General features: G+C 55.5%; 227 protein-coding genes, 5 tRNA genes, 1 other RNA gene and 2 pseudogenes (2 of these 235 only partly in view). 138 read left to right on the top strand and 97 right to left on the bottom strand.

Going from position 1 to position 224,712, the window contains the following annotated elements; genetic code table 11:
- Positions 1-190, top strand: partial view of a glucarate dehydratase gene (gene gudD / locus WM95_RS19815; RefSeq protein WP_023309019.1) — the end only. Its footprint begins 1,148 nt before the window's first position; 190 of the gene's 1,338 nt are visible here — the last part of the coding sequence; the start codon falls outside the window, past its left edge; the stop codon is at positions 188-190.
- Between the two features lie 77 nt (positions 191-267).
- Positions 268-1,407, top strand: a complete 1,140-nt coding sequence (locus WM95_RS19810; RefSeq protein ID WP_063408512.1) for a glycerate kinase — start codon at positions 268-270, stop codon at positions 1,405-1,407.
- Positions 1,408-1,490: 83 nt separating this feature from the next.
- Here the strand turns inward: WM95_RS19810 and barA are convergent, their stop codons facing one another.
- Positions 1,491-4,250, bottom strand: a complete 2,760-nt coding sequence (gene barA, locus WM95_RS19805) for a two-component sensor histidine kinase BarA (protein ID WP_063408511.1) — start codon at positions 4,248-4,250, stop codon at positions 1,491-1,493.
- A 57-nt stretch (positions 4,251-4,307) separates the two neighbouring features.
- Here barA and rlmD point away from each other — a divergent pair, with 57 nt between their 5' ends.
- From rlmD to eno, 5 genes are all read left to right on the top strand, one after another.
- Complete coding sequence (gene rlmD / locus WM95_RS19800) at positions 4,308-5,606, top strand: 23S rRNA (uracil(1939)-C(5))-methyltransferase RlmD (protein WP_063408510.1); 1,299 nt, start codon at positions 4,308-4,310, stop codon at positions 5,604-5,606.
- Positions 5,607-5,657: 51 nt separating this feature from the next.
- Positions 5,658-7,889, top strand: a complete 2,232-nt coding sequence (gene relA, locus WM95_RS19795; protein WP_023309015.1) for a GTP diphosphokinase — start codon at positions 5,658-5,660, stop codon at positions 7,887-7,889.
- Between the two features lie 67 nt (positions 7,890-7,956).
- Positions 7,957-8,748, top strand: coding sequence for a nucleoside triphosphate pyrophosphohydrolase (gene mazG / locus WM95_RS19790; protein WP_023333241.1), 792 nt, complete (start codon positions 7,957-7,959; stop codon positions 8,746-8,748).
- Positions 8,749-8,971: 223 nt separating this feature from the next.
- Positions 8,972-10,609, top strand: coding sequence for a glutamine hydrolyzing CTP synthase (gene pyrG / locus WM95_RS19785; protein ID WP_023309013.1), 1,638 nt, complete (start codon positions 8,972-8,974; stop codon positions 10,607-10,609).
- 82 nt (positions 10,610-10,691) lie between these two features.
- On the top strand, positions 10,692-11,990 hold the full coding sequence (gene eno, locus WM95_RS19780; protein ID WP_045355766.1) for a phosphopyruvate hydratase: 1,299 nt from the start codon (positions 10,692-10,694) through the stop codon (positions 11,988-11,990).
- Positions 11,991-12,044: 54 nt separating this feature from the next.
- On the opposite strand, the gene WM95_RS19775 is transcribed toward eno, so the two are convergent.
- Positions 12,045-13,154, bottom strand: a complete 1,110-nt coding sequence (locus WM95_RS19775) for an SDR family oxidoreductase (protein ID WP_047173517.1) — start codon at positions 13,152-13,154, stop codon at positions 12,045-12,047.
- 358 nt (positions 13,155-13,512) lie between these two features.
- The gene (locus WM95_RS19770) at positions 13,513-14,337 is read right to left on the bottom strand and encodes a MurR/RpiR family transcriptional regulator (protein WP_045404171.1); all 825 of its coding nucleotides are present in this window, start codon (positions 14,335-14,337) and stop codon (positions 13,513-13,515) included.
- Between the two features lie 165 nt (positions 14,338-14,502).
- Here WM95_RS19770 and WM95_RS19765 point away from each other — a divergent pair, with 165 nt between their 5' ends.
- The 3 genes from WM95_RS19765 to queE are packed head-to-tail and all read left to right on the top strand — an operon-like array spanning position 14,503 to position 17,495.
- Positions 14,503-16,062, top strand: a complete 1,560-nt coding sequence (locus WM95_RS19765) for a PTS transporter subunit EIIC (RefSeq protein ID WP_063408509.1) — start codon at positions 14,503-14,505, stop codon at positions 16,060-16,062.
- A complete protein-coding gene (locus WM95_RS19760) occupies positions 16,062-16,769 on the top strand; it encodes an N-acetylmannosamine-6-phosphate 2-epimerase (RefSeq protein ID WP_023309007.1) in 708 nt (235 codons plus the stop codon). The genes WM95_RS19765 and WM95_RS19760 overlap by 1 nt, the downstream gene beginning before the upstream one ends.
- A 54-nt stretch (positions 16,770-16,823) precedes the next feature.
- A complete protein-coding gene (gene queE / locus WM95_RS19755; protein ID WP_088544967.1) occupies positions 16,824-17,495 on the top strand; it encodes a 7-carboxy-7-deazaguanine synthase QueE in 672 nt (223 codons plus the stop codon).
- Between the two features lie 17 nt (positions 17,496-17,512).
- Here the strand turns inward: queE and WM95_RS19750 are convergent, their stop codons facing one another.
- Together WM95_RS19750 and WM95_RS19745 are read right to left on the bottom strand one after the other, a co-directional pair.
- Positions 17,513-18,910: an MFS transporter gene (locus tag WM95_RS19750; RefSeq protein ID WP_023309005.1), complete on the bottom strand. Its 1,398-nt coding sequence runs from the start codon at positions 18,908-18,910 to the stop codon at positions 17,513-17,515.
- Positions 18,911-18,937: 27 nt separating this feature from the next.
- Positions 18,938-20,107, bottom strand: coding sequence for a M20 aminoacylase family protein (locus tag WM95_RS19745; protein ID WP_063408508.1), 1,170 nt, complete (start codon positions 20,105-20,107; stop codon positions 18,938-18,940).
- Between the two features lie 171 nt (positions 20,108-20,278).
- Between WM95_RS19745 and WM95_RS19740 the strand changes: the two genes are divergently transcribed.
- Positions 20,279-22,624 (top strand): helix-turn-helix transcriptional regulator, encoded by a 2,346-nt coding sequence (locus WM95_RS19740; RefSeq protein WP_063408507.1) that lies wholly within the window; start codon positions 20,279-20,281, stop codon positions 22,622-22,624.
- Here the strand turns inward: WM95_RS19740 and queD are convergent.
- Entirely contained in the window at positions 22,609-22,971 is a 363-nt protein-coding gene (queD, locus tag WM95_RS19735; protein WP_023309002.1) for a 6-carboxytetrahydropterin synthase QueD, read from the bottom strand. The two genes, WM95_RS19740 and queD, sit on opposite strands and share 16 nt — an antisense overlap.
- 306 nt (positions 22,972-23,277) lie before the next feature.
- On the opposite strand from queD, the gene cysJ reads away from it, so the two are divergent.
- Genes cysJ through cysH form a run of 3 tightly spaced genes read left to right on the top strand, consistent with a single transcriptional unit; the run spans position 23,278 to position 27,545 of the window.
- Entirely contained in the window at positions 23,278-25,083 is a 1,806-nt protein-coding gene (cysJ, locus tag WM95_RS19730; protein ID WP_063408506.1) for an NADPH-dependent assimilatory sulfite reductase flavoprotein subunit, read from the top strand.
- Positions 25,083-26,795: an assimilatory sulfite reductase (NADPH) hemoprotein subunit gene (gene cysI, locus WM95_RS19725; RefSeq protein WP_023309000.1), complete on the top strand. Its 1,713-nt coding sequence runs from the start codon at positions 25,083-25,085 to the stop codon at positions 26,793-26,795. The genes cysJ and cysI overlap by 1 nt, the downstream gene beginning before the upstream one ends.
- A 15-nt stretch (positions 26,796-26,810) precedes the next feature.
- Positions 26,811-27,545, top strand: coding sequence for a phosphoadenosine phosphosulfate reductase (cysH, locus tag WM95_RS19720; RefSeq protein ID WP_023308999.1), 735 nt, complete (start codon positions 26,811-26,813; stop codon positions 27,543-27,545).
- Between the two features lie 71 nt (positions 27,546-27,616).
- Here the strand turns inward: cysH and WM95_RS19715 are convergent, their stop codons facing one another.
- Positions 27,617-28,660 (bottom strand): aminopeptidase, encoded by a 1,044-nt coding sequence (locus WM95_RS19715; protein WP_063408505.1) that lies wholly within the window; start codon positions 28,658-28,660, stop codon positions 27,617-27,619.
- Between the two features lie 237 nt (positions 28,661-28,897).
- Between WM95_RS19715 and cysG the strand changes: the two genes are divergently transcribed.
- From cysG to rpoS, 13 genes are all read left to right on the top strand, one after another.
- Positions 28,898-30,256 carry a siroheme synthase CysG gene (gene cysG / locus WM95_RS19710; protein ID WP_059446891.1) on the top strand — a complete coding sequence of 453 codons (1,359 nt, stop codon included), beginning with the start codon at positions 28,898-28,900 and terminating at the stop codon, positions 30,254-30,256.
- 9 nt (positions 30,257-30,265) lie between these two features.
- On the top strand, positions 30,266-31,174 hold the full coding sequence (gene cysD, locus WM95_RS19705; RefSeq protein WP_006811770.1) for a sulfate adenylyltransferase subunit CysD: 909 nt from the start codon (positions 30,266-30,268) through the stop codon (positions 31,172-31,174).
- A gap of 9 nt (positions 31,175-31,183) precedes the next feature.
- A complete protein-coding gene (gene cysN, locus WM95_RS19700; RefSeq protein ID WP_063408504.1) occupies positions 31,184-32,608 on the top strand; it encodes a sulfate adenylyltransferase subunit CysN in 1,425 nt (474 codons plus the stop codon).
- Positions 32,608-33,213: an adenylyl-sulfate kinase gene (gene cysC, locus WM95_RS19695; RefSeq protein ID WP_010434543.1), complete on the top strand. Its 606-nt coding sequence runs from the start codon at positions 32,608-32,610 to the stop codon at positions 33,211-33,213. The genes cysN and cysC overlap by 1 nt, the downstream gene beginning before the upstream one ends.
- Positions 33,214-33,271: 58 nt before the next feature.
- Positions 33,272-33,598, top strand: coding sequence for a DUF3561 family protein (locus tag WM95_RS19690; RefSeq protein ID WP_008499610.1), 327 nt, complete (start codon positions 33,272-33,274; stop codon positions 33,596-33,598).
- A 166-nt stretch (positions 33,599-33,764) separates the two neighbouring features.
- Positions 33,765-34,076: a cell division protein FtsB gene (ftsB, locus tag WM95_RS19680; protein ID WP_008499609.1), complete on the top strand. Its 312-nt coding sequence runs from the start codon at positions 33,765-33,767 to the stop codon at positions 34,074-34,076.
- 19 nt (positions 34,077-34,095) lie between these two features.
- Positions 34,096-34,806, top strand: a complete 711-nt coding sequence (gene ispD / locus WM95_RS19675; protein ID WP_023308993.1) for a 2-C-methyl-D-erythritol 4-phosphate cytidylyltransferase — start codon at positions 34,096-34,098, stop codon at positions 34,804-34,806.
- Positions 34,806-35,285: a 2-C-methyl-D-erythritol 2,4-cyclodiphosphate synthase gene (gene ispF / locus WM95_RS19670; RefSeq protein ID WP_008499607.1), complete on the top strand. Its 480-nt coding sequence runs from the start codon at positions 34,806-34,808 to the stop codon at positions 35,283-35,285. The genes ispD and ispF overlap by 1 nt, the downstream gene beginning before the upstream one ends.
- Entirely contained in the window at positions 35,282-36,331 is a 1,050-nt protein-coding gene (gene truD / locus WM95_RS19665) for a tRNA pseudouridine(13) synthase TruD (RefSeq protein WP_063408503.1), read from the top strand. The genes ispF and truD overlap by 4 nt, the downstream gene beginning before the upstream one ends.
- Complete coding sequence (surE, locus tag WM95_RS19660) at positions 36,312-37,073, top strand: 5'/3'-nucleotidase SurE (RefSeq protein ID WP_063408502.1); 762 nt, start codon at positions 36,312-36,314, stop codon at positions 37,071-37,073. Before truD ends, surE begins: the two co-directional genes overlap by 20 nt.
- A complete protein-coding gene (locus WM95_RS19655) occupies positions 37,067-37,693 on the top strand; it encodes a protein-L-isoaspartate(D-aspartate) O-methyltransferase (RefSeq protein ID WP_023333224.1) in 627 nt (208 codons plus the stop codon). The genes surE and WM95_RS19655 overlap by 7 nt, the downstream gene beginning before the upstream one ends.
- Before the next feature lie 116 nt (positions 37,694-37,809).
- On the top strand, positions 37,810-38,934 hold the full coding sequence (gene nlpD, locus WM95_RS19650) for a murein hydrolase activator NlpD (RefSeq protein WP_029741538.1): 1,125 nt from the start codon (positions 37,810-37,812) through the stop codon (positions 38,932-38,934).
- A 59-nt stretch (positions 38,935-38,993) separates the two neighbouring features.
- Positions 38,994-39,986, top strand: coding sequence for an RNA polymerase sigma factor RpoS (gene rpoS, locus WM95_RS19645; protein WP_008499600.1), 993 nt, complete (start codon positions 38,994-38,996; stop codon positions 39,984-39,986).
- Between the two features lie 52 nt (positions 39,987-40,038).
- Here the strand turns inward: rpoS and WM95_RS19640 are convergent, their stop codons facing one another.
- Positions 40,039-40,416 (bottom strand): DUF4440 domain-containing protein, encoded by a 378-nt coding sequence (locus WM95_RS19640; protein ID WP_047743920.1) that lies wholly within the window; start codon positions 40,414-40,416, stop codon positions 40,039-40,041.
- Positions 40,413-41,615 (bottom strand): MFS transporter, encoded by a 1,203-nt coding sequence (locus WM95_RS19635; protein WP_063408501.1) that lies wholly within the window; start codon positions 41,613-41,615, stop codon positions 40,413-40,415. The genes WM95_RS19640 and WM95_RS19635 overlap by 4 nt, the downstream gene beginning before the upstream one ends.
- A gap of 108 nt (positions 41,616-41,723) precedes the next feature.
- Between WM95_RS19635 and WM95_RS19630 the strand changes: the two genes are divergently transcribed.
- On the top strand, positions 41,724-42,611 hold the full coding sequence (locus WM95_RS19630) for a LysR family transcriptional regulator (protein WP_059446884.1): 888 nt from the start codon (positions 41,724-41,726) through the stop codon (positions 42,609-42,611).
- Here WM95_RS19630 and WM95_RS19625 read toward each other — a convergent pair.
- Positions 42,608-43,015, bottom strand: a complete 408-nt coding sequence (locus WM95_RS19625; protein WP_023308984.1) for a MarR family winged helix-turn-helix transcriptional regulator — start codon at positions 43,013-43,015, stop codon at positions 42,608-42,610. The two genes, WM95_RS19630 and WM95_RS19625, sit on opposite strands and share 4 nt — an antisense overlap.
- 172 nt (positions 43,016-43,187) lie before the next feature.
- Here WM95_RS19625 and WM95_RS19620 point away from each other — a divergent pair, with 172 nt between their 5' ends.
- The 3 genes from WM95_RS19620 to WM95_RS19610 are packed head-to-tail and all read left to right on the top strand — an operon-like array spanning position 43,188 to position 45,439.
- Entirely contained in the window at positions 43,188-43,790 is a 603-nt protein-coding gene (locus WM95_RS19620; protein ID WP_023308983.1) for a non-oxidative hydroxyarylic acid decarboxylases subunit B, read from the top strand.
- Positions 43,780-45,207, top strand: a complete 1,428-nt coding sequence (locus WM95_RS19615; protein WP_023308982.1) for a non-oxidative hydroxyarylic acid decarboxylases subunit C — start codon at positions 43,780-43,782, stop codon at positions 45,205-45,207. The genes WM95_RS19620 and WM95_RS19615 overlap by 11 nt, the downstream gene beginning before the upstream one ends.
- A 10-nt stretch (positions 45,208-45,217) precedes the next feature.
- Positions 45,218-45,439: a non-oxidative hydroxyarylic acid decarboxylases subunit D gene (locus WM95_RS19610; protein WP_003862116.1), complete on the top strand. Its 222-nt coding sequence runs from the start codon at positions 45,218-45,220 to the stop codon at positions 45,437-45,439.
- Between the two features lie 92 nt (positions 45,440-45,531).
- Here WM95_RS19610 and mutS read toward each other — a convergent pair whose 3' ends face one another.
- Together mutS and WM95_RS19600 are read right to left on the bottom strand one after the other, a co-directional pair.
- On the bottom strand, positions 45,532-48,093 hold the full coding sequence (gene mutS / locus WM95_RS19605; RefSeq protein WP_088544966.1) for a DNA mismatch repair protein MutS: 2,562 nt from the start codon (positions 48,091-48,093) through the stop codon (positions 45,532-45,534).
- 113 nt (positions 48,094-48,206) lie between these two features.
- A complete protein-coding gene (locus tag WM95_RS19600; RefSeq protein ID WP_023308980.1) occupies positions 48,207-48,437 on the bottom strand; it encodes a SymE family type I addiction module toxin in 231 nt (76 codons plus the stop codon).
- A gap of 175 nt (positions 48,438-48,612) precedes the next feature.
- Here WM95_RS19600 and WM95_RS19595 point away from each other — a divergent pair, with 175 nt between their 5' ends.
- Positions 48,613-48,957: a nitrous oxide-stimulated promoter family protein gene (locus WM95_RS19595; protein WP_032668261.1), complete on the top strand. Its 345-nt coding sequence runs from the start codon at positions 48,613-48,615 to the stop codon at positions 48,955-48,957.
- 5 nt (positions 48,958-48,962) lie between these two features.
- Here WM95_RS19595 and WM95_RS19590 read toward each other — a convergent pair whose 3' ends face one another.
- From WM95_RS19590 to hypA, 10 genes are all read right to left on the bottom strand, one after another.
- Positions 48,963-50,183, bottom strand: a complete 1,221-nt coding sequence (locus WM95_RS19590; protein WP_088544965.1) for an MDR family MFS transporter — start codon at positions 50,181-50,183, stop codon at positions 48,963-48,965.
- Between the two features lie 16 nt (positions 50,184-50,199).
- Positions 50,200-50,961: an ABC transporter ATP-binding protein gene (locus WM95_RS19585; RefSeq protein ID WP_063408801.1), complete on the bottom strand. Its 762-nt coding sequence runs from the start codon at positions 50,959-50,961 to the stop codon at positions 50,200-50,202.
- Positions 50,961-51,998, bottom strand: a complete 1,038-nt coding sequence (locus WM95_RS19580; RefSeq protein ID WP_047743926.1) for a FecCD family ABC transporter permease — start codon at positions 51,996-51,998, stop codon at positions 50,961-50,963. The genes WM95_RS19585 and WM95_RS19580 overlap by 1 nt, the downstream gene beginning before the upstream one ends.
- A complete protein-coding gene (locus WM95_RS19575) occupies positions 51,998-52,996 on the bottom strand; it encodes an ABC transporter substrate-binding protein (RefSeq protein ID WP_063408800.1) in 999 nt (332 codons plus the stop codon). The genes WM95_RS19580 and WM95_RS19575 overlap by 1 nt, the downstream gene beginning before the upstream one ends.
- Before the next feature lie 153 nt (positions 52,997-53,149).
- Positions 53,150-55,222, bottom strand: a complete 2,073-nt coding sequence (gene flhA / locus WM95_RS19570; protein ID WP_088544964.1) for a formate hydrogenlyase transcriptional activator FlhA — start codon at positions 55,220-55,222, stop codon at positions 53,150-53,152.
- A 64-nt stretch (positions 55,223-55,286) separates the two neighbouring features.
- The gene (hypE, locus tag WM95_RS19565) at positions 55,287-56,297 is read right to left on the bottom strand and encodes a hydrogenase expression/formation protein HypE (RefSeq protein WP_063408799.1); all 1,011 of its coding nucleotides are present in this window, start codon (positions 56,295-56,297) and stop codon (positions 55,287-55,289) included.
- A complete protein-coding gene (hypD, locus tag WM95_RS19560; protein WP_063408798.1) occupies positions 56,294-57,415 on the bottom strand; it encodes a hydrogenase formation protein HypD in 1,122 nt (373 codons plus the stop codon). Before hypD ends, hypE begins: the two co-directional genes overlap by 4 nt.
- 2 nt (positions 57,416-57,417) lie before the next feature.
- The gene (locus tag WM95_RS19555; protein ID WP_023308975.1) at positions 57,418-57,690 is read right to left on the bottom strand and encodes a HypC/HybG/HupF family hydrogenase formation chaperone; all 273 of its coding nucleotides are present in this window, start codon (positions 57,688-57,690) and stop codon (positions 57,418-57,420) included.
- Complete coding sequence (hypB, locus tag WM95_RS19550) at positions 57,681-58,544, bottom strand: hydrogenase nickel incorporation protein HypB (RefSeq protein WP_063408797.1); 864 nt, start codon at positions 58,542-58,544, stop codon at positions 57,681-57,683. Before hypB ends, WM95_RS19555 begins: the two co-directional genes overlap by 10 nt.
- 3 nt (positions 58,545-58,547) lie before the next feature.
- A complete protein-coding gene (gene hypA, locus WM95_RS19545; protein WP_088544963.1) occupies positions 58,548-58,898 on the bottom strand; it encodes a hydrogenase maturation nickel metallochaperone HypA in 351 nt (116 codons plus the stop codon).
- 211 nt (positions 58,899-59,109) lie between these two features.
- Between hypA and hycA the strand changes: the two genes are divergently transcribed.
- The 9 genes from hycA to hycI all read left to right on the top strand — a co-directional run bounded on the left by hycA (position 59,110) and on the right by hycI (position 66,888).
- Positions 59,110-59,574, top strand: coding sequence for a formate hydrogenlyase regulator HycA (gene hycA, locus WM95_RS19540; protein ID WP_045404197.1), 465 nt, complete (start codon positions 59,110-59,112; stop codon positions 59,572-59,574).
- A 70-nt stretch (positions 59,575-59,644) separates the two neighbouring features.
- On the top strand, positions 59,645-60,253 hold the full coding sequence (locus WM95_RS19535; RefSeq protein ID WP_023308971.1) for a 4Fe-4S dicluster domain-containing protein: 609 nt from the start codon (positions 59,645-59,647) through the stop codon (positions 60,251-60,253).
- On the top strand, positions 60,250-62,064 hold the full coding sequence (hycC, locus tag WM95_RS19530) for a formate hydrogenlyase subunit 3 (protein WP_063408795.1): 1,815 nt from the start codon (positions 60,250-60,252) through the stop codon (positions 62,062-62,064). The genes WM95_RS19535 and hycC overlap by 4 nt, the downstream gene beginning before the upstream one ends.
- Position 62,065: 1 nt before the next feature.
- Entirely contained in the window at positions 62,066-62,989 is a 924-nt protein-coding gene (locus WM95_RS19525) for a respiratory chain complex I subunit 1 family protein (protein WP_023308969.1), read from the top strand.
- A gap of 15 nt (positions 62,990-63,004) precedes the next feature.
- Positions 63,005-64,714, top strand: coding sequence for a formate hydrogenlyase subunit HycE (gene hycE, locus WM95_RS19520; RefSeq protein WP_023308968.1), 1,710 nt, complete (start codon positions 63,005-63,007; stop codon positions 64,712-64,714).
- A 9-nt stretch (positions 64,715-64,723) separates the two neighbouring features.
- Complete coding sequence (locus WM95_RS19515) at positions 64,724-65,266, top strand: formate hydrogenlyase complex iron-sulfur subunit (protein ID WP_023308967.1); 543 nt, start codon at positions 64,724-64,726, stop codon at positions 65,264-65,266.
- Positions 65,266-66,033, top strand: coding sequence for an NADH-quinone oxidoreductase subunit B family protein (locus WM95_RS19510; protein WP_033146382.1), 768 nt, complete (start codon positions 65,266-65,268; stop codon positions 66,031-66,033). Before WM95_RS19515 ends, WM95_RS19510 begins: the two co-directional genes overlap by 1 nt.
- On the top strand, positions 66,030-66,440 hold the full coding sequence (locus tag WM95_RS19505; RefSeq protein WP_023294422.1) for a formate hydrogenlyase maturation HycH family protein: 411 nt from the start codon (positions 66,030-66,032) through the stop codon (positions 66,438-66,440). Before WM95_RS19510 ends, WM95_RS19505 begins: the two co-directional genes overlap by 4 nt.
- Positions 66,433-66,888: a hydrogenase maturation peptidase HycI gene (hycI, locus tag WM95_RS19500; RefSeq protein WP_063408794.1), complete on the top strand. Its 456-nt coding sequence runs from the start codon at positions 66,433-66,435 to the stop codon at positions 66,886-66,888. The genes WM95_RS19505 and hycI overlap by 8 nt, the downstream gene beginning before the upstream one ends.
- Before the next feature lie 53 nt (positions 66,889-66,941).
- On the opposite strand, the gene WM95_RS19495 is transcribed toward hycI, so the two are convergent.
- Complete coding sequence (locus WM95_RS19495; protein ID WP_063408793.1) at positions 66,942-68,366, bottom strand: 6-phospho-beta-glucosidase; 1,425 nt, start codon at positions 68,364-68,366, stop codon at positions 66,942-66,944.
- Between the two features lie 18 nt (positions 68,367-68,384).
- Positions 68,385-69,836 (bottom strand): PTS cellobiose/arbutin/salicin transporter subunit IIBC, encoded by a 1,452-nt coding sequence (gene ascF / locus WM95_RS19490; RefSeq protein WP_088544962.1) that lies wholly within the window; start codon positions 69,834-69,836, stop codon positions 68,385-68,387.
- A gap of 214 nt (positions 69,837-70,050) precedes the next feature.
- On the opposite strand from ascF, the gene WM95_RS19485 reads away from it, so the two are divergent.
- From WM95_RS19485 to WM95_RS19470, 4 genes are all read left to right on the top strand, one after another.
- Complete coding sequence (locus WM95_RS19485) at positions 70,051-71,064, top strand: LacI family DNA-binding transcriptional regulator (RefSeq protein ID WP_023308961.1); 1,014 nt, start codon at positions 70,051-70,053, stop codon at positions 71,062-71,064.
- A 134-nt stretch (positions 71,065-71,198) separates the two neighbouring features.
- Positions 71,199-71,744 (top strand): electron transport protein HydN, encoded by a 546-nt coding sequence (hydN, locus tag WM95_RS19480; protein ID WP_023308960.1) that lies wholly within the window; start codon positions 71,199-71,201, stop codon positions 71,742-71,744.
- 5 nt (positions 71,745-71,749) lie between these two features.
- On the top strand, positions 71,750-73,966 hold the full coding sequence (hypF, locus tag WM95_RS19475; RefSeq protein ID WP_063408791.1) for a carbamoyltransferase HypF: 2,217 nt from the start codon (positions 71,750-71,752) through the stop codon (positions 73,964-73,966).
- Position 73,967: 1 nt separating this feature from the next.
- Entirely contained in the window at positions 73,968-74,990 is a 1,023-nt protein-coding gene (locus tag WM95_RS19470) for a HoxN/HupN/NixA family nickel/cobalt transporter (RefSeq protein ID WP_059446869.1), read from the top strand.
- A 450-nt stretch (positions 74,991-75,440) separates the two neighbouring features.
- Here the strand turns inward: WM95_RS19470 and norW are convergent, their stop codons facing one another.
- Both norW and norV read right to left on the bottom strand, forming a co-directional pair.
- Positions 75,441-76,574, bottom strand: coding sequence for an NADH:flavorubredoxin reductase NorW (gene norW / locus WM95_RS19465; RefSeq protein ID WP_059446868.1), 1,134 nt, complete (start codon positions 76,572-76,574; stop codon positions 75,441-75,443).
- Entirely contained in the window at positions 76,571-78,013 is a 1,443-nt protein-coding gene (gene norV, locus WM95_RS19460) for an anaerobic nitric oxide reductase flavorubredoxin (protein WP_063408790.1), read from the bottom strand. Before norV ends, norW begins: the two co-directional genes overlap by 4 nt.
- A 186-nt stretch (positions 78,014-78,199) precedes the next feature.
- Between norV and norR the strand changes: the two genes are divergently transcribed.
- The gene (gene norR, locus WM95_RS19455) at positions 78,200-79,714 is read left to right on the top strand and encodes a nitric oxide reductase transcriptional regulator NorR (RefSeq protein WP_063408789.1); all 1,515 of its coding nucleotides are present in this window, start codon (positions 78,200-78,202) and stop codon (positions 79,712-79,714) included.
- Here norR and gutQ read toward each other — a convergent pair.
- From gutQ to srlA, 7 genes are all read right to left on the bottom strand, one after another.
- The gene (gene gutQ / locus WM95_RS19450) at positions 79,711-80,676 is read right to left on the bottom strand and encodes an arabinose-5-phosphate isomerase GutQ (RefSeq protein WP_063408788.1); all 966 of its coding nucleotides are present in this window, start codon (positions 80,674-80,676) and stop codon (positions 79,711-79,713) included. The genes norR and gutQ overlap by 4 nt on opposite strands.
- Positions 80,669-81,442: a glucitol operon DNA-binding transcriptional repressor SrlR gene (gene srlR / locus WM95_RS19445; protein WP_008499558.1), complete on the bottom strand. Its 774-nt coding sequence runs from the start codon at positions 81,440-81,442 to the stop codon at positions 80,669-80,671. Before srlR ends, gutQ begins: the two co-directional genes overlap by 8 nt.
- Positions 81,443-81,505: 63 nt before the next feature.
- The gene (gutM, locus tag WM95_RS19440; protein ID WP_023308952.1) at positions 81,506-81,865 is read right to left on the bottom strand and encodes a transcriptional regulator GutM; all 360 of its coding nucleotides are present in this window, start codon (positions 81,863-81,865) and stop codon (positions 81,506-81,508) included.
- Between the two features lie 67 nt (positions 81,866-81,932).
- Positions 81,933-82,712, bottom strand: coding sequence for a sorbitol-6-phosphate dehydrogenase (gene srlD / locus WM95_RS19435; RefSeq protein ID WP_023294411.1), 780 nt, complete (start codon positions 82,710-82,712; stop codon positions 81,933-81,935).
- A 14-nt stretch (positions 82,713-82,726) separates the two neighbouring features.
- Positions 82,727-83,089, bottom strand: coding sequence for a PTS glucitol/sorbitol transporter subunit IIA (srlB, locus tag WM95_RS19430; RefSeq protein WP_023308951.1), 363 nt, complete (start codon positions 83,087-83,089; stop codon positions 82,727-82,729).
- Positions 83,090-83,101: 12 nt separating this feature from the next.
- A complete protein-coding gene (gene srlE / locus WM95_RS19425) occupies positions 83,102-84,061 on the bottom strand; it encodes a PTS glucitol/sorbitol transporter subunit IIB (protein ID WP_023308950.1) in 960 nt (319 codons plus the stop codon).
- On the bottom strand, positions 84,058-84,621 hold the full coding sequence (gene srlA / locus WM95_RS19420) for a PTS glucitol/sorbitol transporter subunit IIC (RefSeq protein WP_023333189.1): 564 nt from the start codon (positions 84,619-84,621) through the stop codon (positions 84,058-84,060). The genes srlE and srlA overlap by 4 nt, the downstream gene beginning before the upstream one ends.
- Positions 84,622-84,873: 252 nt before the next feature.
- Between srlA and mltB the strand changes: the two genes are divergently transcribed.
- From mltB to WM95_RS19325, 19 genes are all read left to right on the top strand, one after another.
- Positions 84,874-85,974 carry a lytic murein transglycosylase B gene (gene mltB, locus WM95_RS19415; protein ID WP_169810216.1) on the top strand — a complete coding sequence of 367 codons (1,101 nt, stop codon included), beginning with the start codon at positions 84,874-84,876 and terminating at the stop codon, positions 85,972-85,974.
- A gap of 268 nt (positions 85,975-86,242) precedes the next feature.
- A complete protein-coding gene (locus WM95_RS19410) occupies positions 86,243-86,896 on the top strand; it encodes a metal ABC transporter ATP-binding protein (protein WP_063408787.1) in 654 nt (217 codons plus the stop codon).
- Positions 86,893-87,753, top strand: coding sequence for a metal ABC transporter permease (locus WM95_RS19405; RefSeq protein ID WP_023308946.1), 861 nt, complete (start codon positions 86,893-86,895; stop codon positions 87,751-87,753). Before WM95_RS19410 ends, WM95_RS19405 begins: the two co-directional genes overlap by 4 nt.
- Positions 87,754-87,767: 14 nt before the next feature.
- Positions 87,768-88,646 carry a metal ABC transporter substrate-binding protein gene (locus WM95_RS19400; RefSeq protein ID WP_045355804.1) on the top strand — a complete coding sequence of 293 codons (879 nt, stop codon included), beginning with the start codon at positions 87,768-87,770 and terminating at the stop codon, positions 88,644-88,646.
- Positions 88,647-88,775: 129 nt separating this feature from the next.
- The gene (gene pncC / locus WM95_RS19395; protein ID WP_023308944.1) at positions 88,776-89,273 is read left to right on the top strand and encodes a nicotinamide-nucleotide amidase; all 498 of its coding nucleotides are present in this window, start codon (positions 88,776-88,778) and stop codon (positions 89,271-89,273) included.
- A gap of 89 nt (positions 89,274-89,362) precedes the next feature.
- Positions 89,363-90,421: a recombinase RecA gene (recA, locus tag WM95_RS19390; RefSeq protein ID WP_023308943.1), complete on the top strand. Its 1,059-nt coding sequence runs from the start codon at positions 89,363-89,365 to the stop codon at positions 90,419-90,421.
- A gap of 67 nt (positions 90,422-90,488) precedes the next feature.
- Positions 90,489-90,989 carry a recombination regulator RecX gene (recX, locus tag WM95_RS19385; RefSeq protein WP_063408786.1) on the top strand — a complete coding sequence of 167 codons (501 nt, stop codon included), beginning with the start codon at positions 90,489-90,491 and terminating at the stop codon, positions 90,987-90,989.
- Positions 90,990-91,120: 131 nt separating this feature from the next.
- On the top strand, positions 91,121-93,748 hold the full coding sequence (gene alaS, locus WM95_RS19380) for an alanine--tRNA ligase (RefSeq protein ID WP_063408785.1): 2,628 nt from the start codon (positions 91,121-91,123) through the stop codon (positions 93,746-93,748).
- 241 nt (positions 93,749-93,989) lie between these two features.
- Positions 93,990-94,175 (top strand): carbon storage regulator CsrA, encoded by a 186-nt coding sequence (gene csrA / locus WM95_RS19375; protein WP_000906486.1) that lies wholly within the window; start codon positions 93,990-93,992, stop codon positions 94,173-94,175.
- Positions 94,176-94,517: 342 nt separating this feature from the next.
- Positions 94,518-94,610: transfer RNA gene (locus WM95_RS19370), tRNA-Ser, on the top strand.
- 4 nt (positions 94,611-94,614) lie between these two features.
- Positions 94,615-94,691 (top strand) — tRNA-Arg (locus WM95_RS19365).
- Positions 94,692-94,755: 64 nt separating this feature from the next.
- Positions 94,756-94,832: transfer RNA gene (locus WM95_RS19360), tRNA-Arg, on the top strand.
- Between the two features lie 160 nt (positions 94,833-94,992).
- A tRNA-Arg gene (locus WM95_RS19355) sits at positions 94,993-95,069 on the top strand.
- A 160-nt stretch (positions 95,070-95,229) separates the two neighbouring features.
- Positions 95,230-95,306, top strand: a tRNA-Arg gene (locus tag WM95_RS19350).
- Positions 95,307-95,423: 117 nt separating this feature from the next.
- A complete protein-coding gene (yqaB, locus tag WM95_RS19345; protein WP_063408784.1) occupies positions 95,424-95,990 on the top strand; it encodes a fructose-1-phosphate/6-phosphogluconate phosphatase in 567 nt (188 codons plus the stop codon).
- Positions 95,987-96,415 carry a YqaA family protein gene (locus WM95_RS19340; RefSeq protein ID WP_023308939.1) on the top strand — a complete coding sequence of 143 codons (429 nt, stop codon included), beginning with the start codon at positions 95,987-95,989 and terminating at the stop codon, positions 96,413-96,415. The genes yqaB and WM95_RS19340 overlap by 4 nt, the downstream gene beginning before the upstream one ends.
- A gap of 83 nt (positions 96,416-96,498) precedes the next feature.
- Complete coding sequence (gene gshA / locus WM95_RS19335; protein ID WP_023308938.1) at positions 96,499-98,043, top strand: glutamate--cysteine ligase; 1,545 nt, start codon at positions 96,499-96,501, stop codon at positions 98,041-98,043.
- Between the two features lie 153 nt (positions 98,044-98,196).
- A complete protein-coding gene (gene luxS / locus WM95_RS19330) occupies positions 98,197-98,712 on the top strand; it encodes an S-ribosylhomocysteine lyase (protein WP_008499539.1) in 516 nt (171 codons plus the stop codon).
- A 54-nt stretch (positions 98,713-98,766) separates the two neighbouring features.
- Positions 98,767-99,531, top strand: a complete 765-nt coding sequence (locus tag WM95_RS19325; protein WP_063408783.1) for an AraC family transcriptional regulator — start codon at positions 98,767-98,769, stop codon at positions 99,529-99,531.
- On the opposite strand, the gene leuA is transcribed toward WM95_RS19325, so the two are convergent.
- The 13 genes from leuA to WM95_RS19260 form a co-directional block, all read right to left on the bottom strand.
- Positions 99,518-101,173 (bottom strand): 2-isopropylmalate synthase, encoded by a 1,656-nt coding sequence (gene leuA, locus WM95_RS19320; RefSeq protein ID WP_063408782.1) that lies wholly within the window; start codon positions 101,171-101,173, stop codon positions 99,518-99,520. The two genes, WM95_RS19325 and leuA, sit on opposite strands and share 14 nt — an antisense overlap.
- Positions 101,174-101,355: 182 nt before the next feature.
- On the bottom strand, positions 101,356-102,903 hold the full coding sequence (gene emrB, locus WM95_RS19315) for a multidrug efflux MFS transporter permease subunit EmrB (protein ID WP_045357562.1): 1,548 nt from the start codon (positions 102,901-102,903) through the stop codon (positions 101,356-101,358).
- Positions 102,904-102,919: 16 nt separating this feature from the next.
- Positions 102,920-104,092, bottom strand: coding sequence for a multidrug efflux MFS transporter periplasmic adaptor subunit EmrA (gene emrA / locus WM95_RS19310; RefSeq protein WP_023308934.1), 1,173 nt, complete (start codon positions 104,090-104,092; stop codon positions 102,920-102,922).
- Positions 104,093-104,218: 126 nt separating this feature from the next.
- Entirely contained in the window at positions 104,219-104,749 is a 531-nt protein-coding gene (gene mprA / locus WM95_RS19305) for a transcriptional repressor MprA (RefSeq protein ID WP_023308933.1), read from the bottom strand.
- A 313-nt stretch (positions 104,750-105,062) separates the two neighbouring features.
- A complete protein-coding gene (locus WM95_RS19300) occupies positions 105,063-106,247 on the bottom strand; it encodes an MFS transporter (protein ID WP_063408781.1) in 1,185 nt (394 codons plus the stop codon).
- A 191-nt stretch (positions 106,248-106,438) separates the two neighbouring features.
- Positions 106,439-107,434, bottom strand: coding sequence for a glycine betaine/L-proline ABC transporter substrate-binding protein ProX (gene proX / locus WM95_RS19295; protein ID WP_023308931.1), 996 nt, complete (start codon positions 107,432-107,434; stop codon positions 106,439-106,441).
- 9 nt (positions 107,435-107,443) lie between these two features.
- Positions 107,444-108,514, bottom strand: a complete 1,071-nt coding sequence (gene proW / locus WM95_RS19290; protein ID WP_088544961.1) for a glycine betaine/L-proline ABC transporter permease ProW — start codon at positions 108,512-108,514, stop codon at positions 107,444-107,446.
- Positions 108,498-109,709 carry a glycine betaine/L-proline ABC transporter ATP-binding protein ProV gene (gene proV / locus WM95_RS19285; RefSeq protein WP_032660399.1) on the bottom strand — a complete coding sequence of 404 codons (1,212 nt, stop codon included), beginning with the start codon at positions 109,707-109,709 and terminating at the stop codon, positions 108,498-108,500. The genes proW and proV overlap by 17 nt, the downstream gene beginning before the upstream one ends.
- Before the next feature lie 331 nt (positions 109,710-110,040).
- Positions 110,041-111,000: a class 1b ribonucleoside-diphosphate reductase subunit beta gene (gene nrdF / locus WM95_RS19280; RefSeq protein WP_023333169.1), complete on the bottom strand. Its 960-nt coding sequence runs from the start codon at positions 110,998-111,000 to the stop codon at positions 110,041-110,043.
- 9 nt (positions 111,001-111,009) lie between these two features.
- Positions 111,010-113,154, bottom strand: coding sequence for a class 1b ribonucleoside-diphosphate reductase subunit alpha (gene nrdE, locus WM95_RS19275; protein WP_063409817.1), 2,145 nt, complete (start codon positions 113,152-113,154; stop codon positions 111,010-111,012).
- Complete coding sequence (gene nrdI / locus WM95_RS19270) at positions 113,127-113,537, bottom strand: class Ib ribonucleoside-diphosphate reductase assembly flavoprotein NrdI (RefSeq protein WP_023308926.1); 411 nt, start codon at positions 113,535-113,537, stop codon at positions 113,127-113,129. Before nrdI ends, nrdE begins: the two co-directional genes overlap by 28 nt.
- On the bottom strand, positions 113,534-113,773 hold the full coding sequence (nrdH, locus tag WM95_RS19265; protein WP_023308925.1) for a glutaredoxin-like protein NrdH: 240 nt from the start codon (positions 113,771-113,773) through the stop codon (positions 113,534-113,536). The genes nrdI and nrdH overlap by 4 nt, the downstream gene beginning before the upstream one ends.
- A 243-nt stretch (positions 113,774-114,016) precedes the next feature.
- Entirely contained in the window at positions 114,017-114,343 is a 327-nt protein-coding gene (locus WM95_RS19260; protein WP_023308924.1) for a DUF883 domain-containing protein, read from the bottom strand.
- A 160-nt stretch (positions 114,344-114,503) separates the two neighbouring features.
- On the opposite strand from WM95_RS19260, the gene WM95_RS19255 reads away from it, so the two are divergent.
- Entirely contained in the window at positions 114,504-114,848 is a 345-nt protein-coding gene (locus WM95_RS19255; protein WP_023308923.1) for a DUF2002 family protein, read from the top strand.
- Between the two features lie 32 nt (positions 114,849-114,880).
- Here the strand turns inward: WM95_RS19255 and alaE are convergent, their stop codons facing one another.
- On the bottom strand, positions 114,881-115,330 hold the full coding sequence (gene alaE, locus WM95_RS19250) for an L-alanine exporter AlaE (RefSeq protein WP_008502567.1): 450 nt from the start codon (positions 115,328-115,330) through the stop codon (positions 114,881-114,883).
- A 496-nt stretch (positions 115,331-115,826) separates the two neighbouring features.
- Here alaE and stpA point away from each other — a divergent pair, with 496 nt between their 5' ends.
- Positions 115,827-116,231, top strand: coding sequence for a DNA-binding protein StpA (gene stpA / locus WM95_RS19245; protein ID WP_023308921.1), 405 nt, complete (start codon positions 115,827-115,829; stop codon positions 116,229-116,231).
- Between the two features lie 38 nt (positions 116,232-116,269).
- Here stpA and WM95_RS19240 read toward each other — a convergent pair whose 3' ends face one another.
- The 3 genes from WM95_RS19240 to WM95_RS19230 all read right to left on the bottom strand — a co-directional run bounded on the left by WM95_RS19240 (position 116,270) and on the right by WM95_RS19230 (position 117,359).
- Entirely contained in the window at positions 116,270-116,449 is a 180-nt protein-coding gene (locus WM95_RS19240; RefSeq protein ID WP_023308920.1) for a hypothetical protein, read from the bottom strand.
- Between the two features lie 79 nt (positions 116,450-116,528).
- The gene (locus tag WM95_RS19235) at positions 116,529-117,050 is read right to left on the bottom strand and encodes a rhodanese family protein (RefSeq protein WP_047173853.1); all 522 of its coding nucleotides are present in this window, start codon (positions 117,048-117,050) and stop codon (positions 116,529-116,531) included.
- Positions 117,051-117,059: 9 nt separating this feature from the next.
- Positions 117,060-117,359: an ArsR/SmtB family transcription factor gene (locus WM95_RS19230; protein WP_063409815.1), complete on the bottom strand. Its 300-nt coding sequence runs from the start codon at positions 117,357-117,359 to the stop codon at positions 117,060-117,062.
- 179 nt (positions 117,360-117,538) lie between these two features.
- On the opposite strand from WM95_RS19230, the gene WM95_RS19225 reads away from it, so the two are divergent.
- The gene (locus tag WM95_RS19225) at positions 117,539-117,697 is read left to right on the top strand and encodes a YqaE/Pmp3 family membrane protein (protein ID WP_023308917.1); all 159 of its coding nucleotides are present in this window, start codon (positions 117,539-117,541) and stop codon (positions 117,695-117,697) included.
- On the opposite strand, the gene WM95_RS19220 is transcribed toward WM95_RS19225, so the two are convergent.
- Positions 117,694-118,623 (bottom strand): LysR substrate-binding domain-containing protein, encoded by a 930-nt coding sequence (locus WM95_RS19220; RefSeq protein WP_023308916.1) that lies wholly within the window; start codon positions 118,621-118,623, stop codon positions 117,694-117,696. The genes WM95_RS19225 and WM95_RS19220 overlap by 4 nt on opposite strands.
- Positions 118,624-118,943: 320 nt before the next feature.
- Between WM95_RS19220 and WM95_RS19215 the strand changes: the two genes are divergently transcribed.
- From WM95_RS19215 to WM95_RS19185, 7 genes are all read left to right on the top strand, one after another.
- Positions 118,944-119,549, top strand: coding sequence for an ankyrin repeat domain-containing protein (locus WM95_RS19215; RefSeq protein WP_039263421.1), 606 nt, complete (start codon positions 118,944-118,946; stop codon positions 119,547-119,549).
- Between the two features lie 106 nt (positions 119,550-119,655).
- A complete protein-coding gene (gene fdrA / locus WM95_RS19210) occupies positions 119,656-121,197 on the top strand; it encodes an acyl-CoA synthetase FdrA (protein WP_063409813.1) in 1,542 nt (513 codons plus the stop codon).
- Positions 121,197-122,612 (top strand): DUF1116 domain-containing protein, encoded by a 1,416-nt coding sequence (locus tag WM95_RS19205; protein WP_176600603.1) that lies wholly within the window; start codon positions 121,197-121,199, stop codon positions 122,610-122,612. The genes fdrA and WM95_RS19205 overlap by 1 nt, the downstream gene beginning before the upstream one ends.
- 11 nt (positions 122,613-122,623) lie before the next feature.
- The gene (locus WM95_RS19200) at positions 122,624-124,168 is read left to right on the top strand and encodes a hypothetical protein (RefSeq protein ID WP_047173850.1); all 1,545 of its coding nucleotides are present in this window, start codon (positions 122,624-122,626) and stop codon (positions 124,166-124,168) included.
- 117 nt (positions 124,169-124,285) lie between these two features.
- Positions 124,286-125,242, top strand: coding sequence for a carbamate kinase family protein (locus WM95_RS19195; protein ID WP_088544960.1), 957 nt, complete (start codon positions 124,286-124,288; stop codon positions 125,240-125,242).
- A gap of 1 nt (position 125,243) precedes the next feature.
- Positions 125,244-126,623 carry an amidohydrolase family protein gene (locus WM95_RS19190; protein ID WP_063408803.1) on the top strand — a complete coding sequence of 460 codons (1,380 nt, stop codon included), beginning with the start codon at positions 125,244-125,246 and terminating at the stop codon, positions 126,621-126,623.
- A gap of 136 nt (positions 126,624-126,759) precedes the next feature.
- A complete protein-coding gene (locus WM95_RS19185) occupies positions 126,760-127,494 on the top strand; it encodes a class I SAM-dependent methyltransferase (RefSeq protein WP_063408804.1) in 735 nt (244 codons plus the stop codon).
- Here WM95_RS19185 and WM95_RS19180 read toward each other — a convergent pair.
- Positions 127,488-128,090: a short chain dehydrogenase gene (locus tag WM95_RS19180; protein WP_023308908.1), complete on the bottom strand. Its 603-nt coding sequence runs from the start codon at positions 128,088-128,090 to the stop codon at positions 127,488-127,490. The two genes, WM95_RS19185 and WM95_RS19180, sit on opposite strands and share 7 nt — an antisense overlap.
- A gap of 97 nt (positions 128,091-128,187) precedes the next feature.
- Between WM95_RS19180 and WM95_RS19175 the strand changes: the two genes are divergently transcribed.
- The 3 genes from WM95_RS19175 (at position 128,188) to WM95_RS19165 (ending at position 130,881) form a co-directional block, all read left to right on the top strand.
- Positions 128,188-129,075, top strand: coding sequence for a LysR family transcriptional regulator (locus WM95_RS19175; RefSeq protein WP_063408805.1), 888 nt, complete (start codon positions 128,188-128,190; stop codon positions 129,073-129,075).
- Between the two features lie 20 nt (positions 129,076-129,095).
- Positions 129,096-130,277: an aminotransferase-like domain-containing protein gene (locus WM95_RS19170; protein WP_088544959.1), complete on the top strand. Its 1,182-nt coding sequence runs from the start codon at positions 129,096-129,098 to the stop codon at positions 130,275-130,277.
- Positions 130,278-130,362: 85 nt separating this feature from the next.
- The gene (locus WM95_RS19165) at positions 130,363-130,881 is read left to right on the top strand and encodes a DUF6622 family protein (RefSeq protein WP_063408807.1); all 519 of its coding nucleotides are present in this window, start codon (positions 130,363-130,365) and stop codon (positions 130,879-130,881) included.
- A gap of 20 nt (positions 130,882-130,901) precedes the next feature.
- On the opposite strand, the gene WM95_RS19160 is transcribed toward WM95_RS19165, so the two are convergent.
- The 6 genes from WM95_RS19160 to WM95_RS19135 all read right to left on the bottom strand — a co-directional run bounded on the left by WM95_RS19160 (position 130,902) and on the right by WM95_RS19135 (position 147,626).
- Positions 130,902-131,249: a HigA family addiction module antitoxin gene (locus WM95_RS19160; RefSeq protein ID WP_063408808.1), complete on the bottom strand. Its 348-nt coding sequence runs from the start codon at positions 131,247-131,249 to the stop codon at positions 130,902-130,904.
- Between the two features lie 10 nt (positions 131,250-131,259).
- Positions 131,260-131,559, bottom strand: coding sequence for a type II toxin-antitoxin system RelE/ParE family toxin (locus WM95_RS19155; protein ID WP_063408809.1), 300 nt, complete (start codon positions 131,557-131,559; stop codon positions 131,260-131,262).
- Positions 131,560-131,798: 239 nt separating this feature from the next.
- Positions 131,799-132,968, bottom strand: a complete 1,170-nt coding sequence (locus tag WM95_RS19150) for an HlyD family efflux transporter periplasmic adaptor subunit (RefSeq protein WP_088545052.1) — start codon at positions 132,966-132,968, stop codon at positions 131,799-131,801.
- Positions 132,969-132,978: 10 nt separating this feature from the next.
- Positions 132,979-135,177: a type I secretion system permease/ATPase gene (locus tag WM95_RS19145; RefSeq protein ID WP_023308901.1), complete on the bottom strand. Its 2,199-nt coding sequence runs from the start codon at positions 135,175-135,177 to the stop codon at positions 132,979-132,981.
- A complete protein-coding gene (locus WM95_RS19140) occupies positions 135,174-136,577 on the bottom strand; it encodes a TolC family outer membrane protein (protein ID WP_059445672.1) in 1,404 nt (467 codons plus the stop codon). The genes WM95_RS19145 and WM95_RS19140 overlap by 4 nt, the downstream gene beginning before the upstream one ends.
- 81 nt (positions 136,578-136,658) lie before the next feature.
- Entirely contained in the window at positions 136,659-147,626 is a 10,968-nt protein-coding gene (locus WM95_RS19135) for a BapA/Bap/LapF family large adhesin (RefSeq protein ID WP_063408810.1), read from the bottom strand.
- A 760-nt stretch (positions 147,627-148,386) separates the two neighbouring features.
- Here WM95_RS19135 and WM95_RS19130 point away from each other — a divergent pair.
- Genes WM95_RS19130 through WM95_RS19120 form a run of 3 tightly spaced genes read left to right on the top strand, consistent with a single transcriptional unit; the run spans position 148,387 to position 150,240 of the window.
- Positions 148,387-148,914, top strand: a complete 528-nt coding sequence (locus tag WM95_RS19130) for a tetratricopeptide repeat protein (protein WP_063408811.1) — start codon at positions 148,387-148,389, stop codon at positions 148,912-148,914.
- Positions 148,895-149,452, top strand: coding sequence for an RNA polymerase sigma factor (locus tag WM95_RS19125; protein ID WP_063408812.1), 558 nt, complete (start codon positions 148,895-148,897; stop codon positions 149,450-149,452). The genes WM95_RS19130 and WM95_RS19125 overlap by 20 nt, the downstream gene beginning before the upstream one ends.
- The gene (locus WM95_RS19120) at positions 149,449-150,240 is read left to right on the top strand and encodes an anti-sigma factor family protein (protein WP_063408813.1); all 792 of its coding nucleotides are present in this window, start codon (positions 149,449-149,451) and stop codon (positions 150,238-150,240) included. The genes WM95_RS19125 and WM95_RS19120 overlap by 4 nt, the downstream gene beginning before the upstream one ends.
- Here WM95_RS19120 and WM95_RS19115 read toward each other — a convergent pair.
- From WM95_RS19115 to WM95_RS19105, 3 genes are all read right to left on the bottom strand, one after another.
- Entirely contained in the window at positions 150,232-150,789 is a 558-nt protein-coding gene (locus WM95_RS19115; protein WP_063408814.1) for a YceI family protein, read from the bottom strand. The genes WM95_RS19120 and WM95_RS19115 overlap by 9 nt on opposite strands.
- A gap of 68 nt (positions 150,790-150,857) precedes the next feature.
- Positions 150,858-151,202 (bottom strand): cupin domain-containing protein, encoded by a 345-nt coding sequence (locus WM95_RS19110; RefSeq protein ID WP_063408815.1) that lies wholly within the window; start codon positions 151,200-151,202, stop codon positions 150,858-150,860.
- Positions 151,203-151,289: 87 nt separating this feature from the next.
- Complete coding sequence (locus WM95_RS19105; RefSeq protein WP_023333137.1) at positions 151,290-151,646, bottom strand: hypothetical protein; 357 nt, start codon at positions 151,644-151,646, stop codon at positions 151,290-151,292.
- A 797-nt stretch (positions 151,647-152,443) separates the two neighbouring features.
- On the opposite strand from WM95_RS19105, the gene WM95_RS19100 reads away from it, so the two are divergent.
- On the top strand, positions 152,444-152,686 hold the full coding sequence (locus WM95_RS19100; protein WP_074166119.1) for a DUF1272 domain-containing protein: 243 nt from the start codon (positions 152,444-152,446) through the stop codon (positions 152,684-152,686).
- A 112-nt stretch (positions 152,687-152,798) separates the two neighbouring features.
- Here WM95_RS19100 and WM95_RS19095 read toward each other — a convergent pair whose 3' ends face one another.
- Both WM95_RS19095 and WM95_RS19090 read right to left on the bottom strand, forming a co-directional pair.
- A complete protein-coding gene (locus WM95_RS19095) occupies positions 152,799-154,106 on the bottom strand; it encodes a type II toxin-antitoxin system HipA family toxin (protein ID WP_063408816.1) in 1,308 nt (435 codons plus the stop codon).
- Complete coding sequence (locus WM95_RS19090; RefSeq protein WP_063408834.1) at positions 154,106-154,474, bottom strand: helix-turn-helix domain-containing protein; 369 nt, start codon at positions 154,472-154,474, stop codon at positions 154,106-154,108. Before WM95_RS19090 ends, WM95_RS19095 begins: the two co-directional genes overlap by 1 nt.
- 492 nt (positions 154,475-154,966) lie before the next feature.
- Here WM95_RS19090 and WM95_RS19085 point away from each other — a divergent pair, with 492 nt between their 5' ends.
- Positions 154,967-155,272 carry a hypothetical protein gene (locus WM95_RS19085; protein WP_063408817.1) on the top strand — a complete coding sequence of 102 codons (306 nt, stop codon included), beginning with the start codon at positions 154,967-154,969 and terminating at the stop codon, positions 155,270-155,272.
- Positions 155,272-155,664 carry a hypothetical protein gene (locus WM95_RS19080; RefSeq protein WP_063408818.1) on the top strand — a complete coding sequence of 131 codons (393 nt, stop codon included), beginning with the start codon at positions 155,272-155,274 and terminating at the stop codon, positions 155,662-155,664. Before WM95_RS19085 ends, WM95_RS19080 begins: the two co-directional genes overlap by 1 nt.
- Positions 155,665-155,755: 91 nt before the next feature.
- On the opposite strand, the pseudogene WM95_RS19075 reads toward WM95_RS19080, so the two are convergent.
- Both WM95_RS19075 and WM95_RS19070 read right to left on the bottom strand, forming a co-directional pair.
- Positions 155,756-156,267: pseudogene (locus WM95_RS19075) on the bottom strand (integrase domain-containing protein); the annotation flags it as partial.
- Positions 156,268-156,780: 513 nt separating this feature from the next.
- Positions 156,781-157,476: pseudogene (locus WM95_RS19070) on the bottom strand (phage integrase central domain-containing protein); the annotation flags it as partial.
- 460 nt (positions 157,477-157,936) lie between these two features.
- On the opposite strand from WM95_RS19070, the gene WM95_RS19065 reads away from it, so the two are divergent.
- The 8 genes from WM95_RS19065 (at position 157,937) to WM95_RS19030 (ending at position 165,181) form a co-directional block, all read left to right on the top strand.
- On the top strand, positions 157,937-158,782 hold the full coding sequence (locus WM95_RS19065; protein ID WP_042193606.1) for a DUF6387 family protein: 846 nt from the start codon (positions 157,937-157,939) through the stop codon (positions 158,780-158,782).
- A 277-nt stretch (positions 158,783-159,059) separates the two neighbouring features.
- Complete coding sequence (locus tag WM95_RS19060; RefSeq protein ID WP_042193603.1) at positions 159,060-159,266, top strand: helix-turn-helix transcriptional regulator; 207 nt, start codon at positions 159,060-159,062, stop codon at positions 159,264-159,266.
- A 20-nt stretch (positions 159,267-159,286) separates the two neighbouring features.
- Positions 159,287-159,586, top strand: a complete 300-nt coding sequence (locus WM95_RS19055) for a hypothetical protein (RefSeq protein ID WP_042193601.1) — start codon at positions 159,287-159,289, stop codon at positions 159,584-159,586.
- Positions 159,587-159,881: 295 nt separating this feature from the next.
- Positions 159,882-161,084, top strand: a complete 1,203-nt coding sequence (locus WM95_RS19050; protein ID WP_042193598.1) for a tyrosine-type recombinase/integrase — start codon at positions 159,882-159,884, stop codon at positions 161,082-161,084.
- Entirely contained in the window at positions 161,077-162,387 is a 1,311-nt protein-coding gene (locus WM95_RS19045) for a tyrosine-type recombinase/integrase (protein ID WP_042193595.1), read from the top strand. Before WM95_RS19050 ends, WM95_RS19045 begins: the two co-directional genes overlap by 8 nt.
- Positions 162,384-164,258 (top strand): DNA-binding protein, encoded by a 1,875-nt coding sequence (locus WM95_RS19040; protein ID WP_042193592.1) that lies wholly within the window; start codon positions 162,384-162,386, stop codon positions 164,256-164,258. Before WM95_RS19045 ends, WM95_RS19040 begins: the two co-directional genes overlap by 4 nt.
- 14 nt (positions 164,259-164,272) lie before the next feature.
- Complete coding sequence (locus WM95_RS19035; protein ID WP_042193589.1) at positions 164,273-164,659, top strand: hypothetical protein; 387 nt, start codon at positions 164,273-164,275, stop codon at positions 164,657-164,659.
- A gap of 96 nt (positions 164,660-164,755) precedes the next feature.
- Positions 164,756-165,181 carry a hypothetical protein gene (locus tag WM95_RS19030; protein ID WP_042193586.1) on the top strand — a complete coding sequence of 142 codons (426 nt, stop codon included), beginning with the start codon at positions 164,756-164,758 and terminating at the stop codon, positions 165,179-165,181.
- A gap of 52 nt (positions 165,182-165,233) precedes the next feature.
- Here WM95_RS19030 and WM95_RS19025 read toward each other — a convergent pair whose 3' ends face one another.
- From WM95_RS19025 to WM95_RS18965, 12 genes are all read right to left on the bottom strand, one after another.
- A complete protein-coding gene (locus WM95_RS19025) occupies positions 165,234-165,548 on the bottom strand; it encodes a hypothetical protein (protein WP_042193583.1) in 315 nt (104 codons plus the stop codon).
- A 19-nt stretch (positions 165,549-165,567) separates the two neighbouring features.
- Positions 165,568-165,954 carry a hypothetical protein gene (locus WM95_RS19020; protein WP_023339480.1) on the bottom strand — a complete coding sequence of 129 codons (387 nt, stop codon included), beginning with the start codon at positions 165,952-165,954 and terminating at the stop codon, positions 165,568-165,570.
- Between the two features lie 531 nt (positions 165,955-166,485).
- Positions 166,486-167,667, bottom strand: coding sequence for a relaxase/mobilization nuclease domain-containing protein (locus tag WM95_RS19010; protein ID WP_088544958.1), 1,182 nt, complete (start codon positions 167,665-167,667; stop codon positions 166,486-166,488).
- A gap of 8 nt (positions 167,668-167,675) precedes the next feature.
- Entirely contained in the window at positions 167,676-168,059 is a 384-nt protein-coding gene (locus WM95_RS19005; RefSeq protein ID WP_000516220.1) for a hypothetical protein, read from the bottom strand.
- Between the two features lie 431 nt (positions 168,060-168,490).
- Positions 168,491-168,907 carry a hypothetical protein gene (locus tag WM95_RS19000; RefSeq protein WP_126546651.1) on the bottom strand — a complete coding sequence of 139 codons (417 nt, stop codon included), beginning with the start codon at positions 168,905-168,907 and terminating at the stop codon, positions 168,491-168,493.
- Between the two features lie 150 nt (positions 168,908-169,057).
- Positions 169,058-169,555, bottom strand: coding sequence for a Mov34/MPN/PAD-1 family protein (locus WM95_RS18995; protein WP_042193573.1), 498 nt, complete (start codon positions 169,553-169,555; stop codon positions 169,058-169,060).
- Positions 169,548-171,422 (bottom strand): ThiF family adenylyltransferase, encoded by a 1,875-nt coding sequence (locus WM95_RS18990; protein WP_042193569.1) that lies wholly within the window; start codon positions 171,420-171,422, stop codon positions 169,548-169,550. The genes WM95_RS18995 and WM95_RS18990 overlap by 8 nt, the downstream gene beginning before the upstream one ends.
- Positions 171,415-172,569, bottom strand: a complete 1,155-nt coding sequence (locus tag WM95_RS18985) for a hypothetical protein (protein WP_057057019.1) — start codon at positions 172,567-172,569, stop codon at positions 171,415-171,417. The genes WM95_RS18990 and WM95_RS18985 overlap by 8 nt, the downstream gene beginning before the upstream one ends.
- Before the next feature lie 16 nt (positions 172,570-172,585).
- Entirely contained in the window at positions 172,586-172,960 is a 375-nt protein-coding gene (locus WM95_RS18980) for a hypothetical protein (protein ID WP_229059877.1), read from the bottom strand.
- Between the two features lie 196 nt (positions 172,961-173,156).
- The gene (locus WM95_RS18975; RefSeq protein ID WP_042193617.1) at positions 173,157-174,386 is read right to left on the bottom strand and encodes an integrase domain-containing protein; all 1,230 of its coding nucleotides are present in this window, start codon (positions 174,384-174,386) and stop codon (positions 173,157-173,159) included.
- 327 nt (positions 174,387-174,713) lie between these two features.
- Entirely contained in the window at positions 174,714-175,739 is a 1,026-nt protein-coding gene (locus WM95_RS18970; RefSeq protein ID WP_088544957.1) for a site-specific integrase, read from the bottom strand.
- Between the two features lie 3 nt (positions 175,740-175,742).
- Positions 175,743-176,375: a phage repressor protein CI gene (locus WM95_RS18965; protein ID WP_033146282.1), complete on the bottom strand. Its 633-nt coding sequence runs from the start codon at positions 176,373-176,375 to the stop codon at positions 175,743-175,745.
- A gap of 116 nt (positions 176,376-176,491) precedes the next feature.
- Here WM95_RS18965 and WM95_RS18960 point away from each other — a divergent pair, with 116 nt between their 5' ends.
- The 12 genes from WM95_RS18960 (at position 176,492) to WM95_RS18905 (ending at position 184,203) form a co-directional block, all read left to right on the top strand.
- Complete coding sequence (locus WM95_RS18960; RefSeq protein WP_033146281.1) at positions 176,492-176,740, top strand: hypothetical protein; 249 nt, start codon at positions 176,492-176,494, stop codon at positions 176,738-176,740.
- A 32-nt stretch (positions 176,741-176,772) separates the two neighbouring features.
- On the top strand, positions 176,773-177,282 hold the full coding sequence (locus WM95_RS18955; RefSeq protein WP_033146280.1) for a phage regulatory CII family protein: 510 nt from the start codon (positions 176,773-176,775) through the stop codon (positions 177,280-177,282).
- Positions 177,283-177,289: 7 nt separating this feature from the next.
- The gene (locus WM95_RS18950; protein ID WP_032442472.1) at positions 177,290-177,490 is read left to right on the top strand and encodes a phage filamentation protein Fil family protein; all 201 of its coding nucleotides are present in this window, start codon (positions 177,290-177,292) and stop codon (positions 177,488-177,490) included.
- The gene (locus WM95_RS18945; RefSeq protein WP_048971665.1) at positions 177,454-177,795 is read left to right on the top strand and encodes a DUF5347 domain-containing protein; all 342 of its coding nucleotides are present in this window, start codon (positions 177,454-177,456) and stop codon (positions 177,793-177,795) included. The genes WM95_RS18950 and WM95_RS18945 overlap by 37 nt, the downstream gene beginning before the upstream one ends.
- 67 nt (positions 177,796-177,862) lie before the next feature.
- Complete coding sequence (locus tag WM95_RS18940) at positions 177,863-178,096, top strand: DUF2732 family protein (protein ID WP_001744223.1); 234 nt, start codon at positions 177,863-177,865, stop codon at positions 178,094-178,096.
- A complete protein-coding gene (locus WM95_RS18935; RefSeq protein WP_024552873.1) occupies positions 178,096-178,323 on the top strand; it encodes a TraR/DksA family transcriptional regulator in 228 nt (75 codons plus the stop codon). Before WM95_RS18940 ends, WM95_RS18935 begins: the two co-directional genes overlap by 1 nt.
- Positions 178,320-179,180 (top strand): DNA adenine methylase, encoded by an 861-nt coding sequence (locus WM95_RS18930; RefSeq protein WP_024552872.1) that lies wholly within the window; start codon positions 178,320-178,322, stop codon positions 179,178-179,180. Before WM95_RS18935 ends, WM95_RS18930 begins: the two co-directional genes overlap by 4 nt.
- The gene (locus WM95_RS18925; protein WP_088544956.1) at positions 179,171-181,579 is read left to right on the top strand and encodes a replication endonuclease; all 2,409 of its coding nucleotides are present in this window, start codon (positions 179,171-179,173) and stop codon (positions 181,577-181,579) included. Before WM95_RS18930 ends, WM95_RS18925 begins: the two co-directional genes overlap by 10 nt.
- Before the next feature lie 162 nt (positions 181,580-181,741).
- Complete coding sequence (locus tag WM95_RS18920; RefSeq protein WP_001154443.1) at positions 181,742-181,930, top strand: hypothetical protein; 189 nt, start codon at positions 181,742-181,744, stop codon at positions 181,928-181,930.
- A gap of 11 nt (positions 181,931-181,941) precedes the next feature.
- A complete protein-coding gene (locus tag WM95_RS18915; RefSeq protein ID WP_088544955.1) occupies positions 181,942-182,175 on the top strand; it encodes a DinI family protein in 234 nt (77 codons plus the stop codon).
- A gap of 374 nt (positions 182,176-182,549) precedes the next feature.
- On the top strand, positions 182,550-183,470 hold the full coding sequence (locus WM95_RS18910; RefSeq protein WP_087051165.1) for a hypothetical protein: 921 nt from the start codon (positions 182,550-182,552) through the stop codon (positions 183,468-183,470).
- A complete protein-coding gene (locus WM95_RS18905; RefSeq protein ID WP_087051166.1) occupies positions 183,463-184,203 on the top strand; it encodes an HIRAN domain-containing protein in 741 nt (246 codons plus the stop codon). The genes WM95_RS18910 and WM95_RS18905 overlap by 8 nt, the downstream gene beginning before the upstream one ends.
- 32 nt (positions 184,204-184,235) lie before the next feature.
- Here the strand turns inward: WM95_RS18905 and WM95_RS18900 are convergent, their stop codons facing one another.
- Complete coding sequence (locus WM95_RS18900; RefSeq protein WP_088544954.1) at positions 184,236-185,282, bottom strand: phage portal protein; 1,047 nt, start codon at positions 185,280-185,282, stop codon at positions 184,236-184,238.
- Positions 185,282-187,048 carry a terminase ATPase subunit family protein gene (locus WM95_RS18895; protein ID WP_001528644.1) on the bottom strand — a complete coding sequence of 589 codons (1,767 nt, stop codon included), beginning with the start codon at positions 187,046-187,048 and terminating at the stop codon, positions 185,282-185,284. Before WM95_RS18895 ends, WM95_RS18900 begins: the two co-directional genes overlap by 1 nt.
- Before the next feature lie 142 nt (positions 187,049-187,190).
- Here WM95_RS18895 and WM95_RS18890 point away from each other — a divergent pair, with 142 nt between their 5' ends.
- From WM95_RS18890 to WM95_RS18765, 26 genes are all read left to right on the top strand, one after another.
- Positions 187,191-188,024 (top strand): GPO family capsid scaffolding protein, encoded by an 834-nt coding sequence (locus WM95_RS18890; RefSeq protein WP_057057200.1) that lies wholly within the window; start codon positions 187,191-187,193, stop codon positions 188,022-188,024.
- Positions 188,025-188,040: 16 nt separating this feature from the next.
- Positions 188,041-189,102, top strand: coding sequence for a phage major capsid protein, P2 family (locus WM95_RS18885; protein WP_013098795.1), 1,062 nt, complete (start codon positions 188,041-188,043; stop codon positions 189,100-189,102).
- Positions 189,103-189,105: 3 nt separating this feature from the next.
- Positions 189,106-189,756 (top strand): phage terminase small subunit, encoded by a 651-nt coding sequence (gene gpM / locus WM95_RS18880; RefSeq protein ID WP_088544953.1) that lies wholly within the window; start codon positions 189,106-189,108, stop codon positions 189,754-189,756.
- A gap of 93 nt (positions 189,757-189,849) precedes the next feature.
- Positions 189,850-190,314 carry a head completion/stabilization protein gene (locus tag WM95_RS18875; protein ID WP_088544952.1) on the top strand — a complete coding sequence of 155 codons (465 nt, stop codon included), beginning with the start codon at positions 189,850-189,852 and terminating at the stop codon, positions 190,312-190,314.
- The gene (locus tag WM95_RS18870) at positions 190,314-190,517 is read left to right on the top strand and encodes a tail protein X (RefSeq protein WP_000868184.1); all 204 of its coding nucleotides are present in this window, start codon (positions 190,314-190,316) and stop codon (positions 190,515-190,517) included. The genes WM95_RS18875 and WM95_RS18870 overlap by 1 nt, the downstream gene beginning before the upstream one ends.
- 3 nt (positions 190,518-190,520) lie before the next feature.
- Positions 190,521-190,736 carry an HP1 family phage holin gene (locus tag WM95_RS18865; protein WP_000171565.1) on the top strand — a complete coding sequence of 72 codons (216 nt, stop codon included), beginning with the start codon at positions 190,521-190,523 and terminating at the stop codon, positions 190,734-190,736.
- A complete protein-coding gene (locus WM95_RS18860; RefSeq protein ID WP_001528581.1) occupies positions 190,717-191,226 on the top strand; it encodes a lysozyme in 510 nt (169 codons plus the stop codon). The genes WM95_RS18865 and WM95_RS18860 overlap by 20 nt, the downstream gene beginning before the upstream one ends.
- Before the next feature lie 4 nt (positions 191,227-191,230).
- On the top strand, positions 191,231-191,608 hold the full coding sequence (locus WM95_RS18855; RefSeq protein ID WP_088544951.1) for a DNZ54_00345 family protein: 378 nt from the start codon (positions 191,231-191,233) through the stop codon (positions 191,606-191,608).
- Positions 191,605-192,033: an Rz-like lysis system protein LysB gene (lysB, locus tag WM95_RS27645; RefSeq protein WP_161496001.1), complete on the top strand. Its 429-nt coding sequence runs from the start codon at positions 191,605-191,607 to the stop codon at positions 192,031-192,033. The genes WM95_RS18855 and lysB overlap by 4 nt, the downstream gene beginning before the upstream one ends.
- Positions 191,918-192,166, top strand: coding sequence for an Rz1-like lysis system protein LysC (lysC, locus tag WM95_RS27535; protein WP_223151184.1), 249 nt, complete (start codon positions 191,918-191,920; stop codon positions 192,164-192,166). Before lysB ends, lysC begins: the two co-directional genes overlap by 116 nt.
- Positions 192,129-192,560, top strand: coding sequence for a phage tail protein (locus WM95_RS18840; protein ID WP_088544949.1), 432 nt, complete (start codon positions 192,129-192,131; stop codon positions 192,558-192,560). The genes lysC and WM95_RS18840 overlap by 38 nt, the downstream gene beginning before the upstream one ends.
- Positions 192,553-192,999 carry a phage virion morphogenesis protein gene (locus WM95_RS18835; protein WP_088544948.1) on the top strand — a complete coding sequence of 149 codons (447 nt, stop codon included), beginning with the start codon at positions 192,553-192,555 and terminating at the stop codon, positions 192,997-192,999. The genes WM95_RS18840 and WM95_RS18835 overlap by 8 nt, the downstream gene beginning before the upstream one ends.
- Before the next feature lie 68 nt (positions 193,000-193,067).
- Positions 193,068-193,646, top strand: a complete 579-nt coding sequence (locus tag WM95_RS18830) for a phage baseplate assembly protein V (RefSeq protein ID WP_088544947.1) — start codon at positions 193,068-193,070, stop codon at positions 193,644-193,646.
- Positions 193,643-194,002 (top strand): GPW/gp25 family protein, encoded by a 360-nt coding sequence (locus WM95_RS18825; protein ID WP_023223444.1) that lies wholly within the window; start codon positions 193,643-193,645, stop codon positions 194,000-194,002. Before WM95_RS18830 ends, WM95_RS18825 begins: the two co-directional genes overlap by 4 nt.
- Positions 193,989-194,897 (top strand): baseplate assembly protein, encoded by a 909-nt coding sequence (locus WM95_RS18820; RefSeq protein ID WP_088544946.1) that lies wholly within the window; start codon positions 193,989-193,991, stop codon positions 194,895-194,897. The genes WM95_RS18825 and WM95_RS18820 overlap by 14 nt, the downstream gene beginning before the upstream one ends.
- On the top strand, positions 194,890-195,495 hold the full coding sequence (locus WM95_RS18815) for a phage tail protein I (protein WP_060633245.1): 606 nt from the start codon (positions 194,890-194,892) through the stop codon (positions 195,493-195,495). The genes WM95_RS18820 and WM95_RS18815 overlap by 8 nt, the downstream gene beginning before the upstream one ends.
- Positions 195,492-196,883 (top strand): phage tail-collar fiber domain-containing protein, encoded by a 1,392-nt coding sequence (locus WM95_RS27910; protein ID WP_369880870.1) that lies wholly within the window; start codon positions 195,492-195,494, stop codon positions 196,881-196,883. The genes WM95_RS18815 and WM95_RS27910 overlap by 4 nt, the downstream gene beginning before the upstream one ends.
- Positions 196,883-197,482: a tail fiber assembly protein gene (locus WM95_RS18805; RefSeq protein ID WP_088545051.1), complete on the top strand. Its 600-nt coding sequence runs from the start codon at positions 196,883-196,885 to the stop codon at positions 197,480-197,482. The genes WM95_RS27910 and WM95_RS18805 overlap by 1 nt, the downstream gene beginning before the upstream one ends.
- A 133-nt stretch (positions 197,483-197,615) precedes the next feature.
- Positions 197,616-198,788 (top strand): phage tail sheath protein, encoded by a 1,173-nt coding sequence (locus WM95_RS18800; RefSeq protein WP_088544945.1) that lies wholly within the window; start codon positions 197,616-197,618, stop codon positions 198,786-198,788.
- Between the two features lie 9 nt (positions 198,789-198,797).
- Positions 198,798-199,313, top strand: a complete 516-nt coding sequence (locus WM95_RS18795) for a phage major tail tube protein (protein ID WP_088544944.1) — start codon at positions 198,798-198,800, stop codon at positions 199,311-199,313.
- 54 nt (positions 199,314-199,367) lie between these two features.
- Positions 199,368-199,670, top strand: a complete 303-nt coding sequence (locus WM95_RS18790; protein ID WP_001280965.1) for a phage tail assembly protein — start codon at positions 199,368-199,370, stop codon at positions 199,668-199,670.
- A gap of 14 nt (positions 199,671-199,684) precedes the next feature.
- Complete coding sequence (locus WM95_RS18785) at positions 199,685-199,804, top strand: GpE family phage tail protein (protein ID WP_000763315.1); 120 nt, start codon at positions 199,685-199,687, stop codon at positions 199,802-199,804.
- Entirely contained in the window at positions 199,797-202,574 is a 2,778-nt protein-coding gene (locus WM95_RS18780) for a phage tail tape measure protein (protein WP_088544943.1), read from the top strand. The genes WM95_RS18785 and WM95_RS18780 overlap by 8 nt, the downstream gene beginning before the upstream one ends.
- A complete protein-coding gene (locus WM95_RS18775) occupies positions 202,571-203,056 on the top strand; it encodes a phage tail protein (protein ID WP_013098780.1) in 486 nt (161 codons plus the stop codon). The genes WM95_RS18780 and WM95_RS18775 overlap by 4 nt, the downstream gene beginning before the upstream one ends.
- A complete protein-coding gene (locus WM95_RS18770) occupies positions 203,053-204,153 on the top strand; it encodes a phage late control D family protein (RefSeq protein WP_088544942.1) in 1,101 nt (366 codons plus the stop codon). The genes WM95_RS18775 and WM95_RS18770 overlap by 4 nt, the downstream gene beginning before the upstream one ends.
- A gap of 67 nt (positions 204,154-204,220) precedes the next feature.
- Positions 204,221-204,439 carry an ogr/Delta-like zinc finger family protein gene (locus WM95_RS18765; protein ID WP_031618119.1) on the top strand — a complete coding sequence of 73 codons (219 nt, stop codon included), beginning with the start codon at positions 204,221-204,223 and terminating at the stop codon, positions 204,437-204,439.
- Positions 204,440-204,478: 39 nt separating this feature from the next.
- Here WM95_RS18765 and WM95_RS18760 read toward each other — a convergent pair whose 3' ends face one another.
- The 3 genes from WM95_RS18760 to smpB all read right to left on the bottom strand — a co-directional run bounded on the left by WM95_RS18760 (position 204,479) and on the right by smpB (position 205,894).
- Positions 204,479-204,862: a hypothetical protein gene (locus WM95_RS18760; protein WP_052946276.1), complete on the bottom strand. Its 384-nt coding sequence runs from the start codon at positions 204,860-204,862 to the stop codon at positions 204,479-204,481.
- 96 nt (positions 204,863-204,958) lie between these two features.
- Positions 204,959-205,322, bottom strand: a transfer-messenger RNA (tmRNA) gene (gene ssrA, locus WM95_RS18755).
- Between the two features lie 89 nt (positions 205,323-205,411).
- Positions 205,412-205,894: an SsrA-binding protein SmpB gene (smpB, locus tag WM95_RS18750; protein ID WP_008502505.1), complete on the bottom strand. Its 483-nt coding sequence runs from the start codon at positions 205,892-205,894 to the stop codon at positions 205,412-205,414.
- A gap of 156 nt (positions 205,895-206,050) precedes the next feature.
- Between smpB and WM95_RS18745 the strand changes: the two genes are divergently transcribed.
- Both WM95_RS18745 and WM95_RS18740 read left to right on the top strand, forming a co-directional pair.
- Positions 206,051-206,488: a type II toxin-antitoxin system RatA family toxin gene (locus WM95_RS18745; protein ID WP_024908332.1), complete on the top strand. Its 438-nt coding sequence runs from the start codon at positions 206,051-206,053 to the stop codon at positions 206,486-206,488.
- On the top strand, positions 206,478-206,765 hold the full coding sequence (locus WM95_RS18740) for an RnfH family protein (protein ID WP_063408343.1): 288 nt from the start codon (positions 206,478-206,480) through the stop codon (positions 206,763-206,765). The genes WM95_RS18745 and WM95_RS18740 overlap by 11 nt, the downstream gene beginning before the upstream one ends.
- A gap of 103 nt (positions 206,766-206,868) precedes the next feature.
- On the opposite strand, the gene bamE is transcribed toward WM95_RS18740, so the two are convergent.
- The 3 genes from bamE to nadK form a co-directional block, all read right to left on the bottom strand.
- Positions 206,869-207,207 carry an outer membrane protein assembly factor BamE gene (gene bamE / locus WM95_RS18735; RefSeq protein WP_023308883.1) on the bottom strand — a complete coding sequence of 113 codons (339 nt, stop codon included), beginning with the start codon at positions 207,205-207,207 and terminating at the stop codon, positions 206,869-206,871.
- Between the two features lie 138 nt (positions 207,208-207,345).
- Positions 207,346-209,007 (bottom strand): DNA repair protein RecN, encoded by a 1,662-nt coding sequence (gene recN, locus WM95_RS18725; protein ID WP_063408342.1) that lies wholly within the window; start codon positions 209,005-209,007, stop codon positions 207,346-207,348.
- A gap of 85 nt (positions 209,008-209,092) precedes the next feature.
- Complete coding sequence (nadK, locus tag WM95_RS18720) at positions 209,093-209,971, bottom strand: NAD(+) kinase (RefSeq protein WP_008502500.1); 879 nt, start codon at positions 209,969-209,971, stop codon at positions 209,093-209,095.
- 122 nt (positions 209,972-210,093) lie between these two features.
- On the opposite strand from nadK, the gene grpE reads away from it, so the two are divergent.
- Positions 210,094-210,687 (top strand): nucleotide exchange factor GrpE, encoded by a 594-nt coding sequence (grpE, locus tag WM95_RS18715; protein WP_023308880.1) that lies wholly within the window; start codon positions 210,094-210,096, stop codon positions 210,685-210,687.
- A 52-nt stretch (positions 210,688-210,739) separates the two neighbouring features.
- Here grpE and WM95_RS18710 read toward each other — a convergent pair whose 3' ends face one another.
- Both WM95_RS18710 and WM95_RS18705 read right to left on the bottom strand, forming a co-directional pair.
- Positions 210,740-212,026 carry an HlyC/CorC family transporter gene (locus WM95_RS18710; RefSeq protein ID WP_025759264.1) on the bottom strand — a complete coding sequence of 429 codons (1,287 nt, stop codon included), beginning with the start codon at positions 212,024-212,026 and terminating at the stop codon, positions 210,740-210,742.
- 19 nt (positions 212,027-212,045) lie between these two features.
- Positions 212,046-212,837 (bottom strand): cytochrome C assembly family protein, encoded by a 792-nt coding sequence (locus WM95_RS18705; protein ID WP_014884879.1) that lies wholly within the window; start codon positions 212,835-212,837, stop codon positions 212,046-212,048.
- Positions 212,838-213,003: 166 nt separating this feature from the next.
- Between WM95_RS18705 and ffh the strand changes: the two genes are divergently transcribed.
- From ffh to rplS, 5 genes are all read left to right on the top strand, one after another.
- Positions 213,004-214,365, top strand: a complete 1,362-nt coding sequence (gene ffh / locus WM95_RS18700; RefSeq protein ID WP_063408340.1) for a signal recognition particle protein — start codon at positions 213,004-213,006, stop codon at positions 214,363-214,365.
- 116 nt (positions 214,366-214,481) lie between these two features.
- Positions 214,482-214,730, top strand: coding sequence for a 30S ribosomal protein S16 (gene rpsP / locus WM95_RS18695; protein ID WP_003863133.1), 249 nt, complete (start codon positions 214,482-214,484; stop codon positions 214,728-214,730).
- Between the two features lie 15 nt (positions 214,731-214,745).
- Positions 214,746-215,285 carry a ribosome maturation factor RimM gene (rimM, locus tag WM95_RS18690; protein ID WP_029741020.1) on the top strand — a complete coding sequence of 180 codons (540 nt, stop codon included), beginning with the start codon at positions 214,746-214,748 and terminating at the stop codon, positions 215,283-215,285.
- A 31-nt stretch (positions 215,286-215,316) separates the two neighbouring features.
- Positions 215,317-216,084: a tRNA (guanosine(37)-N1)-methyltransferase TrmD gene (trmD, locus tag WM95_RS18685; protein WP_063408339.1), complete on the top strand. Its 768-nt coding sequence runs from the start codon at positions 215,317-215,319 to the stop codon at positions 216,082-216,084.
- 43 nt (positions 216,085-216,127) lie between these two features.
- A complete protein-coding gene (gene rplS / locus WM95_RS18680; protein ID WP_002914145.1) occupies positions 216,128-216,475 on the top strand; it encodes a 50S ribosomal protein L19 in 348 nt (115 codons plus the stop codon).
- A gap of 144 nt (positions 216,476-216,619) precedes the next feature.
- Here rplS and WM95_RS18675 read toward each other — a convergent pair whose 3' ends face one another.
- The 10 genes from WM95_RS18675 to WM95_RS18630 form a co-directional block, all read right to left on the bottom strand.
- Positions 216,620-216,838 carry a DNA-binding transcriptional regulator gene (locus tag WM95_RS18675; protein WP_072056585.1) on the bottom strand — a complete coding sequence of 73 codons (219 nt, stop codon included), beginning with the start codon at positions 216,836-216,838 and terminating at the stop codon, positions 216,620-216,622.
- Positions 216,839-216,912: 74 nt separating this feature from the next.
- Positions 216,913-218,082, bottom strand: a complete 1,170-nt coding sequence (locus WM95_RS18670) for a phage late control D family protein (protein ID WP_088544941.1) — start codon at positions 218,080-218,082, stop codon at positions 216,913-216,915.
- Positions 218,079-218,564 (bottom strand): phage tail protein, encoded by a 486-nt coding sequence (locus WM95_RS18665; RefSeq protein WP_000978868.1) that lies wholly within the window; start codon positions 218,562-218,564, stop codon positions 218,079-218,081. Before WM95_RS18665 ends, WM95_RS18670 begins: the two co-directional genes overlap by 4 nt.
- A gap of 11 nt (positions 218,565-218,575) precedes the next feature.
- Complete coding sequence (locus WM95_RS18660) at positions 218,576-221,017, bottom strand: phage tail tape measure protein (RefSeq protein ID WP_088544940.1); 2,442 nt, start codon at positions 221,015-221,017, stop codon at positions 218,576-218,578.
- Complete coding sequence (locus tag WM95_RS18655; protein WP_000763323.1) at positions 221,010-221,129, bottom strand: GpE family phage tail protein; 120 nt, start codon at positions 221,127-221,129, stop codon at positions 221,010-221,012. The genes WM95_RS18660 and WM95_RS18655 overlap by 8 nt, the downstream gene beginning before the upstream one ends.
- A gap of 32 nt (positions 221,130-221,161) precedes the next feature.
- Positions 221,162-221,497, bottom strand: coding sequence for a phage tail assembly protein (locus WM95_RS18650; RefSeq protein ID WP_001029731.1), 336 nt, complete (start codon positions 221,495-221,497; stop codon positions 221,162-221,164).
- Between the two features lie 63 nt (positions 221,498-221,560).
- On the bottom strand, positions 221,561-222,079 hold the full coding sequence (locus WM95_RS18645) for a phage major tail tube protein (RefSeq protein ID WP_001207675.1): 519 nt from the start codon (positions 222,077-222,079) through the stop codon (positions 221,561-221,563).
- Positions 222,080-222,094: 15 nt separating this feature from the next.
- Positions 222,095-223,273, bottom strand: coding sequence for a phage tail sheath protein (locus WM95_RS18640; RefSeq protein WP_088544939.1), 1,179 nt, complete (start codon positions 223,271-223,273; stop codon positions 222,095-222,097).
- A 130-nt stretch (positions 223,274-223,403) separates the two neighbouring features.
- Entirely contained in the window at positions 223,404-224,000 is a 597-nt protein-coding gene (locus tag WM95_RS18635; protein WP_088544938.1) for a tail fiber assembly protein, read from the bottom strand.
- Positions 224,000-224,712 carry the 3' portion of a phage tail-collar fiber domain-containing protein gene (locus tag WM95_RS18630; RefSeq protein WP_088544937.1) on the bottom strand. Its footprint extends 679 nt past the window's final position, so 713 of the gene's 1,392 nt are visible here — the last part of the coding sequence; its start codon lies beyond the right edge, outside the window; the stop codon is at positions 224,000-224,002. The genes WM95_RS18635 and WM95_RS18630 overlap by 1 nt, the downstream gene beginning before the upstream one ends.

Below are 224,712 nucleotides of genomic sequence, written 5' to 3'. Positions count from 1 at the left end.
GATCATAGGTGGCATGGTGCAGGTGCCTTCCACGCCGGGGCTAGGGGTTGAGCTGGATATGGACCAGGTTATGAAAGCCCATGAGCTGTATCAAAAACACGGTCTGGGCGCGCGCGACGATGCGATGGCGATGCAGTATCTGATCCCCGACTGGACATTCGACAATAAACGCCCGTGCATGGTACGATAAACGCATTGGGACCGCTCCCACGAACGGTCTTTTACGTGGTGTATGCTTAACGTAACGACTATGCGTAAGGATGGCTTATGAAAATTGTTATCGCACCGGACTCGTATAAGGAAAGTTTGAGTGCGCTTGAGGTTGCGACAGCGATAGAACGTGGTTTTCGCGAGATCTTTCCCGAGGCGGTTTACGTCAAACTTCCGGTCGCGGACGGTGGCGAAGGAACGGTTGAGGCGATGATCGCGGCAACGCGGGGACGCATTGTGCATGTTCCGGTGACCGACCCGCTGGGTGAGCGCGTTGAAGGATTTTATGGCTTATCCGGTGACGAGCAGAGTGCCTTTATTGAAATGGCGGCGGCTAGCGGCCTGGAGCTGGTCGTCCCTTCGCAGCGTAATCCCCTGAAAACCACCTCGTGGGGCACGGGCGAACTTATTCGTCACGCGCTGGACGCAGGCGTTAAGCATATCATCATCGGCATTGGCGGCAGCGCCACCAATGACGGCGGAGCAGGGATGGTGCAGGCGTTGGGGGCAAAGCTGCTGGACGACAGCGGGCAGCCCCTTGGGCAGGGCGGGGGCGAGCTGGGAAAACTCGCGCGTATCGACCTGAGCGGGCTGGACAGACGTCTGGCGGAGTGCCGGATAGAGGTCGCCTGTGATGTGACGAATCCGCTCACCGGTAAGGATGGCGCGTCAGCCGTATTTGGCCCACAAAAGGGGGCCACTCCCGAGATGATCGTCACCCTGGACAACGCGCTGGCGCAGTATGCGAGAGTCATTGCCCGGGATCTGGATATCGATGTGCTAAACCTTGCTGGCGGCGGCGCGGCGGGTGGCATGGGGGCCGCGCTCTACGCCTTTTGCGGCGCGCAGCTGCGCCAGGGGATTGAGATCGTGACCGATGCGCTACACCTGGCCGACCAGGTGGCCGATGCGGATCTGGTGATCACGGGAGAAGGCCGCATCGACAGCCAGACGATCCACGGCAAAGTCCCGGTGGGCGTGGCGAAAGTGGCGAAACGCTTTAACAAACCCGTCATCGGCATTGCAGGCAGCCTGACGGCGGACGTTGGCGTGGTACACGATCACGGCATTGATGCGGTGTTTAGCGTGATCTACACCATCTGCTCGCTGGAGGATGCGCTGGAAAATGCCAGCGAGAACGTCAGGATGGCCGCCAGGAATATCGCGGCGGTGCTGAAAGTAGGGCAGGGAATGTAGTTCTCCCTCTCCCTGTGGGTGAGGGAATCAGGCCGCACTCGCAATTGCAGGCCCGGTAAGCGAAGCGCCACCGGGCTTTTATCTCAGTTTCCCAACACCTTCATCGCTTCGCGCGTTACGTTATCCATCTCATCCAGCAGCTCCAGGAACTCCGGTTCAAGCTCCGATTCCGGCGTGCCGGCACGCAGCTGCTGCTCCAGCAGCTGGCAAAGGTTTTTCAGCCGCGGTACGCCGCTGTACCCGCAGCTGCCGTGCAGCTTGTGGATCGCTTCCAGCAGCGCTTCCGGGTTTTCACCCACCAGCTGCTCTTCCACCTTATTGCGAATTTCCGGCAGAAATGCGACCAGCATTTGCAGCATTTCGCGGGCTAAATCGGGTTTACCCGCCGCCTGACGCAGCGCGAGCTGCCAGTCAAAGGTGGCGTTCTGGTTAACGCTGATTTCAACCGGCTCGCTGGAAACCGTGTACGTCCCGCCAATGTGACCCGGCTTATAGCGTAACAGCAGGTTATGAAGTTTCTCTTCATCGATGGGCTTCGCCAGATAGTCATTCATTCCGGCGCTCAGCAGCTTCTCTTTCTGACCGGCCATCGCGTGCGCGGTGACCGCAATGACCGGGGTTTGCTGCTGATGAGGCAGCTGGTGGATCAGCTCGCAGGCCCGAATGCCATCCATGCCCGGCATCTGAATATCCATCAGGATTAAATCGAACTGCATCTGCTTCGCCTGTTCAACCGCCTGCGCGCCGCTGGTGCACAGCTCAACGTGCTGAACCTGGTCTTCAAGCAATGCGCCAATCAGCTTCAGGTTGGCCTGATTATCATCCACCGCCATCACGCTCATCGGCAATTTTTGCTCGTCGTTAATCAGCGGGAGAGCATGCTGGCTAAGACGGCAATACTCCGTGAGCGCGGGCAGGAGGCGGGTCGAGGTGAGCGGCTTCAGCAGACACGCGGCGGCTCCGTCGTTTTTCAACTCCTCGGCATTAATCTGGGCGTGGCAGGGCAGCGCCAGCAGCAGATAGTCGGTCATTGACGCGGCTTTCGCCAGCCGCTCCTGCTGCATGGTCAGTTCGCCGGTGAAGGTGACCGGGATCCCCATCAGCAGAATATCGTAGTGCTCAACGGCAAGCGCTGAGAAGGTTGGGCTGTAGACCACCTCCAGCGGCGTGGTGCTTAAAATATCGAGCGCGCACTGCGCTGCCGCCGCGTTAGGTTCGACGTAGGCCAGACGCTTGCCTTTCAGGCAGTCCGTCACCGGGCCATCGGTCAGGACATTCGGATTGAGGTCCAGGTTAATGTGGAACCAGAAGGTTGAGCCGCGGTTTGGCTGGCTGTGGAATGAGATATCGCCGCCCATCTCGTTCACCAGGCGCTGGGTGATCACCAGCCCCAGGCCGGTACCGCCATGACGGCGGGAGATACTGGCGTCCGCCTGACGGAACGCCTGGAACAGACGCGACTGATCCCGCTCAGGAATACCGATGCCGGTATCGCGGATCTGGACTTCAATCTGCACCTTATTGCTGCTGATAGAGCGTTTTTCTACCAGAATGTCGATGTTACCGCTTTCGGTGAATTTAATCGCATTCCCGACAAGGTTGGTAATGACCTGCTGCAGGCGCAGCGGATCGCCAATGACGTTATCCGGCACGTCGTTTTTAATATTAAGCGTCAGCTCAAGGCCTTTGTCGTGCGACGAGTGCGCGAGCAGCGTCACCACCTCATCGAGCGTACTGCGCAGCGGGAACGGAATACTCTCCAGGATCAGCTTGCCCGCTTCCAGCTTGGAGAAGTCGAGCACGTCGTTGATGATCGCCAGCAGGTTGTTGGCCGAACGTTCAATGGTGTGCAGGTGATCGCGCTGAGTCGGGTTAAGCTCGCTTTTCAGCGTCAGGCGGGTAAAGCCGATCACGCCATTGAGCGGCGTACGCAGCTCGTGAGACATATTGGCAAGGAATTCCGACTTAATACGTGCCGCTTCCTGGGCGCGCTTTTTCGCCAGATCCAGCTCAACGTTCTGGATCTCCATCTGCTCCAGCGTTTCGCGCAGGTCGGACGTGGCCTGGTCAACGTTGTGCTGCATCTCTTCGTGATACGCCGCCAGCGACATGGCCATCGAGTTGATGCCGTTCTTCAGCATGTCCAGCTCACCCAGCATAAACCCTTCCACCCGGCTGTCGAGCTGGCCGCGGCGGATGCGGTCAACCGTATTAACCATGTTGCGGATGGGGCCCGTCACGTCGCGCATCAGGCGCCAGCCGAAGATCAGCGCAATGCCAATGCAGAACAGCATCATCACGCCAGAGATAAAAATTTCTTTGTACTGCTGTAGCCGGACCGACTTGAGATCCAGCTCCAGCGCCACATATCCCAGCATATTGTTGCTGGATTTGGCATCGGATTGCGCAGACTCATCGGGGGAATAGCTTTCCGATACGATCGGCGTGCGCAGGATCATGATATCGCCGCGCCGCAGTACGGTGAGATGGCGCGGGAACGGCGTGCCGTCAGGAATTTTCAGGGACGTCGGGTCAAGGTGAAAATTCGAGGTAACAAACAGACGGTTGTTTTCATCATAAACGGAGATAGCCCGCACGATGTCCGAGTGACGACGATGCAGGACGCTAATTAACTGACCAATGGATTCCCGGTTTTGCAGGTTCATCCCGTACTCGCTGGAGACCGCCAGCGGCTCGATAATGCTGGCTCCGGCGTCTTCCAGCTGTCGCTGCAAATCGTTATAGCGATGCACCACAAAGAAGATACTCAGCAGCAAACCGATGAGAACGGTGGGGGCGAGGATCAAAATCATCATGCGCGCGCGCAGGCTGTAGTTGGTCATGGCGTTCCGTTATGGGACAATTAAGATAATTATGTTTATGTGAGAAAAATCTCGGCGATGGCGCAATTCTACTCTGCAAAGCGACGCGTGACGACGCGTCAAATCATTACTGTTGAAGCCACGGACCTCGATCCGTTTGGTCAGGGAGTAGCACGTCACAATGGTAAGGCTCTGTTTATAACAGGTTTACTGCCAGCAGAACGAGCAGAAATTACGCTGACGGAAGATAAACGTCAGTTCGCGCGCGGACAGGTTAAGCGTCGTCTCAACGATAGCCCGGAGCGCGTGAAGCCCCGCTGCCCGCATTTTGGCGTTTGCGGTGGCTGCCAGCAACAGCATGCGAGCACAGAATTACAGCAAAAAAGTAAAAGCAGCGCGCTGGCGCGTCTGCTCAAACATGACGTTAACGAAATTGTTGCCGACGAGCCCTGGGGCTATCGTCGTCGCGCGCGCCTGAGCCTCAGCTATCAGCCAAAAACGGATCGTCTGGAGATGGGGTTTCGCAAGGCCGGCTCCAGCGACATCGTTGACGTGAAGCAGTGCCCCATTTTGGTGCCCCATCTTGAGGCGTTGCTTCCGGAAGTGCACATCTGCCTCTCCGGGCTGGACGGCGTACGCCATCTCGGGCACGTCGAACTGGTCATGGCAAACAATGGCCCGCTGATGGTGCTGCGCCACACCGCACCGCTGTCGAAAAAAGATCGCGAAAAACTGGAACGCTTTTCGCATTCCCACGACCTGGCGCTTTTCCTGGCACCACAAAGCGAGATACTTGAGCAGGTTACCGGTGAGGCGCCCTGGTATGCGTCAAACGGGCTACGCTTAACGTTCAGCCCGCGGGATTTCATTCAGGTGAATGATGGCGTAAACCAGCAGATGGTTGAGAAAGCGCTGGCGTGGCTGGACGTTCAGAAAAGCGATCGGGTGCTCGACCTGTTCTGCGGAATGGGCAACTTCACGCTGCCGCTGGCGCGAGAAGCGGCCAGCGTCGTCGGCGTGGAAGGCGTTGAGGCGCTGGTGGTTAAAGGGCAGGAGAACGCGCAGCAGAACGGCTTGCAAAATGTGACATTCTTTCATCAAAATCTTGAGGAAGATGTCACCCAACAGCCGTGGGCAAAGCAGGGCTTTGATAAAATTTTGCTCGACCCGGCGCGTGCCGGTGCCCCGGGTGTGATGGCACATATTATTAAACTCGCGCCGAAGCGTGTGGTCTATGTTTCCTGTAACCCGGCAACGCTTGCCCGGGACAGCGAGGCATTAATCAGCGCGGGTTACCAGATTCAGCGTCTGGCAATGCTGGACATGTTCCCGCACACTGGACATCTGGAATCGATGGTGTTGTTCGAGCACATCTAATTTGTTTGGCTTGTCGACTTCGACAGGCCCAGGTCCCTAAAGGAGAGGACAATGGTTGCGGTAAGAAGTGCACATCTCAATAAAGCTGGGGAATTTGACCCACAAAAATGGATCGCAAGTCTGGGAATTTCCAGCCAGCAGTCGTGTGAACGCTTAACCGAAACCTGGGCCTATTGTCTGCGCACCACGCAGGGGCATCCGGATGCCGATCTTCTCCTGTGGCGCGGCGTGGAGATGGTGGAAATCTTATCCATGCTGAACATGGATATTGAAACGCTGCAGGCCGCGCTTCTCTTCCCCCTCGCGGATGCGGACGTGGTCAGCGAAGACGTACTGCGCGACAGCGTCGGGAAATCCGTCGTCGCGCTGATCCACGGCGTGCGCGATATGGCGGCCATTCGTCAGCTTAAAGCCGCGCATACCGATTCCGTCTCCTCAGAGCAGGTTGATAACGTTCGCCGGATGCTGCTGGCCATGGTGGATGATTTCCGCTGCGTGGTCATCAAGCTGGCCGAGCGTATTGCCCATCTGCGAGAGGTGAAGGATGCGCCGGAAGACGAGCGCGTGCTGGCCGCCAAAGAGTGTACAAACATCTATGCGCCGCTGGCGAACCGCTTAGGGATTGGTCAGCTGAAGTGGGAGCTGGAAGATTACTGCTTCCGCTATCTGCACCCGGCGGAATATAAACGGATTGCCAAACTTCTGCACGAGCGCCGTATCGACCGCGAGCACTATATCGAGGAGTTTGTCGGCGGCCTGCGCCAGGCGATGAAAGAAGAAAACGTGCGCGCCGAAGTTTACGGTCGGCCTAAGCACATCTACAGCATCTGGCGCAAAATGCAGAAGAAACACCTCGCCTTTGACGAGCTGTTTGACGTGCGCGCCGTGCGCATCGTGGCGGAGCGTCTGCAGGACTGCTACGCCGCGCTGGGGATAGTACACACTCACTTCCGTCATCTGCCCGATGAGTTCGACGACTATGTCGCCAACCCAAAACCGAACGGCTACCAGTCTATCCATACCGTGGTGCTTGGCCCTGGCGGTAAAACGGTTGAGATTCAGATCCGCACCAAACAGATGCATGAAGACGCCGAGCTGGGCGTTGCCGCGCACTGGAAATACAAAGAAGGCACCTCCGGTGGGGCGCGTTCTGGCCACGAAGACCGCATTGCCTGGCTGCGCAAGCTGATTGCGTGGCAGGAAGAGATGGCCGACTCCGGCGAGATGCTCGACGAAGTGCGTAGCCAGGTCTTTGACGATCGCGTGTACGTCTTTACCCCAAAAGGGGACGTTGTCGACCTGCCGGCGGGCTCTACGCCGCTCGATTTTGCCTACCACATCCACAGCGATGTGGGACACCGCTGCATCGGGGCGAAAATCGGCGGACGTATCGTACCGTTCACCTATCAACTGCAGATGGGTGACCAGATTGAAATCATTACCCAGAAGCAGCCCAACCCGAGCCGTGACTGGCTTAACCCGAACCTGGGCTACGTCACCACCAGCCGCGGGCGATCGAAAATTCACGCCTGGTTCCGTAAACAGGATCGTGACAAGAACATTCTTGCCGGCCGCCAGATCCTCGACGACGAGCTGGAGCATATCGGGATAAGCCTGAAAGAGGCGGAGAAATTCCTGCTGCCGCGCTACAACTTTAACGAGCTTGACGAGCTGTTAGCGGCCATTGGCGGCGGTGATATCCGTCTGAATCAGATGGTGAACTTCCTGCAGGCGCAGTTCAATAAGCCAAGCGCGGCAGAGCAGGACGCGGCGGCGCTGAAGCAGCTGCAGCAGAAAACCTACGCCCCGCAGCAGCGCAGCAAAGACAACGGCCGCGTGGTGGTTGAAGGCGTAGGTAACCTGATGCACCACATTGCCCGCTGCTGCCAGCCTATTCCGGGCGACGATATCGTCGGCTTTATCACCCAGGGACGCGGGATTTCGATTCACCGTTCTGACTGTGACCAGCTTGCCGAGCTGCAGTCGCATGCGCCGGAGCGCATCGTGGAAGCGGTCTGGGGTGAGAGCTATTCCGCTGGCTACTCGCTGGTGGTGCGCGTCACTGCCAACGACCGCAGCGGGCTGCTGCGCGACATAACGACCATTCTCGCCAACGAGAAAGTCAACGTGCTGGGCGTCGCCAGCCGCAGCGATACCCGCGAGCAGCTTGCCACCATTGATATGACCATCGAAATCTACAACCTGCAGGTGCTGGGCCGCGTGCTCGGCAAACTGAACCAGGTGCCGGATGTGATAGACGCGCGTCGTCTGCACGGCGGTTAAACACACTCTTCTGTAGGCCGGGTAAGGCTTTGCCGCCGCCCGGCTTGTTTTTTTAATGGAAAACACTATGACTCAAATCGACCGCCTGCTCGGCATCATGAAACGCCTGCGCGACCCGGAAAACGGCTGTCCGTGGGACAAAGAGCAGACTTTCGCCACCATCGCCCCGTACACCCTTGAAGAGACCTATGAGGTGCTGGACGCCATTTCCCGCGAAGATTTTGACGACCTGCGCGGCGAGCTGGGCGATCTGCTGTTCCAGGTGGTGTTCTATGCGCAAATGGCGCAGGAAGAGGGGCGCTTTAACTTTGACGATATCTGCGCTGCCATCAGCGACAAGCTTGAGCGCCGTCATCCCCATATCTTCGGCGATGCCACCGCAGGGAACAGCGCTGAGGTGCTGGCCCGCTGGGAGCAGATCAAAAGCGCTGAGCGGGCGGAAAAATCCCAGCACTCGGCGCTGGATGATATTCCGCTGAGCCTGCCCGCGCTGATGCGCGCGCATAAAATCCAGAAACGCTGCTCCGCCGTCGGTTTTGACTGGACCTCCCTCGGCCCTGTGCTGGATAAAGTGCACGAAGAGATTGACGAAGTCATGCACGAAGCGCAGCAGGCGGTAGTGGATGAAGCAAAGCTTGAGGAAGAGATGGGCGACCTGTTGTTCGCGACCGTCAACCTTTCTCGCCACCTGGGTGTAAAAGCGGAAACCGCCCTGCAAAAAGCCAACCTAAAATTCGAACGACGCTTTCGCGAAGTTGAGCGGATTGTCGCCTCGCGAGGCCTGGAAATGAGCGGAATTGACCTCGAGGCAATGGAAGAAGTCTGGCAGGAAGTAAAGCGCCAGGAATCTGATCTCTAACGAGATTTTGCGATCAAGCGCAATTTGTGTGATTTTTTAAATGACAAGCGCTTGATTTGCGTCAAAAACATTTACCCAAAAGGGGCTATTTTCTCACTCCTTATGTTTGTCATGGCCTGGAATGGAGACGGAGAATGAAAGTTTGTGGCGCTCGCCGTGTTCGGGTATACTACTTTCCCGTCCTGGTTATTCCATCGTTTCACCCTAACTTCTCAGGTTCAGCATGACAACGAACTATATTTTTGTGACCGGCGGGGTCGTATCCTCTCTGGGTAAAGGCATTGCCGCAGCCTCCCTCGCAGCCATTCTTGAAGCCCGTGGCCTCAATGTGACCATGATGAAACTGGATCCGTACATCAACGTCGATCCGGGCACCATGAGCCCAATCCAACACGGGGAAGTGTTCGTTACTGAAGACGGCGCTGAAACCGATCTGGATCTTGGCCACTACGAGCGTTTCATCCGCACCAAAATGACCCGTCGTAACAACTTCACGACTGGCCGCATCTACTCCGACGTTCTGCGTAAAGAGCGCCGTGGTGACTACCTGGGTGCAACCGTTCAGGTTATCCCGCACATCACTAACGCAATCAAAGAACGCATTGTTGCGGGTGGCGAAGGCCACGACGTGGTGCTGGTTGAAATCGGCGGTACCGTGGGTGATATCGAATCCCTGCCATTCCTGGAAGCGATTCGTCAGCTGGCGGTAGATATTGGCCGTGAGCACGCGCTGTTCATGCACCTGACTCTGGTGCCGTACATGGCCGCCGCAGGTGAAGTGAAAACCAAGCCGACTCAGCACTCTGTGAAAGAGCTGCTCTCTATTGGTATTCAGCCAGATATCCTGGTTTGCCGCTCCGATCGCGCGGTTCCGGCGAACGAACGTGCGAAAATTGCATTGTTCTGTAACGTGCCTGAAAAAGCCGTTATTTCAATGAAAGATGTCGATTCCATTTATAAAATCCCGGGCCTGTTGAAATCTCAGGGCCTGGACGATTATATTTGTAAACGATTCAGCTTGAACTGTCCGGAAGCGAACCTGTCTGAATGGGAACAGGTTATTTATGAAGAAGCCAACCCGGCAGGCGAAGTGACTATCGGTATGGTCGGCAAGTACATTGAACTGCCGGATGCCTATAAGTCAGTGATCGAAGCGCTGAAACACGGTGGTCTGAAGAACCGTGTTTCCGTGAACATCAAGCTGATTGATTCGCAGGATGTTGAAACGCGTGGCGTTGAAATCCTGAAAGATCTGGATGCTATCCTTATCCCTGGCGGCTTCGGCTACCGTGGTGTTGAAGGCAAGATCGCCACCGCGCGCTATGCGCGTGAAAACAATATTCCATACCTCGGCATCTGTCTGGGTATGCAGGTTGCGCTGATCGAATTTGCGCGCAACGTAGCGGGAATGGAAAACGCGAACTCTACGGAATTTGTGCCAGACTGTAAGTACCCTGTTGTGGCGCTTATCACTGAATGGCGTGACGAAGAAGGTAACGTCGAAGTCCGTACCGAGAAGAGCGATCTGGGTGGCACCATGCGTCTTGGCGCACAGGCCTGCCAGCTGTCTGACGATAGCGTGGTTCGCAAGCTGTACGGCGAGCCGGTCATCACCGAGCGCCATCGTCACCGCTATGAAGTCAACAACATGTTGTTGAAACCTATTGAAGCCGCGGGCCTGCGTGTTGCGGGCCGCTCCGGGGATGATCAGTTAGTCGAGATCATTGAAGTGCCAAACCATCCGTGGTTTGTCGCCTGCCAGTTCCACCCGGAATTTACTTCAACGCCACGTGACGGGCATCCGCTGTTTGCAGGCTTCGTGAAGGCCGCCAGCGACTACCAGAAGCGTCAGGCGAAGTAAAAAAAGTTAGAACGGCAACGCGTACCTTTGGTACGCGTTGTTTGTCTGGAGTTTTAGTTTAACTTGTACTGAGGAAAATCTAATGTCCAAAATCGTTAAAGTCATCGGTCGTGAAATCATCGACTCCCGTGGTAACCCGACCGTTGAAGCCGAAGTTCACCTGGAAGGTGGTTTCGTTGGTATGGCTGCTGCTCCATCAGGTGCTTCTACTGGTTCTCGCGAAGCGCTGGAACTGCGCGATGGCGACAAATCCCGCTTCCTGGGCAAAGGCGTACTGAAAGCGGTTGGCGCTGTAAACGGTCCTATTGCTCAGGCAATCCTTGGCAAAGACGCCAAAGACCAGGCTGGCATCGACAAGATCATGATCGATCTGGACGGTACTGAAAACAAATCTAACTTCGGTGCGAACGCAATCCTGGCAGTTTCTCTGGCAAACGCCAAAGCGGCTGCTGCTGCGAAAGGTATGCCACTGTTCGAGCACATCGCTGAACTGAACGGCACCCCAGGCAAATACTCCATGCCTGTACCAATGATGAACATCATCAACGGTGGTGAGCACGCAGACAACAACGTTGATATTCAGGAATTCATGATTCAGCCAGTTGGCGCGAAATCCCTGAAAGAAGCGGTACGTATGGGTTCTGAAGTGTTCCACAACCTGGCTAAAGTTCTGAAAGCTAAAGGAATGAACACTGCTGTTGGTGACGAAGGTGGCTATGCGCCAAACCTGGGTTCTAACGCAGAAGCGCTGGCCGTTATCGCAGAAGCAGTAAAAGCTGCTGGCTACGAGCTGGGCAAAGACATCACCCTTGCGATGGACTGTGCAGCATCTGAATTCTACAAAGACGGTAAATACGTTCTGGCTGGCGAAGGCAACAAAGCGTTCACCTCCGAAGAGTTCACTCACTTCCTGGAAGACCTGACCAAACAGTACCCAATCGTGTCTATCGAAGACGGTCTGGACGAGTCTGACTGGGCTGGCTTCGCATACCAGACTAAAGTACTGGGCGACAAAATCCAGCTGGTTGGTGACGACCTGTTCGTAACCAACACCAAGATCCTGAAAGAAGGCATCGAGAAAGGCATCGTTAACTCCATCCTGATCAAATTCAACCAGATCGGTTCTCTGACCGAAACTCTGGCTGCGATCAAAATGGCGAAAGACGCTGGCTACACCGCTGTTATCTCTCACCGTTCTGGCGAAACTGAAGACGCTACCATTGCCGACCTGGCTGTGGGTACCGCTGCAGGCCAGATCAAAACCGGTTCTATGAGCCGTTCTGACCGTGTTGCTAAATACAACCAGCTGATTCGTATCGAAGAAGCGCTGGGCGAAAAAGCACCATACAACGGTCGTAAAGAGATCAAAGGCCAGGCATAATTGCTTAAGCCTTAAAATGAAAATGCCAGTCGAAAGACTGGCATTTTTTTTTTGCTATTTAAAATCGACCGCCATTTGCTCCGGAATGGTCAGCCCCTGGGTGGTTTGCACGCAGCGGGCGATGTAATCCGTAAACCGGGGGGGCTTCGGCATCCCCATGCTCAGCAGCTTATCGTTGCTGAAGCGCACGTTAAGCGTGGCAAACGCACCGTATAAACGCATGGCTTTCAGCATCAGACGTTCGTTGCACGGCCCAAAAATATGTTTCAGCTCGCGGCGCATTCTGACCAGCGTTTCGTAGCTGACCTGCGCATATCTATCCCCGACGGGGGCTTTCTCCAGCGCCTGCGCCATTGCCTGATCGATATCCGCAAAGCGAACGCTGTTCTCTTCTCCCGCAGAAATGTGTACCACTTCTCCCGGACGAGCGTTGCTGTTGAGCAGCATTAACATCGCGTCGGCGCAATAATCCACCGGAACAACGTCGATCCTGTCTTCCATTGAGCACATAAATTTCTGCAGCATCAGGCCCATGCTAAAGACCCAGAAAATGCTGCTCGACGGCGTGCAGCCGTGACGGGTATGGCCGACGACGATGGACGGACGGGCGATGAGCAGCGGCAGGTCAGGGCACTCCTGGCGCATCAGCTGTTCGATGGTTGACTTCGAAAACGTGTATTCCACCAGGTGTTCAGCATTCTCTCTGAATTCCGCACTTTCGGCGACCAGTGAATCCTGCTCCGGCGTGCATGACATTGCGGTGCCGACGTGGAGGAAACGCTGCAGTCCTGTAACCTGCTCCATACGGCGCGCCAGCGCGAGCGTACCTTCAACGTTGACCTTCCAGATCAGCGGGTTATTACCAAATGAGGCCACGGCCGCACAGTTAACCACGTGCGTGACCCGATCCAGACGGGGATCGTTCAGAAAGGCTTCAGGCTGGCTGAGGTCGCCAATCAGGATATTATCCACCTTCAGGGAGGCCAGTTTGTCCTCGGGAACGTTGAACTTGCGCATGTTCTCCAGCACGCGCTCCAGCCCGCTCTGCGGATCGCTGGCGCGCGCAAGCAAAAGGAGTTTTGCAGGTTGATCGCTGGTCAGGATTTTTTCAAGAACTGCACCGCCCAGAAATCCGGTCACGCCTGTAATCAATAACATCTTCATTAATACCGTCTCATTATGATTGATGAGGCGGATTGTAGGCGTGCAAAAGTAAACGGCATTTAAATAATAAAACGCCGAAATCAATGGCGTCTTAAGCTTATTTTAAGGAAAGGGAATCAGGTGGAAATATTGGACACTATCGCAAGGGTAAAAATTCACTCTATTAAAATTTAAATTTTAAATTATTGAATTTAAATGTTTTTATGAGGTCCGTGTCGAATGGTTAACGTAATTCAAAATGTAATAAATATAATAATTTGTTACACCAAACATTTATCGAATAAATGTTTTAAATACCACTTAACTCAAATCAGACAACATAAGTCGCAGGCCGATTTATTTAGCCTGCGAATGATTTTCAGAGCAAAAGGGGAAGCGTGGCGCTGGCTGTTTGTTGACTAACGTCGCCGTAATGACCATCCAGCGCAATCATGGACGTGGTCAACAGCTCGACCAGAAGCATGACTCCAACCTTAGCATTGAGCGCGCCTGCACTTAGAGGGCCTTCTGGTTTGGCTGCAACCAGCTGCATGTCGCTCAGAGAGGCCAGCGGGCTGCGGGGCGTATTGCTGAGTGCCAGAACCTTAACGCCGCGCTTGCGGGCAAGCTTCACCACGTGGAGTAAATCCCGCGTTGAACCCGAACTGGAAATGGCCACGACCAGCGTATCTTTCGAAAGCGTTGTCGCATTCATGGCCGCGCGATGCATATCGCTAAACAGCTGTGCGGGTTTGCCCAGCCGCAGCAGCTTGTAATGCAGATACTCCCCGAGGATCGCGCTGGCCGCAACGCCATAAATCTGCACGGATTGCGCCTGGTGCAGCGCCAGCGCCGCCTTTTCAAGCAGCGTGCGGTCGAGGAGTCTGGCGGTATCCTGCAAAGCCTGAACCGACTCATCCACGACGTTATCAATCTCATCCCCCGCCTGACGCGCGGGCTGGCCCTGCTGAATATCCAGCGCAAGCGCCATTTTAAATTCGTTATAGCCCTTGCAGCCCAGCGTCCGGCAAAGGCGCGTGACGCTGGCTTCGCTGGTGTGGCTCTCGCGCGCCAGTTCAGTGATCGTCAGGTAGAGCACCCGGCCAGGATCGCTGAGGACAAACTCGCCGAGTTTTTGTTGCGTTGGGCTGTACCCGGAAGCCTCCTGGCGGAGCTTCAGCAGCAGATTTTCATGGTCCGACATGCCACGTCCTTAATGTGTTTCGCTGCGACTAGTGTGGCGGAAAGGAGGGGAAAGATGCCAGTCATTTTGAAAAAGTATGATCGGCTTCCTGGTTTTTGATGGTAATTTTCACTGCTAGATATTTATGTGGTAAAAATTTTCATCATTTAGTGGGGAGATGAAAACATGATGCAAATGTTCAGTGGTGCTTCTTCGGGGGGATGGTTTGAAAAAGCGCAGCGCTTTGGTAAATCCTTTATGTTGCCTATCGCCGTGCTGCCCGCGGCGGGCCTGCTGCTGGGAATAGGCGGCGCGTTATCGAATCCCAATACGCTGGCGGCTTATCCGTTTTTAGGTGTGGGCTGGCTGCAGGCCATTTTCACCATCATGAGCAGCGCCGGTTCAATCGTGTTTGCGAACCTCTCGGTGCTGTTTGCGGTTGGGGTCGCCGTCGGGCTGGCAAAAAGCGATAAGGGTACGGCTGGGCTGGCGGCATTACTCGCTTTTCTGGTGATGAATGCTACCATCAACGCGCTGCTGATCCTCACCGGTAAACTGGCGCATGAGAATCCGGGTGCAGTTGGGCAGGGCATGACGCTGGGGATCCAGACGCTGGAAACCGGCGTGTTTGGCGGCGTGGTGATTGGGCTGGTGACCTGCACGCTCCATCATCGGTTTAATAAAATTGCGCTTCCGCAGTTCCTGGGCTTTTTTGGCGGCTCGCGCTTTGTTCCCATAATCAGCTCGCTGGCGGCGATACTCGTCGGCGCGCTCATGACCGTGGTCTGGCCGCATTTCCAGAAACTGATTTTTGGTCTCGGCGGGCTGGTTGATGCCACCGGCTATCTGGGCACCCTGCTGTACGGCTTTATTTTACGCATGCTGGGCCCGTTTGGTTTGCACCACATCTTCTATCTGCCGTTCTGGACTACCGCGCTCGGCGGCAGTGAGATTGTTAACGGTCACCTCGTTGAGGGCACACAGCGGATCTTCTTCGCCCAGCTGGCCGACCCGAACACGCAGCATTTCTATGAGGGCACGTCGCGCTTCATGTCCGGGCGCTTTATTACAATGATGTTTGGCCTGCTCGGCGCGTGTCTGGCGATGTACCACACGGCAAAACCGGAGAACAAAAAGCGCATTGCCGGGCTGCTGCTCTCTGCGGCGCTAACCTCGTTCCTGACCGGGATTACCGAGCCTATCGAGTTTTCCTTCCTGTTTATTGCGCCGGTGCTTTACGTCATTCATGCGCTGTTTGACGGGCTGGCGTTCATGCTCGCACACATGCTGCATATCACCATCGGGCAAACCTTCTCCGGCGGTTTTATTGACTTCGTGCTGTTCGGCATTTTGCAGGGAGAGGCCAAAACCAACTGGATGTTCGTTCCACTGGTGGGCGTGCCGTGGTTCTTCCTTTACTACTTCACCTTCCGCTACCTGATTAACCGCTTTGATTTTGCCACGCCGGGTCGGGAAAAAGAGGCGATGGCCAATGAGGTGACTTTCTCGCAGAGCGAGCGCGCCGTTGCGGTGATCGCGGGATTAGGCGGAAAAGAGAATCTGGAAGAGGTGGACTGCTGCGCCACGCGGCTTCGCGTCACGGTGAAGGACGGCAGCAAAGTGAATGACGCGGCGCTGAAAGCCACCGGCGCGCGCGGCGTTATCGTGCGCGGTAACGGGGTTCAGGTCATTTATGGCCCGCACGTCACGATTATCAAAAACGAAGTGGAAGAGATCTTATCGTAATGAAAACTGTACTGGATAACCTGAAGGGAAAACTGGTCGTCTCCTGTCAGGCGCTGGAAAATGAACCGCTGCACAGCCCGTTTATTATGTCGCGGATGGCGCTGGCGGCGGCGCAGGGCGGGGCCGCAGCCATTCGTGCCAACAGCGTGGTGGATATCGAGGCAATTAAGCAGCAGGTGTCTTTGCCTGTTATCGGCATCATCAAACGGGATTACCCGGAAAGCGAGGTGTTTATCACCGCCACGATGAAAGAGGTGGATGAGCTCATGACCGTTTCTCCGGAAATCATTGCGCTTGATGCGACGGCGCGTGAGCGTCCCGGTGGAGAATCCCTGGAAACGCTGGTCACGCGCATCCGCTCACGCTATCCCTCGGTACTGCTGATGGCCGATATTTCCACCTTGGGCGAAGCCGTGACGGCGCAGGCGCTGGGTTTTGACTGCGTCGGCACCACGCTTTACGGCTATACGGCGGAAACGGCGGGCCATTCGCTTCCGGAAAATGACTGCGCGTTCCTGAAGGCCGTGCTGGCCGCCGTTACGGTTCCCGTGATTGCCGAAGGCAACGTGGATACGCCTGAACGCGCGGCCAGATGCCTGGCGCTGGGCGCGCATACGGTCGTCGTCGGCGGCGCGATCACCCGTCCACAGCAAATTACCGAGCGTTTTATGGCGGCGATTGGCGCGCAAAGCACCGATGGAGCATGACCATCCGGCGGGGATCTGCGATACTTATCGTTTATCCCCTTTACTGAGATGACTATGCAGTACCCGATTAACGAGATGTTCCAGACCCTGCAAGGCGAGGGTTACTTTACCGGCGTTCCCGCTATTTTCATTCGTTTACAGGGATGCCCGGTTGGCTGTGCCTGGTGTGATACCAAACATACGTGGGATAAGCTCGCAGATCGGGAAGTGTCGCTGTTTAGCATTCTGGCGAAAACCAAAGAGAGCGATAAGTGGGGCGCGGGCAGTTCTGAAGATCTGCTGGCCATTATTGGTCGTCAGGGCTGGACGGCGCGCCACGTGGTGATCACCGGCGGTGAACCCTGCATCCACGATCTGACGCCGCTGACCGAGCTGCTCGAAAAGAACGGCTACAGCTGCCAGATTGAGACCAGCGGCACCCATGAAGTGCGCTGTTCACACACGACCTGGGTGACTGTATCGCCAAAAGTGAATATGCGCGGCGGGTATGACGTGCTGTCTCAGGCGCTGGAACGCGCGGATGAGATTAAGCACCCGGTAGGGCGCGTGCGTGATATCGAAGCGCTGGATGAACTGCTGGCCACGCTGACGGATGAAAAGCAGCGCGTCATTGCGCTACAGCCGATCAGCCAGAAAGACGACGCGACGCGCCTGTGCATTGAAACCTGTATTGCGCGCAACTGGCGCCTGTCGATGCAGACGCACAACTATCTGAATATCGCCTGATCGTTGCGCGGCCCCGCCTATCGCGGGGCCCGTTCTGAAGGAAGCAATGCCCAGGTGACTCCCGCCGAAGCGAGACAAATTGCGCTGTTGAAGAGTAGCGCATACTGTGCGGCGCTGGCCATTCCCAGCGGCAGCAGCAGCGCATACAGCGACGCGGTAACGGCGATCCCCATTGCTCCGCCCAGCGAACTGCCCATCTTGTAAACCCCTGAGGCCACGCCAACTTTGTTTTCAGGCGCATTCATTACCGCAGTATCCGTTGACGGCGTGGCGTAACACCCCAGCCCCAGGCCAAATAAAATGTTGCTGAGAAAAACGGTGACAATATAGATCTCTTTGCTTAAGAAAGTGCAGGAGATCAGCGTGATACCCGTTGCGGTCAGCAGCGGCCCGGTCATCATCGGCAGGCGCGCCCCGTAACGCTGGAGCAGCTTTTCCCCGACCCGAATCATCGCCAGCACGGTGACCAGATATCCCAGCGTCATGATGCCGGTTTGTAGCGGCGAAAGATGGTGTCCTTGCTGCAGCCAGATACTGGCGATCATCATGGTGCCAATGCAGCCGTTGAGCAAAAAATTTGAGAATACCGACGCGCTGTAGGCCCGGTTTTTAAACAGGGCAAAATCAATCAGCGCCACATCACCTTTACGTCGCCCGGTAAGCACAAAGAAGACCGCAGCCAGCGCGGCGCTACCCAGCACAAGTAGCGATAAAACGCTGCTCCAGCCCCAGCTGTGCCCTTTACTGATAAATAGGTTCAGCAGCACCAGCATGCAGACAAAGCTCACCAGGCCGCTGATATCCAGCTTATGGCGGCTCGCGGCGTCGCTTCGGCTTTCCGGCGTACCGCGGATCAGCAGCAGCGCCGCCACCGCGACCAGCATGGAAAAAACAAAAATCCAGCGCCAGCCGAGCGTGGTGGCAATAGTCCCGCCGACAAACGCGCTCAGGCCGCTGCCGCCCCATGAACCAATGACCCAAAAGCTGATGGCCCGCTGCCGCGCGTTTCCTTCATACCACGTTTTAATCAGCGCCAGCGTGGCGGGCATGATGCAGGCCGCTGACAGCCCCTGTATCGCTCTTCCCAGCAGAAACAGAACCGGCTCCCACGAGATGAAAAGCAGGGCGCTTCCGACGATGCTCAGCATCAGGCCGATATAGGTCATGCGCATACGCCCAAACTTGTCGGCAAATCCCCCGCAGGCAACGACAAAACAGCCGCTGAACAAGGCGCTGAGGCTGACCGCCAGCGTGAGGGTTTCGAGGGAGATAGTCAGGCTATTTTTCATTGCCGGGACAACGTTAATCACCGACTGCGCAAATAACCAGAACGTCAGAACGCTCATCACAATACCGGCCAGCAGCCGATCGTTACCGGCGTAGGTCGGTGTGCCTGTCAGGGGAACGGTACTCATCGTGCAAGCCTCCGGGGTGGGCGAGAATTAACGCAGATAATGTTCGGTCAACGCGCTCCAGAGTGCCGCGCCGGTGAGGAGAAGCTTGTCGTTAAAGTCATAGCCTGGGTTATGCACCATGCAGCGCTCAGGCTCATCTCCCGCACCGAGGGTGAAGTAGCAGCCGTTGGGATTTTTCTCGAGCATGAACGCAAAATCTTCGCTTCCCATAAAGGCATTCACCGACGAGACGGCATCCTGACCGAACAGGTCGGTCGCTACCGTACGCACCATTTCATTGGCCTGCGGGTTATTCCTTAGCACCGGACTCCCGTTCACGTGACGGATCGTGGCCGTGGCGTTGAAGCTCTCAGCCTGCGCCACGGCGATATCATGGATCCGCTGCAGCACGGTTTGACGCACCGTTTCATCCAGCGTGCGAACGGTCAGCTTCATTAACACCTTGTCGTTGATGATATTCGGAGCATGACCCGCCTGGATGCTGCCCACGGTCACGACGACCGGCTGGAACGGGGTAATATTCCTCGACACAATCGACTGCAGGGCGAGGGTGATGTGGCAGGCAACCAGCGTGGCATCGACGGTGTGTTCCGGAACGGCGCCGTGTCCTCCCACCCCGTTGACTTCAATATGAACGGTGTCCGAAGAGGCCATCATGGCGCCATCGCGAAGGCCGATTTTCCCGAGTGGCTGGGAGGGCATATTGTGCAGGCCGAAAATATGGTCGCAGGGGAACTGCTCAAACAGGCCATCCTCCAGCATGATGCGTCCGCCATACAGCAGCTCTTCCGCAGGTTGAAAAATGAGATGTAACGTACCGCTAAAGTTGCGGGTGCGAGCCAAATATTCTGCGGCATAGAGCAGCGTGGTGGTGTGGCCATCGTGCCCGCAGCCGTGGAATTTTCCCTCTACGGTGCTACTCCACGCCTTGCCGCTGTTTTCCTGCATTGGCAGTGCATCCATGTCGGCGCGCAGGCCCAGGCTTTTGCTGCTGTTGCCCACCTTCAGGGTGCCAACCACCCCGGTTTTTGCCATTCCCCGGTGGACCTCATAGCCCCATTGTTGAAGGAGTGACGCGACGCGGTCGCTGGTTTTGTGCTCCTCGAAGCCAATTTCGGGGTATCGGTGGAATTCGCGACGAAGTTCAGTGAACCGATCTTCGGTGTCCCGCAGAGCGTCAACAATTGGATGTGTCATTTTTGTTATCCTTTTCCTGCCAAACGGTGTTAGTTTCGAGTTTATGTCGATCGCATTGCCGGAAAATGCCCTTTTTTGTTGTAAAGCGACGCCTTTTTTCTGATTGTTTTTCATACGATTCAGTTATGACAAAAAATGGCGCATCATTTTTTGTCCATGCGGGGGAGCCGAATGGAGCAGCATGGGAACGAGTTTGCGGTAGTCGTTGAAGACATTCGCCTGCTCACGCAGGATGAAGGTGATTCGCTGACGATACTGTGGGTTCTGGAAGGGCAAGCCGAACTGCAAACCGCCGCAGGACGCGAGACGGTGTCAAATAACGGTCTTGCGGTGATAAACCGCTATCAGCGCTGGCGGTTCAGTAGCCAGAGCGCGAACGTGACGCTTCGTGTCGTTCTCTCCGGGCGGTGGGTAATCAAGCTGTACAATGACTTTTTTGCCCATGACTACGCGGTTCCGACAGAGTCCGGTGGAAACTGGCCGCAGTGTGACGAACTTCGGCACCTGCTGCGTCAGCTTCTGGTGGTGACGCTGGTGAACGATCCGCACCGCTTCAGGCTGGAGGCAAATCGCTGGCTGAGCGAGATCCTGCTGCTGCTGATTGGCCGCTTTCAGCAGCCTGCCCGCCAGAAACCCCGGGACCAGCACGCCGACGTCAGCAAGCGCATTGCCCGCGTGCTGGAGCGGATCAACGCCAGCTATACCCGGCGCATTACGCTGGCCGAAATTGCAGCGAGTGAGTTCGTCTCCGAAGCGTGGCTCTCCCGCCTCTTTCGAAAAGAGATGGGTGTCAGTTTTATGCAGTACATCACCGCCCTGCGGCTGGAAAAAGCGGCTGACGCCCTGCGCCTCACCAGCCGTCCTTTGCATCAGATTGCGCTGGAGCACGGGTTTGCCAGCACGCGTATGATGACCGATCGGTTCCGGCGCTATCACAATATGTCTCCGGGCGAGTTTCGTAAGGCCAGGCGGCATCGCTCCGATGCGTCTCCGCTGCGGGCAGGCACGGGCGAGCAGCGCTTTCCCATCGCGGTGGATAGGCTGTTTAGCTTGCTTAGAGGCGCTGAGAACCGCGGCTGGGAACCCGCTCCGCTAACCCACTCTCCGCGTCAGGAGCGAATAGTTGATCTGCAGCAGCTTTATCCGCTCTCGTCCGCACTGCGCCGCGCGAGGCTGGTCGTCACCCTGCGCGAGCTCGACGATTTACTGCGGGAGGATGTTCGCCAGCATCTGGAGGCGCTTCACGAGGCGATCCCAATTGAGGGGATTGATATCGCTGAACCTTTTCTCAGCAGCCGTCTGTTCGCCACGGGATGGGACGATCCCCATATGGCGGGTTACGCCTGCTGGTACAATCTGCAGCAGCTGTTTACCTGGATAGCAAAAAAAGGCTGGACGATCCTGCTGCACACGGGGGTCACCACCCGATGCGATCTTCTGAAGCGCTTTTTGCAGCTGTCGGTTAACCGATTTTTACCCGATATTACCGCAGGCTGGCACGTCGTGATGCACTGGTCTCCTCAGGCAAGCACGGAAACCCTGGAGCACGCCTGGCAGGCTCAGCGGGCGACGGTAGGGGCCTACCTTCCACAGGCAAAGTTTGGGGTGTGGCATCGCTTCTCTCCCGTGGGTACTGAACTCGGCGACGACGCGCTGTTCCATTCTGGCATTCTGGACCAGGCCGATTTCCTCGCCTGTCAGGCGGATGCCAACGAGCTGCTCGATCTGGCGCGGCTGGATCCTGCACATCTCTCCTCGGCTGAAAACTATCCCGTGCTGAAGATTCGCCAAATACTCGCCGCCCTTCGCCAGCGGCAGCGCACGCTGCCGGTATGGTTACTCTCGTGGAATACCCTTACCGGGAATACGCGGGCAACCAACGGCTGGTTTTTTCGCGGCGCGCTGCTTATGCAAAATTTACTCGGGCTTTCAGAACAGGTCTGGCTGGCGGGATTCTGGCTGAATTCCGGTTTGCAGGGGGAAGCCAGGGCGAACAACACCCTCGATACATCGAGCCTTGCGCTTCAGTATAATCACGGCCTTCCGCGGCCTATCTACTGGGTGCTCTGGCTGTGGCAACGCCTGCGGGGAGAAGTGCTCATCAACGACAAGAGCGTGCTGCTGCTCCGCCATCAGGGGGGCTATCAGCTGCTACTGCGTAACGTGGTGGTGTTCAATCCGCTGCTCTCCAGCGAGGAAGCTTTTATCCAACGTTTTCAACAGCAATATCATCTGCAGCTACAGGGGATGTGCGGCGAGTGGCGCATCAGGCGCCATCTGTTCGATCGGCACAATGGTGCGCTCTACCCGCTGCTGGAAGGGGTACGCAGCGACAGCGGGCCTGATGAAGAGATGTGGCGCTGGATTGCGCACAAAGCGCGTCCAACGCTTTCCTTACGCGATGAACGGCTTAATGACGGCTGGCAAATGACAGAATCACTGGAAAGTAACGCGCTCGTGCTCTATGAGTTCATGCCGCTAAACGGGCGTGATGAAGAGGATCACTCCCCGCGATAGATACAGCCAGCGGTGCAGGTCTCTTTGATCATCACCGCGCTCAGCAGCGGCACCAGCGGCTTCATCTGATCCCAAATCCATTTCGCCAGCACTTCGCTGGTCGGGTTTTCAAGGCCCGGGATATCATTCAGGTAGTAATGATCCAGACGATCGTAGGTCGGCTTAAACGCCGCCTTCAGCTCGGCAAAATCCATGATCCAACCGGTATGAGGATCAACTTCACCGGTGATCTCAAGACGCACCATGAACGAATGCCCGTGCAGACGGCCGCATTTATGCCCTTCAGGGACATGCGGAAGGTGGTGGGCGGCTTCGAAGGTGAAATCTTTAAACAGTGTGGTGGACATGATCGCTCTCAGTAATGCGGAAAAAACCGCCGCATAGTACCGGAAAGCACAATTTTTAGCATTAACTAAAACGGCTCTGAAGCCAGGCGTCTCGTTAACGGGCATTTTTTGTGGGTTTTATCGATAATTTTCAGTGGGTTAATTAATCGGTTTTATCGTTAAGTATGACAACTAAAACAGGTTAGTCCATTTGGTTATTTATTATTTCCATCCCTTCTTTAATTGTTATTATCCTCGCCGTTAACCTTATCTTCAGTTTGGATTTATTCGCTTAAAGTCCGCTTGGCTACTGGAACATAACGACGCATGACAACACAGGCCCCACCTTCAAATTTGCTTCCCCTGAACCCGGAGCAACTGGCGCGCCTTCAGGCTGCCACCTCTGATTTTTCTCCCACTCAGCTTGCCTGGGTCTCCGGTTATTTCTGGGGAATGCTCAATCAGCAGCCTGGCGCTGTGGCGGGTGCACCAGTAACGGCCGTTGAAATTCCGGCCATTACGCTGATTTCCGCCTCGCAGACGGGCAATGCGCGCCGCGTGGCCGAAGCGCTGCGTGACGACCTGCTGGCCGCCAAACTGAACGTGAACCTGGTCAACGCCGGGGATTATAAATTTAAGCAAATCGCGTCAGAAAAAATGCTGGTGGTGGTCGCCTCTACCCAGGGCGAAGGTGAACCCGCTGAAGAAGCGGTGGCGCTGCACAAGTTCCTGTTCTCGAAAAAAGCGCCGAAGCTGGATGGCACGGCGTTTGCCGTATTTGGCCTTGGCGATACCTCGTATGAATTCTTCTGCCAGTCCGGTAAAGACTTCGACAGCAGGCTGGCGGAGCTGGGCGCGGAGCGCCTGCTGGACCGCGTTGACGCGGATGTCGAATACCAGACCGCCGCCGCCGAATGGCGTGCCCGCATTGTTGAGGTGCTGAAAGCGCGCGTGCCGAAAGAGACGTCGGCGCAGGCCGCCTTCACCGCGACGGGGGCCGTCAACGACATCCACACCAGCCCGTACACCAAAGAGGCGCCGCTGACGGCGAGCCTGTCGGTGAACCAGAAAATTACCGGCCGCGACTCGGAAAAAGACGTGCGCCATATCGAAATCGATCTCGGCGACTCTGGCCTGCGCTATCAGCCGGGCGACGCGCTGGGTATCTGGTACCAGAACGATCCGGCTCTGGTGAAAGAGCTGGTTGAGCTGCTGTGGCTGAAGGGGGACGAGCCCGTCACCGTTGACGGCAAAACCCAGTCGCTTTCAGAGGCGCTGCAGTGGCATTTCGAACTGACGGTGAATACCCCGAATATCGTCGAAAATTATGCCACCTTAACGCGCAGCGAATCCCTGCTGCCGCTGGTGGGCGACAAGGCGAAGCTGCAGCATTACGCCGCGACGACGCCAATTGTCGATATGGTCCGTTTCTCTCCGGCTCAGCTGGATGCCGATGCGCTAATCGGCCTGCTGCGACCGCTGACACCGCGCCTGTACTCCATCGCCTCTTCGCAGGCCGAAGTGGAGCGTGAAGTGCATGTTACCGTCGGCGTGGTGCGCTACGACATCGAAGGCCGCGCTCGCGCGGGTGGGGCATCTAGCTTCCTGGCGGATCGCGTGGAAGAAGAGGGCGAAGTGCGCGTCTTTATCGAGCACAACGACAACTTCCGCCTCCCGGCGAACCCGGAAACGCCGGTCATCATGATTGGCCCGGGCACCGGCATTGCGCCGTTCCGCGCCTTCATGCAGCAGCGCGCGGCAGATGAAGCGCCGGGTAAAAACTGGCTGTTCTTCGGCAACCCGCACTTTACCGAGGATTTCCTCTACCAGGTTGAGTGGCAGCGCTATGTTAAAGAAGGCGTACTGACCCGCATCGATCTAGCCTGGTCCCGCGACCAGAAAGAAAAAGTATACGTACAAGACAAACTGCGCGAACAGGGCGCAGAGCTGTGGCGCTGGATCAATGACGGTGCCCACATTTATGTCTGCGGCGACGCCAATCGCATGGCGAAAGACGTTGAGCAGGCACTGCTGGAAGTGATTGCCGAATTCGGCGGTATGGATGCCGAAACGGCGGATGAATTTTTAAGTGAGCTGCGCGTTGAGCGCCGTTATCAGCGAGATGTCTACTAATGAGCGAAAAACATCCAGGGCCACTGGTGGTCGAAGGTAAACTGACAGACGCCGAGCGCATGAAGCTGGAAAGCAACTATCTGCGCGGCACCATTGCTGAAGATCTGAATGACGGTCTCACCGGCGGCTTCAAAGGCGACAACTTCCTGCTGATCCGCTTCCACGGTATGTACCAGCAGGACGATCGCGACATCCGCGCCGAGCGTGCCGAACAGAAGCTGGAGCCGCGTCATGCGATGCTGCTGCGCTGCCGCCTGCCGGGCGGGGTGATCACCACCAAACAGTGGCAGGCCATCGACAAGTTTGCCGGTGAAAACACGATTTATGGCAGCATCCGCCTGACCAACCGTCAGACCTTCCAGTTCCACGGCATTCTGAAGAAGAACGTGAAGCCGGTGCATCAGATGCTGCACTCGGTCGGGCTGGACGCGCTGGCGACCGCCAACGACATGAACCGTAACGTGCTTTGCACCTCGAACCCGTATGAGTCCGAGCTGCACGCCGAAGCCTATGAGTGGGCGAAGAAGATCTCTGAGCATCTGCTGCCGCGCACCCGCGCCTATGCGGAGATTTGGCTCGATCAGGAAAAAGTCGCTACCACGGACGAAGAACCGATCCTTGGCCAGACCTATCTGCCGCGTAAGTTTAAAACCACGGTCGTGATCCCACCGCAGAACGATATCGATCTGCACGCCAACGACATGAACTTCGTGGCGATTGCCGAAAACGGCAAGCTGATTGGCTTTAACCTGCTGGTGGGCGGCGGCCTGTCTATTGAACACGGTAACAAGAAAACCTACGCCCGCACCGCGAGCGAGTTCGGCTTCCTGCCGCTGGAGCACACGCTGGCCGTGGCGGAAGCGGTAGTGACCACGCAGCGCGACTGGGGCAACCGTACCGACCGTAAAAACGCGAAAACCAAATACACCCTGGAGCGCGTGGGCGTTGAGACGTTCAAAGAGGAAGTGGAGCGTCGCGCAGGCATCAAGTTTGAGCCGATCCGCCCTTACGAATTCACCGGTCGCGGCGATCGCATTGGCTGGGTGAAGGGTATCGACAATAAATGGCACCTGACGCTGTTTATTGAAAACGGCCGTATTCTGGATTATCCGGGCCGTCCGCTCAAAACCGGTCTGCTGGAAATTGCTAAGATCCATAAAGGCGAATTCCGCATTACCGCTAACCAGAATCTCATTATTGCCGGCGTGCCGGAGAGCCAGAAGGCGAAGATCGAGAAGCTGGCGCGCGACCACGGGTTAATGGATGCGGTTAAGCCGCAGCGTGAAAACTCGATGGCCTGCGTGTCGTTCCCGACCTGCCCGCTGGCGATGGCCGAAGCGGAACGTTTCCTGCCGTCATTCACTGACAAGGTAGAAGCGATTCTGGAAAAACACGGTATTCCGGACGAGCATATTGTTATGCGCGTCACCGGCTGCCCGAACGGCTGCGGTCGCGCGATGCTGGCCGAGCTGGGTCTGGTGGGGAAAGCGCCGGGGCGCTATAACCTGCACCTGGGCGGTAACCGTATCGGCACGCGCATTCCGCGTATGTTCCGCGAGAACATTACCGAGCCGGAAATCCTTGATTCCATCGACGAGCTTGTCGGGCGCTGGGCGAAAGAGCGCGAAGCGGGTGAAGGCTTCGGCGACTTTACGGTGCGTGCGGGCATCATTCGCCCGGTGCTCGATCCCGCAAGGGATTTCTGGGAGTAACCACGAGAGGTAATTATGTCCGTACTCGATCTAAACGCCCTTAACGATCTGCCTAAAGTCGAACGCATTCTGGCGCTGGCAGAAACCAATGCCCACCTTGAAAAGCTTGACGCCGAAGGGCGCGTGGCGTGGGCGCTGGAAAACCTGCCGGGAGACTATGTGCTCTCGTCGAGCTTTGGTATTCAGGCGGCGGTCAGCCTGCATCTGGTGAATCAGATCCGTCCGGACATTCCGGTGATCCTCACCGATACCGGTTACCTGTTCCCGGAAACCTACCAGTTTATTGACGAGCTGACGGACAAGCTCAAGCTGAACCTCAAAGTTTACCGCGCGACGGAAAGCGCGGCCTGGCAGGAGGCGCGCTACGGTAAGCTGTGGGAGCAGGGCGTTGAGGGCATTGAGAAATACAATGAGATCAACAAAGTCGAGCCGATGAACCGGGCGCTGAAAGAGCTCAATGCGCAGACGTGGTTTGCGGGCCTGCGTCGCGAGCAGTCCGGCAGTCGTGCAACCTTACCGGTGCTGGCGGTCCAGCGCGGGGTGTTTAAAGTGCTGCCGATTATCGACTGGGATAACCGGACGGTGTATCAGTATCTGCAAAAACACGGGCTGAAGTACCATCCGCTGTGGGACCAGGGCTATCTGTCGGTGGGCGACACCCACACCACGCGCAAATGGGAACCGGGAATGGCGGAAGAAGAGACGCGATTCTTTGGGCTGAAGCGCGAGTGCGGGCTGCACGAAGGGTGATCCTTTATCCACCCTCTCCCTGTGGGAGAGGGTTTGGGTGAGGGCATCAGGCCGCGCTATGCTTAACCACCTCAGGCTTTCCCCGCCTTCGCCAGCTCCTTCACCAGCGGCAGCATGACCTTCACCACATCACGACTGCGGTGCTCAATCCGCTGCGGCAGCGCGCTGTCAATGTGCTGCTGATTATCCAGCATCACGTTGTGCCAGCTTGTCCCGTCCGGGAAGGCTTTCGATTTAGCGCGTTGCTGATAGCCATCTTTTTTGCCCAGTGCCCAGTTTGTCGCTTCCACGTACAGCACCGGAATGCCCGCCTTATCGAAGACTTCCCCGTCGTTGCAGCAGCCCGTTCCTCGTGGATAATCGGGGTTACCGCCAGGGTTGCTGGTGGCAAAAACGCCATGGCTGCGGGCTATCGCCAGCGCCCGGTCGCGCGTCAGTTTCCGCACGGGTCCCGGCGTACTCTGCCCGCTGTTGAAATAAAGCTTGTCGCCGACGATCAGGTTATCAAGGTTGATCACCAGCAGCGTATTTTTCTTCTCCTCAGCGCTCATGCGTTTGAGGAGATTCTCAGCGCCGAGTTTGCCCTCTTCTTCACCGCTGGTAGCCACGAAACGAATGCCATACTGGGTTGGAATATCTTTCATCCGCTCGGCCAGTTCGAGCATCACGCCCAGGCCCGCCGCGTTGTCGTCCATGCCCTGCAGCGTCAGCCCGCCGAGGTTGTTATCCGTATCGGCATCGCTCATCGGGGCGTAGGTATCAAGGTGCGCCATAATAATAATCTGTTCAGCCGCGCTACCTTCATGCGCCGCGATAACCGTACTGCCGGTCACGTTATGCCAGTTTTTCGTTTTATTTCGTGAGGTATAGACGTAGCGGCTGTGAAACGACCTGATATCGCTCTGATAGCCCATCCCGGCAAACTGCTGGCGAAGATAGTCCGCGGAGAGCATCTCCGCAGGCGAGCCGGTCATGCGGCCAGGAAAGACGGTGGCAATATGCCGCGCCTGCATAGTGGCGATTTCACCATAAGGTTGGTTTTTTGCCTGGGCAGGAAGAATAAAGCAAACGCCGAGCGCCAGGGCAGCAATACGGTGGCGCGTTGCGGAAAACATAGTGAGTCCTTAAAAACAGAGCAAAATATTAACCCGCCTAGTATGAAACTGTGATCGCCCATACACAATTTGAATTGCTCTTAAATGCCCGATATTTCGCATGTTAAGCACTTTTTGGTATTAGCTTTTTCACGGCGTTATTCCATTGAGTAACTACTCATTCCAATTCGTAATTTCATTCGGTCTAAGCCGCCCCCTATAGTCCCTTTATTCCTCGTTGTTAGTGAGTTGTTGCTTGTGGACTATCTGCCCTTATTTGCCGCGATAAAAGAGAAGCCGGTGCTGGTTGTAGGCACGGGTGAAATTGCCGATCGCAAAATCGCGTTTTTGCAGCGCGCAGGGGCGCAGGTGCGGGTAGTGGCAGAAGCGGATTTTGACGAATCACAAATCGATACCGTAGTGCTGGTGATTGCGGCGACCGAAGATCGCGACCTGAACCGGCGGATTTCCGACGCCGCTCAGGCCCGTTACCGCCTGGTGAACGTGGTGGACGACCAGCCGTTATGCTCGTTTATCTTCCCGTCGATCGTTGACCGTTCTCCGCTGCTGGTGGCGATCTCCTCCGGCGGTACCGCACCGGTGCTGGCGCGCGTGCTGCGTGAAAAAATCGAAGCGCTGCTGCCGACCAGCCTCGGGCGCATGGCGGAAAAAGCCAGCTTCTGGCGCAACCACCTTAAAACGCGCCTGACCAGCGTAACGGAACGCCGTCGCTTCTGGGAACGCGTGTTTCGCGGCCGCTTTGCCAGCCTGATGCATGCCGGTAATGAGACGGCAGCGCAGAAAATCCTCGAGGACGAACTGGATAACCCCGGCAGCACGGGCGGGGAGATCATTCTGGTGGGGGCAGGGCCGGGCGATGCCGGGCTCCTGACGCTGCGCGGCCTGCAGGTGCTGCAGGACGCGGACGTGGTGTTCTACGACCATCTGGTCACCGACGGCGTGCGCGAGCTGATCCGTCGCGACGCGGAGCAAATCTGCGTCGGCAAACGGGCTGGCGAGCACTCGGTGCCGCAGCACGACACTAACCAGATGCTGGTTGACGCCGCCAAAGCGGGTAAAACCGTGGTGCGCCTGAAAGGGGGCGATCCGTTTATCTTCGGCCGCGGCGGCGAAGAGCTGCAGGCGGCAGCCGAAGCGGGCGTACCGTTCCAGGTGGTGCCCGGCATCACGGCGGCCTCTGCGGTGACGGCCTACGCCGGTATTCCGCTGACCCACCGCGATTACGCCCAGAGCGTCACCTTTGTGACCGGCCACTACAAGGCCGACAGCACGCCGTTCGACTGGTCGCATCTCGCCCAGAGCCGCCAGACGCTGGCGATCTACATGGGCACGATGAAGGCCGCGGACATCAGCGAACAGCTTATTCAGCACGGTCGCGAGGCGACGACGCCCGTTGCCGTCATTTCTCGCGGCACGCGCGTCGATCAGCACGTTGCGACGGGCACGCTGGAACATCTTGCAACCCTGGCGAAAGACGCCCCGATGCCCGCCCTGATCGTGGTGGGTGAAGTGGTGCAGCTGCACAGCACGCTCGCCTGGTTCCAACACACAACCGATACAGAAGGCTTTGGTTCTTCTGTCGTAAATTTGGCTTAAGGAACGGTTATGGACCAAAAACGTCTTACACACCTGCGGCAGCTCGAAGCGGAGAGTATCCATATCATCCGCGAAGTGGCCGCCGAGTTTTCTAACCCGGTGATGATGTACTCCATCGGTAAAGATTCCAGCGTCATGCTGCATCTGGCGCGTAAAGCGTTTTATCCGGGCACGCTGCCGTTCCCGCTGCTGCACGTGGATACCGGCTGGAAATTCCGCGAAATGTACGAGTTCCGCGACCGTACCGCGAAGGCCTACGGCTGCGAGCTGCTGGTGCACAAAAACCCGGAAGGGGTGGCGATGGGCATTAACCCGTTCGTGCACGGCAGCGCCAAACACACCGATATCATGAAAACCGAAGGGCTGAAGCAGGCGCTGAACAAATACGGTTTTGACGCGGCCTTCGGCGGCGCGCGCCGTGACGAGGAGAAATCCCGCGCCAAAGAGCGTATCTACTCCTTCCGCGACCGCTTCCACCGCTGGGATCCGAAAAACCAGCGTCCGGAGCTGTGGCACAACTACAACGGTCAGATCAACAAAGGCGAAAGCATTCGCGTCTTCCCGCTCTCCAACTGGACCGAGCTGGATATCTGGCAGTACATCTACCTGGAAAACATCGAGATCGTTCCGCTGTATCTCGCCGCCGAGCGCCCGGTGCTGGAGCGTGACGGCATGCTGATGATGATCGACGACGATCGCATCGACCTGCAGCCGGGTGAAGTGATCAAAAAACAGATGGTGCGTTTCCGCACCCTCGGCTGCTGGCCGCTGACCGGCGCGGTGGAGTCCAGTGCGCAGACGCTGCCGGAGATCATCGAAGAGATGCTGGTGTCGACCACCAGCGAGCGACAGGGGCGCGTGATTGACCGCGACCAGGCAGGCTCCATGGAGCTGAAGAAACGTCAGGGTTATTTCTAAGGAGCCGCCATGAACACCACTATTGCTCAACAAATTGCCAAAGAAGGCGGCGTGGAAGCGTATCTGCACGCGCAACAACACAAAAGCCTGCTGCGTTTTCTGACCTGCGGCAGCGTGGATGACGGGAAAAGTACCCTGATTGGCCGCCTGCTGCACGATACGCGCCAGATTTACGAAGATCAGCTCTCTTCCCTGCATAATGACAGTAAGCGTCACGGCACCCAGGGTGAAAAACTCGACCTGGCCCTGCTAGTGGACGGCCTGCAGGCGGAGCGCGAGCAGGGCATCACCATCGACGTGGCCTACCGCTACTTCTCTACCGAGAAGCGCAAATTTATTATCGCTGACACCCCGGGGCACGAGCAGTACACACGCAACATGGCGACCGGCGCGTCCACCTGCGACCTGGCGATCCTGCTGATGGACGCGCGTAAAGGCGTGCTGGATCAGACCCGTCGTCACAGCTTTATCTCGACGCTGCTGGGGATCAAACACCTGGTGGTGGCGGTCAACAAGATGGATCTGGTCAACTTCAGCGAAGAGAAGTTCGAGGAGATCCGCCAGAGCTACCTGACCTTTGCCGAACAGCTGCCGGGCAACCTGGATATTCGCTTTGTGCCGCTCTCGGCGCTGGAAGGGGATAACGTCGCCTCCCAGAGCGCGAACATGCCGTGGTACAGCGGTCCGACGCTGCTGGAGGTGCTGGAAACCGTTGAAATTCAGCGCGTGGTCGACACCCAGCCGATGCGCTTCCCGGTGCAGTACGTGAACCGTCCAAACCTCGATTTCCGCGGTTTCTCAGGCACCCTGGCGTCAGGCTCCGTGAAGGTAGGTCAGCGCGTCAAGGTGCTGCCATCCGGCGTGGAATCGACTATCGCCCGCATCGTTACCTTCGACGGTGACCTGCAGGAAGCGGGCGCCGGTGAAGCCGTAACGCTGGTGCTGAAAGACGAAATTGATATCAGCCGCGGCGACCTGCTGGTCGATGCGCAGGAAACGCTGGCGGCAGTGCAGGGGGCTTCCGTGGACGTGGTGTGGATGGCAGAACAGCCGCTGACCGCTGGCCAGAGCTATGACATCAAAATTGCCGGCAAGAAAACCCGCGCCCGCGTGGACGGTATTCAGTTCCAGGTGGATATCAACAACCTGACCCAGCGTGACGTCACCGAGCTGCCGCTGAACGGCATTGGTCTGGTCGATCTGACCTTCGACGAACCGCTGGTGCTGGATCCGTATCAGCAGAACCCGGTCACGGGAGGTCTTATCTTTATCGACAGGCTGACCAACGTTACCGTCGGGGCCGGTATGGTTCGCGAACCGATTAAACAGGCTGCCGCGACGTCTGAATTCAGCGCCTTCGAGCTGGAACTGAACGCGCTGGTGCGTAAACACTTCCCGCACTGGGGCGCACGCGATCTGCTGGGAGGCAAGTAATGGCCGCCCATGATGAGAACGTCGTCTGGCATCCTCATCCGGTGACCGTCGCCCAGCGCGAACAGCTCCATGGTCACCGTGGGGTTGTGCTGTGGTTTACCGGGCTGTCCGGCTCGGGTAAATCGACGGTGGCAGGCGCGCTGGAAGAGGCGTTGCATCAGCAGGGCGTAAGCACGTACCTGCTGGATGGCGATAACGTGCGTCACGGCCTGTGCAGCGATTTAGGGTTTAGCGACGATGACCGCAAAGAAAACATCCGCCGGGTGGGCGAAGTCGCCAGCCTGATGGCTGACGCCGGGCTGGTGGTGCTGACCGCGTTTATCTCTCCGCACCGCGCCGAGCGCCAGATGGTGCGCGAACGCGTGGGCCAGGATCGCTTTATCGAGGTGTTTGTCGATACGCCGCTGGAGATTTGCGAAGCGCGCGACCCGAAAGGGCTGTACAAGAAAGCGCGTGCCGGAGAGCTGCGCAACTTCACCGGAATTGACGCGGTATACGAAGCGCCTGAATCGCCTGAAATTCACCTGGAAGGTCAACAATTGGTAACAAATTTAGTAAGCCAATTATTAGACCTGCTCAGGCGGGACGATATTATCAGATCCTGAGGCGGTATCGTTCGGGAGCTGTCTTCCCGAACGATGAGTCACGGTCACAGGATTAGCTATGCGCAACAGTGAACATTACATCACCACCACCGGGTCGGAGCCGCTAGCGACCGACGACGAAACGACCTGGTCATTTCCTGGGGCCATCATTGGCTTCGTCTCATGGCTGCTGGCGCTTGGCATTCCGTTTCTTATCTACGGCGGCAACACGCTGTTCTTCTTTCTCTACACCTGGCCTTTCTTTCTGGCGTTGATGCCCGTGGCGGTTGTTGTCGGCATTGCGCTGCACTCTCTGCTCAACGGCAAGCTCCTCTACAGCACCGTGGTCACGATTGTGACGGTGGTTCTGATGTTTGGTCTGTTATTTTTGTGGCTCATGGGCTAACTTCAGCCATAATTCAAACCGTAACCAACTGTGTAACGATATTGTGCAGGACGATTCTGCGGAAAAAATGTGGTACATTTGCCCGCGATGTTGCGGCATCTCTGTTACCCCGGCGTAGTGCTCTGGGGAAGTCTTGGGATGATGATGCCGTTTTTCAGGGGGCAGGATGGGTAAACTAACGCTGCTGTTGCTGGCTTTGCTAATCTGGCTGCAATATTCGCTGTGGTTCGGTAAGAACGGACTTCACGACTATAGCCGGGTGAGCGATGACGTCGCGGCTCAGCAGGCAACAAACGCCAAACTTAAGGCGCGAAACGATCAACTCTTTGCTGAAATTGATGACCTCAATGGCGGGCAGGAGGCGATTGAGGAACGCGCACGCAATGAACTCAGTATGACTAAGCCGGGCGAAACCTTTTATCGTCTGGTTCCGGATGCGTCTAAACGCAATCAGGGCTCAGCACAAAACAATCGATAATCAGGCCCAGGATTACGACATGGCAGTAACTTTTTCGGACGTATGCGCCGTGGTGCCGGCCGCAGGTTTTGGCCGGCGCATGCAGACAGAATGTCCCAAGCAGTACCTCTCTATTGGCGATAAAACGATCCTCGAGCACGCCGTGGCGGCGCTGCTGGCGCACCCGCGGGTGACGCGTGTGATCATCGCTATCAGCCCTGGCGATGCGCGCTTCGCGCAGCTGCCGCTGGCAAATCATCCACAGATTACCGTCGTTGACGGTGGCGCCGAGCGCGCCGATTCCGTGCTGGCGGGCATTCAGGCCGCCGGAAACGCTCCGTGGGTGCTGGTGCATGACGCGGCGCGTCCTTGCCTGCATCAGGACGATCTTGCGCGCCTGCTGGCGCTGAGCGAAACAAGCAAGGTTGGCGGGATTCTGGCTGCACCGGTGCGCGACACCATGAAGCGCGCCGAGCCGGGAAAACAGGCTATCGCCCACACGGTTGATCGAGTCGATTTATGGCACGCGCTGACGCCACAATTTTTCCCCCGCGAATTACTCCACGACTGCCTAACGCGAGCGCTTAAAGAAGGCGCGACCATCACGGACGAAGCCTCCGCGCTGGAGTATTGCGGTTTCCACCCTGAGCTTGTTGAAGGACGCGCTGATAATATAAAAGTGACGCGTCCGGAAGATTTACAGCTCGCGGAATTTTATCTTACCCGTTCGACCCATCAGGAGAAGGCATAATGCGAATTGGACACGGTTTTGATGTACACGCCTTTGGCGGAGAAGGCCCAATTATCATTGGCGGCGTGCGCATTCCCTATGAAAAAGGACTGCTGGCGCATTCTGATGGCGACGTGGCACTGCATGCGCTGACCGACGCGCTGTTGGGCGCTGCCGCGCTGGGTGATATCGGCAAGCTGTTCCCGGACACCGACCCGGCATTTAAAGGCGCGGACAGCCGCGAACTGCTGCGCGAAGCGTGGCGCCGCATTCAGGCGAAAGGCTACACCCTCGGCAACGTCGACGTGACGATTATTGCCCAGGCCCCGAAAATGCTGCCGCACATTCCGCAGATGCGCGTGTTTATTGCAGAAGATCTGGGCTGCCATATGGACGACGTGAACGTCAAAGCGACGACGACCGAGAAGCTGGGCTTTACCGGGCGTGGCGAAGGGATTGCCTGTGAGGCCGTGGCGCTGCTGGTGAAGGCGAGCAAATGACGGACTTCGACAACCTGACATACCTGCACGGTAAACCGCAGGGGAACGGGGTGCTGAAAGCCAGCCCGGAAGATTTCCTCGTGGTGGAGGATCTGGGCTTTGAGCCGGATGGCGAAGGCGAACATATCCTGGTGCGTATTCTGAAAAATGGCTGCAATACCCGCTTCGTGGCCGACGCGCTGGCAAAATTCCTCAAAATTCATGCCCGCGAAGTAAGCTTTGCCGGGCAGAAAGATAAACACGCCGTCACGGAACAGTGGCTCTGTGCGCGCGTTCCCGGCAATACGATGCCTGATTTAAGCAAATTTGAGCTTGAAGGCTGTAAGGTACTGGAATTCGCCCGGCACAAGCGCAAACTGCGTCTGGGGGCGTTGAAGGGGAACGACTTTACGCTGGTGTTGCGTGAAGTGTCGCACCGCGAAGATGTTGAAAAACGACTGAACGCTATCAGTGAACGCGGCGTACCGAACTACTTTGGCGCGCAGCGCTTTGGCATTGGCGGCAGCAACCTGCAGGGCGCGCTGCGCTGGGCGCAAAGCGATGCACCGGTGCGCGACAGGAATAAACGCAGTTTTTGGTTGTCTGCGGCCCGCAGCGCGTTGTTTAATCAGATTGTGAGCGAAAGGCTGAAAAAAACAGACGCGAATCAAGTTGTTGTTGGCGATGCGCTACAATTAGCGGGACGCGGAAGCTGGTTTGTGGCAACGGCCGAAGAAATGGCCGATGTGCAGTCGCGCGTGGACGCAAAAGCGCTGATGATTACCGCCGCGCTGCCGGGTACGGGCGACTGGGGAACGCAGGGCGACGCGCTGGCCGCCGAGCAGTCAGCCGTAGCGGATGCGCCAGAATTACAATCCTTGCTGGTGCGGGAAAAAGTTGAAGCGGCACGCCGCGCGATGCTGCTCTATCCGCAGCAGTTAAGCTGGAACTGGTGGGATGATGTAACCGTCGAGTTACGCTTCTGGCTACCGGCAGGTAGCTTTGCCACCAGTGTTGTCAGGGAACTAATCAACACCTCGGGTGATTATGCGAATATTGCTGAGTAACGATGACGGGATCCACGCGCCAGGCATTCAGACCCTGGCGAAACATCTCCGTGAATTTGCGGATGTGCAGGTCGTGGCGCCCGATCGTAACCGCAGTGGAGCGTCTAACTCTCTGACGCTGGAGTCGTCGCTTCGCACCTTTACCTTTGAAAATGGCGATATTGCCGTGCAGATGGGCACGCCAACCGACTGTGTTTTTCTGGGCGTGAACGCGCTGATGCGTCCGCGTCCGGATATCGTTGTTTCCGGCATTAACGCCGGTCCTAACCTCGGCGATGACGTGATTTACTCCGGCACCGTGGCGGCCGCAATGGAAGGGCGCCATCTGGGATTCCCGGCGCTGGCGGTCTCGTTGAACGGCCATACGCACTACGATACCGCCGCCGCGGTGACCTGTTCGATCCTGCGGGCGCTCGGCCGCGAGCCGTTGCGTACCGGGCGCATCCTCAACATCAACGTGCCGGATCTTTCCCTCGACGAAATTAAAGGCATTCGCGTCACCCGTTGCGGGAGTCGACACCCTGCCGATCAGGTCATCCCGCAGCAGGATCCTCGCGGCAACACGCTTTACTGGATTGGCCCTCCCGGCGATAAGTGCGATGCGGGTCCGGATACCGACTTTGCCGCCGTTGATGAAGGCTATGTTTCGGTTACCCCCCTGCACGTAGATTTAACCGCGTATAGCGCGCATGATGTGGTGTCGGGCTGGCTGGATCGCGCAGGAGTGAACGCGCAATGGTAAACAAACGTGTACAAACTCTTCTGGAACAACTCCGCGCGCAGGGGATCCGCGACGAGCACGTGCTTGAAGCGCTTGCTCAGGTTCCGCGTGAGAAATTTGTAGACGAGGCGTTTGAACACAAAGCGTGGGAAAACGTGGCGCTGCCCATCGGACAGGGCCAGACGATTTCACAGCCTTACATGGTGGCGCGCATGACGGAGCTGCTGGAGCTGACGCCTGACTCCCGCGTGCTGGAGATTGGCACCGGGTCGGGGTATCAAACCGCGATCCTGGCGCATCTGGTTCATCATGTATGCTCCGTTGAGCGAATTAAAGGTTTACAGTGGCAGGCGCGTCGTCGCCTGAAACAACTTGATTTACACAATGTTTCGACACGACACGGTGATGGATGGCAGGGTTGGAAGGCGCGCGCGCCGTTTGACGCGATCATCGTGACGGCGGCCCCGCCTGAAATTCCTGCGGCCCTGTTGTCGCAGCTGGATGAGGGGGGAATTCTTGTTCTGCCCGTCGGGGACGAGCAGCAGCTTTTGAAGCGCGTTCGTCGGCGCGGCGGCGAGTTTATTATCGACACCGTGGAAGCCGTGCGCTTTGTGCCTCTGGTAAAGGGGGAGTTGGCCTGAGACTCGGAATTATCCAGGGTTATTAAGGCAAATTCAGCGTATGGTGTGGCGCGAAAGATTCGTGTCATCACGGTAAATTTTAAGTCACTGGTAGTTAACACATTCCTGGGGGATAAATGAGCGCGGGAAGCCCTAAATTCACCATCAGCCGTGTTGCGGCATTATCACTGGTTTCGCTCTGGCTGGCAGGCTGTACAAGTTCTAACAACGCGCCTGCGCCCGTCAGTTCTGTCGGCGGAAACAGCGGCTCGGGTAACACGTCCAGCGGAATGTTGATCACTCCTCCGCCTAAAATGGGCACCTCTACGGCGCAACAAAATCCGCCAATCCAGCCGGTTCAGCGTCCAATGACGCAGCCGACGCAGATTCAGCCAGTGGAACAGCCTGTTCAGACCCAGAATGGCCGCATAGTCTATAACCGTCAGTATGGGAACATTCCGAAAGGCAGCTATACCGGTGGCAGCACTTATACCGTGAAACGCGGCGATACGCTGTTCTACATTGCGTGGATCACCGGGAACGATTTCCGTGACCTCGCGCAGCGCAATAACGTCCAGGCCCCGTATGGTCTGGAAGTCGGGCAAACGCTCCAGGTTGGCAACGCGACGGGCACGCCGCTTACGCCTGGCAACACCGTTTCAGCGGCCGATGTGACGGCTCAAAATAACAGCGTTAAGCCTGCACAAAAATCCACCACGGTGGTTGCTTCACAACCTGTAATTACGTATTCTGAGGATTCAGGTGATCAGACTGCTAACAAAATGTTGCCGAATAATAAAGGGACTGCGACTGTTGTCACAGCACCGGTGACGGCACCTGTGGTTAGCTCTACTGAACCGACTGCCAGCAGTATGACCTCCAGTTCGCCTATCTCTGCATGGCGCTGGCCAACTGACGGCAAGGTTATCGAGAACTTCTCTTCCTCCGAGGGGGGAAATAAAGGGATCGATATCGCAGGGAGTAAAGGACAGGCTATCATCGCGACCGCTGACGGGCGCGTTGTGTATGCCGGTAACGCTCTGCGCGGTTACGGTAATCTTATTATCATCAAACATAACGATGATTACCTGAGTGCCTACGCCCATAACGACACAATGCTGGTCCGGGAACAACAAGAAGTTAAGGCGGGGCAAAAAATCGCTACCATGGGTAGCACCGGAACCAGTTCTACACGCTTGCATTTTGAAATTCGTTACAAGGGGAAATCCGTAAACCCGCTGCAGTATTTGCCGCAGCGATAATTTGACGGGGCATGCCAGCCAGGGTGTCTCGTTCAGGGATCACGGGTAGGAGCCACCTTATGAGTCAGAATACGCTGAAAGTTCATGATTTAAATGAAGACGCGGAATTTGATGAGAACGGAGTAGAGGCTTTTGACGAAAAAGCCTTAGTAGAAGAGGAACCCAGTGATAACGATTTGGCTGAAGAAGAGCTGTTATCGCAGGGTGCCACACAGCGTGTACTGGACGCGACTCAGCTTTACCTTGGGGAGATTGGTTACTCCCCACTGCTAACGGCCGAAGAAGAAGTCTATTTCGCACGTCGTGCTTTGCGTGGTGATGTAGCCTCGCGTCGTCGCATGATTGAAAGTAACCTGCGACTGGTCGTGAAAATTGCCCGCCGTTACGGCAATCGTGGTCTGGCTCTACTGGATCTGATTGAAGAGGGCAATTTAGGTCTCATCCGCGCAGTTGAGAAGTTTGACCCGGAACGCGGGTTCCGTTTCTCAACCTACGCGACCTGGTGGATTCGTCAGACCATCGAACGGGCTATTATGAACCAGACCCGTACGATCCGCCTGCCGATTCACATCGTCAAAGAGTTGAACGTTTATCTGCGCACCGCGCGCGAGTTGTCCCATAAACTGGACCACGAGCCAAGCGCAGAAGAGATTGCCGAGCAACTCGATAAACCGGTTGATGACGTTAGCCGTATGCTGCGTCTCAACGAGCGCATTACCTCCGTTGACACCCCGCTGGGTGGCGACTCCGAAAAAGCGCTGCTGGACATCCTGGCCGATGAAAAAGACAACGGTCCGGAAGACACCACGCAGGACGATGACATGAAGCAGAGCATCGTCAAATGGCTGTTCGAACTGAACGCCAAACAGCGTGAAGTGCTGGCACGTCGTTTCGGTTTACTGGGGTATGAAGCTGCGACACTGGAAGATGTCGGCCGTGAAATTGGCCTGACCCGTGAACGTGTTCGTCAGATTCAGGTTGAAGGTCTGCGCCGCCTGCGTGAAATCCTGCAGGGGCAAGGTCTGAATATCGAAGCGCTGTTCCGCGAATAAGCAACCTTTCGTCAAAAAAGGCCCGTCGTGAGACGGGCCTTTTTCTTTTGCGCTACGGCTTAGTCGTTTCGTGCAGCAGACGCCACACTATCCGATCGCCTTCCTGATTGAGCACCGCGGTTGACCAGCGCACGTTGACGGGCAGGTCCGGCCGGGTTTGCGTCTCCCGGTAGTGGAGCACCGCGCCACGATCCCAGCGCTGGATCGTGGATAATTCGTCAATGACGATCTTCAGTCCTGGACGGCTTCCGCGCTGATTTTCCAGAAAACTGGCAAGACCGATATAGTCGATCTGAACGCCGCCCGGTGGGATCATCATAAAATCCGGGCTGAAGCGGGCGAGCAGGGCGTCGGAATCACCTTCACCTTTTCCTAACCAGTCTTCAAGCGCAATGTGGAGGTCGATAATGTCGTGTTCGAAAGGCGTCATGAATTCTCCTGTCGCAGCTGGGTGAGCACCTGCGTATTGTTAAGACGAAAAATGTACGGTACAGGCAGCAGGGTCATGCCTGCGGCAAAAATAAACATCCCGTGCCAGGCGGCGAGCGGTGGCAGCCAGGCCTGCGCCAGGCTCAGCGCCTGCGCCAGCAGCAGGGCTCCGGCAAAAAAGCTCAGCTGACGATTAAGGTTCCACAGCGCGCTGGCATCCGGCATCTCTTCCCGGCGCGTCGTCAGAAAAGCGCTGCTCTGAGCCGTACTGCTGCACAGGCTTCCCCCCGCGCCCATTAAGATAAACGCAACGGCAGGCAGCAGCGTAGCCGAACTGACGTTAATCAAAAGCAGGATACCCGTCGCCTGCAGCAGGCAGCCGATGACGATCAGCGGTCGGGGGCCGATACGGTTAAAATAGCGTCCCGTTGCCGTGATGGCGATAAACGATGCCACGGACCACGGCAGCATGAGCATCCCCGTTGCGGCTGGGCTCATGTTCGCCACATGCTGAAGATAAAACATGCCCGTGACGTTCACCCCAATAAACATGCCGGGTACGCAGATATAGACACGCATGGAAAAACGCAAAAGCGGGTCCGCGAGTAACGGCAGGTTTAGCAGTCTGGCCGCTTTCATCGCGGGCATTTCGTGTTTAAGCCACAGGCAGGCCAAAACAAAGGTCACGACAGCGACCGGTAGCGTGGCGAAAAATATCCATCGCCAGCTTAGCGTCTGCACGAGCAGGCCTCCGATAGCAGGGGAGCAGGCCGGGGCAAGCAATACCACCAGCATCACCGCCGAGGAGAGTCGGGCACGCTCGTGAGGCTTAAACTGTTGCCAGGTCAGCGCCTGTCCGACGGGGATCAGTAAACCTCCACCCACGCCCTGGAGTACTCGCCAGGCGATCAGACTTTCAAGCGTTGCAGACAGGCCCGCCGCTGCGGAGGCTGCGCTGAACAGAAAAAGCGAGAGCAGGATGACGCGCTTTGGTCCGATGCGGCGCGTGAGCACGCTGCTGAACGGGATCACCAGCGTCAGGCCGGCAATGTACCCGTTACTGACCCAGGCAAGGGCTGAAGGCGTGGTGTTAAAGGCGTGAGCCATTGCCGGGAAGGCGACGCTGGCAATAAACATATTGATCAAATCAAGAAAAAAGCCCAGCAGATAAACAACGGCGACTTTGCTGCGATACGTCATGGTGGATCCTCCGGTGAGGTGGCGTATCGTATCGATCCGGGAAGCACGGATAAACCTGACAAAGCGCGATATACTGTCAAAAAAGTTTTGACAGTAAAGGGCGTGATGATGATTAATCTGCAGCGGGCTCAGATGTTTGTCGCGGTGGCCGACACCGGCAGTTTCACTGCTGCAGCCGAGGCAATGGGGCTGACAAAAGCCGTGGTCAGCTTCAATATTCGCCAGCTTGAAGATGAGCTGGGCGTTACGCTGCTGCTGCGCTCCACCCGCCGCCTGACGTTAACCGAGGCGGGCGCGCTCTTTCATCAGCGCAGCGTGGCGCTTCTGAAGGATGCGGAACGGCTGCAGGATGATGTCCGCGCGAATCATGCGGGGCTCACTGGCGAACTGCGGATCACGACTACGCCCGAGTATGGCTCACAGGTGGTGGTGCCGCTGCTGGCCAGGTTTAGCCAGCAGCACCCGGATCTTCGCGTGCGGCACGTTTCGTCGTCCCTGCACGCTGACCTTATATCGGAGCGCTTTGACGTAGCCATCCGTCTGGGAACGCTTGCCGATTCGCGCAACCACGCCGCGCTGATTGCGCACTTCTCCATTCTCCCCGTCGCGGCGCCCGGGTGGCTCGTTAACCATCCGATCGAAACGCTTGCGCAGCTGGCCCACGCCGACTGGATTATTCACGAGCGCCTGGCCTCGCCGCTGCGCTGGCAGGTGAAGGATGCCAGCGGTGCGCCTGAAACGCTGGAGATAAAAAAAGCGCCGCGCCTGTTTGCCGACAGCGCTCAGGCCCTTATGGCCTTTGCACTTGCTGGCGGAGGTGTGGCGTTACTGCCGGAATGGCTGGCGCGCGATGCGCTTGATGCGGGAAAACTGGTCCCGGTTTTACCGGAATATACCTTTGCGCAGCAGGGCATCTATGCGGTTTATCCCGATGCCCGGCATGTGTCAGCGAAAGTGCGCACCTTTATCGATTTTATGCGCGCCAGCGTGAATTAATCGTGCATCATCTTTTTGATGAGCGCGGAGAACTGCTCCCGCTCGGCCTTGTTAAGACGTCCTAAAAACGCCTCATCCACCTCGTTGCCAACCGGTTTACAGCCAGCAAGCAGGGCTTCACCTTCTGGCGTCAGGAAGACAAACCGGCGGCGCTTATCGGCCGGATCGTGCTCGCGTTTGACCAGACCGCGCGCCTCCATGCGGCTGAGCATCTCCGCCAGGGTCGCTTTCGTGCTGACCGCCACTTCGGTCAACGCCACCTGTTCAATACCCGGATGCTCGGCAATAGAGCGCATCACCGCATACTGTGGCTTGGTCAGTTCCGGTAAGGCATGTTGCCACTGCGCGGTATGCTGTTGAAAAAGCTGACGTAACAGGTGGAACGCCTCTTGTCTTAGTTCCATGAACACTCCGACGGAAAAAATCTCTCCCCTATGATAGCCGCTATTGCTCTCAATTTTAACGCGGCATCTTTTAGCCATTCGTGTGATCGTATGCGAACGATCTTGTCAGGAAAACGATCCTGGAGTAGCTTATTTATAATGTTCGTGTACGAACAAAATATTGAGGTGATGAATGAGATTGATAGTAGGAATGACGGGGGCAACGGGCGCACCGCTGGGCGTGGCGCTGCTGCAGGCGCTGCGGGAAATGCCGGAGGTGGAGACGCATCTGGTGATGTCTAAGTGGGCAAAAACCACCATCGAGCTGGAAACGCCTTACACCGCGCAGGACGTTGCTGCTTTGGCTGACGTTGTCCACAGTCCGGCTGACCAGGCCGCCACCATCTCCTCCGGCTCGTTTCGCACCGACGGCATGATCGTCATTCCCTGCAGCATGAAAACGCTGGCGGGTATCCGCGCGGGCTACGCCGAAGGGCTGGTGGGACGTGCGGCGGACGTGGTGCTGAAAGAGGGGCGCAAGCTGGTATTGGTACCTCGTGAAACGCCGCTCAGCACCATTCATCTTGAGAACATGCTTGCCCTTTCCCGCATGGGCGTGGCGATGGTGCCGCCCATGCCTGCGTATTACAACCACCCGCAAACCGCCGATGACATTACCCAGCACATCGTGACCCGCGTGCTCGACCAGTTCGGTCTGGAGCATAAAAAGGCGCGCCGCTGGAACGGGCTGCGGGAGGCGAAACATTTTGCACAGGAGAATAAAGATGGCATTTGATGATTTGAGAAGCTTCCTGCAGGCGCTCGATGAGCAAGGGCAACTGCTGAAAATTGAGGAAGAGGTTAACGCCGAGCCCGATCTGGCGGCGGCAGCCAACGCGACCGGCCGCATTGGCGACGGCGCGCCCGCGCTGTGGTTCGACAACATTCGTGGCTTTACCGATGCCCGCGTGGTGATGAACACCATCGGCTCCTGGCAGAACCACGCCATTTCGATGGGGCTGCCTGCGAACACCCCGGTAAAAAAACAGATCGACGAGTTCATCCGCCGCTGGGATAAATTTCCCGTCACGCCGGAGCGCCGCGCCAACCCGGCCTGGGCGCAGAATACGGTGGACGGTGAAGACATTAACCTGTTCGATATCCTGCCGCTGTTTCGCCTGAACGATGGTGACGGCGGTTTTTATCTCGATAAAGCGTGCGTTGTCTCGCGCGATCCGCTCGACCCGGACCACTTCGGCAAGCAGAACGTCGGGATCTACCGTATGGAAGTGAAGGGCAAGCGCAAGCTCGGCCTCCAGCCGGTACCGATGCACGATATCGCTCTGCATCTGCACAAAGCGGAGGAGCGCGGCGAAGATCTGCCGATTGCTATTACCCTCGGCAACGATCCAATCATTACGCTGATGGGCGCGACGCCGCTGAAATACGATCAGTCAGAGTATGAAATGGCCGGCGCGCTGCGTGAAAGCCCATACCCGATTGCCACCGCGCCGCTGACCGGCTTCGACGTGCCGTGGGGTTCTGAAGTGATCCTGGAAGGGGTGATTGAAGGCCGCAAGCGTGAAATCGAGGGGCCGTTCGGCGAGTTTACCGGGCACTACTCCGGTGGTCGTAACATGACGGTTGTGCGTATCGACAAAGTTTCTTACCGCACCAAACCTATTTTCGAATCCCTTTATCTCGGCATGCCCTGGACCGAGATTGACTACCTGATGGGACCGGCTACCTGCGTCCCGCTCTACCAGCAGCTTAAAGCGGAATTCCCGGAAGTGCAGGCGGTGAACGCGATGTATACCCACGGTCTGCTGGCGATTATCTCCACCAAAAAGCGCTACGGCGGCTTTGCCCGCGCGGTGGGTTTACGCGCCATGACCACGCCGCACGGTCTGGGCTACGTGAAGATGGTGATCATGGTGGATGAGGATGTCGATCCGTTCAACCTTCCGCAGGTGATGTGGGCGCTGTCGTCGAAAGTGAACCCGGCAGGCGATCTGGTACAACTGCCGAACATGTCGGTCCTTGAACTTGACCCTGGGTCCAGCCCGGCGGGCATTACCGACAAACTGATTATCGATGCCACCACGCCTGTCGCGCCGGACACCCGGGGCCACTACAGCCAGCCGGTACAGGATCTGCCTGAAACCAAAGCCTGGGCTGAAAAACTGACCGCGATGCTGGCAGCACGTCAATAAGGAGGAAAAGATGATTTGTCCACGTTGTGCCGATGAGCATATTGAAGTGATGGCGACGTCGCCGGTAAAAGGGGTCTGGACCGTTTATCAGTGCCAGCATTGTTTGTATACCTGGCGCGATACCGAACCGCTGCGCCGCACCAGCCGCGAGCACTATCCGGAAGCGTTCCGCATGACGCAGAAGGATATTGACGAGGCGCCGCAGGTGCCGACAATCCCGCCGCTGCTGTAAAAAAAAGCCCGGTGGCTCTGCGCTTACCGGGCCTACGGTTTTGTAGGTCGGGTAAGACGAAGCCGCCACCCGACAAAACAGACCGCAGAAAACTAAACCAGACTCTTCAACCTGTAAATCCACTCCAGCGCCTGACGCGGCGTCAGTGAATCCGGGTCGAGGTTCTCCAGCGCTTCCACCGCAGGCGACGTCTCTTCCGTAGGCACCAGCAGCGACATCTGGGTGCCATCAATCTGCGTCGCCGCCGCATTCGGTGACAGGCTTTCCAGTTCACGCAGTTTCTGACGCGCGCGCTTGATCACGTCCTTCGGTACGCCTGCCAGCGCCGCGACGGCCAGGCCATAGCTCTTGCTCGCCGCGCCATCCTGCACCGTATGCATGAAGGCAATGGTATCGCCGTGCTCCAGCGCATCCAGATGAACGTTCGCAACCCCTTCCATTTTCTCCGGCAGCTGCGTGAGTTCGAAATAATGGGTGGCAAAAAGCGTCATGGCCTTGATTTTATTCGCAAGGCTTTCCGCACAGGCCCATGCCAGGGACAGACCATCATAGGTTGACGTTCCGCGTCCGACTTCGTCCATCAGCACAAGGCTGTGCTCCGTCGCGTTATGCAGAATGTTTGCCGTTTCGGTCATCTCGACCATGAAGGTTGAGCGTCCGCTCGCCAGATCGTCCGCAGCCCCAACGCGGGTAAAGATGCGGTCGATGGGTCCAATCTCAACGTTTTGCGCCGGGACGTAGCTGCCGATATACGCGAGCAGCGCAATAAGCGCCGTCTGACGCATATAGGTACTCTTACCGCCCATGTTCGGACCGGTAATGATCAACATTCTTCTCTGCGGTGACAGGCTCAGCGGGTTGGCGATGAACGGTTCGTTGAGCACCTGCTCTACCACCGGGTGACGGCCTTCAGTGATGCGAATACCAGGCTTATCGGTAAAGGTCGGGCAGGTGTAGTTCAGCGTTTCAGCGCGTTCTGCCAGATTGACCAGCACGTCCAGCTCCGCCAGTGCGCTGGCGCTCTGCTGCAGGTCGCCCAGGTGCGGCATCAGCATGTCGAACAGCTCGTCATAAAGCTGTTTTTCCAGCGCCAGCGCCTTGCCTTTCGAGGTGAGGACTTTGTCTTCGTACTCTTTCAGTTCAGGAATGATGTAGCGTTCGGCGTTTTTCAACGTCTGGCGACGCACGTAGTGAATCGGCGCCAGGTGGCTTTGCCCGCGGCTAATTTGAATGTAGTAACCGTGTACCGCGTTATACCCCACTTTCAGGGTGTCGAGCCCAAGACGCTCGCGCTCGCGGATTTCCAGCTTGTCGAGGTAGTCCGTCGCACCATCGGCCAGCGCGCGCCATTCGTCCAGCTCCTCGTTGTAGCCCGGGGCAATCACGCCGCCATCACGCACCAGAACCGGAGGCGCATCGATAATGGCACGCTCCAGCAGTTCGCGAAGCTCGGTAAATTCGCCCATGGTTTCGCGGAGTTTCTGTACCGGCGCGCTGTCAACGTCACTCAGCTGCGCACGCAGTTCCGGCAGCTGCTGGAAAGCATGACGCATCCGCGCGAGGTCGCGTGGTCGCGCTGTTCGTAGTGCCAGACGCGCAAGGATACGCTCCAGATCGCCCACCTGGCGCAGGACCGGCTGCAGCTCGGTATAGCGATCCTGCAGCGCGGCAATCGTCTGCTGACGGCAAACCAGCGTCTCGGTATTGCGGATCGGCATATGCAGCCAGCGTTTCAGCATGCGGCTGCCCATTGGCGTAACCGTACTGTCGAGGACCGACGCGAGCGTATTTTCTACGCCACCCGCCAGGTTCTGCGTGATCTCCAGGTTACGGCGCGTGGCGGCATCCATGATGATGCTGTCCTGCTGGCGCTCCATGGTGATAGAGCGGATATGCGGTAGGGCGGTGCGCTGGGTATCTTTCACATACTGCAGGAGGCAACCTGCCGCACACAGCCCGCGCGGTGCGTTTTCAACGCCAAAGCCAGTCAGATCGCGGGTGCCAAACTGCAGATTCAGCTGCTGGCGCGCGGTATCAATTTCGAATTCCCACAGCGGACGACGGCGCAACCCGCGACGACCTTCAATCAGCGCCATTTCAGCGAAATCTTCGGCATAGAGCAATTCTGCAGGGTTGGTGCGCTGCAGTTCGGCAGCCATCGTTTCACGGTCAGCCGGTTCACTCAGACGAAAACGTCCGGAGCTGATATCCAGCGTCGCGTAGCCAAACCCTTTACCGTCCTGCCACAGCGCTGCCAGCAGGTTATCCTGGCGCTCCTGTAACAGGGCTTCATCACTGATGGTGCCAGGCGTGACGATGCGCACGACTTTGCGTTCCACCGGGCCTTTTGAGGTCGCCGGATCGCCGATCTGTTCGCAGATGGCAACGGACTCGCCCTGATTCACCAGCTTCGCCAGGTAGTTTTCTACCGCGTGGTGCGGGATACCTGCCATAGGAATGGGCTCGCCTGCCGATGCGCCACGTTTGGTTAGCGAGATGTCGAGCAGCTGCGATGCACGCTTAGCATCGTCATAAAACAGCTCGTAAAAATCGCCCATACGGTAAAACAGCAGGATTTCCGGATGCTGTGCTTTCAGCTTCAGATACTGCTGCATCATCGGCGTATGTGCGTCGAAATTGTCGATTGTGCTCATGGAGTTATGATGTCCATTTCTTTGAAAATAAACCGTTTTGATGGGCTCAATGGCCGTTTGTTCCTTCTATTGTCGCATGAAAAAAAGGTCCGGCGCAGAAAAATGTCGTGGCTTTACGAGGCATCTTCCGACATTAATTCGATGACAATTTTTCCATGCTCCACGCCCACCCTGACTCGGGAATGGGTTGTAAATCCCGCTTTTTCAAGCCAGTCACCTTTTAAGCTCAGCGCCGCATGCACGCTATAGCGCTTCGGTATCTTGGTATTGCGGTCTTCATGGCGCTTTCTAAAATATCCCACTTTTAAATGGCGATAGGGTTTGCCGATCGCGAGCTCTTGCATAGGGTCTCCAGACAACACGGACAAAGGTCATTTCTGATGCCTGTATAAAATACCAGTGATTGCTAGCCGGTGCATGGCTAAAACTGGAATCAGGCTTCAGGAAACGAAATGCAACCTCTGAAATCCAGTGTTGAAAGGTGTATTATTGATGCACTTTATTGTTCGGTAATCCGCTATGTCCGGTAAACGCATCTCACGAGAAAAAGAGACCATCGCGAAAATGATCGCGCTGTATGAAAAGCATTGCCCGCAGGCATCTCAGGAGGAAGGGCACTATCAGGCGCTCAATGCGTATGCCGATAAGCGCCTGGATAAATGCGTTTTCGGTGAGGAAAAGCCTGCCTGCAAGCAGTGCCCCGTACACTGCTACCAGCCTGCCAGACGTGAAGAGATGAAGCAGGTTATGCGCTGGGCAGGCCCGCGTATGTTATGGCGTCATCCCATCCTGACCGTCCGCCATCTGATGGATGACCGTCGTCCCGTACCGGAACTGCCGGAAAAGTATCGTCCGAAAAAGTGACCGGTTCAGCTTCTGAGCGGGCGGCAAATCACGTTAAGGGCCAGCGCGCTGCAGAGCGGGAAGAGGGCCAGCAGCAGCCAGGGGAGCATCGCCTGCGTTGAGGGCACCAGCGCGCGATCCAGCAGGCTGCCAAACAGCAAATTTCCGGCCAGTACCGCAAGGCCTCCGGCGGTGGCGAGTGCGCCGTAGTGCGCCCCCAGCGTGGACTCCTCGGCAAACCGGGGAATCAGGTCCTTAGCCGAGGGTACCAGCAGCATCTGTCCCAGCGTCAACAGCGTCACGAAACAGACCGACGGCAGCAGGCGCAGCCAGCCCTCTGGCGGTTCTGTCGCCGCAAACATCGCCACGCTCGCAAAGGCGGCGGAGAGCAGCAAAAAGCCCACCGGCAGAATTCTCACCGCCCCCACGCGTCGGGCGAAGCGGGCCAGCGGAAGCTGCAAAGTGATGATCAGCACCGAGGCCAGCATAAACAGCGGGCCAAGATCTTTCTCGTTACCACCGGAGCGCTGGATCTCTACCGGCAGCGCCAGATAGAGCTGGTTATAGCTTAACAGCCACGAGCTGTAGGCAATGATAAAGGCGACAAAGCGCGGCTGGCGGAACGTCGTCCACCAGGGCTGTATGTTTAGGGTCTGTGAAAGGCGGGGGGAAGCCGGAAGACAGAAGTGCAGCACCAGTAAGGCAATAATGAAAACCCCTGCACCCGCCAGCGCCACCTGGCGGAAGCCAAGCCCCGTCAGCAGGGCACCGGCAACCGGGCCCAGCACCGCGCCGAGTTCACCGCAGACGGCAAAGAGGGCAAACCACTCCGCCCGGCTACGCTTGCCTCTCGCCTCGCTTTGCGTGCCTGCTTTTGCCAGCAGTGCCTCAATCGAGGGGGAGAACAATGCGCCGCCAATACCGGTCAGGCACGCCCCAAGAATGATGGGCCAGAGTGCGTGCCCGAACGCCAGCAGCAGATAGCCCGCGACGCGAATAATGCACCCGCTCAGGATAACGATTTTCGCGCCAAACCGGTCCGAGAGCGCGCCGCCGACGATAAACATCCCCTGCTGAGAGAACGTGCGCAGGCCGAGGATCAGCCCGATCAGCCCACCGGAGAGCAGCATATCGTCGCGCAGGAATATCGCCAGGAAGGGGACAACGGCGTAAAAGCCGATGTTAAAAACAAACTGGCTACCCAGTAAAACGGGCGGCCAGAGCGTGGTGGCAGGGCGAAGGGGCATCGTTGGTCACTCGCCCCTAAACGATAAAGTGAATGTGTTTTTTGCCATGGAACGGCGAGATCTCGATTTTGGTTTTGACCCGGAAGACATCCCAGAGCAACGACTCGGACAGGATGTCCTGCGGTGTCCCCGTCGCCACAATTTGGCCTTTCTGCATCACAATCAGCGAGTCGCAGAACATCGAGGCGTGGTTGAGATCGTGGATAGCGACAATGCTGGTGACCGATAATTCGCTGATCAACTGCATCAGCTGCATCTGATGATGAATGTCCAGGTGGTTTGTTGGTTCATCCAGCAGGATTTCCGTCGGGGTCTGGGCCAGCGCGCGGGCAATGTGGACGCGCTGGCGCTCACCGCCGGAGAGGCTCAGCCACCCCTGGTTGCTTTTATCCAGCATATCCACGCGCTGCAGAGCGGCGGTGACGGTTTCGTCATCGTGCGTGCTCCAGTTGGAAAAGGCGGAGTGGTGCGGAATCCGCCCGAGTTTGACCACGTCGCGCACGCGCATGTTGGCGTCAGTCATGCCGTGCTGCTCCACGAAGGCGACCCGGCGGGCCAGCTGCTTTTTGGCAATACGAGAGATGTCCTGGCCGTCCAGCGTCACACAGCCCGCATCCGGGCGACGCAGCCCCGCGAGGATACGTAAAAGAGACGATTTACCGCAGCCGTTAGGGCCAAGCAGTCCTACCGTTTCGCCCCGGGAAACCTTCAGCGAGACGTCATTAACGATGACTTTTTTGCCGACCTTCCAGGTAATATTTTCAGCGCAGATGCTCATCACTTATTCCTTGAGCGGTAGATAATCACGGCAAAGAACGGAACGCCAACCAGCGCGGTGACCACGCCGACGGGCAGGCTTTGCGGCGCAATCAGCATGCGCGAGGCGATATCGGCCAGCACCATCAGGATTGCGCCTGCCAGCGCGCTGGCAATCAGCAGCGTGCGGTGCAGCGGCCCGAACAGGAAACGCATGACGTGCGGCACCACCAGCCCGACAAAGCCGATTGAGCCCGCCATGCTGACGATGGTCGCGGTAATCAGCGCGGTAGTGGTAAAAAGTGCCAGGCGCACCCAGGGGACAGCAATGCCCAGCGATGCCGCGGCGTCATCACCGAACGTAAAGGCATCCAGCGCCCGGGAATAGTAGAGGCAAATGGCTAACCCAATCAGCACCACGACCAGTGCCAGCTGGAATTCAGGCCAGCGTACGCCGCTGAAGCTGCCCAGCAGCCAGAACATTACGTCGCGCGCCTGCTGGGCACTGGCGGAGGTGCTAATGGTGTAGGCGGTAATAGCGTTAAAAAGCTGTGAGGCGGCGACGCCTGCCAGAATCGTACGTTCATTCCCGCCGCGCGCCCCGTTCGTCAGAAACGCGACAAACGCAAACGCGGCGAACGCCCCGGCAAAGGCCCCGGCAGAGAGCGACACCGCACCGGTGCCGATCCCCAATACGACGACAGAAACCGCCCCGGTCGATGCGCCCGCGGACACGCCGAGCACGTAGGGTTCCGCCAGCGCGTTCTTCAGCAGGCTCTGCAATACGGCACCGCAGATGGCCAGCCCCGCGCCGCAGCAGGCCGCAACCAGCGCGCGGCTCAGGCGAAAGTCCCAGATCACGCTCTCATAGATGCGAGTGAGCGGAACCTCGGTGAGCCCCATTTTATTGCTGATGGCGTAAAACACGTTATCCAGCGGGATGGACAGCTCGCCGACGCTGACGCTCAGGGCTATCACCAGAAATAACAGTACCAGGGCGAGCAAAGCCGAGGTCGTCAGAACCAGGCTCTGCCGGGCCTGAAGAACGGCGGTGGTCATCAGTTCAGCCCCAGCTTTCTGAGCTGTTCGCCGACCTGCTCAGCCCCGTAAATCGTGCGGATCGTCGGGTTCATCGCCTGGCCGTCCATCACCACGATATGGCCTTTTTTCACCGCGTCCAGCTGGCTGACCGCCGGATCGCTCTTCAGGAATTTGATTTTTTCTTCCGCGTTATCCAGCGCCCAGCGGTTGCGGTCCAGGCTGGACACCACAATGACATCCGGATTGGCGGCAATAATGCTTTCCCAGCCTACGGTTGGCCATTCGGTCTCGGACGTAATGGCGTTATGCCCGCCCATCAGGCTGGCGATAAACCCGGAGGGGCTATTTTTACCGCCGACGTAGGCGTCAGCAGAAGGGGATGAACTGGAGAACCAGAAGACAAACGAAAGATCTTTTTTACTCTTGCCGAATTCCTTACGCAGGTCGGCCTCGCGTTTTTTGAAATCGGCAATCACGGCCTGACCGCGATCTTCAACGTTAAAGATTTTGGCGAAATCCTCAATCTCTTTGTAGAGATACGTCATATCCCAAAGCTTCTGGCGGCTGCCGTACATATCGCCGGTGGCTTTTTTGGTCGCGCACATGCCCGGCGACACGTAGCTGTTCACGCCCAGGGTCATCAGATCGTCGCGTTTTGCGACCTTGCTTTCAGGCCCCAGCAGCAGTGGCGTCTGGGCGGGGACAAAGTCGGGATTTTGCGCAAGCACGGATTCAAGGGTAGGGATTTCGACCGTCAGGGTTTTGATTTTTGCGTTCTGTTCCGCCAGCTGCGGCAGCACTTTCGTCGGCCAGAAGGCGCTGGCCTTCACCTTATCTTCCAGCCCCAGCAGGAGCAGAATTTCGACGGTATTCTGACCCAGAGCCACGACGCGTTCCGGCGCTTTGGTGAATGTCTCTTTATAGCCACAGTTTTCAATGGTCAGAGGATATGTGGTTGCCAGAGCAGAACTGACCGACGCAACCGCCAGGCCTAACGCGCAGATGACCTTCTTCATGAAAAGCTACCCTTGATTAATATTATTATTGATGCAAATGAAACTCATTATTAAGGCGGAATTTTATACAGAGGAAACGATTTTGTGTCAATGAGGGACAATTGCGCAGGGTAACGAAAGGCGGTGCCAGAAAAACACCGCCGGATTGGGGGATTAAACCAGGCTCTCTTTATCAATCCCGAGACGCTTCATGCGTGACAGCAGGGTGGTGCGTTTTAACCCCAGACGCTGGGCGGCACCTTTTGGCCCGGCGACCACGCCGTTGGTCTCTTTCAGCACGCGCATAATGAGCTGATATTCATCTTCTCCCTCTTTCGCTGTCTCGGCGGCGGGCGCGGTTACGTCAGGAAGCGTAACTTCAGGCAGGGAGAGTTGCAGCACGTTTCCGCGCGTCAGCAGCACCGCGCGTTCGATGACGTTTTCCAGCTCGCGCACGTTGCCGGGCCATTCCATCGATGAAAGGGTACGCAACGTCTCGGCAGGAATACTGTCGATGTTTCGCCCCATACGGCGCGCGATCTTCGCGGTAAAGGCTTTAACCAGCAGGGGGATATCTTCCGGGCGCTCGCGCAGCGGCGGCAGGAAGATCGGGAAGACGTTCAGGCGATAGTAAAGGTCGCTGCGGAACTCGCGGTCGGCGACCATTTTTTTCAGGTCCCGGTTGGTGGCCGCAATCAGCCGCACGTCGGTCTGGATAAGCTTGTTGCTGCCAAGGCGCTCAAACTCCTGCTCCTGCAGGACGCGCAGCAGTTTCGGCTGTAGCTCCAGCGGCATATCGCCCACTTCGTCGAGGAACAGCGAGCTTTTGTCCGCCAGCTCAAAACGGCCCAGCCGCTGGCTGCTGGCTCCGGTGAATGCACCGCGCTCGTGGCCGAACAGATCGCTTTCCCGCAGTCCCGCAGGCATCGCGGCGCAGTTCATCTTCACCATCCGGCGGCTGTTGCGGTTGCTCAGGTTATGGATAGCGCGGGCAATCAGCTCTTTACCCGTACCGGTTTCGCCGAGGATCAGCACCGTGCTGTCGCTCTGCGCCACCATCTCAACCTGCTTAAGCACGCTGTACATGGCGTCGCTGCGCCCGATGATTTCACCAAACTCGCTGTCCACGTTGTTGAGCTGTTCGGTCAGGGCCAGGTTCTCATCCACCAGCCGCTCTTTCAGGCGATGAATTTCCTGATAGGCGAGGGCGTTATCGAGCGCGATGGAAATACGCTCGGCAATCTGGCGCAGCAGCTTCAGGTTGGCGGTGGTAAACACGCCTTCCTCGCACTGCGCCAGCTTTAGCACGCCCAGCATGGTGTTGCCGGACATCAGCGGCAGCAGGCACAGGGTCTGAATTTTATTGCCCCAGGTGTTAAACAGCATCCGCTCGTACGGCGCGACCGGGTCCTGCTCGTTCAGGTTGAGCAGGAGGATCTCTTTGCTTTTGAAGACCCGCTCGGAAAGGGTGCCCGCTTCGTCTACCTCGCTCTGCTCGTGCGCCGGGTTGGCTTCATCGAGATAGTGCGTGGAGTAGATGTTCAGCTTGCCCTTGCGATGGCCGCGCAGCGCAATGCTGATGGCGTCTATTTTGAAATAGTGGTGGATCTCTTTCGAAACTTCGCTGACCAGCTCGTCCATGTCCAGGCGGGAGAGCACGGCGTTGGTGATGGCGACCAGAATGCGGAAGTTGTCGCGCTCGCGGCTCAGCAGGTCGTAATCGACGTTATTGGTGACGCGGCTTTGGATCTGCTCCGCGACGACGGCTACAATCTGGGTAAAGGTGTGCAGGCGCTCGTATTCCGCCTCGCTCCAGGGCTGGTCGGTCGTGCGGATAAACTCGCAGCCGCCAAAAATCTGGCCCTCAGCCGCCAGCGGCAGCATGCAGTAATGCCCGAAAGGCTGATAGAGGTCGCTCTCCGCCAGCTTCGGCCACGCCTGGCGGAACTCCGCAAAGTTGCAGTGCAGCACTTCAGGCCGGGAGAGTATGCGGCGCACCGGGCCATGCGCCAGATACGTTTCGTCTTCGTATTCAAACGTTTTGCCATTATCACGCGTCGAGTAGTAGCTCGCGCGCTGCGTTCCGCTATGCCAGAGCACAATCGCGGCGCTGTCCGCCAGCGCCGATTGCCTGACCAGCCGCGTCAGGGCATCGCTCAGCGCACCGAGATCGGGCTGCTGTAAAAGTGTGCGCGTGATGTCAAACAGGCCCTGCTGTCCAAGATCGCTCATCGGTGTATACGGCATATTGCTTTCCAATAGAAACTGGCAAAAAAAGAGACATTCAGTGCTGACCGCTTTTGGCGCGGTTCTAGCAAATACGGGGTAAGGGTTCCGCGTGCGGCAGGTCAAGCGTCCGCTTCACGCCATAAAGTCCGGTCAGGCGCACCCCTTTGCGCTCAACCACTTCACCAATCATCGCCGCCTCTTTTCCTGAGGGATGAGCCCGCAGCTGTTCAAGAACGGCTTCCGCGGCCGAGCGTTCAACGCCAATCACCAGTTTGCCTTCGTTGGCAAAGTTGAGCGGGTCAAGGCCCAGCAGTTCGCAAAGCCCGCGAACGGCAGGCTTAACGGGCAGGCTGCGCTCGGTGAGTTCAATCCCGTACCCGCAGCTTGCCGCAAATTCGTGTGCCACGGCATTCACGCCGCCTCGCGTGGCGTCCCGCAGGGCTTTCACGCCGGGAATACCCCGCAGCGTCTGGATCAGCGGGGTGAGCACCGCGCAGTCACTGCGCAGTTCCCCGTCCAGCCCCAGACCTTCGCGCAGGTTAAGGATGGTCGCCCCGTGGCAGCCCAGCGTTCCGGTCACGATCAGCACGTCGCCCACGCTAAGCCGCTGCGCCGCCCAGTGAATATCGGCGGGGATCGCGCCCATGCCGGCGGTGTTGATAAATAGCTTGTCGGCCGCGCCGCGCTGCACCACTTTGGTATCGCCGGTGACGATAGCTATCCCAGCCTCGCGTGCGGTCTGCGCCATGCTGTTGACCACTGTCGTGAGCGTCTCCATCGGTAATCCCTCTTCGAGGATAAACCCGCAGGAGAGGTAGCGCGGAACGGCACCGCTGACCGCCACGTCGTTGGCCGTGCCGCAGACGGCGAGCTTGCCGATATCGCCGCCGGGGAAGAACAGCGGGTCAATCACGTAGCTGTCGGTGGAGAAGGCCAGCCTGTCGCCCTGCGCGGTGAGGGTGGCGAGGTCAATGCGCGCCTGGTCTTCCTGTTCGTCGAGCCAGGGGTTGTTGAAAGCTTCCATAAACAGCCGGTTAATCAGCTGCTGCATCGCCTGTCCGCCGCTGCCGTGCGCCATTTCAACCGTATTCATGCTTCACTCTCCTGGTTGCGATACTGATACCACGCGGCACACGCCCCTTCGGAGGAGACCATCAGCGCGCCAAACGCCGTTTGCGGGTTACAGGTATTGCCAAATAATGGGCATTGATGCGGTTTGCATTTACCGGTGAGCACGTCGCCGCAGCGGGCCCGGGGATCGTCGCAAACCTGCTGCGGCTGCGGGCGGAAATGCGCTTCGGCGTCGAACGCGCGATAGGCTGACGTCAGGCGCACGCCGGATTCGGCAATCAGCCCCAGACCACGCCACTCGCTGTCGCCCTCAACGCTGAACACGTCGGCGATCGCCTGCTGCGCCCGTTCATTTCCCTCATCCGGCACCACGCGGCGGTACTGATTTTCCACCGCGCTCAGGGCCGCTATTTTCTGCTCAACCAGCATGGTCACACCTTGCAGTAGATCAAGTGGTTCGAAACCAGCGACCACTAACGGACGATTGTACTGTTCAGCGATAAAACCGTAGGCGTCTGTGCCAATCACCATGCTGACGTGCCCCGGTGCCAGAAAGGCGTCAATGCCGTTTCCCGGCTCTTCCAGCAGGCTGCGCAGCGTGGGGATGAGCGTAATGTGCTGGCAGAAGAAGAAAAAATTCCCGACGCCGCGCGCTTTCGCCTGCTGCAGCGTGATGGCGGTGGCGGGCATGGTGGTTTCAAATCCCAGGCCAAAAAACACCACCCTGCGCGCGGGGTTGTCCTCCGCCAGCGTCAGGGCATCCATCGGCGAATAGACGATCCGGATGTCGGCCCCGCGCGCTTTCGCCTGCAGCAGCGAGCCGTTTTTCCCCGGCACGCGCATCGCGTCGCCAAAGGTGCAGAAAATGACGTCGGGCTGGCTGGCAATTTCGATGCAGCTGTCGATGCGCCCCATCGGCAGCACGCACACCGGGCAGCCGGGGCCGTGGATAAACTCGATGTTCTCCGGCAGCAGCTGGTCGAGGCCAAATTTGAAGATGGCGTGCGTGTGTCCGCCGCACACCTCCATGATCCGCAACGGGTTTTCCGCCGTGTATTCCAGCAGCGCCGCGCGCGTTTTCAGGTGCCCGATAAGCTGCAGCACCTGCTCCGGCGCGCGGTATTCATCAACGTAACGCATGGCTAACGCTCCTCGCCGTACAGCAGCGCGCCCACGTCAGGCTCCACGTCGAACATGTTTTGCAATGCATCCAGCGTGTCGCGGGCTTCCGCTTCGTTAATCACGCTCATGGCAAACCCTACGTGGACGAGCACCCACTGGCCGAGACGCGATGCGCCCGTTTCATCGCTGCTGCCCACCAGCGTCAGGTCCACGTCGCGCAGGATGCCGCAGACCTCCACTTTGGCCTGGTTCCCGTCAATGGAATGGATTTGTCCCGGTACGCCTATGCACATCGTTCACTCTCCAGCCAGTTCAGCCAGGCGTCCATGCCGTCACCGCGCGTGGCGGAGACCAGCAGGATCTCAATCTCCGGGTTCACTTCCCGGGCGCAGGACAGGCACTTGTCCACGTCGAAGTTCAGGTACGGAAGCAGGTCAACTTTGTTCAGCAGCATGATAGACGCGGCGGCAAACATATGCGGGTATTTCAGCGGTTTGTCTTCGCCTTCGGTCACCGAAAGCACCGCCACCTTGTGGCGTTCGCCCAGATCGAAGCTCGCCGGGCAGACCAGGTTGCCGACGTTTTCAATAAACAGAATGCCGTTATCCGCCAGCGGAAGACGCGGGGCGGCGTCGGCAATCATCTGCGCATCCAGGTGGCAGCCTTTGCCAGTATTGACCTGAATCGCCGGGGTGCCGGTTTCGCGAATGCGCGCCGCGTCGTTAACGGTTTGCTGGTCGCCTTCAATCACCGCGCAGGAGACGCGCCCGTTCAGGCGTTTGAGCGTTTCCGTTAACAGCGTGGTTTTGCCGGAGCCGGGGCTGGAGACCAGGTTCAGCACCAGCTGTTTGCGGGCGGCAAAGCGCGCGCGGTTGCGGGCGGCGATCTGGTTATTTTTGTCCAGCACGTTGATTTCCACCTCCAGCATCTGGCGCTGGCTGATGCCCGGCGCGTGGGTACCCGCTTCGCCGTGGCCGTAGTGTAGATCGCCCGCAGCGGAGCGTTGCGGGGCGAAGGTGATACCGGTCAGCGCCGCAGCAGGCCGCGGAGCAGGCGAAAAGGGCGCGGAGCGAAACGCGGAATGGGGACGCTGTTCATCCCCTTCTATATACAGGTTGCCTTCGGCGCAACCGCAGGTGCTACACATACTTTACTCCTTCTCGATTTCGAGGCGTGGGATCTGCATGCCGTCGTCCGCCACGATGCGAAGACCGGTGCTCTGACACTGCGGACAGCGCTGAACCTTTGATGACAGCAGGGTGACGTACTGCTGGCACTGCTCGCACCAGCACTCCGCCTGCTGCTCTTCGATATGGAGCTCGCAGCCTTCCGCCAGCGTGCCGCGACACACCAGTTCAAAACAGAAATTCAGGGCGCTGGGCTCAACGCAGGAAAACGCCCCGACTTTCAGCCAGACGCCGGTGACGCGCTTCGCGTGGTTTTGCACTGCCTGCTGTTCGATAAGTTCCAGAGCCCGCTGGCAGAGGGTGATTTCGTGCATGACGCCTCCTCAATGAATTGCGCCATTGAATGCAATAACGGTGCCAGCTTGATTTTTGTTAAGGCGTGACGATGTCAACGCTGTCGAAATGACACGTCGACACCGCGGCGTTGACAGCGGTTTTGTAATTAAATCTATTTAAAATCAGAAAGATAAAAACTGGCATGGAATCTGCTTAACAGCCGCTATCTCCATTAACCGGATACCTTCTATGACTATTTGGGAAATCAGCGAAAAAGCGGATTACATCGCGCAGCGTCATCAGCAGCTGCAGGACCAGTGGCACCTCTACTGCAACTCTCTGGTTCAGGGCATAACCCTCTCGAAAGCGCGTCTTCACCACGCGATGAGCTGCGCGGCGCAGGGCGACATGCGCTTCGTCCTGTTCGGCCATTTCATCATCAACGTTACCCTGGCGGATAACTTCAACAGCCACACCATTGAGTACCACCTCGAGACAAAAGACGGCGAAAAACAGTGTATTGCGAAGGCGCAGCTGATGGCCGACGGCATGGTGGACGGCCACGTCAGCAACCGCGATCGCCAGCAGGTGCTGGAGCACTATCTGGAAAAAATCGCGCCGGTCTATAACGGCCTGTACGCCGCCGTTGAACACGATCTCCCGGTCAACCTGAAGCAGCTGATGGATGGAAATACCTCAGCGAACGTGGCCTGACTCCTGCGTGTCGAGAAGTGTCGACAAGACAGTTTTTCGTCAAAAATGACTATCACCAGAGGATAACCCGGTGAACCGTTTTGTAATTGCTGACTCGACGGTCTGTATTGGCTGTCGAACCTGTGAGGCGGCGTGTTCGGAAACGCATCGCCTGCATGGGCTGCAGTCCATGCCGCGCCTGCACGTCATGCGTAATGAAAAAGAGTCTGCCCCGCAGCTCTGCCATCACTGTGAAGACGCCCCCTGCGCGGGCGTCTGCCCTGTGAATGCCATCACCCGCGTTGATGGCGCTGTCCAGCTGAACGAAAGCCTGTGCGTAAGCTGCAAGCTGTGCGGCATTGCCTGCCCGTTCGGCGCGATTGAATTTTCCGGCAGCCGTCCGCTGCATATTCCGGCGAACGCCAACTCGCCAAAAGCCCCGCCCGCGCCACCGGCTCCGGCACGCGTAAGCACGCTGCTGGACTGGGTGCCCGGCATTCGTGCCGTTGCGGTGAAATGCGACCTGTGCAGCTTCGATGAGCAGGGGCCGGCCTGCGTGCGCACCTGCCCGACTAAGGCGTTGATTCTGGTTAACATTCGCGACATCGCCCGTACCAGCAAGCGTAAACGCGAGCTGACCATCAACAGTGATTTTGGCGATCTTTCTCTGCTACAGGCGCTTAACGAGGGGGCGAAATGAACGCGGCGATGATGATTACCAGCGCGGTAGCCTGTTTTGCTGGCGCCGCTGTTCTGGCGCTGATCTTCTCATTCCATAAAACCCTGAGCGGCGCGATCGCCGGGCTCGGCGGGGCGGTGGCTAGCCTGATGACGCTGGCAGCAGGCGGCGTTGTCCTGCTCGGCGGCCAGTCCGCTGAGACCGTGATGCCGCTGATTCGCCACACCGTTGAGATCGCGCCCCTGAACGCCATCTGGCTGGTGACGTTTGGCCTGTGCGGACTGTTTATCAGCCTGTTCAATATCGACTGGCACCGCCATCCGCACGCCAGGGCTAACGGCCTGCTGGTTAACCTGCTGATGGCGACGGCGGTCTGCACCGTTATCGCCAGCAACCTGGGCGCGCTGGTGGTGATGGCGGAAATCATGGCGCTGTGCGGCGTGTTCCTGACGGGCTGCAGCGCCTCCGGCAAGCTGTGGTTTGCGCTGGGACGCCTCGGAACGCTGCTGCTGGCGCTGGCCTGCTGGCTGGTGTGGCAACGCTTCGGCACGCTGGACTTCGCTGGGCTCAACAGGCATCCGCTGGGGAACGACGTCTGGCTGCTGGGCACGCTCGGCTTTGGCCTGCTCGCTGGCATCATCCCGCTACACGGCTGGGTGCCACAGGCGCATGCGAATGCCTCCGCGCCCGCCGCCGCGCTGTTTTCTGTGGTGGTGATGAAAGTGGGTCTGTTCGGGATTCTGGCGATTACGCTGACCGGCGGACAACCGCCGCTGTGGTGGGGCGTCGTGCTGCTGATTGCGGGCATGATCACCGCGTTCGTCGGCGGCCTTTACGCGCTGATGGAGCACAACATCCAGCGCCTGCTGGCGTACCACACGCTGGAAAACATCGGCATCATCCTGCTCGGCATTGGCGCGGGCGTGACCGGGCTGGCGCTCCATCATCCGGCGCTGATTGCCGCCGGGTTTATCGGCGGTCTTTATCACCTCGTCAACCACAGCCTGTTTAAAAGCACGCTGTTCCTCGGCGCGGGAAGCATCTGGTTCCGCACCGGCCATCGGGATATCGAAAAGCTGGGCGGGATTGGCAAAAAGATGCCCGTCATTTCGCTCGCCATGCTGGTGGGTCTGATGGCAATGGCCGCGCTGCCGCCGCTGAACGGCTTTGCCGGGGAGTGGGTGATCTACCAGTCCTTCTTCGCGCTCGGCCAGAGCGATGCATTTATTGCACGCCTGCTCGGCCCGCTGCTGGCGGTCGGTCTGGCGATAACCGGGGCGCTGGCGGTGATGTGTATGGCGAAAGTCTACGGCGTGACCTTCCTCGGCGCGCCGCGCACCCGCGAAGCGGAAAACGCCTGCTGCGCACCGTTGTTGATGGGCGTGAGCGTGGTCGCGCTGGCGCTGTGCTGCATCGCGGGCGGCGTCGCCGCGCCGTGGCTGCTGCCGCTGCTGGGCAACGCCATTCCGCTGCCGCTGACCGTGGCGAATTCCACCGTCTCTCAGCCCATGATCGCGCTGCTGCTGATTGGCGCACCGCTGCTGCCGCTCGTCCTGATGCTGTTCTTCAGGCGCGACCGGCTCGCCTCCCGCTCGCGCGGTGCGGCGTGGGCCTGCGGCTACGAACACGAACAGTCGATGGTCATCACCGCCCACGGTTTCGCCATGCCGGTGAAGGAGAACTTCGCCGCCGTGCTGAAGCTGCGCCACTGGCTGAACCCGGTGGGCTGGGTACCCGGCTGGCAGAGCGCCGCCGCGCCCGCGCTGTTCCGCCGTCTGGCGGTCATCGAGCTGGCGGTGCTGGTGGTCATTGTGATTTCACGAGGAGCCTGACATGAGTCTGTTACTGGCAATTCTTCAGGCGCTGGTGCTGTTCGCCGCTGCGCCGCTGCTTTCGGGCATCACGCGCGTGGCGCGCGCCCGGATGCACAACCGTCGCGGGCCCGGGGTGCTCCAGGAGTACCGCGATCTCTTTAAACTGCTCTCCCGTCAGAGCGTCGCGCCGGATGCCGCAGGCTGGGTCTTCCGCCTGACGCCGTTTGTGATGGTGGGTGTGATGCTGACCATCGCCACCGCGCTGCCGGTGGTGACGGTGGCGTCGCCGCTGCCCGTGCTTGGCGATCTGATCACGCTGATTTACCTCTTCGCCATCGCCCGCTTCTTCTTTGCGATTGCGGGCCTGGACACCGGGAGCCCGTTTACCGGCATCGGTGCCAGCCGCGAGGCGATGCTCGGCGTGCTGGTCGAGCCGATTCTGCTGCTGGGGCTGTGGGTCGCCGCGCAGGTCGCGGGTTCCACCCACATCAGCTTTATCACCCACACCGTTTACCACTGGCCGGTGTCCCGCTCGATCCCGCTGGTGCTGGCGCTGTGCGCCTGCGCGTTCGCCACGTTTATTGAGATGGGCAAACTGCCGTTCGATCTGGCGGAAGCCGAGCAGGAGCTGCAGGAAGGGCCGCTTACCGAGTACAGCGGCTACGGCTTCGCGGTGCTGAAGTGGGGCATCAGCCTCAAACAGCTGGTGGTGCTGCAGATGTTTGTCGGCGTCTTCTTCCCGTGGGGGCAGATGACGCACTTCTCCGCGGGCGGTCTGATGCTGGCCGTCGTGGTTGCCGCCTTCAAGCTGCTGGTCGGCGTGCTGGTGATTGCCCTGTTCGAAAACAGCATGGCGCGCCTGCGTTTTGTGGAAACGTCGCGCATCACCTGGGCCGGTTTTGGTTTTGCATTTTTAGCGTTCGTCTCCTTGCTGGTGGCGTGATTAAAGAGAGTATTTATGTCTGAAGAAAAGAAAGGTCAGCAGTATCTCGCCGCGTTGCATCAGGCTTTCCCCGGCGTGGTGCTGGAGGACTCCTGGCAAACCAAAGACCAGGTAACCGTCACCATTAAGGTGAACTATCTGCCGGAAGTGGTCGAGTTTCTGTACTACCAGCAGGGCGGCTGGCTGTCGGTGCTGTTCGGCAACGACGAGCGCCAGCTGTGCGGCAACTATGCGGTGTACTACGTGATGTCGATGGAGCAGGGCGAAAAGTGCTGGCTCACCGTGCGCGTCGAAGTCGACCCGGCTAAGCCGGAATATCCGTCCGTCACGCCGCGCGTGCCCGCCGCCGTCTGGGGCGAGCGCGAGGTGCGCGACATGTACGGCCTGGTGCCGGTCGGCCTGCCGGACGAGCGCCGCCTGGTGCTGCCGGACGACTGGCCGGACGAACTCTATCCGCTGCGCAAAGACAGCATGGACTACCGCCAGCGCCCGGCGCCGACCACTGACAGCGAAACCTACGAATTCATCAACGAGCTGGGCAGCAAGAAGAACAACGTGGTGCCGATCGGCCCGCTGCACGTCACCTCTGACGAACCGGGCCACTTCCGCCTGTTCGTCGACGGCGAGAACATCATCGACGCCGACTACCGCCTGTTCTACGTCCACCGCGGCATGGAAAAGCTGGCGGAAACCCGCATGGGCTACAACGAGGTGACGTTCCTCTCTGACCGCGTGTGCGGCATCTGCGGCTTCGCCCACAGCACCGCCTACACCACCTCGGTGGAGAACGGCATGGGGATCGTGGTGCCGGAGCGCGCGCAGATGATCCGCGCCATTCTGCTGGAGGTGGAGCGCCTGCACTCGCACCTGCTGAACCTCGGCCTGGCCTGCCACTTCGTCGGCTTTGACTCCGGGTTTATGCAGTTCTTCCGCGTGCGCGAGGCGTCAATGAAGATGGCGGAGATCCTCACCGGGGCGCGTAAAACCTACGGCCTGAACCTGATCGGCGGGATCCGCCGCGACCTGCTGAAGGACGACATGATCCAGACCCGCCAGCTGGCGCAGCAGATGCGCCGCGACGTGCAGGAGCTGGTGGACATGCTGCTCAGCACGCCAAACATCGAGCAGCGCACCGTCGGCATCGGCCGCCTTGACCCGGAAATTGCCCGCGACTTCAGCAACGTCGGCCCGATGGTGCGCGCCAGCGGCCACGCCCGCGACACGCGCGCCGATCACCCGTTCGTCGGCTACGGCCTGCTGCCGATGACCGTGCACAGCGAGCAGGGCTGCGACGTCATCTCGCGCCTCAAGGTGCGTATCAACGAGGTGTTCACCGCCCTGAACATGATCGACTTCGGCCTCGATAACCTTCCCGGCGGCCCGCTGATGGTGGAGGGCTTTACCTACATTCCGAACCGCTTTGCCCTCGGCTTTGCCGAAGCGCCGCGCGGGGACGATATCCACTGGAGCATGACCGGCGACAACCAGAAGCTCTACCGCTGGCGCTGCCGCGCGGCCACCTACGCCAACTGGCCAACCCTGCGCTATATGCTGCGCGGCAACACGGTTTCCGATGCGCCGCTGATCATCGGCAGCCTCGACCCGTGCTACTCGTGCACCGACCGCATGACCGTGGTGGACGTGCGCAAGAAGAAAAGCCAGGTGGTGCCGTATAAAGAGCTTGAGCGCTACAGCATCGAGCGTAAAAACTCGCCGCTGAAATAAGGACTCGCCATGTTTACCTTTATCAAAAAAGTAATCAAAACGGGCACGCAGACCAGCAGCTATCCGCTGGAGCCGATGCCGGTGGATAAAAACTTTCGCGGCAAGCCGGAGCACAACCCGCAGCAATGCATCGGCTGCGCGGCCTGCGTCAACGCCTGCCCGTCGAACGCCTTAACGGTCGAAACGGATCTCAAAACCGGCGAACTGGCCTGGCAGTTTAACCTCGGGCGCTGCATCTTCTGCGGCCGCTGCGAGGAGGTCTGCCCGACGGTCGCCATTCGCCTGTCGCAGGAGTACGAGCTGGCGGTGTGGAAGAAGGAGGACTTCCTCCAGCAGTCGCGCTTTGACCTGTGCAGCTGCCGCGTGTGCAGGCGCCCGTTCGCCGTGCAAAAAGAGATCGACTACGCCATCGCGCTGCTGCAGCACAACGGTGACGCCCGCGCGGAGCACCACCGCGAAAGCTTTGAAACCTGCCCGGAGTGCAAGCGTCAGAAGTGCCTGCTGCCGTCCGACCGTATTGATATTACCCGCCATATGAGAGAGGCCAGCTGATGGAAAACCTACTGGGCCCGCGAGACGCTAACGGCATTCCGGTGCCGATGACGGTGGAGGAGTCCATCGCCAGCATGAAGGCGTCGCTGCTGAAAAAAATCAAACGCTCGGCCTACGTCTACCGCGTGGACTGCGGCGGCTGCAACGGCTGCGAGATTGAGATCTTCGCTACGCTGTCGCCGCTGTTTGACGCCGAGCGCTTCGGCATCAAAGTGGTGCCGTCCCCGCGTCATGCGGACATTCTGCTGTTTACCGGGGCCGTCACCCGCGCCATGCGCTCGCCCGCTCTGCGCGCCTGGCAGTCCGCGCCGGATCCTAAAATCTGCATCTCCTACGGGGCCTGCGGCAACAGCGGCGGTATCTTCCACGACCTTTACTGCGTCTGGGGCGGCACCGACAAAATCGTGCCGGTGGACGTCTACATTCCGGGCTGCCCGCCAACGCCTGCCGCGACGCTGTACGGCTTCGCGATGGCGTTGGGCCTGCTGGAGCAGAAAATCCACGCCCGCGAGCCGGGCGAGCTGGACAACCGGCCTGCGGCCATCCTGCACCCGGACATGGTCCAGCCGCTGCGGGTGAAGATTGACCGCACGGCGCGCAGGCTGGCGGGCTATCGCTACGGGCGTCAGATTGCCGATGATTATCTGCGCCTGCTGAGCCAGGGCGACCATCAGGTGGCGCGCTGGCTGGAGGCGGAAAACGATCCACGTCTCAATGAGATCGTGGCGAACCTGAACAGCATCGTGGATGAGGCGCGTATCCGATGAGTGAAACGGTGGTGTTCAGCCAGCTGAGCCGTAAGTTTATTGATGAGAACGATGCCACGCCCGACGCGGCGCAGCAGGTGGTCTATTACAGCCTGGCGATTGGGCATCACCTCGGGGTGATTGACTGCCTGGAGGCGGCGCTGAGCTGCCCGTGGCCCGAGTACCTGGCATGGATCGCCACGCTGGAGGAGGGCAGTACGGCGCGGCGCAAGATGGAGGGCGTGCCGAAGTACGGCGAGATCGTCATCGACGCCAACCACATTGCGATGCTCGCCAACGCCTTTGACGCGGCGCTCGGCAGGCAAACCCCCGAGCAGCAGGCGTGGAGCAAAACGCTGCTCGGCATGCTGCACGATATTCATCAGGAGAGCGCCATCTACCTGATGGTGAGGAGATTACGTGACTGACGTTTTACTGTGTGTCGGCAACAGCATGATGGGCGACGACGGCGCGGGCCCGCTGCTGGCAGAGATGTGCGCCGCGAATCCGCAGGGCAGCTGGGTGGTGATTGACGGCGGCAGCGCGCCGGAAAACGACGTGGTCGCCATTCGCGAGCTCCATCCGGACAGGCTGTTGATTGTGGATGCCACCGATATGGGGCTGAACCCGGGCGAAATCCGCCTGATTGACCCGAACGACATCGCCGAGATGTTTATGATGACCACCCACAATATGCCGCTGAACTACCTGGTCGATCAGATTAAAGACGACGTGGGCGAGGTGCTCTTTTTGGGGATTCAGCCGGACATCGTTGGGTTTTATTACCCGATGACGCCGCCGGTGAAGGAGGCGGTGGAACGGGTCTATTCACGGCTTGCGGAGTGGGTTGGGGATGGAGGTTTTTCTCAGCTCTGAGCAGTGCCTCACCCCTCTCCCTCTCCCTGTGGGAGAGGGGTGAGGGCAACAGGCTACTCGAGATCCGCCCCGTTACTCGCAATCACCTTCTTATACCACCAGAACGATTTCTTGCGCTTGCGGTCCAGTGTGCCGTTTCCTACATCGTCCCGGTCGACGTACACAAACCCGTAGCGCTTGCTCATCTCGCCCGTTGAGGCGGCCACCAGGTCGATACAGCCCCAGGTGGTGTAACCCATCAGCGGCACGCCGTCCTCAATCGCGTCGCCCATCGCGCGGATATGCTCGCGCAGATAGCTGATGCGGTAGTCGTCGTTAATCTCGCCGTTTTCATCAACGACATCTTTTGCCCCCAGGCCGTTTTCCACCAGGAACAGCGGCTTCTGGTAGCGGTCGTACATCATGTTCATGGTGATGCGCAGGCCGAGCGGGTCGATGCCCCAGCCCCATTCGCTCACCTGAATATGCGGGTTACGCAGGGACTTCACGATGTTCGCCGCGCTGGTGTTACCCGCGTTCATATCCGCCGACGCGCAGCGCGAGGCGTAATAGCTGAACGAGACAAAGTCGACGGTGTTTTTTAACAGCTCGTCGTCGCCGGGATCTTTCACAATCACCACGCCTTTCTCGCGGAACACGCGGGCGGAGTAGGCCGGATAGCTACCGCGCGCCTGCACGTCGATGAAGAACAGGTTCTCGCGGTCTTTCTCCAGCGCCATCCACACGTCTTCCGGCTTGCAGGAGTAGGGGTAGAAATTGCCGCCCGCCAGCATGCAGCCCACCTGGTTTTCCGGGTTCACCTCGTGGGCGATTTTGGTCGCCAGCGCGCTTGCCACCAGCTCGTGGTGCGCGGCCTGGTATTTCACCTGGTCTTCGTTTTCACCTTCCTCAAACACAAGCCCCGCGCCGGAGAACGGGCTGTGCAGCATGATGTTGATTTCGTTGAAGGTCAGCCAGTATTTCACCAGCCCGTTAAATTCTTCAAAGCAGGTGCGGGCGTAGCGGGCGAAGAAATCGACCATCCTGCGGTTGCGCCAGGAGCCGTATTCCGTCACCAGGTGCATCGGCACGTCGAAGTGGCAGAGCGTCACCAGCGGCTCGATGTTGTACTTTTTGCACTCCTCGAACACCGCGCGATAGAAGGCAATGCCCTCTTTGTTCGGCAGCGGTTCGTCGCCGTTCGGGTAGAGGCGGCTCCAGGCAATGGAGGTGCGGAACACCGTAAAGCCCATCTCCGCCATCAGGGCGATGTCTTCTTTGTAGCGATGGTAAAAATCAATCGCTTCGTGGCTCGGGTAGAACTCGTCGTCACGCAGCGAAAAACGCTTTTCCTTACCGATCTTCACCGCCAGACGATTCGCGCCGTGGGGGATCATATCGACGGTCGTTAGTCCTTTGCCGCCTTCACGGTAAGCACCTTCACTCTGGTTGGCGGCAAGCGCGCCGCCCCATAAAAATCCTTGTGGAAAAACAGACATTCTTACCTCGCTTTCAATTTATGCTTTTGCTGCGTTGTTCTGTACCGGTGCGGTCTGCAGGGCGCGCGCTTTTTCAGCCTCATCTTCGACCGGGATATCCTCAAACCCTAAAAGCAGGGTCAGAACAAACGACAGCACCACTGCCAGCCCCATCACGCCGAACACCCAGACGATGGTCATCGGGTTGGCCGGGTCGAAGAACTGCACGCTGGTGAACAGCCCCGGTGCCGCCATTGAGTGGCTGGCAAGACCGGCCATGCCGGCGACCGCCCCGCAGATAAAGCCGCTGATTAGGCTCGCAATCAGCGGACGTTTCAGACGCACCGCCACGCCGTACAGGGCCGGTTCAGAGATCCCCGCCATAATGGCGGAGGCTGCCGCCGCCAGCGCCGTCTGGCGCAGCTCCGGGTTTTTGGTTTTCCACGCCACCGCCAGCGACGAGCCGCCGAGCGACAGGTTGGCGCCGATTTCCGACGGCATCACCATCCCTTCCTTGCCCGTTTCGGCAATGGTCTGAATGATGGTCGGCGTAAACACGCGATGCATCCCGGTCATCACCAGCAGCGGCCAGAGCGCGCCCATGATGGCGACGGAGAGCCAGCCCAGGTAGCCGTGAATGGTGTAGACCAGCGCGGAGATGGCGCTACCGATCCAGATCCCCAGCGGGCCAATCAGCACGATGGCGAGCGGGGCGGCAATCAGCACGATCAGCATCGGCTTGAGGAAGTTTTTCGTCACCGCCGGGGTAATACGATCCACCCAGCGTTCGATGTATGACAGGCACCAGGTCATCACCAGCGCCGGGATCACCGTGTAGGTGTATTTCACCGCCGTCACCGGAATAAAGGCGAACTCAACGTGCTCGCCCTGCGCGGCTTTCGCCATCAGCTCGATAAAGCTCGGGTGCACCAGCACGCCCGCGATGGCGATGGCCAGCGACATGTTGGTTTTGAATTTCACCGCCGCCGAGGCCGCCACCATCAGCGGCAGGAAGAAGAAGGCGCCGTCGCCGATGACGGTCAGAATAGTGAGCGTCGGCGCGCCTTTTGGCAGCACGCCGGTCATCTCGAGGATCATCGCCAGCAGCTTGACCATCGAGTCGCCGATGATCGCCGGGATCAGCGGGGACATGGTGCCGATCAGCGCGTCGAGGATCCCGGCGCCAACGCGGCGTAAGGTCATCTTCTGCGGACCTTCCGGCACCGCGGGCTGCAGGTCCGTGGGCAGCAGGCTTACCACTTCGCGGTACGCCTGTGAAACCGTGTTGCCAATAATGACCTGGCACTGGTTGTCGTTGCGTACCACGCCGAGCACGCCGCTGATGCTTTTCAGGCGCGCTGCGTCGGTCAGGCTTTCGTCTTTCAGTACGAAACGCAGACGCGTCATGCAGTGGGTGACGGCGACGATGTTCTCTTTGCCGCCCAGCGCGCTGATAACGTCGTTCGCCAGCGCAGCGTAATTTTTGGCCATCGGATGTGATCCTGTTATTGTTGTGAGACATGTAGGAAACCGGTTCCACATAATCATCATGAGTTTCTTTGGATGAAACAAGATCGCTTTTTGACCATTTTTTCGTTTCGTGATGCAGATCGCAATGGTGTAGCAAAAGCGTGATTTCGCCGCTGCGACAATTTTTCTGCAGTGCAGTACACTGCGCTCCATCAGATTCAGACGGAATAACAACATGACCACGATGCTTGAAGTGGCGAAGCGGGCAGGCGTTTCGAAAGCCACGGTGTCCCGGGTGCTATCGGGAAATGGCTACGTCAGCCAGGAGACCAAAGACCGGGTGTTTCAGGCCATTGAAGAGAGCGGCTATCGCCCGAATTTACTGGCGCGCAACCTGGCGACCAAACGTACCCAGACGCTGGGGCTGGTGGTGACTAACACCCTCTATCACGGCGTCTACTTTAGCGAACTCCTGTTTCACGCCGCGCGCATGACGGAAGAAAAGGGGCGGCAGCTGATCCTCGCGGACGGCAAGCACAGCGCGGATGAAGAGCGCGAGGCGATCCAGTACCTGCTCGATATGCGCTGCGACGCGGTGATCATCTATCCGCGTTTCCTGAGCGTGGAAGAGATGGATGAGATCGTCGAGAAGTGCGAGCAGCCCATAATGGTGCTCAACCGCCGCCTGCGGAAAAACAGCAGCCACTGCGTCTGGTCAGATCATAAGGCCTCCAGCCAGGAGGCTGTGTCGCAGCTGATTGCGAAAGGGCACCGGGAGATCGCGTTTATCACCGGCTCGCTGGATTCTCCCACCGGGGTTGAGCGTCTCTCCGGCTACCGGGACGCGCTGGCGCAGCACGGTATTCCGCTGCGCGAAGGGCTGATTGCGCAGGGGAAGTGGAACCCCGCCAGCGGCGCGGCGGCGGTATCGGAACTGCTTGCTCGCGGTGAACGGTTTACGGCGCTGGTGGCGAGTAATGACGACATGGCGATCGGCGCCATGAAGCAGCTGCACGACAGCGGCGTGGCCGCCCCGGACGCGGTGTCGGTGATCGGTTTCGACGATGTGGCCATCGCGCCTTACATCGTGCCGTCGCTCTCCAGCGTCCGCATCCCCGTAACGGAGATGATTAAAGAGACCATCAGCCGCCTGATCTTCATGCTCGACGGCGGTGAGTTTAAATATCAGCAAACCTTCTCTGGCGAGCTGGTCCTGCGCGACTCGGTTATTGATGGCCCGTACCGCTGATGTCGACAGCTGTCATCGTCATTTATGACGATGACAGCGCCGCTGTAATTTTAAAATCAATATAAAATCAATGGCTTAATTATTGGCACGGTTTATGAATATCTCCGCGCATAACTGTAATGCTGGAGAAGCAGATGAACCGTTTTATTATGGCCGATGCCAGTAAGTGTATTGGCTGCCGTACCTGTGAAGTAGCGTGCGTGGTTTCCCATCAGGCGGAGCAGGACTGCGCGTCGCTCACCCCTGACACCTTCCTGCCGCGCATCCACGTCATCAAAGGCGTGAATATTTCCACCGCCGCCATCTGTCGCCAGTGCGAAGACGCACCGTGCGCGAACGTCTGCCCGAACGGGGCGATTAAGCGCGAGAAAGGCTTTGTGCACGTCATGCAGGAGCGCTGCATTGGCTGCAAAACCTGCGTGGTCGCCTGCCCGTACGGCGCGATGGAGGTGGTTGTTCGTCCGGTGGTACGCAACAGCGGCATGGGGCTGAGCGTACGTGCGGAGAAAGCCGAAGCCAACAAATGCGATCTTTGCTATCACCGCGACGCCGGTCCGGCCTGCATGGAAGCTTGCCCGACGCATGCGCTGGTCTGCGTGGATCGCGACAAGCTTGAGCAGATGAGCGCCGAAAAGCGCCGTCGCGCGGCATTCGACACGTCGTCATCACTGCTGTTCTGAACCGTATGTGCAGTAACGGCGTACAGCTGCGCGTGCGCGGCAAGGTGCAGGGCGTGGGGTTTCGTCCCTTCGTCTGGCAGCTGGCGCAGGCGCTTCAGTTGACCGGTGACGTCTGCAATGATGGAGAGGGCGTGCTGGTGCGCCTCGCGGGTAATGGGGGGGCCTTTACCGCGAGGCTGCATCAGGACTGCCCACCGCTGGCACGCATTGACCACGTTGAAACGCAGCCGTTTACCTGGGCGCAGGTGCCGGAGGACTTTACCATCCGCCACAGCGCGGGCGGGGCTATGGACACCCAGATTGTTCCCGACGCCGCGACCTGTCCGGCGTGTCTGGCTGAAATGCGCGACCCCGGCGAGCGTCGCTATCGCTATCCGTTCATCAACTGCACGCACTGCGGGCCGCGGTTTACCATTATCCGCGCGATGCCCTATGACCGTCCGGCCACGTCAATGGCCGCATTTCCCCTCTGCTTGCCGTGTGAAGCGGAATACCGCAACCCCGCCGATCGACGTTTTCACGCCCAGCCGGTAGCCTGCCCGGACTGCGGGCCCGCGCTGGAATGGCGTGCGGGCAACATCACGGCTGCCCGAGAGGCCGCGCTGAGCGCGGCGGTGGGGATGCTGAAAAGCGGCGGCATAGTCGCGGTCAAAGGGCTGGGCGGTTTTCATCTCGTCTGCGACGCGCGTAATCCGCAGGCGGTCGCGACGCTCCGGTCACGCAAACAGCGACCGTCTAAGCCGCTGGCGGTGATGATCCCAAACTCGGACGGCGTGCCGGAGGCGATCCAGACGCTTTTATGCTCCTCCGCAGCGCCGGTTGTGCTGACCCCAAAAGCCTCGCTTCCCGGGTTTCCCGAAGGGATTGCACCCGGGCTCGATTGTATTGGCATCATGCTTCCCGCTAACCCGCTGCAACACCTTCTGATGATGGACTGCCGGCGCCCGCTGGTGATGACTTCCGGCAACCTCAGCGGCAGACCGCCTGCCATGACCAATCAGCAGGCGCTGGATGAACTCGGCGACATCGCGGACGGCTTCCTGCTGCACAACCGCGATATCCTGCAGCGGATGGACGATTCGGTGATGGATCGGGACGGCACGATGCTTCGCCGCGCACGCGGTTTTGTGCCGGATGCCGTCACGTTGCCTGCGGGGTTTGAGAATATCCCTGCCATGCTATGCACCGGCGCGGAGATGAAAAACACCTTCTGCCTGGTGCGTGGCAGCCAGGCGGTGCTGAGCCAGCATTTTGGCGATCTCGGTGACGAGGGCGTCGAAGCGCAGTGGCGAGGCGCGCTCTCGCTGATGCAGAAAATTTACGCCTTCCAGCCGAAGCGCGTGGTGTGCGACGCCCATCCGGGCTATCACACGCAACGATGGGCGCAGGCGCAGGGGCTGCCCGTTGAAACCGTACTGCACCATCACGCCCACGCGGCGGCGTGCCTGGCGGAGAACGGCTGGCCGCTCGACGGCGGAGACGCGATTGCCCTGACGCTGGACGGGATCGGCATGGGCGAGAACGGCGCGCTGTGGGGTGGGGAGTGCCTGCGGGTGAACTATCTCGCGTGCGAGCGTCTGGGCGGGCTGCCTGCCGTTGCGCTGCCGGGGGGCGATCTGGCGGCGCGGCAGCCGTGGCGCAATCTGCTCGCCCACTGCCTGGCGTTTGTCCCTGACTGGCAGCAGTACCCGGAAACGCGCGCGGTTCAGCGTGAAAACTGGCCGCTGCTGGCAACGGCGATCCGGCGCGGCATCAACGCGCCGCAGGCCTCGTCCTGTGGTCGCCTGTTTGATGCGGTCGCCTGCGCGCTGGGTATTGAAACCCAATCCTGGGAAGGTGAAGCGGCCTGCCGGCTGGAAGCGCTGGCCTCGCAGTGCGCGGGCGTCGACCATCCGGTGACGTTGTCTGTCGACAACCTTGCGCTTTTCTGGTGGCAGTGGCTGGCCTGGCAGGCGGATCCCTGCGAGCGCGCGTGGGCGTTTCACGACGCGCTGGCAAAAGGGCTGGCGGAACTCGCCGCGCGCCATGCCCGACGCCTGTCGCTGTCGACAATCTGTCTCAGCGGCGGCGTGCTGCACAACCGTCTGCTGCGCGCGCGCCTGCGTCATTATCTTTCTGACTTTACGCTTCTTTTTCCTTCGCGCCTGCCCGCAGGTGACGGAGCGATCTCCTTCGGGCAGGCGGCGATCGCCGCTGCCCGGTCATGTTCACAAAGGACTTAAAATGTTACGACTCTTACGCAATGAACCTCGCGCCGCGCTTCTGCTGCTGGCTCTGGTAATGGCAAACCTGCTGGCCTGGGGATGGGCATGGCACGCTTTTAGCGGCAGCACGGCGCTGATGGCCGCCAGCCTGCTGGCGTGGTGCTACGGGCTGCGTCACGCGGTGGACGCTGACCACATCGCGGCGATTGATACCGTGACGCGTAAGATGATGCAGCAGGGCAAACGTCCGTCCGGCGTGGGGGCGTGGTTCTCGCTGGGGCACTCCACCATCGTGGTGCTGGCCTCTATTGCTATTGCCGCTACCGCGACGGCGTTTCAGAAAAACATGGAGTGGTTCCACGAAACCGGCAGCCTGATCGGCACCGCGGTTTCCGCCACCTTCCTGCTGGCGATGGCGCTGGTGAATATGGTGATCCTGCGCGGCGTCTGGCGCAGTTTTCAGGCGCTGAAACAGGGCAGGCCCGTGCAGGGCGATATTACGCTCCCTGCCCAGGGCGGCGCCATGAACTGGCTGTTTGGCAAAACCTTCCGCCTGGTGAATAAAAGCTGGCAGATGTACCTGGTCGGTTTCCTGTTTGGCCTCGGCTTTGACACGGCTACCGAGATTGGCGTGCTGGGGATCTCTGCCGCCAGCGCGTCAAGCGGGATGTCGGTGTGGTCAATCATGGTCTTCCCGGCGCTCTTCGCCAGCGGCATGGCGCTGGTGGATACCCTCGATAACCTGTTGATGGTCGGTGCCTACGGCTGGGCGTTCAACAAGCCGCAGCGCAAGCTCTACTACAACATGACCATCACCGGCACCTCCGTGATAGTGGCGCTGTTTATCGGCGGGCTGGAAGCGCTGGGTCTGCTGATGGACAAATTTGCCCTCAGCGGCGGCGTGTGGGATCTGATTGGCGCGGTAAACGACAACCTGGGCAACGCCGGGTTTGCGGTGGTCGGGCTGTTTGTCGCCTGCTGGCTGATCTCCATGGTCAACTACCGCTGGCGCGGCTACGACGCGCTGGTGGTACGTTCCTGAACCGGCTCCTGCACGGCGCAACCTCCGCGACTTCCTCAATGGCTGGCGCATAGCGGCATACCGATAAAAAAGATGCTGAAAATGTAGAACTTTTGCGGAATAAATATATTCCGCATTCTTCGCTTGTGTGAAATAACGAGAAAGATAATTGAGTTATTTATAAAAATTCGCCATTATTTGCCTCCTGCTGATGATGTCTTTTCAGACTGAGTTGGCTGCCAATAATAAATCTGGATGATGTTTTTAAGCTGTTTCATATTAAAGCATTTACGAAAATAATAAATAAGGGATTGATGGCGATGATATATCTACTTTGCATTTATTTAATGAATAGAATGCGTAAGAAAAAGCCCCGGAATATCGGGGCGGTGAATAATAAAATTCAAAGGTTAACTCTGCGTAGACTCGTTGTTGGACGGGTAAACGAAGCGCCGCCCGGCAACGAGAGGGTTAAGCAGGTAACAGTTTCAGCAGTGCGAAAGCCTCCTTCATCCGGTCTTCACTAACCACAAAAGCGCGAATCTGACCCTCGTTATCCGCGCCGCGCGCGACCATTCCCTGCGGTTCGAGGGTAATTTGCCAGTTCAGATCCTGACGCTGCGTTTCACCGGCAAGATGCAGCGGTAATTCTGGCGTTTTGACTTTAATCAGCATGGCGGGTAATTTCAGCGGCGCGCTGCCGCCGAGCAGGTTTTTCGCCAGATACATCGCGCTTAATTGAATTGGCTGTAAAAAGGGCAGTACCTGACCGTTAATTTCAGCGCAGTCACCTAACGCGTAAATATCAGGTTGCGTGGTTTGCAGGTAGCTATTTACCTTCACGCCACACTGTATTTCGGCGCCTGCGCGATGCGCCAGCGCGGTTTCCGGGCGCAGGCCCGTTGCCGCGATTACCACATCCACCTCAACGCTGCGGCTGCGGTCGAGCGTGGCACGAATGCCGCCTTCGGTTTTGCTCAGGCTTTGCAGCTGCGATTTCAACATCAGATGCACCCCCATGTCGGTCAGGCGATGCTGTAAGCGACTGCTTACTTCTACGGGCATCAGCGACGACAGAATGCTTGCCGCGTGGTCGACCAGAGTCACGGATTTACCCGCCCGGCAGAAATCCATCGCCAGCTCGGTGCCTATCAGCCCGCCGCCGACAATCATCACGCGCTGCGCGTCGCGAAGCGCCGTTTCGCTGGCCTGATACTCCTGCTGGCTGTTGAGGGTGATCGTCAGCTCGCGGCCTTCAACCGGCGGCACAAACGCAGAGGCACCCGTGGCCAGCACCAGTTTGTCGTACTGCCAGGTTTTCTCTTTTGCTTTCACCACGTGGGCGGCAGCGTCGATGTCGGTGACCCAGGTGTACGGGAACAGACGCAGGTTAAACTGTTCCGCGAACTCCGCCGCCGTCTGGCGGGTGAGGTCTTCGGCGCGCTGATTCTGACTAATCACGTGGCTTAGATCAGGCTTGTTGTACTCGTCCATGCTGTCGGCGGCGATCACCGTCAGCGGCACGCTGGCGTCCTGCTTGCGGATGTTTTTCACCAGCTGGCGGGCGGCAAAGCCCGAGCCGATGATGACGATCCCGTTGTTCATTTTGCCTCCGTACCCAGTTCGTCAAAGACGTCTTTACCGAGTGAACACTCCGGGCAGAGGAAGTTTTCCGGCACGTCACTCCACGGCGTGCCCGGCGCAACGTCCTGCAGCGGCTCGCCCAGCGCCGGGTCGTAAATCCACTGGCAGACGCTGCACTGCATGCGCGGTCCGGGATCGGCGGCTGCCGCGGCGGCGCAGGTTTCCTGCTGTGCGGTTGGTTTTGCCGCTACTTCCGGCAGCGGAGCGAGCGCCCACTGACGTGCAATGTCACGGCCGTGCTGGCGGCAGATTTCGAGCGCGTCGATATCCGGCCGCCATTTCGCCTTCAGGCTGAGGGACATCTCAAAACCCGCATCCTGCAGGCGGGTAGACAGACGGTCTACCGCACCGCCGCTCCAGCCGTGGGAGCCAAAGGCGCTGGCGCGCTTGTTGCGAAAACGCAGGCCGGTCATCTCTTCCACCAGACCGGCAATTTTCGGCATCATTACGTTGTTCATGGTGGAGGTGCCCACCAGCACGCCCTTAGAGCGGAAGACGTTGGTCAATACCTCGTTCTTATCGCTGCGCGCCACGTTGAAGATTTTCACCGCCACGTTCGGGTCCACTTCGTTGATGCCCTGGGCAATGGCGTCCGCCATCATGCGGGTGTTGTTGGACATGGTGTCGTAGAAAATAGTGATGCGGTCTTCCTGATAGTCCGCCGCCCATTTCAGGTAGAGCTCCACAATCTGGGTTGGATTTTCACGCCATACCACGCCGTGGGAGGTGGCAATCATGTCCACCGGCAGGTTGAAGCCGAGGATCTCGGTGATTTTTGGCGTCACCAGGCGGCTGAACGGCGTCAGGATGTTGGCATAGTAGCGCTGGCACTGCTCGAACAGCTCGGTCTGGTCCACTTCGTCGTTGAACAGGCGCTCGTCGCAGTAGTGCTGGCCGAAGGCGTCGTTGCTGAACAGCACCGCGTCGCCGGTCATGTAGGTCATCATGCTGTCCGGCCAGTGAAGCATCGGCGTTTCCACAAAGATCAGCTGCTTGCCGTTGCCGATATCCAGCGCGTCGCCGGTTTTCACGGTGTGGAAGTTCCACTCCGGATGGTGGTGGTGGCCGTTGATCGAGTCGATGGCGTTGGTGGTGCAGTAGATCGGCGTGTTCGGGATGTAAGACATCAGCTCGGTCAGCGCGCCGGCGTGGTCCTCTTCCGCGTGGTTGATTATGATGTAGTCGATGGCGTCCAGGTCGATTTCACTGCGCAGGTTCTGCACGAACTCGCGGCTGAACTTGTGATCGACGGTATCGATCAGCACGTTTTTTTCTTCGCGGATGAGATAGCTGTTGTAGCTGCTGCCGCGCAGCGTTTTGTATTCCGTCCCGTGGAAATCGCGCACTTCCCAGTCACGTTGACCCACCCAATGAATGTTATTTTTAACCAGAATAGACATAGCAACCTCTACGTAATACAGCATTTTCAAATAAGATGATTTTCCTATATCAAGTTGCGTGCCAGTTTTTAATTTATTGATTTTGCTTAATTAATTTTTTTATGATCCGTAATGGGTAGTCATTATGACTATCAAAAGCAGTGTCAATATGACAACATGCATTGTCAAAATGACAGCGAGGTCACTATGAGCTTTTCCGTAGACGTGCTGGCGAAGATAGCCATTGAGCTGCAGACCGGTATCGGCCATCAGGACCGCTTTCAGCGGCTGATCTCCACGCTGCGCCACGTGCTTGAGTGCGATGCGTCCGCGCTGCTGCGCTACGAGGGGCGGCAGTTTATTCCGCTGGCTATCGACGGGCTGGCGAAGGACGTGCTCGGGCGGCGTTTTACCCTTGAGGGCCATCCGCGTCTGGAAACCATCGCCCGCGCGGGTGACGTGGTGCGCTTCCCGGCGGACAGCGATCTGCCCGACCCGTACGACGGGCTTATTCCCGGACAGGAGAGCCTGAAGGTTCACGCCTGTATCGGCCTGCCGCTGTTTGCCGGACAAAACCTGATTGGCGCACTGACCCTTGACGGCCTGTCGCCGGACCAGTTCGACACCTTTAGCGACGAAGAGCTGCGCCTGATTGCCGCCCTGGCCGCCGGGGCGCTGAACAATGCCCTGCTGATTGAACAGCTGGAGAGCCAGAACATTCTTCCCGGCAGCCCGGCGGCGTTTGAGCAGGTAACGCAAACGGAGATGATCGGCCTTTCTCCGGGCATGGCGCAGCTCAAAAAAGAGATTGAGATTGTCGCCGCCTCAGATTTGAACGTGCTGATCTTCGGGGAAACCGGCACCGGCAAGGAGCTGGTGGCGAAGTCCATTCACGAAGCCTCGCCGCGCGCGGTGAACCCGCTGGTGTACCTCAACTGCGCCGCGCTGCCGGAAAGCGTGGCGGAAAGCGAGCTGTTTGGTCACGTTAAAGGGGCGTTTACCGGGGCCATTAGCAACCGCAGCGGCAAGTTCGAAATGGCCGATAACGGCACGCTGTTTCTGGATGAAATCGGCGAGCTCTCCCTGTCGCTGCAGGCCAAGCTGCTGCGCGTTTTGCAGTACGGCGACATCCAGCGCGTGGGGGATGACCGAAGCCACAGAGTGGACGTTCGCGTGCTGGCGGCAACGAACCGCGACCTGCGTGAAGCGGTGGTGGCAGGGCAGTTCCGCGCCGACCTGTTTCATCGCCTGAGCGTGTTCCCGCTTACCGTGCCGCCGCTGCGCGAGCGCGGGGACGACGTGCTGCTGCTGGCGGGCTTTTTCTGCGAGCAGTGCCGTCTCAGGATGGGGCTTTCCCGCGTGGTGCTGAGCCCGGGTGCGAGGTCGCATCTGCTGAGCTACGGCTGGCCGGGCAACGTGCGCGAGCTGGAACACGCGATCCACCGCGCGGTGGTGCTGGCGCGGGCGACGCGTTCGGGTGACGAAGTGGTGCTCCACGCGCGGCATTTTGCGCTGCAGGATGAAACCGCACCGGCTGTCGCCCAGGCTCTACCAGAAACGGTGAATGAAAATCTGCGTGAAGCTACAGAGGCGTTTCAGCGTCAGATGATTACCCGCGCGCTGGAGCAGAATAACCACAGCTGGGCGGCGTGCGCGCGGGCGCTGGAGATGGACGTCGCCAACCTGCACAGGCTGGCGAAGCGTCTGGGGCTGAAGGGTTAGATAATGCCGGCCTGATAGAAATCCTGCAGGTTGATGGCGCCGCACAGCCTGCCGGAATCATCCACCACCGGTGCGGCGGTAATTTTGCGCTTCATCAGCACCTCTTTGGCTTCAATGGCGCGGCTCCCGGCGTTCAGCGTCAGCCCGCCTTTGGTCATGGCGTCCGACACTTTTGTTTCCAGCCTGCCGCCGCCCACCAGCCAGCGGCGCAGGTCGCCGTCGGTGAACACGCCCTTAACGTTCCCGCCGTCATCGCAGACCGCTACCAGCCCCAGACCGGTGCGGCTGAGTTCCAGCATCGCGTCCATGACGCTGGTATCGAGTTTGACCTGCGGAATGGCATCGTCGGTGCGCATCAGGTGGTGAACCTTGTTGAGCAGGCGTGCGCCGAGCGCGCCCGCCGGATGCGAACGGGCGAAATCTTCTTCGTTAAAGCCACGCGCCTGCATCACCGCCATTGCCAGCGCGTCGCCCATCATCAGGGTGTTAACGGTGCTGGAGGTCGGAGCGAGGTGCATCGGACAGGCTTCACGCTCAACGGAAATATCCAGCGTCGCCTTGGCGGCCAGCGCCAGCGGCGAGCGGGATTTTCCGGTCATCGCCAGCAGGGCGACCGATTTTTCCTGCAGGCGCGGAATAATCAGGTCCAGCTCTTTGGCCGAACCGGAGTAGGAGATAAACAGCATCACGTCGCGGCTTTCAATCATCCCCAGATCGCCGTGCAGCGCCTCTGCCGGATGCACAAAAAAAGCCGGGGTGCCGGTGCTCGCGAGCGTCGCGGCAATCTTTTTGCCGATATGGCCGGATTTACCGATGCCCGCCACGATCACTTTGCCTTCGCAGTGGATAATGGTGTTGGCGGCGCGGACAAAATCCTCGCCCAGACGTTCCGGCAGGCGGCTGGCTTCCTGCAGTTCCAGCATCAGCGTCTGGCGACCCGTTTCTAACAGAAAATCACTCATCTCTCTCTCCGGTTACGATCACGTCGATTCCTTTCTCTTCCAGCGCTTTCTTGAACGCCGGGTCGATACCTGCGTCGGTAATCAGCTTATCAACGCTTTCAAGGCTACAGACAATGTTGGGGCTTTTGCGGCCAAACTTCGACGAGTCTGCCATCAAAATCACTTCCCGCGCGGCGTTGCACATCGCTTTACTGACGCTGAAAACCTCGTTGAACGTCGTAACGCCTGCGTTCAGATCGATGCCGTCGGTGCCCATAAAGAGTTTATCAAAGCTGAAGTGGTCGAAGGCATTCTCCGCCAGCTGGCCGTGAAACGACGCCGATTTTTTGCGGAAGGTGCCGCCGGGCATCAGGATGGTCTGCTCGCAGTCGTTCTCCGACAGGGCGTTGACGATGTGCAGGCTGTTGGTCATCACCGTGATGTTGTTAAAGCGGCTGAGCAGCGGAATCATCTGCAGGACGGTGCTGCCTGCATCCAGAATGATGGAATCGCCATCGTGGATAAATTTGACGGCGGCTTCGGCAATCAGCGCTTTCTGGTGGGTATTGATCAGCGTTTTGTGGTCGATAGGCGGGTCCGCTTCGTCCTTATTGAGCACCACGCCGCCGTAGGTTCGAATAACGGCGCCAGAGTTTTCGAGCAATACCAGGTCCTTGCGTATTGTCGTGCCGGTAGTGTCAAAGTAGTGGGCCAGATCCTCTACCGAGCATTTTCCCTGCTTTTGCAGATGCTCGAGAATGGCCGCCTGCCGCTGACGAGGTTTCATAGGCGCTTCGTTCCTTAGGTTGCGAAATGATAATTTCGCAAGTCTATAGCTTTCACAACGAAATTATCCATGTTTCAGATTAAGCGCTAATGATAGTGCATTCTGACAGAGTGGATCATGGGGAAAGATCACATCAGGCCGTAATTCCTGCAGCGAAATGCCGTTGATCGCCTGGATTTTCGCCGGACGGGCGAAGACGGTCATGCCGCGCATGATGAGGGAATCGCAGACGTGATTGTTTTCATCCAGCGCAACGGCGACGACCACGCGCGGTTTGAAGCGTCCGCCGGAACGCCCGACCCCGACGCGACCTTTCTGACACAGCGCGTCAAACGCGCGGTTAAACTGGTGGATCTGCCAGCCGCCAAACGCCATCTGGCAGATCCAGGCGAGGGCGGCGACGGTGATGAGTGCGGTAACCATATCGACTCCTTGTTTTGTTCCCTCTCCCGGTGGGAGAGGGTTAGGGTGAGGGCATCAGGCCGCTCGATCAGAACATGACCTGCCCACCCGTCACGTTGATCGACTGCCCGGTGCAGTACGAGGCTTTCGGGCTGGCGTAAAACAGCAGCATGTTCAGCACGTCCTGATAATCGCACCCGCGCTTCAGCGGCACTTTATCGATGTAGTACTGCTCCACTTCCTCAGCCTTGATGCCGAGCTTGGTGGCATACTGCGGCAGCAGGGACTGGAACATCGGCGATTTCAGCAGGTTGCCCAGCATCAGCGAATGCACGGTAATGCCGTATTCGGCCAGATCCAGCGCCAGAGACTGCGTCAGCCCCACGCCGCCAAACTTCGCCGCGCTGTAGCCGGAGTTGTGCTTGCTGCCCACTTTCCCTGATTTGGAGTTGATCTGAATGATGCGCCCCTGAATGCCGTCGCGGATCATCAGACGGGAAAACTCGCGGGCGCAGAGGAAATAGCCCACCAGATTCACCTGCAGCGAACGGTCAAAATCCCCCAGTTCGAAATCGCTGATAAAGGCCGCTTTCGCAATCCCCGCGCTGTAGACCAGCAGGTCGGTACGCCCAAAAATCTCGTCCACGCCGCGGGCCAGCGCCATCACGCTCTGCTCGCTGGTGGCGTCGGCACCAAACCCGTACGCCATCCCTTCGCCAAACTCGGTGTTAATGGTGTCCGCCACGCGGGCGGCTTTTTCACTCTGAATGTCCACTACCGCCACGCGGTAGCCCTCTGCGGCAAGCCCACGGCAGAGGAACTCGCCTAAGGTTTGTCCTCCACCAATGACAACGGCAACCTGACTCATGTGTTTCTCCTTAATTACGCAACAAATTTTAACGTGCAGCCTGGGGTGACAGCCTGCGGAACCGGGCCCGCGACGTGAACCGTGCCGGGATATTCGGCCTGCGGCTGGCCGTCGAAACGCAGGGTGATGTGCCCCAGCTCGCGTAGGTTTTGCTCGGCCACGTCGCCGACGGCGGTCACGGCATAGCGCGCCTCGCCCAGCTCCAGCTGGCTCCCGGCCTTCAGCTCGCCCTTCAGCTCGCCGTGACAGTGGATAAAGCAAAACTCTTCGATATCCGCCGGGGCGCCTTCGCGGAAGGTGATCAGCATCTGGTCGCTCAGCGCGTCGGCCGCGCTCTGGCCGATGCGGGTAATGGTGGTCTGGTAAATCACGGTCATCGCAGGAACCTCTTATTGATAAATAAAGCCGGAGACAAACCAGGCAATCAGCACCGTCGGCGCGCCCGTCAGGAAGCGACTGACCAGCACCGACGGCACGCCCACGCGCACGGTGTCCTGGCGCGCTTCGGCCAGCGACAGCCCTACGGGGATGAAATCGCACGCCGCCTGGGCGTTAATGGCGAACAGGGCGGGCAGGGCGAGGTGCGGGGGAATGTTCCCCAGACCAATCTGCACGCCAATCAGCACGCCGATGACCTGGGCAATCACCGCGCCAGGGCCGAGGAACGGCGACAGCAGCGGGAAGGAGCAGATCAGCGCCAGCGTCACCAGCCCGAGCGGGTGGCTCGCGAGCGGGGCGAGGCCGTGAGCAATCCAGTCGCCCAGGCCGGACGCCATGATGATGCCGATCAGCGCCGAGACGAATGCCATAAACGGCAGAATGGTTTTCAGCACCGTGTCGATGGTGTCGCGCCCGGACTGGAACAGTACCGCCACGGCGGAACCCATGCCCATCCCGACCTTCGCCAGCAGGCCGTCGCTCTGTTCGGTGATTTTCTTGCTGGTGTCGTACTCGCGCGGGGCCGCTTTTTGCGGCGCGGCAGTGCCATTCACCAGCGTGATGTTGTCCTCCTTCACGCCTGAGACATAAATGTCCTCAAGGATGTACTGTGCCAGCGGGCCGGATTTTCCGGTGGAGTGAATATTCACCGTCGGAATGCGGCGCTTCGGATAGATACCGCAGCGCAGCGTGCCGCCGCAGTCGATTACCGCCACGCCGATTTCCGCTTCCGGCGGCTCGCCTTCCTTGAAGCCGTCGACCGCTTCCCAGCCGGTCAGCTCGCGCAGCCTGTCGACGATTGCCGGGCGCGTGCCTGCGGTGATGTAGACGATCTTTTTGCCTTCGGTGGCGTCGAACTCCAGCGGGCCGCCCCAGCCGCCCGTGCCTTTTTCAATGCGGATCCGGTTCATGCTGTGGCTCCTGAAAGATGGACTTTCTGTTCAAGCTGGATGCCCATTTTTTTCTCAAAAATGGCGGTGGTGAGGTCGGTCACCCAGCCGCGGAAGAAGTTGGTGACCAGGCCAACCAGCAGGTAGCTCACCGCCAGCGGGCCGAGCGGCAGGCCAAGGGTGGTGAGGCCGCTGGCGATCCCAAGATAGACAAACAGCTCGCCGGGGTTAATGTGCGGGAACAGGCCGTTCATCGAATGGCAGCTGTAGGAGGCGGCGGCGTAGTAGCTCGGCTTGTACTTTTCCGGCATGAAGCGGCCGAGGCTTAAGGTCATCGGGTTGCAGAACACGAAGGTACCGATGAACGGCAGTACCAGGTAGCGGGACAGCGGATTCCCGGCACAGCGCTGGGCGAAGCGTTCGATGCGCTGCTGGCCGATAAAGTTGATCAGCGCGTTCATGATCACCAGCAGGCTGATCAGCAGGGGCAGGATCCCGGTCACCATGCCGGTGAACACTTCTCCGCCTTTCTGAAACAGCCCGATGAACCACTCGGCGCCGTGGGTGATGGTTTCTATCATTCTTCTCTCCTGTGGGGCTTTTTTGTTTTTGTCTGACTGGGCTAATAATAATCACTTTGAAAGGTTTTAAAGTGTTAATTAGATCTCACAATGAAAGAAAAAAGGATTATTTTGAAAGTTTATTGGTGGGGGGAATGATTTTCGGTGGAAAAAAGCGCGGATTTGCGTGGGGGAGGCGCGTACCGCTTCCTTGAGGTGTTGCGGATGCTTTACCATACTGGGTTCTTATCGAACCCGTTAAATGGATGTCTCATGTTCAAGCGTCGTTATGCAGCGCTGTTGCCTGCGCTTATTCTGCTGTCTGCCTGTAGTAGCAAACCTAAGACTGAAGCCGTTCAGCAAACGGCGGGCGCGCCTTCCGGAGGATTCCTGCTGGAGCCGCAGCACAATATGATGCAGATGGGCGGCGACTTCGCGAATAACCCGGCGGCCGAGCAGTTCATCGATAAAATGGTGAGCAAACACGGCTTTGACAGACAGCAGCTGCACGAAATTTTGTCTCAGGCCAAGCGTCTGGACTACGTGCTGCGCCTGATGGACAGGCAGGCACCAACCGCCCAGGTGCCGAGCGGGCCGAACGGCGCGTGGCTGCGCTATCGCAAACAGTTTATTACCCCGGACAACGTGCAAAACGGCGTAGTGTTCTGGAATCAGTATGAAGATGCGCTCAACCGCGCGTGGCAGGTGTACGGCGTACCGCCGGAAATCATCGTCGGGATTATCGGCGTTGAAACCCGCTGGGGCCGCGTGATGGGGAAAACCCGCATCCTCGACGCGCTGGCGACGCTCTCCTTTAACTACCCGCGCCGCGCGGAGTATTTCTCTTCCGAGCTGGAAACCTTCCTGCTGATGGCGCGCAGCGAGCAGGACGATCCGCTCGATCTGAAAGGGTCGTTTGCCGGCGCGATGGGCTACGGCCAGTTTATGCCGTCCTCCTATAAACAATATGCCGTCGACTTTAACGGGGACGGTCATATCAACCTGTGGGATCCGGTAGATGCCATCGGCAGCGTGGCGAACTACTTCAAAGCACACGGCTGGGTGCCGGGCGGCCAGGTGGCGGTGCAGGCGAACGGTCAGGCGCCGGGGCTGGAAAACGGCTTCAAAACCAACTACAGCATTTCGCAGCTGGCAGCGGCAGGCCTAACGCCAACGCAGCCGCTGGGCAACGCGCAACAGGCAAGCCTGCTGCGTCTGGATGTCGGTACGGGCTATCAGTACTGGTACGGTCTGCCGAACTTCTACGTCATCACCCGCTATAACCACAGCACTCACTATGCGATGGCCGTATGGCAGCTGGGGCTGGCGGTGTCTCAGGCGCGCGTTCCGGCGGCGTCACCGTTTAGTCAGTAAGTCATCTTATCCCCCTCTCCCTGTGGGAGAGGGCTGGGGTGAGGGCACCCGCGCGCACCTATTTCCCGCAGAAACATTTCGCCACACTCCCTTTTCAAACCCGCCATTTACATCTTAACCGTCTTTCATTATTGTTATGTTATAACATTTAATGCGGTGTCGACATGTCAACGTCCTTTTTTTCTCTGTCTGCTCTGGTTCGGCTTTTGCTGGCGCTGGTGCTGGTTGTCTTTATTGGGCTGGCCGTGCGCTGGGCGGTGGCATTGCCATGATCGTGATGAATGAACTGGTCGCGGGTTATGAACGCCAGCCCATTACGCGGCCCCTTTCGGGCACGATTGAGCGCGGAAGTATGACCGCCATTATCGGCGCTAACGGCTGCGGGAAATCCACGCTGCTGAAAACGCTGGCGGGGTTTATTCCTCCCGTCAGCGGCGGTTTCCGCTGGCAGGGTAAGCGCCCGGTCATCGGCTGGCTGGCACAGCGTCACGCCCTGGAGGCGCAGTTTCCGCTGACCGTACAGGACGTGGTAAGCATGGGCTGCTGGCCGGGCATTTCGCTTTTTTCCGGGTTTCGTCGCGAAACGCGGCTGCGCATTGCCAGCGCGCTTGAGCGCGTCGGGCTTGAGTCCATGGCGTTATCCACCATCGATGAACTCTCCGGCGGTCAGTTTCAGCGCATGCTGTTTGCCCGCGTCCTGGTGCAGCAGGCGCCGCTGGTGATGCTGGATGAACCCTTTACCGGGGTCGATGAAGCCACCTGCAGCGTGCTGATGGATTTGATGCTGGAGATGTATATGCAGGGGCAAACGCTGCTCGCGGTACTGCACGACAGCGAGCGCGTGTCGCGCCATTTTCCGCAGACGCTGCGGCTGGATGCTGACGTTCCCCAGTGGAAAACCGAGCGGGTGAGGGTGGCATGATCTGGCATCTCTTTTTTCAACCGTTCATTGAGTACGGCTTTATGCGTCGCGCGCTGGTGGTTTGCCTGGCGCTCTCCGTCAGCACCACCGCGCTCGGCGTGTTTCTTCAGCTGCGTCGGATGAGCCTGATGGGCGACGCCCTTTCTCACGCCATTTTGCCGGGTGTCGCCGTGGGGTATTTGCTCAGCGGTATGTCGCTGCTGGCGATGAGTATTGGCGGTTTTATCGCGGGAATTACCGTGGCGCTGCTGGCCGGTCTGGTCAGTCGACGCACGCCGCTGAAAGAAGATGCCAGCTTTGCCGGGTTTTATCTTGGCTCGCTGGCGCTGGGGGTCACGCTGGTGTCGCTGCGCGGGTCGAATGTCGATCTGCTGCATCTGCTGTTTGGCTCTATCCTCGCCGTGGACAAGGACGCCGCGCTTTTTGTCACGGGCGTGTGTATGTTCACCCTTATCACACTGGCGCTGTTTTATCGCGGGCTGGTCACAGAAGCGTTTGATACTGCCTGGCTGCAGGTGAACGCCCGCTGGCTGCCTGGCCTGCTGCACGGACTGTTTCTGGCGCTGCTGGTGCTTAACCTGGTGGCTGGTTTTCAGGTGCTCGGCACGCTGATGGCCGTCGGGCTGATGATGCTTCCGGCCGTGGCGGCACGCTGCTGGGTGCGCACGCTACCAGCCTTACTTCTGATGGCGGGGATAAGCGGTATTTTCTGCGCATGGCTGGGGCTGAGCCTCTCCTGGGCGATGAGCTTACCTGCCGGGCCGTCCATCGTGCTCACCGCCAGCGCGCTGTTCTTTATTTCCATTTTACTGGGTACGCGAAGCAGGCTCGCTGGCAGCCTGCGGGCGTATTTTTAACGCAAGGGGAAACGATGAAACGTACAGGATTTGTAGTGGCGCTCGCGCTGGGGATGATGTCGCACGGCGTGATGGCGAAAACGCTGAATGTGGTGACCAGCTTTTCGATTCTGGGGGATATCACGCAGGAGGTAGGCGGTGACCATGTGAACGTGACGACGCTGGTCGGGCCGGACGGCGATCCGCATACCTTTGAACCGTCGCCGAAAGACAGCGCCGCCCTGAGCAAGGCTGATGTGGTGGTGGTGAACGGCCTGGGGCTGGAAGGCTGGCTTGATCGTCTGGTGAAAGCCTCCGGGTTCAAAGGGCAACTGGTTGTGGCCTCAACAGGAGTGAAAACCCACACGCTTGAGGAAGATGGAAAGACTGTGACCGATCCCCATGCGTGGAACAGCGCGGCGAACGGGGCGCTCTATGCACAAAATATCCTGAACGGGCTGGTGAAAGCCGATCCGGATGACAAAGCCGTGCTGGAAGCCTCTGGCAAAACGTATATCGCGCAGCTCAGCCAGCTGGATAACTGGGCCAAAACGCGCTTTAGCCAGATCCCGCCGGCGAAGCGTAAAGTGCTGACCAGCCATGACGCGTTCGGCTATTTCAGCCGCGCCTACGGCGTGACGTTTATGGCGCCGCAGGGGCTGTCGTCTGAGAGCGAAGCCAGCGCGGCGCAGGTCGCCGAGATTATCAATCAGATTAAAGCCGACGGCGTGAAAACCTGGTTTATGGAAAATCAGCTCGATCCGCGTCTGGTGAAACAGATTGCATCGGCGACGGGCGCACAGCCCGGGGGCGAGCTTTACCCCGAAGCGCTGTCGGCAAAAGGTGGGGTGGCTGACACCTACGTTAAGGCGTTTCGCCACAATGTGCACACCCTCGCTGAGAGCATGAAATAACTTTTCCACCGCCGGTGCGTCCGTACCGGCTTTTTTCTGAAGCCCCCTCGTAAAACCTGAAGTCCATCCCCACATCTGACGATAAAGTGCTATCTTGTGCAGCACGTTTTTCTGATGCCTGGAGCGAGAATGACTGACCATGAATTGATGCAGCTTAGCGAGATCGTTGGCCTTGCGCTGAAGCAGCGTGGCGCGACAATCACCACTGCGGAATCCTGCACCGGCGGCTGGGTGGCGAAAGCGATTACCGATATTGCCGGCAGTTCCGCCTGGTTTGAACGCGGTTTTGTGACCTACAGTAACGAAGCTAAAGCTCAGATGATTGGCGTGCGCGAATCCACGCTTGAACAGCATGGCGCGGTCAGCGAACCGGTGGTAATCGAGATGGCTATTGGCGCGCTCAAAGAGGCGCGGGCAGATTACGCGATTTCCATTAGCGGTATTGCGGGCCCGGACGGCGGCAGCGATGTGAAGCCTGTCGGCACCGTCTGGTTTGGGTTCGCCACCTCCAAAGGGGAAGGGATCACCCGCCGGGAGTGCTTCAGCGGCGATCGCGAAAGCGTGCGTCGTCAGGCAACCGTTTATGCGTTAAAAACGCTCTGGCAACAATTTCTACAAAACACTTGATACTGTATGACCATACAGTATAATTGCACCAACAGAACAGAAATCCACGGTGAAGCACAGTCGCTTCTCCCGGCATGACAGGAGTAATAATGGCTATCGACGAAAACAAACAGAAAGCGTTGGCGGCAGCACTGGGCCAGATCGAAAAGCAATTCGGTAAAGGCTCCATCATGCGCCTGGGTGAAGACCGTTCCATGGATGTGGAAACCATCTCCACCGGTTCGCTTTCTCTGGATATCGCGCTGGGCGCTGGCGGTCTGCCTATGGGCCGTATCGTAGAAATCTACGGGCCAGAGTCCTCCGGTAAAACCACCCTGACGCTGCAGGTGATTGCCGCGGCACAGCGCGAAGGTAAAACCTGTGCGTTTATCGATGCCGAGCACGCGCTGGACCCTGTTTATGCTCGCAAGCTGGGCGTGGATATCGACAACCTGCTGTGTTCTCAGCCGGACACCGGTGAGCAGGCGCTGGAAATTTGTGACGCGCTGGCGCGTTCTGGTGCCGTTGACGTTATCGTGGTCGACTCCGTTGCCGCACTGACGCCAAAAGCCGAAATCGAAGGTGAAATCGGTGACTCTCATATGGGCCTCGCGGCACGAATGATGAGCCAGGCGATGCGTAAGCTGGCGGGTAACCTGAAGCAGTCCAACACGCTGCTGATCTTCATCAACCAGATTCGTATGAAAATTGGTGTGATGTTCGGTAACCCGGAAACCACTACCGGCGGTAACGCACTGAAATTCTACGCCTCTGTCCGTCTGGATATCCGCCGTATCGGCGCGGTGAAAGAGGGCGAGAACGTGGTCGGTAGCGAAACCCGCGTGAAGGTTGTGAAGAACAAAATCGCCGCGCCGTTCAAACAGGCTGAGTTCCAGATCCTCTACGGCGAAGGGATCAACTTCCTCGGCGAGCTGGTTGACCTGGGCGTGAAAGAGAAGCTGATTGAAAAAGCAGGCGCCTGGTACAGCTACAACGGTGACAAGATTGGTCAGGGTAAAGCGAACGCGATCTCCTGGCTGAAAGAGAACCCGGCTGCGGCGAAAGAGATTGAGAAGAAGGTGCGTGAGCTTCTGCTGAACAACCAGGACTCTAAACCTGATTTCGTGGTCGATGCCGCGGATGCTGAAGAAACCAACGAAGATTTTTAATTCTTTCGTTTAAAATGAAGGGCTGCTGATGCGGCCCTTTTTGCATTTCTGAATCAGCAGGTTTTTTATGAGTGAACCGACAACACGTCGACCCGCGTATGCACGCTTACTGGACCGCGCGGTGCGCATCCTGGCCGTTCGTGACCACAGTGAACAGGAGCTGCGGCGCAAACTGTTGGCTCCGGTGATGAGTAAAAACGGGCCGGAAGAGATTGATGCCACCGCGGAAGATTATGACCGCGTGATTGCCTGGTGCTATGAGCATCATTATCTCGATGACGAGCGCTTTGCCTCACGGTTTCTCGCCAGCCGCGGCCGTAAAGGATATGGGCCCGCGCGCATCCGGCAGGAGCTGAACCAGAAAGGGGTGGCCCGGGAGTCCATCGAAAAAGCGATGCGCGAATGCGATACTGACTGGTGCGAGCTGGCCAGAGAACAGGCGATTCGTAAATACGGCGAACCGCTGCCGCGTGAATTTTCAGAAAAAGTCAAAATCCAGCGCTTTTTGCTCTACCGCGGCTTTCTCATGGAAGATATTCAGGATATCTGGCGTAATTTTGCCGATTGAACGCATGCGGGATTTTACTTCCCACTAAAGAAAACTTATCTTATTCCCACTTTTTCCAGTAGCTGGTCTGTCCAACGGTTTACCGATACAGGCTGGCTACGACATTTCGTTAGCTTGATTTCAGGATAATTATGAGCAAGAGCACCGCTGAGATCCGTCAGGCGTTTCTCGATTTTTTCCATAGTAAGGGACACCAGGTTGTTGCCAGCAGCTCCCTGGTACCGAACAACGATCCGACTCTGCTGTTTACCAACGCCGGGATGAACCAGTTCAAGGATGTGTTCCTTGGTCTCGACAAGCGTAATTATTCCCGCGCCACAACCTCACAGCGTTGCGTGCGTGCGGGCGGTAAACACAACGACCTGGAAAACGTCGGTTACACCGCGCGTCACCACACCTTCTTCGAAATGCTGGGTAACTTCAGCTTCGGCGACTACTTCAAACACGATGCCATTCAATACGCGTGGGAACTGCTGACCGGTGAAAACTGGTTCAACCTGCCGAAAGAGCGTCTGTGGGTTACCGTCTATGAAACCGATGACGAAGCCTACGAAATCTGGGAAAAAGAAGTCGGGATCCCGCGCGAGCGTATTATTCGCATCGGCGATAACAAAGGCGCGCCATACGCGTCTGACAACTTCTGGCAGATGGGTGATACCGGCCCTTGCGGTCCGTGCACCGAGATCTTCTACGATCACGGCGACCACATCTGGGGTGGCCCTCCGGGCAGCCCGGAAGAAGACGGCGATCGCTACATTGAGATCTGGAACATCGTCTTCATGCAGTTCAACCGTCAGGCCGACGGTACGATGGAGCCGCTGCCGAAGCCTTCCGTTGATACCGGTATGGGTCTGGAGCGTATTGCCGCGGTTCTGCAGCACGTCAACTCCAACTACGAGATTGACCTGTTCAGCACCCTGATCAAAGCCGTTGCCGAAGTTACCGGCGCGACCGACCTGAACAACAAATCGCTGCGCGTTATCGCGGACCACATTCGTTCCTGTGCGTTCCTGATTGCCGACGGCGTTATCCCGTCAAATGAAAACCGTGGCTACGTGCTGCGTCGTATCATTCGTCGTGCCATCCGTCACGGCAACATGCTGGGCGCGAAGGACACCTTCTTCTATAAACTCGTTGGGCCACTGATTGGCGTGATGGGTGCTGCCGGTGATGAGCTGAAACGCCAGCAGGCGCAGGTAGAGCAGGTTCTGAAAACCGAAGAAGAGCAGTTTGCGCGTACACTTGAGCGCGGTCTGGCGCTGCTGGACGAAGAGCTGGCGAAACTTAAGGGCGATACGCTGGATGGCGAAACCGCTTTCCGCCTGTACGACACCTACGGCTTCCCGGTTGACCTGACGGCGGACGTTTGCCGCGAGCGCAACATCAAAGTTGACGAAGCGGGCTTCGAAGCCGCGATGGAAGAGCAGCGTCGTCGTGCGCGTGAATCCAGCGGTTTCGGTGCAGACTACAACGCGATGATCCGCGTTGATAGCGCGTCTGAATTCAAAGGTTATGACGCGCTGGAACTGACCGGCAAAGTGACCGCCCTGTTTGTTGACGGTAAAGCCGTGGACAGCATCAGCGTGGGTCAGGAAGCGGTTGTCATTCTGGACAAAACGCCGTTCTACGCGGAATCCGGCGGTCAGGTTGGCGACAAGGGCGAGCTGAAAGGCAACGGTTTCAGCTTCAGCGTCAGCGACACCCAGAAATACGGTCAGGCGATTGGTCACCAGGGCAAACTGGTTTCCGGTTCTCTGAAAGTGGGCGAGGGCGTACAGGCTAACGTGGATGAAGCTCGCCGCGCGCGCATTCGTCTGAACCACTCTGCAACCCACCTGATGCACGCCGCCCTGCGCGACGTACTCGGTACCCACGTTGCACAGAAAGGTTCTCTGGTTAACGACAAAGTGCTGCGTTTCGACTTCTCGCATTTTGAAGCGATGAAACCGTCTGAAATCCGCGCGGTGGAAGATCTGGTGAACGCGCAGATCCGTCGTAACCTGCCAATCGAGACCCACATCATGGAGCTCGAGGACGCGAAGAAAAAAGGTGCGATGGCGCTGTTTGGTGAGAAATATGACGACCGCGTTCGCGTGCTGAGCATGGGCGACTTCTCTACCGAGCTGTGCGGCGGTACGCACGCATCGCGCACCGGTGACATCGGCCTGTTCCGCATTGTTTCCGAGTCGGGTACGGCGGCAGGCGTGCGTCGTATTGAAGCGGTGACCGGTGAAGGTGCGATTGCCAGCCTGCATGCGCAGAGCGATCAGCTGCACGACATCGCGCAGCTGCTGAAAGGCGATAGCCAGAATCTGGGCGAGAAAGTGCGCGTTGCGCTGGATCGCACGCGTCAGCTGGAAAAAGAGCTGCAGCAGCTGAAAGAGCAGGCTGCGGCGCAGGAGAGTGCAAACCTCTCCAGCAAGGCTGTAGACATTAAGGGCGTCAAACTGCTGGTCAGCGATCTGGCGGGCGTTGAGCCTAAGATGCTGCGTACTATGGTCGACGATCTCAAGAACCAGCTTGGTTCTACCGTTATCGTGCTGGCGACAGTGGCAGAAGGTAAGGTTTCTCTGATTGCGGGCGTCTCTAAGGATGTGACCGACCGCGTAAAAGCAGGGGAACTGATTGGTATGGTCGCTCAGCAGGTGGGCGGCAAGGGTGGCGGTCGTCCGGACATGGCGCAAGCCGGTGGTACGGATGCGGCGGCACTTCCGCAAGCTTTGGCCAGCGTTGAAAGCTGGGTAAGCGCGAAACTGTAATAACTACAAAGCACAAGCAGACGCCATAGCGGTAACGTTATGGCGTCTTGTTCACTGTGCTATCGATAACGATAAAGTCAGGTTGAGTTTGTGTATATCGGCTAAACTTACGTTTAACAGAATGTGATGCCGTGACTGCTTACACTTTACGTGTTTGTCATCGCTTACTTTTTGGCGTTATATGATGGATAATGCCGGGATACAAGAGACCCGACTCTTTTAATCTTTCAAGGAGCAAAGAATGCTGATTCTGACTCGTCGAGTTGGTGAGACCCTCATGATTGGGGATGAGGTCACCGTGACAGTTTTAGGGGTAAAGGGTAACCAGGTACGTATTGGTGTTAACGCTCCTAAAGAAGTATCTGTCCACCGTGAAGAGATCTACCAGCGTATCCAGGCTGAAAAATCCCAGCAGTCCAGTTACTGATATTGTCGCGTCTCGCTGTCGGGCGAGACGCAACCCTCCTGTCATTTTTCCTGCTCAACGTTACCGTTTAATTTCAAACGCTCTCTTTTTAACCACTCCGTTACCCTAAACTCGCCCTTACGCCGCCATTTCTGCAAAGGTTTTCTGTGAAGATGCCTGCAAAATCCGCTTATAAAACACCCTCTTTGCGGCTTTTACATGCAAATTGCGTGTGATTTGTGCAAACGATAAAAGCTTTTGGAAAATTGTTTGACTTATAAGTCCCAGAAAGTAATATATGCGCCACGCAGCGACGAGAAGCTCTTAACGAGTAACTCGAAGCACTCGAAAGAGGCGTTGTGTGGTGAGGTGGCCGAGAGGCTGAAGGCGCTCCCCTGCTAAGGGAGTATGCGGTCAAAAGCTGCATCCGGGGTTCGAATCCCCGCCTCACCGCCATTTTGCATCCGTAGCTCAGCTGGATAGAGTACTCGGCTACGAACCGAGCGGTCGGAGGTTCGAATCCTCCCGGATGCACCATCTATTACTTCATATTGCTTTAGAAGTGATATGAATATCGAGCAGTACAGTAGTAAATCCCGATGCATCCGTAGCTCAGCTGGATAGAGTACTCGGCTACGAACCGAGCGGTCGGAGGTTCGAATCCTCCCGGATGCACCATATTCTCCGAGATAACAGCGATGCTGTTGTTTCAAGGTCTACGAGTTAATCGTAAGCACCAGGGAGGATAACGTTGCTTTAGCAACGGCCCCAGGGCGAGGCGCAGCCGAGTAATCCTCCCGGATGCACCATTTACTATTTCTGAAAGCAGTACCCTGATGCATCCGTAGCTCAGCTGGATAGAGTACTCGGCTACGAACCGAGCGGTCGGAGGTTCGAATCCTCCCGGATGCACCATCTTCTCCGAGATAATAGCCACGCTGTTGTTTCAAGGTCTGCGAGTTAATCGCGAGCACCAGGGAGGATAACGTTGCTTCAGCAACGGCCCGCAGGGCGAGGCGCAGCCGAGTAATCCTCCCGGATGCACCATTATTATTTCTGAAAGTAATTCCCTGATGCATCCGTAGCTCAGCTGGATAGAGTACTCGGCTACGAACCGAGCGGTCGGAGGTTCGAATCCTCCCGGATGCACCATCTTCTCCTTCTTTGTTTATTCCTTCGACGTTCCGTCAGCAATCACACTCTCAATCAGCGACAAAAATCACCATTTACGATAAAGTAATGCTTTGTTAATCGTTTAGCGAGAGCACGATGTACGCACAGTATGACGGTTTGATCTTCGATATGGACGGCACTCTCCTGGATACCGAACCCACGCATCGTCAAGCCTGGACTGACGTCCTGGGCCGCTACGGAATGCGTTTCGATCTTCAGGCGATGATTGCCCTCAACGGATCCCCCACCTGGCGTATTGCGCAGGCCGTGATTGAACTGAATCAGGCCGATCTCGACCCGCATCTGCTCGCGCGCGAAAAAACCGATGCGGTAAAAGCCATGCTTTTAGATACCGTACGCCCTCTGCCGCTGATTGATGTGGTAAAAGAGTGGCACGGGTGCCGCCCGATGTCGGTAGGAACAGGCAGTGAAAGCTCGATTGCAGAAGCTTTGCTCAATCATCTTGGCCTGCGCCACTATTTTTCTGCGGTGGTCGCCGCCGATCATGTTAAACATCACAAGCCCGCACCGGACACCTTCCTGCTTTGCGCAGAATTAATGGGCGTCCCGGCGGCAAAATGTGTCGTTTTTGAAGACGCCGATTTCGGCATTCAGGCCGCGCGTGATGCCGGAATGGATGCGGTGGATGTGCGCTTACTGTGAGTGACGCGCTGTCACTTGCTTCATTATTCGCCAGCAGTTTTTTAAGCGCCACGCTGTTACCGGGAAATTCGGAAGTGGTGCTGGTGGCGATGCTGTTGTCCGGCGTGAGTCAGCCCTGGCTGCTTGTATTAATAGCAACAATGGGTAATAGCCTTGGAGGGCTGACTAACGTTATTCTTGGGCGTTTCTTTCCGCTGCGCGAAAAATCGCGCTGGCAGGAAAAGGCAGTCGACTGGCTAAAACGCTATGGCGCTGCCACGCTGTTATTAAGCTGGATGCCTGTAATAGGCGATTTACTGTGTCTGCTGGCGGGATGGATGCGCATCTCCTGGGGACCGGTGCTCTTTTTTTTGTGCCTTGGCAAGGCGTTGCGCTATGTTCTCGTGGCGTGGGCAACACTACAGGGTATGACGTGGTGGCACTAATTGGTGGAATGAATACGCGACCTTCAATCGTCAACCATTACAATTATGCTGAGTAACATTACTTTGACAGGCGGGAGGTCAATTTGATCCCGGACGTATCTCAGGCGCTGGCCTGGCTGGAAAACCACCCTCAGGCATTGAAGGGTATTCAGCGTGGTCTTGAGCGTGAAACGCTGCGCGTTAACGCGGACGGTAGCTTAGCGACGACGGGTCACCCGAAGGCGTTAGGCTCGGCGCTGACACATAAATGGATCACAACCGATTTCGCTGAGGCACTGCTGGAGTTCATCACGCCAGTAGAGGGTGATATTGATCATATGCTGACGATCATGCGCGATATCCATCGCTACACCGCGCGCAACATGGGCGACGAACGTATGTGGCCCCTCAGCATGCCGTGCTATATCGAGCAGGGCCAGGAGATTGAGCTGGCGCAGTACGGCACGTCAAATATCGGCCGGCTGAAAACGCTCTATCGCGAAGGGCTGAAAAACCGCTACGGCGCGTTGATGCAGACGATCTCGGGCGTGCATTATAACTTCTCGCTGCCAATGGCGTTCTGGCAGGCGAAATGCGGTGAAACGGATAAAGACGCGATCTCTGAAGGCTACTTCCGCCTGATCCGCAACTATTACCGTTTCGGCTGGGTGATCCCGTATCTGTTTGGGGCCTCCCCGGCGATCTGTTCTTCGTTCCTGCAGGGGAAACCGACCACGCTGCCGTTCGAGAAGACCGAGTGCGGAATGTACTATCTCCCGTACGCCACCTCTCTGCGCCTGAGCGATCTCGGTTATACCAATAAATCGCAAAGCAATCTCGGTATTACGTTTAACGAATTGCACGAATATGTGGCAGGATTGAAGCGGGCGATCAAAACCCCGTCGGAAGAGTACGAGAAAATCGGCCTCGAAAAAGACGGCAAGCGCCTGCAAATCAACAGCAATGTGCTGCAGATTGAAAACGAGCTGTATGCGCCTATTCGTCCTAAGCGCGTAACGCGCAGCGGTGAAACCCCGTCGGATGCGCTGCAGCGCGGCGGGATCGAATACATTGAAGTGCGTTCGCTGGATATCAACCCGTTCTCACCGATTGGCGTTGATGAGCAGCAGATTCGCTTCCTGGATCTGTTTATGGTCTGGTGCGTGCTGGCGGATGCGCCGGAAATGAGTTCAGACGAACTGCTCTGTACCCGTACAAACTGGAATCGCGTGATTCTGGAAGGGCGTAAGCCGGGCCTGACGTTGGGTATTGGCTGCGAAACGGCACAGTTCCCGCTGACCAAAGTCGGCAAAGATCTGTTCCGCGATCTGAAGCGTGTTGCCCGCACAATGGACAGCATTGACGGCGGCGACGCGTATCAACAGATCTGCGACCAGCTGGTGGAGTGTTTTGATAATCCGGAACTGACGTTCTCAGCGCGTATTCTGCGTTCTATGATCGATCAGGGCATTGGCGGCACGGGGCGTTCACTCTCAGCGGAGTATCGTGAGATGCTGATGCAGGAGCCGTTAGAAGTGCTGAGCGAAGCAGATTTTGCCGCGGAACGCGATGCGTCCGTGGTGCGTCAGAAAGAGGTTGAAGCGGCGGATACCGAGTCGTTTGAGGCGTTTCTGGCGAAGCAGTCTTAAGCAGAAAAGAAAAAGGCCACATCGCTGTGGCCAAAATATACATCTCTGAATTCAGGGATGATGATAACAAATGCGCGTCTTTCATATACTCAGACGTGCATTCTGTAGAAGAGTTCAGTTTATTTTAAAAAAAATCACTGTCGGAGGTGACGTATGCCGTTATTAGATAGCTTTACTGTCGACCATACCCGTATGGAAGCACCTGCAGTACGCGTGGCGAAGACCATGCACACCCCGCACGGCGACACGATCACCGTCTTCGATCTGCGTTTCTGCGTGCCAAATAAAGAAGTGATGCCAGAGAAAGGCATTCATACCCTGGAACACCTGTTCGCCGGTTTCATGCGTGACCATCTGAACGGCAACGGCGTTGAGATCATCGACATCTCCCCTATGGGCTGCCGTACCGGTTTCTACATGAGCCTGATTGGCCAGCCGGAAGAGAAACGCGTCGCTGATGCGTGGAAAGCGGCGATGGAAGACGTGCTGAAGGTGAAAGAGCAGAACCAGATCCCTGAGCTGAACGTTTACCAGTGCGGTACTTACCAGATGCACTCTCTGGAAGAAGCGCAGGAAATCGCGCGTCACATCATCGAGCGTGATGTTCGCGTTAACAGCAACGAAGAGCTGGCCCTGCCAAAAGAAAAACTGCAGGAACTGCACATCTAGTGCACCTTTTCCCTCTCCCTAAGGGAGAGGGTAGGGTGAGGGTGGTTCAACCCCATGACCACAACCGCAACGTTCTCCTTTACCCATCGTCCCCTCGTTCCGTTCGCCCATGATTACGTTCATGGTGACAGCGAGCCGTGGCATGAGCACGACTGCGCGCAGCTGTTGCACACCCTGAGCGGCGTGGTACGGGTTGATACCGCATCGGGCTGTTGGGTTGTTCCTCCGGGTCGCGGCGTCTGGCTACCGGCGGGGACTCGCCACTCGCTTCGCATCACCGGCAACGTGGCGGCGCGAACGCTGTTCATCGATCCGCTGGCGCGGGCCGATCTCCCGGCCTCCTGTCAGATCGTGCAGATCGCGCCGCTGCTGCGCGAGCTGATCCTCGTCTCTCTTGCTTTACCTGAATCGTACTCGCCCGGCAGCCGGGATGAACGCGTCTATGAGCTTATTCTCGATGAAATCCGCACCATGCCGGTGCTGCCGTTTCATCTGCCGGAGCCGGAAAGCGAGGCGTTACGCCACCTGTGTCTGCTAATCCGGCAAAACGCGGGGGAGAGTTGGGGCAGCGCGCAGGCCGCGAGCATGATGAACATGAGCGAACGCACCCTGAACCGCCATTTTCAGCAGCAGACGGGATTAAGCTATGGCGAGTGGTTGAGAAGGGCGCGCCTGCTAGAAGCCTTAGTGCGGCTGGCGCAGGGCCAGCCAGTGCTGCGCGTGGCGCTGGATCTGGGTTACGGCAGCCACAGCGCCTTTACGGCAATGTTTCGCCGGGTGATGGGCGTCTCACCCAGCGATTACTTTAAGAACGACTGACGGCATTGAAGAGCGCCTGAAGCGACGCGCGCGCCACGTCGCTGTCGATGCCCACGCCCCAGCGGCTGCTGCCGTCCTGGAACAGGCAGCGGATGTAGGCCACCGACCGGCTGTCGCTACGTTCGCCTAACGTATGCTCGTGATAATCCTTAATCACGAACGGGGCGTTGACCCAGCGGCTCAGGCCGTGAGCGGCGGCGGAGAGCAGACCGTTACCCTGACCTTCCAGCTGACGCGTTCCCCCCTGCGTAGCGATGCTTGCCGTCAAACGCAGCTGGCCGTCCTGCTGGCTGTCGCTGCGGTAGGATTGCAGCGCAAACTGCGGCGTGGCTACCAGGCCGTAGCGGGTGCGGAACAGCTGCCACAGCGCATTCTGCGTCATCTCTTTTCCGTGGCGATCGGTTTCCTGCTGCACGTGCTGGCTGAAATCCTGCTGCAGGGCGCGGGGTAATTTCAGGCCATGATTCTGTTCGATGAGCCACGCGCTGCCGCTTTTCCCTGACTGGCTGTTCACGCGGATCACCGCTTCGTAGGTGCAGCCGATGTCCTGCGGATCGACGGGCAGATACGGCATCTCCCAGCGATCGCCAGGCCTGCGGGCATCAAAGCCTTTTTTGATCGCATCCTGGTGCGAGCCGGAGAAGGCGGTATAGGCCAGCCGGCCTGCCCACGGGTGGCGCGGATGCACCGGCAGCTGGTTGCAGGCTTCCACCACTTCCACGACCCGGTTCATATCGCTAAAGTCGAGATTCGGGCTGATGCCCTGGCTGTAGAGGTTCATCGCCAGCGTCACCAGGCAGACGTTGCCCGTGCGCTCGCCGTTACCAAACAGACAGCCCTCCACGCGGTCTGCCCCCGCCATCACGGCCAGCTCGGCGCTGGCGACGCCGGTACCGCGGTCGTTATGCGGATGTACGCTGATGCAGACATCCCGGCGGCGGCTGAAGTGGCGACAGAAATACTCGATCTGGTCGGCATAGACGTTCGGCGTGCTCACTTCGACGGTTGCCGGTAAGTTGATCACCATGGGCCGTTCGTCGCACGGCTGCCAGATCTCCGCCACGGCTTCACAAATCTCCAGCGCAAACTCCGGCTCGGTAAAGCAGAAGGTCTCCGGGGAATACTCATACTGCCAGCTGGTGTCCGGATTCTCTTCACACTGATGACGAATAAGCCGCGTGGATCGCGTCGCCAGCTCGACGACTTGCGCTTTCTCCATGCCGAATACCAGGCGGCGGAACAGCGGGGCGGTGGCGTTATACAGATGCACGGTAGCCTGCTTCGCGCCGAGCAGGGATTCAAAAGTGCGATGGATGAGATCTTCCCGCGCCTGGGTTAATACCTGAATCGTGACGTCATCCGGAATGCGGTTCTCTTCAATCAGCTGGCGAACAAAGTTGAAATCCGTCTGCGAGGCGGATGGGAAGGCGACCTCAATCTCTTTGAATCCGCAGCCCAGCAGCAGATCCCAGAACTGCAGCTTGCGGGCGCTGTCCATCGGCTCGGCAAGGGCCTGGTTGCCGTCGCGCAGGTCGGTTGAGAGCCAGCGCGGCGCGCGGGTAATGCGTTGCTCCGGCCAGCGGCGGTCGGGCAGGAAAAGGGTCGGATAGGGTTGGTACTTGTCGGCGGGTGTGTTCAGCATGATGCGCTCCTGTTGTCTTTTCACTATCGTGAATTGATTTCAGGAGCGCTGCTTTATCGGAACTGACAATCGCTGTCGCGTTCTGGACAGGGTGCGGTTTTTTGCCGGATGGCGGCTACGCCTTATCCGGCCTACGTTCGTAGGCCCGGTAAGCGAAGCGCCACCGGGAAACTGTCAAAGGACTAGTGCGCCCCACCGCCGCCGCTACCGGCGCCAAACGGTGGTTTAGCAAACCACACCAGCCCCAGCAGGACGATAAAGATCCCTGCCGATATCCAGAAAATCTCGTTGGCCGAGATAATCAGCCCCTGGTTGGTGATCTGCTGGGCTATCCACCCTGACGCCTGCTGTTCCGTCATACCCATTCCCTGAAGCTGGTTGTACATCTCCCTGGAGTTCGGATTGAACGGGTTCACCGCTTCGGTCAGCTGGGCATGGTGCATCGATTCACGGTTAGTCCACAGGGTGGTGGTGATCGACGTACCAATCGAGCCCGCCAGCGTTCGCGTAAAGTTCGACAGGCTCGATGCTGCCGCCATGCGCTCAGGCGGTAAACCGGAAAGCGTGATGGTGGTCAATGGCATAAAGAAGCACGCCACGGCAAAGCCCTGAATAAACTGCGGCCACGCGGACGCGCCAAAGTCCATTCCCGGTTCGAACGTATACGCGCGCCAGTAGAAGCACACGGCGTACATGATAAAGCTGAACGTCACCAGCCGGCGCATGTCGAGCTTGTGGGCGAAGCGGCCAATAATCGGCGACAGCAGAACCGGAATCAATCCAACCGGCGCCGAGGCTAAACCTGCCCAGGTTGCGGTGTAGCCGTATACCTCCTGCAACAGCTGCGGCAGCAGTACAATCGCGCCGAAGTAGAGCATGTAGGCGAGGCTGATACACAGACAGCCTATGGTGAAGTTTCGCGACTTAAACAGCGACAGGTCGACTATCGGGTTATCGTCCGTCAGCTCCCAGACAATCAGGAAGCTCAGCGACACCACCGCGACAATCGTCAGGATGATGATCTCCCGGGAGTTGAACCAGTCCAGCTCTTTGCCCTGGTCGAGCATGACCTGCAGGCTACCGATGCCGACAACCAGCAGTGCCAGACCAATGGCATCGATACGCCGCTGTTCCGTCCGGGTTTCTCTGCCGCGCAGCGACTGGAGCGTCAGCATTACCACGATGGCGCCAATCGGTACGTTGATGAAGAAGATCCAGCCCCAGTGATAGTTGTCGCTGATATAACCGCCTAAGATAGGCCCGCAAATCGGCGCGACAATCACGGTCATTGACCACAGCGCCAGCGCAATCGAGCGCTTGGCGGGCGGGTAGTTGTTCAGCAGTAAGCTCTGCGACAGCGGAATCAACGGCCCGGCGACAATCCCCTGAATGACGCGGAAGAAAATCAGCATCGTCAGGCTGCTGGACATGCCGCACGCCCAGGAGGCAAGAACGAACAATACCGTCGACCAGAGGAACAGCTTCACCTCACCGACGCGCTTTGCCAGCCAGCCGGTAATCGGAATGGAGATGGCGTTTGCCACCCCAAACGAGGTAATGACCCAGGTCCCCTGGCTCAGCGACGAGCCAAGGTTACCGGCGATGGTCGGGATCGCCACGTTTGCGATGGTGGAGTCCAGCACCTGCATGAATGTCGCCAGCGACAGCGCGATGGTCATAATGACCAGCTGCGCGCCTTCCAGCGGTTTTTGCGGCTTTTGCTGTTGCATAACGCTCACCTTCGGATTAACCGGCGTTTGCCTTCACGATGTCATCGATCAGCTTGTTGACCGGATCGAGGCTAATTTCACGGGCGTTACTTTCATAAGCCGGGCTGCTGCGCACCTGGCTTGCCAGGATCTGACCGTCGCGGTTGGCGGTGTCGACCGTCACCAGCGTAGAGAGGCCGATACGCAGCGGGTGATCCGCCAGCTGTTTGGCATCCAGCTCAATACGCACGGGCAGACGCTGAACCACTTTGATCCAGTTACCGGTGGCGTTTTGCGCAGGCAGCAGGGAGAAAGCGCTGCCGGTCCCCATGTCCAGACCAACCACTTTACCGGTGTACTTCACGTCATCGCCGTAGATGTCGCTGACAACCGTCGCGCTCTGGCCGATACGCATATGGGCAAGCTGCGTCTCTTTAAAGTTGGCGTCTACCCACAGATTGTCTGCCGGCACGACCGCCATCAGCGGCGTGGTTGGGCTAATCTGCGCCCCTGGCTGGACGGAACGACGGGAGACATAGCCGGTCATAGGGCTGACGATTTTGGTACGCTGCAGGGCAAGCCACGCGTTGCGCACTTCGGTCGCCGCCTGCTGTACGGCAGGCTGGTTTTCCAGGCTTGTGCCCAGCACCATCGCCTGGTTGGCGTTGTACTGTTGAATGGCTACATCCAGCTGTGCCTGAGCGCTGGCAACGGCGTCGCGGGCATGCTGCAGCTCTTCACGGCCAATCAGGTTGGCGGTGCCGAGCGGAACGCGGCGGTTCAGGTCGCTCTGCGCCTGCGCCAGCGCCGTTTTCTGCACGTCGATGTTGGCCTGCAGCTGTTTGCTGTTGATCATCAGCTGACGGGTCTGACGGACGCTGGAGGCCAGCGCGGTCTGTGCTTTTTCAAACGCCTGCTGGGCGTCGGTTGGATCGAGGGTCACCAACACATCGCCTTTTTGCACAAAGTCGGTATTGTCAGCCCAGACTTTCGTCACGCTGCCCGACACCTGCGCCATAATTTGTACCTGGTTCCCTGCCACGTACGCGTCGTCAGTCTCTTCAGCATGACGCAGTACTAAAAACCAATAGATCCCATATGCCACGGCAATAATGATAAAGAGCAAGGTCAACAGAAGAAGGGCGCTCTTACGTTTGCCTTTCTTGTTGGCCGGTTGCTGCGGGGTAGTGCTCTCCGCATTTGCGCTCATTGTTGTTCTCCACGATCTTCTTATTTTCACATCGGCTGAGCCGACCTGTTGTCAGAAAGGCCAGCACTGTGACGTGCTGGCCTGTCGGTTTTCTTATGAATCTGGAATGGTGAGCGTGTCGTCGCGTTAGCGCAGCGCCTCAAGAACGGCGCCGTCTTCATCCATCTGGTCCAGACGGGTGAGCAGCTTGCGAGTGATGTGCTCAAGCTGGTCGCGCTCGGCGGTGCTGAGGGCAGACCAGAGTTTGTGCAGGCAATTGTGCTGAGGTGGCAGCACCTCGCGCAGGAACTGGTGACCTTTATCGGTCAGTTGCAGATGCAGGCAGCGGCGATCGTTGTCGCTTTCACGGCGCTCAATCCAGCCGCGCTTTTCGAGTTCATCGGCAATACGGGTCGCATTGGTACGGGAGGAGCCCAGCGCGCAGCTCAGTTCGGAAGGCTGAATGCTGTGATTTTCCTGAGACTCCAGCGTAATCAACGCCATAAACAACGTCTCGTTAATCCCTTGAGCTTTCAGCATTTTATTACGGTTTTCCAGTAGCTTACCCTGCATGTGCATGCACAGGCGAGTCAGCAGGATTTCCTGATACGGGAAGTCCTCATGGCGACTGGCGCGGAATTTAAGCATTTGTTCAATGGGCGTAAACGAACTATCCATTTGGGCATAACCTCATTAATTACAGCCGATATAGTAACGATAGTGACAAATAATGTAAATGAATTATTTGTGCGGTTATATCCGCCAAACTTATGTCACCATCAGAAAGCGCCGGGTAAGTCCGTGACCCGGTGAGCACAGAAAGCGTTGGGTGTGAACCCGCTGAAGAGAGGATGTGAGGACGGGGGTCTGAACTATTCATGCCGATTGTAAATATGTCACCCACATTAAAATTTCTGGGATAAATGATTACGTTTACATTAACAGAGTGAAGGGCCTCTTAACACCCTAAGAGGCCAACTCAATGTAAATGTTAGTTAATTGCATCCTGACGGTGATAACCGCGCCACCATACTAGCAGGTTGAGGGTGGCGACGATGGCCCCGATCGCGCATACCCCCGACCAGCCCGCATGCTGCCACGCCGACGCTGAAACAAGCGAACCCGCCGCGCCGCCGATGAAGTAGCTGGTCATGTATCCGGCCGTCAGGCGGTTGCGCGCCTCTGGCTTCACGCGATAGATGACGGTCTGATTGGTGATGTGAACGCCCTGAACGGTGAGATCGAGCACCAGGATACCGACAATCAGCGCCAGCACCGAGATGTGTCCGTACCAGATCGCCGCCCAGGAGAGGAGAAGTAAAATCAGCCCTGCGGAGGTGGTCAGGTGGGATTTACCCTTGTCGGCCAGCCCGCCAGCGGGACGCGCGCCCAGCGCGCCTGCGGCGCCGGCCAGACCGAACAGGCCAATCACCCCTTCGGAATAGTTGAACGGCGGCGCGGCCAGCAGAAACGCCATCGACGTCCAGAGAATGCTGAAGTTAGCGAAGGTGAAACAGCCCAGCAGGGCGCGGGTGCGCAGAAGCTTGTCCTGCGTAAACAGGCTGAAAACGGAGGCCAGCAGCTGAGGATAGTTCAGGTGGTTTTCCTGCTTCACTTTTGGCAGCCCGCGCCACAGCGCCAGCGCCATGATGACCATCAGCACGCTCGCCACCCAGTATACGGTGCGCCAGCCGCCGAGGCTTGCCAGCAGCCCTGCAACGGTACGCGCCAGCAAAATCCCCAGCAGCAGGCCGCTCATGATGGTGCCCACCACCTTGCCGCGTTTTTCCGGGGAGGCGAGGGTTGCGGCGAGCGGGACCAGGATTTGCGCCACCACGGAGAACAGCCCCGTAAGCGCGGTTCCGACGATCATCATTGTCAGCGACTGGCTGCTGGCGGTGATCAGCATCCCACCGGCGGCCAGCAGGGTCATGGAGACGATCAGCATTCGGCGTTCAAACATATCGCCGAGCGGCACCAGGAACAGCAGCCCGGCGGCATAGCCTAGCTGTGCTGCGGTAACGATAAAGCCTGCGGAGCTGGCGGAGAGATTGAACGCGCGGGCGATGGTGTCGAGAAGAGGCTGCGCGTAATAGTTGCTGGCGACCGCCAGACCCGTTGCCACGGACATTAAAAGGATGAGTGCGGGGCTAAGCCCTTGAGCTGTTTTTGTCATTAGTTTCAGGAATCGTTAGTTGAGTGATTATTTTTCCGGAAACCATAATAGCTAATGATTGTGAATAGTGGGGGATTGTTGGGTGATGTATTGTGCGGTTTAGGTGAATGGTGCGGTCTGGTGCCCTCACCCTAACCCTCTCCCACAGGGAGAGGGAACGCTAACAGAGAGCCGGGGTGAGGGAAAATGTTTTACTTCTGCGCTTCAAGCGCCTCTTTCACCCAGCCGTCAAACTGCTGCTGGTGGGCTTTGATCCAGCCGTCGACGTGGCCTTTCACATCCGCTTCAGACGATTTGCCCGCATGCATCATCGCGTTCTGGGCATTGATGTCCGCCAGCGGCAGCTTCATTACCGAGAACAGCTTCGCCGCCGCCGGGTTTTTCTCCGCCCAGGCTTTGTTGGCCACGATATGCATGGTGTTCACCGGGAAGCCGTAGTTCATGCCGTTCGGCAGTTTGGTGTCGATATCCTTCTGCTCGCCCGGAAGGGAGGAGAACGGCACCTGCAGCCACACCACGTCTTTGCCCGGCTTCAGCACGTCGCTCACCCAGTAAGGCGTCCAGGTGTAGTAGATCACCGGTTTACCCTCTTTGAAGCGGGCAATGGTGTCGGCCATCATCGCTGAATAGTTGCCGTGGCTCACGTCGACCGTTTTCGCCAGATCGAAAGCTTTGTTCTGGTGGTTAATCACCGCTTCACAGCCCCAGCCCGGCGAGCAGCCCATCATGTCGGCCTTGCCGTCGCCGTTGGTGTCGAACAGTTTGGCGATCTTCGGATCTTTCAGCTGTTCAATGTTGGTGATGTGGTACTTATCGGCGGTTTTCTTGTCGATCAGATACCCCTGCGCCGCGCCCGTCACGAAGGTGCCTTCACGGTAGAACTTCTTGTCGCCACCGGCGGCGGCATACATGTCGTCGTGCAGCGGCTGCCAGTTCACCGCGGTAAAGGTGGCGTCACCGGAGGCAATCGACGTGTAGCCTACGTTGTAGTCCACTTCGCTCGGCGTGTTAACCGTGTAGCCCAGCTTCTCCAGCGCGCGGCTGACGATCAGAGTCTGGAAGCTCTCTTCCGAAATGGTGCTCTGCACCGGCTGTACGGTAATGCCTTTGCCAGGCAGGTCAGCCGCAAACGCGCTGGTGGAGACAAGGGTGGCAAACGCTGTGGCAAAAAGGACGTTATGTCGCATCGTTGTTCCTTATTTTGATTTCGTGAAAGGGCGGGTGAGTAACCCGACAGGGCCGGTGGTATACCAGCGACGGTTGCCGCGACTGCGTGAATCACGACCGACGGCCTGGGTCAGGCGGTCAAGGATAATGGCGAGGATCACAATGCCGACGCCGCCGACGGTGGCCAGCCCCATATCGAGACGGCCAATGCCGCGCAGCACCATCTGGCCCAGACCGCCAACAGCGATCATCGAGGCGATCACCACCATCGACAGGGCCAGCATCAGCGTCTGGTTAACGCCCGCCATGATGGTTGGCATCGCCAGCGGGAGCTGAACCTTAAACAGCATCTGGCGCGGGCTGGCGCCGAACGAGCGTGACGCTTCGATCAGGTCCGCAGGCACCTGGTTAATCCCCAGAATGGTCAGACGAATAATCGGCGGCAGGGCGAAGATAATGGTCACCACCACGCCCGGCACGTTGCCGATGCCGAACAGCATCACGATAGGCACCAGATAGACGAACGCCGGGGTGGTCTGCATCGCATCCAGCAGCGGACGAATAATCTTCGCCGCTCGCGGGCTGCGCGCCAGCCAGATCCCCATCGGCAGGCCGATGACAATGCAGAAGAGTAGGGCGGTCAGCACCAGCGCCAGGGTGATCATCGCCTGCGACCACGCGCCAATTGCGCCAATGGCAATCAGCGAGATCAGCGTGGCGATCCCCATCCCCGCGCTACCGAACTGCCAGGCAATCAGGGAGAACAGGATAATCGCCACCGGCGCCGGCATGCCCAGCATCAGCTGCTGGAAGCCGTTCAGGATGTAATCCACCGGGACGCGGATCCCCTGGAAGACCGGACGGAAGTACGTGACCACCCAGTCGATCCCCTCTGTGACCCAGCTGTCCAGCGGGATCAGCGTTTTATGAAACGGATCCATGATGTTGAAATGTTCTGGCGCAGGCGCGGGTGCGCTGTTCAGCCAGTCTGCCGCGCCGCCGCCATCGGCAGGAGCAGGCGTGGAACCCCACGCGTCGGTGGATTGCGCAGCGCTGTCCGCTGCCTCAGTGGTGCCCCACGGGTTAGATTGATCGGTCATTGTTTGCCCCCTCGCGATCTAAAGCCTGCAGCAGCATCCGTTTTGAGATGATGCCGACGTACTGTTGTTCCTCACCGACGACCGGCACGGCGCACGGCGCCTGGCCTACGTGAGAGAGCAACTCGCTGAGCGGCGTTTCGGCGTCCACGGCAAGCGGAGCGTCAATTAACGCCGCATCGATTCCCTGGTTCTCAGTGAGAGCCGTTTTCAGGGAGTCGATGGAGACAATGCCAACAAATTTATTGCCGCGTTCAACCAGATATCCGTATTCACGGTCTTCGTCCTGCAGCAGCTTAAGCGCCGAGCGCGGGCCGAAGCCTGGCGTTTTACGGATAATGCCGTTTGGCGTTCGACGGGCAATATCTTTGGCGCTAAAGACCTGGCTAATATCCACGCCGCGGAAGAAGGTGCGGACATAATCGTTCGCCGGATTATTGAGAATTTCATCCGGCGTGCCGACCTGCACCACTTCACCGTTTTGCATAATGGCAATGCGGTCGCCAATACGCATGGCTTCATCCAGATCGTGGGAAATAAAGACAATAGTTCGCTGATGTTTAGCCTGTAATTTTACCAGCTCGTCCTGCATCTCGGTACGAATTAACGGATCGAGGGCGGAGAAGGCTTCATCCATTAATAATATGTCTGGATTAATGGCTAATGCACGGGCTAATCCCACGCGCTGACGCATACCGCCGGAAAGTTCATCCGGATACGCATGCGCATAATTTTCCAGCCCGACCTGACGCAGCGCATCAAGGGCTTTTTCCTGACGTTCCTGAGCCGGCGTGCCGGCTAATTCCATGCCGAAAGCGGTATTATCCAGCACCGTCATGTGCGGCATCAGCGCGAATGACTGGAACACCATTGCAATCTTCTTTCTGCGCACCTCGCGAAGCTCTGCGTCTGATATTCTGGCGATATCCACGCCGTCAATCAGCACCTGTCCGCGGGTGGGTTCAATCAGGCGATTGAGAAGGCGAACCATAGTGGATTTACCCGAACCGGATAATCCCATGATGACAAAAATCTCGCCTTCTTCAATGGCCAGACTGGCGTCTTTAACGCCAAGCGATAGCCCGGTTTTTTCCAGAATTTGCTCTTTCGTAAGGCCTTTCTCAATATATTTGAATGCGCGCTGCGGATGCTCGCCAAATACTTTATAAAGATTTTTCACTTCTAATTTAATTGCCATGCAATAGAGAGTGTCCTGTTATTTGTTTATGCCGATATGATTACCATGGTAAATTGTTAACGGGCATAACCCTAACATACTGAGAATCTGAGACAACCCTGAGTCGGGATGAAGGCAAAATTTTGACGCAAGCGAAACGGCTGAATTTCCCATGAATAAAGGGCTGAGGGCGATTTGAATTTTTCTCAATTTTTTGCTGCTGCATCGTGAAATTTCGCCTGAACCGGAATGATTCAGGCGAATATGACGTGGAAATTACAGTGTAGTTGTTTTGTAAATATTAGAGTGGGAATTGTTGGGTTTATATTAAATTAACGAACGTTAGCGTTCATCAAAAATCCCAGTCTTCATCCTCGGTTTCCACCGCTTTGCCCATCACGTACGATGAGCCCGATCCCGAGAAGAAATCGTGGTTTTCGTCGGCATTGGGCGACAGCGCGGCCAGAATCGCCGGGTTCACCTCCGCCATCTCCGGCGGGAACAGCGCGTCGTAGCCCAGGTTCATCAGCGCCTTGTTGGCGTTGTAGCAGAGGAAGGCCTTCACGTCGTCCTCCCAGCCGGTTCCGGCGTAGAGTTCCTCTGTATAGCTCAACTCGTTGTCGTACAGATCCATCAGCAAATCGAGCGCAAAGCCTTTAAGCTCCTCGCGCTTCGCCTCGCTGACTTTCTCCAGTCCTTTCTGATACTTATAGCCAATGTAATACCCGTGCACCGCTTCATCACGAATGATGAGCCGAATCAAATCGGCGGTGTTGGTGAGCTTGCCCCGGCTCGACCAGTACATGGGCAGCCAGAAGCCGGAATAGAAGAGGAAAGATTCCAGGAACACGCTGGCGATCTTCTTCTTCAGCGGCTCGTCGGCGCGGTAATATTCCAGAACCAGCTCCGCCTTTCTCTGTAATGACTCGCTCTCTTCACTCCAGGCGTAGGCTGCATCCACGTCTTTGGTCTGGCACAGGGTCGAGAAAATCGAGCTGTAGGAGCGGGCATGCACCGCCTCCATAAAGCTTATGTTCGACATCACCGCCTCTTCGTGCGGCGTCAGCGCGTCGCTCATCAGAGCCGGTGCACCGACGGTATTCTGAATGGTGTCCAGCAGCGTCAGGCCGGTAAAGACGCGGATCGTCAGCTGCTGTTCGGCGTGGCCGAGCGTTTGCCAGGCCGGAATATCGTTGGAGAGCGGGACCTTTTCCGGCAGCCAGAAGTTGCTGGTGAGGCGGTTCCACACCTCCAGATCTTTATCGTCCTGAATCTTGTTCCAGTTAACGGCACTCACGCGTGACAGTTTCATCCTTTCTCCTTACAGCGCGCAGGACACGCAGCCTTCGATTTCGGTGCCTTCCAGCGCAAGCTGGCGCAGGCGAATGTAGTAGAGCGTTTTGATGCCTTTCTTCCAGGCGTAGATCTGCGCTCTGTTGATATCCCGCGTGGTGGCGGTGTCCGGGAAGAACAGCGTAAGCGACAGCCCCTGATCCACATGTTTTGTTGCCTCCGCGTAGGTATCGATGATTTTCTCCGGGCCGATCTCATACGCGTCCTGATACAGCGCTAGGTTCTCATTGGTCATAAACGGGGCAGGGTAGTAGACGCGACCGGTTTTACCTTCTTTGCGAATTTCAATCTTCGACACGATCGGGTGAATGCTCGACGTGGCGTGGTTGATGTAGGAAATCGATCCGGTCGGCGGCACCGCCTGCAGGTTCTGGTTATAAATGCCGTAGCGCATCACGTCGTCACGCAGCTGCTGCCACATCTCGCGCGTCGGCAGGGTAATCCCCGCGCGGGCAAACAGTTCGCGTACTTTTTCGGTTTTCGGCTGCCAGTCGCCTTCAAGATACTGGCTGAAATAGGCTCCGCTGGCGTAACGGGAGTGCTCAAAGCCCGCGAACCGCTGGCTGCGCTCGCGCGCCAGCATCATCGAGGTGTGCAGCGCGTGCCAGGTAATGGTGTAGAAATAGAGGTTGGTGAAATCCAGCCCTTCCGGACTGCCGTAGGCGATGCCTTCCCGCGCCAGATAGCCGTGCAGGTTCATCTGCCCCAGACCGATGGCGTGCGACGCGGCGTTGCCCGCTTCAATAGACGGTACGCTGCGGATGTGGCTCATGTCCGACACCGCCGTCAGCCCGCGAACGGCGGTTTCTATCGTGCGGCCAAAGTCGGGGGAATCCATGGTGTGGGCGATATTCAGCGACCCGAGGTTGCAGGAGATATCCTTGCCGATGTCCGCGTAGTCCAGGTTTTCGTCGTAGGTAGACGCGCTGTTAACCTGCAAAATCTCCGAGCACAGGTTGCTCATGTTGATGCGCCCGGCAATCGGGTTCGCGCGGTTCACCGTATCCTCAAACATGATATACGGATAGCCGGACTCAAACTGGATCTCCGCAAGCGTCTGGAAGAAATCGCGGGCATTGATGGTTTTTTTGCGGATGCGATCGTCGGCCAGCAGCTCGTCGTACAGCTCGCTGATGGCCACGTCGCCAAAGGCTTTGCCGTAGATTCGCTCAACGTCATACGGCGAGAAAAGCGCCATCTCGGCATTCTCTTTGGCGAGCTTAAAAGTGATATCCGGGATCACCACGCCAAGCGACAGCGTTTTGATGCGAATTTTTTCGTCGGCGTTTTCACGTTTGGTATCAAGAAAACGCAGAATGTCCGGGTGGTGCGCGTGCAGATAAACCGCGCCCGCACCCTGACGCGCGCCAAGCTGGTTGGCATAGGAGAAGGCATCTTCCAGCATCTTCATCACCGGGATCACCCCAGAGGACTGGTTTTCGATGCGCTTGATCGGCGCGCCCGCTTCGCGCAGGTTAGAGAGCAGAAACGCCACGCCGCCGCCGCGTTTGGAAAGCTGCAGTGCCGAGTTCACCGCGCGGCCAATCGACTCCATATTGTCTTCGATACGCAGCAGAAAACAGGAGACCAGCTCGCCGCGCTGGGCTTTGCCACAGTTGAGGAAGGTCGGCGTGGCGGGCTGGAAGCGTCCGGAGAGGATCTCCACGGTGAGCTGCTCCGCCAGCGCTTCATCACCCTGCGCCAGCGTCAGCGCCACCATCACCACGCGATCTTCAAAGCTCTCTAAGTAGCGCTTGCCGTCAAAGGTCTTCAGCGTGTAGCTGGTGTAGTACTTCCACGCGCCGAGGAAGGTCTGGAAACGAAAGCCGCTGGTGTGGGCGCGTTCAAACAGCTTCACCACAAAGGCGCGGTCGTAGCGGGTGAGCGTAAGCGCGTCGTAGTAGCCCTCGTTCACCAGATAGTCGAGACGTTCATTCTGGCTCGCAAACGTCACGCTGTTGGGCCGCACGTGGGCGGCAAAAAAGGCGTCCACCGCCTCACGATCTTTCTCGAACTGAATGCGTCCCTCACGATCGTAGAGGTTAAGCATGGCGTTTAATGCATGGTAATCCGGTGTCGCCTGAATCACCCGTTCTGCGGTTGTCGTTGCCAAAATTCGTTCACTCCTTTACGCACGTTTTCGACGTCCTGCTGCGTCCCCATCAGCTCAAAACGATAGAGATACGGCACGCCGCATTTTTGAGAAATGACATCCCCGGCGCGGCCGAAGGCATCGCCGAAATTGCGATTCCCCGCCGCGATCACGCCGCGAATCAGCCCGCGGTTGTGAGGATCGTTTAGAAAGCGGATCACCTGGCGAGGCACGGCTCCTGCCGTGCCGCCTCCGCCATAGCTGGGCACCACCAGAATGTACGGTTCATCTACCCGGATCCGCTCCCGCTCGTTCAGCGGAATGCGCACCGCAGGCAGCCCGACGCGCTCAATAAAGCGGAGCGTGTTTTCCGAGCTGCTGGAGAAGTAGACCAGCCCGCTCATGCACGCGTGGCCTGAGCGCTCAGGCGGTTAATCATGTCCGGGCGAAAACCAGACCAGCTTGTCTCCCCGGCGACCACCACCGGAAGCTGACGAAAACCCTGCTTGCGCAGGGTATCTGCGGCCTCGGGGACCTGGTCAACATTCACCATTTCAAACGCCACGCCGCGGCTTTCCATTGCCCGTTTGGTCGCGTGGCACTGAACACAATCGTTACGAGTGTAAATAATAATGCTCATGATTCGTATTTCCATTTAAAATGAGGGTGTGGCGCGAATCATCGCGTCGGGTTGTGTGTGTATTGCTAAAAGGAATACTAGATGTAGTTGTCTTAAGTTTCAACCATACGAGATATGGGAAATTTAGATTAATATCGCCCCTGTGATGAGCACAGCGGGGCAGGGGAGGCTGTACAGGTTTTTCAGGCTTACGGGCATAAAAAAGCCCCGGCGCCTGAGGCTACCGGGGCAGAATACGCGGGATTATTTACGCAGGCTGAGCAGGGCACCGACGAAGATGCCGACCGCTGCGACGGTTCCCAGAGTACATAGCGGTTTTTCACGCACGAAGGTCGTAGCACAGCTTGCCATATCGCAGGCAGCCTGCGTGGCGCGTGAACGTCCGTTCATACGGGCGCGGGTTTCACGGAGCAGAGACTGAGCCTTACGCTTTGCGGCATCCGCTTCGTCCTTCGCGTCACTTCCCCAGGACTTCAGCACCTCTTCCAGCGTGTCCGCTAATTGGCTGACATCATTACGAATATCCTGCGCGTCGTCATTAATATCGTTTCGGTTCGGTCTGTTAAACATACGATCCTCCGTAATTTTGTGTTCCCGTTCAGTTTAGTTCAGAAATTTAATATCTGAAGCGCATCACGCGTTATCCGGCAGTTTATGGACTATTCTGAAAGCCCTGCTATTGCTGAATACTGTAAGGTTGCCGGGCAGGAAAAGATAACGAGGAAAAGATATGTATTTACGACCTGACGAGGTGGCACGCGTTCTTGAAAAAGAGGGATTCACCATGGATGAGGTGACGCCAAAAGCGTATGGATATCGCCGCGGCGAGAATTATGTTTATGTTAATCGCGAAGCAAGAATGGGACGTACCGCTCTCATTATTCACCCGACGCTGAAAGACAGAAGTTTGTCATTTGCTGAGCCTGCCTCGGATATTAAAACCTGCGATCATTATCAGCAATTTCCGCTCTATTTAGGCGGTGAACGGCATGAGCATTACGGTATTCCGCACGGTTTCAGTTCGCGTATGGCGCTGGAGCGATTTTTGAAGGGACTGTTTGGCGACGTACAGTAAATCCGCGACTGGCGTGCGCCAGTCGCTTCACATCACGCTTTTGCCTGGCTGTACTGGCTGACCTTAAACAGGCGGCGGCAGTAGTCGAGGAAATAGCCGTAAACGGCTCCCATCAACATCGAAATGACAATATTCGAACTGACCGCCGCAGCGATCTGGTGCCAGTCTGCACCGACTGTCAGGAGAATGGCCACGTAAACCGGCGACTGGAACGTCACATACGCCAGAACGTCCGCCAGGTTTTTCACCCAGCCTGCTGGGCTGATACGACGCGCGAAGCGCATTACCGCATCGCGGTATAAACCGTAAGGCCATGCAATAATAATATTGACCGGGATCGCCACCAGACGAGAAGAAAGCGACTGCTCGAAGGACATTCCGGAGAGGAATATTTCGATCAGCATGTTCACGACGGAACAGTAAACAACCATCGCGAAAGTATCCGCCACCGCGTGGCGCAGGCGAGATTGCGGCGAGAACATGTCTGAACTCCTTGAGAAGAACACAAAAGAAACGATTTTCCTTCAGCGGTTAGTGCTTTAGGTTGGTTTGTTTGACGTGTATAGCGTATATTTCTGCGTTTGAACTAACAACTAGTGATAAATTTTTATTTAATCGCCTTTTGTCCACAAAATTCTCTAAAGTTGTTCGTTTTTTGTTCCGATCGTTATAATCTGTCTTGTTTGATGTTTTTTGCATTAAAATCAATGAGTTGGTTTTGTTAGTGGCTAAAGTCAGGAATCTTCCACCTGACGCGGCGCAGTATGCTGTAATTTGGATTAAAGTTGGCCATTTATATTAATGGAGTGATTGGATTCATCGGTGTCCTGTCAGCACCTTGCGCTATTATTAACAGTGAGTTCTAAATATATTTACACTGATGCCCTTACGGACCCTTGGGTAGATATTTCAACTCAAATGAATTATTCTGTCGGCGATTTATCTATTTACCCCCCAAAGAAAAGGTTTTCAAATAATATGTCTTTGACGTTACAGAATCTTAATAATATCCGAACCCTGCGCGCCATGGCGCGTGAATTATCCCTGGACGTTCTTGAGGAAATGCTGGAAAAGGTCAGGGTCGTTACTGAAGAGAAACGCAGCGAGCTGACGGAATTAGAGCAGCAGCGTGCTGAGCAGCAGGAAAAAATTAATGCCCTGCTGGAGCTAATGAAAGCTGATGGTATTTCACCGACTGACCTGCTGGGTTCTGAACTGGCGCAGACGGGTAAGCAAGCGAAAAAGCGTAAGCCGCGTGAAGCAAAATATCGCTTTATTGACCAGAACGGCGAAGAGAAAACGTGGACCGGCCAGGGCCGCACGCCGAAGCCTATCGCCAGCGCGCTGGCAGACGGTAAATCACTGGATGATTTTCTGATCTAACGAATGAGCCGGGCGGAACACGCCGCCCGGCTGACTGTTCAGCAGACGCCGAAATCGCCTTCTTCGGTATAAGGCGCCACATCGGCGGCTTTCAGCGTATATTTCTCGCCTTGCTCATTGCTGGCCTGGACCGCCACAATGCTGTCACCGTTTACTTCGAGCACTTTCAGTTTCGGGCCGCCCTTACGCGGTTGCACATAATCACCGACAGAAAACATATTACCTCCTCATCGTTTTAGCGATCTTCACCTTAGCCCACGCATGACGCCGGGTACAGCGTATTTCACCGATTATTGCTTATGAGGTACGCCGGTTCCAGGGCATCACCTTGAGCAGTCGCGCCATGCCGCAAAAGCCCGTCACACCGGCGAACAGCAGACCGGCTCCGACAAAGCCGCTGAGCAGGAAAAAGCCGCTGGAGACGCTATAGCCCAGCACCACGCCACAGAGTATTAACAGCCCGGCGGCAATTTGCACCTGACGCATCAGCGGCAGCGGCTGGGACTTGTCTTCGACGGTCGGCAGTCCGGCCTGCTTCCAGCCCTGAATGCCCCCCTCGACCACAAATGCCTCTGCGGGCGCGGCGGCCTGAGCAAGGCGGTCGGCATTCCCCGACGTCCGGGCGCCGGACTGGCAGTGAAAAATCACCGTATCGCCCGCCTGCGCGTTAAGTGCGTCGGGTAAGGTATCCAGCGGCACGGACCGCGCGGCGGGAATATGCTCGCGGGCGTACTCATCGGCATCACGAATATCAATCAGTTTTGCGCCTTCAGCGACGCGGGCATTGGCCTGGCGCGGTGAAAGAAGAGGAAGTGACATGGCGACTCCTTACGGGCAATAAAGGGTTTTCAGAGTGCTGATAAGCTGATGTACCGCATTGTTTTTAATGGAATAGAGAATGCGCTGCGCATCGCGAGTGCTGTCGATAAGCCCTTCCTCACGCATGCGCGCCAGATGCTGCGACGTGGCGGAAGGACTTAGCCCCGTGGCTTGCGCAAGCTCCCCCGCGCTGGTGCCGGGCGCTCCGCACAGGGTGCAGAGGATCAGCAGGCGACGGGGGTTGCTCATCGCTTTTAAGAGTGTGGCGGCCTGCCCGGCGCTGGCCTGAAGCTGTTCGAGTTCGGTCATAATAGTTTAGCATTTACTTAATTAAGTAAATGCTAAACTAATTCGATGCATTAAACCAGCGTCAAAAGCGTAAAAGAGGGTAAACGCGAGGCCCGGAACTGGTACAGACGAATAAACTGGCTATGCTTACAGCGTTCTCTTTATTATTTTCAATGGATTAGACTGAACGGAGTGTTTATATGGGATTTTGGCGTATTGTTTTTACGATCCTTATACCGCCGCTGGGCGTGCTGTTGGGCAAAGGGTTTGGCTGGGCGTTTATTATCAACATTCTTCTGACGCTGCTGGGCTACTTCCCCGGCCTCATTCACGCGTTTTGGGTACAGAGCAAAAGCTAGGCGCGCCACAGTAAATCGCTATAGATATCGGTCAGTACCCCCGCTGGACCAAACTGCTGCTTGATCCACCGCGTGACCTGGCCGGTTGCGGCATGCTGCGTGGCGAGCAGCATGCGCGAATCCTGACGCGGGTTATTAATCCGTCGGGTGACCAGCAGCCCCGCGTCTACCGCCTCGCGGGCCATGTATTCCGGCAAAAAGCCAATCCCTTCGCCCAGGATCTGACACTGACATTTGGTGTTAAAGTCCGGGACCAGAATCGCCTCCTGCCCGTGCAGCAGCCAGCCGACCTTTTTGTTAATGGTGTGCGCGGTATCTTCCACCATGATGTTGGGATACAGGCGCAGCTGGCTTTCCGCTATCGGCTCCGGGGTGAATGCCAGCGGATGTTCCGGCGCGATGGCAAACACCCAGCGAATGGCGCCGATCTCGGTGTAATCAATCCCGCCACCGTCCAGCAGCGTGTCCGGCGCGCCAATCGCGATGTTGGCCTGGTTATTGATGATGGAGTCCCAGACGCCGTTGTAGACCTCGGTGGTCACGGTGATCTGACAGGTGGGAAACTGCTTTTTCAGCACCTGCAGCAGCCGCGCCGTGTGGCGTGGGGTATACAAAAGCTGGTTGATACAGATGCGCACCCGCGCCTCAATGCCCTGAGAAATGGTGTCAATCCCGCGCTTGATGGCGTGAAAGTCGTTAAGCAGGTCGGTGGCCTTACGATAAAAGTAAAATCCGGACTCTGTCAGCTCAATGCTGCGCGTGCTGCGGACGAATAGCACCACGTCCAACCCGGTCTCCATGCGCTTAATGGTGTAGCTGATGGCAGAGGTCGTCACGCCCAGTTCGGCGGCGGCTTTGCTGAAGCTGCCGAAGCGTGCGGCGGTAGTAAAGGCCAGCAGGTTCTCCTCGGTAAAGATGGAATTCATATCTCACTCCGTTCAGCCATCAGTTTTGAACATATTTTAACAGCGTTGTTACAACGCATTTGAAGCCGATCACAGTTCTGACTCTTTGTCGAAAGCCGCATACGGTAAGGCTTCGTCAGACATAAGCATAATGCAGGCAGAAGCGCTAAAAAGCGGGTAAACATAAGAAAAAGGTTGCACAGACGCACGTTTTGACCGGTTTATTGAATTTACCTCAACAATGAATTGACTGTCGATGAATCATTTTTAAGCGGATTCTTTTATGACCAGGCTGTTGCTATTCTCAGGTCAACAGAAATAAAAACATCGGGAGTCTGAATATGTCTGCGAACGAACTCGTTACTGAATTTCTGCTGGCGGCAGAAGAGGGCAATAGCGATGCGCTAAAAGCCTGTCTGGAGAAAGGCGTGGATATTAACGCCACCAACCGTCAGAAAAGAACCGCCGTTATTATTGCCAGCCTGAAAAAGCATTATGACTGCGTGGCGTTATTAATTGCCGCCGGGGCGGATATTGATAAACAGGATCAGACCTGCTTTAACCCCTTCCTCATTAGCTGCCTGACCAACGATATCACCCTGCTGCGCCTTGTCCTTCCGGCAAATCCGGATCTCGACCGCCTGACGCGCTTTGGCGGCGTGGGCATTACCCCTGCCAGCGAAAAAGGGCACGTGGAGATCGTGCGCGAGCTGCTGGAAAAAACCGATATCAACGTCAACCACACTAACTTTGTCGGCTGGACGCCGCTGCTGGAAGCGATCGTGCTTAACGACGGCGGCGCTAAGCAGCAGGAGATCGTGAAGCTGCTGTTGGATCACGGCGCGAACCCGCACATGACCGACAAGTACGGTAAAACCCCGCTCGAACTGGCGCGGGAAAAAGGCTTCGATGCAATAGCTGACCTACTGCTGGCGGCGGGCGCATAACGCATTCGGCCAGCTTTTTCCGGCTGGCCGCTAATTAAAACGCATTTTTACCGACGTGCATTTTGCACGACGGCGGCCCCCTTTTATCCGCGTTCAGGAGAAAATAATGCCCACAAAAATCGTCATAAAAAAGAACACATATTTTGACTCCGTATCATTAATGTCTGTTTCCACCAAAGCCAATAAATTACCGGGCGTCGAGCAGGCGTTTGTCGCGATGGCGACGGAAATGAACAAAGGCGTATTAAAAAACCTCGGGCTATTAACGCCGGAATTAGCCGACGCCAAAAACGGCGACCTGATGATCGTGATTAAAGGCGACGCGGCGAATGATGAAACCCTGGCGGCCATCGAAGCGCTGTTCACGCGTAAAGAGAGCGGCGGCACCCATGAAGCGCGCTACGCCACGATTGCCAGCGCCAAAACTCATCGCCCGGAGAGCAACCTCGCGGTGATTTCCGTCAACGGCACCTTCGCTGCCCGCGAAGCGCGCCAGGCGCTGGAAAACGATCTCAACGTGATGCTGTTTTCCGATAACGTGTCGCTCGACGACGAGCTGGCGCTGAAGCAGCTTGCGCATAAGAAAGGTCTGCTGATGATGGGGCCGGACTGCGGCACCGCCATTATCAACGGCGCGGGACTGTGCTTTGCCAACGCGGTGCGCCGCGGACCGATTGGCATCGTCGGCGCATCCGGCACCGGCAGCCAGGAGCTGAGCGTGCGCATTCACGAATTCGGCGGCGGCGTGTCGCAGCTGATTGGCACCGGCGGACGCGATCTCAGCGAGAAAATCGGCGGCCTGATGATGCTCGACGCCATCGACATGCTGGAAGCGGACGACGCGACCCAGGTGATTGCGCTGATCTCCAAGCCACCGGCCCCTGCGGTGGCGGAGAAAGTGCTGGCCCGCGCGCGCGCCTGCCGCAAACCGGTGGTTGTCAGCTTCCTCGGCCGCAGCGAACCGCCCGCCGATGAAGACGGCCTGCAGTTTGCGCGCGGCACCAAAGAGGCGGCCCTGAAGGCGGTCCTGCTCACCGGCATCAAAAAAGAGTCCCTCGATCTGCATCCGCTCAACTGGCCGTTGATTGAAGAGGTGCGCACTCGCCTGACGCCGCAGCAGAAGTACATTCGCGGCCTGTTCTGCGGCGGCACCCTGTGCGACGAGGCGATGTTCGCGGCGCTTGCGAAATTCGACGACGTTTACAGTAACATCCAGCCGGATCCAGCTAAGCGCCTGAGCGACGTCAATGTCAGTAAAGCCCACACCTTCCTCGACTTTGGCGACGATGACTTCACCAACGGCAAGCCGCACCCGATGATCGACCCGACCAACCGCATCAGCCGCCTGCTGCAGGAGGCGCGCGATCCGGAGGTGGGCGTCATCGTGATGGACTTCGTGCTGGGCTTCGGCGCGCATGAGGATCCGGTCGGCGTGATGATCGACGCTATCAAAGAGGCGCAGGCGATCGCGAAGGCCGATAACCGTCCTCTGGAAATTCTCGGCTACGTGCTCGGCACCGACCAGGATCCGCAGTCGCTGGCGCAGCAGTGCCAGCTGCTGACCGACGCAGGCGTCATCTGGGCCAGCAGCAGTACCAACACCGGATTACTGGCACGCGAATTTGTCTGCAAAGGGGAGAAAGCATAATGACGACCTTATTCAACCAGCGGCTGAACGTGATTAACGTCGGCATTGCGATGTTCAGCGACGACCTCAAAAAACAGCACGTTCCCGTGACCCAGCTCGACTGGACGCCGCCGGGGCAGGGCAATATGCAGGTTGTTGAAGCGCTCGATCGGCTGGCGGAAAAACCGCTGGCGGAGAAAATCGCCGCCGCCAACCGCATCGCTCTTGAGCGCATTATTCAGTCCCATCCGGTGCTGGTGGGCTATGACCAGGCCATTAACGTGGTGCCGGGCATGACCCGCACCACCATTCTGCACGCCGGTCCGCCTGTCGCCTGGGAGAACATGTGCGGGGCGATGAAGGGTGCGGTCACCGGGGCGCTGGTGTTTGAAGGGCTGGCGAAAGATCTGGACGATGCGGCAAGGCTCGCTGCCTCCGGAGAAATTACCTTCTCGCCGTGCCACGAGCACGACTGCGTGGGCTCGATGGCGGGCGTCACCTCCGCGTCGATGTTTATGCACATCGTGGAGAACAAAACCTACGGCAACCGCGCGTTCACCAACCTCAGCGAGCAGATGGCGAAGATCCTGCGCATGGGCGCTAACGACCAGAGCGTGATCGACCGTCTGAACTGGATGCGCGACGTGCTCGGCCCGATGCTGCGCGACGCGATGAAGATCGTCGGCGAAATCGACCTGCGCCTGATGCTGGCCCAGGCGCTGCACATGGGCGACGAGTGCCACAACCGCAACAACGCGGGCACCACGCTTCTTATTCAGGCGCTGACGCCGGGGCTGATTCAGGCGGGCTATCCGGTGGCGCAGCAGCGCGAGGTGTTCGAGTTTGTCGCCAGCAGCGACTACTTCTCCGGCCCGACCTGGATGGCGATGTGTAAGGCCGCGCTGGACGCCGCGCACGGCATTGAGTACAGCACCGTCGTCACCACCATGGCGCGTAACGGATACGAGTTCGGCCTGCGCGTTTCAGGCCTGCCGGGGCAGTGGTTCACCGGCCCGGCGCAGCAGGTGATCGGCCCGATGTTCGCGGGCTATAAGCCGGAAGACTCCGGGCTGGACATCGGCGACAGCGCCATCACCGAAACCTACGGCATCGGCGGCTTTGCGATGGCGACGGCCCCGGCGATTGTCGCCCTGGTGGGCGGCACGGTGGATGAAGCCATCGACTTCTCCCGCCAGATGCGCGAAATCACCCTCGGCGAAAACCCGAACGTCACCATTCCGCTGCTCTCGTTTATGGGCATCCCAACCGCCATCGACATCACCAAAGTCGCGGGCAGCGGCATTCTGCCGGTGATTAACACCGCCATTGCCCACAAAGACGCGGGCATCGGCATGATTGGGGCGGGCATCGTTCACCCGCCGTTTAGCTGTTTTGAAAAGGCGCTGTTGACCTTCCGCGATCGCTACTTTTTATAAGGCATGCATCCATGAAAAACATGAAGCTGGAGTGGAAAAGAGGTGACTGGGCGGCGTATTTCGGGTTGATGACCAACAACCTGACCAATTTGCTGACCATGATGGGGCTGCTCATTTTTGTCGTCGGCATCCCGAAGGAGATTGTTTATGGACGCATCGCGCCAGCCTTCGGGCTGGCGGTGCTGGTGGCGAGTATTTGCTACGCCTGGTTCGGCATGCAGATGGCGCGCGCCACCGGACGAACGGACGTGACCGCGCTACCGTCCGGCCCGAGCGCGCCGTCGATTTTTACCGTGACCTTCCTGGTCCTGATGCCGGTTTATCAACAAACCGGCGATGCGGACTTCGCGATCCAGATTGGCCTGGTGTGGTGCTTCGTGGAGGCGATGATCCTCGCGGGCGGTTCGTTCCTCGGTGAAACCATCCGCAAGATGATCCCGCGTACCGTGTTGCTGTCGTGCCTCTCCGGTTTGGGCCTGCTGCTGCTGGCGATGAACCCGATGCTGCAGGCGTTCGAAGCGCCGACCGTGTCGTTTATCGTATTGCTGCTGATCTTCATCAACTGGTTCGGTAAAAAGCCGATTTTCGCCCGTATCCCGACCGGTCTGCTGCTGCTGATTGCCGGTACGGCACTGGCGTGGATCTCCGGTCTGCAAAGCCCGGAAGCGATTAAAGCGTCTATGTCATCCTTCGGCTTTAATCCGCCGGAAGTGCACGTGGACAGCTTCATGCAGGGCCTGCCGCACGCGCTGCCGTATCTGGCCTCTGCCGTGCCGCTGGGGCTGGCGAACTACATCTTTGACCTGGAGAACATCGAAAGCGCCCACGCGGCGGGAGATGCGTACCCGACGCGTAAGGTGATGCTGGCGAACGGTCTGGCGTCGATGCTCGGCTGCCTGATGGGGAACCCCTTCCCGGTGACGGTCTACGTCGGCCACCCCGGCTGGAAAGCGATGGGGGCCAGCATCGGCTACACGCTGGCCTCGGGCGTGACCATGTTCATCGTGCCGCTGTTCGGGCTGGGGGCATTTATGCTCGCCATCATTCCGATGACCGCCATCGTGCCGATTCTGGTGTTTATCGGCGTCGTCACCGCCAACCAGGTGGTGAGGGAAACGCCCAAAGTGGAGGTGCCGGTGATCTTCATCTGCCTGTTCCCGTGGATCGCCAACTGGGCGCTGACCATGATGAACAGCGTGATGGGGGCGGCGGGCACCAGCGCGGCGAAGATCGGCACCGACGTGCTGCACAGCAAAGGAATTTATTACGAAGGCCTGGTGCATCTCGGTAACGGCGCGCCGCTCGCCAGCATGCTGTGGGGCTGTATCGCCATCTTCGCCATCATCAACAAGCCGCTGCGCGGAGCCGTTGCGGCCGCCGTCGGGGCGCTGCTGGCGCTGTTTGGGGTGATCCACGCCCCGGTGGTGGGCTTTGCCGAAGGCAGTTCGCTGATGTTCGTTACGGCCTACCTGATGATGGGCGGCATGTTTGTGGTGAAGCATGTGCTGGATAGTCGCGAAGCGGCGAGCGCGGCGGCACCGGTTTCTGAATCCTGATAATGCCTGATGCCCTCACCCTAACCCTCTCCCACAGGGAGAGGGAACGTTAATCCCCCTCCCTGTGGGAGAGGGCCGGGGTGAAGGCACCAGAACGCACCTTCGAAAGGAAACAAAATGAAAGAGCTTATGGTCGTCGCCATCGGCGGCAACAGCATTATCAAAGACAACGCCAGCCAGTCGATTGAACATCAGGCGCAGGCTGTGAAAGCGGTGGCAGAGTCGGTGCTGGAAATGCTGGCCTCCGACTATGACATCGTGCTCACGCACGGCAACGGCCCCCAGGTGGGGCTGGATCTGCGCCGCGCCGAAATCGCCCACGAGCGGGAAGGGCTGCCGCTGACGCCGCTGGCAAACTGCGTGGCGGACACCCAGGGCGGGATTGGCTACCTGATCCAGCAGGCGCTCAACAATCGCCTGGCCGCGCGCGGGGAGCAAAAAGCGGTCACGGTCGTTACGCAGGTGGAGGTGGATAAAAACGATCCGGGCTTTACTCACCCTACCAAACCTATCGGTGCGTTCTTCACCGAGGCGCAGCGCGACGAGCTGCAGCAGGCACACCTGGACTGGCATTTTGTCGAGGATTCAGGCCGTGGCTACCGTCGCGTGGTGGCTTCACCGCAGCCGCTGCGCATCGTTGAGGCCGACGCCATCAAAACGCTGACGCAAAAAGGCTTTGTGGTGATCGGCGCGGGCGGCGGCGGAATACCCGTGATTCGCAGCGAGCAGGGCGACTACCAGAGCGTCGATGCGGTGATTGATAAAGATCTCTCCACCGCGCTGCTGGCACGCGAGATCGATGCCGACGTGCTGGTGATTACCACCGGCGTGGAGAAGGTGTGCATCAACTTCGGCAAGCCGAACCAGCAGGCGCTGGACACCGTCAGCGTGGCGCAGATGACGCGCTACAGGGAGGAGGGCCACTTCCCGGCGGGCAGCATGCTGCCCAAAATCGTCGCCTCGCTGGAATTTTTACACCACGGCGGCAGGCGCGTGATTATCACCTCGCCGGACTGCCTGCCCGCGGCGCTGCGCGGGGAAACCGGTACCCATATTGTTAATGAGGGAAGATAAGATGAGTGAAAACAAAAGCCGCCGCGAATTTATTAGCCAGAGCGGCAAAATGGTCACCGCCTGCGCGCTGTTTGGCGCCACCGGATCCGTCGCGTATGCTGCTGACTCCGCGAAGCCAACCTGCGAGACGGGCAAACCGATGAGCATCACCGCGAAACATTACTATCTGGACAACGTGCTGCTGGAGGCCGGGTTTAATTTTGACGGCGGCGTGGCGACGAGCACCCGCACCGAGCTGAAAACGCTGGAGATTAACGACGGGAAGATCGTCGCCCTGCGCGATAACAAGAGCCACGCCGACGCAACGCTGCCGCACTACGATGCGGGCGGCAAGCTGATGCTCCCGGCGATGCGCGACATGCACATTCACCTGGATAAAACCTTTTACGGCGGTCCGTGGCGCTCCCTGAACCGCCCGGCGGGCACCACGATCCAGGATATGATCCGCCTCGAGCAGAAGCTGCTGCCGGAGCTGCAGCCCTACACCCAGGAGCGCGCGGAAAAGCTGATCGATCTGATCCAGTCGAAAGGCTCCACCATCGCCCGCAGCCACTGCAATATCGAGCCGACCTCCGGTCTGAAGAATCTGGAAAACCTGCAGGCGGTTTTATCGCGCCGTAAGCCCGGCTTTGACTGCGAAATTGTCGCTTTTCCGCAGCACGGGCTGCTGCTGTCGAACTCCGAAAAGCTGATGCGCGAGGCGATGCAGGCCGGGGCGCACTACGTGGGCGGGCTGGACCCAACCAACGTCGACGGCGCAATGGAGAAATCCCTCGACGCCATGTTCCAGATTGCGCTGGACTACGACAAAGGTGTGGATATCCACCTGCATGAAACCAGCCCGGCGGGCGTGGCGGCGGTGAATTACATGGTCGAGACCGTGGAGAAAACGCCGGAGCTGAAGGGCAAGCTGACCATCAGCCACGCCTTTGCGCTGGCGACGCTCAACGAGCAGCAGGTGGATGAGATCGCCACCCGCATGGCGGCGCAGCGGGTGACCATCGCCTCCACCGTGCCGATTGGCACCCTGCATATGCCGCTGAAGCAGCTGCGCGAGAAGGGTGTGTTCGTGATGACGGGGACCGACAGCGTCATCGACCACTGGTCGCCGTACGGTCTGGGGGACATGCTGGAGAAGGCGAATCTATACGCTCAGCTGTACATCCGCCCGAACGAGCAGACGCTCTCCCGCGCGCTCGGCATTGCCACCGGCGACGTGCTGCCGCTGAATGACAAAGGCGAGCGCGTGTGGCCGAAAGCGCAGGACGACGCCAGCTTTGTGCTGGTGGATGCCTCCTGCTCCGCCGAGGCCGTGGCGCGCATTTCGCCGCGCACCGCGACGTTCCATAAGGGCAACCTTGTCTGGGGCTCGGTGGGTTGACGTGCATTTCCCCCTCTCCCTGTGGGAGAGGGTTGGGGTGAGGGCATCAGGCCGCACTTCCGTAGGTCGGGTAAGGCGAAGCCGCCACCCGACAATGCAGTATACTGCTATGCACATTCTTAAAGAGGGATCTGCCATGGCACAAAACATCTACGACAATCCGGCGTTTTTTGAAGGCTACGCCCAGCTTCCACGCTCGGTGCAGGGTCTGGACGGCGCGCCGGAGTGGCCCGCGCTTAAGGCCATGCTGCCTGATTTAACCGGCAAATCGGTTGTCGATCTCGGCTGCGGCTACGGTTGGTTCTGCCGCGCGGCGCGCGAGCTGGGCGCTGCTGACGTCACGGGGGTCGATATCTCAGAAAAGATGCTCGCCCGCGCAGCGGAGCTTACCGCTGACCCACAGATTCACTATCAGCGTAGCGATCTGGAATCTCTCAAGCTCAACGAGAACAGCCTCGATCTGGTCTACAGCTCGCTGGCGCTGCACTACCTGCCGGAACTGGATACGCTATTCGCCAGGGTCCAGCGCGCGCTCAAGCCCGGCGGCAGCCTGGTCTTTTCGATGGAGCACCCGATATACACCTGCGCCACCCGTCAGGGCTGGCTGACCGACGATAGCGGCGAGCGGTTCTGGGGCGTAAACCATTATCAGGATGAAGGCAAACGCGTCAGCAACTGGCTGGCGGACGGGGTGGTGAAATACCACCGCACGCTCGGCACCACGCTTAACGCGCTGATCGGGGCCGGATTAACGATAAGCGACGTCAACGAGTGGGGGCCAACGCAGGCGCAGATTGACGCCTGGCCCGCGCTGGCCGAAGAGGCGGAGCGCCCGATGCTGGTGCTGATCGCCGCCCGTAAGGCTCAGTAGCCCACCTTATACACCCGCCCGCTCTGCACGCCTTCCACGCTGCGGCGATAGGCCTGCGCCACGGTCGCGGCGGGAACGCTCTCAAAGCCCGGGAAGAAGCCGTCGTAGGTTTCGACGGATTCGGTGAGTACCGTCGGGCTAATCAGGTTGATGCGGATCCCGCGCGGCAGCTCGCAGGCTGCCGCGCGGACAAACCCTTCCAGCGCCGCATTCACCGTGGTGGCATTTACGCCCTGGGCAATTGGCTCGTGCGCCACGATGCCGCTTATCAGCGTAATAGAGCCGCCTTCGTTCAGATAATGCTGGCCGGTCAGCGCCAGGCGCACCTGTCCCAGCAGCTTGTCCTGCAGGCCCTGGTTGAAGTCGCTGTCCTTCATGGTCGCGAGCGGGCCAAAGTAAAGACCCCCGCTGGCGGAGACAATCGCGTCCACCGGGCCGATTTTCTCAAACAGCGCCTGGACGCTCGCCTGCGAGGTGATATCCACCTGCTCGTCGCCCTGCGTGCGGCCGACGCGGATGACCTCGTGGCGACGACTCAGCTCTTCCGTTACCGCACGACCGACCGTACCGCTGGCACCAATAATGACGATTTTCATAGCCGACTCCTTATGTTGTGAGCCTTCATTCTTTAATAAATAAAAATGCAGATAAACTGGTCTAAAGTTAGGAGATTACTAATCAGGAGTTTGGAATATGGATAAGCTTCGCAGCATGGAGACCTTTATTGCCGTGGTTGAGTGCGGCAGCTTCACTGGCGCGGCGGCTCGGCTGGAGATGTCGGCGGTAATGGTGGGGAAATACGTTGCGCTGCTGGAATCACAGCTCGGCACCCGTCTGCTGGAGCGTAACACGCGGCGCCAGAGCCTGACCGACGCCGGACGGGTCTATTACGACGAGGCGAAGCGGGTGCTGGAGCAGGTGGCGATTGCCGAAAGCGCGGTGGAACGCCTGCGTGCCGCGCCGTCCGGCACCCTGCGCGTGACCGCACCCACCTCGTTTGGCGGCAGCGCGATCGCGCCGCTTACGGCCTCTTTTTTACAACGCTACCCGGAAGTGCGCATCGAGCTGGATCTCACCAACCGGATGGTGGATCTGGTGGAGGAGGGCATCGATCTGGCCATTCGTATTGGCGACATTCACAACGACGATCTGGTGGCGAAATACCTCTGCCCTTACCGGATGGTGATCTGCGCCGCGCCGGACTACCTTGCGCGCTACGGTACGCCGCAAACTCCTGCCGATCTGGTGGATCATCTCTGCTTATCCCACAGCGTGTGGACCGCACGCAACGAGTGGCGGCTGCCGGGCGTCGAAGGCGAGGTGCGCTGGAAGCGGGATGCGGTCTTGAGATGCAACGACGGCTACGGGCTGCGGATGGCCGCGAGAGCCGGGGCGGGGCTGCTGCTGCAGCCGGAGGTGCTGGTGGCGGAGGATCTGGAAAGCGGCAGGCTGGTGCGCGTGCTGGAGGCGTATATTCCGGCGCCGAGACCCGTGCATTTGCTGTGGCGCCAGGATTTACGACCTCTCCCTAAGCTAACGGAATTTATCGCCCATATTCTGCTAAGATTGGGCACACTATAAAAAAAGAAGGTATGCAAAGAATGTCTGTGAATAAACTCGCCAGCAGCGCGCAGGGCCTGCAATCATCTGCCATCCGTGAATTATTAAAACATAGCAAAATGGCCGGCGTCATTTCGCTGGGCGGGGGTATTCCTAATCCCGATCTGTTCGATCACGAAGGGCTGAAAATTGCCGCTGATGCCGTATTATCACAGCATTTTGGCGAGGCCTTTCAGTACGGTCTGACCGAAGGTGTACCGGGGCTGCGGGAAGAAATTCAGCGCATCTGCGAGGGGCGCGGTATCGCCTGTAAGGCCGATGATGTCGTTATTACTTCCGGTTCACAGCAGTCCCTCGACGTGCTGGCGCGTGCATTAATTAACCCGGGCGATATCGTTGTGGTTGAGCGTCCAACCTATCTTGCCGCGCTGCAGGTCTTTGGTCTGGCGCAGGCGAATTTTGAATCCGTTGGCACCGATGGTGACGGCATGAAGGTCGACGAGCTTGAAGCGCTGGCGGCGAAGAAAACCATCAAAGCGGTCTATATTGTTCCGACGTTTGGCAACCCTGGCGGGGTAACCCTCTCTGAGGCGCGTCGCAAACAGCTGGTGGAATTATCGAAGCGCTATGACTTCGTCATTATTGAAGACGATCCGTACAGCGAAATTAATTATACCGATGAAGTTTTCCGCCCGTTAATGGCCCATGCCAAAGATATCGGCAACGAAGACAACGTGGTGTATACCTCGACCTTCTCCAAAATTCTTGCTCCAGGAACCCGCGTGGGCTGGGTGCTGGTGCCGGAATGGCTGAAGCGCGCAGTAGTAAACCTTAAGCAAACCACCGATCTGCACACCAGCACGCTGTCGCAGCTGATGACGTATGAATACCTGAAAACCGGTCGTCTGCCCGATCAGATTAAAACGATCCGCGAAGCCTATCGCCAGAAATACCAGACGTTCGCAACCGAGCTGGAGGCCGAGCTGGGCGATGTGATGTCGTTCCACAAGCCGAAGGGCGGCATGTTCCTGTGGGCGACTATGAAAAATGGGAGTAATACCACCCGCTGGCTGGAAAAAACGTTAAGTAACGGCGTAGTATTTGTGCCGGGCGAGTTTTTCTACTGCAATGAGCCGGACCATTCAACGCTGCGTATGTCGTTTGTCACGCCAACGGATGAAGAGCTGAAGGAAGCGGTTCAGCGCCTGAAAAAATCGCTGTAAAAGACCTGCGCATAATGGCTTTCCTGCCGTTATGCGCAATACGCGTTCAGGGCGGCACGAGCCGCGATCGTCCATGGAAATCGCCATGTTTGAATTTCTGTTCGGTGTCGTTACGCACACGCCCGCCTGGGTGTGGGTGCTGTTTATCTTCCTTATCTCTCGCGGCATTAAAGCCCGCAGGCCTGCCACCGTTACGCTGGAGAGGCTTGCCATTATTCCGGCGATCTTTCTTGTCTGGGATATTTACGATCTGGTGGTCTACCGCACGCTGACGCCCGGAACTGTCGCATTGTGGACGGCGGGGATCCTCGCCGGGGCCGCGCTGGGGTATTTCCTGATTAAGCAGGCGGTTATCACCCGCGCAGATGCGCCGCGCAGCCTTTACCGTCAGGCAGACTACACCGCGCTGCCGTTTATGATGCTGGCGTTCGGCGTCAAGTATGTGCTGGGCGTGATGAGCGCGGTCTCTCCCCAGACGATGCAGCAGCCCGCCATGAGCGCGCTGGCGATCGTCTCCGGCGGCGTGTTTGCCGGTGTGTTTATTGGGAAATTTGCGCGTTATATTGGCGTGTATAACAGCGCCGCACCTCGCCCGGCGGAGTAAGATCTCCGCGCCTGTTCGGGTCAGGCTACATCCGGTTGGCCAGATTTTCGCTTAGCCATGACGTCCGCAACGGTCTTTATACGGCTTAGTTCCTCCTGCGTCCTGGCGTTAGATTGCGCTTCCCAGATATCAACGTTCAGCTGTAAGTTCAGCCAGAATTCAATCGTGGTATCAAAGGCTTTTGCCAGCTTGATCGCCATATCGGCAGTAAGCTTGCGATTGTTATTGACCAGCGCGCTGATGGTGTTGCGGTGAACATTGAGCATCTCCGCCAGATCGCTGATTTTCAGATTGAGCGGTTCAAGATACTCATACTGCAACACGTCGCCCGGCGTGGTGGGTTTGCGGAGTGCCTGTTGAAGTGTCATAGATGATGCCTCACTTGTGTTGCGTGTACTTGTGTGGAGAGAGGTACAGATCTTCTGCTTTACCCTCTGTCCAGCGAAATACGAGCCTGTATTGCCTGTTTACCCGGATGGAGGAATAGCCCTTCAGCGGAGGATTCAATGCTTCATACATATTACCCGGTGGCGATCGCAAATCCCTGTGCGAGGTTGCTGCCCTGATGATATCGAGCTTTCTCGCAAGCGCTGTTTCCAGATTTGAAGGGATAACATTGCTCGATCTGCCGTAAAGAAAAAAATCCTCAAGCCATTGATCCCGAAAATAACTAATCATAATGCTGGCGAGCTCCAGTCCGTGAAGCTGAATGAATAGTAACGCACTCCTGCACTGTGCGCAAGTGCGTTTTGTCTGCGGTTAATATTACCTGGGCGATGGCTGAAGGGAAGTGGGATGCATGACTAAAGATTAATCCTCCGAGGCAGGTTCCAGTTCTGGCGTGCGGTTTAATGCCCGGCGGCGCTTCGCTTGCAAGGGCCTGGGGGGATGTAGGCCGGGTACCACCCGGCGATTGGCTATCGCTCCCTTAGCGCCTCTTTCGCCCGGTTGAACGGTTTAATCAGATAATCCAGCACCGTTTTCTCGCCGGTCTTAATGTCCACCGTCGCAATCATCCCCGGCACAATCGAGAAGTGCCTGCCCGCCTTATTCACCAGGTAATCCTGGCTGGTGCGGATAAACACCCGGTAATAGAACACTTCCGGCTTGGCCTCGTCCTGGATGGTGTCCGGAGAGATCGTTTCGACGACCCCGTGCAGGCCACCGTAAATGGCGTAATCGTAGGCGGTGATTTTAACCAGCGCCTCCTGGTTCGGGTGGATAAAGGCGATATCGCGCGGCGACAGGCGGGTTTCGATCAGCAGGTGATCGTCCACCGGCACAATCTCCATCAGCTCGCCGTTGGGCGGGATTACGCCGCCGATGGTGGTGACCTTGATGTTTTTCACGATCCCGCGCACCGGGGATTTTACCGTCAGACGGGTCACGGAATCCTGGCGGCCTTTGAGGATCGCCGAAACCATGTCCACTTCCGCGTTGGCCTTGGAGAGCGCCTCCCGGGCCTGAACGTAATACTGCGAGCGTACGTCGGTGAGCTTCAGCTCCAGATCGCTTTTCTGCCGCTGCAGGCGCAGCACCTCCACGTGGCTGGCGGCGCCGGTTTTGACCAGCCGCTGGGTGATGGCCAGCTCCTTATTGGCGAGATCTAACGCGGCGCGCAGCTCCCGCTGGGTATCCTCCAGCTGCGCGCGGCGGGAGTTGTAGAGGCGCGTTTCGTCAGCAATCAGATCCGGCCACTTTGCCAGCGAAGGGGGAAACTTCAGCGGGAGATCGTTCACCTCGGCGTACAGGCGGGCGCTGGAGGCCAGTGAAGCCCGGTAGCGCGCCGCGCTTTCGCCGACGTTCGATTCGGAACGCGTCGGATCGAGCCGCGCCAGCACCTGTCCGGCCTGAACCTGATCGCCCTCGTGGACGTTCAGCTCGGTGAGGATCCCGCCGTCGAGAGACTGTAGAACCTGCTCGCGCGAGCTGGGGATCACTTTACCCGAGCCGGTTGATACCTCATCCAGCACGCCAAACCACGCCCAGATGCCCAGCACCACAAACATCAGCAGCGAGAAGATCACGATCCGACGCGCGCCGGTGTAGCCGCTTTCGGAGTCGAGGGCGTTATCCAGATCGTCCATTGCCGCCACGTCACGCTGACTGATTTTCATTTTTCCACTCCCGTCCGGTTGCTGCCTGCTGCTGTTGCTGCTGCATACGGCTGTTGTTCAGCGCCTGTGCCTTTGGCGCGTCCATCACCAGCATTCCCTCTTTCAACACCACGACGCGCTCCACCAGTTCCAGCACCGGTACGCGATGCGTGGCGACAATCAGGGTGCGATGCCCGAGCCAGTCGCCCAGACGCTGGATGAATTCCCGCTCGGTGTGCTCGTCCAGCGACGCGGTGGGTTCATCCATCAGCACAATATTCGGATCGCGCAGCAGCATCCGCGCCAGCAGAATCGACTGGCGTTGCCCGCCGGATAACCCCACGCCGTTTTCCATGATCGGGTAGTCCAGCCCCTTGGGCAGCTTCTGCACGAAGCCTGCCGCGCCGGTCAGCTCCAGCGCCTCGAAAATCTCTTCGTCGGTGGCGCGCGGCATGCCGAGGGTGATGTTTTCGCGCAGGGTGCCGTAAAACAGCCGCGCGTTCTGGGTCATAAAGCCGACGTTGCGCCGGACATCGGCGACGTCGAGATGCGGCAGGCTGAAGTTATCAAGCCGCAGCTCGCCGGCCGCCAGATCCATCCCGCCCGCCATGGCCTGCAGCAGGGTCGATTTGCCCGCGCCGTTGCGCCCGAGGATCGCCACTTTTTCTCCCGGCCGGATCTCCAGCCGGTTAATGCGCAGCGCCATGCGCGGATCGTCCGGCTGATAGCGGAACTGCGCCTGCTCGAAGAGGTAGTGTCCGCGCAGCACGTCCTGGCGGATCGGCGTCTCCTCGCGCTGGTTTTCGGTGGGAAGCTGCATGATGCTGTCCAGCCCCTCTTTTGCCGCTTTGACCTGCTGCCAGCGCGCCAGCACGCCGCACAGCGTCGCCATCGGGGCGATCATGCGGGAGGCCAGCATCGACGCGGCAACCACCGAGCCGGTAGTCAGGGTGCCGTCGATCACCATCGGGGCGCCGACCACAATCACCCCGGCGTAGACCAGGCTCTGAATGGTCATCCCCCAGCTGATCAGGTTCTGCGTCAGCTCGCGGGTGCGCAGGCCGGATTCCGCGGTGATCTGGATATAGCTGTTCCACTGTTGCAAAAAGCGGTTTTCCGCCTGCATCAGCTTGATGTCCTCCAGACCTTGCACGCTCTCCACCAGCACCGCGTTGCGCAGGGTCGATTCATGGGCCGACTGCTTCGCCAGCTCCGCCAGCTTCTTCTGCAGCAGCAGGCCGGGCAGGACCATGATCACCGCCGCGACCGGGGCGATCCACGCCAGCTGCGGGGCGATGATCGCCAGCACCACCACGAACAGTAAAAAGAAGGGCAGGTCGACAATGGTCGAGATAGTGGACGAGGTGACCATCTCGCGGATCTGCTCCAGCTCGCGCAGCTGAGAGATAAAGCTGCCGGTGGAGCGGGGGATCGCGCTGTTGCGCAGCCGCAGCGCGTGGCCGAAGACGCGATCTGAAACGCGCATGTCCGAGCGCTTGCCGAGCAGATCCATAATGTGCCCGCGCGCCACGCGCAGCACAAAGCCAAACAGGGTGGCAATCAGCACCCCGATGGTCAGGACGTAAAGCGTCGGATAGGACTGGGCGGGGATCACCCGGTCATAGACCTGCATGGAAAAGACAATCCCGGAGAGCGACAGCACGTTGATAAAGAGGGCGGCCAGCATGACCCAGCTGTAGGGGCGCAGGTCGCGCATCACCAGCCGGTAGAGCCAGTCCGGACGGTATTTTGAGATGTAGGCGTCCACGCGGCTGTCCTTCAGCGCGGCGAGGGGACGCAGGGCAATAACGTGGCGGATAGCGGGCAGCATCGCCGTCATCGACAGCCGGTTGGTATAGGTCTCATTGTCGAAAAAGCTGACCTCCAGCGTATCCTCCCCGTCGAAATGCTCGATCACGCCGATCCTGCCGTCGTTCATCGCCACCACTACTGGCAGACGCCAGCTGTTGATCGCCTGCCGATCGTCGGTAAGGAGCTGAAACGACAGCCCCGCTTCGCGGGCCAGCTGGGTGAGGGCGGGCACCATCGGTTTGCCTTTTAGCCACGGCGCGCCCGCGATGAGCGAGCCGGGCGAGCAGGCGACGCGGTAGCGCGTGGCGACAAAACCAAAGGCCTGCGCCCACTGCGCCAGCGCCTCATCCGTCATGTTTTCACCCTGCGGGATTTCGCGCTGCTTCATGGCTGGATCTCCACGGTCTGGATGGTGCGGTTATCAAGATCGAACGCATGACGCAGCTGCCCGGTGTTATACAGGCAGTTGAGCTGCAGCTGGTGCAGCTGACCGAGGGTCTGCTGCTGGGTGAAGCGCGCCTGATAGACCTCCTGCTCGGCGTTGAGCACGTCGAGCAGCGGGCGCGAACCGAGATCGAGATACTGCTGCTGGTACAGTTCGCGGGTGCGGGCGCTGAGGGCTTCCTGGCGGCCCTGAATTTGCAGCGTGCTTTGCAGGCTCATCACCTGGCTGCGGGCTTCCAGCAGCTTCTGGCGGACGTCAAGACGCGTACGCTGAATGGTGGACTGCGCCGCCTCCACCGCGTGTCCGGCAGCGTTACGCCGGGCGGTGAGGCCGCCGCCCTGATAGAGCGGCATCTGCACTTTTACCCAGGCGGAATACTGGGTGCGATCCCGGGTTTCACTCCCCGCGTAGCGATCGTTCATATAGTGACGCACCTCCGGCTCCAGCGAGACGGTGGGCGTCATCTGCGCGTCGGCGTAGTCGAGGTTCGCCTGGGCGACGTTAGCCTGCGCCCAGGCGGCAAGTACCGCGGGCACCAGACGGTCATCCGGCTCGGCGATGTCGCAGCTCCGGCCCAGCTTTTGCGGAAAGTCATTGCTGATTGCGTTCAGGCTGTTCCAGCCGAGAAAGCTCATCAGCGTGGCGCGGGCGCTGTCCAGGCTGGCCTGGTACTGCATCAGCTGGGCGCGCGCGCCTTCAATGCGCGCATCGGTCTGCACCACGTCAGAGAGCGACGTGGCCCCTTCGTCGTTACGCTGGCGGGTCAGCGTGCCAATCGAGGAGAGGGCGTCGAGCTGTTCTTTAGCGGTGTCGACCATCTGCTGTAAGGTTTGCACCTGCACCATGGCGATGGCGGTATCGTGGGCAATAGTGTCGATACTCACCAGCACGTTGGCCTGCTGCTGGGCAACGCCCGCGCTCTCGGCGCGCACCTGGCTGGCCACTTTGCCAAAGTCGTAGAGCATCTGTGAGAGAGAGAGCACCAGCGATGGGGTAAAGCCGTTCTGGTCGCCGTCATGGGAATAGCCGTTGTCCACGCCGGCATTAATCTGCGGATAGTATTTTGATTTAGCGACGTCCACCTCTTCGCTCTGTTCATAGAGTTTTCCCACGGCTTCGCCGATCGCCGGGTGCCAGGTGACGGCGCGGTTAACGGCATCGCCAAGCTGCAATGAACCGGGTGCGGCTTTGCCGGCCGCAGGGGCAACGCGGCCATTGAGCGAGGGGAGTTCCTGCGTTTCGCGAAGCTGCCCGGTGTTGATGATTGCCGCCGGGTTCGCGCAGAGAGCGGGCATAGATATCAGGCAGCACGAGAGCCACCAGTGAGGCATCTTCATTCCCATGTCATGTCCCTATTAAAAAGAGTATGTCTTTATTATTTATGCCCGGGCGCTGTGCGCCCGGGTCATCTCTTGCAGGTGCTATCAGGTAATGATGTGTTGCTGGTTAACAAGCTCGTCGTATGTGGTCTGAACGTTATCAAGCGTAACGAGTGCAGTATTAGTGTAGGTGGACCCTGCACCATCACGGTCGATGGAGATCACAGTGTTGCTACCGCTTTGTGTGACATGGATATAATTCCCCAACGAGGCGGTATTACCATCCCAGCCCACCAGCAGATCGCCGATGTCGATTTTGTCCCCCTGCGCCAGCGAGAACCCGGTCCAGTGATCGCCCGCGGTGCTGCTGACGTTGCCCGCCGTGGCATTTCCCACCGTACTGTTCAGCACCTGATAAATCAGCGTATCGCCGTAGGCCGTACCGGTGATGGCGTCGTTATGCTCCGAGCTGATGAACTGCGGTGCCATATTGATGGTCAGCGTGGCGGTATCCGTGTTGCCGTTGGCATCGGTCAGGGTGTAGTTGAAGGTCTCCTTCGACGTCATGGTTGAGAGCGATACCCCGCTGTTGAGGGTATAGGTGTAATGACCGTCAGCGCCGATCGCCAGGACGCCGTAATGGCCGGTAATGTTCACCGTTGCGCTGCCGGTATATGGATCCAGCGTGGTGGTCACGCCGTTGTACCCGGTCACGCTCAGGCGGGTATCCACCGAGTGGAGCTGATCCAGCACGCCGCCAGAGTCGGTGCCGTCAAAGATATTGCCGTTGACGGTGTGGCTGCCGGTGACGTCAAAATCACTCAGCGAGTAGGTGGTGCCGTTCACGCTTGGGGTGATGGTGATGGTCCCGACACTCAGCCCCGGTACGCTACCGGTAAAGTTCAGCGTATAGGTCCCGGCGTTGAGATCCAGCCCGGTCAGCGGAACGTCGATACTGCCGCCCAGCAGCGAGGCGCCGCTGAAGGAACCGCTGCGGATCACGCCCGATCCGTCGCTGATGGACCAGTTCACCGTCAGTCCGCCCAGCGACAGCAGCGAGGCCACGTTAAAGTGCAGCGACGCGTTGTGCAGCGCGGTGTTCGCGTCGACCACGAAGGTTCCGCTGCCGGAGCCCTGGGTTGACGAGAGCAGCGCCGTCGTCCAGCTGGCGGTGCCCACGGTGGTATCCGAGTAGACCGACGTGTGGTGCACCGAGGTGAGGTCCATCGTGGCGCTGACATCGTTCACCGCATCCATCGCCTGGGCTGTTGGGGTGATGTTGAGCGATGCCGTATCCTTCGAGCCGTCAGGCGCGGTAACGGTGTAGACGAAGGTGTCAGGCGTGCTGATATGGTCCGCCCCCACGCCGCTTCTCAGGGTGTAGGTGTACTGGCCGGACGAATTGATGGTCAGCGTGCCGTATTCCCCCTGAATATCGGTTGTTCCACTGCTGTTGACCGCCACGCCGTTCACTTCGGTGACCACCGTGCCCGCCGGAACAGGGTCATTCGCCAGCACGTCGCCCGTGGTGGTTTCGCTGATGCTCGCCACGCTGTAGACATGATCCTGCAGAACGCTCAGCGTGTAGCCCGTCAGGACGGCGATCCCCGATGCGGTATTGAGTAAGAACAGGTACTCCCCGGCCGGCAGATTCAGCGTCAGCTGAGATGAGGAGCCCCCCAGCACCGGGGCGCGCAGCCAGCCCGACTCGACGCGAACCTGCTCGAAGGTCTGGGTGGCGTTGTTGAACTTATAGACGTACAGATCGAATACCGACGCCAGCGCCACGCCGCCCACGGAGGCCTGGATGGTCATGGTGCGGGTCGTGCCTTCCTCGACGTTGTAGATAATCGGGTTGGTCATGTCGTCCAGCAGGTTAAGCCCCAGCGTGCTGCCGAGATTAATGCCCACCAGGGTAAAACCGTTCTGAGACGAGGCGCCGTTATTAATCTCGCTCACGGTGGTGTCAAAGGTCAGCGAGGCCGTGTCGTCCACCGCCACAATGCCGTTGATTACCGTACCGGCACCCAGAGACAGCACCAGGTTTGCTGACGCGCTGACGCCGTTATGGGTAATGGTGTAGGTGAAGCTCTCCGTCCGGCCAATGACCGCGGCGCTGGTGTCGGTCAGGCTGTAGGTGTAGCTGCCGTCGCGGTTAATGGTCAGCGTACCGTACTGGCCCTGGATCACCGTGCCGTCGGCGTTCACGCTGGTGGTGACGCCCTGGGTGTTAGTGACCGCGGAGATAGTGGTTCCGGCTGGCGCGTTGTCGCTGCCGGCGGTCGGGTCCGTATCGAGGATCACGTTGCCGTTGAGGCTGGTTTCACCCGTGACCGTACCCGGACCGGTCTCTTTCACCGCCACGTCGAGGCTGGTGTAGGAGCCGGTTGCCAGCAGGTTGGTGTTGTAGCTGAGCACGCGATAGTCGCCGTCAGCCAGCCCGGTCAGGTTCAGCGAGACGCCGGTTGCGCCGAGGGTCAGGAGATCGGCAAACTGCGGTTGGCCGGTGTCCACCACGGTGGTCCAGGCGCCGTTGACGTAATGCTGAACCACCAGCTCAAGGGTGTTGAGCAGAGAGAGCACCGCTCCCGTGGCGTTGGCGTTCACCACGATATCCGCGCTGCCGCCGCTGCCCACCGTGAAGTTGACCTGGGCCGTATCATTGCCCAGCAGCGTCAGGACGTTGCCGACGGCGCCGACCAGCAGGAAGCCGTAATCGCTGTACTGGCTGTTGGTCACGGTTGCAGTGGTGCTGAGGTTCAGCTCTTCGACGTTATTGCTGGCGGAGAGCGGCACTACCGGCGCAAGGGCGGAGCCCGGCAGCGAGGTGTTGCCCGCGGCATCGGTGGCGGTGATCTGCAGCGTCTGGCCTTCGGTCTGTTTGTTAATGAAAGTGTAGGTGTAGGTGCCGTTGCTGTCCGCAATGGCGGTCACCGTCGAGCCGTCCGCAAGGCGGATCGCGACGGTGCTGCCTGCTTCCGCAGTTCCGGTCAGGACGCTACCGTCGGCGTTGAAGGTTCCGGTTGGCGCCGTTGGGGCGGTCGTATCGACGATAATCGTCGTCACGGCTGACGCCACGCTGGTGTTGCCCGCCGCATCGGTGGCCGTGGCGGTGAAGTTATGCGTTCCTTGCGTCAGCGTGGTGGTTTGCGGCAGGGTCCAGTTTCCGCTGCCGTCGGCGGTCACCGTGCCCACCAGCGTGATGCCATCGTAGATCCGCACCGTGGCATTCGCTTCGGCGGTTCCGCTCAGCGTTGGGCGCGTGTCGTTGGTCGGATTTGTTCCGGTCACCGGCCCGGTGACGCTGCCGACATCATCAATGACCGAGCTGATGACCGGTGCGCCCGGCGCGAGGGTATCGACGTTAATTACATACCCGGCGGTAGGCGCGCTCGCGTTGCCCACCGCATCGGTGGCGGTAAAGGTTAAATTGTGCGGACCGTTGCTAAGCGCCGGGGATGGCGTAAAGCTCCACGCCCCGCCGGTCGCCGTCACGCTGCCGATTTGTACGCCGTTATCGAAGATTTTCACCGTTGACCCGGCTTCCGCCGTGCCGCTAAGGGTTGGCTGCGCGTCGTTGGTGAACCCGCCGTTCGCCACCGGCGTCGCCGCATTGCCCACGTCATCCAGAATGCTGGTCAGCACCGGTAGCGCAGGCGGCGCGGTGTCGACGGTGAGGCTGAAGCTGGTGGAGGATACGCTGGTGTTGCCAGCCGCATCCGTTGCCTGCGCGGTGAAGCTGTGCGCGCCCGCTGTCAGCGTGGTGTTGAGCAAGATACTCCAGCTTCCGTTGCCATCCGCGGTGCCTGTTCCGACAAGGGTTGTTCCCTCATAGATGTTCACGGTGGCAAACGGTTCGCTGGTCCCGACAAGGCGCGGAACGGTATCGTCGGTTGTTTGCCCGGACGTGAGCGGGCCGGTGATGCTGCCCACGTCGTCTATCGCCTGGCTGATAACCGGCGCGTTCGGTGCCGAGGTATCAACAATCAGGGTAAAGCCCGGCGAGGTCGGGCTGACGTTGCCCGCTGCATCGGTGACCGTGGCGGTCCAGGTATGGCTGCCGCTGGCCAGCGGCGTTGACGGCGTAAAGCTCCATGCGCCGGTACCGTCCGCCTGAACGGTGCCGACCGGCTGGCCGTTCTCATACACGGTGACCGTGGCGTTCGCGGTAGCGGTGCCGTTCAGCGTCGGCGTGGTGTCGTCGGTGCTCTGCCCGGAAGAGAGCGGGGCTTGAATGCTGCCCACATTGTCACCCGCGGTCGAAATGACCGGCGCCGACGGTACGCCCGTATCCACCGTCAGGTTAAACGGTGCCGTTGCTGTGCCCACGTTGCCCGCCGCGTCGGTAGCGTTGAAGGTAATGGCATGCGGTCCGTCGGGCAGATCGGTACCCGGCGTGAAGGTCCAGCTGCCCTGGGCATTGACCACGGCGGTGCCAATTTCGTTGCCATCAACAATCACGTGCACCGTAGAACCCACGTCGCCCGTACCGTTGAAGGTCGGACGCGCGTCGTTAGTGCTGTTACCCGACGTGAGCGTCCCGGTGACCGGGCCGACATCGTCAATCACGCTGGTCACCACCGGCACGCCTGGGCCTGCGGTATCGACGGTGAAGGCGAAGACCGACGAGTTCGCCGAGGCGTTGCCCGCGGCATCCGTTGCGTACGCGCGCAGGGAGTAGCTGCCGTCGTCCAGCGGCGTGGTCGGGGTGAAGGACCAGTTGCCGGTTCCGTCGACAATCGCCGTACCCAACTGCGTACCGTTATTCATGATGTAGATGGTGCTGCCTGCCTGTCCGGTGCCGCTAATCGTCGGGGTGTTGTCGTTGGTCGCCTGCCCGCTGGTCAGGTTACCCGTGACGCCGCCAGGGACGTTATCACTCACCGTATCCAGCGTTGGAACCGTCGGCGCCGTCAGGTCAACCACCACGCTCCATGGGGCTGAGATTGCGCTGACGTTGCCCAGCGGGTCGGTCGCCCGAACGGTGAAGCTGTGCGAGCCTTCGACAAGCGCGGTCTCTGGCGTAAAGCTCCACGCGCCGGTGCCATCAGCCGTAACCACGGCAATCTGGGTGCCGCCGTCGAAAATGGTAACCACGCTGTTTGCATCCGCTGTCCCCGAAAGGGTTGGCGTGGCGTCGTTCGTTTCGCTGCCGCTAACTACCGTGGTGGCGGCGTTACCGACGTTATCCGTGACGTTGGTGATAACCGGCGTGGCGGAAACGGAGTCCACCACGACGGTGAAGCCCGCCGAAGGACCGCTCTGATTCCCCGCCGGATCGGTCTCGCGGATGGTCAGAACATTACTGCCTTCTGGCAGGGCGGGCGTGGTGTAGCTCCAGGTGCCGGTATTACCAACCACCACGCTGTCCAGCAGCACGCCGTTGTTGTAGATGGAGATGGTATCACCCACCGCCCCGGTGCCGGTGAGGGTCGGCTGGCTGTCGTTGGTGGTCTGGCCGCTGGTCAGCGGGCCGGTGCCCGGACCGACGTCGTCAATCACCGCGCCGATAGCTCGCGTGCCCGGTGCGGTCAGATCGACGGTTACGCTGGCCGCCGGAGAGCGGCCGCTGGTGGCACCGTTGAGGGTCGCGGTTACCTCAAAGGTGTGCAGCCCCTCGCCAAGCGCGGCTGGCGTATAGCTCCAGTTGCCGCTGCCGTCAGCGGTCACCGTTGTTAATGGCGTCGTGCTACCGTCCTGATAGATAGTAATCACGCTGCCCGCTTCGGCCGTACCGGTAAGCGTTGGCGTGGTGTCGTTGGTGGTTTTGCCTTTCACATCGCCGGTGACCGGGTCCACGTCATCGACAATAGCCGTGATGACGGGCACCTGTGGCAGGTCGAGCGGTGAATCGGTAACGATAAAGGATGCGCCAGGGCTGGCATTTCCTGCGGCATCGGTGGCGGTCACGGTCAGCGTGGTCGGATCCAGCTGCGCCGGACTCAGCGCAATCGAGAAGCTGCCGTCGCTGGCGGCAACGCCGCTACCAATGACGGTCCCACCGCTGTCTTTCACGGTAATGGTACTTCCTGCCTCGGCGTTACCGGTCAGCGGCGTTCCTTCCTGAGCCAGTGCCATGTTGATCGGGTCGGCAGGCGCGGCGGTATCCACCGTCACGCTCAGCGGTGCTGAATCACCGGAGGAGTTACCCGCTGGATCGCTGGAAGAGACTGTGAACGTATGAGGACCATCCGGCAGCGTCGTGTCGGCAGTCCAGCTCCAGGTGCCGCCCGGCTGGACCGTCACCAGCACTGTAGATGGCGTGCCGTCTACGGAAACGATAACGGTGGTGCCGGGTTCACCGGTCCCGGTAAGGGTTGGCGTGCCGTCCTTCGTGTAGAGCACGTTATTAGACAGCTGGCTGTCAGCTACAGTACTAATGACGGGGATCTCTGGCGCAACGGTATCGAGGGTGACGGTAAAGACCGAACTCGGCGCGCTAAGGTTGCCAGCCGCATCCACACCCGCAACGGTGATATTCAGCGGACCGTCCGTTTGCGTTGGAAGCGTCAGGCTCCATTCCCCGTTAGCCACCACGACACGGCCCACTTCGACGCCGTTGTTGTAGACGATCACCGTCTCACCGTTGACGCCGGTTCCGCCCACTGTCGGTGTGGTATCCGTGATGTAGCCACCGTTAGGCTCACCGCCCACTGCACTAATCACCGGCGTATCCGGCGCCAGGGTGTCCACGATGATCGTAATCGCTGTAGACGGGTCAGAGACGTTGCCCGCCTCATCGGTGGCGGTGGCGGTATAGACGTGGCTGCCCTCCCCAATATTACTGTCAGGACGCCAGCTCCAGTTGCCGCTGCTGTCTACCGTGACGGTGCCCACGACGGTCGGTGTGCCGTTAACGGTATCAGTGATGTTGATGACGTCGTTCGGCGTGCCGGTGCCGCTCAGGACCGGGCGCGGATCGTTGGTGGTTCCGCCATCGGGAACGGGGCCGGTGATCTGTGTAACGCTGTCGGTGACGGTCGGTGCCGCAGGCGTAGCCGGCGCTTCGGTATCAATGGTGATGGTGACCGGCTGCGACGGGGCGCTTTCGTTGCCCGTGCCGTCCACGTTGGTAACGGTCAGGGTAATGTCATAGGTGCCGCCAGGCAGCGGGGTTGATGGCGTCCATGTCCAGTTGCCGGTGTTGTCCACGACGGCGTCGCCGATTTTGACGCCGTTGTTGTAGATCGTCACGGTATCGCCCGCCGTGCCGGTGCCGCTCAGGGTCGGCGTGGTGTCGCGGGTGGTTTCTCCCGGGTTCAGCGGCGTTTCTGTGCCGTCAGGATTGACGGTGATTGCCGGGATATCCGGCGTGGCAGGCGCGACGGTATCTACCGTCAACACAAACGGGCTGGAGACAGTGGTATTACCGGCGGCATCCGTGGCGTGAACCGTCAGCGAATGCGGGCCGTCGGTGAGCGGGGTAACGGGCGTAAAGCTCCAGCCTCCGCTGCCGTCAAGGGTGGCGGTGCCGAGCAGGGTGGCACCGTCATAGACGGTGATTACCGCATCAGCCGGGGCGGTGCCCTGCAGCAGCGGCGTGGTGTCATCCGTGGTGTCGCCGCTGGTAAGCGGCCCGTTAACGCCGCCGACGTCATCGGTTACGGTGGCGATGGTGGCCGCCGCTGGCGGCGTGGTATCGACGGTCAGGGTAAAGCCGCCTGACGGCTGGCTGGTATTACCCGCTCCATCGGTGGTGACAGCGGTAAAGGTATAGGTGCCGTTAACAAGCGGTGTGGTTGGGGTATAGGTCCACGTGCCGCTGCTGTCGATCACAATTGTAGTGAGATCGACGCCGTCCTGGCGGATGGTGACGGTTGAGCCCGGCTCCGCGGTGCCGTTGAGCGTCGGCGTGGTGTCATTGGTACTGTCGCCAGAGTTGAGCGCGCCGAGGCGCTCTGGCACATCGTCCAGCACCTGGGTAATGACCGGGGCGGCAGGCGCGACGCTGTCAATCGTCAGAGTCCAGGTGTTAGAGACGGGGCTGGTGTTGCCCGCCGCGTCAGTTGCGACGGCGGTCAGGGTATGTGGACCTTCAGCGATCGGGGTGTCTGGGGTAAAGATCCACACGCCAAGGCCATTGGCGACGGTCGTACCAATAGCAACACCGTCCACGCGGAGGGTGACCGTCGCGTTTGGTTCGGCGGTACCGCTGAGCGTCGGGGTGGCATCGTTGGTGGTCTCATTAATATCGAGCGAGCCGGTACGCCCGGGAACATCGTCCACGACTTGTGAAATCACCGGGGCGCCAGGTGCCGTCCCGTCGACGTTAATTGTCCACGAGTCTGATAACCCGCTCGGGTTACCGGCGGGATCCGTCGCCGTTGCCGTCAGCACGTACGTGCCATCGGTCAGCGGTGAGGGCGGCGTAAAGCTCCACTGGCCGGAGGAGGAAACAACCACCGTACCGAGGACATCGCTGCCGTTATAAATCGTGATGGTCGAGCCCGCTTCGCCCGTTCCGTTCACGGTCGGGGCCCGGTCGTTGGTGAGGCCGTTCTGGGCCACGGAACCGGTGGTGGCCTGCACGTCATCAATCACCGACACGATAACTGGCGTCTGCGGTGGGGTAATATCCGGTGCCGCCGCGGAGGTGGTTGGACTGGTGTTGCCGGCCGTGTCGGTAGCGTCAGCGGTCAGGATTTCACTGTTAATTTTTGGTGGGGTCAGCGTCAGGCTGAAGTTACCCTGGCTGTCGGCAACAGCTGTGCCAAGGATGACGTTGCCTTCACGAATGGTCACCGTGCTGCCAGCTTCTGCGATGCCGCTGATGGTACCGCCATCATTCGACACCACGAGATTACCCGGAGCAAGCGGTGGCGTGGTGTCCACTACCAGTACGAACGGGCTGGAGATACTGGTATTGCCTGCGGCATCCGTGGCGTGAACCGTCAGCGAATGCAGGCCGTCGGTGAGTGGAGTCGTTGGCGTAAAGTTCCAGCCGCCGCTGCCGTCAAGGGTGGCGGTGCCGAGCAGGGTTGCGCCGTCATAGACGGTGATTACCGCATCAGCCGGGGCGGTGCCCTGCAGCAGCGGTTTGGTGTCATCCGTGGTATCGCCGCTGCTAAGCGGACCCTGAACGCCGCCGGCATCATCGGTCACGGTAGCGATAGTCGCTGCCGGTGGCGGAGTAATATCGACGGTCAAGGTGAAGCCCTCCGACGGAAGGCTGGTGTTACCCGCCGTATCGGTAGCAACGGCGGTAAAAGTGTGAGTGCCCTCGACAAGCGGCGTGGTGGGCGTATAAGACCACTGACCGTTGCTGTCGGTTAGCACTGTGCCAATATCAGTTCCGTCCAGACGGATAGTAACGGTTGAACCCGGTTCAGCTGTGCCGGTGAGCGTCGGCGTCGTGTCGTTAGTGAGGCCATTCTGGTCCACGGGGCCGGTGGTGGCCTGCACGTCATCAATCACCGACACGATAATTGGCATCTGCGGCGAGGTAATATCCGGCGACGCCGCGGAGGTTGTTGGTCCCGTGTTGCCCGCCGCGTCTGTGGCGTCAGCGGTCAGGATCTCACCGTTAACTTTTGGCGGGGTCAGCGTCAGGCTGAAGTTACCCTGGCTGTCGGCAACCACCGTGCCAAGGGTGATATCGCCTTCACGGATGGTCACCGTGCTGCCAGCTTCCGCGATGCCGCTGATGGTGCCGCCATCATTCGACACCACGAGATTACCCGGGGCAGACGGCGGCGTGGTGTCCACGGTGAAGATGACAGGCTCTGAGGCCGCGCTCAGGTTTCCGGCGGCATCGGTTTCAGTGACGGTTATGGAGTGTGTCCCGTCCGGGAGCGGACCGTTCGGCGTGACGCTCCAGGTGCCGTTGGGCTGAACCGTTGTGGTGCCAACCACCACGCCGTTATCGTAAATGGTGATGGTTCCGCCGGGCTCGCCGGTTCCCGCCAGGAGCGGCAGTGAAGCATCGGTAAGCGCGCCCGACGTGATGGTTCCCCTGATAACGCCCGTATCGTCGGTCAGCACAATCGCGGTCGGCGCGTCCGGCGGAGTAAGATCCACCGTCAGGGTAAACACCGGTGAGGCAGGCCCGGTGTTGCCGGCGGCGTCGGTTGCCCGCACGGTAATCTGGTGGGTGCTTTCACTCAGGTCAACCGACGGGGTAAAGGTCCAGGTGCCGTTGCTGGCGACGACCGCCGTACCAATAGCGACTCCGCCGTCATAAATCGTCACGGTCGAGCCCGCTTCGCCGGTACCGGTAAGCTGCGGACGCTGATCGTTGGTGCTGCCGCCGCTGCTGACGGCCCCCGTCTGCGGAGCAACATCGTCCGTTACGCTGGTGATTGCTGGCGCATCGGGCGCGGTGGTGTCCGGTGCGTTGAGCGTTGTGCCCGGGCTGGTATTCCCGGCGTTATCCGTCGCGGTGGCAGTCACCTGCTCGCCGTTGGTCAACGGTGTGCCGAGAGAGACGGTAAAGCTGCCGTCGCTGCCCGTTTTTCCTGATCCAATAACATTCCCGTTCGCGTCTTTCAGCGTGATGGTACTGCCGGGTTCGGCGGTACCGGTGACGGTTTTACCGTCTGAAGAGAACTTAAGGCCGGAAGGCGCGTTCGGCGGCGTTGTATCCGGATCGGCAGGATCGACGGGTGTGTTGGGGTTGGGGCTATTATTATTGCCGTCATCTCCACCGCCGCCGCCACCACCGGTGCTTGCCGCCGCCGCGATGCCGCCCGCTGCGACAATGCCGCCCAGAGCCCATGGCCAGATGGCGGCACCACCTGCATCACTCCCGGATGCGGCCAGCAAGGCGTCCGTGGACGCGATGGATTCGTACGTGGCGGCCCCGGTGGGATCTTCAATCCACCATAACGCACCGTCACTCTCCTGGAGCACCAGTTGGCTCACGCCCTGCGCGTCGGTGACATAGAAATTTTTAAGGGTGATGACTTCCCCTGAGTGCAGTGTCACCACCAGATCGTTACCACTTCGCGCGAAGTGGGAGACATCGGCTCGCTCTACATGAAGCTCAACGATAGAGGAATGGCTCAGCGTAACCTGTGTGCCTTCCGTGGTCGTTTCCACGCCAGTAAGTTTCGATATAACAGAGATTTGGCTCATTTAGGCATTACTCCAGCAGATGTATCATGAATGGCGAGCAAGACGAGCCATCTCTGCAGAAGGTAAAGGGCGCCCCCGGCGCAGTCGCTGTTATCAAGCAGCACTGACCGTTGTTTTTAGCGCGCACGATGCCCGCCAGAATTCAGAGTGGCAACATCAGAGCGAATCTAATGACTTATAAAGAGAACAGTTTTTATGGGTGTTTTGTGTCTTATAAAACCCTATTATTAATAGAGGAATTATTTTCAATAATATAAAAATGATATAGACAGAAAACGATGGTTGTGCAAATTAAGCTTTCGTAAATAAGTACCAAAACAATGAAGAGGGCATTAATACATTGGGTTTGTTAATAATTTAACTAGCTTAACTGTTTGTTTTTTATTATTTTAATTTTGTCTTGCGATGTTGCTTTTAAATATGATTTACGCAGTATGATAATTGGTAGGAGACATTTTTAATATACTATAAAACGTTATTGTTTAAGCGCGCTTAATATGCATTTAAGTTAGGGTAACGTTTTTGATATAAGATATATTATATCACCTGTACAAAGAAATATATTCTTATGCGAGGTTAAAATTCTGCTATCACGCGAAAATAATAGCGTTAAGGAAAGGATAAAATAACCTGATTAATTTCCATTGGGGCTACGACATCAGCATGATTTTGTGACAACAAAAAAATTACTAGGAGAATGAATAAAAAGCGTCAGTCGGGCGTTTACTGACGTCACTCCCTTCTTACCCTGGAGCTTTATATGAACACGTCCTCGTTCCGTTTGATCCCGGTGCTGATTTTTTCCCTGCTGTCCCCCCTGGTGCTGGCAATGGGCAATAATAGTACCGAGAGCAAAACGCCCGATTGTCCTTCCGGACAGGTGTATGACAGCGCCACCCAGAAATGCGTGCCGGACAAGAGCAGCAGCCTCAGCGACCAGGACAAAACCAACTATGCGTACCATCTCGCGAAGAAAGGCGAGTACCAGGCGGCGCTCAACCTGCTTGATTCGCTGAAAAATGGCAATACGGCTGAAGCGTGGAACTATCGCGGGTTCGCCACGCGCAAGCTTGGCCGCACGGACGAAGGGATTGGTTACTACCAGCGCGCGCTGGCTATCGCACCGGATTATGCCAAAGCCCGGGAATATCTCGGTGAAGCGTGGATGGTAAAAGGACGTCCTGACCTCGCGAAAGAACAGCTGAAGGTGATTGCCGGTATTTGTGGCCAGTCCTGCGAGGAGTACCGTGACCTGCAGGCCGCCATCAATGGGCATCCGGAATCCTGATTTTCTCGTGGAGGGAAAACACATCGCTACCAGTGAGGTTCGTCAACAGTTAGCCGCACACCTGCCGCGTCTCTGGCGCTATGGGCTGGTGCTGTCGCGAAACAGGGATATCGCCGAAGAGCTGGTTCAGTCCACCTGCGTGCGTGCGCTTGAACGGGGCAGCCAGTATACGCCGGGCACGCGCATCGACAGGTGGCTGTTCGCGATACTGCACTCCATCTGGATCTCTGAGCTTCGGGCCCGACACGTGCGTCAGGGGCAGGGATTTGTGGCCAGCGACGAGCTTCTGGCGCCGGATATCCGCGAACAGGATGAGACGCGCCTGCATTACATGAAGGTGATGCAGCGCGTTAACGCGCTGCCTGAAGCCCAGCGCAACGCGGTATTTTTGGTTTATGTCGAAGGCTTTACCTACCAGGAGGCGGCGGAGACCCTGGCGGTGCCTATCGGTACCGTGATGAGCCGGCTGGCGACGGCGCGGGTTCGGCTTGCCAGGTCCGCTGACGCACTGCCTCCGGTAAAGGAGAAACGCTCTTGAACTCGCACCGTTTTGCACCGCCCTATAACGACGACGCTATCGTGGCATGGATAGATGGCGAGATGTGCCGCGCCGACGCGCAGCAATTTGAAGAACAGTTGAAAAGTGACGAACGACTCTCCGGGCGAACCGCCGAACTGATGAAAAGCAGCCAGGATTTCGCCGGGGCGTTTGCCCCCCTGCTGGATGAGGCACCTCTGGAGACAATGCAGGCGCGTCTGGCGGCCCTTCCCGATCCACAATCCTCCACGCCGGCTGGCGTCAGCAGACGGGCGCTGATCGCCGCGTCGGTCAGCTTTTTGATGGTCGGCTCCGGGCTGGGCTACCTGCTGCGGCCCGCTTCCGCGCCAGCGGATGAGAACGCCCATATTCGCGACCTCGAAGCGCAATATATGTCCCTGTACAGCGTCGAGACGCTGCTGGATATGGACAGCGCAACGCCGGTCCTGCTGCGCGGGCTGGAACGTGCCGCGCAGGATATCGGCATGAAGCTGAATATGTCGCAGCTTGTCCTGCAGGGGGCAGAGCTGAAAATGGTGCGAATGCTGCGCTATGAAACCACCTCGATCGCGCAGATTGCCTGGATCAACGCCGACTACGGCCCGATGGCGCTCTGTATCTCTCCTGTTGATGAAAAGGCGACGGCCTCTCTGCGCCAGGAGCAGCGGCACGGCATGAACCTGGCGTGGTGGCAGGAGGCGGGCTATCAGTTTGTCCTCATTGGCCGCAACCCGCCGTCTCACCTGCGGGGAAACGCGGAGCAGCTACAGCGGCTCATCTCAGGATGACGGCACGTCGTTCGTCTGAATGGCAATGTCGATGGCAATACGATCGTCCACGACTAGCGCAAACTTATCCATTCCGTAGGCCGCGCGCGAGATTGCCGTCGTGGCATCCAGCGTGAGTGCCTGCGCGTGCGGGTCTTTCATGACGGCCTCCAGGATCACCGGGCGGGCAATGTTTCGTACGGTCAACGTGCCGAACACCCTGAATCGCCCGTCGCCCTGGGCGACCACGCGAGAGCTGATGAACTCGATAGTCGGGTAGCGCTCGGATTCAAAAAACATGTCGCTTTTTAGCTGCCAGGTGAGCAGCTTGTTTGAGGCTACGAGAGTCGCTACGGGAATGGTGACGTGAATATGGTCGTCGACGTCATTTTCCGGGTTGAGCGTCACGGCGCCCGTCACGCCGCTGAACGTCGCCCAGGAGAGGATGCCGCCGAAGGCATGCCACGACAGCCGAATGGCGGTGTTATTGGTGTCGATAATGTAGCTCTTCGGGGCAGCCATCGCCCACGGACAAACCAAAACAAGCACTATTACCATGCGTCGCAGCATCTCAGGATCTCTTTTAGGGGGGCAGGGAGTAAACGCGTCACCCCCGGGATCTATTCGGCTTTTATGCGTCAGGCTGTTTTAACGATATCCACCGAGATTTCGACGGCGGTAACCGGGCCCCGGTTTTCCAGCCAATGGACCGTATTATGGTCTTCCGGCCAGCCGACGCCGGGACCGTAATCGGTGGCGATACCGTTACGATGATCGGTGATGGTCCCCTCAAGGATAAAAACAGTACCGGGGCGATCGATATGATCGTGCACCGGACCAAAGACCGCACCGGGGGCGAGCGTCACCCTGCGCATGCGAAGCTGACGCCCGTCCATGCCTGCGATCTCCGGGCCCAGATCGACAATGGAGAGTATTTCAACGGTAACGCCCTGGGTTTCTGGTGCGGTGTCTTTGTGGCTCATGACGGTGCCCTCCTGAGACAAGTTTAGCCTTCAGGGAGCAGGGCGGGAGGGAATAAAAAAGGCCGCGTCTGCGGCCTTTCGAAGGGATTACTCAGTGACTTTCTTTTCCAGCTCGCTGGCACCTTCTTTGGTTTTGTTCCAGCCTTTCTCTGCGCCTTCTTTGGTGGCATCCCACCCTTTCTCGGTGCCTTCTTTGGTTTTATGCCAGGCTTTCTGGGAATCTTCGCTGACCTTGCTGCCCAGGCTCTCGCTTTTGCCTTCCGCAGCATGCTTCTGTTTCAGCTTCAGCTCTTCACCTTTGTTCTGCTCTTCGTGCAGTTTTTGCTTAGCCTCGTTGGCGTTTGCGTTCGCCGCCGCGACGGTATCGTCAGTTGCATGTGTGGTCGCAGCAAATACTGGGGAAGCCAGCAGAACGGCAGATAATGCGATAATTGTTTTTTTCATAATATCCTCATTTAACGTTATCGGTTATGAGCGTGATTCAGCATGGCACAGGCGAAGCGGGATGGCTTTAGGAAAAAACTGTAATGAGATCAATGTGCCCTGATGAGGGATATTTCGCCTGAGGATTATCCAAAGGATAAAACGCCTATTTCCGCGAGGGCGGCGAGGGTCAGGAGAATAAAGATAATGACGGTAATGGGTCTGTACATGGTGGAGTTCCTTCCGGGTTGGGGCGGCTAATCCGTAGCGCTGGGTGGCGTGGGTAATTTTGCACAGGAGAAGGGGGAAGGGGGTTGATGTTTGTCAAAGGGATGGATGGAACTGTAGGAATGGGGCACAAAAAAGCCCGCAGGGCTTGCGCCGTGCGGGCTCTTAGGACTTCATCGGATGACTCTGGTAATCACCGATGGAGAATTTTGGGCTGGCGTCCCTGTAATTGGTGGGGGAGGTGGTTATGTTTGTTGGGGATTTTGATTTTTTGCGGGGAAGGGAAGGCGCAAAAAGAGTGGCGATGATGTTGATGTGGAAGGGGTTTTCGTAATTTATTGATTTTTAATGTGATTGTTGGGGGCGGATTTTGCGTGTTGGTCGAGGCTTTGGTGGACACTATAGGCTTGTCGTTCGTTTCCAGAAGTGAGCGTTTCTGTCGGATAATTCATTCTCTTGAATTTTCCAGACTGTAAACCATGCTCATCTAATACACGTGAAAAACAATAACGTCATCTATCGCCGAAGGAGATACGGGTAGATGGCCTTTGGTATAGCCAATGATGTCCCTTTAACAATAAGAGAGCACCATGCTTGAACTCTGTCCTAATTGCGAATGCTGTGATAAAGATCTGCCGCCTGCATCAAAAGAGGCATGCATCTGTTCATTCGAATACACATTTTGTGTCGATTGCGTGACCCAATGGCTTAACAGCCAGTGTCCGAACTGCGGAGGGGAGCTGGTGCGACGTCCAATACATCCGGAAGCATCCCTCCTGCGACACCCTGCATTAGCAAGCATACTCTCTCTGATGGTTGTTTATTGCAGATGATTGAAAGCCCGGAGGTAACATTTCCGGGCCAAATTAATCGTGGGCTGATTATTGTATCGGTATCGAAAACGTTGCAAAAGGCATGTTAAATTGTGATTTCGTATCGTTAACGTTACCATTGAAGGCGAAGGGTTTTCCAAATTTCATCTCTAAGTGATGCCGGAACACCCTCACTTTCCGCCAGCTCACGCCAGCAGGAAACCGTTTTAATTGTTTCTTTGATAATTTGCTTGGCCTTACTTGGTCGCAGGCTGGTGATGTGAGTTGCCACGCTCAGTAAATCATCTATTGTGAAGTTGTCTCGCTTACCCGCGAGGGTAAGTTGATGTGAGGCCACCCATTCCGAATCTGCTCTGTAACTCCAGGCAATATCGAAGGCCGGAGCAAGCGTCCAACGATAATTATCATTGACCATAAATGACCAGTTTTTTGTGTGATCATCATGGTTTCTTGCGATTACATTGAATACCATCCTGCGATAAATCTGTTCCTGCTCATGGTTCGTTAACCCTATCTCACGAGCAATTCCGAGCATCTCTTCATAGCTGTACTCACCAGCCTTTCTGAAGTTTGCATGAGCCAATCCGCATAAGCTCAGTACATGAAATTTCTTGTTGTTTTCCCGGTCGAATCGCTTCGTCATAAAGTGTGCCCGCTGGGACCCTTCTTCGCGGAGCAATTCACAGTGCGACATGTTGATCCCCACTTGCTTAGCCATCAGATGATAGACATATTCCATCAGGCCGTAACCCTTCGGGTCACCAAAGGTTTGACGTTCAGTTTTGTGTTCTTCGACGCCATCAAACTTAAGGAGAAAATGCTCAAATCCTGTTGGCGCATTAACCTGGCCGGACCGAATTTCCGTTCTATCCTGATTAACTGCGATTACCGCCTTAGCCCTTGCACCACCAGCTGAAGTACCAATCTGCAACAACTTGGAAAGAGAAGATTCTTCATGATCGTTCAGTTCAAGGCCGTTTCGCGTATCTAGGACCTTTTGAGCCATGCTTACCAACTCAGCAATTAACAGAGGCTCGCTATAGGGTGTATCAGGGTTATTGGTGGGCAGGTACTCCAGGGCTCCCATACCGCGGCTCCCGGTATATAGCAAACGGTCTATTGCAAGAAATTGGGACTTGTCACGACCTTCTCGTGCCAGCCAGGCATCAATCAGAGTGTTACCAAAATCATCCGGGAGCGAGTCCGCAAAAACTGCTGGCAAACCGCGATATGTTTCCCATGGCAGTGCAGGGAAGGTAAATATTCCCTTCTCAAGAGGCAGATACCGTGGCGATAGGCTGAAACCAGCAGTCCTCCAGTCTTCCGTGTACTCAAAGGTGGCAATTTTGCTGTCTCCTGTATACGCCAGATATCCGGCAGTAATCCCATCGAACAGCACTTCACATGAATTAGCGATCATTATTTTACCTTATTCCTGAGGGCCAGCATTGCGCCTACTCTGTTCAAAACGGGATTTTCTTTTGAAGCCGAGATGCCGGAAACTCTCCTGCTCTGTTTTTTCTGCGCCCTGAACACATCAGATGGGCGCACTTCCAGAGTTGGTACAAGCAAATCAAGCCCTTCAAGCAGCCGCATTTCGCGCAGAACTGCAATAAATGTTGCCAGACTGCAGGCTCCATTCTTCAACCGTGCGTAGGTTGGCCGACTAATGCCGAGATTTTCAACCAGGGTTTCCTGAGAAATACCCCGAGATTTTCGGTAAGCCTCCAGGCGTTCGAACAGTTCTTTTGCAATGGCTGTGTCTGACATAGCTATTGATATTTTCATATGCATAACCTCGCAACTTATATGTTCCATTATATGCCAAAAAACGTGAATTTGTAATGAATACATTGCATATGTTGGGGGCTGCAGTATAGGCAGTCGTTACGGCTGGCTTTATATGTTCAGGTACCCCGGTAAGCGGACCCGTAAGGAAATATGATGGTTTGCTGATAAAGCAAAAAGGAGAAGATATCGAACGGATCGTGAATTTGTGGATTACGATATATATGCAATATATACGTTACAAAATTGGCTGATAGAGACAATTTAGCATCGTATACGTTACAAAATTCTGGTGTTACTGAAAATAGTGCGAGATCAGCACGAGAAGAAAATGTGCCAAGGTCACGCCATTACAATCATAATTCAAGGCATGCTACTCACTATAAATGCAGTTAATTGGATACTGGGTGTATTTAATAAGTGTATTTAAGTGTTGAGTGCTAGTCGACGTACTGCTAAAGTGATTACATCACCATTACGCGGGAGCTAATAATGAGAACACCTTCTGACGTCGCTGAACTCATTCGCATTGCGATGGAAAAACTTAACGATGAAAAACCGATCACTCGCTTTCAGATGTCGTTGAAGGGATTTGGGGCGCTCGCTCAACGTGACTTCGTTGACCAGTATTATTTGGCTTCGCTTATATCTGAATTAAAAGACCGTGGCTGGTGTATGTTTCAGATCACCCACACTAGCTATAGCTTGATCCGGCATGAGTCAGCCTCAAAATTCCGCAAGCTAAGCAGCGAAACTTTGTTGGCCTCCATTTATGGGAAAGAAGGAGAGGAATCATAATGATTGCGTATCAGTATTCTTTACTTATTGCTATTGATGAGCTCCCAGGTTCGCGTCGTCAGAAGTATGCAGCTGATGCAATTCGGCGTATCAATATGGACCTCAGTAGCACAGGTTTCCGGGCCAATAAAGGTTTTAAAGATGATGTTATGCGCTTGCCTGGTGGTTTTAGCTGGCGGTTCGATAACAAAGAACAGCGAGATACGGCCATAGATTGCTTGAAGGCACATCCTGCTGCTTGTTCATTGATCTTTATGAAAACGAGAAAGCGGAAATCTGCTTCTGGTAAGCGTAAGCAGTGTTTTGCGGGTAAGCCTCGCTTATCCAAGGCACTGAAAATCCAATGGCAGGCCCTGCTTTCTCAGTCTTCGGTCAACGAGATTATCCACTAGTATTCCCAAAGTACCCGCGAAAAAGTGAAATACCCGGCAGACGTTAAAGAGAATTACGTTGGGAGATCATTGTATTCATGGGACCCTGTTATCCATCTACTTCATAATAGCGGATCGCGTCCTGCACCCTGGCATAGCGCAGGGAGTGGGGAAAGTATTCACCCGTCAGCCCGGCATCGCGGAGATGGTTGTGCCAGTAATCCATCGCGGATTTCAGATCCGGTTTGTCAATGAGATGTCCGTCACGCTCCCCGACAATCTCAAGCACCTCTTTCACAGCCTAGCGAATCGCTTCCCGGTCAATCATCTGTGTCATGCGCGGTCGACCGCCTTTGGTGCCGAAGATCACGGGCAGACGTTCAGCGCCTTTTTCCTGTTGTTCTCATTCTGTAAGGTATGCAGGGAAATACCCTGCGCCAGTCGTTCATGAATATATCCTGCGATGTGTCTGGCTTTGAGCTGGCTGGTGCTGGTTACCTGAATATTCTGCGCCAGCAGATGATGGGCAAAACGCTGCGCCATCTGTTCGCGGTCGTGGACGGTTTTGTGGCTGCCATCTGCGCGGTGCGCCAGTTTTTTCATATCCTGTGCCAGTCGCGACATGCTGACTCCTCCGCCTGATGCGGTAGCAATATTTTCCGGCGCGTGGGGAATGTACGGCACTGAACATTGCGCCATGCTGAACAATACCGGTGCGCCGGAAGGCGAGAGTTGAGGTATGGTGGGGTACGGTACTGCACGGTGTGCAGGCCGCCTGACTCAGCAGGGATGCCCCCGGATCGTCGTGATCCGCCTCCGGTACTGCTCATTCCTCTTTTTTATCTTTTTGACGCAGAAATGATGGCGTCAGAGGGTTAATACAACGATAAGCCTGATAAGACGGCGGCTGGTGCGTCGGCGTCACTTTGTTTTGTTTGGCCCCCAAAGTGACGCGCCGCCGTTTCAGGCAACCTGTTTAATGGCGCAGAGATACGCCCCGTCTAAAGACGCGGTACCAACCTGCCTCTTGCTGGCACAGGCTATAGCAGCAACAACGACCGGACTGCGTCAGAGACGCCCCCGCCGCATTGTCCGGCTTGCGGGGTTAAGGGCTTGACCAACCTGACATAGCAGCCAGGCACAGTCCTCTAAGGCCAGCATTAGCCTGCCGAGTTCACTGGGGTGAAGGGCGGGCATGTTCTGCTTTTTCGGTTTCTTGAAGCGGGCGACCAGGTTGTCAGCCGGATTGAACTCGATGAGCTCTTCGGAGATGGCAAAGCGGAAGATTTCATTGAGTCGTGAGATAACCCGCCGCAGCGTTTCGAGGATGCCCTGTTCTTCCAGCGGTGTAAGGTGTTCCTTGAGCATTTTGGGACGGATCTCGGTAACGGGTGTGTTACCCAGAGAAGGGAAGACGTGCATCTCCAGCGAACGCCAGACATCTTTGGCGTGATCTTCGCTAAGATCGCTGGTCCGCTTCTTCTCTTTGAGCCACTGCTCCGCAACTTTTTCCAGCGTGCTTTCATTCTGGAGTCGTTGCTCCTCTGCAACCTGCTCCTGGTGGGCCTGCGGGTCGATGCCCTGCACGAGTAAACGCCGGTATTGCAACCTGAAATCTCGCGCCATGGCGAGGGTGACTACCGGGTAGGGGCCAATGCTGATTTTGGTCCGTTTTTTCAGCGCCGGGGGAGTGTATTCGAAGTACCAGATCTTTCTGCCGGATGGCTTAATCAACAACGCCAGTCCGTCGCCATCGCGCAGCATATACTCGGTCTTCTGCGGCTTGGCGGCAGCGATCTCGGTATTGGTTAGGGATTTCAATACCTTAGGCATATTTTTGCACCTTGTTTTTTTAGCGTTCTGGCAACGCGGTACAAAACAAGATACATAATGCTCAAGATTCATACAGATATCATGACCACACATGCAACAAAAAAGCCTGCAACTCTTTGAAGTTGCAGGCTTTTTTAAGGTTCATGATGCATCATGAATGAATGTTTGGGGGCTGGCGTCTCTATGATTAGTTATTCAACTTATTGATTTTTATATTAATTTTCTATTTCTATTTTATCGGTGGTTCTAAAAAGGAACCATAAATCTTAATGGTATGAGTTCTCACGATTAGCTGACTGGCAAATTGTATCAAAAGATAATAAATCCTCAGTTCAGCTACCAACTGGGAGTTGAACTGCGTAAGCAGGATCTGCTTTCCACCGATTAGTGTATACGGTAGTTTTTCAGCATAACTGAATTGTACCCGTAGGGCAGTACCAGCATAGGTGGAGAATGGATTTTGAACAACTGGTCTCTAGAGCATACAAAAGAAATCAAAGCTTGGCTTAACATAGATAACTATCGCAAGTTTGAAGATCTCTCATTAATACACTTCTATCACGAGTTATGGGCCCGGAATCTGTTCTTTAAGGAGTATCGGGAAGAGTTTGAGAGCAGAACTCTTATGAGTTACTTCTCAAAGATTTTCACCGGCAACCCTTTTTTGATTCCAGAAGGGCAACTTGGATACATGACTCCTGCCAACAAACTTTTTCAGCCTCCCCATTTTTTTCTAACAACTCTTGATCGCCTTGCTGAAACGAGCATTATTGCTATGCAACGCGGAGGTTTTGTTTGGCATGAAGGTGACAATTATTCTATAAACGCAGAGCTTCGAGAGGAATCACTTTCAGACATTATGCCCGATCAGTTTACACGAACAGTCATGTTCGAGATTGATTTGGCAAGTGGCACAGACGAAGAGATTGCAGAGTCGCTTAAAGCTGCATTACCGCAATGGCGTAAAGTTAAGGGTATTGATGAAAACCCATTGGAATCTGTTCGTTTTGGATACGGAACTATCAAGAAACTCATCAGCTATCGTGTAATACCTATGCTGGATATCCTGGTGTGGGCAGCCGTTAAAAAAATCCGTGTCTCTGACGACAGGTTATCCAGACTACTGTATACAGACGATGACGAAGAAAGCGAAATGAGGCAGTCCAGCCAAATCAAAGATACCGACAGGCCTTTGGCTCTTAAATCCTGCACAACTGACTTTATCCGACAATTCCATTACTTCATGAACAAAAATAGCCATTTGAAGCAAATGAAAGTCTCTGATGTAATGAAACTATCGGATTAGTATTTTATCTATAACTGTCTGTTTTTAACATGAAAAACCAAAAGCATCATTGTAAATGATGCTTTTTTTTGCGATTTTTACTTTGAACCGGCCATTTTGCCACTTGCCATAAAACAGGGGAATTTCAGCTACTCTCAAGTTCCCCTGTTTTGTACGGCACCAACTTCGAGAAAACTATCCTGCATAGCAGCGAAGAACCTCCGCTTCAGGAGCTTCACTCCTTTCTTTTCCCAAGTGTTCGTATAGTGACTTCACCGCAACGACAAGGGAAAACAAAATGAAGAATCAAGCAACCCGCCTCATACGCTTACCAGAAGTTCTCGAACGAACTGGCTACGGAAAAGCCTGGATCTATCGTCTGATCAGTGAAAGTCGGTTTCCGGCACCAGTGAAGATCGGTGTTCGTGCCGTTGCTTTTGTCGAGAGTGAAGTTGACGAGTGGATTCAATCAGTTATCGAAACAAGTCGAAATAATGTTGCTTAGTTAATTTGGGGAGACATGTTATGAATATCGAAGAATTTGTGAGTGAAGATAACCATATGTGCAATTTAGGCGATGATCTTTTTTACAAGATCTTCGAGTTGGGGGCAATCTATGATTTACCTGATAATGAATTTAACAGAAAGATTGTTTACTGGTTAAGCCAGTATTTAGTAGGGAATCTAAGGAAACCGTTAGATGAGATCTCTGAGCTTAATGCTTCCAAACAGATATATGTTTACGAGACCTGGCTCTCGTTAATTAAATGCCCTGATGAAATGAAACTTTTGGCGAAGCGGATAATTCTATATCTATTGGATTAATAAATTTTTATGAAAATGTAAAGTTTGGCTGAATATTTTTGCTTAAAACTTTACAGAATAACTTACATTATTTTTATGACCGTTTATTCGCAAGGCAGTGAGATAATTTTCGAGGTATTAGGTGTACATAATATTAACTAGATCTACCTGATGATAATTTGACAAGAATAATCGTCTATCTCACTGTTTTAATTTAAATAAATATCTTAATCGATTCAAATAAATTTGTAAATCTACGAAATGCTTATTAATAATATATTGGAATTATACTTTTTGTAAAGTTTAGGAGGGAAATATGTGCAGTATTTGTGTGGATTCTTTTATGTTCGAAAATGGTGAGAGATATTGTCATGTCGTAAATAAAGCTACTGGTGAGCCATTGTATTATCCTAACTTGTATATAACAACACAAGTCAGGAATCGGTCAGAGTCTATATCAACAATGAAGGTTATTGCCGGTAGCATTTCATTGTTATATCGATTCTTTATGAGAAAAAATATCAATATTGATGAAAGAATCCAGAAGAAGCTGTTTCTTGCTCCTCATGAAATTGAGGATTTGATTGAATTTACTTCATTAAATTTCCGAGATGGAGGGGATGGTAATTTTAGGATTTCAAATGTCAAAAAACCAACTAAGTATTTTCGCATTACAACAGTAGCTAACTATCTTGAATGGTTGTGCAAAATACTTCTTTCACATGCAGGTCAGAAAAACACTCTCAAGGAGGTAATGGCGTTCATTAACCACATAAAAAGAAAGAAACCAAGAAATAATGATAAATATAATATGGAAATCGAAAAGAGCTTAGACAAAGCACAACTGGATTCTTTGTTTAGCATACTTTCGCCAGGGAGTAACTTGAACCCGTTTACGGAAAAAGTGCAAAAAAGAAACAATCTAATATTTCTTCTATTACATTGCTTTGGCCTGAGGGCAGGTGAACTTTTGAATCTGCGAATTGGCGATATAGATTTTTCAGAATCGACAATAGCAATAAGGAGGAGAGCAAATGATAAAACAGATCCGCGAGTTTATCAGCCATTAGTGAAGACTTGTGAGAGGAAGTTAATTGCTGATGCTAACCTTATATATGAAATTTCAGATTATATCTTGAATGATCGTAGGAAAGTCCAAAATGCTAATAAGCATGACTTTCTATTTATTACCTATAAGGAAGGGAAGACTCAAGGGCAACCGCTGTCATTTTCTTCTTACCATAAGATAGTGAGTGTTGTTCGTCAATCATCCTCGCTTCTAAGTGGATTAACAGGCCATAAATTACGACACACATGGAATTATGAGTTTTCGAAAGCAATAGACAAGAATCAGGACATATCCGATGAAAAAGAGCAACAAATCCGTTCTTATCTCATGGGATGGCGACCGGGATCAGAAACTTCAATAATTTATAATCGCAGGCATATTTTTGAGCTATCGAAAAAAACTGCACTTGAACAACAAGAGCAACTATTCAAAGGAGGATTTGATGAATAATTTAATTAAATATAACCCTGATAAAATGTCTATTCATGAACATAAAATCGTCAGTTCGATTGAAAACAACGGAATCAATCTTACAAACTTAATATATTCTATGAACGAAAATTTGATTTGTGGATTTGTATATACAGTACAATATTATTTTAATAGTAACAGCTATTTGTATGTGAAAAATATTGTTAGAAATATGGAGAGTCTTATCCGTAAACTATCTCCTACTCATATTGATGATAAAGTTCTAATTGAATATCAAAATAAGAAATTATCAAAAGCCCCAGCATCATTTCGTGTTTTACGACCATTTTTGATTAAATGGTTTGAGTTAGGATATCCTGGAATAGATGAAAGTGCGGTAGAACTGTTAAAGCATTTGGACCTAAAAATAAAGAAATCTGGTCAGTCTGTGCTTCAAGATGATCCAACAGAGGGACCATTAACTAAAGAAGAACATACTTCTTTGATTAAGGCTATGAATCATTCATATAGAAAAGGTGAACTGTCACTGCCACATTATGCAATATCACTATTGATCAGCCTTACAGGTAGAAGACCTCAGCAGTTAGTTATGTTGAAATATAAAAACCTTCTTCAAAAGAACTTAGATAATGGAAAAGTAGAATATGTAATTTCAGTGCCACGAGTTAAACAACGGGGTAAAGAACTACGATATCGAGAACTTGCAATAATATCAGAGGTTGCATCAATTGTTCAATTGCAAGCCAATCAATCAGTGAAACTTGTTGAGCAAGCTCTTGGAAAAACTCTTGATGATTATTCTAAACGAGAAGTTCCTATTTTTTTAAATGAGGAAAAACTCTCAGATTTATCCATAAAAGGTTCAATTCTTCTGGGATATAATAAATTATATGCGAAGCCTACAATTGCTAATGTAGCTTTGAAAAGTATTGTTAATAATGGGGGAATAATATCCAACCGTACCGGTTCGATACTAAATGTTACTCCTCGTAGGCTTCGTTATACAATAGCAACTTTGCTGGCTAAGGATGGGCATAATGTTAATACTATAGCTGAATTATTGGATCATTCCTCTACTTCAAGTGCGGGGATTTATATTAAAAATCATGCTGACAGTGTTGAAAGAATTGATTCCGCAGTTTCAGAACAGTTGTCATTTATCGCTGATATTTTTATGAATGGAATCACTTCGAAAGAGAATTATCATATTAAGTTTTGCTCTTCAAAAAAATGCATAAGTCGGAATTTAAATAAAAATTTCCCTTGTGATAAATGTGCTTTCTTTATGCCGGTTGATATTGATGAGGTAAATGTCAAATGAATAATATTATTTTATTTAAATCTAAAAAACAACTTACGGCAGAAAGCAACTATAATGAATTTATAAAGTTTTGTCGCTATCAACTGATCGGACTAACCCAAACTCAGGATTGGAACCAGTATGCCTGGAAAGGATATGTCACATTTAGAAAAATAGGGGTTGGAAATAAAGTCTTTGATTCCAATGATGCAATGCACGAAGATTATATCAATTTTGCGAAAGCATATATTAGATATCAACACTCATTGAAACCATTGAAAAATTATGGGGCTATTATGATGGCCTTGCGATGTCTCGAACAGGCTCTTTTGCAGGTTCAGAACACGGGTCTCATTTATAATGTTACAGCCGTTGTTTTCGATGAGGCAATGCAGATCGGAAGTAAATATTTTGAAGGTAACGTTTTGGCTAAATGTGGAATACAGCTTGAAAAAATATCAAAGTTTCTATGTGAACATAATCTTGTTAAGTCAGGATATATCTCATGGAAAAACCACGTGAAACAGAAAGTCAAAAATAATTACCTTCCTGAGATCGAGGATTATCACCGACGCGATAAGTTACCAGATGAAGAGGCATTACTCGCTATTGCTGATATTTTTTCTAAAAATGATGAGTTACTGAGCCCAAGGGATAAGTTCACCAGTTCAGTATTTGCACTTCTACTTTGTTGTCCGAGCAGAATCTCTGAGATTTTAGCCTTACCTGCTGATTGTGAGATTACACAAATAGATGGCAAGGGTATCGAAAGATATGGGTTGAGATTTTATTCGGTTAAGGGGTATGGCCCTAATATCAAATGGATTCCACGGGTTATGATACCAGTTGCAAAGAAAGCGATTAGAAGATTACTTTCCTTATCACAAAATGCAAGAGCACTTGCTCACTGGTGCGAAAAGCACCCTGATAAATTTTACCGACATGAGCTTTGCCCAACAGTTGATGAAAAAACTAAATTGACCGTTGTACAAGTTTGCCATGCACTGGGGTATCATTTATTTGATCATAAATCATGTGTTTTAAAAATTAAAAGAACGAGTTTGGATGGTGGAAAAAGTTTCTTAAACTCCAATGATTATAATTATTCATTGTGCGAACTATGGGAAATGATTAGTTCTGGTTTTAGCAGAGACTTTCCATGGTACGATAAAGAGAAATCTATAAGATTTAGTAATGCTTTATGCTTGCTCAATGCTGATCAATTTTCTTTATCACGAATGGCTTCAATTTTCATATTTTACAAACCGACTAAAAGTTTCTTCTTTAGCGATATACAAAGTAAAAGAAGCTTTGAGGTGGGGTATAAAAATATATTTGCACGATATGGGTATTATGATGATGAGGGTAAACCACTACTTATTCGCTCACACCAACCACGGCATCTATTAAATACAATAGCTCACTATGGTGAAATGTCTGAACTTGATATAGCTAAATGGTCTGGTCGTATTAATGCTAATCAGAACAGAGTTTATAACCATGTGTCGGAAGAAGATATGTTAGATAAAATCAAAGCTATTAAATTGATCAAGAGTAATTATTGTAAGAGAGAGTCAATTCCCTCAATTGAATCGCCAGTTGACTTCGATAACCTTTATCAAGGGGCAATTCACTTAACAGAATTTGGTTACTGTGTGCATAACTATTTGGTTCAACCTTGTAATAAAATTAATCAGTTTTTGGAATGTGACAATGAGGCACTGGACATGGAATCAATTGATAGAATGAAGCTTGAATCTATCCAAGAAAAAGTAACAAAACTGAAGAGTATAACGCAGACCGCTTGTGAAAATGGTGATTATGGTGCAGACAAATGGCTGCAACACCATGAGAAAAATTTGGAAAGAATTAATAAATTATTGAATAATTGAAACAGGAGATACATATGGCAAAACATTTAAACAGGAGTGAAATAAAAACAATTACAAATATTATATTGGCTTGGGACGGCAAAATCACATGGGATGATTTATGTGAATCAGTATATAAAAATCTTAACAGAACAATCACAAGGCAATCTTTAAGTGCTCATAATGAAGTTGTTGAAGCATATAAAACAAAGAAAAGTTTGTCCAATTTGAAAAAATCAGGCTTAAAGAAACCAGCCAATTTAACAATTGCGGCACAACAAATATTAAATCTTAAAGCCGAAAATGAAATGTTGAAAAAACAGAACAATAGATACAAAGAGCAATTTAGCTATTGGCAGTACAATGCTTACAGACACGGTCTTACTATGGAACAGTTGAATAGGCCATTTAATAAAAAATAGCAATTGATAGGTTACATCTATTGACAAGTTAAATAAATGCGATAAATATAAATATATTGTCAGGAAGACTATTTCAATTATGCAAGGATGCATTTTATGGACAAAAAAAATATCAATTCAGAATTTACTCTGGAAGAACAGCTTATCGTTATCGTAGACAAATATATCTCTAAGCGATATCAGCCACATGATAAAAGTTTCTCATGCCAGCTTTACTTAATTTTTGTGGGATACCATTTGAAGTATTTCTACCCTGAAAGGATTTATTCTAAATCCAATCGTAATATTGATAACATAATGGCTATGTTTAGCTCGGTATACAAAAGTCTGACAAGCAATCTTCTACAACGATTAAATAACAAAGAAGGAGTGATTAGGGAGCTAAACTCGCTTGTTAATTACATAGATAACAATCAAGAAAAAGCAGAGGAAATCTATGCTACTGTCAGAGCACAATATGAAATGAAAGTAATTGAGACAGAGTTAACCCATGAAGTTCGAGTAAGAACCGTCAGGTTATAGGTAATAAAAAGCCCCTAAGCAGGGGCTAAAAAAGACTTATTGATACAGGCTACTACTGAACTTCTTTCCAGACACCATCAGCTTTCACAAGCTTAACAGGCTTTGTTTGTTTCATGTTGCTGATAGAAGCATCGACAATGCAGTTGTAAACATTGTTTGCTTCTTCTGTGCAACTTAGTTTCTTAACATAATCTATTCTTAAAAGATCTTTTTCGGGAATACTTGAGTTCAGAGCTTTCATACTTGCATTTGATCTATCTACAACACTTTTGAAAGCATTGTATATGTCTTTTTCAGAAGGTTCGGAATTACAGGCTGTTAATAGAAAAGTAGAAAGGATAACTGCGAGAATTGAGTATGTATTCATTTTCTTGTCCAGGAAACGATTAATTAAGAATGCCAGATTTTGTATTGTTATTATCAGTAGAGAATGTCCACTTGCTTACGGTTTCTCCATTGAAGTCGATTTCGAGAGTTTTAGACTGAGTCTGGGAGCCGCCAGTTAGCAAACCGACAACAGGGATAAAAGTTGAGGCATTGAACTGATTGTTATACATGAAATATCTCCATTGCTCGTTGCCATCGTCAAGAGTCGTTCTGGTGTCAGGCTCACCAAGTTGAACAAGTAGCTCTGCCTTAGTTGTTTTGTTTTTAATTATTTTCGATTGAAGGCTTTGAGCCGTTTCATTTTTGATTTTTTGGTTCCCTGATGTTGAACAGCCAGAAATTAAAAATATTGCAATGAAAAAGGAGGTTACAATAAATTTATTCATTTTATCTTCCTTATTATATTTGATTAGGGTTAGCTTTTATGTGTGAAAACGGCTCTGTGTGCAAATTTCTTACGTAAATAGAATCTCAAAGAAATTGCTGATGCAAAATAGATAACGACAGCAAATATAAAACTTTGACTGACAGCGAATATGAAGAAAGCTATCGCCAACAGCACAATTCCTATTAGTAAAGCTAACCAAGATGAAACGGCTCCATATTTGATGGTTGAATGACAGCCAGTGCAGACGCTAACTCCAAACTGGCTCTCTTTGAAGCAGAACGGGCACTTTATTGTTTCGTTTTTCATATCAACCTCAAGGTTGCAGATTAAATGGTGCGTTTACAGAGATTCTCGATGACCGACTCTCTTTAGTAAAATTGCTTGTACCGATCGATGATTAGCTCTTGATAGGTCCAGGCTATCACAACCAGATTATCGATCTGTAATAACGATCAATATTTTCTTGACTAAACGAAAATTTGTTACTACAGATAGAGTGCGGTTACGAAAAGTATTTGTAATTGACTGTCTATAAACGAATTTTTCTTGCAGGTTTTAGATGCTGAGTTGCATAGACTTTTGAGAATCTTGCAGGGTTGTTGTGAAGAATGCTCTTACCGTAGCTTCGGAGAAGCTCTATGAGCCGTTGTAAAAAGGGAAACCAGCTACTGAGCCTGAGATGCTTTTGCTGTTTGACTGTATTCTTTAGAAGAATCTTTTCTACGATTGCGGTCCGTTTGTCTTCTCTGAGCCGTAATTCCAGTTCTGCAATTTTTCCACCGATACTTTCCCTTCTCTCAGTTGTCCTTAAGATCGTTGCAGGAGCAGGAGCAGGAGCAGGAGCAGGAGCAGGAGCAGGAGCAGGAGCAGGAGCAGGAGCAGGGGGTTCTTCTGGTGGTATGCCGGTTCGCAGAGCTTCTAGATGGTCTGGGTTGTAGTTGAGCCTGTTACTAAGATTTGCCCAACTGTAGCTCTTGCCCAATTGCGAAGCTTTGAAAGCTATATCGCGGTAGGAAAAAGAGAACCCGTTCATTTTCCCGGTAGAAGCGACATTCGCCGTCCAGCCGACTTCTGCTTCTTCCAGCCTCTTGATAAAAGTTAAAAGGTCAGGTGTATCTGCCAAACTTTTATCAAGTATCTGTTGGAGAGCTTCCTTAGGGGCGGGAAGACCAGTCCGTTCTGATAGCATTTGTTCGTTGCGAGAGATTCTTTTCCGCTTCGGTTGCTTTGGTGCAATGGCTGAGGCTGTTTTGGTCACTGTTAGATTATGAGTGATTTCAAGCTCACTGATTATGCGGGTACTTATAAGGTTCTCATTCCTGCCAAGGTAGAGTTTCCCACCGGCTATGTCGATTCTGCTGGCAATAATGTGTATATGCTGGCCTTCGTCGTTATGAAGCACATAGCAACGGAGGTGAGTATCACTGAACCCCATCCTCTTCATGTAGTCATCAGCTATGGTTACCCACTGGTCATTCGACAAGGATTCATTCGTAGGTAATCGAAGTGAGTTGTGCCACACCGGTTTCTGGACATCTAGCCGAAGCTGTTTTGTGCCATTGAATTCGGAAATCAGTTCAAGAACAGAGCTACTTAACATGTTCCCGCCAATTACGACTGGATCGCTTTTATGATGTGCTCCCGGTTGCAATGCATAACGAACAACACCAGCGAAGCTCTTACCCCTTTTGATCTTCTGCATTCCTTTCATGCGAAAAACTACCTTACGGACGGATCAGAACCTGTAAGACATGAGCGAAGCTCTTTAATCTGCTTTTTAACAGCGAAGATCTCTGTTTTCGTCAGTTCACTATTACTGCTTTTAGTATCAAGGTGGATTATTAGACGATTTAGCTTTTGAGATATATCAGACAATGATTGCCAAACTTCTAAATTGATTGCAGGAATGGTCGGAGGAAGCTTTTGAAGTGATGCCATGCGAAGCCATTCACCTTTGCGTTTATCACCACGGCTTGCATTGAGAAGCTCTAACTCTTCTTTATTTAATCGTACACTTACACAGTGTATTCGCAATGATTGAGATTTATTATCGCTAATAGGCTTGAAATTATTTGTATACGACAATGTTATTATTTTACCCATATAAACTCCTTTTTATATATTTATTCGCTTTAAAGTGAGCAATTCCTTTGCAACACATTATATATTTATAGTGGAAATGCAATTCATGTCAATGAGTTAGGTTAGACTTTGACTTTCTTTTTCAACCGAAGGGCGAAAAACAAGGGAACTCAAAGAAGCGGAGCTTCGATGAGTTAGCCCTTGCTTTATATTTATGCGTAGCGATGGTTGACATGTAAAAAAATAATGGTATTTATTTATTAAATTGCATGCCGGAAAATTTATGTTATGAATAGAAAATGGTGGTTCCTTTTTATTTTAATTATCTTAAATATCGTAGCTGTGTATATTGGCCTATATCTTGATAATGATATTTTCATGCGGAGATTCAAGGAGTTTGTGTATGTTGTCGATATTATATCCATACCATTCATTGTCGTTTTTTTTATCATTTAATCTTCTTGATCTGGTTTTGATGGCTTTCCTTTAATATCGGTCGCACTCATGAAAGCTTTTGTAAAAGAACAAACAATCAAAATAAATCTCAATGCAAAAGGAATGAAATTCTTTTCAAGAGATGATACACTTATATCTTCAATTGGACTTATAATGTAAAGCATTTTCATAGAAGCAAAAGCCGCAGCAAGAAAAAGAATTGTATCGTTTATTATTTTTATTATTTCCCCTCTTCTTCGGTATTGCTTTGTTATTGCTATAGCAGATGAAATACAAATCAAATAAAATCCTACATATGCTGGAATTGGTATTCCTTTGCAATCATTAACGATCACAATCAAGTAAGTAAAATATATTGTGTAGAGTGATATCTTTAAAAATGAAAGTGAGTCTTCATCTAATTTATCAGACATGAAATTTATTATAAAATGTTTTATTTTTATCATTCTCTATAACCCTGTTATGTTCTACTTATGGTGTAACTCAATGAAAATAACCGAGTACACCTTGAAAATTCAAACACCATTATTTCTAACTAAAATTTTATTTAGCTTTGAGATAATTCATTGTTCATTAAAAAACCCCTTATCTGAAATATACTTGAAAGTATATATTTTTTTCCCATCTGCTGCTGATAAATAACAGTTGGAAATATTTTCTTTGTTTGGGATTATTAGCATGAGAAAAAAAGGTCTTGTATGACCTGATTTGATAAATAAGTCTTGGATACTGCGGATATCCGTTCCTGATGGGCTTGCCACGCCTTCATTATGTGTATGCCAATCACCTAAGTAGTGAAAACCTTGCTTGAATAATGATATGATATCTTCTTTGGCTTTTTTCTCATCTAACTTGAAATAATTTCTTTTCCTCAAATCAGTAGAGCCTGGTGTGGTTATTTTATTGATTTCAATCTCAGAATCAGTGAGATTATTGGAAAATAGCATACCTCCAGATTCTTTACTAAAACAGTGAGTTTGACGGTGAGAAAATAACTCATCTACTATGCTTTGGCTGATGCATATTTTAAAATCTAATTCGGTACAATGAAATTTATGCATCACATTTTTCCCAATTAGAATTTTCAAAAACAAGAGGTATGATACAATCACCCTTTTCTGGATTTCCGAATTGTGCTATCCATTTATTATTCCATTTTCCACCCAATTCCAAAAGTTCTGTTTCTCTTCCTAAATAACTATAAGCAAAAGATTTATTTGAAAAACGATCCATAATAAGATCTATTACCGTTCTTGCAGTTAGAGCATGTAAATTAGTCAATGGGATAGCTCCGTATGGCTGGAACTCTCCGGCACATGCAGCTATCCTTTTGCGAGTATTTTCTTTCCAGTAAGTAGCCGGATATTTTAATGCACCTATATATTTACCTTCTGTAATATGCCAGCTATTAAAAGCATTAGAATCCACTTGGTTGACTATTACATGCCCAGCCATCGCATGAGCTTCAACAAATGCAAAGACAATAGCACCAAGAATGTCTTCCGACTGTCTTTTAATTAACTGCTGTTCAGTATTCCAATGTGCAGTGCAGCTTACTATAATATCGGCTTCTGCAATTTTCTGGTTATTCTTGGAATCTTCTGTCCAATCTTCATTAAAAGCTTCTATATACGCATTTGGAAACTCTTCCCGTAGCCTTGAGGCAAGAGCTAATGCTTTATTTTTATAAACAGAATCAAATCCTAATAGATGACGAGAGGAGTTTTCACTCTTCATTAAATCATCATCCCAAAGCATCATTTTTCTAATACCTGATTGAAGTAACAGTCTTGATACCGAAGAACCTACTGAACCACATCCGACGATAGCTACTTTATGTTCAGAGATTTTCTTGTAAGTTTTGTTATGCTCACGGCCTGTTAACCAAGAATCGTCAGAACGGTCTACTATGAGATTTTCTGTTTTTGTTTGACTTATTCTATTTTTTAAAATCTTTCCATCGATGTAATTTCTATAACCATCTAATAAAGCTGTATTCCTGAATCGACCCCGACTAATACCTCTGGTATCGAAACGGTCTGAGGCAAGATCACTAACTCCCTTAGGAATCTGTATTCCTATAATATTCATCCCAGAAGGAGTTGGGAATGAAATTAGAATTATTGGCTTGACATTGAACATATTAGCACAAGATCTTAAGATCAATTCAATAGTGCTTTCTGAATCTTCCTGTTGCTGATTTATGAGTTCAAATAAATCCCTTGCAGTTTTGGGATACTGACTCGGATACCAGGCTTCATTGAAGAATATCAATGGAATTGAAATTATTTTAGAGAGTTGCTGTTGCCTTATTCTCTTATCTTTTGAATTACTTTCATCCGATTCTAATGGCAATATTTTTTGGTTTTCCAACCAGTTAATTAATTCTTTTTGTGTGTCAGAGTATATTACTCCAAATTTTCGAGTCCGATAACCGAAAACCGACCTTGTGTTTTTATTTGTTAGATCACACAGGCTTATAAGTCGATCTATTTTATTACATTGATAAATCCAATAGTTCTGGAACTCATCAATGAAATCCTCACTTAAATCTCCATTTATTCCTTTTCTTAGCATTAGTATAGCATCGTTTAGTAAATCGACTGCATAGGTCATATCATTATGATCGATGATATAACTGTCAGGCCAAACACATAACTTGCCATTTTTTTCTAAGTGCGGGAGTTGGCAAACATCAATTTTAGGTGAGGAAATAAACACATCTGGAATGTCAAATTGACTAAGAGTTTTGTATCTTAGTTGCAATACAATTGGTTCATTACTAAATTCTAAATCAGTTACTAATTCCCAAGCACAAACATATTTATCGTTGAATTTTGATAATTCATTCGTAGAAAGCTTCCTTGCACCATAAGGTGCAAGGATTGTGCTCAACTGATCTATCTTTTTACTAAGACAATCAGGCATAACCACCACCACCTTGTCTATTTACAGCAGCACTTGATGATTCAGCCATACCTAATGCAGATGCAGCAATTTTCTTAATACCGTTATCGGAAATTTCAATCTCTAACGGAATATTCTCTCCATTCTTTTTATGGTCCGATACACATAAAAATTGACCTTGCACATTATCAACAATTTTTTCGTATTCTTCTTTTGCTCGATAGGCCGGAGGGTCTTTCTCATCATCTTCAATTACTTTTGAACTGGAAATAATGAAAGCATTTTGTTTAGCCCGGTTGAACACTTCCATTGCTTTCTCTGATGTTTCTGCTTCATCACCCATATCACTTAAACTATGATGGGAAAGGCTATGCCATGAACAATGGTGTGGTGCTTGTAAGATATCATAATCTAACCAAGACATTGAATATTTATCAGTTAGACGATCTCTTACACATTCCCAACAAACAACTTCGGCATCTCCACCACTTAAAAAATAAGCAGTTTTATTACCACCTTTTATTGCAAAATTCATTATTACACTGGAATGGTTTTTACCCAATTTATCTTCTAATTCATCAAGGTCTTTCTTCGGTGAAGGACCCAGTAAATGAGCTTCAAAACATGAGGAATAGCTTTGGTTAATCCAGCGAGTTTTTTGATCTAATTCTAATAGAATATTTGGTATGTCATCCGTTTTATCACCATCGTCCTTGCCTAAAACCAAAACTTGATTTCCGACTCCATCCAAATAGCCCTTTTCTTTATAAAGATTGACTCTTCTCTTGACTTCTGCGTTCAAAGCTTTTGCGTCATCACATAAAGGATGATTCTGTGCATGATGTCGTCTAAATACAATTGGGCTTGACCAGATCTCATTGATGAAAATTTTATCACTCCTTTCACTCCAATTTTCAGGTTTTCCCAAATGGAAGTGATCAGATACTCCATCGCAATGATCTGAATCAGGGTGCGACCAAATAAAGAGATGAACAAAGAGACGGCCTTCGTCATTACGAGAAAGTTTTTCTCTAAGTTGTGAGCGAACATCGGGATGTTCTTTACCATCTCTGATACGACAATCGATTAATATATTCTTTCCATCTTCGGTTTGAATAAGTGTCATATCCCCATTACCTACGGGGAAAAAAGATATCTTTGCAGTCATATCATATCCTTTTTAATTATTTCTGATCGGAATTATCACCCGACCTTGCTGTGCGAGATTTTTCAATCCCAAAAATAGCCATACCTACATCTTCGATTTTGCCCACGAATTTATCTACATTCAAGCCAGCAAAGAAGGCAAATGCCATATATCCATAGTCTCCACCACTACCGTTTTGTGATGCATCTAACACTATCAAACCTGCTTTTAGAAACAGGTAGGCCACAACACCACAGATACCGCTGACAACAGGCCTTAATACATACCAGACATACCAACGGTCATCCCAGCAGTTTCTGACACACTTGTTTAGATATACACCACGGAGGCAGTAAAGAGTCCCACCAAGCACTCCGATCAGTCCACAACGGATCATTAGCTTCTTGCTCATGATCCATTCAGGGAACACATCACCCTTTACTAATCCTGCATACACAAGGATAACAAGTAAGAGTAAGGTGAAGAGATAACAGATTATTCTTTTCATATGTAGCCTATATGTAACCTTTGATGAGGGTTTTTATTTTTATTCATTTTAGATCATTAACTTAGATTTTCTAGAAAAGTACTGCTGCATCATTGGAGGGTTATGCTGCGTCAGCCTTGTATTTTTGAGATGAAACATAATCACTCCACCATTGCATGAGAACTACCCGTTCTGCGAGATACTCAGCACGATTGTAAGCTGCAATTATTTCATCTTTCTTCGAATGGGCAAGGGCCGCTTCTAAGACATCTATCCTGAACTTACCCGACTCCTCTGCGGCCGTTCGGGCAATAGATCTCATTCCATGGGCTACAAGCTCACCTCCGAAGCCCATGCGGATTATGGCCGCATTAGCTGTTTGTTCATGCATATGGTTAAGAGGAGCCTTTATGCTTGGAAACACCCATTCACGATGCCCACTTATGGCTTTCATTGAGTCCAGGACTCTCAAAGCTTCTTTGCTTAGTGGAACTTTGTGAGGCTTCTTCATTTTCATAAACTCAGCCGGAATGTTCCACATGCCGGTTTCTATATCAATATCTGACCATCTTGTGCGAACCGCTTCACCGGGGCGGACCCAAGTTAGTAACTGCCATTCAATAAGTAACCTTGTTTCTAAACGGATAGAAGCATTGGTTAGAGCAATCAGGAAGCGGGGAAGTTCGGAAGGAGGTAATGCAGGCATATTCTGTTTTTTAGGCTTACTGAACCGTTGTCCAAGGTTGTCAGCCGGATTGAACTCTATGAGTTCTTCTGTTGCTGCATAGCGGAAAATTTCATTCAGGCGGGAAATGATTCGCCGTAAAGTTTCGAGGACTCCTCGTTGCTCAATAGGGTCAAGATGTTGCTTTAAGAGTTTGGGTCGGATCTCATTGACAGGAACATTACCCAAGCCGGGAAAGATATTTCTCTCCAGGCTTCGCCAGATGTCTTCTGCATGGTCTTGTGAGATACCTGAGGTCTTTACCTTCTCATCTAACCATTTCCTTGCCACGGTTTGGAGAGTGTGTTCAGTAGCATTCTTTAAGGCATTTGCTTTATCGTTGTTATGGACTTGAGGATCAATGCCATTGGCAAGCAAGGAAAGGTATTCATCTCGCAATGCTCTTGCTCTTGCCAGTGTAAGGTGAGGATAGGTCCCAAGGCTCATTTTGGTTCTTTTTTTACTCACTGGCACTGCATACCTGAAATACCAATTCTTCTTTCCTCCTTTCGAGAGGGGAGCGATTCGTAGTATCAAACCATCTCCGTCAAACAAGTTGATTTCTTTGTCGGCTGGCTTGGTGCTTTTGATTTCAGTGTCAGTGAGCTTCTTAGCGATTTTTGCCATTTTGGGACCCTCGGTTTTTGGACCCTTCTTAGTGGGTCCCATTCAGGGTGCCATATGTGATAGTTCTCAGCAATTCTCACTGGACGACAATAGACGTAAAAAAGCCCGCAAGGCTGATTCCATGCGGGCTTAGTAGACTTCATTGTACTTCAAACAACTAAAAAGTGGTGGAGCTGGCGGGAGTTGAACCCGCGTCCGAAATTTCTACATACCATTTTAATAGTAATAAAAACAGATATTTAATAATAAAATCATCATGTTATTGTAATTGGTGTTCGTCAGGTTTTATATGATTTTAAGTCTATGCCGCCAATCTGCCGCCATAAATTATCGGTTCCAGTTAAGATTGTGAAGCGGGTTTTTTGTTACTGCATCTTCCAGATGGTCGGGGGCAAAGTGGGCGTATACCATCGTCATTTTGATATCTGCGTGGCCCAGAATATCGCGCAGTACCAGTATGTTTCCTCCATTCATCATAAAATGACTTGCAAAGGTATGACGCAGTACGTGGGTGCATTGCCCCTCAGGTAAATCAATGCCAGCCCGTTTCACTGCACGCTCAAAAGCTTTTCTGCATGGAGTGAATAACCTTCCTCGGTTTTTGGGGAGTTCATCGTACAGTTCCTGAGAGATAGGTACGGTCCTGTTTTTCTTACCTTTGGTTTTGGTATAGGTAATTCGATACTTTGATAGCTGATGTCCCTGCAGGTTTTCGGCTTCGCTCCAGCGTGCGCCGGTCGCCAGGCAAATTTTTGCAATCATCAGCAGGCTAGGACTTTGAGAATCAGCGCAGGCATCTAGCAGGCGTTTGATTTCATCCTCAGCCAGGAACGTCAGTTCCCCTTCAGCGATCTTGAATGTGGGCAGCCCTGCTAAGGGGTTTGGTGCTGACCAATGCCCCATCTTTTTCAGCGTGCCAAATACAGAGGAGAGGTTGCGTTGTTCAAGGTTTACTGTCCGGGGTTTAACTGGCGCCATGAGTACGCCATCTTCATTTTTAATTTCCCCCTTTAACCGGGCTTCCCGGTATTTTGTGAAATCACCTGCGGTTAACTCCGATGCAATGGGATCACCTAGGCCATTGCAAATAATTCTGAGTTTCGCCATTAGGCGTTTAGGGTCCGCAAGGGTCTGTCCGTAGAGTGAATGCCATTGCTCAATCACCTCTGACAAATGGCGCCGGTCTTCCTTTTCTCCCAGCCAGGGCTTTTTGTTAACTTCATCCATGGTGAAGTTTTCAAATGCTATAGCCTCGCCTTTCGTCGCAAACTGCTTGCGTACTCGCTTTCCGTCGCGCCCGGTCGGGTAACACTCGCACAACCATTTTCCGTTCGGCTGCTTCCTGATAGTCATACGTTATAGACTCTTGATAACTTTGACTGCGCGCCCGATGACTTCAACATCATCCACTGAGCACTCAAAAGATGCTTCATCTTGTTGAACCACAATCCTATTACCTGGGATGCGTGAGATTTTGACGAAGCTTTTTACACCATCGATATCTACCAGCCAAAAGCCATTGCTGATCTGTTTCACGGATGTATCAACAACAAAACTATCTGTAGGTGTCTTTACGAACAAAGAATTTGAAGACTCACCCTCTAACAACCTGCTATCCAAAAGCATTTCATCATCTGGCTGCAGTTCACCGTTCTTCAACTCCGCGTGTTTGATGCTGGGAGCAACGATTTTAGAAAGTGGTCTTACTGTGACTGGAGTTTCCTTTTTGAGATTTTTTTCCTCGCTGTCACTTGCATACATTTCCCCCTGACCAGTGGCCAGCCATAAAAGAGATATTCCAGTTTCAAGAGCACATTGGATAACCCATTCAGCGGGAAAGCTATCTCGTAAGTATCTGTTTGCCATAGTGCTTTTTGATACTGACAGATGCTCGCACAGTTGTTGGCGCGAGCTAAAATTGTAGGCCTTAATGAGCCTATTGATCGCATCACGCCCGCCGCTATCGTTACCAGCCTTGATTAAACTCATAATCAAACCCCTTGACGCATATAAAAAGTGATCCTAATATCCATTCAGGTTTTGAAAACCAAACTCAAACCATATAAAACGAGATAAAACGAAACTAAACTAAGAGATACTGCACTATGAGCACTGAGATTTCAATTCGTGTACCAAAAGTGATAGCGACTCCAGCAGAGTTCGCGGAGTGGGAGGGGTACTCTCGCGGCTCTGTTTATCAGATGATTCATAACGGTAAACTTGCTAACTACATTGAAAAGAAAGAGAAAAACAAAGGTCGAGTTTCCATTTTGTATCTTAAGTACAAGCAAGAGCAGGCTCGTAAGAACATGGAGCACTCAGCCTTCAACTACAACGTTGTTGTTGGTCAGTGAGTTCAATTATGAGAACCATTTCAGAGGCTAACATGTTTGATTATCGCGTTTCCAAACATCCTCATTTTGATGAAGCCTGCCGTGCTTTCGCATTGCGTCACAATATGGCGAAACTGGCAGACCGCGCAGGAATGAAGGTTCAGACGCTGCGCAACAAGCTGAACCCGGACCAGCCACATCAACTGACGCCGCCGGAAATCTGGCTGCTTACCGATCTTACTGAGGACTCCACGCTGGTTGACGGCTTTTTGGCTCAGATTCACTGCCTGCCATGCGTACCGATGAACGAAGTGGCAAAAGAGAAGCTGCCGCATTACGTCATGAGCGCTACAGCTGAAATCGGACGTGTTGCCGCCGGTGCCGTATCGGGTGATGTGAAAACCACCGCAGGCCGCCGCGATGTTATCAGCAGCATTAACTCTGTAACTCGTCTGATGGCACTGGCTGCCGTTTCGATGCAGGCGCGTTTGCAGGCTAACCCGGCGATGGCAAGCGCGGTGGATACCGTGACGGGCCTCGGCGCTTCGTTTGGTCTGATCTGAGGTGATTATGCTGACTAAAGAACCTTCTTTCGCGTCACTTCTTGTAAAGCAAAGCCCGGCAATGCACTACGGTCACGGCTGGATCATGGGCAAGGATGGCAAACGCTGGCACCCGTGCCGCTCTCAGGATGAACTGCTGGCTGACTTGTCCACAACCAAACAGGGGAAATCATGGCTATTGAAGGCGCTACGGCGACTGTTCCATTAAGCCCCGGTGAACGCCTGGATGGACTGAACCATATTGCGGAATTGAGGGCTAAAGTGTTTGGTCTGAATATTGAGTCGGAGCTTGAAAGGTTTATTAAAGATATGCGCGATCCACGCGACGTAAATAATAAACAGAATGAGCGGGCACTGGCGGCCATTTTTTATATGGCAAAAATTCCGGCAGAACGTCACGGCGTCAATATTAGTGATCTGACTACTGACGAAAAGCGGGAACTGGTTAAAGCAATGAATCATTTTCGTGCAGTGGTGAGCTTATTTCCCAAACGGCTAACCATGCCGAATTAATCCACAACAGAAATTAATGGCGTAAACCCGCCGGGCTTCCTATTGCCAAAATTCAGGAGAAACAACTATGCGAAATATTGAAACCCGTACCACTAAAACCGGACCAGATGATGCCGGACTCAACCTGCTGCTGACTGAGGCACGCAAAGAAGAACGCCGGGGACGCGCAGATGTGATGGCTGCACGTCTGGACTCTTTGGCAGCCCGTATCGTGTCACGTCAGCTTAACCATACAGAAGCGGCTGAGTTGCTGCGTCAGGAAGCGGTGAAGATTCAGAACGAAGCGCAGGAGATCCACTGATGGCTGATTCAATGGACCTCGTACAGCAGCGCGTTGAAGAAGAACGCCAGCGCCACATCCACACCGCCCGCAATAAGGCACCGGGCTTTTCCCGTGTTCTCTGCATTGATTGCGATGCGCCGATCCCGCCAGCTCGCCGCAGCGCCATTCCGGGCGTGCAGTGCTGCGTCACTTGTCAGGAAATTGCAGAGCTGAAAGGCAAACACTACAACGGGGGTGCTGTATGAGCACTATCCTGAAATGGGCGGGAAATAAAACCGCCATCATGCCGGAACTGATTAAGCACCTTCCTGCTGGCCCGCGACTGGTTGAACCTTTCGCGGGTTCATGCGCTGTAATGATGGCGACAGACTATCCTCATTATCTTGTCGCGGATATTAATCCCGATCTTATCAATCTCTATAAAAAAATTGCCCTCGATTGTGAGGCTTTCATATCACGTGCAAAAAATATTTTTGCGATAGCGAATAGAGAAGTTGCTTATTACAACATTAGACATGAGTTTAATCATTCCTCTGAAATTACTGATTTCATGAAAGCAGTATATTTCCTTTATCTCAATCGTCATGGTTATCGTGGACTGTGCCGCTATAACTTGAGCGGTCATTTTAATGTCCCTTACGGTAATTATAAAAATCCGTATTTCCCTGAAAAAGAAATACGCACTTTTGCAGAAAAGGCTCAACACGCAACGTTTATCTGTGCCAGCTATGACGAAACACTGGCGATGCTGCAGACGGGTGATGTGGTTTATTGTGATCCGCCATACGATGGCACATTTAACGGTTATCACACTGCCGGTTTTACAGAGGACGACCAGTATCATCTGGCGTCTATTCTTGAACGCCGGTCATCAGAAGGTCATCCGGTTATCGTGTCCAACAGCGACACATCCATGACACGCTCCCTTTATCGTAATTTCAACCGCCACCGTATCACCGCAAAGCGCAGCATGGGTGTGGCTGCAGGTGATGGTAAATCTGCATCAGAAATCATCGCCACAAAATCAGCAGGCTGGTTTGATGTCGATTTGGCGTCCGGTCCAGATATCTCGGTGGAAACTGAGGTGCGGGCGTGGCAGTGAGTAAATTCACATTACATAATGCACCAACCACCGGCGGCTCGAATGAGGCCGCCGTGGCCTTTTCATGGAATAACCCCAAAAAAGCGGTTAACCCATATCTGGACCCGGCGGAAGTCGCGCCGGAGTCTGCGCTTTCAAACCTGATCGCTCTTTACGCTGCGGATAACGAGCAGGAGCAGCTGCGCCGTGAGGCGCTGAGCGATGAGGTCTGGGAACGCTATTTCTTCGATGAATCCCGTGATCCTGTCCAGCGTGAAATGGAGCAGGACCGGCTGATTAGCCATGCCAAAATGGCGCGCGAGCAGCAGCGTTTTAATCCCGATCTGGTTATTCTGGCTGACGTTAACGCCATGCCGTCCCATATCAGCAAGCCTCTGCTGGAGCGGATTAAATATTTCCATAGTATGGGCAGAGCAAAAGCCTATTCCCGCTACCTGCGTGAAACAATCAGGCCGTGTCTTGAGCGGCTGGAGCGCGTGCGTGACAGTCAGGTGTCTGCCTCTTTCCGGTTCATGGCGAGTCATGACGGGCTGGAGGGGCTGCTGGTACTGCCTGAAATGAATCAGGATCAGGTCAAGCGTCTTTCCACGCTGGTTGCGGCACATATGAGCATGTGTCTCGATGCGGCCTGTGGTGATCTGTTTGTCAGCGATGGTGTTAAACCAGAAGAAATCCGCCAGGCATGGGAAAGGGTTGCCGCAGAGGCGATGCGCCTTGAGGTCATCCCGCCTGCCTTTGAGCAGTTACGCCGCAAAAAGCGCCGCCGCAAGCCGGTGCCCTATGAACTGATCCCACCATCGCTGGCGCGTATGCTGTGCGCGGACTGGTGGTATCGCAAATTGTGGCAGATGCGCTGCGAGTGGCGCGAGGAACAACTGCGCGCCGTCTGCCTGGTCAACAAAAAAGCATCCCCGTATGTCAGCTACGAAGCCGTGATCCACAAACGCGAGCAGCGCCGCAAATCGCTGGAGTTCTTCCGCTCACATGAGCTGGTTAACGAAGACGGCGACACGCTGGACATGGAAGACGTGGTGAACGCCAGCAACAGCAATCCGGCACACCGCCGTAATGAAATGATGGCCTGTGTTAAGGGACTGGAGCTGATCGCGGAAATGCGCGGAGACTGCGCGGTGTTTTATACCATCACCTGCCCGTCACGCTTCCACGCAACCCTCAACAACGGCAGACCTAATCCGAAGTGGACCAGTGCCACTGTCCGGCAGAGTAGTGACTATCTGGTTGATACGTTCGCCGCTTTCCGCAAGGCAATGCACAAGGCCGGGCTGCGCTGGTATGGCGTCCGGGTGGCAGAGCCGCACCACGACGGCACCGTGCACTGGCACCTGCTGTGCTTCATGCGCAAAAAAGATCGCCGTTCCATCACCGCGCTGCTGCGTAAGTTTGCCATCCGTGAAGACCGCGAGGAGCTGGGCACCAATACAGGGCCGCGCTTCAAGTCCGAGCTTATCAACCCGCGCAAGGGCACGCCGACCAGCTATATCGCTAAATACATCAGCAAAAACATCGACGGGCGCGGGCTGGCTAAAGAAATCAGCAAGGAAACCGGCAGATCACTGCGTGATAGCGCCGAGCATGTCAGCGCCTGGGCGTCACTGCACCGTGTCCAGCAATTTCGTTTCTTTGGTATTCCGGGGCGTCAGGCATACCGCGAGCTGCGCTTGCTGGCTGGTCAGGCGGCGAGAGTGCAGGGCGAACGCAAAGCAGGTGCGCCGGTACTGGATAATCCACGTCTGGATGCGGTACTGGCGGCGGCTGATGCGGGCTGCTTTGCCACCTACATCATGAAGCAGGGCGGTGTGCTGGTTCCCCGTAAACATCACCTTGTCCGCACGGCATATGAACTTAACGACGAACCGAGCGCCTACGGCGATCACGGTATCCGTATCTATGGCATCTGGTCCCCGATTGCAGAGGGCAAGATTTGCACGCACGCGGTGAAGTGGAAAAAGGTTCGTAAGGCCGTTGACGTTCAGGAGGCGGCAGCCGACCAGGGCGCTTGCGCCCCTTGGACTCGTGGCAATAACTGTCCCCCTGTTGAAAATCTGAGCAAATCAGGGGGGGGGTTACCCGATATTAAAACCATGGATGAGAAGGAGCTGCAGGAATATCTCCACAACATGGGCCAGAAGGAACGGCGGGAGCTGACAGCCAGGTTAAGGCTGGTGAAACCGAAGCGGAAAAAAGCATACAAACAGACTATTTCGGATCAGCAGCGCCTGCAACTTAAGGCAGAGCTAAGCTCCAGAGGGTTCGATGGTAGCGAGTCAGAGATTGACCTGCTTCTGCGCGGCGGCAGTATTCCGTCAGGTGCCGGGCTGCGTATTTTTTACCGCAACCACCGCCTGCATGAAGATGACAAATGGCGTCAGTGGTACTGATGCCGCCGCTTTAACAATTCTTGCTCTTATTGATCCGCATCAGAGCGATCTAATTGACAGATAAAAAAACGGTTTACATTCGCAAATCCCTACTATACTGTAATTATAAACAGTGGATATATATACAGTTGTTGTGTGTCCGAGGTAGTGATAGGAGGGAAAATGCAGGATTATCTTTTGGAGTCGTTGAAGCTCCAGCGCATTGATTTTTTTATCAAGCTTGTAGCGGCTAGTGAGTGCAGCGATGAAGAAAAACGGCTGGCTATCCAGTGGGTGTCCGAACTGACCGACGAGCTGATGGCGAAAATCCGCAGCCATGAATACTGCCGGTCGATGGACGTAACCAGTTAAGGGGAATCTGTATGCGCATTGAAATAATGATCGATAAAGAGCAGAAGATTAGCCAGGCTACACTGGACGCCCTTGAATCCGAGCTTTACCGTAATTTGCGCCCTCTGTATCCCAAAACAGCAATTCGTATCCGTAAGGGCAGCGGCAACGGCGTTGAGCTGAGCGGGTTAAAACTGGATGAAGATAAAAAGCGAGTGATGGAAATAATGCAGCAGGTCTGGGAGGACGACAGCTGGTTACATTAGCGAACGTTGCGGACGATAAAACTGGTTTTTACCGTCCGCAACGTTGAACAACGAGCCACGCGAGGCGTTAGTGCTGTTGTGCATGTCTATGCCGCATGAAATCGCATGATCGTTTGAGGATCGTTTTTGCTCAGGCCCGCCAGAACTGGCGGGCTTTTGCTTATGTCATGCAGGTGCATGAAAACCACTACACAAAGCGGGCAGGCGTGGCGGGGATACGAGCGCGCGCTGAACCCTATAAGTACGACCTCTTGATTTGATAGCTGGACATACATACAGTGTCGTTCTATTATCTATTAACCCTTAGAGGTTTTGGTGATGTTTGGATAAAATAGCTTTCAAAATATTCATAATCAGCCAAACAGGGACGTCAGATGCCTTACCAATTGGTAGTGCTTAGCCCAGTTGCTAACGATATTGAACAGTTGGGAACCAAAGAAAAGTTTTGGTTCTACTACTCCCATGACACTGACCATTTACAGTTGTTCAAGTACTCTAGGCCGGGCACTGGTGAGCATTGGTCTGAAAAATGTGCTGCAGAGCTATGCCATCTGCTCAATATCCCACACGCTAGCTATGATTTAGCTAGGTACAATGATAGATTTGGTGTCGTTACTCAGAACCTTATTCCTGTTGGCTTCAGAATGGTGATGGGGAACGAGGTTCTTCACAGTTCGACAGCCGACTATCCTCAGCCTTTGCAACTGGGAGAGAAGCCAGTAAGGGTTAGAGAGCATACTGTAACGAGAGTTTTGGGCTGCTTAGATAAGGAATCTATCCAGCCGCCGCCGAGTGCATACGAACTAAACGGGCTAAATGCTGCAGATGTATTCTGTGGGTATTTGATGCTAGATGCACTGGTCAGTAATCAGGATCGCCATCATGAAAATTGGGCGATTATGCTTAACAATGAAACTGGTGAGCAGTTTTTATGTCCAACCTATGATCATGCCGCCAGTTTAGGGAGGGAGATGTTAGATGATGAACGTTATGAACGGCTTAATACTAAAGATAAAAATCGTCGAATCCCCTACTTTGTGAGAAAAGCTCGCTCAGAGCTTTTTAAAGCAAAAACAGATAAAAAACCCTTACTTACAGTTGAAGCATTTCAACATGCAGTTGAGGGAAGAGTTGCAGCTCGCGACCATTGGCTGGGTAAGCTGAGCGCTTTAACAGAAGCTTCCATTACAGATGTGTTCAACCAAGTGCCTGCATCGTGTATCTCTGAGAGTGCACGTGAATTTGCAGCGTTGATGGTAATGGAAAATCGTAGAAGGCTACTAGAGAATGACTAATACAAACTCCGTTTACGTTGCGTGGCAGGCACCAGATACCAGAGACTGGCATGTCGTCGGCAACTTGCAAGAGCGCAATTCGGGGTATGTTTTTAAGTACACGAAAGGTGCTCTTAAATCTACTAAATTTACCAAGTTTAGCGGCATGACTGATGTCAGAGAAACTTATGTGTCAGAAGAATTATTCCCTCTTTTTAAAAACCGTCTTTTGTCCCCTAGACGCCCAGAATATCCGAGTTTTATTAAGTGGCTTGGGTTTGAGGAAGATAGCGTAAATCCGATCGATATTTTGGCCCGTTCTGGTGGTTTACGCAGTACTGACCAACTACAGATTTTTAAGAAAATTGAAGTTGATTCAGAGGGAAAATTTGAACACTTTTTCTTTTTGCATGGTCTTAGCTATCTGAATTCGATGGCAAATGATCGTGTTTCTGAGTTGAAACCAGGGCAAATTTTGCGTCTTTGCTTGGATCTTCAAAACGAGTACGATGGTGATGCTGTCGTAGTTCGTGCTGATAAGCCCGCAGAAATTGTCGGTTATTGCCCTAGATATTTAAGTAATGACATCAAGAAAATGCTGTTAAATGATTCAAAATCAATCACTTTAACAGTTGAAAAGATTAGCGATGATGCACCGCATAACTATCGGCTGCTTTGTAAATTATCTGGAAAGCTAAACTCGGCTTGTCAGTCAACGCTAATTCTACAGGATGAGTTCGAGGCTATCGAATAGCCTAGAAAAGCCACCGTTAAAGGTGGCTTTTTTTATTCTGGTGTTATTTCTAAAGTGTAGGGTTCAAAACTAATAATTTTCTCTCCCAGCCAGTCGTTCAACTCCTGTAGGCGTTTCTGCAGAGGTATCAGTTCGTTGCGGACAAAGACGCGGCTGGCCTTCTCTACATCCCCAAACCCTCCTACATTACTCGGCATAATCCCCATCATCTGCGGTGGAACGCGGTGTGCTGCCATCATGTCATCACGGCTCACATTCTTGATGTTCAGAAACTCATCCTTAGCAGCAACCTCCGATAACGGGATGATCTGGATGCCGTCCTTTTTACCGTTGGGTGAATACATAAACAGGTTGCGGAAGTTACCCGGTCCTTTGGCGCTTTTCATTGCCTGGCGGATATTGTTCACATCCTCCTGGTTCTGTGCTGCGTCGGTCATGTACATGATGAAACCCGCGTGGCTGCCGTTGATGTAATACTTCCGGCGGAACAGCGTGGCGGACTCGTTGAGCAAGGTTGACGGAATGGCGGAGAGATAGCCGGGCAGCCCGTAAATCTCTTGGTTAATATCCGGCTCCATAAGGTGAAAAATGTTGCCCTGTGTAAATTCATAGGGCTGCGTGGTCAGGCCGTACTGCACAAACCAGTAGGTGTCGAGGTCCACGCCACGGCGTGTGTACTTCGCCAGTGCTGGCTCCAGTGAGAGAACGCCGCCGAGCCGGTTGGTGCGCTTTTCCAGATAGGCGTTACCGAACACCAGATAATCCTGGACGAAACGGGCAAAAGCCTGCTGGCTGAGCAGGCGGTGCGGGATGTACGTACTGCTGAGAATGTCACGTTTAACCGCTATCGGTGAGCTGTGATGTACAGCGGCGCGGTAGGTTCGCGCCAGCCCGTCAAAGCTTACTGGCGGCTCATACCATCTGTCCATCTGTACGCATTCCACATAGTCCAGCAGCTCGCGGCGGTCCAGCACCGGGATCGGGTCACCAAAGCTGAAAGCCTCGGCAGTTACGCCTGCGTTTTTAGGCGCCGTAGCTTCTGTTGGCGTTGAGCTGGTTAAGGCTTCTGGTTCACTCATCAAAAAATCTCCACAATATTGCTGGTATTGGCGGATTCGCCCTGCAGCGGTTCGTTAAACAGTGCGTGCATCGTTGCCCAGGCCAAATCGGCATGGCTGGCTTCCTCGCTGCGGCTGGCTTCGTAGGTTGGGCGGTTGCCGCTGGCGGTGGTGGCGCGGCGGATAGCCATAAAGGACTGCGCAATGTCGGTGTGCCCGGCGTCAAACTCCAGACGGCGGTGGCTGATAATGTCGTACGCCTTGAGCACCAGGGCGTTTTTGACGTTGGGGTTGTAGACAAACTCCCGGACAGCGGGAAAGAACGCTTTCACGTTCTCGTAGACACCGTGACCGACGCCGGTCGAGTCGATGCCGATATAGGTCACGTTGTACTGCTGCGTCAGTTTTTTAATGGCGTCAGCCTGGGCGCGGAAGTCCATCCCGCGCCACTGGTGTCGCTCCAGAATGCGGAACTTGCCGCCCGGCACGGTTGGCGGTGCCACCACCACGCACCCGGCGCTGTCACCGTTCTGCGTGCCTTTCGCCGGGTCGTATCCGATCCAGACTTCGCGCCAGCCAAACGGGCGCAGCGCCAGAGCCTGAAAATCGGTCCAGACTTCCCAGCTGTCCACCATGCACGCCTGCAGTTCGCTGAGCGGGAATACTGACGCCAGATCGTCAATAAATTCGCACATCAGCAGGTTCTGGTATTCGTCCGGGCTGTACTCCATGCGCAGCTGGTCGAGGTCGAACAGGTTACAGCCGCCGCGTACCGCATCCTCCACGGTGACGATCTGGCGGTACTGTCCGTCAGGGCAGAGCAGGCCGCGCGCAAGGTTGCTGTGGGTCAGGTCAATATCCACCTTGTCCGCTTTGGCACGGCCCCGGTTAAACAGCGCGCCGGACCAGAACGGATAGGCACTGTGGGTCAGGCTGGACGGCGTGGAGAAGTAGGTTTGTCGCCATTTCTTGTGAATGGCCATCCCGGAGGCAACCTTGCGCAGCTCCTGGAATTTCGGTATCCAGAAATATTCATCAAGGTACAGGTTGCCGTGGTAGCTCTGCGCTGTGCGGGCGTTGGTGCCGAGGAAGTACAGGCACGCGCCGTTGCTGAGCGTCATCGGGTCGCCTTTCAGCTCAACATCCACCTCTTTTGCAAAGTCGATGATGTACTGCTTAAAAACGTGCGCCTGCGCCTTACTGGCTGAGAGAAAAATTTGGTTGCGCCCCGTGGTGATGGCGTCAATCAGCGCTTCGCGAGCAAAAAAGTATGTTGCCCCGATCTGGCGTGATTTAAGCAGGTTGCGAATGCGGTGTTTTACGCCTGCCTGCCACCAGTGGCGCTGATATTCAAACATGCCGTTGCGGAAAATTTCTTCCAGTTTTTCAGTCTGTTCATCAGTGAAAACATTCTTTTCGGGCTGGCGGCGTGGCCCTTTGTTACGGTTGGCAACTTTCGGGTTTAAGTCTGCTTCGTTGCCGCCATCGTTAAATTTACCGATCCGGGCGTGGCGCTCTGACTGGCGCGCCAGCAGGTCAATTTCCTTGAAGTCTTTCCCTTCTTTCTGCTCCTTCATGATGAGCTGGCAGTAACGTGCGGCGGTGGTGAGCTGCATCTGATCCAGCGGCCCATAGTCGCCCCATTTATCGCGCTTCTTCCAGCTGTGAACGGTTGCAACTTTCTCGCCCAGCATTTCAGCAATGCGGGCTACGCGGTATCCCTGAAAGTACAGCAGCATGGCCTGCCGACGGGGATCGAGGTCTGCGGGGGTCAGTGTGGTGTTCATGGCACAAACATACGGCCTTGACAGGCGGCTTTCCCCGGCTGCGGTTTGTGTGGTTTACCGTACAAGTGCCGCGCGTTGTTTCACTCCCCCCATCACCGCAAACATAAGGCTCCAGTAAGTTTTTTCTAACGGAGCACGGCTCATGACAGTGAAAGCAAAGCGTTTCCGTATCGGGGTGGAAGGTGCCACCACTGACGGGCGCGAAATCCAGCGTGAATGGCTGGTACAGATGGCTGCCAGCTACAACCCGACGGTTTATACCGCGCTGATTAACCTTGAGCACATTAAGTCTTATCTGCCGGACAGCACCTTTAACCGCTACGGCAGGGTGACGGGGCTGGTTGCAGAAGAAATCAAGGACGGGCCGCTGGCGGGCAAGATGGCGCTTTATGCCGATATCGAACCCACGGACGCCCTGGTGGAACTGGTGAAGAAAGGCCAGAAGCTTTTCACCTCCATGGAGGTCAGCACGAAGTTTGCCGACACCGGCAAAGCCTACCTTGTGGGGCTGGGTGCGACGGACGATCCTGCGAGTCTCGGCACCGAAATGCTGGCATTCAGCGCCAGCGCCGCGCATAACCCGCTGGCGAACCGTAAGCAGAACCCTGAAAACCTGTTTTCGGAAGCGGTGGAAACGCTGATCGAACTGGAAGAAGCCCAGGACGAAAAGCCGTCCCTCTTTGCCCGCGTCACCGCGATGTTCACCAAAAAAGAGCAGACCGATGAGGCGCGTTTCTCCGACGTGCATAAAGCCGTGGAACTGGTCGCCACCGAGCAGCAGAACCTGAGCGAGCGCACGGATAAATCCCTGTCCGAACAGGACAAGCGCCTTTCTGAGCTGGAGTCCTCCCTGCAGGAGCAGCAGGCCGCCTTTGCCGAGCTTGAGCAAAAGCTGAGCAGCGAAGACAGCCGTAAAGACTACCGCCAGCGCGCGCCGGGCGGTGACGCACCGGCAGGCACCCTGACCAATTGCTGATGGAGCATAAAACCCGATGAAAAAGAAAACCCGCTTTGCCTTTAACGCTTACCTGCAGCAGCTGGCGCGCCTGAACGGTGTGGAGATTGAAGAACTCTCCAGCAAGTTCACCGTGGAGCCGTCCGTGCAGCAGACGCTGGAAGACCAGATCCAGCAGTCCGCCGCTTTCCTGACGCTGATTAACATCACGCCGGTCACTGAGCAGTCCGGGCAGTTGCTGGGGCTGGGCGTTGGCAGCACCATTGCCGGAACCACCGATACCACCACCAAAGAGCGCGAGCCTACCGATCCGACGCTGATGGAAGACGTGGAATACAAATGCGAACAGACCAACTTTGACACGGTGCTGACCTACGCAAAACTGGACCTGTGGGCGAAGTTCCAGGACTTCCAGGTGCGTATCCGCAACGCCATCGTCAAGCGTCAGGCGCTGGACCGCATCATGATCGGCTTTAACGGCGTGAAGCGTGCCAAAACCTCCAACCGTGCTGAAAACCCGCTGCTGCAGGACGTCAATAAAGGCTGGCTGCAGAAAATCCGCGAAGACGCGCCGGATCACGTCATGGGCAGCACCACAAAAGACGGTGCAACGACTGCAGGCGCGGTCAAAGTGGGCAAGGGAGGCGACTATGCCAACCTGGACGCTGTGGTGATGGATGCCGTCAACGAGCTGATCGACGCGGTTTATCAGGATGATGACGATCTGGTTGTCGTCTGCGGACGTGAACTGCTGTCTGACAAGTATTTCCCGCTGGTCAACAAAGAGCAGGACAACAGCGAGAAAATTGCCGCCGATCTGATCATCAGCCAGAAACGTATGGGCGGCCTGCAGGCCGTGCGTGCGCCTTACTTCCCGGCAAATGCCCTGCTGATCACCCGTCTGGATAACCTGTCCATCTACTGGCAGGAAGATACCCGCCGCCGTTCTGTTATCGACAACCCGAAACGTGACCGGATTGAAAACTTTGAGTCCGTCAACGAGGCGTATGTGGTCGAGGACTACCGCTGCGCGGCGCTGGTTGAAAACATCGAAATCGGTGATTTCAGCGCGCCTGCGGCACCGGAAGGTGGGGAATAACGCATGAGCCTGAGTCCCGCACGGCAGCACCGCCTGCGCATTCAGGCCGAACAGGCCGCCCGTGAGGGCGGCAGTGTTCGCCATGCGTCGGGCTATGACCTGATGCTGCTGCAGCTGGCAGAAGACCGCCGCCGCCTCAAGGGCGTCCAGTCCACGGTGAAAAAGGCGGAAATCAAGGTGGAACTGCTGCCGAAATATTCCGCCTGGGCGGAGGGCGTGCTGGCTGCCGGAGGTGCGCAGCAGGATGACGTGCTGATGTACGTGATGCTGTGGCGTATTGACGCCGGTGATTATGCCGGTGCGCTCGAAATCGGGCGCCATGCGCTGCGCCATGGCTGGGTGATGCCGCTGGGCAACCGTAACGTGCAGACCGTGCTGGCAGAAGAAATGGCAGACGCGGCGCAAAGCGCTCTGCTTGCCGCTGCCGGTTTTGATGCCGATCTGCTTCTGCAGACGCTGGACCTGACCACCGATCTGGATATGCCGGACCAGTCGCGGGCGCGCCTGCATAAAGCCATCGGCGCTGTACTGAGCGAAAACAACCCGGCGTCTGCCCTGAATCACCTTAACCATGCGCTGCAGCTTGATCCCCGCTGCGGTGTGAAAAAAGAAAAGCAGCAGCTGGAGCGCAGACTGCGCAATGACAGCCGCTAACGAACGTGCCCCGCGCACGGGCGGCACGGAATGGCGAAAGGCACTGCCACATCAAAATTCCGTCCACCGCCCACTTATTCAGGAGAAAGCCGCATGAAGTTTGTTGCGCCCGAACAGGCACCGGAACAGGCGGAGGTCATCAAAAATACGCCGTTCTGGCCTGATGTGGATCTGTCGGAATTTCGCAGTGTGATGCGCACTGACGGCACGGTGACGCAGCCGCGTTTAAAGCAGGTCGTGCTGACGGCAATTTCTGAGGTTAACGCTGAGCTGTTCGACTTCCGCAACCGTCAGCAGATGCTGGGCTGGCGGACACTTGCTGAGGTTCCCGCAGAAATGCTGGACGGCAAAAGCGAGCGTATCCGGCACTACCACAACGCTGTTTTTTGCTGGGCGCGCGCCATGCTCAATGAGCGTTATCAGGACTATGACGCCACGGCGTCAGGTGTGAAGCGAGGGGAGGAGCTGGCGGAGGCCAGCGGCGATCTGTGGCGTGATGCCCGCTGGGCTATCAGCCGGGTGCAGGATGCAGCGCACTGTACGGTGGAGCTTATCTGATGAAAGTGCGTGCGCATCAGTATGACACGGTGGACGCGCTTTGCTGGCGTCATTACGGGCGTACGCAGGGTGTCACTGAGCAGGTTCTGCAGGCAAATCCGGGGCTGGCTGAGTACGGCCCATTTTTACCGCACGGGCTGCAGGTGGAGCTGCCGGACATTACGGCGTCAACCACGGCGCAGACCGTCCAGCTATGGGACTGAATTATGACGCTTGAACGAATCAGCGCCTTTATCACTTACTGCATCGCCGTGCTGCTGGCATGGCTGGGCGATCTGTCGCTCAAGGATGCGTCAACGGTTGGCGGCGTACTGATTGGTGTGCTGATGCTGGCTATCAACTGGTACTACAAACACCAGTCTTTCAAATTGTTACGTGGCGGCAAAATTTCGCGGGGGGAATATGAATCCTTCAATCGTTAAGCGCTGCCTTGTCGGGGCGGTGCTGGCTATCGCCGCCACGCTGCCCGGTTTCCAGTCGCTTCATACCTCCGTTGAGGGGCTGAAACTGATTGCCGATTACGAGGGATGCCGCCTGCAGCCTTATCAGTGCAGCGCGGGCGTGTGGACTGACGGGATCGGCAATACGTCAGGCGTGGTGCCGGGCAAAACTATCACGGAACGGCAGGCGGCGCAGGGACTTATCACCAATGTGCTGCGCGTGGAGCGGGCGCTGGAAAAATGTGTGGTGCAGCCGATGCCGCAAAAGGTCTATGACGCGGTGGTGTCGTTTGCTTTCAACGTGGGCACCGGCAACGCCTGCAGCTCCACGCTGGTTAAGTTGCTGAACCAGCGGCGCTGGGCGGATGCCTGCCATCAGCTGCCGCGCTGGGTATATGTCAAAGGTGTGTTTAATCAGGGGCTGGACAACCGCCGCGCGCGGGAAATGGCATGGTGCTTAAAAGGAGCATAACGGAATGAAAAAGAAAGTCATGAGCGTTTTTTTCCAGCTGGCATGGGTTGCGCTGTTGGTTATCAGCCTGCTGTATCCGCGCAGCGGTGCGCCGGGTCTGGTTGGTGCGTCTGTCTGGGTGTCATGCTTCCTCGCCTGGCTGCTTGCTGCGCTGTGCACCGTCGGGTGGTTCGCCGGAGATCGGGCGCGCGATGAGGTCAGGGCGGCATTGCTGAAATTCAGGGCGCACCCCGTAAAACCCGTGCGTACATGGGTAATCAGGCTGCTTATTGTTCTGTGCCTGGCGTTTTCGGGATGGGTGATCACCCTGGTCTTTTACCTGCTGACGCTGGTTTTGTATCAGATTGCCCTCGCGCAGCTTCATGAGCCGATGGCGGCCTGATGCGTGCGCTGGCGGTAGTGCTGGCCCTGTCACTTGCGGCGCTGGGCTGGCAGTCGTGGCGGCTTAACAATGCCAGCCACACCATCGAGACGCAGGGCGTGGCGCTGAAAAGCAAAGCGCAGGAGCTGACGAAGAAAAACAGCCAGCTGATCGGCCTGTCCATTCTGACCGAAACCAACAGCCGGGAGCAGACGCGGCTTTATGCGGCAGCGGAACAGACCACCGCACTGCTGCGAAGCCGTCAGCGCCGGATCGAGGAACTGAAACGTGAAAACGAGGATTTGCGCCGCTGGGCTGACACTCCTTTGCCTGCTGACATTATCCGGCTGCGGGAGCGTCCGGCCCTCGCCGGAGGTGCAGCTTACCGTGAGTGGCTGTCCCAGAGTGACGCAGTGCCGCCTGGAAAGGTCAGCGCCGCGCAGTAACGGCGATCTGAATGCTGTGCTGGATGAAACCGAGGCCGCCTGGGCGGTCTGTGCTGACAAAGTGGACACGATTATTGCGTGTCAGGAGCGAGACAGTGAACAAACCGCAGTCCTTACGCAGCGCCCTGAATAAAGCGGTTGCCTATGTCCGCGACAACCCGGACAAGCTGCACCTTTTCGTTGATAACGGTTCACTGGTGGCAACCGGGGCCAGCTCCATGTCATGGGAATACCGCTACACCCTGAACGTGGTGATCGAGGATTTCAGCGGTGACCAGAATCTGCTGATGGCTCCAGTCCTGCTGTGGCTAAATGACAACCAGCCGGACGCTATCAATAACCCTGAGCTGCGCGAAAAACTGTTCACCTTTGAAGTGGATATTCTGCGCAACGATGTGTGCGATATCAGCCTGAAACTGCAGTTGACAGAGCGTGTACTGGTCAGCACTGACGGCAGCGTGTCGAGCGTTGAAGCGGTGCCGGAGCCGGACGAACCCGAAGAAATGTGGACGGTGAAACGTGGATGAGCTGCAGAGGGTGGATGACTGGCTGACGGCGCTGCTGGCAAATCTGGAGCCTGCCGCACGCAACCGTATGATGCGACAACTGGCACAACAGCTGCGCCGGACGCAGCAGCAGAACATCAGGCTGCAGCGTAATCCTGACGGCAGCGGCTATGAGCCGCGTCGGATGACAGCCCGCAGCAAGAAGGGGCGCATCAAACGCCAGATGTTTGCAAAGCTTCGCACCACAAAATACCTGAAAAACACCGCCAGTGCGGACTCTGCCAGCGTGCAGTTTGATGGCAAGGTGCAGCGCATTGCCCGTGTTCACCATTACGGTCTGCGGGATCGCGTCAGCCGCAAAGGCCCGGAGGTCCGCTACGCAGAGCGCCGCCTGTTGGGCGTGAATGATGAGGTGGAAACCATCACCCGTGACACTCTGCTGCGTTGGCTGGCGGGGTGATCTTTGTGCCACCGCTGGCACAAGCGCCCGCGCTGCCTCCCTTTTCCCTCTGATGGCAACCTTTCGTTATGAATGCACAACTGACCGAAATCATGCGCCTTATCACCAACCTGATCCGCACCGGCACCGTGACCGAAGTGGACCGGGACAACTGGCTGTGCCGGGTGAAAGTGGGCGAGCTTGAAACCAACTGGATTAACTGGCTGACACTACGTGCCGGTGGTGCCCGTACATGGTGGTGCCCCTCGCCGGATGAGCAGGTGGTGGTGCTGAGCATGGGCGGCAATCTGGAAACGGCTTTTGCGTTGCCTGCCATCTATTCCAATCAGTTTGCGCCGCCGTCGGATTCCGTGGACGGTTGCGTGACGGAGTACCCGGACGGAGGCTGGTTTGAGTATGAACCCGCCACCGGGCGGTGGCATGTCCGGGGTATCAAATCCATGGTGATCGAGGCGGCGGACAATATCACCCTCAAAACCGGTGAGTTTGTGGTGGAGGCTGACACCACGCGCATTAACAGCGAGGTGGTGATCAATGGCGGCGTCACCCAGGGCGGCGGTGCGATGAGTTCCAACGGGATCGTGGTGGATAAACACGGTCACACCGGCGTTAAGTCCGGCGGCGATACGTCAGGAGGCCCGGTATGACGCTGTATATCGGCATGAGCCAGGGCAACGGCAAGGCCATTACTGATACGGACCATCTGCGCCAGTCAGTGCGGGATATTCTGCTGACCCCACAGGGCAGCCGGATTGCCCGTCGGGAATATGGTTCCCTGCTGTCCGCCCTGATTGACCAGCCGCAGAACCCGGCGCTACGCCTGCAGGTCATGTCTGCGGTCTATGTGGCCCTGAGTCGCTGGGAACCACGGCTTACGCTGGATTCCATCACCATCAGCAGCAATTTTGACGGTTCCATGGTGGTTGAGCTTACCGGGCAGCGCAATAACGGCGCGCCGGTTTCCCTTTCGGTAACTACAGGAGCAGACAATGGCAGTGATTGACCTTTCTCAGCTGCCCGCGCCGCAGATAGTGGACGTGCCGGATTTTGAGACGCTGCTGGCTGAGCGCAAGGCCGCTTTTGTGGCCCTTTATCCGGCGGATGAGCAGGACGCGGTACGACGCACGCTGGCGCTGGAATCTGAACCCGTCACCAAGCTGCTGCAGGAAAGCACATACCGCGAAATCCTGTTGCGCCAGCGTATTAACGAGGCCGCGCAGGCGGTGATGGTGGCCTATTCGATGGGAAATGATCTTGAGCAGCTGGCAGCCAACTGCAACGTGAAACGCCTGACGGTAGTGCCTGCTGATAATGATGCAGTACCGCCGGTCGCCGCAGTGATGGAAGATGATGAGGCGCTGCGCCAGCGCATCACTGCTGCGTTTGAGGGGCTGTCGGTTGCTGGCCCGACGGGAGCCTATGAATTTCACGCCAGAAGCGCGGACGGGCGCGTGGCAGATGCCAGCGCAACCAGCCCGGCACCTGCGGAGGTGGTGCTTACCGTACTGAGCCGTGAGGGTGACGGTACGGCAGAGGCTGATCTGCTGGCGGTGGTGGAGCAGGCGCTTAACAGCGAGAACGTGCGCCCGGTGGCAGACCGCCTGACGGTGCGCAGCGCCGAAATAATTCCGTACAGCGTGGATGCGACGATTTTTCTTTATCCGGGGCCGGAAGCTGAGCCGGTGATGGCGGCAGCAAAAGCAAGCCTGCAGAAGTACATCGCCAGTCAGACGCGGCTTGGCCGTGATATCCGCCGTAGCGCCATTTATGCCGCGCTGCACGTTGAGGGCGTCCAGCGTGTGGAGCTGGCGTCCCCGCTGGCTGATGTGGTGCTGGATAAGACGCAGGCGGCGTCCTGTACGGAATGGAGCGTAACCAACGGGGGCACGGATGAATAGCCTGCTGCCGCCCGGCTCATCACCGCTTGAGCGCCGACTGGCGCAGACCTGCAGCGGGATTTCCGATCTGCAGGTGCCGCTGCGCGATTTGTGGAACCCGGCAACGTGTCCGGTCAGCTTTCTGCCGTATCTGGCTTGGGCGTTTTCCGTTGATCGCTGGGACGAAAGCTGGGCGGAAAACGTCAAGCGCCGTGTGGTGCAGGATGCTTTCTACATCCATCAGCACAAGGGGACAACCAGCGCCGTGCGGCGCGTGGTGGAGCCGTTCGGCTTCCTGATCCGCATCATTGAGTGGTGGCAGACCGGCGAGCAGCCGGGCACGTTTCGCCTGGACATTGGCGTGCAGGACCAGGGCATCACGGAAGAAACCTATCTGGAACTGGAGCGCCTGATCGGTGACGCCAAGCCGTGCAGTCGCCATCTGATCGGCATGTCCATCAACCTGCAGACCAGCGGCCCCTATTTTGTAGGTGCAGTCACCTACACCGGCGAGGAAATCACGATTTATCCGTATATCAACGAAACCATTATTTCCGGCGGCACCGCTTACGAGGGCGGGGCGGTCCATGTTATTGACACAATGAGAGTGAATCCATGAGCGCAAAATTTTATACCCTGCTGACGGATATCGGCGCGGCGAAACTGGCAAGCGCCGCCGCGCTCGGTGTCCCGCTGAAAATTACCAGGATGGCGGTGGGCGATGGCGGCGGCGTGCTGCCGACCCCGAATGCAAAACAGACGGCCCTAGTTAACGAAAAACGCCGCGCAGACCTCAACATGCTGTATATCGATCCGCAGAACAGCAGCCAGGTTATTGCTGAGCAGGTGATCCCCGAAACGGAGGGAGGGTGGTGGATTCGTGAGGTTGGCCTGTTTGATGAAACCGGCGCGCTGATCGCCGTCGGTAACTGCCCGGAGAGTTACAAGCCGCAGCTGGCAGAGGGCAGCGGACGCACGCAGACCGTGCGTATGGTGCTGATCACCAGTAGCACTGATAACATCACGCTAAAAATTGACCCCGCTGTAGTTCTGGCAACCCGTCAATACGTCGATCAGGTTGCAACAGGAATGCTTAAAAAGGCCGAGAACGGCGCAGATATTCCAGACAAGCAGGAGTTTCTACAGAATATTGGGCTTTTCAATATCGTTAATCCTATGAGCCCTAACCAGACCGTGCTCTATACACCGGACATGAAAAAATGCCTGGTCATTCGAGAAGACGGGACATGGGGGGCAAGGGTTGTCAATAACGGCCAGGTAATCGCACTACCGCTGAATTCAGGGGGAACCGGAGCAACAACGGCGGAAGATGCACGAAAAAACCTTGGTCTTGACACTTTGCTGGATGGCAAGCAGCCGATTAACGATGTGCTGACAGCCATCGCGGGACTGGCGACGCAGCAAAACACGATACCCTATTTTACGGGTGAAAAGCAGGCAGCAGTGACTGCACTCAGTGAGTTCATGCGTGCAATGCTGGGTAAAGGCGATGCCGCCAGTGTTGCCGCTTATCTTGGGGTGGGTAGTGGTGCGCCGGTTATTGGCTCTCCGTTTGCGTGGCCGCTTGCGCAGATGCCGAGTGATGTTTTTGACGATATGCGAAACATGGTATTTCTGAAAGTAAATGGTGCGCCATTTGATAAGAACAAATACAGCAAGTTAGGTGTGACATACCCGTCGGGTGTGTTGCCGGATATGCGCGGCGAATTCATGCGGGGTTTTGACGATGGGCGTGGTATTAACCCATCTCAGGCGCTGCTCGGATGGGCTGCTGATGAATTCAAAACGCATGGTCACCCATTCATGGGGTCGGGCGGCGCAACTGGAAATAATACTGTGTTTGGCGTGGAGACTGGCATCAGGGGCATTTATACCAACGGAATTAACCAACCTGACGGAAGTGTGGCACCTGCGTTTCAGAATCCGGGGGGCTCAGAGACGCGCCCACGTAGCGTGGCATTTAACTTCATCGTGAGGGCTGCATGATGGCTAAAGCAATATTGAACAAAAGCGGGATTGCCACAAAGGCCGGTGATATTACCGTTTATAACTATGACGGCGTAACGCATGAATATCTTACGTCATCAGTCGAGTTTCTGGCCTTGGGGGTTGGTGTTCCAGCCAATTCATGCACTGACGCGCCGGGCGAAACCAAAGGCGGTTTTGCGCTCTGTCGGACTGCGGATCTAACTGCCTGGGAATACGTCGCAGATCACCGTGGTGAAACGGTATGGAATACAGAAACCGGTGAACCGGTGAGTATTACTTTACCGGGTGATTATCCACAAGGGACAACAACGCTGGAACCCGACACACCATACGATAAATGGGATGGCGAAAAATGGGTAACAGATGATGCTGTAAAAAAATCGGCTGATGTTAAAGCGGCAGATTTGCAGAAAACCACACTAATTCAGAGGGCCGGTGAAAATATTAGTCCACTGCAGGATGCTGTTGATCTGGGTATGGCAACCGACGAAGAAAAGAGCCGCTATGATGCCTGGCGAAAATACCGCGTATTGCTGACGCGCGTGGATACATCGCTGGCACCTGATATTAGCTGGCCTGAACCTCCCGAAGATTAATCCCGTCCCCGCGCCTGCGGGGATTTTTTTGCCCCTTCCATTGTGCCATTCCCCATACATAGCCCGGCGCGTGCGCCGCGTGCATATCAACCAGAACATAGGCGCACCCCCTGTAAACCGGAGAGACTGCCATATGGCTCAGGATTACCACCACGGGGTGCGCGTTGTTGAAATCAACGAGGGCACCCGACCTATCACCACGGTGAGCACCGCCATCGTGGGCATGGTCTGCACCGGCGATGATGCTGATGCGTCCATGTTTCCCCTTAATAAGCCGGTCCTGCTGACCGATGTGCTGACCGCCAGCGGTAAAGCTGGCGAGTCCGGCACACTGGCCCGTTCGCTGGATGCGATTGCCGACCAGGCTAAACCAGTGACCGTCGTTGTGCGCGTGGCGCAGGGCGAAACCGAAGCGGAAACCACCTCCAACATTATCGGCGGCGTGACTGCTGACGGTAAAAAAACGGGCATGAAAGCGCTGCTTTCGGCACAGTCGCAACTGGGCGTTAAGCCGCGCATCCTCGGCGTGCCGGGACACGACACGCAGGCGGTTGCTACTGAGCTGCTGAGCGTGGCGCAGAGCCTGCGCGGGTTTGCCTACCTGTCCGCCTATGGCTGCAAAACGGTGGAAGAAGCGATTGCCTACCGTGACAATTTCAGCCAGCGTGAGGGGATGTTGATCTGGCCTGACTTCATCAACTTTGACACCGTGCTGAATGCAGATGCGACGGCTTACGCCTCTGCGCGTGCACTCGGTCTGCGTGCCAAAATTGACGAGCAGACCGGCTGGCACAAAACCCTGTCCAACGTGGGCGTGAACGGCGTCACCGGCATTTCCGCCGATGTGTTCTGGGATCTGCAGGACCCGGCAACCGATGCGGGACTGCTCAACCAGAATGACGTCACCACGCTTATCCGCAAAGACGGCTTCCGCTTCTGGGGTTCCCGCTGCCTCAGTGACGATCCGCTGTTTGCCTTTGAGAACTACACCCGCACGGCGCAGGTGCTGGCTGACACCATCGCAGAAGCGCACATGTGGGCGGTGGATGGCGTGCTTAACCCGTCGCTGGCCCGTGACATTATCGAAGGTATCCGCGCCAAGCTGCGCAGCCTGAAAACGCAGGGCTATATCATCGGCGCAGACTGCTGGCTGGATGAGTCGGTGAACGATAAAGACTCCCTGAAAGCCGGGAAGCTCACTATCGACTACGACTACACGCCGGTGCCGCCGCTTGAAAACCTGATGCTGCGCCAGCGCATCACCGATCAGTACCTGCTGGATTTCTCCAGCCAGGTCAGCGCGTAAGGGGACACCATGGCTTTACCACGCAAGTTAAAACACCTGAACCTGTTCAACGACGGGAACAACTGGCAGGGGATCGTTGAGTCTCTGACCCTGCCGAAATTCACCCGCAAGTTTGAGAAGTATCGCGGCGGCGGTATGCCGGGCGCGGTGGACGTGGATATGGGGCTGGATGACGGCGCACTGGACACGGAATTTTCAATCGGAGGCACCGAACTGCTGTTATTCAAGCAGATGGGCAAGGCAACCGTTGACGGCATCCAGCTGCGTTTCACCGGCTCCATTCAGCGTGACGATACCGGCGAAGTACAGGCCGTTGAGCTGGTTGTGCGCGGACGTCATAAAGAAGTGGATTCCGGCGAGTGGAAAACCGGCGAGAGCAGCACTACCAAGGTCAGCAGCACCAACAGCTACGCGAAGCTGACCATTAACGGCGAAGTGCTCTATGAGGTCGATCTGGTCAACATGGTTGAAATCGTTGACGGCGTGGACCTGATGGAAGAACACCGTAAAGCCCTCGGCCTCTGATTAACCTTAACGGCGCGGGCAGCCGCGCCAGCAGTTTATTAACAGGAAACGAACATGAGCGACAAACTGACTGAAAAGACCGTAAAACTGGATACCCCCATCATGCGCGGTAAAACTGAAATTACCGAAATTGTGCTGCGTAAGCCACAGTCCGGCGCACTGCGTGGCACCCGTCTGCAGGCCATTATGGATATGGATGTGGGCGCGATGATGACTGTGATCCCGCGAATCTCCTCCCCGACGCTGACCGCGCAGGAAATGGCAGAGCTGGACCCCGCCGATCTGACAGCAATGGCTGTAGAGGTGGTTACTTTTTTGTTGCCGAAGTCGGTGCTTGCCGATTTGCCGACAACCTGACGGTTGATGATCTGGTGGCAGATATTGCCACCATCTTTCACTGGTCGCCGTCCATCACTGACGTTATGCCGCTGACTGATGTGCTGGAGTGGCGGCATAAGGCAATTCAGAGAAGCGGGGCCAGCGATGAGTGATAATAACCTGCGACTGCAGGTAGTTCTGGGGGCGGTGGATAAGTTAACCCGCCCATTTAAAAATGCACAGGCTGGCTCTAAGGAGCTGGCATCAGCTATTCGACAAACCCGCGATCAGATTAAAAAGCTGAGTGATGCTGGAGGTCAGCTTAAATCTTTCGATCAGCTAACTCAAAGTGTTAGCCGTACTGGTGCCGAACTGGATCAGGCGAGGCTACGCGCTCAAATGATGACGCGCGAAATGTCTTCTTTGGAATCCCCGACAAAAAAACAAACGCAGGCGCTTGAAGCTCAGTGGCGTGCTGTTTCACGTCTTGAACAAAAACAGCAACAGGAAACTCGCCAGATGGCGGCAGCCAGGGCTGAGCTTTATCGGCTGGGGTTATCTGCTGGGGGCGGAGCGCGTGAGACGGCACGGATTGCACGAGAAACTGAGCGGTATAACCGACAGTTGGCTGAGCAGGAGCGCAGGCTGCGTGAAGTTGGCGAGCGTCAGCGAAAGCTCAACGCCATCAAAGCCAAGGCTGAAAAGACCCGCGAGTTAAGGAACTCTCTGGCAGGTAATGGTGCAGGGGCGATGGCGGCTGGGGTAACTACTGGCATGACGTTGCTGGCTCCAGTAAAAGCCTATTCAGAATCAGAAAATGCAGCGAATCAGCTCGCCGGTTCAATGATGGGGCCGGGCGGAAAGGTAGCGCCTGAATTTGAAAAAATTAACCGGCTTGCAGTTGCTTTGGGCGATAAGCTGCCGGGAACAACAGCCGACTTTCAGAACATGATGACTATGCTACGCCGTCAGGGTATGTCGGCGCAGGTCATCCTGGGCGGCTTGGGAGAGTCAGCAGCTTATCTTGGCGTGCAGTTACAGATGGCTCCCACTGCAGCAGCTGAGTTTGCGGCTAAGTTACAAGATGCTACTCAGACCTCCGAAAAAGACATGATGAATCTGATGGACGTGATCCAGAAAGGATTCTACGCAGGGGTAGATTCAGGAAATATGCTGCAGGGGTTCTCAAAAATCAGCAGCGCGATGGATATTATTCATAAAAAGGGATTGGACGCGGCTAAGACATTTGCTCCTCTATTAGTTATGGCTGATCAGGCTGGTATGGCTGGAGAGTCAGCTGGTAATGCCTACCGAAAAGTATTTCAGTCCGTCATGAATACGGAAAAAGTGAAGGATGCTAATGATGAACTAAAAGGCACTGGCGTTAAGTTCGATTTTACGGATGGCAAGGGGGAGTTTGGCGGGCTGGAGAAAATGTACACGCAATTAGCTCAACTCCAAAAGCTTAATACTGAGAAAAGGTTAGCTACGTTAAAAGGTATTTTTGGGGATGATGCGGAAACGCTGCAGGTGCTAAATATTATGATTACCAAAGGCATCTCAGGGTATCGTGAAACTGCTTCAAAGCTACAAAATCAGGCTTCTCTGCGCGAGCGTGTTGATGCCTCCTTGAATACTCTTGGTAATAAATGGGAAGCCGCTACAGGTTCCTTTACCAATGCTATGGCTAGTATCGGTGAAACAGTTGCCCCTGCATTAAAGAAGCTGGCTGACTGGTTGGGTGAACTGGCTTCGCGTCTGGATGGTTTTGTTAAACGACACCCACAATTGACCTCTGCGCTGTTTAAGCTGGCAGCTGGCTTTGCCATTGTTGCCACCGCCGCTGGGGTTGTTTCACTGGCGCTGGCGTCCGTGTTAGGGCCGATGGCAGTAGTGCGAATGAGCGCAGGGGTGATGGGGCTAAAATTTTCATCTGCATTTGGTCTTATTGGGAAAGCAATAAGTTCTGTTGGCAAGTCAGTTATATGGCTGGGCCGATTGATGTTTGCAAACCCTATACTGGCTGTCATAGGGCTGATCGCTGCTGGTGCTATTTATATCTGGCAGAATTGGGACACTCTTGGGCCAAAGTTCAAGACCATGTGGGATGCCGTATGTAATGCCACAGGTACGGCATGGGATTGGATTAAAGAAAAGGCCAGTGCCGCATGGGAGGGGATTAAGTCACTGTTCTTTAATTATACCTTGCCGGGATTAATAGCTAAAAATTGGGATGCAATAAAATCTGGCGTTTCTGACGCGTGGGCCAATATCAGACAATCTATTAGTGAAAAATGGAATTCGATCCTGGCTGATGTTGCCGCGCTTCCTGCGAAGTTTCAGGACATGGGCAGCGCCATTATTGACAGCATTCTCGATGGAGTTAATGCCAAATGGGAGACACTCAAAAGCAAGCTTTCCTCAGTCACCGATTATCTGCCTGACTGGATGACCGGAAATAATAAAACACAAGGTAAAGCACAGGTGCAGGTGGTTGGTGGAGCAGCAGCTGCTGCCGTTCCGTTTGCCGGGATGTATGACAGTGGTGGGATTATTCCGCGCGGTCAGTTTGGTATTGTTGGGGAGAACGGCCCTGAAATTGTGAACGGCCCCGCAAATGTGACCAGCAGGCGGCGCACTGCTGCGCTGGCTTCCGTCGTTGCAGGTGTCATGGGCGTAGCGGCAGCGCCTGCAGAGGCTGCTCCACTACATCCTTACAGCCTGCCTACTGTGGCATATAAACAAAGCCAGCCTGCGAAATCTGCCAGTGCGCCGCCAGTGATGCACTTTGAAACTCACGCACCGATCACTATCTATGCTCAGCCAGGGCAGAGTGCGCAAGATATTGCCCGTGAAGTTGCCCGACAGCTTGACGAACGCGAGCGCAAGACCAGGGCTAAAGCACGCAGCAATTTCAGTGATCAAGGGGGATATGAATCATGATGATGGTACTGGGGTTATATGTCTTCATGCTGCGTACAGTGCCATATCAGGAGCTGCAGTATCAGCGAAGCTGGCGACACGCCGCCAACAGTCGGGTGAACCGGCGACCATCAACGCAGTTTCTTGGCCCGGATAATGACTCGCTGACGTTATCTGGCGTACTGCTGCCGGAAGTCACCGGGGGCAGGCTGTCATTGCTCGCGCTGGAGCAAATGGCAGAGCTGGGCAAAGCATGGCCTCTGATTGAGGGAAGCGGGACCATTTACGGCATGTTTGTGATCGAGAGCCTGAGTCAGACAAAAACAGAGTTTTTTGAAAGCGGAATGCCTCGCCGTATTGAGTTTACGCTGACCCTGAAAAGGGTTGATGAGTCGCTGTCTGATATGTTCGGCAGTCTCAGCGATCAGCTCAGTAACCTGCAGGACTCTGCAACGTCTGCGATAGGTAATATTAAAAATACGGTTGGAGGGTTGCTGCAGTGAATTTTAGCTCTGATCTTTTTGACCTGAACAGCAGAAGCCCGGCTTTCAGTATCACTATTGAAGGTAAGGACGTGACCACCGCGCTGGATGCGCGCCTGATGAGTCTGACGCTGACCGATAACCGGGGTTTTGAGGCTGACCAGCTTGATCTGGAGCTGGACGACGCCGACGGGCAGATCGTTCTGCCGCGACGTGGTGCCGTTATTCAGCTGGCGCTGGGGTGGAAGGGCCAGCCGCTTTTCCCAAAAGGGGCATTTACGGTGGATGAGATTGAGCACAGCGGTGCTCCTGATCGTCTGACTATCCGTGCCCGTAGCGCTGATTTCCGTGAAACCCTCAACACCCGGCGCGAAAAGTCATGGCACCAGACAACCGTTGGAGCTGTGGTAAAGGAAATTGCAGCACGGCATAACCTCAAAATGGCGCTGGGTAAAGACCTGACGGACAAGGCGCTGGATCACATGGACCAGACCAATGAAAGCGATGCCAGTTTCCTGATGAAGCTGGCGCGCCAGTACGGCGCGATTGCTTCCGTTAAGGATGGAAACCTGTTGTTTATCAGGCAGGGGCAGGGAAAAACGGCGAGCGGTAAGCCGCTGCCGGTAATCACCATTGAGCGTAAGGCTGGTGACGGTCATCGTTTTACCCTGGCTGATCGTGGTGCCTATACCGGCGTTATTGCCAGCTGGCTGCATACCCGTGAACCAAAGAAAAAAGAAACAACCAGAGTTAAGCGCCGTCGGAAGAAAACCACCACACCCAAAGAGCCGGAAGCAAAACAGGGTGATTATCTGGTAGGAACGGATGAAAATGTGCTGGTTCTTAACCGCACTTACGCAAATCGCAGCAATGCTGAGCGTGCGGCAAAAATGCAATGGGAGCGTCTGCAGCGTGGTGTTGCGTCATTCTCCCTGCAGCTCGCAGAGGGCCGGGCAGATCTCTACACCGAAATGCCAGTAAAGGTAAGCGGCTTTAAGTTGCCTATCGACGATGCCGAATGGACCATTACAACTTTGACGCATACGGTCAGCCCGGATAATGGTTTCACTACCAGCTTGGAGCTAGAAGTAAAGATTGATGATATAGAAATAGAATAAATGGGTTCTCAATATTGATTATTTGTGTATCATTATTGAGAGCCCAATGGCAGCGGAGAAACCCAAGATGATGAATTGTCCAAAGTGTGGGCACTCAGCGCACACTAGGAGCAGCTTTCAGGTCACTGATAGCACAAAAGAACGTTACTGCCAGTGTCAGAATATCAATTGCGGTAGCACCTTTGTCACTCATGAAACAGTAGTGCGGTTTATCGTTACGCCAGCCATAGTAAATAACGCTCCTCCTCATCCAGCAGCAGGCGGACAAGGGCACATGAATTTTTGAAGAGTCTTTATCGCCATTTGGCTTACAAATGGAGTGTCATTAGAACTGAGTAGCGTTTTCGATGATATTGGCTTTATAGGCTTTCTCTTGTTCAAAAGTCATAGAGCCACTTTTCTTACACTCATTCCCGCCAGCATCAATTTTGTAACCTTGATCGCGTGTGACGTTCAGAAGCGTGACCCTTTTTATTGTCTCCGGCTTCCATTTATTCATGAAATAGTCATTACATATCCAGTCAAACATGGCGGTAGCCATATTCTGCGTCACTTTTGAACGGTCATATCTGACAGTGAGTTCACCATTTTTAAGACTATGCTCACGAGCATTTGTGCCAGCAATGACATTCTCAATCGAAACCGGAATCTTGTCTGCATAGGAGCTGGCGCTGGTAAGAAGTAATAAGGCAATTAGAGATTTTTTCACGTCGGTAGTCTCTTTAATGGATAAATGTCTGTCGCCATTTTGCCGCCACTACTAAATAAAAAGGGGCTACGTTTTCACGTAACCCCTTGTTTTGTTTGGTGGAGCTGGCGGGAGTTGAACCCGCGTCCGAAATTTCTACATCCTCGGTACTACATGCTTAGTTTGTCTTTACATTCGCACGCCAGCTGCGGACAGACACGCCACTAACGAACTAGCCTGATTAGTTTTAACGCTTCAACCCCAGGCAGGGCTTCCACGCGATCTCTTTTGGGTTTGACCTCTCTTTGATCCCCGTCTTAAGAGCGGAAGCTAGGGAGAGAGGGCTCAGAGCAGGTTATTAAGCTGCTAAAGCGTAGTTTTCGTCGTTTGCGACTATTTTTTTGCGGCTTTTAACGAGGCAAACCGCCCCTCGGCATGCACCTTGGGTTTCGCAAATCCCGTCGAATCCAGAATCAGCCCCAATAGTGTTGAACTAAGTATACCAGATTTCACTTCCTGGATACCAGCCCGGAACGCTAACTTATTGAATAGTACAATAAGTGTGCAGAATCAACGTCCTGCGTTTTTCATAATGCGCGCTTTATCAAGCTGCCACTCGCGCTCTTTCAGGTCAGTACGTTTGTCGTGCTGTTTTTTACCTTTCGCGACGCCAACTTTCACTTTGCACCATGCGTTTTTCCAGTACAGCGACAGGGCTACCACGGTGAAACCTTCACGGTTGATGCGTCCGTAGAGGGATTCCAGCTCACGCTTGTTCAGCAGAAGCTTGCGGGTGCGCGTTGGGTCACACACGTAGTGTGAGGAGGCGACGGTAAGCGGCGTAAAGTTCGCGCCGAACAGGAAGGCTTCGCCATCTTTCAGGATCACGTAGCTATCGCCGATGTTGGCTTTCCCGGCGCGCAGCGATTTTACTTCCCAGCCCTGCAACGCAAGGCCAGCTTCGAATTCTTCTTCAATGAAATACTCGTGGCGAGCACGCTTGTTGAGCGCAATGGTCGCCGAGCCTGGTTTATGTGCTTTTTTCTTCGTCATAAGTGTCGTAAAGCCGTCGGTAATCTGATTTCAAAAAGTCACCTCATTGCGTCCTGTGAGGTCTAACGCGCTATCTTAGCACGAGATGAGGCTTAGCGTTTTTTTAACAGGTGATAAATGTTATTATTTGTCCGTTGTGTGACCATGGGAAATGCTATGCCTCAGATTAGCCGTACTGCGCTCGTGCCTTACAGCGCGGAACAAATGTATCAGTTAGTGAACGATGTTCAGTCCTATCCAGAATTTATTCCGGGATGCACCGGGAGCCGCGTTCTGGAGTCCGGCCCGACGCAGATGACCGCGGCGGTGGATGTCTCCAAAGCGGGGATCAGCAAGACGTTCACCACCCGTAATACGCTGACCAGCAATCAGAGTATTTTGATGCATCTGGTGGATGGTCCGTTTAAAACCCTGATGGGGGGCTGGAAGTTTACGCCGCTGAGCGCTGACGCCTGTCGCATCGAGTTCCAGCTGGACTTTGAATTTACCAATAAGCTGATTGAGCTGGCGTTTGGCCGCATCTTTAAAGAGCTGGCGTCCAATATGGTTCAGGCGTTCACCACCCGCGCCAAAGAGGTTTACAGTGTCGCATAAGATTGCTGTAGAAGTGGTCTACGCGCTGCCGGAGAAGCAGTATCTGCAGCGCGTGACGCTGGAAGAGGGGGCAACCGTTGAGGCGGCTATCCGCGCGTCCGGCATCCTCGAACTTCGCAGCGATATTGACCTGGCGAAAAATAAGGTCGGGATTTATAGCCGTCCGGTGAAGCTGGGTGATGTGCTGAAAGAGGGCGACCGGGTGGAGATTTATCGTCCGCTGATTGCCGACCCGAAAGAGCTGCGTCGTCAGCGTGCGGAGAAAACGGCTAAGTAGCGTGTTTTCCCCTCACCCTGACCCTCTCCCCACAGGGGCGAGGGGATAAAAGAAAAACAAAAAAGGTGCTCAATGAGCACCTTTTTGCATTTCTGACTTCTGATTACTTAGTCAGGGCAGGCTTGTTGTCGATGTTGGTCAACACACCGGCGCTGCTGAAGGTCAGCGTCAGGGTCTGTTGGGTCGCATCTTCGTGGCCCGGCTTCTGACGGAATACATAGAACCAGGTGTTAGTGCCGAACGGATCGGACATCATCGGGGTTCCCAGTGTATAAGCGACCTGCTGTTGTGTCATCCCCACACGGATTTTGGACACATCGTTAGGGGTAAGGTAGTTCCCCTGGTTGATGTCAGGACGGTAAACCACTTTCTCCAGAGTGGAACAGCCTGCGGTCAACATCAGAAGAACCGCTGCGGCAGCGGTCAGCATTTTACAACGCATAGTGATTTGATTCCTTTTAGGGCCCGAGCAGAACGCGGCTCATATGTAATATGCCGATGATAATAGACCTTGCCCCACTTTGAAACCGGTCTGGCGGCGTTTTTGTTGTTCTGTATGACCCTGAGATCCCGAAAAAGTTTATGCTGCCAGCAGTTCTTTCGCGTTTGCGAGCGTATTACGGGTGACTTCGCTGCCGCCGAGCAGGCGAGCCAGCTCCTGCAGACGCGCACGTTTATCCAGCGGCTTCATGTGCGTTTCGGTCATTTCACCGTCGGTTTCTTTGTTGACGATAAAGTGATGATGACCACAGCCCGCGACCTGCGGCAGGTGGGTGACACACATCACCTGCGTTGATTCGCCTAGCTGGCGCAGCAGTTTACCCACCACCGCCGCCGTTGGGCCGCTGATGCCGACATCCACTTCATCGAAAATCAGCGCCGGGGTTTCCATTTTACGCGCGGTAATCACCTGAATCGCCAGTGCAATACGCGACAGTTCACCGCCGGATGCCACTTTGGAGATCGCCTGCAGTGGCTGCCCCGGGTTGGTAGTGACGCGGAACTCGATGCGGTCCGCACCTTCTGCCGTCAGGTGGTTCTCTTCAAAGCGAACATCGATGGTGAAGATACCGTGCGGCATCGCCAGCGTGTGCATGCTGTCGGTGATGTGCTGGCTTAGCTCCTGAGCGTAATGCTGACGGATTTCATGCAGCTTTTGCGCTGTCGCCAGCGCCTGTTCATGGTGCAGGTTCACCGCGAGAGAGAGGGTCTCCTGCGAGTCAGCCTGATCGTCAAGCTGCTGCTGTTCTTCCAGCAGAGACTGATAGAATCCTGGCAGCTCTTCCGGCGTGACGTGGTGCTTGCGCGCCAGTGAAATTTGACGGGAGATACGCTGCTCCAGCTCAAACAGACGGTTCGGATCGAGATCCAGACGTTCACAGTAGTGGCGCAGTTCGTCACTGGCTTCGGAGATCTGAATCGCCGCTTCTTCCAGCATATCCAGGACGCCAGAAAGCTTGCTGTCCATGCCGACCAGTTCGGTAATGAGCTGGCGGACGTTATACAGCTGGCTCTGCAGGTTCACGTCTTCGCCATCCGCCAGCAGGTTGAGCGCATTCTGGCTGGTTGAGAGCAGGTGGCCGCTGTTCGCCAGACGTTTGTACTCTTCGTCTATTTGCTCAAACTCACCCGGCTGCGGGTTGAATTCGTTCAGCTCTTTAAGCTGGTACGCCAGCAGCTCCGCACGTGCGGCGCGCTCCTGGCTTTGCTGCTGGTGCTGGGCAAGTTCACGGCAGCTCTGATGCCACTGGCGATAGTGTTCCGCCATAAGCTGAGTAAGCGCGTACTCACCCGCGTAGCCATCGAGCAGCGCTTTCTGCTGTTCAGGTTTGACGAGTTGCTGATGCGCGTGCTGACCGTGGATCTGGATAAGCAGCTGGCCGAGTTCGCGAAGCTGGGAGAGCGGGACCGCCGTGCCGTTGATAAAGCCACGTGAACGACCGTCGCTGCTGATCACGCGGCGAAGTAAACACTCACGTCCATCTTCAAGCTGGTTTTGCTCCAGCCAGCGCTGGGCTGCAGGGGTGTCTTTCAGGGAGAAGCGGGCGCACAGATCGGCACGGTTTGCGCCCATGCGCACCATGTCGCCCTCTGCGCGGCCGCCAAGGCACAAGCCGAGGGCATCAATGGCAATGGATTTACCTGCACCGGTTTCCCCGGTGATCGCCGTCATGCCGCTGTGGAAATCGATCTCAAGCTCACGAACAATGGCAAAGTTGCTGATGGTCAGTTGTGCCAGCATAATTGTTTTCCTGTATGAAAAACCATAACTGTGTTTCCATACAGTATAAACTGGTTTTTTATACAGTAAAGTACTGGATGCAAAATCAGAACAATTTTTTTGACCAGCCAAGCTTCGAGCTTAATGTGTTGAAATAGCTGTAATCTTTCGGGTGAATCAGATTAAGGTGGTAATCACACCGACGAATGAGAACATCTTCACCTTCCTGGATCGGCAGCGCTATCTGGCTGTCGCAGCTGATCTCCAGGTCATTACGGCGGTGCGAGAAGCGCAGACGTATCGTGCTGTCGCCGTTGATAACCAGCGGGCGGGCGGAGAGCGTGTGCGGGAACATCGGCACCAGGGTAATGGCATCCAGCGAGGGCGTCAGGATCGGGCCACCGGCAGAAAGCGAGTAGGCGGTTGAGCCGGTCGGAGTGGAGATAATCAGCCCGTCGGAACGCTGGGAGAAGGCAAAGATTTCGTCGATATAAACTTCGAATTCAATCATGTGCGCCACTTTTCCGGGGTGAAGAACTACCTCGTTAATCGCGGTGCTGATGCGCTTCTGGCAGTCCTGCTGGCACACCTGCGCTTCCAGTAAAAAGCGTTTTTCGCTGATATAGTGCCCTTCCAGCACGTCGGCCAGCTGCTGCTGCGCATTGTCCGGGTCGAGATCGGTTAAAAAGCCGAGATTGCCACGGTTGATGCCGATGACCTTAATGTCATAACGCGCCAGCGTGCGGGCCGCGCCGAGCATGTTGCCGTCGCCGCCCACCACCACGGCGAGATCGGCCTGTTGGCCAATTTCCGCCAGCGTGCCGGTTTTGACGCTCTTCAGCTGCAGCTCCTGCGCAATCTGCTGCTCGACCATCACTTCATAGCCTTTGCTACACAACCAGCGATACAACATTTCATGTGTCGTTAGTGCGGTAGGGTGACGCGGATGCCCGACTATCCCAATACACCTGAAATGATTATTCATTTTCTGGAGGTCCTTGTGCCTGATGAATGATGACAATCTGTCTTGTTCCCTTGAATCCCGGAAACTGATCCCCATAATAAGCGAAGTTAGCGAGATGAATGCAGAAAAACGCGGAGAAATTCATGAGTAGTAAAGAACAGAAAACGCCTGAGGGGCAAGCCCCTGAAGAAATTATCACGGAACAGCATGATGAAGTTGAGGCTGTAGAGCCAGACGCATCTGCTGAGCAGGTGGACCCGCGCGATGAAAAAATTGCGAATCTGGAAGCCCAACTGGTAGAAGCACAGAATCGCGAACGCGATGGTGTTCTGCGCATCAAGGCGGAAATGGAAAACCTGCGTCGCCGTACCGAGCAGGACGTTGAGAAGGCGCATAAATTTGCGCTGGAGAAATTCGTCAACGAACTGCTGCCGGTAATTGATAGCCTCGATCGCGCGCTGGAAGTGGCTGACAAAGCGAATCCGGACAACGCGGCGATGATCGAAGGTATCGAGCTGACGCTGAAATCCATGCTCGACGTGGTGCGTAAGTTTGGCGTGGAAGTGATTGCCGACACCGACGTACCGCTGGATCCAAACGTTCACCAGGCGATTGCGATGGTGGAGTCCGAAGAGGTGGAAGCCGGTAAGGTGCTGGGCGTGATGCAGAAAGGTTACACCCTGAACGGGCGTACCATTCGCGCGGCGATGGTGACCGTGGCGAAAGCGAAAGCGTAATTCGCTATCCGTAGTGCCGGGTGGCGGCGTTCGCCTCACCCGGCCTACAGCCTTACTCCGCGATGCTTTCGCGCAGGGGTTTAACGGGCAGGACTTTCACCTGCTTAATCATATTGTCCTGCACGTCCAGGATATCAATATCGTACTGCTCAATGCGCACCCGCGTGCCCGCCGCCGGGATCTCTTCCAGCGCTTCCAGAATCATCCCGTTAATGGTCCGAGCCTCATCTTCCGGCAAATGCCAGTTAAAGGCTTTGTTGAGTTCACGAATGTTCGCGCTACCGTCAATCAGCACCGAGCCGTCGTTTTGCGGGGTGACCTCTTCCGCGAGGGAAGGCGACATTGACGTGGTAAAGTCCCCGACAATCTCTTCCAGAATATCTTCGACCGTCACCAGTCCCTGAATGTCGCCGTACTCATTGACCACCAGGCCGACCTTCTTCTTGTTGCGCTGGAATTTCACCAGCTGCGTGCTGAGCGGGGTTCCTTCCGGCACGTAGTAAATCTCGTCGGCGGCGCGCAGCATCACTTCTTTGGTGAACTCTTTTTTCTCGGTCATCAGACGGTAGGCTTCGCGCACGCGCAGCATGCTGATGGCGTCATCCAGCGAGTCGCGGTAAAGCACAATACGCCCGTGCGGGGAGTGCGTCAGCTGGCGGACGATGGCTTTCCAGTCGTCATTGATGTCGATACCGACGATTTCGTTACGCGGCACCATGATATCGTTCACGCTCACCTTTTCCAGATCCAGCACCGACAGGAGCATGTCCTGATTGCGGCGGGAGATCTGCGAGCGGGATTCATTCACGATGGTGCGAAGCTCCTCTTTGCTGAGCGCGCTGCTGATGGTGACATCGGCTTTGATTCCCACCATGCGCATCAGGACGCGCGTCACCATGTTCAGAAGCCAGACCAGCGGCATCATCAGGATCTGCAGCGGTGCCAGCAGGAAGCTGCTCGGGTAAGCGACCTTCTCCGGGTAAAGCGCGGCGATGGTTTTCGGCAGCACTTCGGCAAACACCAGCACCACGAACGTCAGCACGCCGGTGGCAATTGCCACCCCGGCGTTGCCGTACAGGCGCATCCCGACGATAGTGCCGAGGGCTGAGGCAAGAATGTTGACAAGGTTGTTGCCGATGAGCACCAGGCTTATCAGGCGATCCGGCTTGCGGAGCAGTTTTTCAACGCGACGTGCGGCACGGTTACCCTGTTTAGCACGATGACGTAACCGGTAGCGGTTTAAGGTCATCATGCCGGTTTCCGAGCCGGAGAAATAGGCGGAGATGACCACCATGACGATCAGGATAACGATCAGCGTGGTGGTAGAGATGTGTTCCAGGGGGAACTCCTTTTGTTACTTAGCCAGCAAATTGCTGTATGAAGCGGCTGCCAAAATAGGCAAGGGTGAGAATGCCCGCACCCGCGACGTTGAACCAGACCACGCGACGACCGCGCCAGCCTTCATGATAATGGCCCCATAACAGGACAATATAGACAAACCACGCGATGATAGAGAGCACCGCTTTATCGATATTCTCCACGCTGAACAGGTTCTTCATGTAAAACAGGCCCGTGCAGAGCGTGAGCGTCAGCAGCACCACGCCCACCTGGGTGATATGGAACATCTTACGCTCAATGACCATCAGCGGCGGCATCTCATGATTAAACGCCAGCTTTTTGTTTTTCAGCTGGTAGTCAATCCAGGCGAGCTGCATGGCGTAAAGCGCGGCGATGATCAGCGTCGCGTAGGCAAAGAGCGACAGGCCGATATGGACCAGCATCCCCGGGGTGGCCTCCAGATGCGTAATGAATTCATTAGGCATAAAGGTGGCGAGGGCCAGATTGATCAGCGCGAAGGTATAGACAATCGGCAGCAGCAGCCAGCCGCGATTTTTAGACGCGACGATGGTCATTACCGTACAGATCATCAGGCTGACCAGCGAGCCGACGTTGAGGACGCTCAGGTTTTGCACGCTGCCGTCGCCGGGAATGATGCGTGATTCCAGCGCAAACGCGTGGCTAATCAGTGCGATTACCGCGGAAAGAATAGCCATGCGCCGCCAGCCGCTGTTTTTTTGCAGCAGGCCGGGAACGATCAGCGCGAGGCTGACAGAGTAGGCAACAAGGGCGATCAGTGCGAAAACAGGCATATAGGCATCGACAGTTGTCTTAATAAGAAAGAGAAGCAGTATAACGTTACGTGACGCCTGCTCCAACCGTTGCATAACAACAAAGGCGCCTTCATGTTATACTCCGGCAAAATTCTGTGTATGTGTCGCCCATGGCGGCCCAACGTTTCTACTCAGGCGAGAGACAATGTTTGATAATTTAACCGATCGTTTGTCGCGCACGCTGCGCAACATCAGCGGCCGCGGACGCCTTACTGAAGAGAACATCAAGGAAACGCTGCGCGAAGTGCGCATGGCGCTGCTGGAAGCAGACGTCGCGTTGCCGGTTGTTCGTGATTTTATCAACCGCGTAAAAGAGAAGGCGGTTGGTCATGAAGTTAACAAGAGCCTGACCCCGGGTCAGGAGTTCGTCAAAATCGTTCGTAATGAACTGGTTTCGGCGATGGGCGAAGAGAACCAGGTGCTTAACCTGGCGGCTCAGCCGCCGGCCGTGGTGCTGATGGCGGGCCTGCAGGGTGCAGGTAAAACGACCAGCGTCGGTAAGCTGGGTAAATTCCTGCGTGAAAAGCACAAGAAGAAAGTGCTGGTGGTCTCTGCGGACGTCTATCGCCCGGCGGCGATCAAACAGCTGGAAACTCTGGCCGAGCAGGTCGGGGTAGATTTCTTCCCGTCCGACGTGGCGCAGAAGCCTGTCGACATCGTTAACGCGGCGCTGAAAGAAGCGAAGCTGAAATTCTACGACGTGCTGCTGGTGGATACCGCCGGTCGTCTGCACGTTGACGAAGCGATGATGGACGAGATCAAGCAGGTGCATGCCTCTATCAACCCGGTAGAGACCCTGTTCGTTGTCGACGCCATGACCGGTCAGGATGCGGCGAATACCGCGAAAGCGTTTAACGAAGCGCTGCCGTTAACCGGCGTGGTGCTGACCAAAGTGGACGGTGACGCCCGCGGCGGTGCGGCGCTCTCGATTCGTCACATCACCGGTAAGCCGATTAAATTCCTCGGAGTGGGCGAGAAAACTGAATCGCTCGAGCCGTTCCACCCGGATCGTATTGCCTCCCGTATCCTCGGTATGGGCGACGTGCTGTCGCTGATCGAAGATATCGAGAGCAAGGTTGACCGCGCGCAGGCCGAGAAGCTGGCCAGCAAGCTGAAAAAAGGCGACGGTTTCGATCTCACCGATTTCCTTGAGCAGCTGCGTCAGATGAAAAATATGGGCGGCATGGCCAGCCTGATGGGCAAACTGCCGGGCATGGGCCAGATCCCTGACAACGTAAAAGCGCAGATGGATGACAAGGTGCTGGTGCGTATGGAGGCGATCATCAACTCGATGACCCTCAAAGAGCGCGCTAACCCGGACATCATCAAAGGTTCCCGTAAACGCCGTATCGCAGCCGGTTGCGGCATGCAGGTGCAGGACGTTAACCGCCTTCTGAAACAGTTCGACGACATGCAGCGCATGATGAAGAAAATGAAGAAAGGCGGCATGGCGAAGATGATGCGCGGCATGAAAGGCATGATGCCACCCGGTTTTCCAGGGCGTTAATCGCTTTTGAGATTGCTTTTTGCCCGAAAATGAGTAAAATTTTCGGGCTTTTAATATGACACCCGGGCTCCGTTCCTCGATGGGGCCCGGTTGTTTTATTCACACAAGAGGATGTTATGGTAACTATTCGTTTAGCTCGTCACGGCGCTAAAAAGCGTCCGTTCTACCAGGTTGTTGTAACTGACAGCCGTAATGCACGCAACGGTCGCTTCATCGAGCGCGTTGGTTTCTTCAACCCACTGGCCGCTGGCGCAGAAGAAGAAACTCGTCTGGATCTGGATCGTATCGCTCACTGGGTTGGCCAGGGCGCTACTGTTTCCGATCGCGTTGCTACGCTGATCAAAGCAGCAAACAAAGCAGCTTAATCTGTCACGGTGGTCATGATGAGCAATAAAGCACCTGTTGAACCGATCGTATTGGGAAAAATGGGTTCTTGCTACGGTATCCGTGGTTGGCTCAGAGTGTTTTCCTCCACTGAAGACGCTGATAGCATTTTTGATTACCAGCCCTGGTTTATCCAGAAAGGCGGTAAGTGGGAAGAGGTCGAGCTGGAAAGCTGGCGTCACCACAATCAGGACATCATCATCAAGCTGAAAGGCGTTGACGATCGTGATGCTGCGAATGCACTGACTAATTGTGAAATTGTCGTGGATTCGTCGCAGTTGCCACAGCTGGAAGAGGGCGACTACTACTGGAAAGACCTTATGGGTTGCCAGGTAGTCACTACCGAAGGCTACAGCCTGGGGAAAGTCATCGATATGATGGAAACCGGGTCAAATGACGTTCTCGTCATTAAGGCAAACCTGAAAGATGCATTTGGCATCAAGGAGCGGTTGGTTCCGTTCCTCGATGGACAGGTTATCAAGAAAGTCGATCTCACTACTCAAACCATTGAAGTAGATTGGGATCCTGGTTTTTAAATTCTCCGGATAAACGGTAAAAGACGGCGCTATGTGGATTGGCATAATTAGCCTGTTTCCTGAAATGTTCCGCGCGATTACCGATTACGGGGTAACTGGCCGGGCAGTAAAGAATGGCCTGCTGAGCATCCAGAGCTGGAGTCCTCGTGACTTTACTCATGACCGGCACCGTACCGTGGACGATCGTCCTTACGGCGGCGGACCGGGGATGCTAATGATGGTGCAACCCTTACGGGACGCCATTCACACAGCAAAAGCCGCGGCAGGTGAAGGCGCAAAGGTGATTTATCTTTCACCTCAGGGACGCAAGCTTGATCAAGCGGGCGTGAGCGAACTGGCGACGAATCAAAAGCTGATTCTGGTCTGTGGGCGCTACGAAGGGATAGATGAGCGCGTAATTCAAACCGAGATTGACGAAGAATGGTCTATCGGGGATTACGTTCTCAGCGGTGGTGAGTTACCCGCAATGACGCTGATTGACTCCGTCGCCCGGTTCATTCCGGGGGTTCTGGGCCATGAAGCTTCGGCAACGGAAGATTCCTTTGCCGATGGGTTGCTTGACTGTCCACACTATACTCGTCCTGAAGTGTTAGGAGGGATGGAAGTACCGGCGGTGTTACTGTCTGGAAACCATGCCGAGATACGTCGCTGGCGTTTGAAGCAGTCGCTGGGCCGAACCTGGCTTAGAAGACCTGAACTTCTGGAAAACCTGGCTCTGACTGAAGAGCAAGCAAAGTTGTTGGCCGAGTTCAAAACAGAACACGCGCACCAGCAGCATGAACATGATGGGAATGCGTAATACGCTCCCGAATATCAGTTTACCCAGGATAAGAGATTAAATTATGAGCAACATTATTAAGCAACTTGAACAAGAGCAGATGAAGCAGGACGTACCTTCCTTCCGTCCAGGTGACACCGTGGAAGTGAAAGTATGGGTTGTTGAAGGTTCCAAAAAACGTCTGCAGGCATTCGAGGGCGTGGTTATCGCTATTCGTAACCGCGGTCTGCACTCTGCATTCACTGTTCGTAAAATTTCCAACGGCGAAGGCGTTGAGCGTGTCTTCCAGACTCACTCTCCGGTAGTTGACAGCATTGCTGTTAAACGTCGTGGTGCTGTACGTAAAGCTAAACTGTACTACCTGCGTGAGCGTACTGGTAAGTCTGCTCGTATTAAAGAGCGTCTGAACTAATAACGCGCTTTCGCAACATCCGAAAGCTTGTAGAAAACAAGGGGTTAGCGTAACGCTGACCCCTTTTTTATTGGCGATGGCGGCAAATTGGCGACGGAGTTTTACTTGATGGCGGCAGAAGTAAAAAAACCTGCCGAAGCAGGTTTAAAGCCAAAGTTGCTGTTGCTGGTTTCTTACAGGGTGGGGCGGTGCAGGCTCAACAGCTCCCGGTTTCATGATGAATCTCGATAGCGTCTCAAAAGTTATAAACGTACAGCCACAATTAATGTTTTGGCACTGATGATAACGCTCTTTCGTTTCGGTACTAAGGTATCTGCTAGTGCGAGCATGAGCGGCGTTCTGGCATAACGGGCAATGCATCATAATTTTTCCCCTGCTGGCGTGTCTGAGGGAATAATATACTTTCAATTTGCATTTGCAAGTTAAGGTTTGCTTTTTTACTGCTCGCTTTCCTCCGAGCTGTATTCCACGTCAGAAAGCTTAACCTCAAGCTCTAAGCCCGTCGTGAAGCCGCTATTACTCAGATTGTGAGTTACCTTACTGATTAGCCAAGATTGCTCGTCTATGACGCGCTTAAAGCCTGATACGCGCACCGGCGTCTCAGGGAACAAGTCAGCTCGACCGAGAGCCAGCGTAATTGAAAACTCCGCAACGCCTCGCTGCAGCTTATCCCACTTAGCCTGAGCGGCGCGCATCGCCTGCGCCTTAGAGGCGTAGACCGTCGTCAGCGCCAGCACGTTATCGGCCTCACCGGCCATATACTCACCCTCGCGCGCCTCCGGCTCTTTTTTGGCCTTTGTCTTTTTGCTAACCGGCTTTGCTTTCGGGTGCTCCAGTGCGCGCAAGTGCTTCTCTTTTGGCTTACGTTTCAGTGTTACTTTCTGCTTTTGCGGCTTCGGGTCTTTAGTGTGCAACCATTTTGCCGTTACGCCGGTATAAGCCCCACGGTCGGCAATGGCAAACTGGTGACGGTCGCCATCGCTGCGGGTCAGCGTCATCTGTGGGACAGGTTTACCGCTGGCCGTCATCGCACTACCGGCTTTCAGAAACAGGAGTTTCCCCGCTTTCACTGACACCGTCGCCCCGTTGCGGTCAGCCAGACGGGTCAGAAATACGGCGTCGGACTCCTGCGACTGGTCGATATGCGGTACCGGTATTTTTTTCAGTGAATCCGCGACGCTGGCCGTCAGTTTATTGCGCTTTGCAATGGTGCTGACCAGCTCACCGAGGGTAGTGTCGTGCCATGACTCTTCACGCCGCGAATTGAGCGTTCCGCGAAAGTCTGCACTACGCGCCCGGATGGTCAGGGTATCAGGCGCGCCCCGATGCTCAATCTCATCGACCGTGAAATCGCCCTTATTCAGAAGCGCCGAACCCTGCCAGCCAAGCCACAGCGTCAGCACCGCCCCGCGCAGGGGTAACTCGACTTTGCCGTCGGTGTCGTCGAGCTCAATGTCGAGCTGGTCAGCCTCAAAACCCCTGTTGTCGGTCATGGTGAGAGAAATCAGCCGGTCACTAAAATTGCTGGTAATGTCCTGGCTGTTCAGCGTCAGCATAAATGCCGGTGCAAGGCTGGTACCGGCGTCAATTGTCATGCCCGTAATCATGCGGTCAACCCTCCGAGCGCACCCTGCAGCTTATCAGTCAAATTACCGGCAGAGCCGAGAAGCTCGCTGGCCTGCTTATTCAGGTCGCCAAACATTGCCGTCAGTGATTCGTCGACCCGTTTCAGCGAAAGGGTGAAATCAATCTTTCTGGCCGCGCCGTCGCTGAAAAACTCAGTATGCGTGGTCGACACCGTCTCGACGATATACATCCCGAAGATATTGCCGGTTCCCTCAATCAGCGGCCAAGCTCTGCCCTCGTCGGCCATCAGTTCGACAGCCAGCAGAGATATACGACCGCCAGTAATGGCAGGATAAAGCGTACCGGCAAGCTGGATCGCGTTTTCCCCCTCGCCGAGAAACTGATACGCAGGAGGTTTGCCGACCCGGTCATTAGACGCCCAGCGGTAATTCTTCGAGTGCTGCATCGACTGATAAGGCAGGGTGCGACGTTCAAACACAAACATTCCAAGAGCAAGCATCATCATCAGCCTCCTTAATCGTGCATCATGCTAGCGCGGGCTTTGGCTCGCTTGTCGCGTTCATATTTTTCTAACGCATCCTGCAATTGGTTACCCAATTGACCACCCGGCGCGCCACCACCCGGCAGGTTGATTTGATAGGTCGGGCTGCTCTGGTCAATATAGGTACGACCGGCGGGAGCCGTGACAGGCTGATAAGCCTGATACCCACCAAGCGAGCTGGTTGTCGGAATATACCCCCCACCCTGACCAACCGGCGGCGCTTTTGCCGTTTCCGTATCAATACTGCTCGATTCCTTTTTAACAAGGCCGAGCTTTTCGAGAATTACATCGAGACCACCACGCAGTTTATTGAAAATATTCAGAGGCAACATCAGCGCATCGGCCAGTGCCTGACCAAATATGACGCCGATATTTTTGCAGCTATCGAGCGTCTCCTGCGTGGCCTTGACCGGTGCAATCAGGTCTTTAAACCACTGCCAGACGCCGCGCAGCTTCTCACCGAGTCCGTCAAAGATGGGAGCCAGTGGAGCGAACATTTCTCCGACCGGCGCAAAGGCGCTCATGATGCCCTCAATCACCCCCGAGAAAAATGCGCTGATGGGCTCCCAATATTTGCGGATGAGTAGCGCCCCGGCCACAATCGCCGCACCAACAGCCACAATCGGCCAGGTTATCGCACCGAGCGCTGTCACAATGGCACTACCAGCAACAGTAAAGACCGTACCCAGCACGCCAGCAGCGGCAATAATGGCGTTAATCCCCATGACAACCGGCCACGCAACGAGACCAATGCCGCCGATGATACCAATCAGAGCAAGTGCGCCACCGGCGATGATGCCGATAGTTTCCGCTAATTCCTTGTTATCCTTGATCCAGTTGTCGAGTTTTAACACATACTGCGTGGCGGTTTGGGTGAGCTTGCGCAGTGAGCTATCTTGCTGGTCGTATAGGTCGGTACCGACAGCCTCATAAGCAGACTGGAACTCTTTGAAGTCGCCGCCGAGGTTGTCCTGCATAACCTTGACCAGTTCCTCGGTTTTTCCGTCGGATGCCTTTATCGTAGCGGTGAGCTTATCGAGCTTTCCGCTTGCCGCTGCGGCCATCAGCACACTTGCAGACTTCATGGCCTCCTCGCCGAATATGGTTTTCACATATTCAGCTTTCTGACCAGTTCCGAGCTTGTTGCGCTCAAAACTGGCCTGCATTTCTTTCAGGATGGTAAATAACGGGCGCGTATTGCCTTTGCTGTCCGAGGTTTTAACACCCAACTCTTTGAGGGCATCGTATGCTTTGCCTGTTGGTGCCTGTAGTCTCGTTATTACAGCCGCGCCGCCCGTCCCAGCCATTGACCCCCTGATGTTATTATCATGAAGTGTGCCGGTAATCGCCGCCGCTTGTTCAAGACTCACTCCGGCATTTTTCGCAACAGGGGCAAGGTAACTTAATGAGTCACTTAGTCCCTGAAAATCAGCGGTGGTTTTGTTCATCGTGGTTGAAAGAACATCACCAATATGTGCAGCCGCGTCATTAGAAAGCTGAAAGGCGGCTTTTGTCCCCATCAACAGTTGCGCGTTTTCCTCCATTGTTTTTCTGTTCGCAAGTGACAGGTTGAGAGTCACAGGCGTCATGGCCGCTATAGCTTCATCATCACCACCACCTTTTGCGATAATAATCTGCGCACTGGCTGCATCATCGGCAGAGGCGGCAGTATTGTCGCCGAGCTGGCGCGCCTGTTTGCGTAGCGCCTCCATTTCTGGCGACTGCTTATCGACCCCGAGCACGGCCTGCAGCTCAGAGTTTTTCTGCGCAAAGTCATAACCTGGCATCAGTAATTTAACCCCGGCCATCGTTCCCGCTGTCGCGATACCGACCCCGGCAGCACCTGCAGCGGCCATGTTACCGGCAAGCTCCTTGCCTGATTTATATCGCTCTTTCACCCGGCCTAATTTAGCCTGCTGTGCATTGACGCGCGCCAGTGCCTCGCGCTGGCGGTTAAGCTGCGCCGTTGTCTCGCTGATGGAGGTTTTGAGCCGACGCTCATCGGCAGACAGGGTGCGGGTGTTAATACCGGCCTGCATCAGCTCGGAGCGCTGGCGCTGTACCGACGTTCTCAGGCTGTTGTATTTCGTCTGCAGCTCAGAGGCGGCACGCTTTGCCGCTTCGAGTGCCTGCGCCTGCGCCCGGGTCGGACTGGTGGTATTTTTAAATTGCACGGCCAGCTCACCGGCTTCTCGTTTCGCCTTATCAAGTGCCTGACTGGTCACGGCCAGTTGTGCGCTTGCCTTACGAAAGCCGTCGATTTTTGATGCCTGACCGTTCAGGTCACGCAGCCCTTTTTGTGTGTTGCGAATATCGCCCGACAGGCTTTTACTCGCGGTCTGGATGGATTTAAGCGGTCGGGTCGCCTGGTCGACCGCTTTCAGCAATACCTCAAGCCTCAGGTTATTACTCATTGTGGTTTCCGCTACGCTGCAGCGCCTTTTCGCGCCATGTGATGAGCTCGGTCAGGCTCAGGGAATAGAGCTCTGATGGCGGCCAGTGGAATATCACTGCAATATCCGCCATCAGGTCATCGGTCGACAGGTCGGGCGGGAAATCTATTCCGCCGAAGCCGGTGACAAAAAACCAATCACCTTAGCGGCCAGCGACAGCATATCGGGCAGGTTCATCGCGGTTAACTCCTGCGTGGTGAGCGCGGGATAGGTCATGCGAGGCAAAACTTTAATCAGCGCATCGACTTCGGACTGCGCCACCGCCGCCAGACTGACGCCGCGCAGGGTACCGGCATTCGGCTCAATCAGGGTGACTTTATCAATCGTCTGACCGGCGCGCTTAATCGGCTTATCGAGGGTCACGACGTTCGGGTTTACGGTGTCAATTTCATTGCCAGCCGTATCAACAAATTCAGCGGTTTTACGTGGTGCTTTTGCCATGATGTTTTTCTCTGCTCTGAAAGGGGATTAATAACCGGCCAGCAGTGCTGACCGGTCAGGGAGTTACAGCCCGATTGCGCGGCGGTGCTGTTCCAGACGGTCGACGCCGTTCACCTTCTCGACCATATTGACGGTGTCGATTTCGATGACGTCGCTACCATCAATCGTGAGGCGGTAATAGGTGCAGACGGTCGACAGTTTGGTCGAGGTGTTTTCACCCTGCTTATTTTCGCCGCCGTCGATTTCTTTATGACGGCCACGCATGACCACCTCAACCGCCACTATTTCGCCGGTGTCGTCGCGCTGGTAGGATCCAGCAAAACGCAGCGGTACGGCGTCAGCACCCGGCGCGGCATACTGCGCCCACAGCGCCACATCAGGCAGGCCACCGACAGACCATTCGACAGTGAGCGCATCATCGTCGAGACCGAGGTCAATCGCCGCCGCACCATTCATACCGCCGCCGCGATAGTTTTCGAGCTTGCGGGTCAGCTTCGGCAGCGTCACGGACTCAACAACGCCCATGTAGCTCAGACCGTCGTTGAACATATTCAGATATTTGAGTTTGCGGGGTAGTGCCATGTTATTTCAGGCTCCTTAGCTGTTGACCGATTCGGCCAGATTCACCAGATATTTATCGGTGATGCGCTGGCGCAAGGTCAGGCTTTCCAGTGGTGGAACCGGCGTATAGTCGTAGTCGATATACAGTTTCCCGGCCTTGAGGGTTTCCTTATCGTTCGATTCCTCGTCGAACCAGCATTCACCGTCCACGATGTAGCCATTTGATTTCAGCTCGCGGAATTTGGCGTTAATACCGTCGACAATGTCACGGATAAGCGATGCGGTGATGGGTTTGTCGACCGCCCACATGTGCGCCTCGGCCATCGTGTCGGCCAGCACCTGCGCGGTGCGGGTGTAGTTCTCAAACAGGAAAAGCGGGTCATCAGAGCAGGTGCGGTTACCCCAAAAGCGGAAACCATCCTTGCGCACCAGCGTCGTGACCCCGGCCTCGTTGAGCAGGTCAGCATCGGTGCCGGATGCCTGCAAATCCCAAAATACTGAGGCGCTGATGCCGGTGACACCCTGCACGCCGACGTTAGACAGGGTTTTGTGCCAGCCGACGGTCTGGTCGATGTAGGCGCGCAGACCGAGTGCGCGCGCAGTGGCGTAGGCCGTTGCGGTGGCATTCGCGGTGGTGTCCCATGCGAGGAAATCAGGCCAGATGACCATCAGCTCACGCTGGCTGAAGTTATCGCGGTATTTGATGGCGTCTGAAATGGTCTTACAACCCCATGCGCTGACATAACCAAACGCGCGCAGACTGATACAAACCGACGCGAGGGCAGTTGCGACTTCCTGCGTATCGAGACCCGGCACGCCGAGAATGCGCGGCTTAACGCCGGTAACCGCTTCGGCAGTCAACAGCGCCTTGATACCGGTGTATTTACCGTTCTCATCCGTGCCGCCGATGATGTTAGAAATGGTCTGCGCTTCGGCGTCTTCTCCGGTACCTTCGGCAACACGCACGACAACGGTGACGGGTTTTGACTGGTCGGCGATGGCCTGCAGGGAGGCAGACAGCGTGCCTTTTTTACCGGCTTTCGCAATGGCGCTCTGCACATTGGTAATCAGTACCGGCTCGTTGAGGGGAAATGTCGCGGCATCCGCATCGCTGGCCGTGCAGACCATGCCGACGATTGCAGTCGCGACCGTAGAAATAACACGCGTGCCGTCATTGATTTCGATGACCTGCGTGCCGTGGTGAAAATCACTCATCCGGTTAACTCCGTGGTTAGTGGGCGAGTGTTATTGTCCTGGCTGGTCTGGTGAGGGGCTATTTGTCGGCGATGGATAGCCGATGGCACATAAACAAATTAAAAAAAGACGGGCATCAGCCCGCCCTGCGTTACTCCGGTTTAACCGGCCACTCGATATCCGGTGCTGTTGAGGTATCAACTGCGTTCAGCGCCTGAATGTATTTCATCCACGCAATCAGACTGGCCTTGTCATCGTCGCTGATGATGCCGAGCTGCAGTTCGGTTTGCCACAGACTGATTGTGCTTTGCGCCCCGGCAAGAAATGCGGATTTTTTCCGTTCTGCCTCCCGAACCTGACCACTTTTCTGCGCGTTTTCATCTGTGACCCACTCGCTACCGTTCCACTTATCATATGGCGTTGAAGGTGCAATAGTGGTCACGTCGTCAGCATACTCACCCGGAGAGGTAATATACACAGGCTGACCGGTTGCCGTGTCATAAACCGTTTCGCCCCGATGGTCTGCGACATACTCCCACCCGTCAAGGCTGGCTGTGCGACACACGGCAAAGCCGTCTTTTGCTTCGACTGGTGCATCGGTGCAGGAGTTAGCAGGAATACCCACCCCCACGGCCAGAAACTCGACTGATGACGTAAGATATTCACGCGTCATGCCATTGTAGTTATAGATGGTAATATCACCAGCCTTTGAGGCAATTCCGTTTTTGTTCAGTGTTGCTTTCGCCATTATGCAGCCCTCACGATGTAGTTAAATGCGATGTTGCGTGGTCGTGTCTCTGAGCTCCCAGCATTTTCAATTGCCTGAATCTGCCCGCCGTCTGGCTGGTTAATACTGTACGTCAGCGTCCCGTTTAAGCTGCCATCAATACCAATGACATTTCCGCTACCTGCGCTACCTGCGCTCATGAGCAATCTGTGCGAGTGGCTTTGATAGGCGTGGCTCTGACTGCTTAACAGTGCCCGACCTACATCAATCCCCCGGCTATCATCCCATCCACGAATAAACTCGCCTCGCATATCCGGTAGCACACCGGATGGATAGGTAACACCCAGCTTGCTGTATTTATTCTTATCAAATGGCGCACCATTTACTTTCAGAAATACCATATTTTTCATGTCGTCAAACACGTCACTCGGCATTTGAGCAAGCGGCCACGCAAAAGGGGAGCCAATCACCGGCGCACCACTCCCCACCCCAAGATAAGCAGCGACACTGGCGGCATCACTTTTACCCAGCATGGCACGCATGAACTCACTGAGCGAGGTCACTGCTGCCTGCTTTTCACCCGTAAAATAGGGCATGGTATTTTGCTGCGTTACCAGTTCCGCGATAGCTGTCAGTACATCGTTAAGGGGCTGCTTTCCATTCAGCAAAGTGTCAAGCCCGAGGTTTTTTCGTGCTTGCTCTGCCGTTGTTGCTCCTGTTCCTCCTGCATTAA

This window comes from Enterobacter cloacae complex sp. ECNIH7, from assembly GCF_002208095.1.
Taxonomy (GTDB): Bacteria; Pseudomonadota; Gammaproteobacteria; order Enterobacterales; family Enterobacteriaceae; genus Enterobacter; species Enterobacter cloacae_M.
The sequence above is the reverse complement of the archived record's forward strand: the minus strand, read 5'-3'. Positions and strand labels throughout refer to the sequence as shown.

What these genes read in the sequence shown, in the direction of transcription:
- WM95_RS19240 (WP_023308920.1), bottom strand. Translation starts at nt 116,449, where the DNA reads ATGTTTTCTGTCGGTGATTATGTGCAACCGCGTAAGGGCGGCCCGAAA.
- gpM (WP_088544953.1), top strand. Translation starts at nt 189,106, where the DNA reads ATGAGCCTGAGTCCCGCACGGCAGCACCGCCTGCGCATTCAGGCCGAA.
- WM95_RS19235 (WP_047173853.1), bottom strand. Translation starts at nt 117,050, where the DNA reads ATGTCACTTCCTCTTCTTTCACCGCGCCAGGCCAATGCCCGCGTCGCT.
- alaS (WP_063408785.1), top strand. Translation starts at nt 91,121, where the DNA reads ATGAGCAAGAGCACCGCTGAGATCCGTCAGGCGTTTCTCGATTTTTTC.
- WM95_RS19000 (WP_126546651.1), bottom strand. Translation starts at nt 168,907, where the DNA reads ATGTCTGATAAATTAGATGAAGACTCACTTTCATTTTTAAAGATATCA.
- WM95_RS19745 (WP_063408508.1), bottom strand. Translation starts at nt 20,107, where the DNA reads ATGACACATCCAATTGTTGACGCTCTGCGGGACACCGAAGATCGGTTC.
- ispF (WP_008499607.1), top strand. Translation starts at nt 34,806, where the DNA reads ATGCGAATTGGACACGGTTTTGATGTACACGCCTTTGGCGGAGAAGGC.
- WM95_RS19590 (WP_088544965.1), bottom strand. Translation starts at nt 50,183, where the DNA reads ATGCCCCTTCGCCCTGCCACCACGCTCTGGCCGCCCGTTTTACTGGGT.
- proW (WP_088544961.1), bottom strand. Translation starts at nt 108,514, where the DNA reads ATGACCGATCAATCTAACCCGTGGGGCACCACTGAGGCAGCGGACAGC.
- rpoS (WP_008499600.1), top strand. Translation starts at nt 38,994, where the DNA reads ATGAGTCAGAATACGCTGAAAGTTCATGATTTAAATGAAGACGCGGAA.
- stpA (WP_023308921.1), top strand. Translation starts at nt 115,827, where the DNA reads ATGTCTTTGACGTTACAGAATCTTAATAATATCCGAACCCTGCGCGCC.
- WM95_RS19045 (WP_042193595.1), top strand. Translation starts at nt 161,077, where the DNA reads ATGAATAATTTAATTAAATATAACCCTGATAAAATGTCTATTCATGAA.
- WM95_RS18970 (WP_088544957.1), bottom strand. Translation starts at nt 175,739, where the DNA reads ATGACTATCAGGAAGCAGCCGAACGGAAAATGGTTGTGCGAGTGTTAC.
- WM95_RS19610 (WP_003862116.1), top strand. Translation starts at nt 45,218, where the DNA reads ATGATTTGTCCACGTTGTGCCGATGAGCATATTGAAGTGATGGCGACG.
- barA (WP_063408511.1), bottom strand. Translation starts at nt 4,250, where the DNA reads ATGACCAACTACAGCCTGCGCGCGCGCATGATGATTTTGATCCTCGCC.
- WM95_RS19205 (WP_176600603.1), top strand. Translation starts at nt 121,197, where the DNA reads ATGACGACCTTATTCAACCAGCGGCTGAACGTGATTAACGTCGGCATT.
- ffh (WP_063408340.1), top strand. Translation starts at nt 213,004, where the DNA reads ATGTTTGATAATTTAACCGATCGTTTGTCGCGCACGCTGCGCAACATC.
- mutS (WP_088544966.1), bottom strand. Translation starts at nt 48,093, where the DNA reads ATGAGCACAATCGACAATTTCGACGCACATACGCCGATGATGCAGCAG.
- srlD (WP_023294411.1), bottom strand. Translation starts at nt 82,712, where the DNA reads ATGAGTCAGGTTGCCGTTGTCATTGGTGGAGGACAAACCTTAGGCGAG.
- WM95_RS19585 (WP_063408801.1), bottom strand. Translation starts at nt 50,961, where the DNA reads ATGAGCATCTGCGCTGAAAATATTACCTGGAAGGTCGGCAAAAAAGTC.
- WM95_RS18990 (WP_042193569.1), bottom strand. Translation starts at nt 171,422, where the DNA reads ATGCCTGATTGTCTTAGTAAAAAGATAGATCAGTTGAGCACAATCCTT.
- WM95_RS19010 (WP_088544958.1), bottom strand. Translation starts at nt 167,667, where the DNA reads ATGAAAGGAATGCAGAAGATCAAAAGGGGTAAGAGCTTCGCTGGTGTT.
- norV (WP_063408790.1), bottom strand. Translation starts at nt 78,013, where the DNA reads ATGTCTATTCTGGTTAAAAATAACATTCATTGGGTGGGTCAACGTGAC.
- WM95_RS18645 (WP_001207675.1), bottom strand. Translation starts at nt 222,079, where the DNA reads ATGGCACTACCCCGCAAACTCAAATATCTGAATATGTTCAACGACGGT.
- WM95_RS18815 (WP_060633245.1), top strand. Translation starts at nt 194,890, where the DNA reads ATGAATAGCCTGCTGCCGCCCGGCTCATCACCGCTTGAGCGCCGACTG.
- relA (WP_023309015.1), top strand. Translation starts at nt 5,658, where the DNA reads ATGGTTGCGGTAAGAAGTGCACATCTCAATAAAGCTGGGGAATTTGAC.
- WM95_RS19630 (WP_059446884.1), top strand. Translation starts at nt 41,724, where the DNA reads ATGATTAATCTGCAGCGGGCTCAGATGTTTGTCGCGGTGGCCGACACC.
- smpB (WP_008502505.1), bottom strand. Translation starts at nt 205,894, where the DNA reads ATGACGAAGAAAAAAGCACATAAACCAGGCTCGGCGACCATTGCGCTC.
- cysN (WP_063408504.1), top strand. Translation starts at nt 31,184, where the DNA reads ATGAACACCACTATTGCTCAACAAATTGCCAAAGAAGGCGGCGTGGAA.
- WM95_RS19770 (WP_045404171.1), bottom strand. Translation starts at nt 14,337, where the DNA reads ATGTCGGACCATGAAAATCTGCTGCTGAAGCTCCGCCAGGAGGCTTCC.
- WM95_RS18765 (WP_031618119.1), top strand. Translation starts at nt 204,221, where the DNA reads ATGATGAATTGTCCAAAGTGTGGGCACTCAGCGCACACTAGGAGCAGC.
- nrdH (WP_023308925.1), bottom strand. Translation starts at nt 113,773, where the DNA reads ATGAGCATTATTATTTACACTCGTAACGATTGTGTTCAGTGCCACGCG.
- WM95_RS19035 (WP_042193589.1), top strand. Translation starts at nt 164,273, where the DNA reads ATGGCAAAACATTTAAACAGGAGTGAAATAAAAACAATTACAAATATT.
- recA (WP_023308943.1), top strand. Translation starts at nt 89,363, where the DNA reads ATGGCTATCGACGAAAACAAACAGAAAGCGTTGGCGGCAGCACTGGGC.
- norR (WP_063408789.1), top strand. Translation starts at nt 78,200, where the DNA reads ATGAGCTTTTCCGTAGACGTGCTGGCGAAGATAGCCATTGAGCTGCAG.
- WM95_RS18965 (WP_033146282.1), bottom strand. Translation starts at nt 176,375, where the DNA reads ATGAGTTTAATCAAGGCTGGTAACGATAGCGGCGGGCGTGATGCGATC.
- WM95_RS19505 (WP_023294422.1), top strand. Translation starts at nt 66,030, where the DNA reads ATGAGTGAAACGGTGGTGTTCAGCCAGCTGAGCCGTAAGTTTATTGAT.
- WM95_RS18905 (WP_087051166.1), top strand. Translation starts at nt 183,463, where the DNA reads ATGACTAATACAAACTCCGTTTACGTTGCGTGGCAGGCACCAGATACC.
- WM95_RS18825 (WP_023223444.1), top strand. Translation starts at nt 193,643, where the DNA reads ATGACGCTGTATATCGGCATGAGCCAGGGCAACGGCAAGGCCATTACT.
- WM95_RS19155 (WP_063408809.1), bottom strand. Translation starts at nt 131,559, where the DNA reads ATGATTAGTTATTTTCGGGATCAATGGCTTGAGGATTTTTTTCTTTAC.
- gutM (WP_023308952.1), bottom strand. Translation starts at nt 81,865, where the DNA reads ATGGTTACCGCACTCATCACCGTCGCCGCCCTCGCCTGGATCTGCCAG.
- WM95_RS19495 (WP_063408793.1), bottom strand. Translation starts at nt 68,366, where the DNA reads ATGTCTGTTTTTCCACAAGGATTTTTATGGGGCGGCGCGCTTGCCGCC.
- WM95_RS18910 (WP_087051165.1), top strand. Translation starts at nt 182,550, where the DNA reads ATGCCTTACCAATTGGTAGTGCTTAGCCCAGTTGCTAACGATATTGAA.
- hycE (WP_023308968.1), top strand. Translation starts at nt 63,005, where the DNA reads ATGTCTGAAGAAAAGAAAGGTCAGCAGTATCTCGCCGCGTTGCATCAG.
- WM95_RS19165 (WP_063408807.1), top strand. Translation starts at nt 130,363, where the DNA reads ATGTTTGAATTTCTGTTCGGTGTCGTTACGCACACGCCCGCCTGGGTG.
- cysD (WP_006811770.1), top strand. Translation starts at nt 30,266, where the DNA reads ATGGACCAAAAACGTCTTACACACCTGCGGCAGCTCGAAGCGGAGAGT.
- WM95_RS18795 (WP_088544944.1), top strand. Translation starts at nt 198,798, where the DNA reads ATGGCTTTACCACGCAAGTTAAAACACCTGAACCTGTTCAACGACGGG.
- flhA (WP_088544964.1), bottom strand. Translation starts at nt 55,222, where the DNA reads ATGCCGTATACACCGATGAGCGATCTTGGACAGCAGGGCCTGTTTGAC.
- srlB (WP_023308951.1), bottom strand. Translation starts at nt 83,089, where the DNA reads ATGACCGTGATTTACCAGACCACCATTACCCGCATCGGCCAGAGCGCG.
- WM95_RS19190 (WP_063408803.1), top strand. Translation starts at nt 125,244, where the DNA reads ATGAGTGAAAACAAAAGCCGCCGCGAATTTATTAGCCAGAGCGGCAAA.
- WM95_RS18940 (WP_001744223.1), top strand. Translation starts at nt 177,863, where the DNA reads ATGCGAAATATTGAAACCCGTACCACTAAAACCGGACCAGATGATGCC.
- WM95_RS19195 (WP_088544960.1), top strand. Translation starts at nt 124,286, where the DNA reads ATGAAAGAGCTTATGGTCGTCGCCATCGGCGGCAACAGCATTATCAAA.
- WM95_RS18885 (WP_013098795.1), top strand. Translation starts at nt 188,041, where the DNA reads ATGAAAAAGAAAACCCGCTTTGCCTTTAACGCTTACCTGCAGCAGCTG.
- WM95_RS27910 (WP_369880870.1), top strand. Translation starts at nt 195,492, where the DNA reads ATGAGCGCAAAATTTTATACCCTGCTGACGGATATCGGCGCGGCGAAA.
- WM95_RS18920 (WP_001154443.1), top strand. Translation starts at nt 181,742, where the DNA reads ATGCAGGATTATCTTTTGGAGTCGTTGAAGCTCCAGCGCATTGATTTT.
- WM95_RS19260 (WP_023308924.1), bottom strand. Translation starts at nt 114,343, where the DNA reads ATGTTTAACAGACCGAACCGAAACGATATTAATGACGACGCGCAGGAT.
- WM95_RS18805 (WP_088545051.1), top strand. Translation starts at nt 196,883, where the DNA reads ATGGCTAAAGCAATATTGAACAAAAGCGGGATTGCCACAAAGGCCGGT.
- rpsP (WP_003863133.1), top strand. Translation starts at nt 214,482, where the DNA reads ATGGTAACTATTCGTTTAGCTCGTCACGGCGCTAAAAAGCGTCCGTTC.
- eno (WP_045355766.1), top strand. Translation starts at nt 10,692, where the DNA reads ATGTCCAAAATCGTTAAAGTCATCGGTCGTGAAATCATCGACTCCCGT.
- WM95_RS19775 (WP_047173517.1), bottom strand. Translation starts at nt 13,154, where the DNA reads ATGAAGATGTTATTGATTACAGGCGTGACCGGATTTCTGGGCGGTGCA.
- WM95_RS18800 (WP_088544945.1), top strand. Translation starts at nt 197,616, where the DNA reads ATGGCTCAGGATTACCACCACGGGGTGCGCGTTGTTGAAATCAACGAG.
- WM95_RS19575 (WP_063408800.1), bottom strand. Translation starts at nt 52,996, where the DNA reads ATGAAGAAGGTCATCTGCGCGTTAGGCCTGGCGGTTGCGTCGGTCAGT.
- WM95_RS18875 (WP_088544952.1), top strand. Translation starts at nt 189,850, where the DNA reads ATGAAGTTTGTTGCGCCCGAACAGGCACCGGAACAGGCGGAGGTCATC.
- WM95_RS19635 (WP_063408501.1), bottom strand. Translation starts at nt 41,615, where the DNA reads ATGACGTATCGCAGCAAAGTCGCCGTTGTTTATCTGCTGGGCTTTTTT.
- WM95_RS19145 (WP_023308901.1), bottom strand. Translation starts at nt 135,177, where the DNA reads ATGAAGCAGCGCGAAATCCCGCAGGGTGAAAACATGACGGATGAGGCG.
- WM95_RS19140 (WP_059445672.1), bottom strand. Translation starts at nt 136,577, where the DNA reads ATGGGAATGAAGATGCCTCACTGGTGGCTCTCGTGCTGCCTGATATCT.
- WM95_RS18635 (WP_088544938.1), bottom strand. Translation starts at nt 224,000, where the DNA reads ATGGCGAAAGCAACACTGAACAAAAACGGAATTGCCTCAAAGGCTGGT.
- WM95_RS19620 (WP_023308983.1), top strand. Translation starts at nt 43,188, where the DNA reads ATGAGATTGATAGTAGGAATGACGGGGGCAACGGGCGCACCGCTGGGC.
- srlR (WP_008499558.1), bottom strand. Translation starts at nt 81,442, where the DNA reads ATGAAACCTCGTCAGCGGCAGGCGGCCATTCTCGAGCATCTGCAAAAG.
- trmD (WP_063408339.1), top strand. Translation starts at nt 215,317, where the DNA reads ATGTGGATTGGCATAATTAGCCTGTTTCCTGAAATGTTCCGCGCGATT.
- WM95_RS19135 (WP_063408810.1), bottom strand. Translation starts at nt 147,626, where the DNA reads ATGAGCCAAATCTCTGTTATATCGAAACTTACTGGCGTGGAAACGACC.
- WM95_RS18955 (WP_033146280.1), top strand. Translation starts at nt 176,773, where the DNA reads ATGTTTGATTATCGCGTTTCCAAACATCCTCATTTTGATGAAGCCTGC.
- pyrG (WP_023309013.1), top strand. Translation starts at nt 8,972, where the DNA reads ATGACAACGAACTATATTTTTGTGACCGGCGGGGTCGTATCCTCTCTG.
- WM95_RS18950 (WP_032442472.1), top strand. Translation starts at nt 177,290, where the DNA reads ATGCTGACTAAAGAACCTTCTTTCGCGTCACTTCTTGTAAAGCAAAGC.
- surE (WP_063408502.1), top strand. Translation starts at nt 36,312, where the DNA reads ATGCGAATATTGCTGAGTAACGATGACGGGATCCACGCGCCAGGCATT.
- WM95_RS19410 (WP_063408787.1), top strand. Translation starts at nt 86,243, where the DNA reads ATGATCGTGATGAATGAACTGGTCGCGGGTTATGAACGCCAGCCCATT.
- queE (WP_088544967.1), top strand. Translation starts at nt 16,824, where the DNA reads ATGCAGTACCCGATTAACGAGATGTTCCAGACCCTGCAAGGCGAGGGT.
- WM95_RS19615 (WP_023308982.1), top strand. Translation starts at nt 43,780, where the DNA reads ATGGCATTTGATGATTTGAGAAGCTTCCTGCAGGCGCTCGATGAGCAA.
- WM95_RS19005 (WP_000516220.1), bottom strand. Translation starts at nt 168,059, where the DNA reads ATGGGTAAAATAATAACATTGTCGTATACAAATAATTTCAAGCCTATT.
- WM95_RS19060 (WP_042193603.1), top strand. Translation starts at nt 159,060, where the DNA reads ATGAAGAATCAAGCAACCCGCCTCATACGCTTACCAGAAGTTCTCGAA.
- WM95_RS18890 (WP_057057200.1), top strand. Translation starts at nt 187,191, where the DNA reads ATGACAGTGAAAGCAAAGCGTTTCCGTATCGGGGTGGAAGGTGCCACC.
- bamE (WP_023308883.1), bottom strand. Translation starts at nt 207,207, where the DNA reads ATGCGTTGTAAAATGCTGACCGCTGCCGCAGCGGTTCTTCTGATGTTG.
- hypD (WP_063408798.1), bottom strand. Translation starts at nt 57,415, where the DNA reads ATGCGTTACGTTGATGAATACCGCGCGCCGGAGCAGGTGCTGCAGCTT.
- WM95_RS19640 (WP_047743920.1), bottom strand. Translation starts at nt 40,416, where the DNA reads ATGACGCCTTTCGAACACGACATTATCGACCTCCACATTGCGCTTGAA.
- hydN (WP_023308960.1), top strand. Translation starts at nt 71,199, where the DNA reads ATGAACCGTTTTATTATGGCCGATGCCAGTAAGTGTATTGGCTGCCGT.
- WM95_RS19180 (WP_023308908.1), bottom strand. Translation starts at nt 128,090, where the DNA reads ATGAAAATCGTCATTATTGGTGCCAGCGGTACGGTCGGTCGTGCGGTA.
- srlE (WP_023308950.1), bottom strand. Translation starts at nt 84,061, where the DNA reads ATGAACCGGATCCGCATTGAAAAAGGCACGGGCGGCTGGGGCGGCCCG.
- WM95_RS18895 (WP_001528644.1), bottom strand. Translation starts at nt 187,048, where the DNA reads ATGAACACCACACTGACCCCCGCAGACCTCGATCCCCGTCGGCAGGCC.
- WM95_RS19625 (WP_023308984.1), bottom strand. Translation starts at nt 43,015, where the DNA reads ATGGAACTAAGACAAGAGGCGTTCCACCTGTTACGTCAGCTTTTTCAA.
- WM95_RS19230 (WP_063409815.1), bottom strand. Translation starts at nt 117,359, where the DNA reads ATGACCGAACTCGAACAGCTTCAGGCCAGCGCCGGGCAGGCCGCCACA.
- WM95_RS19510 (WP_033146382.1), top strand. Translation starts at nt 65,266, where the DNA reads ATGGAAAACCTACTGGGCCCGCGAGACGCTAACGGCATTCCGGTGCCG.
- WM95_RS18855 (WP_088544951.1), top strand. Translation starts at nt 191,231, where the DNA reads ATGAAAAAGAAAGTCATGAGCGTTTTTTTCCAGCTGGCATGGGTTGCG.
- WM95_RS19405 (WP_023308946.1), top strand. Translation starts at nt 86,893, where the DNA reads ATGATCTGGCATCTCTTTTTTCAACCGTTCATTGAGTACGGCTTTATG.
- WM95_RS19765 (WP_063408509.1), top strand. Translation starts at nt 14,503, where the DNA reads ATGATGCAAATGTTCAGTGGTGCTTCTTCGGGGGGATGGTTTGAAAAA.
- WM95_RS19130 (WP_063408811.1), top strand. Translation starts at nt 148,387, where the DNA reads ATGAACACGTCCTCGTTCCGTTTGATCCCGGTGCTGATTTTTTCCCTG.
- WM95_RS18670 (WP_088544941.1), bottom strand. Translation starts at nt 218,082, where the DNA reads ATGATTACGGGCATGACAATTGACGCCGGTACCAGCCTTGCACCGGCA.
- WM95_RS18995 (WP_042193573.1), bottom strand. Translation starts at nt 169,555, where the DNA reads ATGCATAAATTTCATTGTACCGAATTAGATTTTAAAATATGCATCAGC.
- WM95_RS18820 (WP_088544946.1), top strand. Translation starts at nt 193,989, where the DNA reads ATGGCAGTGATTGACCTTTCTCAGCTGCCCGCGCCGCAGATAGTGGAC.
- WM95_RS19750 (WP_023309005.1), bottom strand. Translation starts at nt 18,910, where the DNA reads ATGAGTACCGTTCCCCTGACAGGCACACCGACCTACGCCGGTAACGAT.
- WM95_RS19185 (WP_063408804.1), top strand. Translation starts at nt 126,760, where the DNA reads ATGGCACAAAACATCTACGACAATCCGGCGTTTTTTGAAGGCTACGCC.
- WM95_RS19080 (WP_063408818.1), top strand. Translation starts at nt 155,272, where the DNA reads ATGATTGCGTATCAGTATTCTTTACTTATTGCTATTGATGAGCTCCCA.
- ascF (WP_088544962.1), bottom strand. Translation starts at nt 69,836, where the DNA reads ATGGCCAAAAATTACGCTGCGCTGGCGAACGACGTTATCAGCGCGCTG.
- cysJ (WP_063408506.1), top strand. Translation starts at nt 23,278, where the DNA reads ATGACAACACAGGCCCCACCTTCAAATTTGCTTCCCCTGAACCCGGAG.
- WM95_RS19085 (WP_063408817.1), top strand. Translation starts at nt 154,967, where the DNA reads ATGAGAACACCTTCTGACGTCGCTGAACTCATTCGCATTGCGATGGAA.
- proV (WP_032660399.1), bottom strand. Translation starts at nt 109,709, where the DNA reads ATGGCAATTAAATTAGAAGTGAAAAATCTTTATAAAGTATTTGGCGAG.
- hypE (WP_063408799.1), bottom strand. Translation starts at nt 56,297, where the DNA reads ATGAATACGGTTGAAATGGCGCACGGCAGCGGCGGACAGGCGATGCAG.
- emrA (WP_023308934.1), bottom strand. Translation starts at nt 104,092, where the DNA reads ATGAGCGCAAATGCGGAGAGCACTACCCCGCAGCAACCGGCCAACAAG.
- WM95_RS19215 (WP_039263421.1), top strand. Translation starts at nt 118,944, where the DNA reads ATGTCTGCGAACGAACTCGTTACTGAATTTCTGCTGGCGGCAGAAGAG.
- WM95_RS18860 (WP_001528581.1), top strand. Translation starts at nt 190,717, where the DNA reads ATGAATCCTTCAATCGTTAAGCGCTGCCTTGTCGGGGCGGTGCTGGCT.
- WM95_RS19255 (WP_023308923.1), top strand. Translation starts at nt 114,504, where the DNA reads ATGTATTTACGACCTGACGAGGTGGCACGCGTTCTTGAAAAAGAGGGA.
- queD (WP_023309002.1), bottom strand. Translation starts at nt 22,971, where the DNA reads ATGTCCACCACACTGTTTAAAGATTTCACCTTCGAAGCCGCCCACCAC.
- csrA (WP_000906486.1), top strand. Translation starts at nt 93,990, where the DNA reads ATGCTGATTCTGACTCGTCGAGTTGGTGAGACCCTCATGATTGGGGAT.
- WM95_RS19200 (WP_047173850.1), top strand. Translation starts at nt 122,624, where the DNA reads ATGAAAAACATGAAGCTGGAGTGGAAAAGAGGTGACTGGGCGGCGTAT.
- recX (WP_063408786.1), top strand. Translation starts at nt 90,489, where the DNA reads ATGAGTGAACCGACAACACGTCGACCCGCGTATGCACGCTTACTGGAC.
- WM95_RS19600 (WP_023308980.1), bottom strand. Translation starts at nt 48,437, where the DNA reads ATGCAAGAGCTCGCGATCGGCAAACCCTATCGCCATTTAAAAGTGGGA.
- WM95_RS18960 (WP_033146281.1), top strand. Translation starts at nt 176,492, where the DNA reads ATGAGCACTGAGATTTCAATTCGTGTACCAAAAGTGATAGCGACTCCA.
- mltB (WP_169810216.1), top strand. Translation starts at nt 84,874, where the DNA reads ATGTTCAAGCGTCGTTATGCAGCGCTGTTGCCTGCGCTTATTCTGCTG.
- WM95_RS19580 (WP_047743926.1), bottom strand. Translation starts at nt 51,998, where the DNA reads ATGACCACCGCCGTTCTTCAGGCCCGGCAGAGCCTGGTTCTGACGACC.
- mazG (WP_023333241.1), top strand. Translation starts at nt 7,957, where the DNA reads ATGACTCAAATCGACCGCCTGCTCGGCATCATGAAACGCCTGCGCGAC.
- WM95_RS18655 (WP_000763323.1), bottom strand. Translation starts at nt 221,129, where the DNA reads ATGGCGGATATTGCAGTGATATTCCACTGGCCGCCATCAGAGCTCTAT.
- ispD (WP_023308993.1), top strand. Translation starts at nt 34,096, where the DNA reads ATGGCAGTAACTTTTTCGGACGTATGCGCCGTGGTGCCGGCCGCAGGT.
- hycC (WP_063408795.1), top strand. Translation starts at nt 60,250, where the DNA reads ATGAACGCGGCGATGATGATTACCAGCGCGGTAGCCTGTTTTGCTGGC.
- nrdF (WP_023333169.1), bottom strand. Translation starts at nt 111,000, where the DNA reads ATGAAACTGTCACGCGTGAGTGCCGTTAACTGGAACAAGATTCAGGAC.
- WM95_RS18930 (WP_024552872.1), top strand. Translation starts at nt 178,320, where the DNA reads ATGAGCACTATCCTGAAATGGGCGGGAAATAAAACCGCCATCATGCCG.
- WM95_RS19095 (WP_063408816.1), bottom strand. Translation starts at nt 154,106, where the DNA reads ATGATCGCTAATTCATGTGAAGTGCTGTTCGATGGGATTACTGCCGGA.
- WM95_RS18665 (WP_000978868.1), bottom strand. Translation starts at nt 218,564, where the DNA reads ATGATGCTTGCTCTTGGAATGTTTGTGTTTGAACGTCGCACCCTGCCT.
- WM95_RS18775 (WP_013098780.1), top strand. Translation starts at nt 202,571, where the DNA reads ATGATGATGGTACTGGGGTTATATGTCTTCATGCTGCGTACAGTGCCA.
- WM95_RS19040 (WP_042193592.1), top strand. Translation starts at nt 162,384, where the DNA reads ATGAATAATATTATTTTATTTAAATCTAAAAAACAACTTACGGCAGAA.
- WM95_RS19655 (WP_023333224.1), top strand. Translation starts at nt 37,067, where the DNA reads ATGGTAAACAAACGTGTACAAACTCTTCTGGAACAACTCCGCGCGCAG.
- WM95_RS19470 (WP_059446869.1), top strand. Translation starts at nt 73,968, where the DNA reads ATGTTACGACTCTTACGCAATGAACCTCGCGCCGCGCTTCTGCTGCTG.
- WM95_RS19160 (WP_063408808.1), bottom strand. Translation starts at nt 131,249, where the DNA reads ATGACACTTCAACAGGCACTCCGCAAACCCACCACGCCGGGCGACGTG.
- nadK (WP_008502500.1), bottom strand. Translation starts at nt 209,971, where the DNA reads ATGAATAATCATTTCAGGTGTATTGGGATAGTCGGGCATCCGCGTCAC.
- luxS (WP_008499539.1), top strand. Translation starts at nt 98,197, where the DNA reads ATGCCGTTATTAGATAGCTTTACTGTCGACCATACCCGTATGGAAGCA.
- cysH (WP_023308999.1), top strand. Translation starts at nt 26,811, where the DNA reads ATGTCCGTACTCGATCTAAACGCCCTTAACGATCTGCCTAAAGTCGAA.
- pncC (WP_023308944.1), top strand. Translation starts at nt 88,776, where the DNA reads ATGACTGACCATGAATTGATGCAGCTTAGCGAGATCGTTGGCCTTGCG.
- recN (WP_063408342.1), bottom strand. Translation starts at nt 209,007, where the DNA reads ATGCTGGCACAACTGACCATCAGCAACTTTGCCATTGTTCGTGAGCTT.
- WM95_RS19020 (WP_023339480.1), bottom strand. Translation starts at nt 165,954, where the DNA reads ATGAATAAATTTATTGTAACCTCCTTTTTCATTGCAATATTTTTAATT.
- WM95_RS18640 (WP_088544939.1), bottom strand. Translation starts at nt 223,273, where the DNA reads ATGAGTGATTTTCACCACGGCACGCAGGTCATCGAAATCAATGACGGC.
- alaE (WP_008502567.1), bottom strand. Translation starts at nt 115,330, where the DNA reads ATGTTCTCGCCGCAATCTCGCCTGCGCCACGCGGTGGCGGATACTTTC.
- WM95_RS18985 (WP_057057019.1), bottom strand. Translation starts at nt 172,569, where the DNA reads ATGACTGCAAAGATATCTTTTTTCCCCGTAGGTAATGGGGATATGACA.
- WM95_RS18780 (WP_088544943.1), top strand. Translation starts at nt 199,797, where the DNA reads ATGAGTGATAATAACCTGCGACTGCAGGTAGTTCTGGGGGCGGTGGAT.
- WM95_RS19110 (WP_063408815.1), bottom strand. Translation starts at nt 151,202, where the DNA reads ATGAGCCACAAAGACACCGCACCAGAAACCCAGGGCGTTACCGTTGAA.
- nlpD (WP_029741538.1), top strand. Translation starts at nt 37,810, where the DNA reads ATGAGCGCGGGAAGCCCTAAATTCACCATCAGCCGTGTTGCGGCATTA.
- WM95_RS19115 (WP_063408814.1), bottom strand. Translation starts at nt 150,789, where the DNA reads ATGCTGCGACGCATGGTAATAGTGCTTGTTTTGGTTTGTCCGTGGGCG.
- nrdI (WP_023308926.1), bottom strand. Translation starts at nt 113,537, where the DNA reads ATGAGCGGGCTGGTCTACTTCTCCAGCAGCTCGGAAAACACGCTCCGC.
- rplS (WP_002914145.1), top strand. Translation starts at nt 216,128, where the DNA reads ATGAGCAACATTATTAAGCAACTTGAACAAGAGCAGATGAAGCAGGAC.
- WM95_RS18650 (WP_001029731.1), bottom strand. Translation starts at nt 221,497, where the DNA reads ATGGCAAAAGCACCACGTAAAACCGCTGAATTTGTTGATACGGCTGGC.
- hypB (WP_063408797.1), bottom strand. Translation starts at nt 58,544, where the DNA reads ATGTGTAGCACCTGCGGTTGCGCCGAAGGCAACCTGTATATAGAAGGG.
- WM95_RS18900 (WP_088544954.1), bottom strand. Translation starts at nt 185,282, where the DNA reads ATGAGTGAACCAGAAGCCTTAACCAGCTCAACGCCAACAGAAGCTACG.
- hycA (WP_045404197.1), top strand. Translation starts at nt 59,110, where the DNA reads ATGACTATTTGGGAAATCAGCGAAAAAGCGGATTACATCGCGCAGCGT.
- grpE (WP_023308880.1), top strand. Translation starts at nt 210,094, where the DNA reads ATGAGTAGTAAAGAACAGAAAACGCCTGAGGGGCAAGCCCCTGAAGAA.
- cysC (WP_010434543.1), top strand. Translation starts at nt 32,608, where the DNA reads ATGGCCGCCCATGATGAGAACGTCGTCTGGCATCCTCATCCGGTGACC.
- WM95_RS19030 (WP_042193586.1), top strand. Translation starts at nt 164,756, where the DNA reads ATGGACAAAAAAAATATCAATTCAGAATTTACTCTGGAAGAACAGCTT.
- WM95_RS19555 (WP_023308975.1), bottom strand. Translation starts at nt 57,690, where the DNA reads ATGTGCATAGGCGTACCGGGACAAATCCATTCCATTGACGGGAACCAG.
- hypA (WP_088544963.1), bottom strand. Translation starts at nt 58,898, where the DNA reads ATGCACGAAATCACCCTCTGCCAGCGGGCTCTGGAACTTATCGAACAG.
- WM95_RS19220 (WP_023308916.1), bottom strand. Translation starts at nt 118,623, where the DNA reads ATGAATTCCATCTTTACCGAGGAGAACCTGCTGGCCTTTACTACCGCC.
- WM95_RS19055 (WP_042193601.1), top strand. Translation starts at nt 159,287, where the DNA reads ATGAATATCGAAGAATTTGTGAGTGAAGATAACCATATGTGCAATTTA.
- WM95_RS18830 (WP_088544947.1), top strand. Translation starts at nt 193,068, where the DNA reads ATGAATGCACAACTGACCGAAATCATGCGCCTTATCACCAACCTGATC.
- WM95_RS18705 (WP_014884879.1), bottom strand. Translation starts at nt 212,837, where the DNA reads ATGCCTGTTTTCGCACTGATCGCCCTTGTTGCCTACTCTGTCAGCCTC.
- WM95_RS19225 (WP_023308917.1), top strand. Translation starts at nt 117,539, where the DNA reads ATGGGATTTTGGCGTATTGTTTTTACGATCCTTATACCGCCGCTGGGC.
- WM95_RS19810 (WP_063408512.1), top strand. Translation starts at nt 268, where the DNA reads ATGAAAATTGTTATCGCACCGGACTCGTATAAGGAAAGTTTGAGTGCG.
- truD (WP_063408503.1), top strand. Translation starts at nt 35,282, where the DNA reads ATGACGGACTTCGACAACCTGACATACCTGCACGGTAAACCGCAGGGG.
- WM95_RS18935 (WP_024552873.1), top strand. Translation starts at nt 178,096, where the DNA reads ATGGCTGATTCAATGGACCTCGTACAGCAGCGCGTTGAAGAAGAACGC.
- WM95_RS18675 (WP_072056585.1), bottom strand. Translation starts at nt 216,838, where the DNA reads ATGATGCATTGCCCGTTATGCCAGAACGCCGCTCATGCTCGCACTAGC.
- emrB (WP_045357562.1), bottom strand. Translation starts at nt 102,903, where the DNA reads ATGCAACAGCAAAAGCCGCAAAAACCGCTGGAAGGCGCGCAGCTGGTC.
- WM95_RS19760 (WP_023309007.1), top strand. Translation starts at nt 16,062, where the DNA reads ATGAAAACTGTACTGGATAACCTGAAGGGAAAACTGGTCGTCTCCTGT.
- rlmD (WP_063408510.1), top strand. Translation starts at nt 4,308, where the DNA reads ATGGCGCAATTCTACTCTGCAAAGCGACGCGTGACGACGCGTCAAATC.
- WM95_RS18975 (WP_042193617.1), bottom strand. Translation starts at nt 174,386, where the DNA reads ATGGCAAAAATCGCTAAGAAGCTCACTGACACTGAAATCAAAAGCACC.
- WM95_RS19170 (WP_088544959.1), top strand. Translation starts at nt 129,096, where the DNA reads ATGTCTGTGAATAAACTCGCCAGCAGCGCGCAGGGCCTGCAATCATCT.
- WM95_RS18945 (WP_048971665.1), top strand. Translation starts at nt 177,454, where the DNA reads ATGGCTATTGAAGGCGCTACGGCGACTGTTCCATTAAGCCCCGGTGAA.
- fdrA (WP_063409813.1), top strand. Translation starts at nt 119,656, where the DNA reads ATGCCCACAAAAATCGTCATAAAAAAGAACACATATTTTGACTCCGTA.
- WM95_RS19025 (WP_042193583.1), bottom strand. Translation starts at nt 165,548, where the DNA reads ATGAATACATACTCAATTCTCGCAGTTATCCTTTCTACTTTTCTATTA.
- WM95_RS18745 (WP_024908332.1), top strand. Translation starts at nt 206,051, where the DNA reads ATGCCTCAGATTAGCCGTACTGCGCTCGTGCCTTACAGCGCGGAACAA.
- WM95_RS19150 (WP_088545052.1), bottom strand. Translation starts at nt 132,968, where the DNA reads ATGGACGATCTGGATAACGCCCTCGACTCCGAAAGCGGCTACACCGGC.
- WM95_RS19515 (WP_023308967.1), top strand. Translation starts at nt 64,724, where the DNA reads ATGTTTACCTTTATCAAAAAAGTAATCAAAACGGGCACGCAGACCAGC.
- WM95_RS19050 (WP_042193598.1), top strand. Translation starts at nt 159,882, where the DNA reads ATGTGCAGTATTTGTGTGGATTCTTTTATGTTCGAAAATGGTGAGAGA.
- WM95_RS19595 (WP_032668261.1), top strand. Translation starts at nt 48,613, where the DNA reads ATGTCCGGTAAACGCATCTCACGAGAAAAAGAGACCATCGCGAAAATG.
- WM95_RS19485 (WP_023308961.1), top strand. Translation starts at nt 70,051, where the DNA reads ATGACCACGATGCTTGAAGTGGCGAAGCGGGCAGGCGTTTCGAAAGCC.
- WM95_RS19300 (WP_063408781.1), bottom strand. Translation starts at nt 106,247, where the DNA reads ATGACAAAAACAGCTCAAGGGCTTAGCCCCGCACTCATCCTTTTAATG.
- rimM (WP_029741020.1), top strand. Translation starts at nt 214,746, where the DNA reads ATGATGAGCAATAAAGCACCTGTTGAACCGATCGTATTGGGAAAAATG.
- WM95_RS19100 (WP_074166119.1), top strand. Translation starts at nt 152,444, where the DNA reads ATGCTTGAACTCTGTCCTAATTGCGAATGCTGTGATAAAGATCTGCCG.
- WM95_RS19125 (WP_063408812.1), top strand. Translation starts at nt 148,895, where the DNA reads ATGGGCATCCGGAATCCTGATTTTCTCGTGGAGGGAAAACACATCGCT.
- srlA (WP_023333189.1), bottom strand. Translation starts at nt 84,621, where the DNA reads ATGATAGAAACCATCACCCACGGCGCCGAGTGGTTCATCGGGCTGTTT.
- WM95_RS18870 (WP_000868184.1), top strand. Translation starts at nt 190,314, where the DNA reads ATGAAAGTGCGTGCGCATCAGTATGACACGGTGGACGCGCTTTGCTGG.
- WM95_RS19690 (WP_008499610.1), top strand. Translation starts at nt 33,272, where the DNA reads ATGCGCAACAGTGAACATTACATCACCACCACCGGGTCGGAGCCGCTA.
- norW (WP_059446868.1), bottom strand. Translation starts at nt 76,574, where the DNA reads ATGAACAACGGGATCGTCATCATCGGCTCGGGCTTTGCCGCCCGCCAG.
- WM95_RS19715 (WP_063408505.1), bottom strand. Translation starts at nt 28,660, where the DNA reads ATGTTTTCCGCAACGCGCCACCGTATTGCTGCCCTGGCGCTCGGCGTT.
- proX (WP_023308931.1), bottom strand. Translation starts at nt 107,434, where the DNA reads ATGCGACATAACGTCCTTTTTGCCACAGCGTTTGCCACCCTTGTCTCC.
- WM95_RS18660 (WP_088544940.1), bottom strand. Translation starts at nt 221,017, where the DNA reads ATGAGTAATAACCTGAGGCTTGAGGTATTGCTGAAAGCGGTCGACCAG.
- WM95_RS19325 (WP_063408783.1), top strand. Translation starts at nt 98,767, where the DNA reads ATGACCACAACCGCAACGTTCTCCTTTACCCATCGTCCCCTCGTTCCG.
- hypF (WP_063408791.1), top strand. Translation starts at nt 71,750, where the DNA reads ATGTGCAGTAACGGCGTACAGCTGCGCGTGCGCGGCAAGGTGCAGGGC.
- WM95_RS18865 (WP_000171565.1), top strand. Translation starts at nt 190,521, where the DNA reads ATGACGCTTGAACGAATCAGCGCCTTTATCACTTACTGCATCGCCGTG.
- WM95_RS18915 (WP_088544955.1), top strand. Translation starts at nt 181,942, where the DNA reads ATGCGCATTGAAATAATGATCGATAAAGAGCAGAAGATTAGCCAGGCT.
- WM95_RS19525 (WP_023308969.1), top strand. Translation starts at nt 62,066, where the DNA reads ATGAGTCTGTTACTGGCAATTCTTCAGGCGCTGGTGCTGTTCGCCGCT.
- WM95_RS19400 (WP_045355804.1), top strand. Translation starts at nt 87,768, where the DNA reads ATGAAACGTACAGGATTTGTAGTGGCGCTCGCGCTGGGGATGATGTCG.
- ftsB (WP_008499609.1), top strand. Translation starts at nt 33,765, where the DNA reads ATGGGTAAACTAACGCTGCTGTTGCTGGCTTTGCTAATCTGGCTGCAA.
- gutQ (WP_063408788.1), bottom strand. Translation starts at nt 80,676, where the DNA reads ATGAGTGATTTTCTGTTAGAAACGGGTCGCCAGACGCTGATGCTGGAA.
- WM95_RS19105 (WP_023333137.1), bottom strand. Translation starts at nt 151,646, where the DNA reads ATGAAAAAAACAATTATCGCATTATCTGCCGTTCTGCTGGCTTCCCCA.
- WM95_RS19090 (WP_063408834.1), bottom strand. Translation starts at nt 154,474, where the DNA reads ATGAAAATATCAATAGCTATGTCAGACACAGCCATTGCAAAAGAACTG.
- leuA (WP_063408782.1), bottom strand. Translation starts at nt 101,173, where the DNA reads ATGCTGAACACACCCGCCGACAAGTACCAACCCTATCCGACCCTTTTC.
- WM95_RS19740 (WP_063408507.1), top strand. Translation starts at nt 20,279, where the DNA reads ATGGAGCAGCATGGGAACGAGTTTGCGGTAGTCGTTGAAGACATTCGC.
- mprA (WP_023308933.1), bottom strand. Translation starts at nt 104,749, where the DNA reads ATGGATAGTTCGTTTACGCCCATTGAACAAATGCTTAAATTCCGCGCC.
- WM95_RS18790 (WP_001280965.1), top strand. Translation starts at nt 199,368, where the DNA reads ATGAGCGACAAACTGACTGAAAAGACCGTAAAACTGGATACCCCCATC.
- WM95_RS19175 (WP_063408805.1), top strand. Translation starts at nt 128,188, where the DNA reads ATGGATAAGCTTCGCAGCATGGAGACCTTTATTGCCGTGGTTGAGTGC.
- WM95_RS18980 (WP_229059877.1), bottom strand. Translation starts at nt 172,960, where the DNA reads ATGAGCAAGAAGCTAATGATCCGTTGTGGACTGATCGGAGTGCTTGGT.
- yqaB (WP_063408784.1), top strand. Translation starts at nt 95,424, where the DNA reads ATGTACGCACAGTATGACGGTTTGATCTTCGATATGGACGGCACTCTC.
- cysI (WP_023309000.1), top strand. Translation starts at nt 25,083, where the DNA reads ATGAGCGAAAAACATCCAGGGCCACTGGTGGTCGAAGGTAAACTGACA.